Source organism: Aquimarina besae, from assembly GCF_042434905.1.
In the GTDB taxonomy this organism is placed as follows: Bacteria; Bacteroidota; Bacteroidia; order Flavobacteriales; family Flavobacteriaceae; genus Aquimarina.
In genome coordinates this window covers 4,877,058-5,107,743 of record NZ_CP170199.1, presented here as the reverse complement: position 1 = coordinate 5,107,743, position 230,686 = coordinate 4,877,058, and the positions used below count along the sequence as shown (strand labels likewise).

Below are 230,686 nucleotides of genomic sequence, written 5' to 3'. Positions count from 1 at the left end.
TTGGAAAAAGCAGATAATTATAAAGAGATAACAACTATCCAACAAAAGGTCATGAAGCATTTTTCAGAAGACATTCCTGGGATTGCTTATCCTTATCCTGTGTTTTCAACGTTTATTGGTTTAAGAAATAGAGGAGGAGGTATGGAGTTTCCTATGATGGCTAACAACGGTGGGCCAGGAGTTCCAGTTACCGTGCATGAGTTGTTCCATACCTATTTTCCTATGTATGTCAGAATTAATGAGCGCAGATTTGCTTGGATGGATGAAGGTTGGGCCGACTTTATCGAAACTTTGGTAATTCATAAGTTTTTTAGTGATAATGATAATTCTACTTCTTTGTATTCGAATTTTAAATTAGTGATGCAAGGTATGATTGGTAGTATAGGAGATTTACCTACAGTAACATCTTCACAATATACAGGAGACAGTTATGGTTACCAAGCGTATACCTTGCCTTCTTTTACCTATGCGTTATTGTATCAATATTTAGGAGAAGAACTTTTTTTAGAATGCTTTAGATCTTATGTCAATAGATGGGCAAAGAAGTCTCCAACACCATATGACTTCTTTTATACCTTTGAAGATGTGAGCGGAGAAGACTTGAGTTTTTTCTGGAATTCATGGTATTTCGAAACCGGATATCCTGATCTTGCGATCGAATCTTTGAAAGGAGATGATCTTGTCGTAAAAAGAATAGGAGATCGAATAATACCTTTAAGTATCGAAGTTATCTATAAAGGTTCTGAAGGGTTAAAAAATGAGAATTACCAAAAGACTTTTGATCTCTCAATTTGGAAAAATAACAATAGGACATTTACCACGAAAATTCCGAATGCTACTATGATCAAGTCACTGGTTTTAAATGCAGATTTTCCGGATTTTAACGAAGTCGATAATTTTTTCCCGTCTTTAGAGGAGCGCTATAAAGAATTTAAAATAGACGAGGAAATTGAAGGAGAATATTACGTTGAAGATTATGATTTTAATTTATATATAGTAAAAGAAAGAGGAACTTTGGTGATTTACTCTAAAGAACGAAGTTGGCTTTATTCAATACTTATTCCAGAAAGTCGCACTACACTTATTTCTACAGATGGAGGTGGAAAGTTAACGTATAAAAAAAAGAACTCTGGATTGAATGAAATAGAACTCTATTATCCAAAGTATAATTTGAAATTTGCAGGAAAGAAAAGAAATTAATGTTTTTGGATTATAATGATAAAGTGATCATTAAAGCCCTTTTAACTGAGCATCTCTTACTTTTTTGAATAGGTTAGAAGAGTATACAAATTCAGTTACAGCTTCGTTATCAGTTTTGAAGATTTGTGTTTTATCACCTTCCCATTCTAAATGACCATATCTTAAAAAGACAATCTTTTCTCCAATTTCCATAACAGAATTCATATCATGCGTATTAATGATGGTAGTGATGTCGTATTCTTCGGTGATTTCTTTAATCAAATTATCAATTACGATAGCGGTTCTGGGATCTAGTCCAGAGTTGGGTTCATCGCAGAAAAGATATTTAGGTCTGGTTACAATGGCTCTTGCGATTGCTACACGTTTTTGCATACCACCACTAATTTCTGAAGGAAGTTTCTTATTTGCATTTTCGAGATTTACACGAGCCAATACTTCGTTTACTCGTTCTAGCATTTCTTCCTTTTTTTGTTTGGTAAACATCATTAATGGGAACATCACATTTTCTTCTACTGTCATAGAATCAAACAATGCACTCCCCTGAAATACCATTCCCATTTGCTCTCGAAGATTTCTTTGCTCTTCTTCGTTAAGTTCTGAATAGGTAGCTCCATCATAACAAATACTTCCCTTTTCTGGAGTGAATAATCCTAGCATACATTTTAAGAAAACCGTTTTACCACTTCCACTAGTACCAATAATCAAATTGGTTTTTCCACGCTCAAAAGTAGTGGTGATTCCTTTCAGAATCTCTTCGCCATTAAATGCTTTATGTATGTCCTTTACTTCGATCATTAGCTTAATAATAATTGGGTTAATACATAATTAGCTATAACAACAACAACGGTGGTCCATACAAATGCAGAAGTACTAGCTTTACCAACTTCCAAAGCGCCTCCTTTCATATAATATCCATGAAACGAAGGTATGGTTGCTAATATGAACGCAAATAAAAATGTTTTTATAAACGCATAGACTAAATGAAATGGTATAAAATCCTCTTGAAGACCTGTAATAAATTCACTGCTAGAAACAAATCCTCCATATACACCTGCTATATACCCTCCAAAGATGCCTACGAACATAGCAATAGCTATAACAAATGGATACATAAACATTGCTACGATCTTGGGAAACACCAGATAGTTAAGTGAGTTGATCCCCATAACCTCTAAAGCATCTATTTGTTCGGTTACTCTCATTGTTCCGATACTAGAGGTTATAAAAGACCCTACCTTACCGGCCATAATCACAGAAATAAAGGTAGGGGCAAATTCCAGAATAACCGATTGTCTGGAAGCAAACGCAATTAATTTTTTAGGAATGATCGGATTGTTTAGGTTCAACGCAGTTTGTATAGCAACTACCGCTCCGATAAAGAACGCTAAAAAAATGGTGATACCTAATGAACCTATAATTAGGTCATCTATTTCTTTTAAAATTAAATTCCTTAGAACGGAACCTTTAGTCATACGACTAAAAACTCCTTTCAGCATTAAAAAATAACGACCAATATCGTCCAGATAAAACATATATCTTACATTAGAAGGGCTAAAATAGAAAAAAAAATAGCGACAAGATATAACCTTCTATTAAAGTTTTACATTTGCATAAATGGTAATTTAGCCATCTAAATTTAATTGAAGTAATGATAAAGAAAGTTTTATTGATTATTGGGCTAGTTCTGATTTCTATACAATGCAGGTCACAACAAGTTTCATCTACGGTAAGTTCTAAGGAAATTGTAAATGGAAAAACCTTTGGTACTTCTCCAAAATTGGTAGTGGGTATCGTCGTTGATCAAATGCGATACGATTACTTGACCCGTTTCTACAATGGATTTGGTAAAGGCGGTTTTAAGCGAATGATTCGAGAAGGATTTAATTGTAAAAACAATCATTTTAATTATATCCCAACGTATACGGGACCGGGTCACGCATCAGTTTTTACTGGTACTACACCCCAAAATCACGGGATCATTTCTAATTTTTGGTATGATAAATTTAGTAAGAAAGAAGTGTATTGTGCTAGTGATCCTTCAGTAAGAGCAGTAGGTTCGGATAGTGAAATGGAACGAATGTCACCACATAGAATGAAAACGACTACTGTAGCGGATCAAAACAGATTGCATACACAACTGAAAGGAAAGTCGATCGGGATCGCTATAAAAGATCGAGGAGCTATTTTGCCTGCAGGACATTCTGCTAATGGTGCATATTGGTTTAGAGGAAAAGATGAAGGAAAATGGATCACAAGTACATATTATAGAAATGACTTGCCGGAATGGGTACAAAAATTTAATGATTCTGATAAGGCGGAATCCTATTTAAAAACCTGGAATACCCTATATGATATAAATACGTACACCGAAAGCGGGGAGGATTTAAATTCTTTTGAGAGAGGTTTTAAAGGAAAGGAAACTCCTACATTTCCATATGATTTAGCAACGTTGAAAGATCAGAATGAGGGTTATGATATTATCAAAGGATCGGCTTATGGAAATAGTTTAACAGCTGATTTTGCCATCGCTGCAATTGATGGCGAAGAACTAGGGAAAGATGCTATTACAGATTTTCTTACAGTAAGTTTTTCCAGTACGGATTATGTTGGGCATAACTTTGGAGTAAATTCTAAAGAAATCCAAGATACATATCTTCGTTTGGATAAAGATTTGGAACGCTTTTTCAAAGCACTGGATTCCAAAGTCGGAAAAGATAATTATACCGTATTTCTGACAGCAGACCACGGAGCAGTTCATGTTCCAAATTATTTAAAAACGGTTAAAATTCCTGCTGGTTATTTTAACATGAAAGCTTTATCCGCAGATGTCGAAGCTTTTGTTAAGGAAAAGTTTAAAGTGGATGGATTGATCGAAAAAATATCAAATGATCAGGTGTTTTTTGCATATAATATGTTATCAAAAAACAATATAAACCCAGAGGATTTACAGAAAGCTATTGCGCACTTTGTTTTACAATATGATCAAATTGATAAAGTGTTTACCCGAGAACAACTTTTAATGGGTAGCTTTACAGAAGGAATCGCAGCTCTGGTTCAAAGAGGGTATAATCAAAAAAGAAGCGGTGATGTTATTTTCATTTTAGATCCCGCAACAATCGTCTATTCTCCTACAGGATCAACTCATGGTAGTGGATTGAGTTATGATACTCATGCTCCTTTATTATTTATGGGTAAAGGAATCAAAAAAGGAAGTACTACACAAAAAACAACAATTCCGGATATTGCACCTACCATTTCTGCTTTGCTTGGAATTACCTTTCCTAATGGAGCAACTGGTGATGTATTGCCTTTTGTGTTAGAGTAATTTTTGGTATTGTTTATATTGCATAGTAAAGCCTCTGGAAAAGAGACTTTACTATGCCATACAATTTTAATTCCTCCCGGCAATTACGCCACCATCAATATCCCAAATCGCTCCAGTAACCCAAGATGCTTGGTCGGACAATAAGAAGGTAATACTATTGGCTATATCTTTTGCAGTTCCATTTCTTCCTATGGGATGAAAATTATTAAAACCTTCTAAAGCTTTTTTAGCTTCTTCGGCCCCACCAAAAACACTGTGATAAACGGGCGTTTCTACTACTGCAGGTGATACTGCATTTACTCTAATTCCGTGATCTGCTAGTTCCATAGCCAAATGTTGTGTTAAGGAGTGTAATCCAGCTTTTTGCATTGAATATGCAGAAGAAGGAGTAGCTTTTACCGCTTGTTTTGCCCACATAGAACCAATATTTACAATAGATCCGGCATGATTCTCTTTCATTTTTTTTGCTGCTGATTGCGTGATAAAAAAGAAGCCTCTATTTAAGTCCTGATAGGAATCATAATCTTCAACTGTATGATCCAGAAATGGTTTTGGACTAAAAATACCAGATGCGTTTACCAAATAATCCAATCTGTCAAGTTTAGTAATAGTTTCGCAAAGTTGTTCAACATCAACTCGTTTTGTAATATCCGCCAGATGCTTTATCATATTTTCTCTATCAGTAATTTTAGTTGTATTTCTTCCTACAACATGTACAATAGCTCCTTTTTCTATGAGAGATTCTACAGTAGCTTGGCCGATTCCGCTGGTTCCTCCAATAATGAGCGCAGTTTTGTTTTTAAATTGATTCATTTGATTTGTATTAAAATTATTTATTACGAACAGACAAGTCTGTCTTTTTTGTTGTAAAATTTTTATTCAGTTATTTTTTTGCACAATGATAGAGAAGCTTCAATAGGCCAGATGTTTTGGTGTAATTTGCTTTCGGAAATAGCTCCTTCATACAACAAATAAATTTTTCTGGCCAACATGTCATTTGCTGGGTCAGAATTTTGGTTAAAGTTTTCTGACACGAGATCTTTTATAAACTTTATGAAATCGTTTTTTTGCTGCTGAATCTCTGTTGTTACTTTTTCATTTTCATTAGGTATTTCGGAAAAAGTGTTCAAACACCAGCAACCATTAAAGTCCTTCTGATTAAAAAATAATTTTAAGAATTCAAACAATGCATAGATTCTTGTTTTTCCAGGAGGGACATTCTGGATAAATTCTACAATATCTTTTCTGAAAGTTTCATTTTTATGTTGCAAATAGGCGATACATATATCCTCTTTTGACGGGAAATGATTATATAAGGTAGCCTTTGCAATACCAGCTTGTTTAATAATCTCGTTAATCCCGGTCAGGTTATACCCTTTGTTATAAAATAAAACAGAAGCAGTTTCGATGATATGAGCTCTTACCTTAGAATGTTTCATAATGCAAATATATAGAAAATAACAAAACCAGACAGACTTGTCTGGTTTTTAAGAGCTATATAACTATCGATTTGGTTGTTGGGATATAACTCTTTACTGAAAAGATTTAAAACCATTAAATTTTGGCTCAAATTCTAAGGGTTTTTCAGTTTTTATGATTTGCACGTTGGATCCTGTACGTTTTCCAAAAGATTCGATACGACCAGAATTGATGAGGCTAATGTTGTCAATAGAGCTAATCGCCCATCCCGGATCTTCATATTTAATAGCTCTTCCACCTTTTCCGGAATTGATAAATAGTAAATTGTCAATGTTTAATTTTTGAACTCCCCATAAAAGTATTACACTACCCAAATCCTTATTGTTAACTTCGATAAAACTGGAATTTTTCAATTCCAGATAGGGACCGGTAGTACTTTCATCATTACCCATTCGTAATAGAGAAATTGCATTGCCCATTACGTTACTAAAATGGCAATTATCGATTTCTATGTACTCTGCGTTATAACGTCCTCTATCCTCATTTTCTCCGTCTAAACTTATAGCATTTCCAGATATGTTATGAAACCTAGAGTTTTTAAAAACGATGGTATCGGCATAGGTACTTTTATAAGCCCTAAAGGCCGTTTTTCGGCTGGCATCAAAATTTTTAAACTCACAGAAGTTTACTTTTAGCTTGTAGTGTTGGATCATAGGCTCAGATGAGGTCGCGATTCCTGATTGAGCGATACCATTTGCTGAGGCACCATCAAATACAACGCCATCAATAGAAAGACTTCCTCCATTTTCTATAATAATCAGGGGTTTTTGCGATTCATTTTGATCATAGGTAAAGATTACTTGTTTATCACTTTTTTCTGATATGAGCGTAAGAGCTTTATTGATTATTAATGGTTTATTAAATATGTAAGTCCCTGATTTTAATAAAATAGTGTCACCAGATGCGGCTGCCTCTATGGTATCAAATAAAGCGTCATTGTCATTTCCCGATACCTGTATTGGATTTGAGTTTCTGTTGGTGATCTCAAAATATTTTAGTTTTGGGGTATACCAATCAGGTCCTATTTCTTTTTTTGTAAACGGAAATTTGGGTTGATAGGATTTACTTTTCAATAAACCATCTACCGGATCTTTAGAGAAGGCAATTTCAACCTGTTCAAATCCTTTGTGATTAAATTTTGGATCCGCAGATACGACCTGATTTTCTGAAAAGGAAAAAGTGCTATAATCTGAAATGGCTTCAAACACCTGTTTTCTTTCAGGATGGTAAAAAATGTTATTTGTAAATCTGATATCCTGTGGAGGATCTGTTCTTTCGTTATCCGCTCCTACGCCAAACTGGATATGATCACATTTTAAAAACTTATTTCCGGTAACATCGGTGTTTTCTGCACGATGGTATCGGTTAATTAATGAGTTGGGTACGCCATTCATCACCGGAAGCGTACCAAAGAAACGCTTTCCTTTCAGTTCCTGAAAATGGTTGTTTTTTATAGTATGCCCCGCATTTATTACACGAACTCCACCGGTTCCCGGTTTGTTGTTTCCGATAAAAAAATTGTTTTCAATAAGGTTTCGGTTTCCGTGTCTTAAAGCCAATACGCCTACAGACTCATAGAATACGTTGTTACGTACGATGTTATCGCTGGATTTGAGAGATACGATTTCCACTTCGCCATCACATTGTTCAAAATAATTATATTCAATTAAGGTTCTTGATGGACTTAAGGAATATGTCGAAACCCCAACACGCAGAGTTTCTCCTCCATTAGATCCTAAATTGGGTCGATATCCAAAGTAATTATGATCTATTCTGTGATGGTTTTCTAAGCTATTTTTATTATTTAGCCTTACGACTAGTGTAACTCCTGCATTTAGCTTTCCCCCAAAGTAACTGTGGTCAACTCGATTATTTTTTCCGTGCAGATGGATCCATTCAGACTTATCAAATCTATTTGTCGGATTAAAGTGGTCAATGGCTACTTCTGTAAGCCTACAATTTTCAGCTAATTTTCCGTCATCAGTCTTAAAGATGATAAGCGCATCTTCTTCTGTATAGCCATTATTGAATACGAGTCCCTGTATGATTAAATGCTTTCCTCCAATTTTCAAAGAAGTATTTCCCGATAGGATTACTTTTCCTTTATCCTGAGCTTTGATTGTTATAGGCTTTTCTTCTGTGCCTTCTGCTGCCAGTATAAAATGTGCGTCTGTCCAGGTACCATTACTAAGTATAATGTCATCACCAGGTTTTGCAATGGTAATGGCATTTTGGAACTCCTTAAGGGTATTGACCAGATGAGATCTATCATTTTGTTTTGTGGAGTTGGATTGTGTACAAGAATTTACGGTGAATAGAATAGCTAATAAATAGCCATATAGCCTACTTTTCTTCATTTGTTTGTTTTGAAATATTAATTAAAATATTCCCATAAAACAGTACAACTGTTCCATGCCTCTATAGAAGTAGATACCTGTAAATTGTGTGTGGGAGCAATTTAGGTCTATTTTTTATAATAACCAAGTTGGTTTCTAATGAATGGATATATTCTTAGAAAACATTAAGGTGTTTATGTTAATAGTTATCACAAACACCCTTAACTTTTAGAGATTTAGTCGCAATAGCAAGCCGGTTGAAGAGGCCAGGTTTCTAAGGAATTGCATACCCATATAGGGCAAGGTGGTTCTCCACCCATAATTGTTTTTTGTTGCTCCTTTTTAAGAGTCTTTACTCCATTTACATTTAAAATTTTGTGTAACATATCTGTATTATTTAATTAATAATACATAAATCTATAAAAAAGGAATAACCATCCCGTAGAGAAGATGTGTTTTTTAGGATTTAAATAACTTTTGGAGGATTTTTCCCCAACGTAGTTTTCTGATAAATTCTCCTTCAGCTTTGGTTACTAAAAAAGTTTCACGTTCTTTTTTAGCTTTAAAAAAACCAACCATATAGTCCCTAATTAATCTTGGTTGTTTTTTTAAAAGTGCTAGTTTTACTGAAGCGATCAGGGTGATGATAAAACCGTATCGCATTTTATAAAAGGCTTTCCCTTGTTTATATCTTGCTTTTGAATTGTATCTGTCTCCGGTGGGTTTTAAGTGTTTGACTTTTAGAGATTCATCAGTTTTTACTTCCCAATTGTGGTATTGTGCTAATAATTCGTCCACGGTGTCCCATCCCATAGCGGGTTTAATACCGCCAATGTCTTCAAAACAAGATGTTCTATATGCTTTTAATGCACCGCGGATATGATCTTTGTTGGTGAGATTTTCAAGGACCCAATCCTGACCTTTTTCAATATAACAAAAACCACCAACCATTCCGATTTTAGAATTATCATTGAAATGTTTTACCAACGACTCGAGGTAATTTTTTGGGAAAATAAGATCCGCATCAAATTTGCAAATCACATCATATGCATCGTCTAGAGTTTTGTATCCTTGATAGAAAGCACGGACTACTTTGCTACCCGGCATGTGATCTTTGGAAGAACTGGTATTGACTAACGAAATGAAAGGATATTTATTTACAAAATCTTTTACTACAGCTTCTGTACGGTCTGTAGAATTATCATTAACTACAACGATTTTTTTTGGAAGCATCGTTTGATGTACTAAAGAATCTAAAGTTTCAGCAATCAATGATTCTTCATTGTGAGCAGGTATGACGATATAAATTTTCAAAAGGAAAGAGATTGATTTAGACTATTTTCTTTCTGCATATACAATATAATATCTGGGTGTAAAATATCGTAGCAACGGTCTGAAACCAATTTTTTTGATGGGATGTGTCCATTTCTTCTTTGCTTTGATCTCCCAACCGGCTTTTTCTAATAGCCAGTCAAATTGCCAATCTTCAAACTCGTGATAGTGACGATCCCAAGGGTCATTTTTACTACGATACGCCGGAGAAAACCACAGTCGTAAAGGAATCGATGCTACTAATTTGTTGGGTTTCATATCACGTAATACATTGAACGGAGCAATTAAATGCTCGAAAATTTCGAATGCGGTAACAAGATCAGCTTGGCTGGATTTTACAGCGTCCGTATGTATATCCAGATCTTCTCCCGATGTATTCTTTACAATGTATCCTTCCTTTTCCATAAATTCTACAAAGGGATTATGAACTCCCAGATCAAGTATGGAAGCCGGTGCAGGAACATGATCCCTCAAGAATTCTAATGTTTCTTTATATCTTTTGTGAGGAAAAGTTCCTTCGTACATCTGTAAAATGGATTACAATCTTATTATAAATTGTAAAAATAGACAATTAGAAAGATTACCATATCAGATCCACCTATTTTTCTGAATGGATTTAGAATTGATACAAAAAAGCATTGATATTCATTCCTGCTCCAACACTTGCAAATAATAAGATATCTCCAGAATGAATGAATTGATGTTCTATTTTTCCTTGAAGGATCAGATCGTATAAGGTAGGGATCGTGGCGACACTACTATTTCCTAATTTTTGTATACTCATAGGCATAATGCCATCTGGAGCTTCTTGTCCATATAATTCATAGAATCTTTTTACAATAGCTTCATCCATTTTTTCGTTTGCCTGATGAATAAGGATTTTTTTTACTTCAGAAATATGGGTATTCGATTTATCCAGACATTTTTTCATAGCCAAAGGAACATGAGTTAATGCAAACTCATATATTTTTCGACCGTACATTTTGATATACTTTGTGGTATCACTTGAATCTGCATTATATGTATTTCCGAAATATAAAAAATTGGCTTCATTATAGGTGTAAGAGGCGCTTATTGTAGATATGATACCTCCTGCTTTCTCTGAAATTTCTAGAACCGTAGCACCGGATCCATCTGCATAAATCATAGAATCCCGATCATAAGGATCAATTACCCTAGATAAGGTTTCTGCACCAATAATTAGGCATTTTTTTGCCATCCCACTTTTCATAAAAGAAAGCGCTTGGATAACGCCTTCTATCCATCCCGGGCATCCAAACAAAACATCATAAGCTACACAATAAGGATTTTGTATTCGTAAAAGATGTTTTACACGTGCCGCAAGACTGGGTACGGTATCCGCTTGAGGTGAGTTTTTATCTACGTCTCCAAAATTATGAGCTACAATAATATAATCTAAAGTCTCAGGGTCTATTCTCGCATCTGCAATTGCTTTTTCTGCAGCTAGAAAAGCGATATCAGAAGTATTAAGTTCATCGGGAGCATATCTACGCTCTTCAATACCTGTAATTTTCTGAAATTTATCGATGACAACAGAAGAAGTATGCCGAATTTGACTACCATCTGTATTGAGAAATTGATGATTTTCAAAATCCTCGTTAGATATGATTTCTTTAGGAATATAGCTTCCTGTGCCTGTTATCTTGATATTCATCTCTTCGTTTCCTTAATAAGAAAGGAGAAGGTAGTTAATGTATTTCATTTTATTATGCTTGCATAATAAAATTTACGATGGCTACCTTTAAAAATTGATGATAAAATACTAGTAAAGAAGCATTTATTTACTGGTTTTTAATTGAATTACTGTAGCGATAGATAATGCTCGGGTTTTCATAAGATCTGCTTTTTCTCCACAAAAATTAGCATCAATAGTAGCGTTGAATAATTGTAACCAGGTGTCGAAATGGATTTTTTCTAAGTTTTTCTTTCTATGCAGATTTTGATGAATGAGTAAGACATTTTTCTTGTAGTTCCCGGTATAAAACAATTGTTGTTCCCAGAAATCAGAAATATGCGGAATATGTTCCTCAAGATTAATTTGGGCAATTTCGGTAAAAAAAGAACCGATTTGATCATCTTTCAATGCTTTTTGATAGAATGCCCACAAGATGTATTCAATGTCTCCACGACCGCTAATATCATTAAGATGACTCTTGTCCAAAAATACCTTGGTTTACGTTAGTTAAGGATACAAAATTACAAGGTATTTGGACAAGTACTTTGGTTTTGGGCTATAATTTTTGTTTCGAGACTATAAGATCTCTCAATTCTTGTTGTTTTTCTTTTTCGATCATTTTTTGATGGGCATAAGCGAAAATAGCGTTCTCAACTACCTCGTTTTCTCTTTCTCCAGAAAGAATATAAGAAATACTGGTCTTAGAATACGGTTTTTTATGTTGACCAAAAATCTTGTTTTGATTCAAGTAGGTTTGAATTTTCTTTACATGCTTGCTCCCAATGACCTTTAAGATCGCAGTACGTTCCTCAGGTGTAATCATAAATAAGTTGGCTAATGTTAAAGGTATAAGTATCTTTGTGAATGTAATGTTATCGTTTTGGTATACAATATTATATAAAATATTGGATATACACAAATAATAGTCAATATTTTGGATAAAAAAGATAAAATTTTAGATAGAGTCATTATTTTTGCAGCCCATTTGGGGGTTAGTTTAAGAAGCTTTAGCCTTTCCATTGGAGCAAGTGCCGGGTATTTGCATAGACTACAATCAGCAAATAGCAATATCGGAGGTGATTTTATAGAAAAAATTATACAATTGTATACAGAAATTAACCCCACCTGGTTAGTGACAGGTGAGGGTACGATGTTAAAAGAAAACTATCTTGTTGAAGAAACCGGCGTTATATATGGCAACAAAGATCACTTCAAACAAGCGTTATTAAGATATCTTGATGATCAGGATATCAGAGATAAACTTGCAGAAATTACAAATCAAAGCAACCAATAAGCATTGATTACATTTCGCTTATTGGTTTTGCTTATTTCACAGAATTTCTTTTGCTGTTACAGCGTCATCAAAATTTACCTTTACGTTCGCAATACTATTCAGGAATTTTTTTCCATCTTTTCTTGCAATGGTAATTTTAGTAATACCTTCTACCACTTCTTTGTCTGTAACAACTACTTTTTTTCCTTGTAATTGTTTGAAATTGGTAGTTCCGCCTTTTTTAATGATAAAATTAACACGGGGGAATAAAATGTGTTGATAGGTTTGTCCAGAGGGAGTGCCTAGGGTAATAATATCCCCAACAGCAACGGTCTCTGAAGATAACGTTTTCGCCTCCTGTGCATTCATCGTAACGAACGATAAAAATGCAATAATGATTAGATTTTTCATTTACTGTTTAATTTATTGTTTGTATGCTATGCTTTACTAATTTACCAAAATTTGATTAACACTAAAACATAAAATTTGGTTAAATAATAGTTAATGTATTATTTAGCGATAGTATTACTATTAATTTTGAGGTAAATAGTTTTAATTATGAAATTCATACTTCAAGACTTAAAAGTCAATATTCACACTAATATTTATTTAAAAGATCCTGAGTCCTCAACTTTAGGGAAGAAAATTGTTGAACATAGTATCCTTTTAATTGACGAAATAGGCTTTGATAGTTTCACGTTCAAGAAGCTAGGTATCAAGATTGGATCCAACGAAAGTTCTATCTATCGCTATTTCGAAAATAAACATAAGTTACTGCTCTATCTTACTTCCTGGTATTGGGGATGGCTAGAATACCAATTGGTATTTACTACAAATAGTATTTCCGATTCCTCAGAAAAACTGAGAAAAGCAATCGAAATTATTACGCGTACTACTCAGGAGGATTCCTCATTTTCTCATATTAATGAGGTATTACTAAACAAAATAGTTATTAATGAATATTCTAAATCATATTTAACCAAAGAAGTTGACAATGAAAACAAAGAAGGATATTTTTCAATATACAAAAGGCTGGTCAACCGGATTAAGGATATGATTCTCGAAGTAGATAGTGAGTATCAGTTTCCTACCAGTTTGGCTAGTACTGTTACCGAGGGTGCACTACACCAGCATTTTCTAAAAGATCATTTCTCTTCATTAACCGATTGCGATGAGAAGGTCACACCCACAACCTATTTTATTGACCTAGTATTTAATTCTTTAAACAACCAAAAGAATGGCTAAAAACATACTGACCGCCTGGCAGCGTCTGATGGGACTCTTAAAATTAGACAAAAGAGACATCCTACAAATATTTTACTATGCAATTTTCGCCGGACTGGTAAGTTTATCGCTTCCGTTAGGAATACAGGCGATTATCAACTTGCTACAGGGAGCACAGGTAAGTACATCCTGGATTATTCTCGTAATATTGGTAACATTAGGAGTTCTTTTTGTTGGAGTCCTTCAGCTCATGCAAATAAGAATTATAGAAAATGTGCAACAAAAGATTTTTACCAGAGCTTCATTTGAGTTCACATATCGATTCCCTAAAATAAAGATGAGTGAGCTTCGCAATTACTACCCACCAGAGCTAGCCAACCGTTTTTTTGATACATTGACTATTCAAAAAGCATTATCAAAGATATTAGTTGATTTCCCAACGGCATTAGTGCAGATTATCTTCGGACTTTTGTTACTGTCTTTTTATCACCCGTTTTTTATTATTTATGGTCTTCTGCTATTATTACTGATCTATGTGGTATTTAAGTATACGGCAACCAAAGGAATGCAAACCAGTCTGAGTGAATCAAAAAGCAAATACAAAGTAGCCCATTGGATACAAGAAGTAGCACGGTCTATAGTGAGTTTCAAGCTATCTGGTAGAACAAGTCTGGCACTCACAAAAAATGATAATTTGGTGGCAGACTATCTAGATTCAAGAGAGAGTCATTTCAAGATATTAGTGATCCAGTTTATTCAGATGATTGGTTTTAAGGTACTAGTAACCGCTGGACTTTTACTAATCGGTGGAGTTTTGGTTTTAAATCAACAAATGAATATCGGTCAGTTCGTAGCAGCAGAGATCATCATTTTATTGGTGATTAGTTCTGTAGAAAAATTAATCGTAGGATTAGAATCTTTTTATGATGTATTGACTTCTTTAGAAAAAATAGGTCAGGTAGTGGATAAAGAATTAGAACCTCAGTCAGGTGAGACACCTTTTAAAGAGGATGAAGGTTTTACGGTAGAACTTGATCAGGTTTCATATGCGGTTCCAGAAAGGGATAAAAAGATTATCGATAATGTGTCATTAACAATCACGCCTACTTGTACCATTTTAATACAGGGATCTAATGGATCCGGTAAGACTACCCTTTTACGTTTGATAGCAGGGTTGTTAGAGCCTGATAGCGGTAGTATTTATATCAATGATGTTTCTCTAAAAGGGGTAAATCTTAATTATTACAGAGGATATCTTGGTCAGTCGTTAACCGAAGAATCCCCCTTTGAAGGAACGATTCTGGATAATATCACCTTTGGAGATATCAGTATTACTAATGATCAGGTATATTGGGCATTAGAAAAAGTAGGATTGTTAGAGTTTGTAAAAGAACAACCCAAAGGATTATTAACGATGTTATATCCAGAAGGAAGACAGATACCATATACCATTGCCAAAAAAATAGTACTGGCTCGTGGTATTGTCCGAAAACCAAAGCTACTGATTCTTAAAGATCCGCTTGATCAGTTTAATGGAGCAGAAGCCTCTAGGATTATGGATTTTCTGGCAGACCCTTCAAGTCCTTGGGCATTGGTAGTAGTGAGTCAAAACAATAAATGGGCGTCCCGTTGTGGAAGAGTAATCACCATCGATAACGGTAAAATCATAAGTGAAAAATAAGAAGGTATGCTAAATATTTCAAACAACAAGCTTAATAAGACTGTGAGCATTTCAGGATATAAGGCATCACAGAAGGTATTTGGTAAGGAACATTACAAATATTTTAATCGTTTTTTATTAGCGTTTACCATCATCCTTTTTATCATACTGTTTCTTCCGTGGACACAGAACATTAACAGTAAAGGGTATGTAACTACATTGACACCGGGTCAGAGACCACAAACCATACAGTCGCCGATTCCCGGTAGAATAGAAGAATGGTATGTGCGTGAAGGAGATTTTGTTAAAAAGGGTGATACCATCATGAGAATATCTGAGGTTAAAAACGAATACTTCGACCCAAATCTGGTGGCAAGAACCGGGAAGCAGATCAAGGCAAAATCGATGGCGGTAACTTCTTATGAAGGAAAAGTAAAAGCACTAGCAAATCAGGCAGAGGCACTGGTACAAGAGCGAGCTTTGAAGCTGAAACAGGCCAGTAATAAGTTATTACAATCACGGTTAAAAGTAAAAAGCGATAGTATTGATTTGGAAGCAGCTAAAACAAATATCAGTATTGCAGAAAGACAGTTCAACCGTACACAGCAGTTAGAAAAAGAAGGACTAAAATCTTTAACGGATGTTGAAGAAAAACGGCTAAAGCTTCAGGAAACACAGGCTAAATTAATTTCACAAGAAAATAAATTGTTGGCCAGTAAGAACGATGTCATCAACGCCCAGATAGAAATGAACCGTATCCAGGCAGAGTACGCAGAAAAAATTTCTAAAGCTCAGAGTGATCGGTTTACAGCCCAATCCAGTCAGTTTGATGCAGAAGCGCAAGTAACCAAACTAGAGAACGAGTACACGAATTACGAGATTCGTAATGATCTATATTATATCAAAGCACCACAGAACGGATTTATTAATAAAGCGATCCAATCCGGTATCGGGGAGACTTTTAAAGAAGGAGATCGCTTAGTAGGGATTATGCCATCTGATTATGATATGGCAGTAGAAACTTTTGTAAAACCTATTGACCTCCCTTTGATCCACATAGGAGAAGAAGTGCGTATACAGTTTGATGGATGGCCGGCGATCATCTTTAGCGGATGGCCTAATGTGTCCTACGGAACCTATGGAGGTAAAGTGGTGGCTATAGAAACATTTATTAGTTCAAACGGAATGTATCGGGTGTTGATATCCCCAGATCCTAAAGATCATCCGTGGCCGGAAGGTGTGCGTGTAGGATCAGGGGCCAATACGATCGCATTGCTGGAAGATGTGCCGATTTGGTTCGAATTGTGGAGACAGTTAAACGGTTTCCCACCTAATTATTACCAACCTGCAGATACTGCAGAAACTACCAAAAAGAAATAACCTATGAACAAAGTATTGTTGTGCAGTTTTCTTTTTATTACCACGCTGTTTTACGCACAGGAAAAAGATACGCTTACGCTTAATTTCAGGGAGTATCTGGGTTTTGTAAAAAAACATCATCCGATTGCGAAACAAGCTGAATTAAATATAAGTCTGGGAGAGGCAAATCTACTCAAATCAAGAGGAGGTTTTGATCCTAAAATTGAAGTCGATTACGACCGTAAAAAGTTTAAAGGCTCAGAATATTATGACTTGCTTAATGCCACGTTCAAAGTGCCAACCTGGTATGGAATTGAATTGAAAGCCAATTTCGAACAAAACGAAGGGATTTTTTTAAATCCAGAAAGAACCGTTCCAGATGAAGGATTGTACAGTGCTGGAATATCTGTGCCAATTGCACAAGGGTTGCTGATCAATGATCGTATGGCGGCGTTAAAAAAGGCCCGCCTGTTTAGAGAGCAAACCAAAGCAGATCGTGATCTTTTGGTCAATGAAATTTTATACAATGCATCACTGGCCTATTTTGACTGGCTAGAAGCTTATAATGAAAAAGAAATTTATGAGAACTTCTTAACTAATGCCAGAATACGTTTTGAAGGAGTAAAAAGCAGCGCTCTGGCAGGGGATAAAGCGATTATCGATACCGTAGAAGCACAAATTACAGTGCAGAATCGACAATTAAGTCTGGAACAGGCTAAGGTAAAATTGATGAAATCAGCACTGGATCTTTCTAACTATCTATGGATTGGTAATAATATCCCGGTAGAATTGCAGCCCAATGTAATACCGGATAATGACGTAGATGCTGTGATTGATCAAACCCTACAAATACAGCAAGCATTGCTAACCGGAGTCGATTTGGTAAATCATCCTAAGTTAAGATCATTAAATTATAAAATCGAAGGATTACAAATAGACCGCAGGTTAAAAGCAAATAAACTTTTACCTAAGATCAATCTTGAATATAATTTTTTAACAGCATCACCAGAGGTAGCCAATTCTTTTAATACAGCCGATTATAAAGGAGGAGTGACCTTTCAATTTCCATTGTTTTTGAGAAAAGAACGTGGGGCTGTAAAATTAGCTAAATACAAAATTCAGGATAGTCAGTATGAGTTAGCCAGTGTGCAGGTGCAACTGGAAAATAAAGTCAATGCGATCTATAATGAGTTAGAGTCTTTTAAAACTCAAAATAGTTTGATTGCTAATATTGTAACCGACTATAATACGTTGCTAAAAGCCGAAGAACGTAAATTTAGTTTTGGAGAGAGTTCTTTGTTTTTAATTAATTCACGAGAGAGTAAATTGATCGATGCAGAGCTAAAACGAATCAAGCTTCAAAATAAATATTTTGGCACCAAAGCAAAACTATTTAAGAACCTTGCCGTAAATCCGGAGAATCTGTAACATACTTTAATAACATATTCTTTTTCAAGATACTTATAGAGGCTTAGGCTCTCGAAGCCTCCATTGGAATTTTATACCCTGAGCTAAACATTTACTTGGAGTCTCAAACTCGGCCGTTCAATATCTTCAAAATTCTACATTAGAAGTAAAGGACGGAATCCATTATCATAGCAAAAAAACACTTTTTGGATGTCAGACTCCCAAACACTCGACTGATAAAACGAAAAATAATACATCTCTTGTTATGTGTTTTTTTATGGAATATTCCTTGAAAAATATGATTTTAAAAACAGGTAGATTCCCCTGTTTTTTATCAAAGTAAGGAACGCTATTTTTAACGCTATTAACCAACTTCATAGAGAAAAAATCTAAAGAATCTTAGATATGTCAACCACATTTTCTGTGATGATCAAAGAATTTGTTTCAGATGGTAGTAAAGAAGCCATCCCTAATCCTGCACGGTCCGGCTATTTATGTGTGCCTACAGATTTTTTAGGAGAATTGATCAGGTTTGTATCCATGATGCAGGTAATGAAAGTAGGGGTGGGGAGTGAGGTTGCCCAGCTGAAAAAAGATTTGAAATTAGCCAAACAGTTTTTAAAACCAACCCGTAATCAGGATAAATTATTTGCCACGATGATCCATGCAGTGCATCGCATAGAGCATATTTGTATAGAAGAAGGAGAAAAGGCACAGGAAAATGAAGAGATTACTTTGGCAGAAACCTATGCCTGGTGCATAGCAGGTTGTCAATTGTTTTTGGAATATTCTGAATCCTGAGCTCATCGAATCCGATCAGGGCTGAATAATTAGGAAAAGTTTGCTGAAATGTTCCTACAATGAATTTAGTCGAAGTGAGGAATGATAAACCAACGACCAACAACACTATACGAAACAAAGCAACCCGACAGCGAAAAAATGTTTTCCCGCCTTGTAAAGTTTGCAACTTCATAGTGCAATAAAGTAAAAACACTACATTTGGATAAATGATCATAGCAGTTATTTGCGGATCGTCAAAGATGTAAAATCAAACGAAACTGGTGTCTATTATCAAAAATAATATGTTTAAACCATGTGCAGATATGGCATAACAACTTATAAATCTCATTATGCCTGTTTTAACTGTAGAAAAACATTTAAAAGAAGGCTGCTACGGGATATTACGAAAGGGCAAAGTAAGGATGATAAACAATCACCTGCTAAATGCCCCGAATGTAATAATCTTATAGCAAATATGGGATTGGATTTTGAATCTCCCAAGAAAACCGATATAAAAGCCTGGGCTCATATGGCTACCTTATATGAAGTTGGTATTATGTTTCATTCTTGTGGGTGTAGCGGACCAGGATTTATACCCAATGACTCAAAAGCTTTAATTAGCTATTTCGAAGAGATTAAAGAACGATATCTGGAACATCAACACTTTTGGGCACAAAGAAAAAAAGATCCTGGTACCCAAAGTGAGATAGCCAAAGACAAGCACCACAATGCAAGGTTTATTTATAGCATTCCGGAAGAAATGAAAACAGGATCAAAAAAGAAACCCATATATGATGCTCAAAATGCTCAAGTATACTGGAATAAAAGAGTTTTGGAAATTGAGAAAAAAATTAAAAAAGTAAAAGCATTAACGCTGGATAACAAATCATAAACTCCTACCGGTAGCACAAACAGTAGACTATTAATCTATACCATTATGACAAAAAACCTCACATTCTTTATCATCCCACTGTTTTCGATAGTGTGTTTTTGTAGTATGATAGATAAAGAGCCAGTGATCCATTGTACCAGTGCAGATTGTAGTGGTCAGTATGAAGGGCCGGAATTTGTAAAAGGATCCGATGTGGCGCACCAGTTCTCTAATAAAATGTCTGCAGCTGTGGGAGACAAACTCAAAGAACTTTTCAAAAAAGGCGAGTATGCTAAAGTAGACTTCGATAATATTGTTATGGCTACCAAAGGAATGGGGAGCGGTCAGGTGGTCTACTATTTAAAAATCCCTTTTAAACGGGTTGATCAACCTTGTGATGCATACACTTCGTTCGATCATGTAGGTGGATGGAATCATGCACCGGCATTGGAAGCTAGAAAAAAACAGCTTCAAAAAGCATTAATGCCTAACCATAGTTTAGATATTAGTAATCTTATAACCACACAGGAAGGATTGCAAGAATATTGGATTCAATGGAAAAACAAAACCACTCAATTCTTGTGCAAATAACAACCAACATAGGATTAACGATAAGTATTTAATGTTACTTTACCCAAACTATGTATCTTAACGAACTTAAACAGAGACATTATTGAATAAAAACTTTATGAGTAAACTATGGGTATCACTGGGGCTTATTTTTAGACTTATGGGGTGTACCTCGTATACAGAATAGGTTGATTATCTGGAGCAATCACATCCAGATACGATTCCTGTGATTTTTGCACCGGATATTGTGTCGGTAAAAGGGAGATTAGAACACGGACTTTCATTTACACCGGATACACAAGAAGTGGTATTTGGTGTGCTGGACAATGAAGACTTTAGTGGAAGCATATGGTATGCTAAAAAAGAAGCTGAAGGTTGGACTACACCTGTTATTTTTGAACTTCTAAAAGATCAAAGCGTGTATCTTCCTTATTTTTCACCCGATGGACAATCGTTGTTGTTCGCCAAAAGTATATCGGATACAAATAAGTACGTTACCGATATATGGAGATTACAGAAAAATAGAGATACCTGGAGTGATCCCAAAAAAGTGGGTTTCCCTATTAGTTCTTTAGAAAGAGAAGCATCAGCCTGTATGTCTTTGGATAAAACTATCTATTTTTCGTCGAACAGGGATAAGAATAGTAGCGGCACAGCGGATTTATATGTTTCTTCACTAGAAAATGGTACCTATACGAATGCCAAACGAATAGATGCTATCTGTTCTGATCGAGATGAAGAAAGTATCTTTGTTGATCCAGGTGAGCGTTATATAATTTTTAGCAGGTATGTAACCGATACCAATCCCCCAGATTTATTGATCAGCTATAAAAACGTAAACGATCTTTGGTCTGAACCGAAAGTGTTAGACACAGGAATCAATACCACAGATTGGGAGCGGCGGCCTTTTGTAAGTGCTGATCATAAGTTTTTGTTTTTTACCCGATTGCAAATGGATGAAAAAGGGTTGACAGAGTCAGACATCTACTGGGTACATACAAAAAAGGTGTTCACACCATTTGTTTTTAATCCAATCACCATACAGACTATTAAATTTGGTAAGGAAACAACAGTATCAATTCCGACAGATTATTTTAAGGATATTGATCAGGAACAGTTAGAGATAAGCTTCAATAATGAAAACGTGAAGTGGGCCAGTTTTGATTCGTCTACCATGATTTTAACAATGCATCCTGATGAGGTTGGCGAATTTGAGGTGATATTTAGTACTGTAGACGCATTTTCAAACGAAACAAATGATCGTGTGAACATTATTGTCGCAGAATAATTAAAAATGAAAGTGTTCCCATCTATGGAGGGGCGTTGTGACTGGTGGTGTTATGGTTTAACTTCCAAAATAACCGGGCTCCGCAAAGTCTCCTGACTTTGAGGAATAATGCAAATCCTGTCTCATCCAAAACAACCATTACAAAAAATACCATAAATCAAAAGGCAGCAAATTGGATTTGCTGCCTTTTGTTTATTGATGCTCTTATTTCTTCGAATTTAATTTGCAGGAATGGCAACAGAAACCTTTCCGTTTAGGATATCACCATTTCGAAGCTTCGTATCACAAAAAATTAAGGTAATTCTTTGGCCATCGTTTTCTACAAACAATTCCGTTTCGGGAGTAGAGTCTGTATTGTCGATCAACACCTGATTGGTAGATTTTACGAGATCTCTTTCTATATGTGTCCCTACAAACTCATAATCCACACCAAAATATTGGCCTGTTTTTGGATATTCAACGCTTATTTCATTAAAATTAATTTGAAAAATATCAGGCCATATTCCAAATCTAAAACCAACATTACCGTCGCCACAACAACTAGGGTTTGTGATTTCTACATTAGCATCTCTCCAGGTTCCCGAAATATTATAATAATTATCTCGGTCATATGTACAGGCAACAGCAGAGGTTGTAAAGGATTCCCAATCGGTTTCTTCTGTAGGTCCGTTTTTTGTAAATGCCGTGTAGTAATAGGTAGTATTTGGCTCTAAATTGGTGATAGTATGATTAAATTTATAAAAACCATTGTAATACGCTACCTCTTCTTCGAATTCGATTACCTGATCATTGCTGGAGTCCTGTGCATCTCCGGTTCTAAATATAAAACCTACGGCATACGTATCTGGTTCTTGAAAAACAACATTTTCGTGATTGATAAAACCATTAAGTGTTACAGAGGTTTGAGACGTGTAGGTTGTATAAGACCGCACATAGGGAGCATCATAAATGGCATTCTGGTTTTCATTATCATTTATCTCACTGAAAATATCACTTTCACTACAAGAAATGAGCATACAGGAAATACATAAGAAGGTAAGTAGTTTTTTCATTTTGGGTACATTATAATTAAATTGGGTACAAAAATGCGGTATTTACATCATTTTTACAACTTTAAAAATTAACAATATAAGAAAGGGAGAAAATAGTCTTAAATACCTGATAGTACAGAAATGTTTTTTATGCTTCAAATGTTAGAGGCAGCTAAAATCTCCTTGTCAAAATGTAACTTTTATAAGAATAAAGAATGAAAAAAAAACTATCAGAATTAACGGATCAAGAATTACTGGATGAAGCAAGAAAAATGAAATCCTCCTCCATCATCAATGCGGTATTAATTGGATTTATGATCGGAATTATTGTTTATAGTGTTATCAATAACACTGTTGGATTCTTTACATTAATTCCACTGTTTTTTATTTTCAAAGTTTTCCATAAACCAAAAAGAAATAAAGAGCTGAAAAAACTTCTGAAAGAAAGAAAATTGAAATAAGATATTCTGAAATGTTTTTTGTTGGTTTCGGCTGTAACTTGGTATCATTTTTTTTTGGGGGGAAACGACTAAAACTTTCTTAGTGTTTTTACCTTAAACCCAAAAGGTCTTTTAACTATTTATGATGGATTAATCCCCTTTAATTTTTTATTAAACACCTGTTATTCAGTTGTTTATATAAAAATAGATCACCTTCTTGTGTCACTTCTATTTTTCATAAGTGATATTCGAAGTATATTTGGGCCTATCCCACATCAGTCAGACAAACCGCGGTGTTAACCTGATGATAAACACAATAACACTACCTGCAAAAGGTATGATATCCCAAACTTGTATTGCATCCTGGAGACCACCCATCTTAACGGGGCTGAAATAGCAAAAGATGTTATTTCATTGATAGAGATTGATGTAATGCAATCATTGGATATTACTAACTGAATGTTGTACTATTAAAACCACAACCAAATGAAAAATTTAAAATTATTGGCGCTTTGCGCGATTATCTCAGGATGTTTCTTATCCTGTCAAAACGAAGACATTTCTGACACTGCCATTGAAGAGGTAGCAGAACAACCTACGCAAGAACAGTTGGATAAACTATCTAAAATGGGGATCAATACAGAAACAGTAACTATAGAAGAGATACCGTTACCTGATGGATCCAAAGTAAAACACTTGGTGTCAGAGGATATAACGATTCCTGTGAAGGACTTAAAAAGTTATCCGGATTTAGTATCTACAGATGGAGATAATAAGCAATATCGATCTGATTACATCGTAGCACCACCGTACAGAAACATTAGGATTCTGGGTTGGACCGGTACAGGTTCGATTTATGATCTTACACCTAAAATGCAGACAGCATTAGCCTGGGCAGTGGCAAACTATAACGCTTTGCCAAATACGCTAAATTTTACACTTACTTATGGTAATAACCAATCACAAGCCGATATGGTGGTGTACAGAGTCATCGGAGGAGCAGGAGGGTCTGCAGGATTTCCAACATCGGCAGGTAGGCCTAATAGATATGTGCGTATCAACTCTGGATTGGATAGTAATACCTACAGTTTTGATGTGGTAGAGCATGTAATAGGTCACGAAATAGGACACAGTGTTGGCTTTAGACATCAAGACTGGTACAATCGATGGAGCTGTAATTATACAGGACCACTTCCTGCAGAACCATCAGTAAGTCCCGCAGCGATCTGGATCCCGGGTACACCTTGGTCTCCTTATGCAGATTCTATTATGTTAGGTTGTTTTGGCACAGGAGAAGATGGTGAGTTTACTCAGTCTGATAAAGATGCTTTGAATATTTTATATTAAAAAATAATAAGAGGTAAATTCTTAATGAGTAAGGATAGCAAATTCAATTTGCTATCCTTTTTTTGTAATAATGATTTAATGTGTATCGCTCGCTTGATTGCCCTGAGAAATCAACAGAATTTCAGGATATTTAATTTCGTATATAAATGCTACTGATAAAATCATTTTCTTAACTGAATTCAGGGTTTTTTCTTACTGCATTGAATTCACTGTAATCAGGGATTTAGTAAGGTTTTTATATTAGTAATTTTGAAAATAATTTTGATAAAGCTTTCCGCGGAGCCCAACTATCAAGCACATAAATCTTTAAAAACACACTTATGAAAAACCATTTTTTAAAATTTATTTTATTCAGTATTACCTTATTCAGTATTATTTCCTGTGAGAATGAATCGGATGAAGATTTATTACTGTCTCAAGATAACAACATTGTAGTACCTAAAATTACTCCAAATGATGATTTAAGCTCTCTGGATTTTGATAATAAATCATCAGAAAATCAACCTTTTATAGAGTATTGGGAGCGTCTTAATGACGGGATAACCTCTTTTGAAAGAACAGGAAATTTTACCATTGATGGAGAGGTGGTCATTGACAAAAAAGTGACTGAAAAGAATCTAAGAAATTATGAACGTAAAGTTTTTATCACTTGGCATAGAGGTACTAATTATATTTATATGGAGAAAGATGGTCTTTCTATCGCACTTCCTCTATGGAATAAAGAAAAATATGCTCGTGCATATTGGTGGAATAAAAGTACCAATCAATGGATTACCTGGAGAGAATTTAAATATAGAGCCTATACTAACTCAGAGTATAGACAAATAACTGTTTATAATTCATCACGCCCTATACCTTCAAATTGGATTCGTTACTCTTCTTCCACCACTGGTGGTAATTCTAATGTTGTTGGTTATATTGGTAATGCCGTACATAGAAGTACACTAGGGATTCATCCAACAGCTACGGTGCCAAATGAATGGATTTTATATTCCAGTTCATCTGATAATAAAATAATTAGATTTTTAGGTGTGCCTGAAGTTGGTGATACTACCACAACACGAATGGGTAATTTAGTGCTGCCAAATGGCTGGCGATATATAGGATCAGAAACAACAGCAATAGGAATTGTTCTATACACTATAAAGTATCTTCCTTAACCATATCTTCTGTACAACCTAATAAAGTGTTAGGTAAAAGTAAAAACCGGCAAGAATAGTTCTACTTGCCGGTTTTTACTTTTGTTAGAAAATTTATTGGATAATTGATCGCTAAAAAATGTCACCGCTTATATATCAGTAATAAATAAAAAAAATACGCGTCCAGTTTTCGGTTGTCAGCCTCATTATATCATCGGTACTTTGTATAAAAACAAAAACCGATGAATTTTAAAGACTTACATCATCAAAAAAAACCATTACTATTAGGAAACGTTTGGGATGTGCCCAGTGCCAAAATAGCCGAAAAATTAGGATTTCAAGCCATAGGAACTTCAAGTGCTGCAATCGCTAGCCTTTTAGGATACAAAGATGGAGAGGAAATGGATTTTTCTGAACTCCTGTATTTTGTAAAACGAATCAGAGCAAATACCAATTTACCACTATCTGTAGATATGGAATCCGGTTATAGTCGAGATGCAAAAATTATTGCAAAATATATCAAACAACTTGCGGATATAGGTGTGGTAGGAATCAATATAGAAGATAGTATTGTTACCGGCAAAAGATTACTTCTAGATCCGATAGTATTTTCAGAAATGATTAGCGATGTAAAGAACATGCTTTCAAAAGAACATATCAATATCTTTTTAAACGTACGTATCGATACCTTTTTGTTAGGACATTCAAATCCCTTACAAGAAACCAAAAAAAGAATTCGGTTGTATGAAAACACTGGTGCCGATGGGATTTTTACTCCTGGTGCAGAAAATGAATCGGATATCAGAGAAATTGTAACTTGTACACCATTACCAATTAATGTGATGTGTATGCCTAATCTTTCTGATTTTGAAACCTTAGCGGACCTAGGCGTACAACGAATTAGTATGGGTAATTTTCTATTTGATAGGATGTACAGTCAGTTAGAAAGCACCGCCAAAGAGGTCGTAGCCCAACAATCATTTCAATCCATTTTTTAAGATGTTGATTACAGAAAACAAAACGATAGAAACATATTATAAGGCGTTGCTAGAACGAAAAGAGAGTTTTGTAGGGATCTTTTTTGTGGGCGTAAAAACGACTTCTGTTTTTTGTATCGCTACCTGTAGAGCCAGAAAACCGAAATTAGAAAATGTAGAATTCTATACCTCGTTTAAAGAAGCATTGGATCATGGATACCGACCTTGCAAAATTTGTAAGCCCACCGAAAACGCGAATGAAGCACCGGAACCCGTAGAAAAAGCGATTACGCTGGTGAAGCAAAACCCAAAGGAGAAAATCACAGATGATCAGTTACGAAAATTAACCATTAGTCCAGAAGTAGTGAGACGATGGTTTAAGAAGAATTACGGAATGACGTTTCAGGCGTATCAGCGGATGTATCGGATTAATAATGCTTTTCAGGAGTTAAAAAAAGGAAAAAATGCTACCCATACTGCTTTTGATTCGGGGTACGAATCCTTGAGTGGTTTTGGGTATACGTTTAAAAAAGTAATCGGAAAATCTCCTCAAAAAAGCACAGATAAGACCCTTATTTTAATTAGTCGATTGACAACGCCTTTGGGCCCTATGTTTGTATGCGCTACAGAAAAGGGAGTATGTTTGTTAGAATTTGTAGACAGGCGCATGCTGGAAACGGAGTTTCAGGATTTGCAAAAGCGATTACAAGCGCAGATCATAGCGGGAGAAAATGATCATATGAAACAAGCTAAAAAAGAAATCACCGAATATTTTGAAGGAAAAAGAAAAACCTTTGAGGTTGCCTTAGAAACCCCGGGAACAGAGTTTCAAAATACCGTTTGGCATAGTTTACGAGAAATCAAATACGGACAGATGACTACTTATCAACAACAAGCAGAAAACATTATGAAACCCAAAGCGGTTAGAGCAGTAGCGGCTGCAAATGGTTGTAATAGAATTTCGATCATTATTCCGTGTCATAGAGTTATCGGAAAAGATGGAAGCATGACCGGTTATGGCGGTGGTATAGAACGGAAGCAATGGCTGTTAGCCCATGAAAGTAAGAACCTCTAGTGCGTTTTCTAAAAAGTAGATCTATAGCACGAAATAGGAACTTTAAACTCAATAGTTTTTTAAAGATGTAAAAGTGTTTTAGTATTCATGCTGTTTTTTAAACATTCACCATCCTTATCTAAATTATTGTATGTTGGCCGTAGCCTTAAAAAAAGTGTAGCAAAAGGTTCCTCCTTTAGCTGTTTTATAAAGATCTTTGATGCCATCCTCCATATCTGATTTTGAAATTATTTTTTTAAGAAGTGCCTCTTCTTTTATTCCTTCAATCATAGCAGTAAAGGTATTTTTAATAAAACCTTCTACCATCTCAGGTTTTGATTCATCAACATAGACTTGCCGAGGATTTACATAGATATCTGTAAATCCAGCATCAGATAGTAATGGGAAAAGCTGTCGCCCTATATTGGCGTTTCCTTTATTCTGTTTTTGTAAATCAACTTGAGCCTGAATGGATTTTTTTGCTGCATCGCTATCAGGATAAAAGAAAGTAGAACCGTGATCACCTTCGATTATGGTTATTGTCCCCTGTTTTTTTAGTACTCTTTTCAACTCCAGGAGAGCTTGATAAGGTTTTGCCAGATGCTCTAAAACAAAACAGATAAAGATGTGATCAAATGATTCGTCATCAAATGGTAAGTCAAAAATATTTTCTTGCTGAAATGTAACATTTTTTATTCCCAAAGAATCAATAGTTTCCTGTGCTTGCATTATTGATTTTTCAGATAAATCGATGGAAACAAAACTACAATTAGGGTTTTTAGAACTAATGATTTTGGTTTGTGCACCTACACCACATCCTGCTTCCAGAATCAAGGATCCTTCCTTCCATATCGTATCCCAATGTAACAAATCAGAGATCGTCTTTGCTTGATTATTCAATCGTATCGATTCTTCATCAGAATATCCATGAACATATGTTTTTAATTGTTCTTGGTTGATTTGAGAAATACGATTTTCAAGATGATCGAATTGCACTAAAATTTCTTTTCCGGCATCTCTAAACTCTTTTCCGGCAGGTGTAAAATGTAACTTATTATTGATACGATGAAAAATCTGAACACCAAGACTTGATTCTAGTTCTTTTAGTTGGTGACTCAAAGCAGATGGTGTTAGACACAATTTGTCTGCAGCTTTACTTAAGGAACCAACCTTTGCTACCATATCCACTAATTTTAAATGTCGTACTTCGATCATGTCATTTGCCTTTAACTTCAAAAGTATATGATATCTATAGAAATCAACAAATTGTTAGTGTGAAAAATAGTAATACCTATGTTGAATTTAATTCATAACCTTTAATATTATTAAAATTATATCCTGTTACAATTGCTTAGTAATTCATTTAGATCCTGGCAGAATCAGGATAATCTGTATTTTAGTGTAAAATTTGATAAATGATTCATTTATCCTTACTTTTTAAAAGAATGGCTAAATCAAACGTAATCAAATCAGATAAAATAAAAAACATATGTCATTTTTTAGAAAGTAAAGGCAGTAATATCTCTTATTTTGGGAAAGCCTGGTCTAATATCGACGCTAACTGGATATATTTCGATTGCGAATTGAATATTAAAGAGCTCATAGAATTGTTTGACCCTTTAAGGCAATTGTTAATTCACGAAAATAAAGATCCGCGTTCGGGGCTAGAAAAAGGTCTTATTGATCCTGAGACGGGAGAAGGAATTATGGGATTATAAAAAGTAACCTTTAAGAGACTTATTCATGAAAGTAATCGGAATCGAAATCGATAAAAAAAGAGCCATTTGTGTAGTATTATCCAAAGATGATCAGGGCAATTATACCAATGATACGGGCAAAACCAAATATGTTGAAATAAAGGATGATCAAAATAATCAGGAGATACAGAATTTTAAAAAAGAAATTCACGCACTGTTTGATGCCGTGCAACCAGACCAAATAGCGATAATCAGCCGGCAGACCAAAGGAAAGTTTGCAGCCGCTTCGGTTTCATTTAAATTAGAAGCCTTGATTCAATGTTATGAGAAAGCAACAATAGGTTTTGTTTCTAAACAAACCTTGACTGCTTACTATAAAAAGAATGAATTTTCGGTAATATTTGATAATGCTTACCAAGAAAATGCAACTCGACTGGCCGCATATGTGTTGAGATAATTATCTTGATCAATAGGAATTTTTCCATTGCATAAGGAAAAATTCCAAATATCAAATATTTCTTTTAGATTTGTATTCCAAAAAAAATGTAATGTCAGAAAAACTATATGCTGTTATCGATGTTGAAACCACAGGTAAAGGTATTCACGGAAATCGTATCACAGAAATCTGCATTGTATTATTGAAGGGAAATACAATTATAGATAAATTTACCTCACTGGTAAACCCCGAATGTAATATTCCACCTTTTATAACAGGTCTTACAGGGATAGACAACGATATGGTGCGTGATGCGCCTAGATTTAATGACATAGCCAAAAGAATAGTAGAAATGACAACAGGGGCTATTTTTGTGGCTCATAATGTAAACTTTGATTACAATGTGATTAGAGGTGAATTTAAGAGACTAGGGTATTCTTTTGTTAGAAGAAAATTATGTACCGTTCGTTTATCCAGAAAGTTGATTCCCGGAATGTTTTCCTATAGTCTCGGAAAACTTTGTTCGTCGCTTAATATACCTTTAGAAGATCGACATCGGGCAGAAGGAGATACCGATGCTACAGTTATTCTTTTTCAGCGCATTCTAAGTCTAGACCCTGAGTTTACTATCATCAATAAGTTCTTGAACGTTCGCTCTAAAGAAGCAACCTTGCCACCGCATCTCAAAGCAGATAATATAGAAGCACTACCAGAGGAAACAGGCATTTATTTGTTTAAAGATCAGAAAGGAAAAGTCATCTATGCCGGGAAAGCAAAAAACATCAAACAGCGGGTAATTAGTCATTTTTATGATAAAAAAAACAAGGAATATGCCCTAGGCCAAGAAACACACTCTATAGACTACGAAGTAACCGGCAATGAGCTTATAGCATTATTGTTGGAATCAGAAAAAATACAAAAACACTACCCAAAATTCAACAGAGCTCAAAAAAAACCAGTCGCACCGTATTGCATTATATTTTATACAAACCGAAAAGGAGTAATTCAATTAGCTATCGATAGGTCACACTCAGTGGATCATTCTGTAGAGATATTTTATACGAGAGCAGAAGCGATAGAAAAACTAGAGCAGCTTTGCGAAACATATCAACTATGTCCTAGATATTGTAGTTTGCAAAGTACCACAGAGCGCTGTTCTCACTACAAGATTAAGAATTGTAAAGGGGTTTGTATGGGTGAAGAATCTGTTGCTTTATATAATATGCGAGTTCAAAAAGCACTGGCCTCTTTGCGAAAAGATCAAAAAAGTTATTTTATAAAGGAAAAAGGAAGAACTTTTAATGAGCAAAGTTTTGTGATGATTCAGGATGGTGTTTATAAAGGATTTGGATACATTCAGCAAGATGAGCAAATTGTAAATGTGGAAGATTTCGATAATTTTTTAAATCTACAGAAACATACGTATCATACCACCAAAATAATTAAAAGCTATTTGCGTAAAAATGGGGATAGAAACATTGTTCCGATATAGGGTTTCTTTTAATCCGTTTAAAAATTATAGCAAAATAGCATCCACCAAGTGGATTATTCAGTATTTTGAGAATCATTAATCAATTGTTCTTATTTATGAAAAACATACTGTCCGTAGCAATTACACTCCTAACATTAGCAGTTTATAGTCAAAAAACCATTGATTTTCCGTCAAAAGATGGACTGATGATAACCGCCGATGTATATGAAGCAGACAATAGCAATCAGTTTATTATATTATTTCATCAGGCTAAATGGAGTCGGGGAGAGTACCTGGAGATCGCCCCAAAACTTACTAAGTTAGGATATAATTGCCTAGCAGTAGATCAACGATCTGGTTTGATAATAAATGAAAGATTAAACCATACGGCCAGAGAAGCCAAAAAAAATGATAAAAAAACGGGATACATTGATGCATATCAGGATGTAGAGGCAGCGATAGCCTATGTAAAAGAAACGTATAACCCTGAGAAAATTATTATTTGGGGGAGTTCGTATTCTTCTTCATTGGTATTGAAATATGCTGGAGATCATCCAAATGCTATCCACGGTGTGGTATCATTTTCTCCTGGAGAATACTTTACACCAAAAAACTTCATTACTACTAGTGCAGCTAACATTAAGGTTCCTGTATTTATTACTTCTGCAAAGAACGAGAAAAAGAACTGGTCTGATATCTATGAAGCAATTCCTTCAGACAAAAAACAATATTTTCTACCCGCAACAAAAGGTAATCATGGATCCAGAGCTCTTTGGGAAACCTTTTCTGATCACAGAAGCTACTGGATCGCGGTTAAAGACTTTTTAAAAACAATATAATGATCTACTTGATTTTGGAATAGCTTGTAATTACAGGGGTCAAATGCCAAAATGACTTTGAAATCTCAAAAAATGTCATTATTTTTAGATGTATAAGTAAAAAATAAAGGAAACAATAAGATTTGCCTATGGAATGAAATTTGAAATTAGAAAATTGATTTTTTATGGTTTATGATGTTAAAATTTTAGATTATGGAAAAACAACCTATCAAAGTTCAACTTGTTGGGAAGAACAAGGATCGATATCAAATTAAGTTTCCCAATTTAGAAATTCCGGTAGAGGTCAATAAGCATTTATATAACAAAATGTTATATAGTGATCAATACCAATTTAGAAATGTCACCAGAGGTGTCAAAAAAGCATATGCAAGTTGATGTACGTAAAAATAAAAACAAGGTCAGTAATTTGTTGTTACTGACCTTGTTTTTTTATGAAATACGTGATTTTATACTTCTTCCATATATTCTTCGATAGGTGCGCAAGTGCAGATTAAATTTCTATCACCGTATGCATCATCTACACGTCTTACCGTTGGCCAGAATTTGTTATCTGACACGTATGATAATGGATATGCAGCTTGCTCTCTGGTATACGGGAAATCCCAAGTATCTGCTGTTAACATGGCCAGAGTATGTGGTGCATTTTTCATTACATTATTAGGATTGTCTGTGCTGGCTTCGGCAATTTCTTGACGGATGCTGATCATTGCATCACAAAAACGATCCAATTCTGCTTTGCTCTCACTTTCTGTAGGTTCTATCATAATAGTTCCGGCTACAGGAAATGAAACAGTTGGCGCATGGAATCCATAATCCATTAATCGTTTTGCGATATCTGTTACTTCAATTCCGTGTGCTTTAAAAGGACGACAATCTACAATCATTTCATGAGCTGCACGACCTCGTTCTCCAGAATATAGTGTGCTGTAATGTCCATCTAGTCGTTCTTTGATATAATTTGCATTAAGAATTGCATATTCTGTAGATTCTCTAAGACCTTCCTCACCCAGCATTGTAATATATCCATAAGATATCAAACAAGCTAAAGCTGATCCCCAAGGCGCAGCAGAAATTGCAGTAATCGCCTGATCTCCTCCTGTTGTTATAATTGGATTACCCGGTAAAAATGGTACTAGTTGTTTTGCAACACAAATAGGGCCAACCCCAGGTCCGCCACCACCGTGAGGGATCGCAAACGTTTTATGCAAATTTAGGTGACATACATCGGCTCCAATCGCCCCCGGATTTGTTAACCCTACCTGAGCGTTCATATTGGCACCATCCATATACACCTGACCGCCATTATCGTGGATTATCTGGGTAATTTCTTTGATAGCAGACTCATACACTCCGTGAGTAGAAGGGTATGTTACCATTAAGGCAGAGAGATTATCCTTATATTTTTCAGCTTTTTCTCTAAGATCTTCTACATCAATATTTCCTTCTTCAGTAGCTTTGGTCACTACTACTTTCATTCCGGCCATCACCGCAGAGGCAGGATTTGTACCATGAGCAGATGAAGGAATTAAACAGATATTTCTATGATGATCACCTCTTGCTTCGTGATATGCGCGAATCACCATCAATCCGGCAAATTCTCCTTGAGCTCCCGAATTAGGTTGTAAAGAAGTAGCTGCAAAACCAGTAATCTCTGTTAATTGATCTTCCAGTTTTTTTAATACTTCCTGATATCCCTGTGCTTGTTCTATCGGAGCCATTGGGTGAATATTACCCCATTGCGGATCGCTTAATGGAAGCATTTCTGACGCAGCATTTAATTTCATAGTACAAGAACCTAACGGAATCATAGAATGATTTAAAGAAAGATCTTTTCGTTCTAACTTTTTGATGTAACGCATCAGTTCTGTTTCAGAATGATAGGTGTTAAATACTTCGTGGGTTAAAAACTCTGAATTTCGCTTTATAGTATTCGCAATATTTGCCGATGCTTCATTAAAGTTTAGTTTTATACTTTCTTTTCCGGCAGCTTTTGCAAAAATAGATACGATTACATTTAAATCTGAAATAGAAGTTGCTTCGTTTAAAGAAATAGAAACCGTGTTTGCATCCGGATAGTAGAAATTTACTTCACTTGCTTCAGCTATGTCTTTAATAGTGTTTGCATTCGTTTTGATTCGGATAGTGTCAAAAAATATACTATTCAACTGTTCGTATCCTAGTTTTTCTAAACCACTTGCTAAAAGGTTTGCAGAGGCGTTTACTTTATTAGCAATGTATTGTAAACCATCTTTTCCGTGATAAACGACATACATCCCCGCCATAACGGCTAATAAAACCTGAGCTGTACAAATATTAGAGGTTGCTTTGTCTCGTTTTATATGTTGCTCTCGGGTTTGCAAAGCCATACGTAAGGCGCGATTGCCATTCATATCTTGTGTTACTCCAATAATTCTACCCGGGATATTTCTTTTATATTCTTCTCTGGTTGCAAAATACGCCGCGTGTGGTCCTCCGTATCCTAACGGAATTCCAAATCGTTGTGTTGTACCAACTACTACGTCTGCTCCAAAACTACCTGGAGATTTAAGAACCACAAGGCTTAGGATATCGGCGGCTACCGCAACTTTTATATCTGATTGATGCGCTTTTTCTACAAATTCTGCATAATCATACACTTGTCCGGATACTCCGGGATATTGCAAAATTGCACCATAAAAATCGGTTGAAAAATCAAATTTTGTATGATCACCAACTACCAATTCTATACCTAATGGTATTGCTCTGGTCTTTAATAATGAAAGTGTTTGTGGTAAAATTTCTTCAGAAACGAAAAATTTATGAGTGTTTTCTTTTTTCTGAGTTCTGGATCTTACTGCAAACAGCATGGTCATCGCTTCTGCAGCTGCAGTACTTTCGTCCAGTAAGGAAGCGTTTGCTAATTCCATACCTGTAAGATCACAAACCATCGTTTGATAATTTAACAGTGCCTCGAGTCTACCCTGGGCAATTTCTGCTTGATAAGGGGTATAGGCAGTATACCAACCCGGGTTTTCCAGAATATTACGTTGTATTACTGCGGGTAAGCTTGCTTCGTGATATCCCAAACCGATATACGTTTTGAACACCTTGTTCTTAGCAGCTAATTTTTGAATATGAGCAGAATATTCTTGTTCGCTCATAGCCTCATCTAATTGTAATGGGGTCTTTAATAAAATGTCATCAGGGACAGTCTCGTGGATAAGTTGCTCCATAGAATCCGCCTTGATCGTATTCAACATATCATTTAGATCTTTTTCTGAAGGACCTATATGACGTAACTTAAATGAGTCAGTTTTCATAGCAAAAAAACAGTTGAGATTGAAAGCGCAAAAGTACATATTTAATCCCTAAAATTTTCACAATTAATTAACCTAACACTACCAAGTTTTTAACCAACTTGGACTGTTATTAACAGATTCCCCTATTTTTGAAACGTGAAAACCTTAAAAAGTATATTTAGTTTTTATATAAACAGTAGTATCCATGTCGCATTAGCGATAGCTGCTTTGGTAAAACTAACTTTTTTAAAGTTCGAAATTTTAGGAGGGGATACATATATTTATTTCAGTTTTGTTGGTGCAATTGTGGCATACAACTTTGTAAAATATGCTAATATTTCAAAATTATATCACCGGCGACTAACTAAATCCATGACCGGTATCAGAATACTTACAATTATTTGTGCTTTTTTGTATATGTATTTTGGATATCAAGTATCACTTGATACCTGGATGTATATGTCTCCCTTTATTGTATTAACCATTCTTTATGCTGCGCCTGTTTTTCCAAATAAGAAAAACCTGAGAAGTGTAGCAGGAATTAAAATTTTCATCATCGCTGCTACCTGGACAGGAATCACAGCATTTATACCAGTTGTCTATGCAGAAGGAAGTTTTGGTTTTGATATGAATGTAGAAATCATGCAACGTTTTATATTTATTGTGGTGATTATGTTGCCCTTTGAGATTAGAGATTTACCTTATGATGAAAAGGAGTTGGAAACGATTCCTCAAAAAATTGGTATTACAAGGACTAAGGTTTTTGGAAGTGCTTTATTGGTCATTTTTTTATTGCTTACAGCTTTTAAAGATGAACTTTACGCCACCGAAATTATAAGCACTATCGTTATTACTATTATTAGTTTGTTGTTTTTGTGGGCTACAGATAAAAAACAATCGGAATACTTCTGTTCCTTTTGGGTAGAGAGTATTCCGATTATGTGGTTGTTTCTATTTGCTCTTCTACAACATCTACTTGGCTAACTTTTTCTGTAATTGTTCTTTCATTTCTTGTTTTATAGAAGCTTCAATCACTTGAATATTAGATTTTTTTATTGTCTTAGTAAGCTGCGTATTCCTCTTAGAGTATGCTCTGGTTACCTGGCAATACAGTAATCTGATATTCAATTTGATAATTTCTATTAGGGAAGCTTCGCCATACTGATTTTTATCGCATATAGACTTTGCCTGCTCACAGGAAATTAAAAGAGTATTGTTTGTTTTCATTACAATGTTAAATATTACTTGGGGACTTTCTTACTTTAATTTTGTTCAGACATTTTTTTCTTTAGTTGCTCTTTCATTGCATCCTTAGCTGATTTGTCGATACTAACAACATTAGGATCCTTGAATAATTTGGTTAATTTCGTATTCTTAGCCGTATATTTTCTGCAAGCCTTACAATAAATTAAATGAATATTTAATTTTACTTTTTCCCAAAAAGAAGACTCTTTATATTGACTTTTATCGCAGATGTGATTTGCATCTTCACAACTTACAAATATTTTGTTTCCTGTACTCATGTGTATTTAAAACCAGTTTTTTTCCAGGCATTCTGCCATCGCGGTACGAGCACGATGGATGATTACCCATAGGTTAGACGCAGTAATATCGAATTCATTACAAATTGCTTCTGTATCAAATCCTTGTATTGTTTTCATAGAAAAAATACGAGCTTGCTTTTCGGGTAATTTGCCAATACAATTATGAATGGCAACTCCCAGCTCTTTGTTTTCAATCTCTCCTTCGGCATTTTGGTCAAAAGGATCAGCTACTCTTTCTTCAAGCCAATCTCCTTCACTTTCGCCATCGTTAGCATAGTTCATGCGCACTTCTGCCTTACCCTTGTTACTATTTATTTTTCTGTAATGATCAATGATTTTTCTTTTAAGGATTGAAATAAGCCAAGTTCGCTCGCTAGCTTCTCCTTTAAAGTTTTTCATGGATTTAAGACCGGCAAAAAAGGTCTCTTGCACTAGGTCTTGTGCAATTTCTCTGTCGTCAACCCTAACTATTGTGTAATTAAATAAATAATCACTGTATTTATCTATCCACAAATTAGGGTCTATCGTGTGTGTAGGCATAGTTTATGAGCTCTTTTCCTCAAAAATAGGATAAAAAGTTGAATCTCAAATAGGTTTAAACCATTGAATTGTAGAAGAATTTGTTAAAGAGATCTTACAAAATACCGGTAATTGGGTATTTTTTGGATATGAATATGACTTTATGTTTGTGTAAATCATTTTAAAAATAAAGTCATGAAAAAAATTACATTGCTTATCGCAATTCAACTGCTATTGGTATCCGCAATGCAAGCGCAAGAAGTTGAAAAAAACTTTGTTCCATATTTTATTGAGAACGGAAATGTAACTTCATTTGAGCGCAAAGGAGCAAAAATGGAAGCCAAAGCTATCGGATTTGGATACGGTGGAGTTAATCAATACTTAACCATTTTTAATAGTAAATATGCTAGCGTAAGATTTAAACCTAATCAGTTACCAAAATTTATTATATCGCTGGACGAAGAAATTGATCCGTTTGATATCGTGGTAATATCCAAAGCGGATATCGTTAAAAAACGGAAAAAATACAGACGCTTCATACAAAAAGGAAATTCTATGGGAGGAGGAAGTAAGGATATCAGTCAACACCTTATTACACCGAAACTTAAAAAAATAGAAGGAAATCTTTATGAGATAGTTATGCCTCCTTTAATGCCTGGTGAATACGCTTTCCAACCAATTTATAAAGGTGTAGAAGCAAATAATATTATGGGCACATCGGGAGAAGTGCGTATTTATTGTTTTGGAATTGATGAGTAAGGTGGCATAAAAATCTGGGAAGATTATAATTGGGAGTTGTTTACCTGGAAAGGTTATTTGATAGATTACTCACTGAATGAGCTAGATACTATTAATGAGAAATGGCGGTCATAAATAGGGCTCCGCCGGAATTGCCCAAGAAGGTAAGTTCAGAAAGTTGATATCACTACTTTTCAGGTAAACTCTTAATTATACTATGTTGTTTCCTCGGTTTTCATTTTTATAAATTGGTTTCTTGTAGAAAGGAATTGAGTTAAATGGTTCTTTAAAAATAATCGGTCAAAAAGCCTTCCTAAAAAACCATAAGGAGTTTTGTATTCCAAAAGATCAATCATTTCCGTTCCGGTTGAGGTTTCTTGAAAAACATGTTGATGTTTAAAACTACTAAAATGACCACGAACCATTTTGTCTATAAAGTAGGTTGGAAATCTTAAGGATGTTATTTTGCTTTGATGTGTTAGATAAAGTCCAAAATGTTTGCCTCTCCAGGTGACAGTTTCATATAGGTCAATCAATCCAGAAGTTTTTCCGGCAATAGCTTTCTCTTTTGTATGCGTTGCAGAATCCATATGGAGATCAATGCTTCTGGCAGCATTAAAAACAATTTCTAAGGGTGCTTCGATATTCGTGATCAATTGAATTTTAGTCATGAGTCCAATGTTAAGTTGATGATAGCGTCGGTAAGGTTGGGATACTGAAATTGAAATCCGTGATCCTGAAGCTTTTTTGGAATAACATTTCTGCTTTTTAAAATCAATTCGGTTTCTGTTTTAATCAGTATAGCGCCAATTTCCAACAATGGTTTGGGGAGAGGTATACCAAATGGAATTTTTTTAACAGTTCGTAAGGTTTTCATTAAACCATTATTATCTGTTGGCTTAGGAGCAACAATATTAACAGAACCTTCGATTGCTGGATTTTCAATAATAAATTCCAGACTTCTGGCAAAATCTGTTTCATGAATCCAACTGAATTTTTGGTTTCCTTTTCCTTGTTTTCCGCCAAAACCTATTTTTACTAAATTGAGTATGGGTGGTAATGCACCACCGTTTTTTCCTAAAACTATAGAAGTTCGTAACGCTACTTTTCTTGTTGTTGGTGTCGGTTGAGAAAAGAAAGTGTTTTCCCAATTAGTAGCTACGTTTACAGAAAAACCAGTTCCGATCTCACCATCGATTTCATCCATTTCTTTATCCAAAGAATGTCTATAGATGGTAGCTGTAGATGAGTTGAGCCAAACTTTAGGCGGATTTTCACATGTAAGAATAGCTTTGCCTAAAATCGCCGTGGAATCTATTCTGGAAGAAAGAATAAGATCTTTGTTCTTTTGATGATATCGGCAATCAACAGATTTTCCTGTCATGTTGATAAGAACATCTGCACCCTCAAGCTCTTGATTCCATGCTCCAAGAGTTTTAGCATCCCAATGCACATATTTGATGTTTTCGATGGATTTATTTTTTCCACGAGTAAGGATCACAATAGTTTCTGCTTTATTTTTAAAGTACTCGACCAAAACGTTTCCTAAGAAACCTGTTCCAGCTGCTATAATTAGTTTTTTCATATTCTTTAAAATTAAAATAATAATATGGGTAACCACAGGATTCTATATGTTATCCAGGTAATGGTTAAATAAGATGGTAATGCTAGTTTTTTTACTCTTCTTGCGTGCTCTATAATCATTGCTAAAACCACTAGTAGGAATAAAAGAATTCGGATCTCTATTGATATTGGATCTTTTTGAAACAAAAATATCAACGGAATTAAGGCTAACGAACCTAATAGAGAAACCGTAATCATATGAGATAAATAGGTATGAAGTTTTCTCTTTATAAAAATGAGTATGATACTTCCTTGCCACAATAGTTGACCCGAGCACATGATCATTTCCTTGGTTAAATTATCATTAGGAATCAATTCAGGAAGTGCTTTTGCGTAATAAAACAATACGACTGTCGATAGTACGGTAGCGATGATGATGTACATCCATTGATATGTTCTGAAACCGATATTCATTCCCTATTTTTCTGCTGTTATGATATAATAGCCAAAGCTTTTCATATGCAAACCTGATAGTAGCGCAAACAGAGATCCTTTTAGGTTTTTCCAACTTTGGGGTTTTAGCGTTTCTTTCTTGAATAGTTTTTTAAAAATAAAACCGGTTATCGCAAAGGGCACGTGCAATACAGAAGGTGCTACTCTAAAAGAAATATCTTCTACGATGATGTTTTTGAAACCAACTTCCTTTAAAGATTTTTTAACTCGCTGTATACTGCCCAATCCTTCCAGACTCCATCCTTTGCAAAGTTGATCATAACAGTAATGACTTCCCTGACATAATTGCTCTTCATCTTTTTTTAGAAAAGCATCCGCAATGACAAATTTTGCTCCTGGTTTTAGGATTCTATAGGCTTCACCCAATGCTTCCTTACTATGACCAGAATGACATAAACTTTCAATCGCGTATGCACTATCAAAACTGCCGTCGGCAAAAGAAGTGTTGCAATAGTTTTCTTCCAGAATCAACCCGTTCATGTTTTGGAATCTTTTATTGCCTTCCTGAACCTGAAAATGAGAAAGTGTAACCCCGATAACACTAAGACGTGGATATTTGCGTAAACCATATCTCATCGTACCACCAATTCCACAACCTAAATCTGCAATCAGTCCATTCTTTTTGTTGAAATGTAATCTATTAAACACTTGATTGTTCATTTCGTTAAGCATGGTATCTCTTTTAAAGAGGGTTGTTTTAAAAGGAATATAGTATCCAAAATGCATATTGAAATCCTTGCTCCAGAATTCGTAATCTTCTGTAGCCTCATTATAGAGATCAATTAGGTTCTCTTTGTTAGATTTTTGAAATCTGATTTTGCGTAGGAGTGGAAGTGTAGTATTCATAAAACATCTTTTTAGTTAAGAAAAAATGGGCTTATTTTTGGTCATTTGTTGATACTTTTTAATTTCGTAAGTTATGTATACAAAGTATGCAGCAATACTCATTGGGATTAAACAGAATAAAAGAATCAGTATAATATCGTTGTTAGTATTAAATGCATTTGTAAGCCAAAGCGCACCATATGTAGGAATTAAGCCCCAATAAATAAAGAGAAGATGCTTTACTTTACGGTTTAAATTTTTCCAATTTAATGACACGATAATTGCCAAAACAACTTGAATAAATCCAAGCAGTATCTGTGCTAACAATCCGAAGTATACTGTAGCATAAAGCAGTAAAGTGATGATAAAACTCCATTTGTTAATGTTATGTATAGTTTTCATAATTCTAATAGTTTTAAAGTTTCAATAATTTTTGAAATATAATTTGAAAAAGAAAAGGAATCACTTCCTTCCTCTTCTAATGATATATATTCTATAATTTACTTAATTAGTTTCATCAAGGTTTTTGTGATCCAATTAGATTCTTGATTTACTACTTTATTCATCATAGTATCCGCGTTGTCTGCTAGTTCATATAGGGCCTTAGTTTGTTTGATCAATTCTTCTGTCTTTTCGGTTCCATCACTTTCGATACCTGATACTTCTCGTAATACTTTTATCACTGGTTTAATCTCGCGTCTGCTACGTTCTTTGGCTACTTGTCTGGCAAGCTCCTGTACATCTTTTTCAGATACAAAATACTCTTTTCGTTCACCAGGTTTACTTTCTTTAAAAACAATACCCCAATCCATCAATTGACGAAGGTTCATACTGGTATTACCACGGGAGATATGCAATTCTTCCATAATATCCTCCATGGAAAGTGGTTCTGGCGAAATCCATAATAATGCGTGAATCTGTGCCATCGCTTTATTAATGCCCCATAAGGTTCCTAATGCTCCCCAAGTAGATATAAATTTATCTTTTGCTTCTGTGTAATCCATAGAACAAATATATAATAAATTTTAAACTTTCAATAATTAATGAAAGTTTATTTTGTTAATTATGTTAAAACCATACACTAACAGATGTTAGTGCAGTTGTTTTTTTACGGATTCACCGCTTTGTTAATAGTTTGATTTTGTGTAAGTTAATAGTCTAACACAAACTCATTTAAAATGAAAAAATGCAACCTTATTTTTTTAACAGTAGTACTGTGCCTATGCTTAAATCTCGGCTATGCACAACAGCCATCAGATATGTTTTATGCTACGATGGAAACAAAAGATGCTTTTGCACTTCAAAAAAATCACCCTGAAGACATCAAAATCATACAATCCAAAAATGGATACAGTGCTGTGATGCTAAGTGACCAAGCTGCTCACGAATTACACCACAAAGTGCTGGTACACGGTCCGGGATTTATTTATCAAAGTTCTAAGAAAAAAGCTTTGTCTTCTTTAGAACAAACAAGAATATCCCAAAAGCTTGCAGGTGGCTTTTCTATTACACAGGATCAATTAGTGCTGCAGAGTTTAGATTTGGTCAATAATCTAAATATTGCCAATCAAATTCTGGAACTTGAGGATTATGGCACTCGCTATCATACTAAAAGTAGCGCAACACAAGCAGTTATGGATCTCAAAACAAAATGGGAGAATCTTGCCGGAGGAAGAAATGATGTATCTGTCCGTTTGGTAAATCATAGCAGTACCAATATGCCTTCTCTTATTATGACCATTACGGGGACTGAAAAACCTGATGAATTTGTAATTATTGGTGGTCACATCGATTCTACCTCCGGCGGGACTAATAATGATGCACCTGGCGCGGACGATAATGCTTCAGGGATCGCTACCATTACCGAGGCGGCAAGAGTGCTGTTTGATATGAATTTTCAACCGAAAAGAACGATGGAATTTATGGCCTTTGCGGCAGAAGAAGTCGGCCTTAGAGGATCCAGAGAAATAGCAGAAGACTATCGTAACAGAAACGTAAATGTAATTAGTTATATGCAACTGGATATGACTAATTATAAAGGATCAACTAACGATGTGTATGTTTCTACGGATTCATATAATGACGATACTTTAAATGACTTTTTAATAGAGTTAATGAATTATTATAACGCATCGGGACCACACGCTCTTACCTATGGAACATCCAGATGTAACTATGGTTGTTCTGATCATTATAGCTGGGCACAAGAAGGATATAATGTAGCATTTCCTTTTGAAGCAACTTTTAACCAAAGTAACCCTAATATCCATACCACACGAGATACTTTTGATCGATCTCCTACACCAAATGCAACACACGCAGCCAAATTTTGTAAACTGGCTCTTGAGTATTTGATAGAAATAGGGAATGGAGTAAACGATGGGGGAGGCGATGCTTGTGCGGATACTGTTTTTAATTATCCGTATCAAGAAGGATTTGAAGGGGCATTGAGTGGATGGCTGCAAGGTGTGGATGATGATTTGGACTGGACTAAAGATACTAATGGTACACCATCTAATGGTACAGGACCGGGTAATGCTGCAGAAGGTTCTTATTATATGTATGTAGAAGCTTCAGGAAATGGTTCTGGATATCCGAATAAAAGAGCAAACTTATTTTCACCTTGCCTACAATTAGATGGTTTGTCTTCTGCTACGTTAAGTTTTCAATATCATATGCAAGGCGATAATATAGGAAGTTTTACCGTAGAGGTAACAGAAGATAGAGTAAATTATGCTAACGTATTCAGCAGATCAGGATCTCAGGGAAGTAATTGGAATACAGCCAATATAGACCTTTCTTCATATATAGGAACAACGGTATGGTTGAGATTTAGAGCTGTTACAGGAAGTAGCTGGCAAGGTGATATTGCTATTGATAATATTGAGGTTAAGGAATCTACAGTAGATCCGGATCCAGATCCGTGCGTAGCATTGAACTTTAATGATTTTACAATCTCAGGGTTTTCTAATCAGGATTCTGCAGGCGATTACTCCGTAGTGAGTGCGGGGGCCGGATTATCCATGCAAAATAATACCTGGAAATATATTTCTTTAAATTATAATGTAACTGCATCTACAGTGTTAGCATTTGATTTTAGTAGTTCTTCTCAAGGAGAGATTCACGGTATTGGTTTTGAGAATGATAATACTTTAACATCTAATAGGTATTTTAAGGTTCATGGTACTCAGAACTATGGCTTAACTAACTATGATAATTATGCCGGTGGCACTGCGACCTATGTAATTCCCGTTGGGGATTTTTATACAGGTGCTATGGACCGACTTGTTTTTGTAAATGATAATGATGCAGGAAGTGGTAATACATCTGTTTTCTCCAATGTAAAAATTTATGAAGGATCTTGTGCAAGGTCGTCAACAGCGGTTGTGGATTTTGGAAAGCAAACCCCAATATTAGGTAATGAGGATGAATTAGATTCTTCTATTATAACCATTGCTCCTAATCCTGCAAAGGATAGTTTTATCTTAAATGTTAGAGGAACAGATAATAAGAATATATCAGCAACTGTATTTACTATTTTAGGAAAAAAAGCAGCTACAATCCAGTTAAGTTCAGGAGTAAATACTATTTCTGCCAGTAATTTATCGTTGGGATCAGGAATATACTTGATTAGGATAGAAAGCGAAGGAGAAAAATTAGCCGTGCGAAAATTAGTAATTCAATAATCCCAAAATAAATCGAAATATTGACGTAAAACATTAATCTAAAAAGGTGCTTCAGTTTTGAGGCACCTTTTTTTACTATTAGTTATAGAAAGTTAGTTATTTAATCAACCCTGCACGTTTTAATAGCGCTTCTGGTTTTGGTTCTTGACCACGGAAACGTTTATATAAAACCATTGGACTCTCTGTTCCTCCTTTTGATAAAACATTATCCTTAAATTTAGTAGCCACTTCTTTATTAAAAATGCCATTTTCTTTAAAATACTCAAAAGCATCTGCATCCAATACTTCGGCCCATTTATACGAGTAATATCCAGCAGAATAGCCTCCTTGAAAAATATGAGAAAAAGAAGTGCTCATACAATTTTCTGCAACATCAGGATAAAGAGAAGTTCCTTCAAAAGCTTTTTTCTCGTGTGTTTTTACATCTCCTATGTCTCTTGGATCCTTAGCGTGCCAAGACATATCCAGTAGTCCAAAACTTAATTGACGCAGGGTTGCCATTCCTTCCATAAATGTAGAAGATTCTTTAATTTTCTGTACCAATTCCATCGGGATTACTTCGCCGGTTTCATAATGTTTAGCAAATAGTTCTAAGGCTTCTTTTTCGTAACACCAGTTTTCTAATACCTGACTGGGTAGCTCTACAAAATCCCAATGTACACTGGTTCCAGATAAACCAGGATAGGTAGTATCCGCTAACATACCGTGTAATGCATGTCCAAACTCATGGAATAAAGTAGTTACTTCATTAAACGTTAACAAAGATGGTTTGCTTGGCGTAGGTTTAGTAAAATTACATACAATAGAAATATGGGGTCTTATGTTTTTACCGTCCTTTCGCATTTGTGGTTTGTAGGAGGTCATCCAGGCACCATTTCGTTTTCCTGGTCTTGGATGAAAATCTGCATAAAAGACTGAAATAAAATTACCATCTGTATCGGTAACATTGTAAGTTTTTACTTCTTCGTGATATTTGTCTACTTGATCCGTTTCTTTAAAGTGTAATCCAAATAAGTTAGAAGCTACTTGAAAAACACCGTGAATAACATTTTCTAGTTTGAAATAAGGTTTTAGTTTTTCGTCATCAAGATCAAATAGTTTTTGTTTTAATTTTTCTGAATAATAAGCTCCATCCCATTTCTGTAATTGATCAATTCCGTCCAATTCTTTTGCAAAGTTTTCTAATTGCTTAAACTCTCTTTCTGCTGCCGGTTTCGCTTTCTCAAGAATTTCATTCAGAAAAGAGAACACCTTTTCGGGAGTCTCTGCCATACGCTCTTCCAGTACATAATTAGCGTGAGATGTATATCCTAAAACCAAAGCACGTTCGTGACGCAGCTTGGCAATTTTAAGCACATTTTCCTGATTATCCAATTCATCACCTTTAAACCCTTTAGAGCCAAATGCTAGCGCTAGTTTTTTACGAAGTTCTCTGTTGTCTGCATAGGTCATAAACGGAATGTAGCTGGGATAATCCAACGTGATCATCCAACCTTTTTTATCTTTGGAATCGGCAAGTGCTTTGGCAGCTTCTTTTGCACCCTCAGGTAAACCAGATACATCGGATTCATCGGTTAATAACGTCTCAAATTTATTAGTTTCTGCCAATACATTTTCTCCAAATGTCAGGCTCAGTTGTGCAAGTTCTTTATCAATTTTTCTTAGTTGTTCTTTCTTGTCAGCAGGTAGGTTGGCACCATTTCTTGAGAAAGATTTATATCTTTTTTCTAATAATGTATCTTGTTCAGGAGTTAGGTTTAGTGATTCTTTCTTAAGGTAAACAGTTTCAATTCTTTTAAATAGGTCCGTGTTTAATGCAATATCATTTCTAAACTCAGAGAGTAGAGGAGAGGCTTCTTGTGCTATCCTTTGAATTTCTTCATTAGTCTCTGCACTATTAAGATTAAAAAATACACTTGTTACTCGGTCCAGCAATTCACCACTATATTCCAATTGTTCAATTGTGTTTTCAAAAGAAGGGGCTGTCGAATTTTCTACAATAGCATTTACTTCGTTTTTGGCAATCTTAATAGCATTTTGGATGGCCGGTAAAAAATGTTCTGATTGTATGTGTGAAAAAGGAGCAAGGTCAAATAATTCTAATAAGGGATTTTTCATTGTAGTATGATGTTTTCTTTTAATATTCGATGGTTATTTGTCGAAAAAACGTGTTTTTTGACGATAATTCATCTTTTTATAGCATTGTCTTTTATTATTATGGTATCCCCAGGGGATATATTTGAATCGGTTTATTAGTAATGACTAAACAAAGAATATATTACATTATTGCTATAGGGGTATGGTAACAATAAGTAATCTTTGTGAAGTCAAATATATTGAAAGGGCTACAATTATAGTAGCTCTTTTTTTTTCATTTTTAGATTAAAGTTGCTAGTTTTTTGATCAGCGTGCCTAGAACGGATCGTTTTTATCGTGGGAAAAGATAAAATAAGGAAAAATTTAATGCATTTCGTCGATATAAACAGATTTTTATCGAAAATGTTAATAAGTTTTGACAGATAATTATTGCGTAATTAAAGTAAGGGTTTACCTTTGTGTCAGGTTTTAAGAGTATGGTCTTACGATGAATTTTTTTGTGTAATATATTTAAGTTGGTTAATAAATATTGTTATATTCTATTGTAAGACCTGATATTGGAAAGAGTCGCTGAGGAGCGACTCTTTTTTTATACCATAATTTCGTATGTTATTTTTTAATTTGTTTAGCTCCTTCGATTACTTTCTGTTTGAGACCTTCTTTATAAATAAGAATTTTGTCTAAGACACAGGAATCGGATGCCCCGATGATCTGAGCAGCCAAAATACCAGCATTCATTGCTCCATCTAAAGCTACGGTTGCTACAGGAACTCCGCCAGGCATTTGTAATATGGAAAGGACAGAATCCCAACCATCAATAGAGTTTCTGGATTTTACAGGAACCCCTATGACTGGTAGTGGGGATAGAGATGCCACCATACCCGGAAGATGTGCTGCTCCACCTGCTCCGGCAATAATGACCGATATTCCTCTGGTATGGGCATTTTTTCCGTAATCAAATAATTTTTCAGGGGTACGATGTGCAGATACTATGTCGACTTCAACTTCTATATCAAAACCTTTTAAAACGTCGATCGCTTTTTCCATTACGGGCAGATCACTGGTACTTCCCATAATGATTCCTACTTTACTCATGAATGTTGTTGTTTATTTCTTATTTGTTATTATTCAAACCTAAAAATCTTAGTGCTACAGTAAATAATATGATTTCTATTTTCTTTTAAAATATCGCTTTCCGTTTTCAAAATAATCAGAGTCTAACTTATTTACTCACTACTTTGATAGTTTTCTTTACTTTTTCGGCTATTTTGCGAGCCTCTGCAATATCTTTGTGAACAATAGTAACGTGCCCCATTTTTCTGAAAGGTCTGGTCTGTTTTTTTCCATAAATATGTGGAGTCACACCTTTCAATTCCATAATAGTCTCAATATTTTCATAAATCACATCTCCGGTATGTCCTTCAGCACCTACAAGATTGACCATAATCCCGCCTACTTTACTTTCTGTAGCTCCCAATGGTAAGTTCAAAATAGCTCTGATATGTTGTTCGAATTGGTTTGTATAACTAGCTTCTATACTGTAGTGACCACTATTGTGAGGTCTTGGTGCGACTTCATTAACTAAAATTTCACCATTTTTTGTCTGAAACATTTCTACGGCCAATATTCCTACATGCATAAAGGCTTTAGATACATCAGTAGCAATCTTTCGCGCTTTTTCTGCGATTTTATCGTCAATTCTAGCAGGGCAGATTACATATTCAACTTGGTTGGCTTCAGGATGAAATTCCATTTCTACCACTGGATATGTCTTGATTTCATTCTTAGGATTTCTAACCACGATTACTGCCAGTTCGTTTTCAAAATCCACTAACTTTTCGGCAATACATTCAGTATCCGGTAGCTTTGCAATATCAGCTCCTGTTCTGATAATCGAAACTCCTTTACCATCGTAACCCCCTTGTGTGCTTTTCCAAACAAAAGGTAACTTTATTTTACCACTAGTGATCCCTTCTGCAAGATGTGCTTTGTTGGAAAACTGTGTAAAATCAGCAGTTGGGATTCCTTGTTCTTTATAAAAAAGTTTTTGTCTTCCTTTATTCTGTATCTTTTCTAATGTCTTAGAATCAGGATATACTTTCTTTCCTTCTCGCTCAAGTCTCGCCAATGCTTTTACATTTACACTTTCAATTTCGAAAGTAAGTACATCAACTTTTTTACCAAAATTATATACGGTATCGTAATCCATCAGATCACCACGCTGAAAGTGATCACAGGCAATTCTACAAGGGGCGTCGGGGTTGGGATCCAGAACATAAGTGCAGATATCATATTTTCGGGTTTCGTAGAGCATCATTTTGCCTAATTGACCACCACCTAAAATACCTAACTTAAAGTCTGACGAAAAATAGTTTGTCATTTTTTGGAGTATCTAATTTGCCTTAGGCAACAAAAATAAATTTTTAATAAGTAAAAACCGCAATATTAGAGAGTAAATGCAGTTAATATCTGTCTTAAATCTTGTTTGTAATCACTATCTTTGCCGCTTTAAAAACAAAATGTATACTGAGATACTCTCAAACTAACATGATTACACTTCACGATTTACAATTTGTGCCTTTTATTGTTGAAGAGAAAATCAACAAAGCAATAGATACATTAGCTGATAGGCTTAATGAAGATTTATCAGACAAAAAACCTCTTTTTGTAGGTGTGTTAAATGGCGCTTTTATGTTTGCATCCGAAGTATTGAAAAGATTTAATCATGAGTGTGAAATAAGTTTTGTAAAACTTGCTTCTTATGATGGTACAGAAACTACTTCGAGTGTTCAGGAACTTATCGGGCTAAAAGAGAATATCACCGGAAGAACCGTAATAGTTTTGGAGGATATCGTTGATACCGGCAATACGATTGTACAATTGACAAAAATGTTTAAGGATAAAGGCTGCAAAGAGATGAGAATCGCAGCATTATTTTTTAAACCTGAAGCATATACCAAAGAAATAAGTATAGATTATATAGGGATTAAGATCCCAAATAAATTTATAGTAGGGTATGGACTGGACTACAATGGTTTGGGACGTAATCTTACAGATGTTTACCAATTAAAACAAAACAACATGACAAATTTAGTGTTATTCGGACCTCCGGGAGCAGGAAAAGGAACACAAGCAGAAGTTTTAAAAGAAAAGTATGATCTGGTACATATTTCTACCGGAGATGTATTTCGATACAATATAAAAAATGCTACAGAGCTGGGAACACTGGCAAAATCTTATATCGATAAGGGACAATTGGTACCGGATGAGGTAACGATCAATATGCTTAATGCCGAAGTAGATAAAAATCCGGAAGCTAAAGGTTTTATTTTTGATGGCTTCCCGAGAACAGAAGCCCAGGCTGAATCTTTAGGAGAATTATTGTCTTCTAAAGGAGCAGAAGTAAGTGCGATGGTAGCATTAGAAGTTGATGATGAGGTATTGGTAAAACGTTTGTTAGAAAGAGGAAAAACTTCAGGACGTCCTGATGATGCGGATGAAGGTGTGATTCGAAATCGTATTAAAGTATATTACGATGAAACCGCAATCCTTAAAAATTATTATCAAAAACAAGATAAGTATTTTGGAGTTGATGGAGTAGGAGGTATCAGTGAGATCACGGAACGTCTTAGCAGTGTGATAGATAATTTGTAAATTTAAATCAATGGTCAAGAAATTAATATTTGTTCTGGTAACAGTTAGTTTTTTGGCTTGTACAAAAAAGTATCGTGAAATTCCGATTGAAGAACTTTCAGAAGATCTAAAAAATAGTGCAGAAGGTGCTGCTAATCTTATTCTAAATTTTTGTGATAACCCAGAAGATCTTGAAAAGTTTAGACTTCGTGCGTCTGTAAAAGCATACCTTCATTTGAATGCAGGGAAACAGTTTTTGGTTTGTTATGTATATGAAAATGAAGTTTCTGAAATAGCATTGGGTAGATTATATAAAGTAAATCAGTTAAAAGCGAAAGTTAAAAGATTTAAATACAAGTTGGATATCATTAGCGATACGTATGAATTGATGGAACTACATGTTGATCTCAATTCAAAAAAAGCCGTAGCGGATTATAAAATATTTGGTAAGCCAAAAGGTGAAACTGAATGGATTTCTATTATTGATGAATTGAATTTGGAGGTAATGAAAGCAATGAATAAGAAATAAATTTAGGATTTTGTTTTTTGAATGACGAGTATACAGAAATAGTATAGAGAATTATGACTGAAGGGAATTTTGTAGATTATGTAAAATTACATGTTACTTCTGGAAACGGAGGTAAAGGATCTGCGCATTTACATAGAGAAAAATACATTACCAAAGGAGGTCCCGATGGTGGTGATGGAGGTCGTGGAGGCCACGTGATCATTAGGGCAAATCCAAATATGTGGACTTTATATCACCTTAAATTTAAGCGTCATTTTAGAGCAGAACACGGAGGACATGGTAGTAAAAATCGCAGTAGCGGTGCTGATGGTGAAGATGTCTACGTGGATGTTCCTTTGGGTACTGTAATTAGAGATACTGAAACCCAAAATATACTGCACGAGATTACCGAAGAAGGACAGGAAATTATCATCGCAGAAGGCGGAATGGGAGGTCGTGGTAATTGGCACTTTAAAAGTTCTGTGAATCAAACTCCCCGATATGCACAGCCCGGCATCGAAGGACAGCAGTATGATATTACGTTAGAACTAAAAATATTAGCAGATGTTGGATTAGTTGGTTTTCCTAATGCAGGAAAGTCTACTTTATTATCAGTAATTACCTCTGCAAAACCCAAAATTGCGGATTATGAGTTTACAACACTCAAACCTAATCTAGGAATCGTAGAATATAGAGATTTTCAGACATTTGTTATGGCCGATATTCCGGGAATTATTGAAGGTGCTGCAGAAGGAAAAGGTATTGGACATCGTTTTTTGAGGCACATCGAACGAAACTCTACATTACTATTTCTAGTTCCCGCAGATGCACCGGATATCAAAGAACAGTATGAAATATTATTAGACGAATTACGAAGGTACAACCCGGATTTATTAGATAAAGAACGATTAATTGCAATCTCCAAATGTGATATGCTGGACGATGAACTAAAAGCCGAACTCAAATCTGAACTGGACATACAGCTTAATGTACCCTATTTGTTTATTTCTTCTGTAGCTCAACAAGGTTTGCAAGAGCTGAAAGACCAGCTTTGGAAAATGCTAAATAATTAGATTGATGAAATATTTATATTCTTATTGATTTATTATTACTTTATTTCAGTACTAGCTTTAAAGTAACATCAGAGATTTCCATTTTTAAAAAGTATACCCCTTTTGAATGTCCCGTCAAATCAACAGAGTTACCATTACCTCTCGAAATTTCTTTTCCAGAAATGTCATAAACTATCCAGCTTGTCTTTTTAGGAAGGTTATAGAATCCTAAGCTGGGATTTGGGTAAACTTTGATGTTAGATATGGTATTATGCTCTTCTACGGATAAAGGGTTTGTATAAAATTCCCACTCGTTAATTCTTTGATCAGACACTCTAAACTCATCAAACCAAACATAATAATCTTTATCTTTTGGAGCGTAGTCATTTACATCGGATCCGCCTAAAAAAGTAGAAATTAATATGTGATTGATAGTTATGTTTTCCCTGCTTTCTGTAGGGTTTCTGTAGTAATTAAAGTAATCTGATCCAACAAAATCATAATTCACACCGTCTACCCATCCTTCAAACAGACCATCGTTGCCATTAGGAGAACTTTCTAGTACATAATGTAATTCGATATTATGCCATCCCTGTGCGCGGAGATAATTTTCATATTCAAAAGAACAGATATCTGAGCCATCCACTACACGATCTCCCCAAAACCGTAATTCATTTTCGTCTTGATTCGCTGCTTCATCAGCAGGTTCTTGTTCACCCGGCAGTTCCATATAAAATTGTATAGCTCCTCCTTTTCTAAACATAATACGACCTTTCCATCGATTGCGATCACGCTCTCCATCAGGAGTATTTGGGTCAGAACCGCCAAGACTTGGCAATTTGCCACCGCACAGGCTAAAGTCAAAATCGTCACTAAACCTTATCCAATATGATAGATATAAATCAGAAGATTGATAATAATTATCTTTAAAGGTATTCATTAACGGTATTCTGGTATCAATACCAGAATCACCTGTTTTTAGCAACCCTTTTGGATATTTTACCTTTAAGGAAACTCCGCCGGGATCAATACTATGTTCGTAGTCTACGGATGCTCTATCCTGCGTTTCGTCTTTTTGTCCATTTATTGTTTGACCGTCATAAAATCCAATCCCATTAGACGTAGGAAAATCTTTTTTTAGTTCATTTTCGGTATATGTGTCTCCCACTCTTAAATGATCAAAACTGATGTGATATTCGTCATTTTCAAGCAAAGGATCTGGAGCAAGAATAATATTTCTTTGTGAGGTAGATTTGACGGTTTCGTATTTTAATGCACCAATCCTAAGGAATGTGCTGCTATTTCCGGTATCCAAATCAAAATCTCCATTTTCATCAGTTTTGGTATAGTTTGTTACGTTATTAGCATCGCAGACCAAGGCATTTTCGATTGGGTTTCCTGACTGATCTTTAACGGTTCCAGAGATTTGAGCTTTTACAGTCGATATCGATAGTAACAATAGCAGATAGCAAAGTAAGTGATTTTTCATGTGGCCAAGAGTTTGTAACATAGTAGTTTACTTTCTTCAAAAGGATTGTTAGTGCTATTATGTTGCGTACTTTTCGTATTTGGTTAGCGATCAAATTTAGATGTAAAACAAACTCTTTATCATTTTAGTATAAAAATTCTACGAAAATCTACTTAAAATTTTCTGTAGATTGGGTGCCTGAATAGATTACAAAAAAGATACGATTTAAAGTATAAATGGAAATACTCGATTTCTAAAGTGTATATTGAAATTGTTAGATGGAATAGATCAAATATTAGCCTTTAATCGAGTACCCCTCTTTTAAAATTCCGTCGGCAGCTTCTGGATGTTTTTTTAAATATGCAGCTACAAATGGACAAAGGGGTATCATTTGATATCCTTTTTCTCTAACGTAATCAAGAGTCTTTTTTACAATGGCACTTCCTAATCCTTTTCCTTCCATAGAGGTCGGAACTTCAGTATGGGTCAAATAAATGGAGTTGTCTTTAGTGAGAATATATTCGATAAATATAATTTCATTTTCAACGTGAAGTTCAAATTTCTTTTTTGGGCTATTGGTATTATTTATCAACTCCAGTTGAGACCAGTCGTTCTTTTTCATATTTGTTTTTTTAATTGTATTAAACTATTATTTGTTTGATTTTAGGATTAGGAAATGATCATCCATTACATTGCCGGTTATAATAAAGTCTTCAAAAGGAGCTGCTACTGTAGATCCCGACATAGTGCTTCCGTCATTAGTATAGATAGTTTCTATGTGATAATCCTTTTTTCCTCGATATGTAATTTTAATAATTTCTGAAGGAGAAGTATCTTTTTTCCTTTTTGCATAAGCTCCAAATCTAAGTAAATTAGGGTGTGCTCCGATCCATAGATTTCCTTTAGTATCAATTTCAATATTATCTACTCCTGTATTACAGGATATGTCTTCTATAAATTCCAGTGAGCCATCTTTATTTCTAGTATAGACTTTTACCAAAAAACCACGTGGAGATGCTACAAATAATAAGTTTCGGTTGGAATCGTAATTAATTCCATTGGCATAGGCAATTCCATCTGCCACTTCCGTATAATTTTCTCCATCAAAGTATAGTACATTGGATATAGAAAGACCGAGATATTCTTCTAATATTTTACCAAATCCTTTTGGATATCCGTGATCATTGGTTACATAAAAACGATGTTCATCGATGAGTACGATGTCATTTGGACTTATTAATAAAGGATGAGTCAACGTTTTTTGATGGATTAGATTTTTATCTTTCAGAGTGAAAACCTCAATCGAATGTCCTTCTGGTGTATGATTGATCGCCATTACTTTATAGATACTATCTTTTTTGATCATCGAAATTCCGTGAGGAGCAAAAGGTTTACTAAATGAAGAGGTAAGATGAGTAAGGTCAAAATTCTGATTTTTTAGATCCATCAGGTATAATCCACCTTTTTCTTCTTTTATAGCTGGATAAATTTCTCTATTGGTGGAAGAGATTATTGCAAAATCATCGATTGTACTTACGGTGATATCCTCAGCGCCTGGAATAGGAATTCTTTTTACAATGGTACCTTTAAATTTATTTTTAATAGTTTTAAAATAACCGGTTGATATCAAAGTATGAAGAACAAAGGCAATAATTACCAACAAAAGAACAAGTGCGATTCTCTTTATAAAACGCTTCATTAATTTTAATCTTATTACTTTTTTGAATTGCCTGGAATCGGTGGTGGTCCGTCTGGTACTATTGCTTTATATACTTCATCTCCTTTTCGCTCTTTATATTCAGCTTTTACTTTTTTCAAAGCTTCAGGGTTTTCATACAGATCGGTCATGGTCATTGCCATAGCTTTTGATGCATATAACATTCCCTTATGACCAATACTCATCCCACCGCAAGCTACAACAGCCCATGAATGCCAGGGTGTATCTTTGGGGGCTGTAGTTACGCCTAAATTAATATTGGGGACGTTCCAACTTACGTCGCCTACATCAGTCGAACCGCCACCAGGATGTTCTTTAGTTTCTTCTAAAGGAGTAATGACACTGTCCATGCCTACTTGTTCTTTTTTGGTTACTTCTTGGATTTTCTTTCCAAATGCAATTTCATCATCTGTATATTGTATTGGACCCAAGAGTTCTAGGTTATTTTGCATAAGTTTTCCTCCTTCGCGATTTACCAATACTTCATAAATTCCTGAGATCAACGAGATTTTATAATCCACGTTAGCCATAATTGCTGCTCCTTCTGCCATTTTCTTTACACGTTCATAAACGGGCATCATTCCGGATCGTTTGGTGTCACGTACACGCATCCATAATCGAGAATAATCAGGAACTACATTTACTACTTGTCCGCCATCCTGAATGTGATAATGCATACGAACTGTAGGTTTTACATGTTCGCGATAATAATTGATTCCGGTAGTATATAATTCTAAAGCATCAGAGGCGCTTCTACCATTCCAAGGATCTGCAGATGCGTGAGCAGCTTGTCCAAAAAATTCTACTTTAAAATCTACTAAGGCCAATGAACTTTGTACGTCTGCTTTGGTAGACGCAGAAGGATGCCAACTGATATTGGCATCAACATTATTCCATAAACCATCTCTTACCATCCATATTTTACCAAAATACTTTTCCTCGCTCGGAGTACCAAAAAACTTTACGGTTCCTTTAATTTTACCACTTTCAATTAATTCTTTTACGGCAATTGCGGCCCCTAAACTGCCAGCTCCAAAAAGATTATGTCCGCAACCATGTCCAGCTGCTCCATCGTTCAATGGAGATTTTGTAGGTTGTGCTTTTTGTGAGATACCAGGTAGCGCATCAAATTCTCCCAAAACACTGATCACTGGTTTTCCGGATCCATAGGTAGCTACAAAAGCGGTAGGCATTCCTGCTACACCTCTTTCAACTGTAAATCCTTGCTGTTCTGCATAGTCGGCTAACAGTTTTGAAGATTGATTTTCTTCAAAAGCTGTTTCGGCCAAGGCCCAGATTTGATCGCTGATATTGATAAGTTCTTTTTGATGTTTTTCTATCGACGCTAAGATCGCTTGTTTGTTTTTGGATAATTTTTGTTGACCATAGAATGGTAAGATTAACATCGAAAATAGAAAAACAATACAGTATTTTAATTTCATAATAGCCGGAATTAATGAATTTACATAATGATGATTAGGTTAAAAATAAGGTTTTTATGTTGATAATACCATTTTAATGCATTCTAATGGGAATAAGATATTTAACTAATGATAGTACTATTAGGTTCTTTTACGGTACAACCACATGTGGTTAAAAACGATTACTAATTCAATTCTTACGAATACTCATTTATTAACATTTCTTAACGTTAATTACAATAGTTTTAACCTGCGATAAAGTAATACATTGATTATAAAAATGTTATCAGTAACTGAGAATTGCTAATAAAAATCAATTTTAAAAATGAAAAATAGAACCCCGTTTAATTTTTTAGTTTTCATCATCATTATCACCTTTGTATCTTGTCAAGATCTTGTCGTTAAGAAAGAATCTAAGTCTTTAGAGAATGACAAGTTGATTGCTCAAGCAGATATCCCTTCTAAGGAAACTAATATTTCCACCATCAATGAATTAATATCTTACGATATAGGGTTTAGTGAATTGAACAAAATAGTTCAATCTTCAGAATATGCAGAAAAGTTTAGTGGTCAAAAAACATATACTGTATTTGCTCCTTTAAATGGTGCATTTAAGAAATTATCGAAGGAAACGATTGAAAAATTAATGTCTTCTGAAAACAAAGATGATATGACTGCAATTATGAACTGTCATATTATTCCTGGAACTATTAATGAGCAAGATATTATCAAAGCTATTAACGAAGGAGGAGGAAGTGTGAAACTAAGAACATTGGGAGGAACTAGATTAATAGCAAGTAGGAAACGAGGTAAAATTTATTTAATCGATAAGAACGGTAATTCGGGTCGTTTAATGAAGACGGATATCGAAGCGACTAATGGAATGATTCATACATTAGAAACTGTAATGTTGCCCAGAAAATAATAATAAGACATAATTTAATGTGTTTGTTTAAAACCGAAAAACCTCGCAATAGATAGAGTTGTGAGGTTTTTTATTGATATTTTTTAAATGACATAATAGTCCAAATAGCTACCTCCACATCTACTAGCAGCCTCATTTGCATAGTGCACTGCAGCAAATCCAAGACTTGAGTGAAATGTTACATTGCAACTTTGTCTTCTACCTTCCCAATCATATTCTCCTTTTACGGAGGCTTGTTGTTTTTTGGACAGTACTTTAATGTTCTTCAAATTTAAATTGTTTTCATCTATTATAATTTTCAATTGTTAATACTAATAAACTCTTGTTAGCTCGCAATTTTAAACTCTAAAATCACTAAAATAAAAATAATCAAGATTTCCAGACTAAAATATGCAAGCCCTAAAATAGTCAAGTTTTCATAAAAATAATAGATACATCCTATGGTGATTATACAATATGATAGATTAGCAAACGCGATTACCTTTAAAAGAAATTGCCACTTATTGGGATTTATGAAATAACAAGAGAAAGAATAGACTGCATAGATCGCCACAATGAATGCTAAATAGTACAATGTAGTTTTAGGCATTCCGATAAACTCATAATATGTAGTTAGCACTAAAGTCAAAAAAAATATAGTGAGTAATGCTCCCAATCCATCGATAAGAAAAAGTTGTTTTGGATTGTTTTGTAAGGTTTTTATCAATTGCCGGATTTTGGATGTCACGATTAGGTCTTGTTAAAGTATCGAAATAACAAGCTTAATGTATTAGTATTTTTTCAAAACAATGAAAAAAGATACTAAATTTTACATAGAGAACGAGTGAAAAAAGGTAGCTAGCTTTTAGAAACCTTGATCGTGTAGGTCGCCACAATATCACCATTAATTTTTAAATGTGTATCATAAGTTCCTTTGTTTTTGAACCTATGCGCAATAGAGATGATATTATTGACATTTTTGATGTTTTCAATTTTTAATATTTTCTCTTCAGATCCCAGGTATTGAACTAGTTCAATATTTCTATCCAAAAGGTAATTGGCCGATTTAAAACTAAAAGTGACCGTATCATTTTTATTGATCAAAATATCCATGTTTTGAGGCTCTAAAGGAGTTACGTTATTTTTAAAGGCTTCTGCATAAATCAGCGGAGCCTTTACAAAATTGTTTGCTGTTACACTTTTGGTGAGTAGCCACTTTTCTTCTAAAGGAAAATGATTTTTTCCAAATAAATTGGGTTCAGTTAAAAAGTAACCATCGTTATAAGCTTTTACAAAAGAATTATATTCATTTAGATATCCACTTGACCAGGTGGCATCACATAAATACCATTTGTTATTCAAGCGTACTGCATTCCAGGAATGATTAGCTATTTTCAGTTCTTTGACATTGGATTCCACTGATCTACCGTAGCCGTCTACAATTACGCAATTGATATTTGCCAGATAACATAGTTCTTTGATAAGATAGGCATAGCCAGTACACATTGTTTTTTTACGTGTAAGTAGTTTCTTAAAAACAACTTTTTTGTACTCGTGATTCCATCTCCTAAATGAAACGGAGTCGTGTTGTAACTTTTGTCGTTGCCTACTTACTTTAGTAAACTGATGGTTATCACCCTTAATGTTTTGACAAACCCAAAGATAGATAGCTCTAAATTTTTCAACTTCTGTCGGAAGCTTATGTGTAAGTTGATGCGCAAGAAGCGGAAGATTTTCCAGAGAAGCTCCTTTATGCACGCCAGCAATATTATCTGCTTTTGTGAAATCTATAGATGCAAAATCCGAGACTTGCGCAAATATGCTATGAGTAATAATGACAAGTAGAAAAGTATATAGGTTAGTTTTCATACGGAAAAGGATTAATTCTTTTTAGAACTATAAACTTTTTTGACAGCGACTTTTCCCATCAGGATACATCCAGATTCTTCTAGATGTACTTGTAATACAATATCGTTGACAGAATTTGTATCCTGAATAACTACTTTTTTAGAAGTAAAACCTAAATAACTAAATACTAGAACATCACCTTTTTTAAGTTGCGCCGGAAACTCAAAATTCCCATCAAGATCTGTTGAGGTTCCGATCCTAGTTCCTTCTAGAACAATATTGACTCCTGGTAATGGAACACCTTTTTCAGATACTACACCCTTAACGCTTATGTTATTTTCATTGATGACTTTTTGAAATTTTGAAGGGTTGTTATCCGCAGTTTTTAGTTGATTTTTGATGTTCTGCGCTTGTGTTTTGGTAAAAGAGAACAATGCAATACACGCAAATGCCAAACCAGTCAAAAGACTAATGTTCTTTCTTTTTGAATCGGTATTTGTATATGTTGTTAATTGATTGCTATTAAACCTTCCGCAGGTGTTTTTTGTCGAATGTGTTTCAAAGTATTGAATGATTTCTGTAATGTTCATTCTGGAGAAATCGATCACTTCTTTTGTGCAAGAATTGCAAAACCCACCTTTTTCTGTTGGAGAGAAGCTAGTAAAATTCTCAGTACATGGTGTTTTGATATTTAAGCTAAACTGATTTTTCATAGTAGTATATTTTTAGTTACTACTTCAAAACTAAGGGTATATTAGCCGATGTAAAATCTAGAATTAGTGAATGGTTCCTACTGTTACGTAAAGTGTACTTTTTGGTGAGTGATAACGAGAATAAAAGTCTTGTTTATGTGAATTTAGATTTGTTGTGCCGGGTAAAGCCGTTAAGCTTATGGGATTAGCAGTACGAAATTAGACATTACTTTCTTTCTATTTTGAATCCGTAAATGGTAGTCTGCATTCCGGCTATTTTCCATTTTCCATCTACTTTTTCCATGAGTCTCGTTTCGCGTTTCAGCCCACGCAATGAGTCTTGCTGTTTATAGGTTACCCAAGCCCCATGATCATAAAGCCTTACATTAATACTTTCTAGTGATTTAGGTAATGGTTCAGGTTCGGGGTGTTCTTCCATAAAAGTTTTGACAAATTGGTTGATTTCCTTCCAGCCTACGGATTCAGAAAAAGTACTATCTGCAAAATCAATATATACTTTTGTAATCTCCGGATCGTGTATCCAAAATTCCTTCCAAAGCTCATAATTTCGCTGAAAAGCAGCTTTGGTTTCGTTATTTAGAGCTTCTAAAATAGCTTCTTTTTCCTTTTCCGTATTGACTTTTGTATTTGGTTCCTGAATTATTTTTGAAGGTTTATCTTCTTTACAGCTTATGACTAGTAGTAAGAAGGTAATTATAGATACAGATGCTAATTTAGAGATCATAGTTTTGTTTTTAAATTCTTGTTAGGATTTATAATTTAAACAATTTTAAAGAGTAGGGATGCACTAAATTAGTTACTAAATTTTTGATTGTTATTTGTTTCTTGGTTTTTATTAATTCAGAATTTTTTAATTAACCAGTTTATAGCTAGTGTATATCCCGTTATAGACGAAATTCCATAGCCTAAAAGAGGCATGGGGAATTTCTAAAAACAGTAGAAAACAATAATATAGTGAGGTAAATTTTCAGACTAAATGAAATTGATTGATGATTTCAAGTTTTTAAGAGAAAGAAGAATATGGGCAGTAAAGCCAAAGATAAAACAGCTCGTATCCATAGAATTACTCCGAATTCTCTGGTTATTGAGAGGATACTTCTACATTATCAACGAGCGGTAATTCATCTAGAAAAAACCAAGCTCAAATTGATACAAGTAAAGAAATTGAGAATTATATATTGTAAGTTTTTCATAATTTGTTCACTTAAGAAATAACTAAAAGCTACCTGGAAACAGACAATTACTGATAAAGAACTTGGAGGACTACAACTATTTGCAGATAAATCTTTTGATAGTGATTTATGAATACATACGCAGTGAATTCTATTCCAGGTTTTATACTGATTGATCCAGATGGTAAAATCATCAACTTAGAACCACCAAGATCTTCTTTTGAAAAAACAAAAAATGTCTTAGATAAATTATTAAAATAACTTTACATTTTCAGCTTTTATATGATCGGTTTTGTACTAGTCTTGTTTTTCAAACTTCAAATTTTTAACTCTGCCAGAATCCAGTTCAAATCCAGAAACAACATCATTTGTTCTTTGAAACTTGACTACACCTTGTTTCAGAACAAATTTATCTATGTCTTCAACAGTACATTCGTTCATTTTTTTATTATCAATTTTTAGTTTTAAAGCTTCATCATTCAGTTCAAAAATATAAGTTACATCGAGTTCCTTGCTGTAATATTTTCCAACGTAATCAGTAAGCTTTATTTGAGAGAGATCAACTTGTTTTTTTCTAGATGCTTTCGTTTTTCTGCCACCTTGTAAAATAGAAAGGGTTTGTGTTTGGTCTTCATTCAAATCCGAAAATGTAAAACTTATTCCTTCTTCTCCAGGAATTTGAAACGTGCTCCCTTTGATTCTAACAATATTATAGGAAGATTGGTTCCAAGTTTGTAAAACACGCAGCGAATCAGTTTGGATGGATAACTTTAGTGTAACCCCAGGTTGTATTTCATAAGCTCCGGCAATTTGTTTTAACGAAAATTCTTTACTCGAAGTTGTCTTTATTTCTCTCTCTTCTTTTTTGTCGACTTCATTTTTAAGTTGGTGTTCGAGTATAATATCCGCAACTTGGTTTGCCATTAATGACGGATTAGCATCACCGCGATTGGCAAAAATAGCTATGGATAATTTTTGCTCAGGAAAACGAAGCAATTCAGCTCTAAACCCAACAAAAGCACCTCCGTGTCTTATAGTTTTTAGTCCTTTATATTCACCTATCATTAGTCCCGATGCATAATCGATTGTTTCTCCGTTATTTAAAACACCTTGTTTTGTCATCATTTTCCAAAACTCTTTGCTCAGAACATTGGAGTCATAGAATGCATCATCCCATTTCTTTATATCATTTATTGTAGTAAAAATGCCTCCATCACCTATCATATCCAATGTTGTCATGCTAATTTTGTAGCTGTTATTGTCACTAGGTATGTATCCTGAGGCTCTATTTTTAACAATTCTTGTATGGTCATTATGGAAATGGGTGTCGTGCATTTCAAGAGGTTCAAATATTTCCTTTTGCGCAAACTCTGCCATATTCGTTCCCGCCACTTCTTTTACAATTTGACCTAAAAGCCAATATCCCGAATTACTATACAAATATTCTTTTCCAGGAGCAAAATTAAGATCAGTTTGATTTACTAACCATTCCATAATGTCGTTATCGGTGTAAAAGTCATCATCTTCCAACCCCTTTAAATATGCTAATTGCAGATAATCCCTGATGCCACTGGTATGATTTAATAAATGTCTGACAGTAATTTTGTTTGCATACTCAGGAAAATCAGGAAAATAGTTTTTTAAGGTATTCTCAAATTTTAATTTTCCTTGTTCAGCTAGAAGCACAACACAAGCAGCTGTGAATTGTTTAGAGGTAGAACCTATTCTAAAAACTGAAGAGGTGGAGTTTGGAATTTTATACTCCATATTTGCTATGCCATAGCCTTTTGCATAAATCAATTCACCATTTTTAATTATGCCCATAGCACAACCAGGAGTATTATCGTTATCCCATTTATAAAAAATACTATCTATAGCTTGGCTTTGTTTGATTTGCGCAATCGAAAATACGGAGCAAAGAAAGAATGTAATTAGTACGATGATGTTTTTCATGTGTGGGTGTTTTTTTGCCTACTTGTTGTTAATGTTGGCTAAAGGTTTTCTGACACGCACTTAACCAAGTTCAATTTTCCTTATTATTTTTCTAAAATACTAAATTTAAGTCTTTGCATAGCTACCAAATAAGCGGCAACTTTTAGATTTTTTCTAAACCTTTGTGGACTATGTATATTATCCTAAGTTATTTTACTCTTCCAAGACCTTTTTTAAAACTTCTCACATTTAACTTTTTTTATTAACTGGATATATTCTACAAGAAGGTTCAATTTAGAATCTATTTGGTCTCCTTCAAAAGGATCTCAATAATTATTTTTAGTTTTATATTCACGAGCACATCTAATTACTAAAATCACTATTTGTTGTGGCAAGATAAAGTGGGTAGTTTCAATGTTCTGTTTGCTTCATAAATTCAACAGGTTTTGATTGTAAGTTGATGGTTAAAGAGGATATTTTATCATGATTATTGGTTCTGAAGTTTACTGCAAACTCTGGATTCATTATATCTGATATATCTTTTAATGGCTTCATCACAAACACATTGTGGTATAAGTGTTCTAAAAAGAATGTATGTTCAGGATAGATGGCATATAAGTGACCATCTTCTAAAACAATCTTTATGTTTCCATATCCTTGGTGTAGATATTCTCCAACAAATGATGTTAAGGAATGCGTAGGTGATTTTTTGGTATTTATCGACTTGTTCAACTTACCCGGGTGATAAATGTCTGTCACCATAATCGGATAATCTTGATCTTTTTTTACTCCCAACATTCTATTCTTGATGATATCGGCAATTATGTATGGAAGAATGGAATCATCCTGATTTGTTAAGACGGTAATACCAAAATTCTTAAATGGATAGGTCACAACAAGCGTACTAAAACCGGAAGTGTTACCCCCATGATAAACTTTAAACTCTCCATCTTGGGTTTCTACCCGCCACCCTAATCCATAGCCCGTTAAGAATAAAGACGGTTCGTAATCACCAGCTCGTTGATTATGGAACAATCTTGCATTTTTTAGAAAGTCTCTAGGTATTACTTGTTTGCCATTATTTGTGCCGTTGTTTAACCACGCCATCATCCAATGAGCCATATCTGTTGATGTGCTTCTAATACCGCCAGCTGGTTTGTAGTCCTTGTACTCTTCAAATTGAACTTGTTGAATATCATTTTTTAGTAGCCCGTAGCCTAGAGAAAAATTATTATTTTTTTTAGCACTAGCTAAATCTGTAAAAGAAGAGGACATTTGCAAAGGCTTAAAGATATTCTGTTGCACTAACTCTTCCCAGGTTTGGTTGGAAACTTGTTCTGCAATGGTACCGGCAATGGTAAATCCCATATTGCTATAGATACTACTTTCTTTAACTTTTCCTTCGGGTTCTATATACTTTAATTTTTGTAAAACTTTTAAACGATCATTCTCAGGGAAAAGCACCAAGGTTCCATTTATAGCTCCCAGGCCACTTTTGTGAGACAATAGATCTTCAATAGTAATGAGCTCATCCATCTCAGTGTTATAAAACTCAAGAGTTGGTATATAATCTGAAGGCTTGTTTTTTAACGAAAGTTTGTTCTCTTCTTCCAAAATTCCTAATAAGGAAGCCGTGAAGGCTTTTGAGCAAGAAGCAATAGGGAAAACGGTATTTATGTCAACTACTTTTTTATCATCTAAATTTCTATATCCAAATCCTTTATTGAAAATAATCGAATTGTTTTCTACTACAGAAACGGATAATCCAACGGCTTTGTAGATCTTCATCCATTCTTCAATTTTTTGATCAAGCCCATCTAATTTATTTGTATTTCCTTGGCCATAAGAGGAAATAACAAGTGCGAAAAATAATAATGCTAGAATTGATTTTGTCAATTTTTTGATTTTTAAGGTTTATAAATTCTGACTTACGATTCTGTCTATGAATTGTTACGTGTAAGACGACAGTAACACTTCGAACTCGCCTATCGGTAGCAGGTGAACACAAAGCCAAGTTTTTATTGGATACATTGTTATGTGGTGTTATTATTTTACGTTTCTCCTATTCCACCAATATCAATTATCTTATTATTTTCAAGTCTTATTTCAATTCCGTGTTCTGTATCAATTTTATAACGAATTAAGATTTTAATATTTCCGTGATCTAGGATTCGGATATAATTAATGTATTTTATGTATTCAAAATGATTATCTTTAGTTAATATTCCTAATGGTTTTTCTCCTGATTCCTCTTCGTTTTCATAGTAATGAGCATATAATTTGAGATACCTCTCAAAAGTCTTTTCTTTTATTTTTTCAATAATTTTTTCTAGTTCAGCTATAAAACTAGAGTAGGTGTATTCAAAATCATTTAGTTCATTATTAGAGGGAATTGTTTCTATCTCTTCTCCATCTTCATCAAATTCTCTTCCTAAAAATATTGTAATCTCTTTGTTGTCAAAATGTTCTGATTCCAAAAGAACTTCGGCTGAGTATCCAGCCCAATCTTCTTCAACTTTCCCCCAGTATTTATGTTTCTGCATATTTTTTAGCTTATCATATACAATATTTATAAATGCCTTCAGGCACTTAAAAACACCTTGCTTTCGATCTTTTTACACTGGCTAATTCCTTTGAAGCCAAGATTGTTTTTAGCAAGCTTTGCACTTTCATAAATATATAAAGACGTGTTCAAATCTATCGCTTAGCTTGCTAAGGCATCATAGCTATGGAGTTAGTATATATAACTTTTACCAAAATTTCCACCAAGGTTTACACTTCATTTTTAAAGATTGTTTCTTTAAGTCAGGACTTATATGTTTTATTAAATAATAGTTTGTTTTTATTTGTTTTTGGTAAAATATTCCCAATACTCATCCAGATTTTCATTTCCATTAAACTTTAATTCCGGATCTAATTCAAAACTAGCTATATCTTCAAGATCATACCATAGGTTATAGAATCTATCTAAAAAGAATGCAGCTTCTGGTTTAACCATAAATCTATACAATCCAATATCCAAATTATTTTTATCCTTATAGCAATCAATTCCTTCATTTGTCAAGAGGTCTTTTGATTTTAACCATTTAAGAATAAAATATATAGGCTTGATTGCTCCTTTTTTTGTTATAGTAAATCCATCGTAACTCCATTTGGCTTTAACCCATACATTTTTTTCTTTAATAACATTTTCTGAAAGGGCAGATTTTAACAGTTCATTTTTTAGCTTTTGTTTTTCTAGTTTGGCTTCTATCTCACATACTATTTCACATTTTGAATTGATATAATACTCTTGTCTATCATTACTGCAACGGGCTAACCTCCATTTGTTACTTTTAGAAAGTTCGTGAGTCATTCTTTTGGAAAAATCCCAAATCTCGTCAAATTCAGGTTCTTTTATAAATTGGCCAGCCAAATCAATTAACCCCCATTTTTTACCATTTAAAGTTGCCGGGGCAACACCATCTTGGAAATATCCTACACCTTTAAATTTAGGTTCAATAAATATTTGTTCAGTTTTATCCATAAACCCCCATTTACCATCAATCTCAAACGAACACACACCATCGTGATAACCTCCGAGATCATCATATTTAGGTGGTATAGCAAAATCACCATGAAGGTCTATTAAACCATATTTTTTCTTAGCTTTTACTACAGCTAATCCTTCTTTAAATCCACCATTTATTGTGTCGACAATAGTGCATTTTTCCGTTTTTAGTTTATTCCCTTTTTTATCAATAAAAAATTTTTGACTTCCTTTTTTAACAATAGCATATCCATCATTAAATCTATAACCCCAATCATAAATAAAAGGAATTATAACTTCTCCTACTTTATTGATATATCCGTGTTTTTCATTTTCGCGAACATTGGCAAGTCCGTCGCTAAAACCTGAGGAATAGCTGTCTTCATATTTTGGTTCAATAATTATTTTTCCGTCTAAATTAATAAATCCCCATTTACCACTTTCTTTACATCTAACGTAGGCTACTCCTTCAGAAAATGGTTCGCCCCAATCAAATTTTGGGTTTCTGATTGAAGTTTCTCCTTTAGAGTTTATATACCAAAAATGCGCCGGCTGGCTTTCTGAATTCGTTCTTGGTACAAATTCTTTAAAAACACCTACTAAGCCTTCAGAAAAATCACCAACCTTATCATAAGTAGGTAAAATTACAATTCGTCCTAATGCATCAACAAATCCATACTTTTTGTTATGTCTAATTTCGTAAATCATATTTTTGTTCGATAAAATTCATAGCTTATGAAGTCCTGCATTTCCTGCAATCTTATAGTTTGAATTTTTCAAAAGCTGTTCCATTAAATTTATATGCTCCGTTTTGGTGGGTACCAAGCCATAGTTCGCCATCGTTGTCTTTGTAAATGCTGAATAGCGTAATGTCTTTTGAATTGTCTTTAATTATATATTGAGTAATTTTTATTCCATCATATTTCCAAACGCCATCACGATATGTTACAAACCACAAATTATCATCTTCGTCTCTTACCGTTGATAAATACTCGTCCAAATCGCTATCCTTTTTCTCGTCTAGACCCCCAATGCTTTCGTGTCGTGTGTAAAACTTATTACTTTTTAACGTTATGCTGTCGTAAACGCTATATCGATATTCGGTATTGAACCAAAAGTCTCCATTTTTATCTTCGGTAATAGAACGCACTCCGTTCGCTCCTTCATTGCGAAATTCTGTCACATCTTCTTCTGTAATCCATTTAAATGATTTTCCATCATAACGACAAGCTCCTACAGGGTTTGTGCCAAACCAAATGTTTTCTTTTTTGTCTTTATAAATGCTGTAGATTTCAAAAGGATTAGAAAGGTTTGGCGGTTTGGGTAATTGCAATTCATATAAAGTACTTCCGTCATACCGATATACTTTCTCATTTTGATAAGCGTGTTTAAACCACATATCTGTGGATTTAAGTTTCCAATCATTACTAGGGATTCCCTGTAATGTTGTAAATGTATTTCCATCAAATTTAACTATTGTAGAAATTGGATGACAACTTGTGAAGTATATGTTACCAGAATTATCTTCTTTTATCTCATCGATTCTATTGTTCGGTAATCCATGCTTGGTGGTAAAATTAATTAATGTCTTTCCGTCAAATCTATATATCCCTGTTTCCCAACTACCAAACCAATAATTTTTTTTCTTATCCTGATAGATAGCCATGATACTACTACCAAGTTCTTCTACAATGTCGCCTTTTACCAATAGTTCTTTAAACTGGTTAGTGTTTTCTTTCTTATTAGAGTGCTGAACGTGGCAAGATATCAATAAAACCAAAGCGCTAAAAAACGTAAATATGTTTAGTTTTATGGTCATCTGATTGAATTCTGTATTTTCGTCATATCGTTAAAATTAACCTGTTTTGTAATAGTCTGTTGCGGGTTGATATAAGTTGATTTAGTAAGCACAGATTTTAATAATTACGGGTATAGATTGTTGGCAACTTTCTATTCTGTTAATTTATTAATTTTAGCGTTGCCTCCATATTTTCTAATAATTGAATCTCTTTAATAACAATGTCGGTCATCGAAATCGACAGATAGGTTGCTATTCGTCGATAGGATTTCTCATTCTGCTCAAAGTCCATCGTAATCAATCCAGATAATTTTCAACAGACTTGTAAGCGCCATCAATATCATATCCAGAACCTCCCAAAATCCAATCATAAAAATCTTTTTGGGTGAGAAGAATTTTATATTCACAATTCTCTATCTTATAATAATCAGAAGGGTTTTTTAGTTTTTTGGATACTCTCAATAATCTTTTCTATCCTTTTTAGTAAAGTATGTATTTCTTTCTCTGATCTCATAAAGTAGAATGTTTCACTTTAAATTAACGCACTAATTTATTAGTATGTTTAGTTTTTAATAAAATTATAAGATTCTTTGATTTCTTTGATCTCATTGATCTTCATAAAGCCTTCTTTACCAGGAATTCCGTATACGAGCAGATGATCCCTATTAATTTCTGCAATAGGAACAATCCATTTTCTTTTGTTTTTTCTCCAATAGAATGCTATAAAATATGTATTATCGATCTTTTCTAATCTATAATAATAACACCATCCTAATTTTTCCATACGCTCATATATTTTTTTCATCTTATCTGAACACATATCGCCTTGCAACTTTAATCTGGCTTCTTGTCTTATCATTGAAATAGGATAAAAATGCTCATATTGTTTTTTGTATATACTGTCTACTGGATATTTTATTGTTGTAGGAATTAATTTTGTATAAATAAATTTGTTGATCTTTTTGGTTCTTCTACTCTTAGAATATTCAATTAGTGTTAGACTATCCTGTAATTCATAATTAATTTCATTTACAATTTGTTTCTTTTTGTAATATTTAATTAATTTATCAGTAGTATCAATCTTTATTTGATTAATAAAGCACAGACTATCTAAACTATAAATTTTTTCTTTGTTTTCGGTCAATTCCCTAATTAAGCTATTTGGTGAAGAATATGTGTGATCATCTACAACCATTACCCATTTACCAGTTATATCTTGACCGCTAGAATAATTTGTATAAGTTAAAATAGAGAGAAGAAGTAATAAGTTTTTCATTGTTTAAATCTTATCGATATGATATTGTGCGTGAGACATTTTGTAAGAATCCGTAAAAAAAGCTTTACGATAATTAATTATTTCCGTTGAATTTAGGGCAAAAACATCAGGGATTTTCAAATTTAAAAGCTCTCTAGGGAATTCATTATAATAAAAATGTTCTAACACTTTTGTTGAGATGAAGTTCTTAAGCTCCTTATCTATGTTAAAGCTTGTGGAGTAATATTGCTTGTGAAAAGAACCGTGTTTTTCTTTATGTTTTCTTTGAAAATCATAGTCCACATTCAAATTAATCATGTGATAAAAAGGAACTAACATGCTGAGATAAATTGTTGTTGTTCTCTCTATACTGTGATTTTTTTCTTGAACTATTTCAATTTGGTAACAAGGTGTTATTATTTCGGTTTTATTTATATTAATCCATTTATCTGGATATACTGTTTTTAGTATTTCTTTAAATTCGGTTAATTGGTTTAAAAATGTTTTGTTTTGATATTCATTTCTCAACAGCATAAATGCCTTTGCTTCTCTCGATTCATAATATAAGGGATCAGAATTATATAGATTTTTGGGATAATACTTATAAACTGCTGAATTTAAGAAAGAAAGAAACAAAGACATAGTTAGAATTATTTTTTATTATCTGCAATTATCGTTTAAAAACATCGTAGTTTGATACTCAGTAACTGGAATTGGATCAAGACCAGAAAAAGGAGAAATACTAGCGGCAGATCCTGGCATAATCGTAGCTAAGTTTTCATTAAGGGTTTGCATAAATAATGCGCGTAACTGAGATTCACTATAACCAGTTGCAATATGCAAACCAACTAAATAATTTGTTGTTGCTTGTACTGCTTGAGCTGTTAAATTAGCACCTTGTCCATTAGTTAAATTTCCTTGTAAACTAGAAAACCTTGGGGTAATAAAATAAATTGGTTGATTCATAGTTATAGTAACGACTTCTCGAAAGTTTCCATTTACAAGCGTCACAATATTAAATCTAATATTTCTTGTAGCACATACTTGAGTGTTATCTAAAAATTGCTGATATTCAAAACTTTTACAACTAGGAGGTACAGTAAGGACATTGTCATTCGAAGAATCATAATTATTCGTATTCCCTGATCCTGATCCTCCTGAACCTCCTGTACTACCATCATCATTAGTTCCTCCACCTTCATTTGTTTCGCTACAATCATAAACACTTTCTACAAATTCTGCTTCATAGGTTGTGGTCACAACACCATTATGAGTAGTGGTTAATTCAAATATTTCGAAAACATCATAACGAATACATCCACTATTTTTTTGTAGTAATTTTTGTTGTACACCATTTTCAATAGTAATGGTTTGATAACTATCATCAGTAAGGTTAAACCTTGTGATATTTCCAGAAAATGGTACTGCAATACCTTCAGAAACATTTAGGATATAGTTTTCAGTGGGTTCATAACGTAGTATACTGATGTTTTTAATCTCACCACTATCTTCGTTTATGACCAATTTGTCGTTATAATTGTGATTACCTAGGGTATGTTCAAATGCATAGGTGTAACTCTTTTTTGTTCCGTTGTCTGAAACAATACAATAATTCAAGAGTTCATCGCTAAAATCTGATTGATTATTGGCTTTCGTTTGAAATTTAGAAGATAATTTTTGAAAATCTAGTGACCCTACAGCATCCTGAACATATGAAGGAGTTTGCTCAGTTGGTGTATGTTTTACGGGATTCTCAAGAGAAACTTGCTGTATCTGTTCTACATCACTTATAGACTCGTCATTACAACTTGTAACAGCAAGCAAGAGAATACATATTGAGAATAGTAAGGTTAACGGTTTCAAGATAGGTTTTACTTCAGGTTTTAAATTTAGAAAATTTTTCATAGTAGTTAAAGTATTTATGATTTAAAAATGATGTGCATTGTTTTAAAAAAAATAAGCATTAAAAAGTGACGCTCTTTTGATGTTAAAAAGAGTAAAATTAGTTGGGTTTCTACAATAAAAAAGGGTGTTCAAGTAGATCATTTGTAGTGTTATTTTAGAGTAAAAATACTATTGATTAAGCGGAAAAAATAGCATTTAAAAGCCTTCTTCCCGTAGTTGCATTAGATCGTTCGAAAGCAACAATTAAGATGCCTCTTAGCTTGTAATTAAATTATAATCACATGATTACAGATTCTTTTTCGTTTCTTTTCAAAAAACCGTAGCACCAAATTTCTAGTTATTATTACTACAGTTTCCTCAACTGTTTTTTGTTTGTAAAACAATTGATCAATCCATACATACAACAGGATAGCACCTGGATTTTCATTGACCAGTTCATACATAAATTCAGGTATCGAGATATGGAATACTTGTAGCACATCAGAAAAATATAAGTGCATCTTTTTATCTGTTAAATCACATTTCATAAAACCGGTTTAATCTATTTCTAGATATTTTGATATCATATTTTGTATATACCTATCAATGATTTTGATTTCTGTTGCAGTGAGTTTTCGATTATTGGTAATGAACTTATAAATTGTGCCTCTGGAAAACCCCAATGTACGTTCTAATGGCTGTATGCTTAAAATTTCGTTGTAGTCAATAATCCATTGTTCTACTTTTTTTCTTTTAGTGCTACTCATAAAAGAATATTGTTATGGTTAATAGTTCTATTATGACGGGGTAATGTGTGTTTATGTTAAATGGGTAGTCTGTGTAATATTTGTTTATAGAGTGTTATGTAACAAGGTTACGTTTCTTGCTCTATGAATTAAACGAATCGTTTCTTTGGTGGATTTACCTTTATAAAAAGATCTCTTTATCCATGAAAATATCAAAGATTCATAAAATTGCTTTTCCTTTACCTTAGATGTTAAGTCGTGAATGTCAATATGAAAATTGTCAATTACACTTTCTGTAAAGCTGTTGATGTCTAATGTGTCTTTTCTATTCATAGCCGTATTATTCAAATAAGTATAATATGTAATGTTGGTTAAGATTCACTTTGATAGGGTAAAATTTTCATACATTTGTTTAGTTACTATACAAATATAAGATTATTTTCTTATAAAAGAAAATAATTATAAGATTTTATTCTTATGGTTTCAGAAAGATTGGGGCAATACATTGAAAACAAAAACATCAGCTTTTATGCTTTTGAAAACAGTATTGATGCAAGCAGAGGAAGTATATCAAAGGCTGTAAAGGAGGGAAAGAGCATAGGCTCTACTGTAATTGAAAATATTCTTAGTGTTTACGAAGATTTAAACCCTGTATGGTTACTGACAGGAAAAGAAAATATGATTTTGGAGAATAGTGATCGTGTCGTAGATAAAAATTCTCCTAAAAAATTATCAGAGTTCACTCATATAGAAATTATAAACTATATTTCTGATCATATTGAGGATTTCAAGGATATAAGAAGTTTTAGATTACTACTGAAATCTATATACACCGATGACGAGATTTCTGATGTAAGAAATGAAATAGAAGAGCTTAAACGTAAAGTCTCTTCCTTAATCACATCCCAATCCACTAAATAGAAAATTCAATTTTCAATTTCAAAAGCTCTTTTTCTATTAGTAAAGAAGATAAAATATCTTGTTTTCTCTTAATTTCACTTTCCAGATTAAATTCTAAATCTTCTTCTAGAGTTTCATAATCGCAATCAAAGATTTGATTAGATTTCTTTAGCTTATCAAGTATTTGTTTTCTTCTCTCCATTAATCAACCACTTTTTCGAATGCGTCATACATTTTTTGATCAAATTCCTTTTTTTGTTCTTCTACTAAATTTTTAGGCTCATGTTTTTCTATAGTAGAGAACAATTTTTTTCTCGTACCAACAATAAAATGTATGAGTTCTCTGATTTTGGTATTGTAATTAGATAAAGATTTTTGAAACTGAAAAAGAGTAATTGTAATAAGGATAGAAGATAATACTATCACCAAATAGTATGCAGACTTACTAAAGTCCCTCTCTTCATATGTATATGGCCAAAGAACCCAGGCAACGAAATATATAGAAGTAAACTGAAAGGTAATCCCTGCTATAATACTTCCTTTCTTAGCAGATTTTTCTGAAATAAAACGTGATAAATATAGTAGGATAAATGAACAGACAAAAAGAGCAATAGGTAATCCTATGGCAAATAAGAATCTACGCTTATTCGTAAATCCAAAAACCTTATATTTTTCTTTAAGTTCCTTTTTTTGTATTAAGTAAAGATCTTTAGAAATTTTTCCTTCATCATAAGATTTATTCAAGGCGATAACATCAGGAGTTGTCTTCGGATATAGTATATGAATGAAAGGTGCTGTACTTCCAAGTATAGCACCAATAACAATAATAACAAAAAGTATTTTAATTCCCCCTGTCGTCCGGGTCTTCAACTTCTTCTTGGTCGATTTGTTGTAATTCTTCATCTATAGAATCTGCTTCGCAACTTATAATTGTGGTTGTCATTAAAAATAAAAAAAGAATTGGCAAAAAAAATGATTTCATTTTCATAATGTTGTTTTTTACGTTTTATTATTAACTGGATTTTTTATTTAAGTTGATCGTAAATGATTGATTTACAAACCAAAACTAGCCATATTTTTGTAAAAAATTCATAGTAAAATTCTTATTTTTTCGTGGTACTTTTGCTGCCATTTAAACGGTAAAATGGGGGTTTCCAGAGGTTGCCAGAGTGAAATGATACACTATTTTTTCCCTTAAAACGTCAGATTTTTGATTCTGTCTATAAAAAATTGTGATTTTTAGATTTCAATTTACTGATAACCAGCTTTATACAATAAATTAATCACGTAAAATAACGATGGTTTTGCCGTATCTTATTTATTGTTTACTTAAAAATAGACTCTCACCCCATTCATTACCCCCTCTAAGCCCTCAAAAAGGTAGTTCGAAGGATTAATCTAATACTTCGAAGGGTTAGAAGAATGTCTCTAAGCCTTAACGAAAGGGTAAGATGCCCTAAAATTAGGGCTGTAAGCCCATTTTTAAGGGGTCTGAGCCCTAAATTTAGGGATGCCAGCCCGCAAAAAGGTGGTTCGAAGTACCTTTTTAATACCTAGAAGGATGTTGGTCATACATAAAAGGACTGTTGGAAGGCAAGGAGGGGTTAACATAATCCGTAAAAGGACTTTGTAGATGGTGGAAGAGACCTTTAAAACCATTCAAAAAAGAAAATCCTTTTGATAGTTTTATCAAAAGGATTTTTACTTCATTACTGATCTGTATCGCTACTATTGTTTGGAGTAGACTTATTAAACAATGCTTTCATATCCTGATACACTGTTTTGGCTCCTGGCTCATTTTCTCCGGCCAGATAGCGCACCATACGATAAAAACTTAATGCATTGGTATAATTATCGTGATCCAGTAGTGTTTTGGTATCTATTAATTGCTGACTAAGGTTTTCCAGCATTTGTGCACGGCTTTCTACTTGGGTACGTGCTAAATAATCCTTGTCGAACTCCTCTTTATCCAAAAATCTTGGTACCCATTCCGGATGCTGCTCCATATAGTTTTTGGACTTGTCTACCACCAGTTTGTTTTGGTTTGCAATACGACCATATTGTATACGTTGGTCTGCGGTTAAGTTTACCGTTTTACCGGTTAGGATTTGTTTGATTCCTGCCAGATGTTGGTCTAGCTGTGTTAATTCTTCTTCTGTAAAGTTTACACTAATAAGGTTTTCTAATGCCATAGTTTACTGTTTTTTTTGATTATTAAATTATTTTAAAAAAGCACTCTTTGGTTCCATTTACAAAGAGTCACTATAACATAGTGTCGTTAGCATTAGATTTGTTACCGTTGGTTTTGGGATTTTTTGAGTTCAAAATTTAAATTAATTGTGAAATCCCTTTTATTTTTATTTGAAAAATCATAAAAAATCCAGCCTTTAGTTTTGTTAAAATGTTTGAATGTTTCCCAAAATATCTTGAAATCATCCCTATTAATAAATGACTTTTCGTCCTGATCACATAGAGGAACAATAAAAGCAAAAACTTTACAAGTGAAATAAAACTCCCCAACAGCAAAAGGAATTTTCTTGTTATTATTTTTCCTTATAAAGTAGGTCAACTTGGGTTGAGTCGCAAATGAGTGATATGATATCATTTCTGCAATTTTCGGCAACTGTTCAATTTCTAAACTTCCATTAATCCAATCAATGGTTTTTTCAAAGTATGGTAGATATTTTTTATCAATGATTGATAAATAATACTTGCAAAGTGCTTTATAAATATTCTGTAAAATAATTGGTTGGTCTGTTTCTAACTTAACATTGTAATTTTCATCGTTTTCTATTGGTCTATCATCTAAACTTTGAAAGGCTAATTCTACTTTATCTTCATTTTTTAAGGTAAAGTTTTTTCCCTCAAACTTTTTTCTACCTCCTTTTCCTTTTCCTCTATTTTTACCTTTTACGTTAAAAAATGTTCTGAATAATGATAAATATTGAACAATATCAGGTTCGATTGTTTCACTAAACTTTTTGTTACATTCGTCACACTCTTCAAATAACACAATTGTTTTATTCCCGAGTGATTCTGAAATTGCGTGAGCCTTATTACTAAATGTTGTGTCCTCGTTGTTTCTCCCACAGAAACGGCAAATTCTTTTGGATTTATCTTTCTCTCCTATTGCAATTCTTTTTTCTCCAACACCTCCAATAACATAATTCTCCATTAATTCTCCAAACAATTCTGTTGTTTGCTCATTTAGCTCTTTAAATTCCAATCCTTCAATTTCGGCTCTTAGATAATCTCTTAATTTTATGGTTTCTGCCAATTCCATCTTTATATTTGGTAAAAAGAAAAAAGGCTCGTTATCATTTAGCTTATTAAAAAAGGCACTTACCAAATTGAGTTTTGGTAGTTTACTGTTATATTTTGCAACAAAATCGTTTATTCCATTTTTCTTTTCTACTGTGCAGCGTTGTAATGAATTCAAAATAGGTTGGTCAATCTCATTAATCATTACAAATATTGAAATTATGTAATATGCAAAATCTTCTATTTCTTTTTTATTTGGAGATTTTAGCTCAAATCTAATTGTGTCGTCTAAAGCAATAAATTTTATTTGATAGCTGTACATTTTTTAATTTACTCATTATAGATTTATACCACTTATAAATACATTTCCAAAATCTATTTCTTTATCTGTTTTAAAACTAATTTGATTTCTTGGTAATGAATTCTTCACGAACCATAAGTTTTAGATTAAATGTTCGCATCGATTTTATTGTTTGCAATATTTGCAATAAACATCTTTTGGTAGTGATTTGATTTCAAAGCAGAAACAAATGAAATATGACAAATTATTGCTAAACGATTTTAATGTCCTTTAGGAACGATCTTAACTTTTACTTTCATATCAGACTTATTATCATTTAAATCGTTTTCGATTCCTTTAGGATTGCTTACATAACCTTCAGGATCATAAACAAAGCAGTATAGGACTTTACAATTTGGATGTGTTTTATATTTAGTGATATCTATGATAAGTTGTTCACCTATTTGTTTTGCTTTTAAATTAGGACGAGTCTTTTTTACTTCTATTACAATGTTTTCTTTTTTTAGAAGAAAGTCGGATCTGGTTGAGGTTCCTGCATAACTTGGGTTCCATTCTTCAGTTCTAATATCCTCAAAATACATTCTTAATAATGAATGTAATAAATCTTGAGTATCATATTCATCTCTCACGTCTAAAGTTTCTCGATTATTATATCGTTGCCGAATCTGTTTTACAACCAGATGAAACTTGTCAAAAATAGTTTCTAAAAGTAGTAAATTGTCACTGTTAAATTTATTTTTATCCTGAACTTGAGTTTTTGTTTCTGATTTCCAGGGAAAATCTTTTCCACAATATTTACAGATTTCAGGTACAGATTTAACTGTACCTGATATGTCTACTACATTTTCGTAATGAATTTGACCTTCGATGTCATTTCTGCAGTTTGGACAATCTTTTCTAGTTTTCGCCCCACAAGTTGTGCAATATTTTTTATTAAATTCAGGGTAGGTATAATAAGAACTATTAACCCCATGTCCATTTTCACAAACTAAATATGCATCATATCTACCTGCCATATTTCTTATTTTCTCGGCTACCAAAAGTCTTACATAGTATCATATATAAATTCTCTCATATCTGAATTAACAAAATTCATTAACGTATTATAAACTTTTAATGCAGCTATTACCTTTTAATTCTACCTTTTAAAGAAACGTAAAATTCCCTTCAAAACAAAACACTATGTAATCACTTTAGGTTTTTGGGAGCTCTAAAAACAAGTTGGTCTTTAAATAAGAAAAATTACTGGTTTATGTACCTGTCTTTCTGAGAGGGGTTTGTTACCTTTATTATAGTTAGTTTTTATAACTTGATTTCGCTCTTATTATCATATAACTGAGTTTTTTCAGAAAACATATCTTTGATTAACTCTAGAGTGCCTTTTTCAATAATTGGTGTATTTGTATATTTATCTAACTCCTTATTGAATCTTAAAACATAATCTTTTTTTCTTTTCCTGGGATTATTGTTCATTATAATAGAATCAATATTCAATAACCAATTAGCTATTAAATCCATAAATCCAATGAAAGTAATTACGTTAATATAAAACTTTTTTTCTTTTACTCTATTTGAGTCATGTACAATACTGTGTCGTATTTTAATAATAGTGAAAATAGGTTTTACATCTATGTTTGGGATATTAAGAATATCCAGCTCAAAAATTATTTTAAATAGGATGTTAACTCTGGGTAAATTATGGTAGATCACATTTTGCAAAGTTGTTAATGTGAGTGATTCAGGACCTTCAATGACATCCCTTGCTGATAATGCTTTTTGAAAGTTAAATCCTTCCACAAATTTGATAGATTTAGAAGAATCTTTTTTTACAGATTCTATCAAAATATTATGTAGGTAACTTTCCATTATCGAAACAATACTTACCAGTAAATGATTGTAGAGTAAATTTTTATTGTTAAATTTTTTAAGTTTTTCGTAAGTAAGTTTTTCTTGAGGACTAGTTTGTATATTGGAATTCTTAAACAAAGAATGGTTAATAAATTTGTATAATGAAACATTAAGAGCAGTTTCAAAAATATCATCTAGATCAGTTATGAATAGCCTAATCGATTTGCTCTTTTTCATTTTATCTTAATTAACCAAAATATTAAACGGATTTGTCCACGATCACATTTTATATGAGTATTTTAAATAAACATAAAATTCCTCTCAAAACAAAATACTAAACCATCAATCTTGATTTTATGTACTGTAAAAACAATTTAGCCTTGAAATAAGAAAATTATGGGTTTTCGATACAACGATTGGCTTTACAAGACAAACCGCTACTCTAACTGACGTAATTTTCTTACCGTAATTTGCCTTCATACACCTGTGTTGTTTAAAGCGTAATTTTAGGGCTTTCTACTTTTCTTGATTAGTTTTTTGTCACACCAATACCAGGCAACATCTTCGCCACCGGGTTCGTAGGGTGCGAATTTATCAAATTGCATCCCAACTTTTTCCATCACTCGTATAGATGCTTTGTTTTCCTTTATAGCAATGGCGATGATCCTTTTTAATTTAAGATGCTTAAATCCGTATTCCAAAATTGCACGAGATGCTTCAGTGGCAACCCCCATTCCCCAATATTCCGGTAAAAATCTATAACCAAGATCAATTTCATCAAATTCGGGTAAATAGGCCAATCCGGCCCAGCCAACAAACTTCATCTTATCTTTTAGAAAAGTAGCCCATCGACCATATCCATATTTCTTGTAGTTGATGATTCTGGCCTGTATCGCCTGTTCCATTTCTTCTAAAGATGCAACCGGTGGCTCTCCTGTATACTTTTGTACATTAGGATTTGAGTGTAACCGAAACATATCCGCTGTGTCTTTCAGAGTGATTTCTCGTAGCAATAATCTTTCTGTTTCTATTATCCTTTTTATTTAGTTGCTCGAACTAACAGTTTTTACAAAAAGCTATTCTATACATTACTCCACCTTCACTCTCACTCCTTCAGAATGACTACTAAATTCTGGGGCGTACATACTCTGTATGGTGGTGATACCATTAGAGAAATCCCCTTTGTTATTAACCCGCAAGTCATATTCAAAAACATAGACTCCTTTTGGTAAATAATCAAAGAAGAAATTAGTAGCCGCATCTTTGGTGCTTTCATAATAGCCTAATCCATCCTGGTATTTGTATTGAGACAGCACATTGATAGGTTCTAATCCAGAAGCTCGCATATCTTTCATATGCACAAATTCCATCGCACGATCTGATCGCAATTCTATACGTACTCTCACCAAATCTCCTAATTGCAATTGAGTATCGTCTGTGATCTCTGTGATTTCTTCTCCCTTATCCGTATTCTTTTTTAGGAACAGTTTTTTCTTCAGTTTTAGCGGAGTTTCTGCAGCGGTAATCTTGTCCAGGTTTTCAAAATATTGCCAGTACAAAGCTCCCCAAGCAATTCCTTTTCCTTTTTTCGTGATTTTGGCAGTAGCCATATCTTTCTGTATCTCATTTCCGTTCCAGGAAGTTTTAAAATATCCTGTTCCGGCTTCCACTTTTAGATCCTCCATCTGGCTTGGATCAATTTTTTGATCACCCAATACAATTTCCACCATATCTGTTACCGATAACCAATCACTACCTTGTAATAATAATGCATAGACCGCTTCTGTAGTCGCTTTGGTTGTTTTCCAACGGTTAGTTTGCTTATTTTTTAATAGCCAAACTTTCAGGTTATCCACAATCTTCGTCTTTTTAGGTTCTTGCTCGATCTCTGCAAATGCTTCGATCATCAATGCCTGGGTTTCTATAGGTGCCTGATACCAGTACCAGCTTGCCGTATTCGATTTCCAGTACATACCCAGTTCTTCACTGGTAATACTTTTTTCATCTAGTGATTTAATGATTTTAGCAGCCGTAGCAGATTCATTATTTCTATGTAGTATCAACGCCAGCATTCCTTGTGAATACAAACTTCTGTCCAACCAATACTTCTTAGATTGTCCCATATAATATTCCCAAGCTTCATTGGTACTATTGGCTCTGTTAACATCCGAAAAGAAACTACGCATGTATAAGTAATGAAGTTGTGTATAGCTTAGATGATCTTTATTGATGTCTATTTTGTTACGTTTACAGAATCTTTTAAGCTCTTCGTATTCTTTTACGAATGCCCGATCCAGATAACGAACTGCTTTTTGAAGCATATTCTGAGTTTTACCATCTGGATTGGTCACTCCTAATTTTTTTAGATGTCCAAAACCTGCCGCAATATGTTGCGTTATGTAGCGATTTTCAGGTCCTCCACTAAACCAAGGGAAAGCCCCGGAGCTATATTGTATTTGCTGTAATTTGTTCAACGCTCTTTGGAGTTCGTTGTTCATTTTATTCAGGTCAAACAATAATGCAATGCGCTTCTTTTGTTCGGTTTCGCTTAAGGCATCTCTAAGCCAAGGTGTTTCTTGTATTATCAAGGATTTTAATTCTTGATTTTTTTCCAGATTACTTAATAATGCATCGGTGTTTTTCCATTGATTAAATACTTCCTGAATTCTTGGATTAGAATTGGCTATATGACTTGCTAAAGAATTAGCGTAATATCTGGAGAATGTTTGTTCTGCACATTCATAAGGGTATTCCATTAAATAAGGAAGTGCCTGCACCGCATACCAGGCCGGGTTAGAAGTCATTTCTAACGTAAGCTTGTGGTTTTTTAATGTTTTTGATGTGTTGTTCTTTAGTTTGTCTAAAGTAAAGGTCTTGGTCTGGTCAGAGCGTATCCACATCGGAAGGGTTTCTGTAACCATCATTCTGTTAGACAATACAGACAAGGCATTCTGCTCACCATCAGAGAATTCTCCAGCTTTTGCTATGATTTTATATTGAACCGTTTGCACATTATCTGGAATCTTAAGCTCCCAGGATACATTGGTGTTTCCTGCAGCTTTTACAGAAAAATCCTTGCGGATATTTGTGTTTTGCAAATCAATATCAATAGACTTTCCGGTTAATGCGTCTGTTAATTGTAATTCGATAATACCTGTAAGGTCTTTGGCAGATATATTAGAAACTTTAGAACTTAGAATAATTCGATCTCCTTCTCTTAAAAATCTGGGAGGATTTGGTAAAATCATCAATTCTTTTTGAGTCACAGTTTCTAATAGCTGAGTTCCTGCGTTTAATGTTTTGGTATGCGCTAATAGCTGTAACTTCCATTTGGTCAATGATTCGGGAGCAGTAAAGTTGAAACTTACATTACCTTCGGAATCTGTAGACAAATGTGGAAAGAAAAATGCCGTTTCCTGCAGGTTTTTACGGATTTTGATACCTTCTAGTGATGAGTCTTTTTGATCATCTTTTTTATTACTCTTATTATCAATACGGCCAATCGAATCTGCTTCATTTCCTTCTTCGGCAAGCCCTGCTACAGCAACTTCTTCCATTTCTACATCTTCAGACACTTCAGCCATCTTTGCCATTTCCATAGGCGCAGCGGCCGTTTCCATGGCCATTCTTTTTCTGACACCTCCTAAACGATCGTTTCCATAATAATATAAATTGCCAAAATTCAATCCAAACCAGTTTAATTGGTCATAGCCTTGATGTTGGAAACTGGTTTTCCAACCGTATCCATCATAAACATTAAAATTACTATTAGCAAAACTTCTACCTGCCTTACGTTGAGCATAGGAGTAATAAATGGGTCGATTAATTGGATTAAAATACCACTGGTGCGGTCTAAACTGATCTAATGAAGCATCATACATGCTTGCCAATAATTCTGCAGTTACTTTGTCTCCTTTAGGACCTTTGATTGTAAAACTCCAGGTCTCTTCTTGTCCAGGTTGCAATTTATCTCTAAAAGTTTTACTCTCTACTGTGAGTTGCGTAGGTTTATAAGGAACAGAAATGGGTAAAGTTCCGCTTTGAAAACTATTATAATTTGCAAAACTATAGGCAATAGCAAAACCACCTAGATCTTCTTTTTTAACTGGTACTTTGATGGTTTTACTATTGTTAGATAACTTTACAATTTTAGTTTCGATTACTTTATGATCTTTTTCAATATCTAAGGTAACATACATATCTTCTGAAGCTGAATGTAATTTTATGACAACTTCATCTCCGATTTGGTAGGTTTCCTTGTTAGTGGTGATGTCAAATAATTTATGATCCGGGATAGTATCATCTGATTGGTCAAATACAGTTACATAATTAATATCTTTAACTTCTTGACCATATTTATCTTTGGTGTTCAATTCAATCACATATTTACCCGTTTCCCATCTACTAATGTTTCCCAAAATAAGCTGTTGTATACCTTTCTCAGTATCCGTAGTAGCGGCGGTATTATATGTTTTGTCATAAACCAAGTTTCCTTTTTCCCAATTCCTGAAATCATCTTCATTTTTATAGGCATCGTGGGGGTACAACTTTTTAAATTCTTGTTTTGTAAAACCACTGTAATCTGGCGCGTTCCAAGGGCGAGTACGTAAAGGACAATCCGGCGCCTTTAATTTATGGATTTTAACGGTTCCACTATTAGCTATAAATTGATTGTTCAGATTTTGTGTGCTTACGCTAAATGTATGATCTTTCTTCATTTTATCAATCTCCGATGCAATCATAATATTTGCAGTCAAGGTATGATATCCCACATTCACGTAAGTAGTTGTGCTTCTTGTTTCTCCGTTGATATCTGTAACATCTGCAATTACTTTGTAAGTAAAAATTGGCTGATTTTCTTTTGATACACTTTTATCAGGTAATGCTGCAAATGTAATGTTGTATTCACCGGTATCATTAGTTTTAGTTTCTCCGTGTGTGATTTCCTGTTCTTCAGTGTTTCTTGAAAACCAATAGCACCAGCGCGGATATTGCACTTGTCTATATACTCTATAAACTACTTTAGCATCCGTAATATTACTTCCTGCATAGGCAGTGGCGGTTCCTGTTAGTTTTATACTGTCGTTTACCTTATACGTTTCAGTAACCGGATTGAATTTTGTTTCAAATTTGGGTCGTTTATATTCTTCTACAGAAAAAGAAACACTACTGTAGCCATCAGTTTGTATGCTGTAATTTCCAGTTAATCCGGAAGATGGGAGTACAAATTCACCGGCAAAAGATCCATACTCATTAGTTTTGAAAGTTAGTAAGTTAACTTCCTGTCCGTTTACATCGATAAGTTTTGCAAATGTTGATTTATTGGCAACTACTTTAGGATCTTCATTTCCTCTTGAAGACATTATGATACCTTTAAAATATACTATCTGTCCCGGTCTGTAAATACTTCTGTCTGTAAATAAAAAAGAGGTATAGCTAGTGCCAGGACTAGTTCCAGGTGTGTTATTATCACCATAATGATTGAGGTACAATCCATCAAAATATACGTTGTCTTTTCCCGAGGTTACAGTTGCATTTACGTTATAGTAATAGCCTTTTTTAGAAAAAGAGGCTTCTCCTTTCTCATTCGTAGTTAGGGTTTGATTGAGATAGTTTCTTTTATTGTCCGATACAAGTTTTATAGTTGCGTTTGGGATCGGGGCTCCATTATTTCTGTCTATTACCTGAAATTTTGTTTGGCTCGCAGTTTTGTTTTCGACCAGCGTAAGATCAGTGACCTGAAGATTTCCATATGCAAACAAATGTTGTTCGCTAAGATCTTTGGTAGTCGAGCCGACAATAATGTAAGTACCTTGAGCCAATTCTGGAACGGCTACTTCGATACTATGGTTTTGATAATCTTTTTCATCACGCAGTGTAACCTCCCAGGTATTTGCTACTGTCAATTTATTAAGAAAAGCAATTTGTTTTTCTCTTTCATATAGTTGCAAGAACGATTTTAATTGGTTTTGATTGGTTTTTAAAACCTTAAAATAAAGTAGTTCGAGGTTTTTGTAGTTCACTAGAAGTCTTGATGGCTTATAGATAGGAATATAACTTTCTACTTGAATCGTATTGACCTGTTTATCCAATATCTGCTCTTTTAAATGCTTACAGTTATTGGTGCCTCTGGATTTGGGGTATTTGGTAATAGCTTCATCGCATACTTTTATAGCTTTCTGGAGCGTCCATCGATGTGTTTCATTTTGGTCTGGAATATAGGTTGCTGCTTGTGCTTTATAAAGATTTGCAATTTCGTAGTCATAAAGGGTAGAAGAGGGACTACTTTCGTGCATCTTCTTTTCAGATTGTAAGGTACTAAGCAGTTGTTCTTGCTTTTCAGGGAATATAGCGTGCTCAGATACAAACCGAAGACGTTCTATATTAATTTCAATCAAAGCATCAGGCTGCTGATCTCTTTTGTGAAAATTGATAAGGTTTTGATAGATTTTTAAGGCATGAAATTGCAGAGATAAAGAATCTTTTGTGTTCAATTTGACCGTAGAAAATTTCTTGTGATCTTCTAAATACCCAGGAGAATCTATCTCAAAAGCATAAGCCGGTTTTGTTATGGTTGTTTCTGAAGTTTTATAAAAAGCAAGTGCATTGTGAGATAAGAAATCATATAAAGTTGGTCTATAAATTTTAGAATCGTTGGATTGCGTAAGGATGTCATTAAATTTCACTAAATCCGTTTGCTGAGCTAACAAACCGTTCTCTAATGATTTCTGGTAATACAAATGGATCTCTTCGAATAAGGTTTCTAAATCCCAAGTTCTAAAATCTTCCTTATCTACTTTTTCAGATGTTTTGGTTCTATTATAAAATTGCCATCGGTGCTGCTGAAAATACTGCCAGTATAGATTTGCTAAAATACTTTCCAAGATATTTCTGCTCGGAAATTTGCTTTTAGAAATTTCATCTTTAAATTCTTGAATGATATTTAATTGTGCATTTTCTTCTAAAACTAAATGATATTTTGCTTTATATATCAATGTTTTAGTGATCTGATTCGTATTATTCGCTTTCTTGGCTTTGGCGTGAATATTTTCTACAATTTCCAATGCAGATTTAGGCAACCCTTGTCGGTCAAAATCTTCAACTTTTTTCCAATCGTCTTGATAGTTAAGGTTGTCTTGCGCTGTCATATAATGTAGGTTTGTAATAAAGAGTATGAAAACAAGAATGATATATTTTTTCATCTGTTTGATTTTTTGTGTTTGTTAAAACGATAACAAGTCTCGTACCACATTTGGGGTTAAAAACTTGACGAAGGTAAATAACTATATAAAGCTACATAATTGCAACGATAAATTAGGGAAAAGCTTATTTTGTTTAGTGAAAGATTTAGGAGAATGAGGAATTGAGAAGGTAATTGGTTGAGGAGGTACTTAGATCAGTTTTGTTTTCTAAAAAATCATAATTCAAACTTGGTAATAAATTTTATCTTTACTCTTTGAAACAAGAATTAAATTATGCGTGTACATTTTATTGCTATAGGAGGTAGTGCGATGCACAATCTTGCTATGGCACTGCATCAAAAAGGAGACGAAGTAACCGGAAGTGATGACGTGATTTTTGAACCTTCAAAATCAAGATTAGATCGTTATGGATTATTGCCTGAAGCTTTTGGTTGGTTTCCTGAAAAAATAACTACCAATATCGATGCAATAATCCTTGGAATGCACGCCAAAGAGGATAACCCAGAACTGCAAAAAGCTCAGAAATTAGGATTGAAAATTTATTCCTATCCTGAATTCTTATATGAACAATCCAAAAATAAAACACGTGTGGTTATCGGTGGATCGCACGGTAAAACCACCATTACCTCTATGATTTTGCACGTGTTGCATTATCACGAAAAAGAGGTGGATTATATGGTAGGCGCCCAACTAGAAGGTTTTGATACGATGGTGCATCTTACAGAAGATAACGATTTTATGGTGCTGGAGGGAGATGAATACCTTTCTTCACCCATAGATAGGAGACCAAAATTTCATTTGTATCAACCCAATATAGCATTGTTGAGTGGCATTGCCTGGGATCATATCAATGTGTTTCCAACATTTGATAATTATGTAGAACAGTTTCAGATTTTTGTGGATAGTATTGTTCGGGGAGGAAGTATAAATTATAATGCAGAGGATCCTGAAGTAGTTAAAGTTGTAGAGAATTCTGAAAATCAAATTCGAAAGATACCTTATACCACTCCAGAATATAGAGTGGAGGAGGGAGAAACCTTATTGCAAACTCCCGAAGGGGAAATGCCAATAGAGGTTTTTGGTGCTCATAACCTCAGTAATCTTGCCGGTGCCAAGTGGATCTGCCAGCATATGGGAATTGATGAAGAGGGATTTTATGAAGCCATTGCTTCTTTTAAAGGAGCGTCTAAACGATTAGAAAAAATTGCTGAAAGTAATTCTGCCGTTGCTTATAAAGACTTTGCACATAGTCCTTCTAAAGTAAGCGCCACCACAAATGCGGTCAAGGAACAATATAAGGATAGACATTTGGTCGCCTGCCTTGAACTACACACCTATAGTAGTCTTAATGCAGAATTTCTGAAAGAATATGAAGGGGCTCTGGATGCTGCAGATGAGGCCGTAGTGTTTTACTCACCAAAAGCTGTGAAAATAAAACAATTAGAAGAGGTGTCTGCGTATCAAATTGCAGAAGCATTTAATAGAGAAGACCTTATCATTTATACAAATCCTGAAGAATTTAAAAAGTATCTACATCAAAAAGATTTTTCTAATACAGCACTTTTACTTATGAGTAGTGGTAATTATGGTGGCCTGGACTTTGATGAGGTGAAAGAGATGATTTAAACTTAAAAATGCTTCTTAAACAATTCATTTACAAAATTGGAAACATTTTGCTGACTGTTTTTGATTAGTTCCTGTTTAGCATTTTCAATATCTGCCGGTACTTTATCTTGACTAAGCTTAAATTTTCCTTCCCAGTGTTGTACTTCAATCTCAAAACAATGTATATACGGAACCAGACGATCCATTCTGGGGTCATCCAGGGATAGCGTGAAATTTTGATCAGGAGTTTCGAGAAACTCGGTCATTACAACGATAGAATTTTTTATAACGTCTGGATCTTTGATTTCGTTTACAATTCCTCTGGCGTGTGCAATAATATAATTCCAGGTAGGTAATTGTTTTGTAGTATAGATAGAGGGAGAAATATATGTCTGTGGCCCTTGAAAAATCGCTGTAATTGGGTATTTGTTATTTAGTAGTAATGTATGTTGGTTATTGGCATCAATATGGCCTATAAGTTTATCCCCGTGAAAAATAAGCGGTGCGTGTGTTATAAATGGTGTAGTGCCTTTTGCAGATATCAGGGTAGCAAAAGGATATGCAGTTGCCACGCTTTTTATATTTTCTAGATTATAGTCTTGGTGATGTTTAGGAGGATACACAGACTATACATTAAATTGTTGAAGATGATGATCTAAATGCTTGTATTGCATTTTACCCCATTGATCTTTAGTAAATTTCCCGAACATTGGATGTGGATCCCATTCAGAAACAGTTCTTTTTTCAGAGAATTCGTTTACAAGTTCTAATAATTGTTGTTTTTCTTCTTCAAAAACCTTTTCATCCACTACCTTAAGTTTTGGGTGCGTGGGTAAGCTTCTCTTCCAAGGTTTATCATTATACATCGCTTTCTTAAAGAATAGTTTTGCTAATAAACTAGGTCTCATAGGCGGATGTTCCTTCTTAAGTGCTATTTTAAGAGGAAACTGACAATGATGAAACATCTGAGAAATATCCATCTTACCCCACGCAGGAGTACTGGTGTTGGATAATTTATGAATACGATCTTCTATTTCTTTTTTAGCTGATTCGTCAAAGAGAGATTTCATGCGCAATACTATTTAGCAACTAATACTCAAAAATAACAGAATTATTTTAAATAATAGAATATAAGAATGCTAAGCTATTGCTAAATAACTCATCAAAATATCTAAAAAGTAATAAAGAATTAACCTACTTTTTCGAAAACAAGTTTCAATATACCTTCTAGGTCTCCATTGGCAGAAATGTCTGCGGGAGTTCCTAAATTAATCATTAATGGCTGATCTTTAATCTTTCCCATTAAGAAATATTGAAATGTAGTTCCAGACTTAAATTTAAATCCTTTTAGTTGAGACCCAAACGAAGTAAAAGTTACCGCAGTTTTAGATGTGTTATCGGCTGCGAATGCGTCTATGGTTGCATCAAAAACAGCAGTTAACATATCATCACTATAATAGTCCCATTTTATAGATGTTCCATTACACGCTTGCAATTCAAACTCTGATTGTGCTTGACATCCTCGTGGCACTTGTATGTGATTTCCTACTAGGTTGAGAAAGCTGATACGTTTCTTATCCTGTCCATAGAAACTGATAGTAGCCAATAATAATACGAAAGTAAAAATGTTCTTCATAAATAGGTTAATTTGAAGTTGTTAAATTCATTATTTTTAGATTATGGGTGGTCAAATATAGTAAAACTTTCATTTTCAAACAAATATATATTTGAATTCTGTAATCAAATCGACATAAGATCCTATAATTACTAGGATATTTTGAGAAATAAAATATTGTGTTTGAGATAAATAGTTTATACTTATAGTGTCAAAAAATAAGGGAATAATACTACAGAATAAAATTATATGGGTAAAATAAATGCTTCATTTTCGATCAGGGAATGGAATCAAAATGATCGTCCAAGAGAGAAATTGTTAGTCAAAGGGAAGAATTCGTTAAGTGATTCTGAGTTGATAGCTATTTTAATAGGTTCAGGAAACCGTGAGGAGAGTGCTGTAGCTTTAAGCAAACGAATTTTGGCCAGTGTTGATCATCAAATCAACGCATTAGGAAAACTATCTGTAAAACAATTAATGAGTTTTAAGGGTATCGGAGAAGCAAAAGCAATTTCAATTGTTGCTGCACTGGAATTAGGAAGAAGAAGAAAAGAAGAAGAGGTTCCTGTGGTACCCAAAATCACTAGCAGCAAAGATGTGTTTGACATGCTTAACCCGTTTGTTGGTGATCTAGAGCACGAAGAGTTTTGGGTATTATATCTCAATAATGCAAACAAAGTACTACAGAAAAAGCAAATTAGTATAGGAGGGAAGACAGGAACTTTGGTAGATCCTAGAATCATATATAGATTTGCACTGGAGTTTGGAGCTACCTCTATCATTCTTGCTCATAACCATCCTAGCGGGAGCTTGATCCCCAGTCAATCTGATAAAGCTTTGACCCAAAAATTAAAGCACGCCGGAGTAAGTTTGGATATAAAACTATTAGATCACCTAATAATTACAGAAAAGAAGTATTTTAGCTTTGCAGACGAAGCAATACTATAATTAAAAGTATGTTATTAGTTTATGTTCAAGAAATAACTCCTAGAGTATCCTATACTTTTAAGCATATATGTAAAAGAATCTTGGGATTAGAGGTTGATTTTGCTTCTAAAATAGAATCTTTTATTGCGCACGATGGGCCTAAATTATCTTATGGTAAACAACCATTAGGTAAAGAGCTTTATTTTCAAAGTGTAGATCTTTTATTTGAACATGGATTCAATGAGGTAGAAATTCAAGTGCTGCCCTGGGGCGATACTCAATGTTTTTTTCTGGCAAAACATCCGGATGCCGCCTTACCTTTTGATATTTTTGCAGCTACTTTTTATTTGTTGACCAGATATGAAGAATATCTTCCACACGTAAAGGATGAATTAGGTAGATTTGTTGCTACAGAAAGTATAGCGTATCAGAACGGTTTCTTACAAGAACCGGTGGTCGATATCTGGGCCCTTAAATTTAAAAATGTTTTAAAAGAAAAATATCCTGATATAGTTTTTCAGGAAAGAACATTTACTACACTCCCTATTTTGTATGTAAATCAAACCTTTGCGTATTGGCAAAAAGGAATATTGAGGTCATTGGGTGGCGCAATACGCGATCTTTGGCAATTAAAGATCAATGAGGTAACGGATCGGATAAAGGTAATACTCGGAATTAAAAAGGACCCTTACAATACTTTTGATTTTATCATTAATCTGCAGAAAAATAGGGCTAGGAATTGCGTAATGTTTTTTGGACTTGGAGATTATACTAATTATGAAAAGAATATTAATCATAGTAACCCGGAACATAGAGAAGTGATTAAGCATGTTTCAGATTATATTGATGTCGGTCTTAAGGTATCTTATGAAGCTATATCTGATCTGGAAATATTGAAAGAAGAAAAGACAAGAATAGAGAATATTGTGAATAGACAACTTAAACATTCATTATGTTCGTTTTATAAAATAAAATTACCCGAGGCTTACAGAAATTTTATTGAATTAGAAATCAAGGAAGATTTTTCTATGGGATATCCGGGGCAAGCTGGTTTTAGAGCTGGAACTTGTACTCCCTTTATGTTTTATGACCTGGATTATGAAGTACAGACACCTTTAGTGATACACTCGTTTTGTTGTACTCCTAAAAGTTTTGAAAATGCAGAGAATGAATATGCAGTAAAGCAAGAGTTAGAAGCTTACATAGAAAAAATTAAAAAAGTAAACGGGGTGTTTATTCCGGTGTTTAGTAATGGACTTTTTAGTGAACTTAGCGAGCAAACATACTGGAAATCAATATTAGAGTTTATTTGGAGCAAAGATGAAAATAGAAAAAATTAATCATGTGTTTTTTGATTTAGATCATACCCTTTGGGATTTTGATAGAAATTCAGCTTTGGCATTTGAGATGATGTTTGATAAATTCAAAATTCAAATTTCTGTTGATCGTTTTTTATCTGTGTATCAGCCGATCAATTTGCGATACTGGAAATTGTATCGAGAAGAACGAGTAACCAAAACTCAACTTAGAAGAGGTCGTCTCGTAGAGGCATTTGCGGCTTTTGAGAAGCAACTACCATTAGAACTTATAGATGCATTATCAGAAGATTACATTAATTTCTTACCTCTAAATAATTACTTAATAGATGGAGCCAAAGAGTTATTGGATTATTTAATGCCAAAATATGAAATGCATATTATTACTAATGGTTTTAAAGAAGTACAGCATACAAAACTCTCTAATGCCAACATAAAACATTATTTCAAAACGGTAACTAATAGTGAGGAAGTTGGTGTTAAAAAACCAAACCCCTTTATTTTTGAGCATGCACTAAAAGTTTCGGGTGCTGATGTCGACAAAAGTATAATGATTGGAGATAATTTTGAAGCTGATATTATGGGAGCTCAAGCATTAGGTATCAAGACAATATGTTTTAACTATCATCAAGAAGAATTGCCGATAGAAGCTATTCAGGTTTCCGCATTAAATCAAATAAAAAGATACATATAGTAATAATTATTTGTATATTTTCGTTATTGATAAACAACTCCCCCCAGATGAAAACAAAAAACACCTATGTATTGTTGCTATTAATTAGCACGATATTGATGACCGCTTCATGCGTAAAAGAACTGAATTTTGAACAGCTAGAAGATGTGGTGTTGACACCTGTGTTCGAAGCAGACTTTATTTACTCAGAATTTGATATTGAAGAATATATACCCGCAGGTACTCCTCAGAATACAGAATTTACAATTCCACCAGATGTGTTAAGAGACACGATCAATTATGACTTGGTGGGCACCGATTTTGCAATTGATAACTTAGATAGGGTAGAGCTAACCATAGAGGTGCGTAATACGATAGAAAGAGAATTCATCCTTCAGTTTCAGTTTTTAACAGAATCTGAGCAACCTATTGGACAATTGTATAGTATTCCTGTGGAGGCAGGGCAAGGAGAAGGTACGGATCCTATAGTATCTTTTTCTAATCCAGATCCCATAGTATTAGACAATGCAACTTTAAATCAATTAGCTTCGGCACAGAAAATAGCTACAGAGATTATTGCTCCCACCTTAAATTCTGACCTGAGAGGCGTATTACGGATACGATCAAAAGCCAGTTATTATGTAAACTATCAATTATGAGAATCCTACTATGCCTTTATTTAGGTTTTTGGGGATGCTCATTATATTCTCAAAACAGAGAAACCTTATACGATTTTACAGATTTACCACAATCATTAATGCTTAATCCGGGAGCAGAAATAAATTTCAAATATCACGCAGGAGTACCATTTCTGTCTCAAATACATGTTAATGTTGGATTAAGAGGAGCCTCCATTTATGATGTTTTTGCTGATGATGGTAGGGATATTAACGACAAGATTGAAAATACAATAAATACGTTGGGGAGTCAGGATTTTTTTACGCTTACCCAACAATTAGACCTCATTAATTTTGGTTGGAGAAGTAAGAACGATAATAGTCTGTATTATTCTGGAGGGATTTATCAAGAACTTGATTTAATCGTTTATTTTCCAAAAGATTTTGCTGTTTTAGCGTACCAGGGAAATCAGGATTTTATTAATGTTCCGTTTCGTTTCTCTAATATTAGCGCTACTGGAGAACTTTTAACCGTCTATCATTTTGGGTATAATAAAAAAGTGAACAAGAAACTTACTTTTGGAGCCAGGGCAAAATTATATTCTAGTATTTTTAATTTCCGAAGTACAAAAAATAGAGGGACTTTTACTACTATAGAGACTCCTCAGGGAAATAATATATACCAACACGTGATCAGTGATGCAGATGTAAGTGTACAAACTGCAGGATATGCTTCTTTGCGAGACATTGAATCAGAGGATAATGCAGATGGAGCTAGTCAGGTACTTAATAAATTTCTTGGTAGAGCATTTCTCGGGGGTAATTTAGGGATCGGAGTGGACGTGGGGTTTAGTTATAAAATTGATGATCAATGGACGCTAACCGGTAGTGCAACCGATCTTGGGATGATTTTTTATACGAAAGATGTCGAAACTTATAGAGCAAGAGGTAATTTTGTTTTCGAAGGATTGGAAACCCCTATCACAGATCAGAATGGTCAAGATGTTTTGGATGAGCTAGAAGAAGCTATTCCAATTGATACCCTTAATACAAATTACGCTGCTTTAAGGCCACTTAAACTCAATGGTTCTATTAAATATTCTTTTAATCGATTTGACAATGGTACTTGTAATTGTGCAGATCCTCCATATCAGGATGCTTTTGGCTTACAAGTGTTTTCTCAGTTTAGACCCAAACGACCTCAATTTGCAGCATCACTCTTTTATTATAAGCGATTGTCTAATTTTCTAAGAGGTAAAGTAACTTATACAGTAGATGAATATTCATTTAAGAATATTGGTGTATTAGTATCCACACACATTGACAAAATTAATTTCTATATTTCGGCAAATAATCTTTTAGAATATTCTAATCTGGCAGACGCAAGAGGTGTGTCTATTCAATTAGGATTTAATGTAATAATGTAATGAATATAACACGTATTTTATTTTTAGGGCTTGCTTTTTTATGCATAATTCATATTTCAGCACAGAATAGTGTTAATGACTATAAATATGTAATTGTGCCAGAAGGGTATGTTTTTTTAAGAGAAAATGATGATTACCAATTAAACTCTTTGACAAAATTTTTATTTAATAAAAACGGGTTTACTGCATATATGCAAGGTGAAGAGTTACCAGAAGATTTAAAACGAAATGGATGTAAAGGATTAAGAGCAGATGTGAAAAAAAATTCAGGACTGCTTAAGACGAAGCTCATTGTTAATTTGATTGACTGCAATGGAGTAACTGTTTTTAGTTCAAGAGAAGGAACAAGTAGAGAAAAAGAATTTAAAAAATCGTACCACGAGGCTCTTAGAGATGCGTTTAAAGATATTGAGACACTTAATTATGCTTATAATGGTAAAAATGAAGGGGATGTCAGAGAAACCAAAGAAGTGGTAGAGACAATAACGGATCCCACTGATACTGTTACGACTACAATTAAAAAAGATGCTTCGATTTCAAATGATTTGAAGGATGAAAAAGAAATTGAAAAGAAAACGCCAATAAAAAAAGCCACCTCTTTTTTGATGAAAGATGAAATTTATTTTTTTGAAAGTAAGCCGTATGGATACGAATTAATGGAAAAAAAAGAAGCTGAGTTCATTTCCATTGGAAAGGTATTTAAGTCTAGCAGAAAAAATGATTATATCGTTCAGGCAGGTGATTTAAGTGGAAGTGGTTATTTTGATTCTTACGGAAACTTTATACTAGACAGGATCAATCCGGCAACAGGTAAGCTGATCACTGATACCTTTGCTCGGCAATAATTTTTAATAATTATACTTATCACCCCAACGTGATTTAAGAAAAGCCCTCAACGAATTCTCTCGTTGGTTATTTCCTGGTTCATAAAGCTTTGTATTCTTCAAGGATTCCGGAAGAAATTCTTGCATAACAAAGTTGTTGTTATGATCATGTGCGTATTTATAATCTTCACCATAACCTAACTCCTTCATAAGCTTTGTCGGAGCATTTCTGATGTGTAATGGTACAGACAGGTCTCCGGTTTGTCTAACTAATTGTTGCGCCTTATTAATAGCCATATAGGAAGCATTACTCTTTGGTGATGTTGCTAAGTACACCGCGCACTGACTTAGGATAATTCGGGCTTCAGGATATCCTACAGTAGTTACTGCCTGAAAAGTATTGTTGGCCAGGATCAGCGCTGTTGGATTAGCATTCCCAATATCCTCAGAAGCCAAAATAATCATTCTGCGCGCTAAGAACTTTAGATCTTCTCCTCCTTCGATCATTCTAGCCAACCAGTATACGGCAGCGTTTGGATCACTACCTCTCACGGATTTAATAAATGCCGAAATAATATCGTAATGTTGTTCTCCTGTTTTGTCGTATCTAACAGTGTTTTGTTGAACAAGTTTCAAAACAAGATCGTTTGTAATGTTAACAATATCCTGATCTTGACTAGAAACAATTAACTCAAATATATTTAATAGTTTTCTGGCATCGCCTCCACTTAATCGTAATAAAGCCTCTGTTTCTTGAAGTTGTATGTTTTTGGAGACTAAATATTCATCTTGTTTCATGGCTCTTTCAAGAAGAGCTATGAGCTCTTTTTTTCCAAATGGATTAAGAACATATACCTGACAGCGAGACAACAATGCAGGGATTACCTCAAAACTAGGGTTTTCTGTAGTTGCTCCTAACAGGGTGATCCAGCCTTTTTCTACAGCACCTAGTAAAGAATCTTGCTGGGATTTACTGAAACGATGGATCTCATCAATAAACAGGATTGGATTTTTAGAAGTGAATAATCCTCCGCTTTGCTTGGCTTTATCAATTACCTCCCGTACCTCTTTAACGCCGCTATTAATTGCACTTAGCGTATAGAATGGTCTACCTGATTCATTGGCTATAATATTAGCTAAAGTAGTTTTGCCCACTCCAGGTGGACCCCAAAGAATTAATGAAGGAATGATCCCTTTTTTAATTTGTTGGGTCAAAGATCCATCATCACCAATTAAATGTTCTTGACTTAGGTACTCATCTAACGATTTAGGTCGAATTCTTTCTGCCAGTGGTTTATTCATGCACAAAGCGTGTATTAGTCACAAATCATATTTTTACAATCTTTTTGATTAAACTGCCATTATCAGTGTTTACTTTTAAGATGTAAAATCCTGAATTCAATGATGAAATATTAATTTTCTCATTGATTAACGAAAATTCTATTTTCTTTCCGTTGAAATCAAAAAGCTCAACACTATAATTTTGATTTGTTTTATTGGTAATGTTTATGGTATTACTAACTGGATTTGGATAAATACTAAAATTAAAACTAAGATTAAATTCTTCTACTGAAAGAGCATCAAACAATGAGCAATTTTCAGTAACCGGATTTTGTTCAATATACCCTGAAGGTGTTAGATCCTTACCTACAAATCCAGCATAATTATAAGGGTAGCGTTTGGCTCTAAAAATCCAAGAAACTTGTGCTCCAGTATTAGTTTCTCCCTGAGATAAGATAACATCATTTCTATAAGGAGTGATATAATCCCAGACCGTATTTTCATTAGCATCTATTTCTAAAATGTGACCACTTGTTCCTTCTGTAATAAGTGTATTGCCGTTCGGCAATCTATAAGCAGAAGAAATAAGCGGAGAGTATAAGTTTTGAGGCGAAGTGGGGTCGGTATACGACCATTCTGCATCAATAGGGGCATATGCGGTGTTAGGTGTATAAGAGTAGTTTCCATTTTGATCAATCGGAGGATTTATGATTTCAACTGAAGAGTAATCTCCTCCTTTTGCGTTGTTATAGAACAAAATTTTGTCTTCATCATTTAATCCTTTTGGTATCCAATGAACTGTATGTTGGCCAAAGGTTTTTTGGTCAGCAGAGGTGCCTTGATCATAAATTTGTGGATTTCCCCATCTATATAGAATATCTCCTCCTTTTCCGCTATTTCCACCAGAACTGGTAGCCGCTTCTGCCGTTGTTGTGGAGTGATCAATAATATAAAATTCGCTGATTCGAGGTGAGCTAAAAATTATTTGATCAAGTTCGGGATTGTAGTCCATGGAACTTAAATGAAGCCAATCTGCAGTAGACCCAGATGTGCCTGTGAAATTGATGTCAATTTTTTCGGGATTATCTTTGATTATCCCAAAGTTGTTTTTTGATGGATCAAAATCTTGAATTAGGTGATCCCAAGCGCTCCATTCCCAAATAATTTGCCCGCCATCAACTCCGATAGGTTGTATTTCAATTATCTTTTCATTATATAATTCTCCTTCAGATAGTAGAGAGGGATTTCTACCGCTGTCAATAGCTTCTGTTTCGGTCATTCTATAGGCTACCATCATGAGAATATTTCCATTAGGCATCACTACGTAATCGTGATGAAAACTATAATCTGTGTCAGAATAGGTAAATCCCCATAACAAGTTGTTGTTCCAATCTTTCTTTTCTATTCTTCCTGTGTTACCACGCAAATTTAGTGTCGATTGGTCGTCAAAATGATTTGAGTATAAATCTCCATTTTCAGTTAAGTAGTCAACACCGAAAGTTCGAAAATTACTAGACCATTGATTAACAATTTCTCCACAGTTGTTTATCAAATATGTGATACTAGGTGTTGAGGTCGATCTGGATGAAAATAGTGTGTAACCATTTAACGCCGCCTCGGTATTTAAAGTTGTTCCTATTGTATTTTGTGAGAAAGTATTAACGCTACTAATGAATAACGCTATAAAAAAAATCTTTTTCATTTTATTTTATTATAGTTTTTGAGTGTGTATTACAATAAGTTGTAAAGATATGGCTTAATTTACATATAATTTAAATTTTTAATCTTCTTAAGATGTGTTAAATCCTTTTGTTTCATTGTTTCTGACAATTTAGCATATTTTGCAACTTTGGTCACTTTTTTGTTTTTTAAAAGTAATGGATAAAAGTAGATATTTCAAGTTTACCACGGGTGTTATAGGCTATCCGATATTATTTGTTCTGATCATTTGGTTTGTTTTTTGGTTTGAGGTTAGATTTGGGTATGATTTTAATCATTATGGAGTGTTCCCGAGAACCTTAAAAGGTTTAAGAGGTGTTTTGTTTTCACCTTTGATTCATGGTGACTTAGCACATCTTTGGCATAATACATTGCCTTTATTAATTTTATCTATTTCTCTTTTCTTTTTTTATCCCAATAATGCTTGGAGAGTATTATTGCTAGGAACGTTTTTTACCGGAGTTTTGACTTGGTTTTTAGGAAGAGAGGCGAATCATATTGGTGCTAGCGGAGTAATTTATATGCTTTTCGGTTTTCTTTTTTTTAAAGGTATTATTGCAAAATACTATCGATTGATCGCTTTGTCCTTTGGAGTAGTATTTATATATGGAAGTATGATATGGTATACACTTCCAGTGGATCCAAAAATATCGTGGGAAGGTCATTTATCAGGACTAATAGTCGGTGTTTCATTGGCTTTTTTTATTAAGAAGGGTGTTGTGGTTGAACCAAAAAAATATTATTGGGAATCTTCGGATTATAATCCTGAAGAGGATGAGTTTTTGAAACACTTTGATGAGAATGGTAATTTTATAGAAACATTCTCAGAAAAAGAGTTGGAAGAGGAAATGGAAATCATATACAAGATTGAAACTACGATAAAAGATGATGCCGAAAAAGAGGATTAAGTCTTTATTTTGAACTAGCTAACCTTTGACGAATACCCTCGTATAATAGTACCCCACAGGCAACAGAAACGTTAAGAGATGCTATTTCTCCAAACATTGGTAGTTTGGCCATATGATCTACAATTTTCAAAACTGAATTTGATATTCCTTTACCCTCACTACCCATAACAATTGCGGTAGGAGTAGTAAGGTCTATATCGTAAATAGAAGAAGATGCTTTTTCTGTGGCTGCTACTATTTGTACACCCGATGCTTGTAAATAAAACATAGCATCTTTGATATGATCAACTTTACAAATTGGGATTTTAAATATAGCTCCGGCAGAGGTTTTTACAGTATCCGCACTAACTGGAGCACCTCCTTTCTTTTGAATAATAATTCCATCTACACCTGTGCATTCTGCAGTCCTTATAATTGCGCCAAAATTACGTACATCCGACAGTTGATCCAGAATTAGAAATAGGGGAACGCGACCAGACTCTGTGATTTGTATTACTAGGTTTTCTAAATCGTAAAACTCAATGGGAGAGATATATGCAACAACACCTTGATGATTTTTACGAGTCAATCTGTTTAATTTCTCAATAGGTACATAAGAGAAATTTTGGTTTTCCTTTTTAAGCAGATTCATCAATTCCTTGGCAAGCTCACCTTGCAATCCTTTTTGGATAAAAAGTTTGTCAATTGTTTTTTCTGAATTAATTGCTTCGATAACTGCTCTTATCCCAAAGATTTGTGATTCATTTTTCATAAGGAGACAAATATAATATATAAAGAAACATCCCGATGAAATTTCATCGGGATGTTTTAATATAACTTAAAACGTTAAGACTTTAGAAAAAGTCGTTACTTTTAATTTTTAACAGCTGTGAAAGGGAAAGTTCCAAAACTTCCTAGATCTACTGTATGTGTTAAGTCTACAACTATTGCTCCACTACAAGAGAATACAAATCCACCACCATTAACTCTTCCCTCTCCATAAGGACATCCAAAATTATCACAGTGCCAAGCTGGTTGTCTTTCTATAGATGCAACCCCTGTTGTAGGATCTACATCAATAGTAACACTGTAATCTTGTAAGCCAGTATCAGGATTTGGGTGATCGAAAGGATTCACCATTGTAATTTGATTTTCTCCTGGTCCTGCAACTACCTCAAATGTAAGATCACCTACAGAAGTACCAAAACCATCTACGGTAATAGTGTACGTTCCAGCCGCGTCTGCTGCATTAAATGGACAAGAAATAAAAGTTGTGTAATTTAAGGCCTGTGCTAATCCTGGGTTACTGATATCACCTAAGAATTGAGTTTGATCACCACCATCAAATACAACTCCATTCGTATCTGTAATTGTAGCAATAAAATCAAATTTGTCTCCTGGTTGTAAATCCGGAACTGTTAATCCTAGCGCCGTCGCTAAATCAGCAGCGGTAACGCTAAGATTCAAAGGGAATTCGGTAACGGTTCTAAGAGGAAAAAAATCTCCACCGTTTCTATTTACTCTTATCGCATAGCTCGCAATGTTGTCAAAAGGAGCAACTATAACGGCTTCGTACGCAGAACCATCTAGGTTTGTAACGTCGATTACAGGTGTGGTTATTTCTTGAAAATAAGCCCAAGGTGCTTCAACCGTATCTGTAATTTTATTCTTCTCATCATCTTCACAAGAGAAAAATACGGTAGTAGTGAGAACTACTAAGAATATTTTAAATAAATTTTTCATTTTATAAAAATTTTAAATGTTTTTATTAGTCTACAAACCCTTCTGGATTAGTATCCCAGAATACAGGTACTGCTTGATTAGGTTTTTGCTCTACACTAGAGTTTCTATCAACTAAATTACTTGGGTATAAGAAAGATCTAATAAATCTACCAGGATCTGCTAACAACGTAGGTTGTAAGTTATCTGGTTTACCTGTTCTTCTATATGTATTGTATGCTTCAATACCATTACCGAATAATGCGATGAAGTATTCAGTAACAATGATTTGTAATCTTTCATCATCGTTAGCTGCACTATCATAGTTGGCAAGTACTTCATCAATATAATCTTGAACATCTAAAGCTGATGGTGCAAAAGCAGCATCGGTTAGATCAGGTCTAAAACCAATTACTTTAGCAAAAGATTTAGTCATTCCGTTTTCTAAATAAGTTCTAGCATCTCCCGTTGTTCCAAGTTCTAAAGCAGATTCTGCTAACATAAAATCAACATATGTACTCAACATAATTGGCGAGATACCAGCTCCTTGTGCACCAACTGTTCTGTCATTTGTGCCGTCAAAACTGTTGTCATCAAATCTAGCTCCGATAGGATACACTCCCCAGTCAGCTCTGTCATTCTCATCCGGTGGGATACCATCATTATCACCGTGATCTCTTCCGTTATATCCTTGCCCGGCCACACAGAATACTTCTCCAGCAGGATAATGAGCTGGTGCTGTTTCTACAATACAAGGTAGTGCATTAGGATCAGTTGAAGCATTGCTTCTATTTCTATAGAAGTAATATCTTATTCTTGGGTCTATTAATGACTTATCATTTAATAATAAATCCATGTAAGAATTAGATTGATAATCTGTAACACCATTATCGAAATTTCTTCCAAATATTGGGTGTCTACTATCTGGATTTGCATCTACAGTAGAGTAGTTAAATTGGAAATCTTGGTCAGCAGTTTGAATATAATTCCCACTTGCTAAAATGTTATTGATTCCAGTAGTTGAAGCAGCAGCATTTACCAAACGGGTTTGTAGGTATAACTTTAGTTTTAATGTATTAGCGAAACGAATCCACTTAGATTTGTCACCATTATAATATACATCTATAGCTGGTTCTGCACTGGATGTTAGATTTAAGTTAGCAATAGCATTATCCAACAATGTAAACATTTCGTCATAGATTGCCTGACCACTATCAACATTTGGGTTTTCGTTTTCAAGACCTAATACAGCTTCGCTATATGGAATATCACCTAAATAATCCACTAAAGTTGCTATAACATAAGCTTCAAGGATTTGACCAATTGCTATATGAGTAAATAACCCTTTTTCCTCAGCAAGAGGTACCATAGCTCTATTATCTGCTAATATACCTGCATAAGCATTGGTATACGCATTATTTAATTGTCCTGGACCATATGCATTATCATAAGTAGGGCCAAACATATGAAGGATACGAGTTGTTTCCATACCTTCCTCAGTTATATTTTCAAAAAACGTAGCGGTTGTAAGTTGCATACTATTTAAGAAAAAATCTATATCAGCCTGATTTGGATTAAGTACATTCGGACTTTCCAGAATCTCAAGTTCCGTTGTTTCGCAAGAATTCAATCCCAAAGCTAGAACGAGAAGGAATAAAATTCTTTTTATATTATTTTTCATATTTATCATTTTTGTTTAAATAAAATTAGAACGTAGCTCTAAAACTAAGACCATATCTTCTAGAACTAGGACCAGTTATAAAGTCAATACCTTGTCCGTTTCCAACTCCTGTACTAAGAGTGTTAGTGTCAAAATTAACATCATCAGGGAAGTTAAATGCCTTGTACCATAAGTTAGATCCAAGTAAAGTAACTGATAATGATCCAAAAGGAGTTTTGTTTAAGAATTCCTTCTTGAAATCATAACTAAGACTAACTTCGTTCAATCTTAAAGTTGTACCGTCATACATTTGTGATTCGTTTGGTCCGAATCCAAAGTTGCCGAAAAATACATTGGTTGCAGTAATTGGAATGTTGTTAGGAGTTCCGTCCTGCAATACACCAGGTAAAATATATGCTCCTCTACGATCAAGTGGGTTATCAGAGTCTACCACACCACGACCAACAAGTGTTGAAGCAGTTTGTGAGAATATATCACCACCATGTCTATATTGGAAATCAAATGAGAATTTAAAACCTTTGTAAGAGAAAGAGTTCTTTAAAGTTCCCGTCCAATCTGGATTTGGATCTCCAATGATTTCGATATCAGTTGTTGCTAAGTAAAGTCCATCACTACCAACAATTGGATTTCCATCTGCATCTCTTTGAATAGCAGTTCCTTGAATAATACCAAAAGCTTCTCCAGCAATTGCATAGTTTGCAGGTCTTCCGGCTACTGTAGTTGTAAGAGCAATTTGATCCGTTGGTAATTCAGTTACTACGTTTTCATCAGCATAGAAATTACCGTTGATTACCCACTTGAAGTTTTCTGTTTTCCAAGGAGTAATATCAAAATCAACCTCGATACCTTCATTTTCAGATTTACCAGCATTCACTCTCTTAACAGTAAATCCAGAAGCAGGATCTAATGCTTGATCGGTGATCAAATCTTCAGTATTTCTCTTAAATAAACTTACGTTAAGTCCAACTCTGTTGTTTATAAAACGAGTTTCGATACCAACCTCAAATTCCTGAAATCTCTCAGGCTTAAGATCTGCGTTTCCTAATCTGTTAGAAACTGAGTTACTAGATATAACATTTCCTTGAGCATCAACAGTAGCTCTAGAGTTTAGGTTTAATCCATTTCTAGTACTAAATGCAGTTGGAGCTCCAGCAGATTCTCCATAAGCTACTCTTGCTTTTAAGTAATTAAAAGCATCAGATTGTAATCCTGGTATAGCGTCAGTTGCAATTAAAGATATACTAGCTCCAGGATAGAAAATTGAATTATTTTCTTGTTCCAATGTAGAGAACCAGTCATTTCTTATAACACCATTAAAAAATAAATAGTTTTTATAGTCTAAACTTACATCAGCGTAAACACCGATAGTATTATCTTCTGTTTCAAAATCAATATTTGTTCCGTTCAAATCAACAGTTGACTGATTAACGAAGTTATAATGTCTTAATACTCCGAAAGCTAACTGCTGTGTACTTAGAGTTCCTTCTTGAATATATGCATTTCTTCTGGTGTTCAAACCAGCTATAAAAGTTAATCCTAAGTTCTCATTTAGTTGTTCGAAACCATTAAGGATTAAACTGTGGTCATAAATAGTATTTCTTACTTGAATTGTTCTGTAAAAACCAGTAACATCTCCGTCAACACCACCTCGGTTTTGTCCGTTTGTGTTAAATTCAGTAAAAGTATTCAAACCAGCTCTATAAGTTAAAGAGTAATTATCGTTGAAACCATAAGTAAGACTTGCAGATCCAAAAATATTATCTGTTTCTTGAGTTACTTTTGCGTTTGCTATCGTCCATAATGGATTTTGGATATCGTTTCCAGATCTGTAATAAACACTTCTACCATCTTGTGCTTGAAATGGAAGTCCGAATAAATCAACACTTCTTGGTGTATACAAGATATCACCAAACACAGAACTACCACCACCAATAGTTCCACTACCTAAAGATGCAGAAATCGGTGGAGTTTTCAAACGTGAGTTGGTATAGTTTGCAGTACCTTGAAACGTTATTTTATTACTTAATTTAGCTTTACCACCAAAACCAATATTATTTCTCGTTAATTGGTTTCCTGGAGTAAAACTATCTTGGTCAAAATAACTGTAGTTTGCACTAAAGGACGCATTTTCATTACCACCTGTCATACCTATAGAAGTGTTAGAGATAAATCCAGTTTTAAAGAATTGATCAACACTGTCGTATGGTCTATATGCATATTCTGATGCTGCGATATCTTCAAAACCTACAACAAGTGATTGGTCTGCAAGCTGAGATAACGGGTTTGCAACAAACTGATTTCCAGGAGCACCACTTCTATATAAAGAATTTCCGCTGATGTCTCTGTTAAAGCTTGGACCCCAGTTACTAAAGAAGAATCCAAAATTTTGGTGGAAACCACCTCCGTATTCGTCCTGGTAATCAGGTAAAATTGCTTCTTCAGCAAATAAAGACTGTGAAAAAGTAACTTCAAATTTCTTGTTAGATGCTTTCGCAGAACCTGTTTTGGTAGTAATAAGGATTACACCATTTCTACCTTCTTGTCCGTACAATACAGAAGCACTAAGTCCTTTAAGAACGTTTACACTTTCTATGTTATTTGGATCAAGGTCCAAAAATCTACTTGATTCTGTTAACGAATCAAAAACAGATGTTTGGTTATTTGTATTATTGGCAAAAGGAACCCCATCAACAATAAATAATGGCTGATTACTTCCTGATACTGTTGAAAGACCACGAATAACGATGTTTGTTCCAGAACCAGCTGTACCATTTGTTGCAGTAATATTTAAACCAGCTGCCTCACCTTGTAGTATTCTACCAAGATCGGCACTTGGCTGTTCCTCCACCTCATCAGATGCAACAGTGGAAATAGCGTATCCTAAAGATTTTCTTTCTCTTCGAATACCCTGTGCAGTTACAACAACTTCCTCAAGAGTCGCTGCATCTTCTGAAAGTTGAACATTGATAGTGTCGCCATCTCCAACTACAACCTCTTTTGTTGTAAAACCTAGATAACTAAAAGCAAGTACAGCCCCTCTATTCACTTGAATGGTATAATTACCATCAAAATCAGATTGAGTACCCTTACTAGTACCTTTTACAACGATATTTACCCCTGGCAGCGGTAACCCACTATTGTCGGTCACATTACCTGAGATCGTTTTTTCTTGTGCAAACGTTAGTTGCACTACAAACGCCAGCAATAGCGTTAGAATTCCTCTAAACTTTGTTCTCATTTTATAATTTATTTGAATTAGCCAATGCCAAAAATCATAATAATATCTTAATTAAACAACTTTTATTTAGTTAAAAATTAAATTATTGTTCAGGTCACGTTAATATAGTGTGAAATCCAACTATAACGTTATAGTACTAAGTTTGAGCTTTTTTGTTTTGCTTTAGAATCTTCATTTAGTGGTTGTATTGTATGTTGAAATTGTCACTAGCGTAAAAGTGTTGTTAGTTATAAGATATTTGTTATGAGTAGGTTATAAGGTGTTTTTTTAGGTTAAACTGTTTTTGTAGTTTGTTTTCAGGTGTGTGTTTAATGATTATACTTGATCGTAGACCTAATATGCTTTCAGTATTTTTTTTGTTTAATTTTATTTTTATGAAATTATTTATTACGGTGTTCAAAAGGCTGCATTAAGGCTGATGTGAACCTTTGTGTTGGAAAACTTGAAGTTAGATTCGCTATTTTTTCCGTTTGCGAAGATGATTCTAAAAAGTCCTGTTTTTGTATCTAAACCTAGTCCGAATCCAAAACTTGTTAGGTTGTCCGAGAGGTTTAAGCTTTTATCTTCAAAATATGAATAGTCTATAATAGAGTGTATATATAAGTTAGGAGATAAGAGGTATTGGTATTCTGTGTTTAAAACGTTAAATAATGATGCGTTTATACTGTTTTCTTCAAAGCCACGAATAGAGTTAATACCTCCAAATCGAAATAATTCATTAGTGAATAGGTTGTCAGATAATAGAATGGATCCAGTATTTTTTAAAAGAATAGCGTTTCTTGGATTTAATTCTAACCTGTAGCTAATATCAATGCTGGCTTTAGTTTGATTAGTATTTTCCATATTGGCTTTTCTTGAGCCAAATTCGGTGACTATTGTATATGTGTTTTTGATAGGGGATAAATTATTGTTTTGTCGTTTTGTATGATTAAAACCGGCGGTAAAAAAGGAGGAATTATAGTCGGTAATATTTAGGTTTGTTTGGGGTGTGTCAAGAAGGTTGTCTGAAGAGATTGTTTTGTATCCTATGAATAAATTGTTTTTGTCATTTATCAAATAGTTCAGGTTTATTTTTTGTTCAGTGATTAAAAAAGTTGAATCTTTTTTAAATATATCCAAACCTCCTTCAATACCTGTAGGAGTTTTAAATATATAGGGTAAGGTTATATTTGCCCGAAATCTTTGTTGGTCATTTCCGTCGCTTTTATAAATAAGAGTCAGTTGTTCTCCAAAATTAAGATTATTAGTTAGGTTTAAATTTACATATCCATTCAGCTCTAGGTTTCCTGATTCAATGTCGGAAGAAAAACCAAGAAAACCATCAAAGGTGTTAGCTGATTTTTTTTCTAAGTAAAGATATACCGCGGTCGAATCTTTTTTAAATAAAACTTCAGGTGCTTTGATGTTTCTGACAAATCCAAGATTGTCAATATTTGCTGATTTTTCAATAATATTATTTTTATTAAACACATCTCCTTTTTTTATTCTGATATTATATTTTAAATAAGAGTATGGAAATTTAGTATATCCTTTAATTGCTATGTTGTCAATCGTTCTGGTGTTGCTTTTTGAACTTTTTAGTCTCGCAGACACATTGTTTTTGTTTTTCTTGATTTGAGTGAGCGATAAGTTGCTAAATGTGTTACCTTGATTGACCAGGTAATTTGTTAAAAGTTGCAGTGTTTCTTCTGTTTTTTCAAAGGGAACTGAAAAATATTGGTCGTCTACTTCAGAAGAAATCTGAGCCAAAATCTTCTTTGGAATTGATTTGCTATTATAATAAATGTATAGAGTCTCGTATTTTTTATTTAATCTTAAAGAGCAGATGAACAGGGAGTCTGAAGCTTTTTTTAGTTTAGCTGTTGTGATGTCAAGATATCCCGATTTTAAAAGCTTTTCTTGAAAATCTTTGATTTCGGTGTTTAAGCCGTTGAAGTTTTGGAACTCTTTTTTGTATCCAATACTGTTTATTTTTGATGTTTCAACAATGTCTTTTCCTTTGATAAGTAGCTTTAGAGCGCTGTTCTGTGCATTACATAATGAATGTAAACAAATATTAAGATAAAGAATATAAAAAAATGACTTTTTCAACTGGCTTTTTAATAGTGCTAAAATAACGGAAATTAGAGCGATTTGTTACGGTTTGATAATATGATTTTAAATCTATTTGAAAATTAATGCGTTAGGATTTGAATTGCTCAAAAATATTTCTACCTTTGCAGCCCTCATAAAAGAGGTATTTAAAATTATTTTAATATTAGTGTAAAGCAAATTATGCCAACAATTTCACAATTAGTAAGAAAAGGTAGAGCCAAAATAACTAAGAAGAGTAAATCGGCTGCTTTGGATTCGTGCCCGCAACGCCGCGGTGTTTGTACGCGTGTTTATACTACTACACCAAAAAAACCAAATTCAGCTATGCGTAAAGTAGCTCGTGTTAGGTTAACAAATGGTAAAGAAGTAAACGCATACATCGGAGGTGAAGGTCACAATCTACAAGAGCACTCGATAGTATTAGTTAGAGGTGGAAGGGTAAAAGATTTACCAGGAGTTAGGTATCACATCGTTCGTGGAGCTTTAGACACCGCTGGTGTAGAAGGAAGAACGCAACGTAGATCTAAGTATGGTGCAAAACGCCCTAAGAAGTAATTAAAAAACTTTAAGAAGAAGACATGAGAAAAAGAAAGGCTAAAAAAAGACCTATTTTGCCGGATCCACGTTTTAACGATCAATTAGTGACTCGTTTTGTAAACATGATGATGTGGGACGGAAAGAAATCGGTAGCTTTTAAGATTTTTTATGATGCGATTGATATCGTAGAAGAAAAAAAACAAAACGAAGAAAAAACAGCTTTGGAAATGTGGAAAGATGCGTTGTCTAACGTTATGCCACATGTAGAGGTACGAAGCCGACGTGTTGGAGGGGCTACTTTCCAAATTCCAAATCCAATTAGACCAGATAGAAAGATATCTACTGCAATGAAGTGGTTGATTCAGTTTTCTCGTAAGAGAAATGAAAAGTCTATGGCTCAAAAACTTGCTGCAGAGATTATTGCTGCAGAAAAAGAAGAAGGGGCTGCGGTTAAGAAAAGAGTCGATACTCATAAGATGGCTGAAGCAAATAAGGCATTCTCACACTTTAGATTTTAATCACGAACAGAAATGGCTAGAGATTTAAAATATACAAGAAATATTGGTATTGCTGCGCACATTGACGCAGGAAAAACTACGACAACTGAGCGTATTTTATACTATACGGGAGTTAGTCACAAAATTGGTGAGGTGCACGATGGTGCTGCTACAATGGACTGGATGGAGCAAGAGCAGGAAAGAGGTATTACAATTACTTCTGCTGCGACAACTTGTGAGTGGAAATTTCCAACAGAAAATGGTCAGGCAATAGAAGATACTAAAGGATATCATTTTAATATTATTGATACTCCGGGTCACGTTGATTTTACGGTAGAAGTAAACCGTTCTTTACGTGTACTCGATGGGTTGGTTTTCTTATTTAGTGCTGTTGATGGTGTTGAGCCACAATCAGAAACTAACTGGAGACTTGCTGATAACTACAAAGTGCCACGTATTGGATTTGTAAATAAAATGGACCGTCAAGGATCTAATTTTATGGCTGTATGCCAACAGGTTAAGGATATGTTGGGATCTAATGCTGTGCCAATCGTAATGAATATTGGAGATGAGGCAGATTTTAAAGGGATTGTAGACCTAGTAAAGAATCGCGCTATAGTATGGCATGATGAAACACAAGGATCTACTTTTGATGTGATTGATATTCCTGAAGAGTTAAAAGAAGAAGCTGCTGAGTTAAGAGGTAAACTTATTGAAGAAGTTGCTGCTTACGACGAAAATCTATTAGAGAAGTATATGGAGGATGAGGATTCTATTACTGAAGATGAAGTGCACGCTGCACTTAGAGCTGCTGTAATGGATATGTCTATCATTCCTATGATATGTGGATCAGCATTTAAAAATAAAGGAGTACAATTTCTTTTAGATGCTGTATGTCGTTATTTACCTTCTCCAACAGATAAAGAAGGAATTATTGGTGTTAATCCTAATACGGAAAAAGAGGAAATACGTAAGCCTGATGTAAAGGAGCCGTTTGCTGCTTTAGCATTTAAGATTGCTACAGATCCTTTCGTAGGGCGTTTAGCGTTTTTCCGTGCATATTCAGGACGTTTGGATGCAGGTTCATATATATTAAATAACCGTTCTGGAAAAAAAGAGCGTATTTCACGTATCTATCAAATGCATTCTAATAAACAAAATGCTATTGATTTTATCGAAGCGGGTGATATTGGAGCTGCGGTAGGTTTTAAAGATATCAAGACGGGTGATACCATGTCTGATGAAAAGCATCCGATTGTTTTAGAATCTATGGACTTTCCTGATCCGGTAATCGGTATCGCTGTGGAGCCAAAGACTAAGGCGGATGTTGATAAGTTAGGTATGGCTTTATCTAAGTTAGCAGAAGAGGATCCAACGTTTACGGTTAGAACAGATGAAGCTTCAGGGCAGACTATTATATCCGGTATGGGTGAGCTTCACTTGGATATTATTGTAGATCGTTTAAAGCGTGAATTTAAGGTTGAAGTAAATCAAGGTCAGCCACAGGTAGAGTACAAAGAGGCTATTACTCAGCGAGCAGAACACAGAGAAGTTTATAAGAAACAATCTGGTGGTCGTGGTAAATTTGCGGATATTGTATTTACATTAGAGCCGGCAGAGGAAGGAAAAGTAGGTCTTGAGTTTGTTTCCGAAATTAAAGGAGGTAATGTGCCGAAAGAATTTATTCCATCTGTAGAGAAAGGTTTCAAAATGGCAATGCAAAATGGTCCTTTAGCTGGATACGAAGTGGACGCTATGAAAGTTACACTTACAGATGGTTCTTATCACGACGTTGATTCGGATCAGTTATCTTTCGAATTAGCTGCTAAAATTGGTTTTAAAAATTCTGCCAAAGCGGCGAAAGCGGTGATAATGGAGCCTATAATGAAATTAGAAGTTATTACTCCAGAGGAAAATATGGGTGATATCGTAGGTGATTTAAATAGACGTAGAGGACAAGTGAGTGATATGGGTGATAGAGCTGGAGCAAAAACAGTAAAGGCTACTGTACCACTTTCTGAGATGTTTGGGTATGTAACAACATTAAGAACATTGTCTTCTGGTAGAGCAACATCTACTATGGAATTTTCTCACTATGCTGAAACTCCTTCTAATATTTCAGAGGAAGTAATTGCAGCAGCAAAAGGAGTTAACGCTTAATTTTACAGAAATGAGTCAAAAAATTAGAATAAAACTAAAATCTTACGATCATAACTTGGTAGACAAGTCTGCAGAGAAGATTGTTAAGACCGTTAAGAGTACTGGAGCAGTGGTTACAGGTCCTATTCCATTACCAACACATAAGAAAATTTTTACAGTATTGCGTTCTCCGCACGTTAATAAGAAATCTAGAGAGCAATTTCAATTAAGTTCTTACAAAAGGCTTTTAGATATTTATAGCTCGTCTTCAAAAACAATTGACGCGTTAATGAAGCTGGAATTACCAAGTGGAGTAGAGGTTGAGATCAAAGTGTAATGAAATCAACTTAGTGCTTGCTTAATACCTTTGTTAGGTTATTTTGTCAAGCGTAGTTAAAGTAAAATGTCCCGAGCTGCGTGCAAGGGAAAAACGGCAAAAAATACATTCAGGGTTGAAGTATTTTGACCCTGTTTTTTTGCAAAACAAGAAAAAGAATACTAATTAATAATTAATAAATATGTCTGGGTTAATAGGAAAAAAGATCGGTATGACCAGCATCTTCGACGAAAATGGAAAAAATATTCCATGTACGGTGATCGAAGCTGGACCATGCGTGGTTACCCAAGTCAGAACTGAAGAGGTTGATGGATATAAGGCTATTCAGCTAGGTTTCGATGACAAAGCAGACAAAAATGCTACTAAAGCGGCTTTAGGTCACTTTAAGAAAGCAGGAACGAATGCTAAACGTGAAGTTGTCGAATTCCAAGGTTTTGATGAGGAGTACAAGTTAGGTGATACAATAACAGTGGAGCACTTTGCAGAAGGTGAATTTGTTGATGTATCTGGAACTTCTAAAGGAAAAGGATTCCAAGGAGTTGTTAAAAGACACGGTTTTGGCGGAGTTGGACAAGCAACTCACGGTCAACATAACCGTTTGAGAGCTCCTGGTTCGATTGGAGCTGCATCTTATCCTGCAAGAGTGTTCAAAGGAATGCGGATGGCAGGAAGAATGGGTGGAGATAAAGTAAAAGTTCAAAACTTAAGAGTGTTAAAAGTAGTTGCTGAAAAGAACTTACTTGTTGTTAAGGGATGTGTTCCTGGACATAAAAACGCTTATGTAACGATTCAGAAGTAATGAAGGTAGCAGTAATTGATATTAACGGAAAAGAAACAGGAAGAAAGGTTGACCTTTCTGATGCTGTTTTCGGTATAGAGCCAAATGATCATGCTGTTTACTTAGATGTGAAGCAATACTTGGCAAATCAGCGTCAAGGTACTCATAAGGCTAAGGAACGTGCAGAGATTGTAGGTAGTACAAGAAAAATTAAGAAACAAAAAGGAACTGGTACAGCAAGAGCAGGTAGTATCAAATCTCCTATCTTCAAGGGTGGAGGTAGAATTTTTGGTCCTAGACCACGTAATTATTCTTTTAAATTAAATAAAAATTTAAAAAGATTAGCACGTAAATCTGCTCTAAGTATAAAAGCAAGTGATAAGGCTATTACGGTTGTAGAGGATTTTACTTTTGATACGATAAAAACAAAGAATTTTACCTCTGTTTTGAAGTCGCTAGGGCTTGAGGATAAAAAATCTCTATTTGTGTTGGGAGAGTCAAATAAAAACGTATATTTGTCGTCACGCAATTTAAAAAGCTCTGAAGTTGTAACTTCTTCAGAATTAAGCACTTATAAAATACTTAATGCAAAACAAGTTGTGCTTTTAGAAGGTTCTTTGAAAGGAATTGAAACGAATTTAAGTAAATAGAAGCCATGAGTATCTTAATAAAACCTATTATTACGGAAAAGGCTACTGCTGATAGTGAGGTGTTTAACCGCTACGGCTTTGTAGTAGATAAAAAAGCGAATAAGGTAGAGATCAAAAAAGCAGTTGAAGCTGCTTATGGAGTGTCTGTTACTAAAGTTCGAACGATTAATGTCCGTCCAGATCGTAAAACTCGTTACACGAAAACGGGTGTGGTCACTGGTAAAACAAATGCTGTTAAGAAAGCAATTGTACAGGTGGCGGAAGGTGAAGTAATTGATTTATATAGTAATCTTTAAGACTAAGAAATGTCAGTAAGAAAATTGAAACCAATTACCCCAGGTCAGCGTTTTAGAGTAGTTAATGGGTTTGATGCCATTACTACTGATAAGCCGGAGAAGAGTTTATTAGCTCCGAAAAAAAGATCTGGAGGTAGAAACAATCAAGGAAAAATGACCATGCGCTACAAAGGTGGTGGTCATAAAAAAAGGTATCGTATTGTTGATTTTAAACGAGATAAGCAAGGAATTCCTGCTACCGTTGCTACAATAGAATACGATCCGAACAGAACTGCTTTTATAGCGCTTTTAAACTACCAAGATGGAGAAAAGCGTTATGTGATTGCTCAAAATGGTCTACAAGTTGGTCAGAATGTTGTTTCAGGAAGTAATGTTGCTCCTGAAATCGGAAACGCGATGCCGCTTAGTGATATCCCTTTAGGTACAATTATTTCTTGTATAGAATTACGTCCTGGTCAAGGTGCCGTTATGGCACGTAGTGCCGGTTCATTTGCTCAGCTTATGGCAAGGGATGGTAAGTTTGCAACCGTAAAATTACCTTCTGGTGAGGTAAGAATGGTGTTGGTTAATTGTATGGCTACAGTTGGTGCTGTTTCTAACAGTGATCATCAATTAGTTGTTGGTGGTAAGGCAGGTAGGGGAAGATGGCTTGGTCGTCGTCCACGTACAAGACCAGTAGCAATGAACCCTGTTGATCATCCAATGGGTGGTGGAGAAGGACGTTCTTCAGGAGGTCATCCACGTTCTAGAAAAGGTCTTCCTGCAAAAGGATATAGAACCCGTTCTAAAACAAAAGCGAGTAATAAGTATATTGTAGAACGTAGAAAGAAATAATAAGATATGGCACGTTCATTAAAAAAAGGACCTTACATTCACTATAAATTAGAGAAGAAGGTAGCTGCTAATGTAGAAGCTAATAAAAAAACGGTGATAAAAACTTGGTCAAGGGCATCAATGATATCTCCAGATTTTGTTGGTCAAACAATCGCAGTGCATAATGGTCGACAGTTTGTTCCTGTGTATATTACAGAGAACATGGTAGGTCATAAATTAGGAGAGTTTTCGCCAACACGTTCTTTCAGAGGGCACGCTGGTGCTAAAAATAAAGGTAAAAAATAATTTAAGCTATGGGAGTTCGTAAAAGAGAAATGGCAGAAAGAATTAAGGAAGAGAAAAAGCAGATTGCTTTTGCTAAGCTTAATAACTGCCCTACTTCACCCCGAAAAATGCGCCTAGTAGCGGATTTAGTTCGTGGTGAAAAAGTGGAAAGAGCGCTTCATATTCTTAGATTTAATCCTAAAGAAGCATCGCGTCGTTTAGAAAAGTTATTGCTTTCGGCAATAGCTAACTGGCAAGCGAAAAATGAAGACGCTAGCATCGAAGATGCAGATCTTTTTGTAAAAGAGATTCGTGTAGATGGAGGAAGTATGTTAAAGAGACTACGTCCGGCTCCACAGGGTCGCGCACACAGAATAAGAAAACGCTCTAATCACGTTACAATCGTGGTTGCAGCAAAAAATAATACACAAAGCTAAATAAATAGTATGGGACAGAAGACAAATCCAATCGGAAATCGCCTTGGTATCATAAGAGGATGGGAGTCCAACTGGTATGGAGGTAATGACTACGGTGATAAACTTGCCGAAGACGATAAGATTAGAAAGTATGTACACGCACGTTTATCAAAAGCTAGTGTATCCAGAGTAATTATTGAGCGTACGCTTAAACTTGTAACCGTTACTATCACTACCGCCAGACCTGGTATCATTATCGGAAAAGGTGGTCAAGAGGTAGACAAGTTAAAAGAAGAGCTTAAAAAGATTACAGATAAAGAAGTTCAGATCAATATATTTGAAATCAAAAGACCAGAACTTGATGCATTTTTAGTAGGGTCTAGTGTTGCAAGACAAATTGAGAGTCGTATCTCTTATCGTCGTGCAATCAAGATGGCTATTGCGGCTGCAATGAGAATGAATGCTGAAGGTATCAAAATTCAGATTTCAGGACGTTTGAATGGTGCAGAAATGGCACGGTCAGAATCATATAAAGATGGTCGAATTCCTTTATCAACATTTAGAGCTGACATAGATTATGCTTTGGTTGAGGCACACACTACTTATGGTAGATTGGGTGTTAAAGTATGGATTATGAAAGGCGAAGTATATGGTAAGAGAGAGCTTTCTCCTTTAGTTGGTCTTTCTAAGAAACAAGGAAAAGGAGGCGATAGAGGAGCCGGACGAGGTGGTAATAACAAATCACGTCGTAGAAAGTAATTTTTTAAAGTAAATTAACAATGTTACAGCCTAAAAGAACAAAATTCCGTAAGCAACAAAAAGGTCGTATGAAAGGTCTTTCGCAAAGAGGACACACGCTTTCTAACGGAACTTTCGGAATTAAATCATTAGATTCAAATTTTGTTACTGCCAGACAAATAGAAGCAGCACGTATTTCTGCTACCCGTTATATGAAAAGAGAAGGTTCTCTGTGGATTAAAATTTTCCCGGACAAGCCTATTACAAAGAAACCTCTTGAAGTACGTATGGGTAAAGGAAAAGGAGCAGTAGAATATTGGGCAGCAGTGGTAAAACCAGGAAGAATCTTATTTGAGATCAGTGGTGTACCTTACGATGTAGCAAAAGAAGCGTTACGCTTAGCTGCACAAAAGTTACCAGTAAGAACTAAGTTTATCGTAGCTAGAGATTATCAAGCTTAATAATTGAAGATTATGAAACAATCACAAGTAAAAGAATCATCTACAGCTGAATTGCAAGAGGAACTTGGTAAATATCGAAAAGAATATTCAGATTTAAAAATGGCTCACACCATGTCTCCATTAGAAAATCCTTTACAATTGCGTAAAGTAAGAAGGTCTATTGCAAGAATGGAAACTGAGCTAACTAAAAGAGAATTAAACGGTTAATTCTGCTGAAAGATGGAAAAAAGAAACTTAAGAAAAGAACGTATAGGTGTAGTTACCAGTAATAAAATGCAGAAGTCTATTGTGGTTTCTGAGGTTAAGAAAGTAAAACACCCTATGTACGGAAAGTTCGTGTTAAAAACAAAGAAGTACGTTGCGCACGATGAGAAAAATGACTGCAATATTGGTGATACTGTAAAGATCATGGAAACAAGACCTATGAGTAAAACCAAATGCTGGAGATTAGTAGAAGTAATTGAAAGAGCGAAGTAATTATGGTACAACAAGAGTCTAGATTAAAAGTAGCAGATAACACAGGTGGTAAAGAAGTTTTAGTTATCCGTGTTTTAGGTGGTACAAAGAGAAGATACGCCTCTGTAGGGGACAAGATCGTTGTCAGTGTTAAAGAAGCAACTCCTAATGGAAATATCAAAAAGGGAGCGGTTTCTACTGCAGTTGTAGTTCGTACCAAAAAAGAAGTGCGCAGACCAGACGGTTCTTATATTCGTTTTGATGATAATGCATGCGTTCTTTTGAACCCTGCTGGAGAAATGAGAGGAACACGTGTTTTTGGACCTGTAGCAAGAGAACTTCGTGATAAGCAGTTCATGAAGATTGTATCACTAGCGCCAGAAGTGCTTTAATATATAGCAAAATGACAAAGCTAAAAATTAAATCAGGAGATACTGTAAAAGTGATCGCTGGTGACAATAAAGGTCAGCAGGGTAAAGTACAGAAGGTATTGAAAGATAAGAACAAGGCGATTGTAGAAGGTGTTAACCTTGTGTCTAAACACCAGAAACCTAGTGCTGCTAATCCACAAGGTGGTATTGTAAAGCAGGAAGCGCCGATTCATATTTCTAACTTATCATTGTTGACATCTAATGGGGATGCAACAAGAGTAGGATACAGAGTAGAAGGAGATAAGAAAGTGAGATTTTCTAAAAAATCTAATGAAGTAATATAGTTATGGCTTATATCCCAAGACTAAAACAAGAGTATAAAGACAGAATAGTGTCAGCTCTTACAGAAGAATTCAGTTATAGTAACGTAATGGAAGTGCCTAAGCTTAAAAAAATAGTTTTAAGTAGAGGTGTTGGTGCAGCAGTGGCTGACAAAAAGTTAATTGACTATGCTGTTGATGAATTAACAATGATCACAGGTCAAAAAGCTGTAGCTACCATATCGAAAAAGGATGTTGCAACTTTCAAATTACGTAAAGGAATGCCAATTGGAGCAAAGGTTACGTTAAGAGGAGAAAGAATGTACGAGTTTTTAGATCGTCTAATTACTTCCGCTTTACCTCGTGTAAGAGACTTTAATGGAATTAATGCTACTGGTTTTGATGGAAGAGGTAATTACTCTTTAGGAATTACTGAACAGATCATATTTCCTGAAATAGATATCGATAAAGTAAATAAGATTTCAGGAATGAATATCACTTTCGAAACTTCGGCAAACACAGATAAAGAAGCTAAATCATTGTTAACAGAACTAGGGTTACCTTTTAAAAAGAATTAATTATGGCTAAAGAATCAATGAAAGCCCGTGAGGTGAAGAGAGCAAAGACAGTAGCTAAATATGCTGAAAAACGTAAAGCTTTGAAAGAAGCTGGAGACTATGAAGCACTACAAAAGCTTCCGAAAAATGCATCTCCAGTTCGCCAGCATAACAGATGTAAGTTAACAGGAAGACCAAAAGGCTATATGCGTCAGTTTGGTATTTCTCGTGTTACATTTAGAGAAATGGCTAATCAAGGATTAATTCCAGGTGTAACCAAAGCTAGTTGGTAAATAATAAAGCATATTAGTAATTGGTGTTAGGTTCGATACTTTTCGAAAACCAATACCATAAATGATAAATAATGAATACAGATCCTATAGCAGATTTTTTAACTAGAATTCGTAATGCAAATCGTGCTCAACACAGAGTAGTAGAGATTCCTGCATCTAAAGTTAAAAAAGAGATCACTAAAATATTATTCGATCAAGGATATATTTTAAGTTATAAATTTGAAGAAAATACAACACAAGGTAGTATTAAGATTGCTCTTAAATACGATAAGTTGACAAAAGAACCTGTAATAAAAGAATTACAACGAATCAGTAAGCCTGGTTTACGTAAATATGCAGGATCAAATGAAATACCAAGAATTCTTAACGGATTGGGTATTGCAATTGTTTCTACTTCTCACGGTGTAATGACTGGTAAACAGGCAAAACAAGAGAACGTAGGTGGAGAAGTACTTTGTTACGTATATTAACAGTATAAAAGACAAAAGAAATGTCAAGAATAGGAAAAAATCCAGTAACTATTCCGTCTGGTGTCACTGTAGAAGTGACAGGTAATGTTGTTACTGTTAAAGGAAAATTAGGAGAACTTTCTCAAGAAATTGATAGTATCAATGTGAAAGTTGAAGAAGGTCAGGTTGTTCTAGAAAGACCGAGTGAAGCAAAGGATCACAAAGCAAAGCATGGATTGTACAGAGCTTTGATTAGTAATATGGTTCAAGGTGTTTCTGAAGGTTTTACCAAGGAATTGGAATTGGTTGGGGTAGGTTACAGAGCTTCTAACCAAGGGCAAAAATTAGATCTAGCTCTAGGATTCTCTCACAATATCGTTTTAGATGTTGCTCCAGAGATCAAAATCGAGACTGTATCTGAAAAAGGTAAAAACCCGATCGTTAAATTAACTTCTCACGATAAACAATTAGTGGGACAGGTTGCGGCCAAGATAAGAGGCTTCCGTAAACCAGAGCCTTACAAAGGTAAAGGAGTTAAATTCGTAGGAGAACAATTAAGAAGAAAAGCAGGTAAATCTGCATAATAACGAAGTTATGGCATTCTCAAAAGATTTAAGAAGATTAAAAATCAGAAAGCGTATCCGCGGTAAAGTAAGCGGAACAGAACAACGTCCTAGATTATCTGTTTTTAGAAGTAATAAAGAAATCTATGCACAGATCATAGATGATGTAACCGGTAAAACTATTGGTGCAGCTTCTTCAAGAGATAAAGATATTGCTGCTGCATCAGGTAATAAAGCAGAAAAAGCGAGCTTGGTAGGTAAAGCTCTTGCTGAAAAAGCTAAAAAAGCAGGTATAGATACCGTGTCATTTGATAGAGGTGGATATTTATATCACGGAAGAGTAAAATCATTAGCAGAAGGAGCTAGAGAAGCAGGACTTAAATTCTAAGAAATTATGTATCAAAAATATAAAAACGCAGAATTAGTAAAACCAAGTGGACTTGAACTTAAAGATCGTTTAGTTGGGGTACAACGTGTTACTAAAGTAACAAAAGGAGGTAGAGCATTTGGGTTCTCCGCAATTGTTGTTGTAGGAGATGAAAATGGCGTTGTAGGTCACGGTTTAGGTAAGTCTAAAGAAGTTGCAGAAGCTATTGCAAAAGCAGTAGAAGATGCTAAGAAAAATTTAGTTCGTATACCCTTAACTAAAGGAACATTGCCTCATGAACAAAAAGGTAAATATGGTGGAGCAAGAGTATTGTTAATGCCAGCTGCAACAGGTACCGGAGTTATAGCAGGTGGAGCAATCCGTGCGGTATTAGAATCTGTTGGTGTTCACGATGTACTTTCTAAAAACCAAGGATCGTCTAACCCACATAATGTGGTGAAAGCGACGTTTGATGCTTTATTGCAAATGCGCAGTGCAGAGCAAGTAGCAAAACAACGTGGTGTTTCACTTGAGAAAGTGTTTAAAGGATAAATATTAGGAACGATGGCAAAGATTAAAATAACTAAAGTAAAAAGCGCGATTAACCGTACGCAGAGACAAAAAAGAACTCTGGAGGCTTTAGGTCTTAAAAAGATCGGTCAGGTTGTTGAGCACGATGACACTCCTAATATCCTTGGGATGGTAAATAAAGTTAAACATTTAGTTTCGGTAGAAACAAAATAATATAAGCACATGGATTTAAGTAACTTAAAACCTGCTGCAGGTTCAGTAAAAAATAACAGTAAGCGATTAGGACGCGGACAAGGTTCAGGTAAAGGTGGAACTTCTGCCCGTGGTCACAAAGGAGCAAAATCACGTTCTGGTTATTCTAAAAAGATTGGTTTTGAAGGTGGGCAGATGCCACTTCAAAGACGTGTGCCTAAGTTTGGTTTCACAAATATCAATAGAAAAGAATATCAAGGGATCAATTTGGATACACTACAGAAATTAGTGGATGCTGGTAAAATAACTGATACTGTTGATCTTGATGTGATATTAGAAACACGTCTTGCAGGAAAGAATGATTTAGTTAAGATACTGGGAAGAGGTGAGTTAAAGGCTAAGTTAAAAGTCTCAGCTCATAAATTTACAGCCACTGCAAAAGCAGCTATTGAAGCAGCTGGTGGTGAAGCAGTAACGTTATAAAAGACATTTCATGAAATTTATTGATACAATAAAAAACATTTGGAAAATCGAAGAACTCAAAAATAGGATCTTAGTTACGCTAGGACTACTTTTAGTATATCGATTTGGAGCACAGGTTGTTTTGCCTGGAGTGGATGCAGCAGAATTAGCTAACTTGGGTACACAAACTCAGGATGGTTTATTAGGATTGCTGAATGCATTTACCGGTGGAGCATTCGCTAATGCTTCGGTATTTGCTTTAGGAATTATGCCATACATTTCTGCTTCTATTGTAGTGCAGCTGATGGGTATAGCTATTCCTTACCTTCAAAAACTTCAAAAAGAAGGAGAGAGTGGTAGAAAGAAAATTAATCAGATAACTCGTTGGTTAACTATTGCAATTACTTTAGTTCAAGGACCTGGTTATATTTATAATCTATTTGCTACACTTCCTCCTGCTGCTTTTAGTACAGAGATAAGTCAAACTGTTTTCGTTGTGTCATCTGTAATTATTCTAACTACTGGATGTATTTTTGCTATGTGGTTAGGTGAAAAGATTACCGATAAAGGTATAGGTAATGGTATCTCATTATTAATTATGGTAGGTATTATAGCTACATTGCCTCAATCTTTTGTACAGAATTTTATCTCAAGAACTTCAGGAGAAGGTGGAGATATTATTATGGTATTGATAGAGTTGGTAATTTGGTTTGTAATCATTTTGGCATCAGTATTGTTAGTAATGGCAGTGCGTCAGATTCCCGTGCAATATGCCAGAAGAACAGCCAGCGGAGGTTATGAAAAGAATGTTTTCGGATCACGCCAGTATATACCTTTAAAGTTAAATGCGTCTGGTGTAATGCCAATTATCTTCGCCCAAGCAATTATGTTTATTCCGGCTGCAGTAGCTGGACTTTCAGAGTCCGAAACTTCACAGGGAATAGCAGCGGCTTTCAGTGATATTTTTGGATTGTGGTATAATTTATTATTTGCATTGTTGATTATCATATTTACATATTTCTACACTGCGATCACGGTACCAACCAATAAAATGGCTGATGATTTAAAAAGAAGCGGTGGGTTCATACCGGGTATTAGACCTGGTAGCGAAACAGCTGAGTATTTGGATAAAATAATGTCACAAATAACCTTACCTGGTTCTATTTTCTTAGCATTGATAGCTGTTTTTCCTGCGGTAGCTGTAAAGCTGCTTGGTGTTCAACAAGGATGGGCATTGTTTTTCGGAGGAACTTCTTTGCTAATTATGGTAGGGGTAGCTATAGATACGATGCAACAAGTAAATTCGTATTTGTTAAATAGACATTATGACGGATTAATGAAAACTGGTAAAAACCGTAAAGCAGTAGCATAATGGCAAAACAACCAGCAATAGAACAAGACGGAAGCATAATAGAAGCATTGTCAAATGCAATGTTTCGTGTAGAACTAGAAAATGGTCATGTGGTGACTGCACATATCTCTGGTAAAATGCGAATGCATTATATCAAGTTGTTACCAGGCGATAAAGTAAAGTTAGAAATGAGCCCTTATGATTTATCAAAGGCTCGAATAACATACAGATACTAATAATTTTAAGAATATTAGTTAATTAAGATTTTTTATGTACTTTTGCAGGCTGAAAATCTTGTTAACGAGAACTTCTGAAATGCTTAATGCATATTTTCAGGATTTAAACACAAAGAGATGAAAGTTAGAGCATCAATTAAAAAGAGAAGTGCCGAGTGCAAGATTGTACGTAGAAAAGGCCGACTTTACGTAATTAATAAAAAGAATCCTAGATTTAAACAAAGACAAGGGTAATTATGGCAAGAATTGCAGGGGTAGATATACCTAAACAAAAGCGAGGAGTTATAGCATTAACCTATATCTTCGGAATTGGTAGAAGTAGAGCTAAAGAAATTTTAGCCAATGCCAAAGTAGACGAGAGTATAAAAGTTTCTGATTGGGATGATGATCAAATAGGTCGTATCCGTGAAGCTGTAGGAGCCTATACCATAGAAGGAGAATTACGTTCTGAAGTACAGTTGAACATCAAGCGTCTTATGGATATAGGATGTTATAGAGGTATTCGCCACAGAGCTGGATTGCCGCTAAGAGGACAGCGTACTAAGAACAATTCTAGAACACGAAAAGGAAGAAGAAAAACAGTTGCTAACAAGAAAAAAGCAACTAAATAATAATTAACAATTAGACATTAGTCATTAGTAAATAGACGTTAGATGAATCTGTTTGAAATAGCAATGTTTAGGATTCTAACAACTAAAAGCTAACAACTAAAACTATAAAATATGGCAAAGTCAACTTCAAAAAAACGTAAAGTAATTGTTGAATCAGTAGGAGAGGCACACGTAACAGCTTCTTTCAACAACATTATTATTTCGTTAACTAATAAAAAGGGAGACGTTATTTCTTGGTCTTCAGCTGGTAAAATGGGATTTAGAGGTTCTAAAAAGAATACTCCATATGCTGCACAGTTAGCTGCAGAAGATGCTGCTAAAGTGGCAATCGAGGCTGGACTAAAGAAAGTTAAAGTATATGTGAAAGGTCCTGGAAACGGAAGAGAATCTGCAATAAGATCTATTCACAATTCAGGAATTGAAGTTTCAGAAATAATTGATGTAACTCCAATGCCGCATAACGGATGTCGTCCTCCAAAAAGACGTAGAGTATAATAAGTGTATCCCGAAAGAAATTCGGGATCTTTTATACCTTATAAAAAGTAATTAAAGTAAGTCAAAAGAGGAATACAGGATTATCGAAGGAAAGAGACCTTAATTCATAACCTCCTCTAAAATTAAATCAATAAGTAATGGCAAGATATACTGGTCCAAAAACTAAAATCGCTCGTAAATTTGGAGAAGCGATCTTCGGAGATGATAAATCCTTCGAAAAGAGAAATTATCCTCCTGGTCAACACGGTAATAACCGACGAAGAGGAAAGAAAAGTGAATATGCAATCCAGTTAATGGAGAAGCAAAAAGCTAAATATACTTACGGGATATTAGAACGTCAGTTCAGAAACATGTTTGAAAAAGCAACAAGATCTCAGGGAATTACTGGTGAGGTTTTACTTCAATTATGTGAGTCTCGTTTAGATAATGTAGCTTTCAGAATGGGATTGGCAAATTCTCGAAGAGGAGCTAGACAATTAGTTTCTCATAGACATATTACCGTAAACGGAGAATTGGTAAATATTCCATCTTACCAATTAAAACCTGGCGATGTTGTAGGAGTAAGAGAAAAGTCAAAATCATTAGAAGTTATCCAAAACTCTCTTGCTAATAACAGTAAAGTATACGAGTGGATTACTTTCAATAATGATACAAAACAAGGTACTTTTGTATCTGTCCCGGCAAGAATTCAGATACCGGAAAATATTAACGAACAATTCATCGTCGAATTATATTCGAAGTAATAACTCTTAGAAGAAACAATAATATGGCAATATTAAATTTTCAGAAGCCCGATAAAGTTATCATGATCGACTCCAGTGAGTTTGATGGTAAATTTGAATTTAGACCATTAGAACCAGGGTACGGATTGACAGTTGGTAACGCTTTACGAAGAGTTTTGCTATCTTCTTTAGAGGGATTCGCTATAACTTCACTAAGAATCGAAGGAGTAGATCACGAGTTTTCTACGATCTCAGGAGTTGTAGAAGATGTGACTGAAATCATTCTTAATCTGAAGCAAGTTCGTTTTAAACGTCAAATTGAAGATGTAGATAATGAATCTGTTACAATCTCTATTTCTGGACAAGAACAATTAACTGCTGGCGATTTTCAAAAGTTTATTTCAGGTTTCCAAGTCCTTAATCCTGATTTGGTTATTTGCAATATGGATAAGAAAGTAGCTCTTAACTTAGAGATTACTATCGAAAAGGGAAGAGGTTACGTTCCAGCAGAAGAAAATAAAAAAGCGAATGCTCCAATTGGAACAATCTTTACGGATTCAATCTATACGCCTATAAAGAATGTTAAGTATAGCATTGAGAATTATCGTGTTGAACAAAAAACAGATTACGAAAAACTAGTTTTTGAAATTGTAACTGATGGTTCTATACATCCAAAAGATGCGTTGACTGAAGCAGCAAAAATTTTGATTCACCATTTTATGTTATTTTCAGATGAGCGTATCACTTTAGAAGCTGATGAGATTGCTCAAACTGAAACATACGATGAGGAATCATTGCATATGAGACAGTTATTAAAGACTAAGTTGATTGATATGGATCTCTCTGTAAGAGCATTAAATTGCTTGAAAGCTGCAGAAGTAGATACCTTAGGAGATTTAGTATCGTATAACAAAAATGACTTGATGAAGTTCCGTAACTTTGGTAAGAAGTCTTTAACTGAGCTTGAAGAGCTTGTAAACGTTAAAGGTCTTAATTTTGGTATGGATCTTTCCAAATATAAATTAGACAAAGACTAACACATCATATTTTGCTCTCTGCACGAGGTAGATTGAGCAAGATGATGCTTAAATTTTTAATGTCATGAGACACGGAAAAAAAGTAAACCACTTAGGTAGAAAAACTGCACATCGTAAAGCGATGCTTGCCAATATGGCTTGTTCTCTTATAGAGCATAAGAGAATAAATACTACCGTTGCAAAGGCAAAAGCGCTTAAGCAATTTGTAGAGCCTTTAGTAACTAAGTCTAAAGAGGATACTACACATAATCGTCGTATAGTATTTAGTAAGTTACGTAATAAGTATGCTGTTGCAGAATTGTTTAGAGACGTTGCTGCAAAAGTTGGTGATAGACCTGGAGGATATACAAGAATCATAAAATTAGGTAACCGTCTGGGAGATAACGCTGATATGGCGATGATTGAGCTAGTGGATTACAATGAGTTGTATAACGCAGGTAAGCCGGCTAAAAAGAAATCTACTCGAAGAGGTAGGACAAAGAAAACTGAGTCTGCACCTGTGGTTGAAACAACTAGTTCTGAAGAAGAATAAATGAAAAATGTGATATACACATAGTGAAAAAGGATAAACGTTCAACGTTTATCCTTTTTTTTTGAATATTTTTAGAATAAAATTATTAGATCCTTTTATAGGACGTTTACTATTAAAAAAGTATACTATAATGAAATATCAATCTCGAAAAAAAGCAATTGTATTATTAGCAGACGGCACTATTTTTCATGGTAAAGCTGTTGGGAAAGAAGGCACCGCGTTTGGCGAAGTCTGTTTTAATACCGGAATGACGGGATATCAGGAGATTTTTACGGATCCTTCTTATTTTGGACAATTAATGGTAGCTACCAATGCCCACATAGGTAATTATGGAGCTAATAATGAAGAAGTAGAATCGGATTCCGTTAAAATAGCAGGACTTATTGTAAAGAATTTTAGCTATGAATATTCTCGTGATCGGGCTGATGAATCGTTACAAGAGTTTTTGGAAAAAAATAATTTATTAGCTATTTCTGATGTCGATACACGAGCATTGGTTAGCTATATCAGGGACAATGGAGCAATGAATGCTGTAATTTCAACTGAGGTTGATAATATCGATTCATTGAAAAAGCAGTTAGCAGCAGTTCCAGATATGAATGGTCTTGAGTTAGCTTCTAAAGTCTCCACTACAGAGCCTTACTTTTTTGGAAATCCTGATGCAACGTATAAGATTTCAGCTTTAGATATTGGAGTAAAAAAGAATATACTTCGGAATCTGGCACAAAGAGATGCCTATATAAAGGTTTTTCCTTTTGATACTACTTTTGACGAAATGAGCGAGTGGGGTCCTGATGGATATTTTCTTTCTAATGGTCCGGGAGATCCAGAGCCATTAACACAGGCTATTGAGACCGCGTCAGAAATAATCAAAAGAGATTTACCATTGTTCGGAATTTGTTTAGGTCATCAAGTGATTGCCTTGGCAAATGGAATTAGTACCTATAAAATGCACAACGGTCACAGAGGTATTAATCACCCGGTAAAAAACTTGATGACAGGAAAAGGAGAGATTACTTCACAAAATCATGGATTTGCCATTAATAGAGAAGAAACCGAAAATAATCCAGATGTAGAGATAACACACGTTCATCTAAATGACCATACGGTAGCTGGAATCAAAATGAAAAATAAAAATTGTTTTTCAGTGCAGTATCATCCAGAAGCAAGCCCTGGTCCTAATGACTCAACGTATTTATTTGATCAATTTATAAATAATATTAAAAACGCAAAAGTAGAGATCTAAACTTCAGCTTTTTTTACAAGAGTGGTACTGTTTTTATAATGATTTTAGCTATAACGTTATAGTTGATAACTTATGATTTTTACTGGGGTTTGAGTAATAAATTAAGAGGTTTTCTGAGGTATTTAAATTTACTGGTTTTGTATATTGCGAAGAATTAAAATTATCCAACAAAAACAAATCAAGAAATGAGTGTAATTATTAATATTCACGCTAGACAAATTTTAGATTCACGTGGTAATCCAACAGTAGAAGTTGATGTGATCACCGAAAATGGTGTTTTAGGTAGAGCTGCGGTTCCTTCAGGAGCCTCGACAGGAGAACACGAAGCAGTGGAACTAAGAGATGGAGGTAGTGATTACATGGGTAAAGGGGTTAAAAAAGCTGTTGAAAATGTAAATACGATAATCGCAGAGGAACTTTTAGGATATTCTGTATTTGATCAAAATCTATTGGATCAGACAATGATTGAATTGGACGGAACTTCAAATAAATCTAAGCTTGGTGCAAATGCGATTTTAGGAGTTTCTCTGGCTGCTGCCAAGGCTGCTGCTAATGAGCTTAATATGCCATTATATCGTTATGTAGGTGGTGTAAGTGCAAACACATTACCGGTGCCAATGATGAATATCATTAATGGAGGTTCTCATAGTGATGCGCCAATTGCGTTTCAAGAATTTATGGTAATGCCGGTAAAAGCGAAGAATTTTACCCACGCAATGCAAATGGGTACAGAGATTTTTCATAATTTAAAGAAAGTACTACACGATAGAGGACTAAGTACCGCTGTAGGAGATGAAGGTGGTTTTGCGCCAACATTAGATGGAACTGAAGATGCGTTGGACTCGATTGCTTTGGCGGTTGAAAAAGCTGGGTATAAATTTGGTGATGAAGTAATGGTTGCCTTAGATTGTGCCGCTGCAGAGTTTTTTGTAGATGGTAAATATGATTACACAAAATTTGAAGGAAAAACAGGAGTAGTAAGGACCAGTGAGGAACAAGCAGATTACCTTGCTCAATTAGCTTCAAAATATCCAATTATCTCAATAGAAGATGGTATGGATGAAAATGATTGGGAAGGCTGGAAATATCTAACCGATAAGGTTGGGGATAAAGTACAGCTCGTTGGTGATGATTTGTTTGTTACTAATGTTGAAAGATTATCAAGAGGAATCGAAAATGGTATTGCTAATTCAATTTTAATTAAAGTAAATCAAATCGGAACCTTGACTGAAACAATAGCCGCGGTAAATATGGCACATAATGCTGGATATACCTCCGTAATGTCTCACCGTTCCGGAGAAACAGAAGATAATACGATCGCGGATCTAGCGGTAGCGTTGAATACAGGTCAGATTAAAACTGGATCTGCATCACGAAGTGATAGAATGGCTAAGTATAATCAACTATTACGCATAGAAGAAGAATTAGGCACAGTCGCTTATTATCCGCAGGAAAAGGCCTTTAAGGTAAAGAAGTAAAAAAGAATAAATATTGAAAAGCTCACTGATAAAGTGAGCTTTTTTTATATATCTAATTGTTTCTTTGGTATGGCAATTTCATCTAATCATTAAAAAACCAAAATAGCTCCTGTTTTTATTGCAAAATTGATGGATTGATTAATAATATATTAACACTATATTTCGTAATTTAGCAACCCTTATTATAACAGCAAAATTCTAAATAATCACAATGTCAAAAAAAGCTACGTTAGAAATCGACGGTAATAAATATGAGTTTCCCATAATAGAAGGAACTGAAAAAGAATTAGGAATTGATATCAAAACTCTTAGATCTGCTACTGGTGGCATCACTACGATTGATCCTGGATATAAAAACACAGGAAGTTGTGAGAGTGGAATTACTTTTCTAGATGGAGAAAAAGGAATTCTTAGATATCGTGGATATTCTATTGAGGAATTAGCTGAAAAAGCCAATTTTTTAGAAGTAGCATACTTATTGATTTTTGGAGATTTACCAACAGCAGAACAACTTGATAAATTTGATAAAGATATCAAAGAAGAATCTCATGTTGACGAAGACATGAAAAAAATTCTTGATGGTTTTCCTAAGAGCGCACACCCCATGGGAGTTCTTTCATCATTGACTAGCGCCTTGATAGCTTTTAATCCTGGTTCTGTGGATGTAGATTCTGAAGAGGCTATGTATAACGCTATTGTCAAAATTTTAGCCAAGTTTCCCGTCTTAGCTGCTTGGACAATGAGAAAAAGAAAAAGTTTGCCATTGGACTATGGAGACAATGCTTTGGGATATGTTGAGAATTTACATAAAATGATGTTCTCCAGGCCTAATAAAACATATGAAGCAAATAATATTGTTAATGATGCTTTGGATAAATTATTAATTCTTCATGCAGATCACGAGCAAAATTGTTCTACTTCTACTGTTAGAATTGTAGGATCATCTCACGCTGGATTGTTTGCTTCTTTATCAGCAGGGATTTCAGCATTATGGGGACCATTACACGGTGGAGCAAACCAAGCGGTTATTGAAATGCTTGAAGCGATCAAAGAAGATGGTGGTGATACAGCAAAGTATATCGCTAAGGCTAAAGATAAAGAAGACCCTTTCCGCTTAATGGGATTTGGACATAGAGTATACAAAAATTTTGATCCAAGAGCCAAGATCATAAAGGCATCTGCAGAAGAAGTTCTGGGAGATCTTGGAATTGAAGATCCTGTGCTTGATATTGCTAAAGGTTTGGCTAAAGTTGCTCTGGAAGATGAATATTTTGTAAAAAGAAAACTATATCCTAATGTAGATTTCTATTCTGGAATCATATATAGAGCATTAGGCATTCCAACCGAGATGTTCACTGTTATGTTTGCGTTAGGAAGATTGCCTGGTTGGATCGCACAATGGAGAGAAATGCGTTTGCGTAAAGAACCAATAGGGAGACCAAGACAAATATATATCGGAGAAACATATAGATCTTTTAAACCTGTTTCTGAACGCTAAAAAAAGAAAATAAAATATATAGGGTGTTGGATCTTTTCAACACCCTTTTTTTATGATATTCTTAATATATAGCAATACAAGTGTGTCAATTTCAGAATTTCATAAAAAGTTGATATTTTTTTTAAATAAAATTAGCAAGTACCTAAATCCTCTTCATATATTTGTTTGATTTCAAAGGTCATTGGATTACTATGTTTTATTGAAAAATTCAATAGTTGAAATAGATCTAAGTAGAAAAAGTAAATCAGCATATTATACTCTATTTCAAGAGAACCTCTCAATCAATACGATTAGTATATGAAACTGAATATTAAAAATGAAACCTCTCGGCTTAGGGCAGTAGTTTTAGGAACTGCTTTAAGTAATGGTCCTGTTCCAAAAATCGAAGAAGCTTACGATCCAAAATCAATAGAGCACATCAAGGCGGGTAGCTATCCTAAAGAGGGAGCTATGGTTGCAGAAATGGAAGCTGTTGCCAAGGTTTTCGAGAAATATGATGTAAAAGTTTTTAGACCAAAAATCATAGAGAATTATAATCAAATTTTTGCAAGGGATATTGCTTTGGTCATAGAGGATAAATTCATAAAATCAAACATACTACCTGATAGAGAAAAAGAGATCAAGGCAATTCAATATGTCATAGATGAAATAGATCCAAATAAGGTCTATAAAGCACCATCTGAAGATATACACTTTGAAGGAGGTGATATCATAATCCATAATAATCATATTTTCATAGGAACCTATAAAGGAGAAGATTATAGCGATTGTATTGTGGCTAGAACAAATATGAAAGGCGTAGAATATATTAGATCACTCTTTCCAGATAAAATAGTAAAGGAATTTGACCTGAATAAATCGATGGATAATCCTCGAGAAAATGCTTTACACTTAGATTGCTGTTTTCAACCGGTCGGCAAGAATAAAGCGATCATTCATAAAGAAGGATTCAGGAATATAGAAGATTATAAATATTTAGTAGACTTTTTCGGAATAGATAATTTATTTCATATCGATAAGGATGAAATGTATTACATGAACTCTAACGTATTTTCTATTTCGGAAGATGTAGTAATTTCTGAGAAAAATTTTACAAGATTAAATACTTGGCTTCGTAGCTTACACATAACCGTAGAAGAAGTTCCATATGCCGAAATCGCTAAACAAGAAGGACTTTTACGTTGTTCTACTATGCCATTGATAAGAGATTAAATAATGAAACAGGTTACAAATACAATTGTAATGATTCGTCCGGCTAGATTCAGGATGAATGAGCAAACAGCGGTAAACAATTACTATCAAAATACATCAGACGATAGCTTAGAAGATGTTAATACGAAAGCGCAAAAGGAGTTTGATAATTTCGTAGAGAAACTAAAATCGGTAGGTGTGAATGTAATAGTGATTAATGATAAAGCTGAAAATGATACTCCCGATTCTATATTTCCTAATAACTGGGTGTCCTTCCACGAGAATGGAGATGTGGGCTTGTATCCTATGTTTGCTGTAAATAGAAGAAGAGAGCGAAGACCCGAAGTGTTGGATGTAATTGAAAATACTGGTTTTGAAATAAAAAATATCATTGATTACACAGAAGCTGAAGACACCGATATATTTCTTGAAGGAACAGGAAGTCTTGTTTTGGACAGAGTGAATAGAAAAGCATATTGTGCTCTTTCTCCTCGAGCAGACGAAGAACTATTTATTGAATTTTGTGAAGACTTTGAATATACTCCCGTAATTTTCACAGCATACCAAACTGTTAATAATGAGCGTTTGCCTATCTATCATACCAATGTAATGATGGGGATTGGAGAAACTTTTGCAGTCGTATGTTTAGATAGTATAGATGATAAAAAAGAACGAAAAAACTTAGTAAGTCATTTAAAAAGTGATGGAAAGGAGATCATTTCAATTACAGAAGATCAGGTGAATAATTTTGCAGGAAACATGCTACAGGTCGTGGGAGCAGATGAAAAACGATATCTGGTAATGTCATCTGCAGCATACCAAAGTTTGTCAAAAGATCAAATATCAAAAATAGAAAAACATTGTGCTATCCTTCATAGTGACCTTGAAACCATTGAAAAATTAGGTGGAGGTAGTGCTCGTTGTATGATGGCAGAAGTTTTTCTTCCAAAAACAATAAATAGTATCTAAAAACAGTTTAAAAACATTTCAAAAAAAGAAGTAGATTCTTTTAACTATTTTTGGAATAAGAAGAAGACTAATGCTTTCAAAGAAAACAAAGTACGGAATAAAAGCACTCACCTATATCGCAAGAAAAAGATGTGAACATCCTGTTTTGATATCTGAGATAGCGAAAAGTGAAAACATTTCTCAGAAATTTTTAGAAAGTATATTGCTCACATTGCGCAAGAATGGTTTTTTAGGTTCTAAAAAAGGAAAAGGAGGAGGCTATTATCTTATTAAAGAACCTCAACAAATTTCGATGGCATCAGTTATTAGAGTTTTAGAGGGACCCATAGCGATGGTGCCTTGTGTGAGTTTAAATTTTTATGAGAAATGTGATGACTGCCCTGATGAAGATGCTTGTGCGGTTCACGAACTAATGATAGAGGTTAGAGATAATACCTTAAAAGTTCTTGAGAACAGAACATTAGGAGATTTTATGGATTAATCTTCTGCTAATCTTATAAATTTATAAGGTCCTTGAATTTTTCCCCAGACTTGTTTTCCGTTTATGTCATAACCTCGATCCCACGATGTAATTTTATTTTTACTAATCACAACATTACTTGTGGTATATGATATTTTATTACTGAAGCTACTTGAGCAGGTACCCTTTTTTGTTTTTCCGTGATAAATAGTAGACGTTTTCTTTTTGAAATATACATCGCATCCATCTCTTATTTTAAGGCTATCTGCAGTAAGCTGATCAAAAATTGAAATATCCTTCCAGGCATTAATGTATTTTTTTCTATTAGGAATTACATAGCTGGTACTGGTTATAGTTGTGCTATCTATTTTTTGAATATTTAATATTCTCTGATTGTAAATAGAGGTATTATCTTTTTCATCATATAATTCTTGATAAAACCAATGCCCTTCTCTATCCTGCCAAATAGGTATATTTATGAGACATACCGAAGCGTATCCTGAATCAGTAACTGATTGTTTCTTTGAAGAAAATTTCCCTTCTAACGTTCTGGTAAAGTCAATCAAAGGAGATTCGTGCTCTATTTTACTATTGCAACTAGAAGTAAGGGACCATACGGCTATAAATAGTAACAATCTCCTCATTAGGTTTTTATACAAAAATAGTGATTTTTTACATAAAAACGTCAATTGTCGGATGTATTAAGCTTTTTGTCTATTTTTTATTATTATTTTTTCGATACGATATTGCGTATCATTCCCCCAAAAATGAAGTAGTGAAAAGGAACCATTAGATACCAGTACAACCTTCCCCATAAACCTCTTGGTCTAAAAGTGGCAGTTTGATGGAGGATGTTATTTTCGTCAATGTCAAATTCTAACCAGGCTTCGCCAGGGACCTTCATTTCAGCAAAAAGTAATAAACGTCTTTCTTCTTTGTCAGCAACCAGAACTCTCCAAAAATCCAATGCATCTCCTGAATAAATTTTATCTGGATTTGTTCGCCCTCTTCTCAATCCGACTCCACCAAAAAACTTATCAATATATCCTCTTATTTTCCACATCCAGTCACCGTAATACCAGCCGGTTTCTCCTCCTATAGCCCATATTTTTTCAATAACTTGACTAGGATCAGTTACCTTGATTTTCTTTTTATCTCTCAAACATCCTTTTTTAGGCACTGTTATGTATTTCTGAATATTTTGATCAAAACGTCCACTGATCATAGAGTCTTTCCAGCTTGATACTACCTGGTTTTGTTCTATCTTGATGAAAGCAAGTTCCAAAGCTTTGGTGTAAGTCATAGGTTCTATTCCTAATATCTCTTGTAGTTTTTTATCGTTTGCAACTACAGGAACGCTCATACTATCTACCAAATTTAATGCTAGTTTATAGGATGTTGATGTTACAAAATATAACCAATATGAGGAGAGTCTTGGTGTCATTACAGGTAATGTAAAAATATATAACCTTAGACCTCTTACTTTAGCATATAATAAAAGCATTTGCTTATAGGTTATTACGTTAGGACCGCTTATATCAAAGGACTGATTGTAGCATTTAGGATTACCTAAAACACCGGTCATAAAACTGAGCACATCACGTATAGCGATAGGATGCGTTTTCGTATTTACCCATTTTGGGGTGATCATAATGGGTAATTTTTCACAAAGGTCTCTTATAATTTCAAATGAAGAACTTCCGGATCCAACGATAATTCCAGAACGTAAAACTGTTAAATTGAAATCTCCTTTATATAATGTATCTTCAACATTTTTTCGTGACCACAAGTGTTTAGATAAATTCTTTTCATTTACAATACCGCTTAAATAAATTACCTGTTTAATTGCCGATTGAGCTGCATATTTGTTAAAGTTTTGTGCAGAAATTTCTTCCTTTTTATCAAAATCAGAAGTTGAAGAACTCATAGAATGGATAAGATAATACGCTGCATCGATATTCTTTGGTAATATATCTGGTTTGGGTTCTTCTAGAAAATCAATCTCAACAATTGAAACTTTTTTCGCCATCTCATCGTCAATAGAAAGACGATCTTTGTCTCTTACAGCACAGATTACGTCGTGGCCAGAATCTAATAATAGAGGTAGTAATCTCATACCAATATAACCATTAGCACCAGTAAGTAGTATTCGCATCTTTTTAGGTAAAAGATACGAAGAAATTAGTTCTTTACTTTTATTTCTTCTTCTTAAGTTTTCTTCTTAAATATTATATATTTATTATTAAAACCCTGTATCTGTCATATAGTCTTTATTCTAACTCCTGTTTTGGTTCAGCAATAATGCACGTGTTTATTATATGCATGTTTCTATTTTTGCATATTTAACTCAATAAATAATATCCATGATAAATGCTATCTTCTTAACATTTTGTTTTGTATGTAACTTTTAATGTCTTATTTCGAACCTTTCTTCGGGCAAGGTATTTTTTTTCAAATTGTTCTCAAGATATTTCATGTTCAGGATTTTTAGACCTAATGTTAAGCAGCATTTTTCTTTTATTATAAGATACGTGAATTGATGCAGATAGAAGTGGAAGAAGATGATATTTCTATTATCTTTGCTGCCTGATTTTTGTATTAAATACAATAAAAAAATGACATTACAACAAACTATTTCAGAACAGGTAAAAGGAGCAATAAAAGAACTTTATGGAGCTAGTATAGCATCTGTTGAATTACAAGAAACTCGAAAGGAATTCGAAGGTGATATCACTGTTGTAGTTTTTCCAATGTTACGCGTAGTAAAGGGTAATCCTGTTCAGATAGGGGAGGCAGTAGGGGCGTACTTGGTAGCGCATGTTGATGAGATTATTGGATTTAATGTGGTAAAAGGGTTTCTTAATCTGGTAATTTCAGATCAATATTATATTGATTTCTTTTACAATATTAAGGATACAGAAAATTATGGTTTTGTTACTCCCAAAGAAGGAGATAAGGCCGTTATGGTAGAATATTCTTCTCCCAACACAAATAAGCCATTACATTTAGGTCATATCAGAAATAACTTATTAGGATATGCTGTTGCTGAGATTATTAAAGCTAGTGGGAAAAAAGTTTATAAAACCCAGATCATAAACGATAGAGGGATTCATATTTGCAAAAGTATGATCGCTTGGCAAAAATTCGGAGAAGGGCAGACACCTGACTCTACCGGATTAAAAGGAGATAAATTAGTGGGTAATTACTACGTTAAATTTGATCAGGAATATAAAAGTCAAATATCGGAATTAATCGCTACCGGAAAAACTGAAGAAGAAGCTAAAAAAGAAGCTCCGATACTAGTAGAAGCTCAGGAAATGCTTAGAAAATGGGAAGCCGGTGATCCAGAAGTAGTAAAACTTTGGGAAATTATGAATGGATGGGTGTATGACGGATTTGAACAAACCTACAAGGCATTGGGCGTTGATTTTGATAGTTATTATTATGAAAGTAATACATATCTTTTAGGAAAAGATAATATTGAAGAAGGTCTTGAAAAAGGTGTTTTTTTTAAAAAAGAAGACGGATCTGTTTGGTGTGATCTAACCGATGAAGGTCTGGACGAAAAATTAGTGCTACGTAGTGATGGTACTGCTGTATATATGACTCAGGATATAGGAACAGCAATTCAGCGTGTAAAAGATAATCCAGATATTGGAGGTATGATTTATACGGTAGGAAATGAGCAGGACTACCATTTTAAAGTACTTTTTCTGATACTTAAAAAATTAGGATATGATTGGTCTGAAAACCTATACCATTTGAGCTATGGGATGGTCGATCTACCCAGTGGTAAAATGAAGAGTAGAGAAGGTACAGTGGTAGATGCAGATGACTTAATGATGGAAATGAAAAATACCGCCGAAGCGGCTTCTAAAGAACTTGGGAAATTAGATGGATATACCGAAGAAGAAAAACAAAAAATTTATAACATCATCGGTTTAGGATCTTTAAAATATTATATCTTAAAAGTTGATCCTAAAAAAAGAATACTTTTTAATCCAGAAGAATCAGTAGATCTTAAAGGAAATACCGGTTCTTTTATACAATATACCTACGCCAGAACACAATCAATTTTAAGAACTGCTAATTTTGATTGGAAAACAGATCTGGATAATGATAATCTGGATATAAAAGAAAAAGAACTAATCAAGTTATTGGAGATTTATCCGCAAATTGTTCAGGATGCCGCAAAAGAATTGAGCCCAGCGATCATAGCAAATTACACCTACGATTTGGTAAAGGCGTATAATTCATTTTATCAAAAAGTTCCAATTTTAGCCGCAGAAAATGACAAGGAAAAAAACTTTAGAGTACAACTTACGGATGTGGTTGGAGGTACTATAAAATCCGCATTTGGATTATTAGGAATTCAGGTTCCTGAAAGAATGTAGAAATCTAGATGACCTTTCTTTTAGGAAGTGTAATACAAAAAGTACTACCTTTTCCAAAGGTACTGTTTACATCCAAAGTTCCTCGATTTAGAAGTATTAATTCTTTACAAATTTTTAATCCTAATCCTGTTCCGGTTTCGTTATTGGTTCCTTTAGTAGTAAGATTTATATCTAAAAATAGTTTAGCTAAATTTTCTTCAGAAATTCCTATTCCGGTATCTTCAAAATAAATTTTGATAGCGTTTTCTTCTTCATTATTATAAATAGTGATAGTATCCCCGGAGTTACAGAACTTGATTGCATTTGCAATTAAATTTTGGGTTACAATTGCGCACATATCTTTGTCTGCGTATACCTGCGTGTCCTCAGTCATTTTATTAATAAGTTGGATTCCTTTTTTAGAAGCTTTGGGAGTGAAAAACACAAACTTATCTTGTACAACTAAAGAGAAATCAAAAGTCTTAGGATTCGCTTTGAGCTGATTCATTTGAGATTTTGACCAGTTCAAAAGATTTGTCAACAATAGTGATGTTTGATGCGCGCTAGTAGAGAGCAACGGAATGATTTCTTTAAACTCTTTTTCGGTAATCACATCGCTTTTTAATAAGTTCAAAGTATTGTCAAGCCCGTGGATTTCATTTTTCAAATCATGAGATACTATAGAAAATAATTTGTTCTTTACCTGATTGGATTCATTCAATTCTTTAATATACTTTGCTCTTTGTAATCTACTTTTTATAATACCTATGATAAAAATAATAGCCACAGCAAACGCTGCAATAGCGATATAGGTGTAGATTTTTTGTTTAAATAATTCTTCTTTTACAGCCCTTTCGGCTATTTTTTGTTTGTCTAAAAGGGCTTGTTGTCTTTTCTCGTTCTCTACCCTTTTTTTTACTAGATCAATTTTGTTACTTGTTTCTTTTAGAATGTGCTCGTTAAACAGATTTTTATATTCCTTTTGCCATTTATAAGCACTGAGATAGTCTCCTCTCGATGAATCTAAGATAGAGGATAAGTCATAGCTATGAAGTAGAAGTGGAGTAGAATTAAGTAGATTTGCCTCACTTCTAGCAGTAGAGATATATTTTTCAGCTTCTTTAAATTTTCTGGTTTTAATGGCTATTTCGCCAAGGGAGAGCTTTGTTCTGATAAGCCTTTGTTTGTATGCTACTTTTCCACCAAGAAAAAGTGCGGATTCATAATATTTTTTTGCATTTTGGTAGTCTTTTTTGATAAAAGATATTTGACCTAATGCACTATAAGCCTCAGAGATTCCGTGGCTGTCATTATCCCTTTTGTTGACTATTAAGGATTCGTCTAAAAGCACTAAAGCACTATCTAGCTTATTTTCTTTGATATAAATTAAAGCCAAATTATTTAGTGTAGCTCCTATAGTATTCGAATTAGTTTTTCTTTTGAGTTCTAATGATTCATAATAGTACTTTTTGGCAGCATCGAAATCGTTTAGATCTCCATACACATTACCAATATTATTAATAGTGGTCGCCAGACTTGCACTATCTTTTAGTTTTTCATAATACAAGTTAGCCTCTAGTAAATGGGTGATGCTTTTTTCGGGGTTACCCAATCGCTGTTGTATAACAGCTTTATTGTTCTGAATGATGGCTAGACCTCTGTCATACTTTATTCTCCCAAAGTATAATGCTGCCTGATCAAAACAAGTTAGGGCGTCGTAAAGTTTATCTGTCTGATTGTAAATGGATGCTTTTTCATTATGTAACTGTCCAACGCCTTTATCATATTTTATGTTTTTAGCAATTTTTATAAGCGTATCACAATATTTTAGACCTTCAGAAAATTGTTCTTGTAAGCTTAGTTCGTAAATCAGGTCAGCACTCAAATCGATATGTAACGAATCCGATATATCATTAGTGATTCGTAAAAGGCTATCTAGTTTTTTTTGTTGAGAAAAAGAAATTGTACTAAATAATAGTAGTACCAATAATACTTGGCGATATAGGTATTTCATAAATGGGACTTAGGACACCTTTAAAATACATTATTTTTGTTGAATTTTATGTTTTTTTTAACAAAAACTTTTATTTCTGACTGTTTTTTACGTATTTTAGGAAAAAGTTGTTTTACCCCATAACAAAAGAAGTTTTCTTCTGCCTAATTATAATGAGTTATCAAATTTCCAGAGCTACAGATAGTGATTTACCTTTGATGCAGCGGTTATTTTATCAGACAGTAACCATCTATGGATCTAAAATTTTCACTAAAGAAGAGGTTAAAATATTTTCCAGATTAGCATTGGATAAAAAACATTGGGCTCAAAAGTTTGTTGAAGATTTTGTATACAATGTAAAATTGAATGGAGAAGTGATCGGCTCGTTTTCTCTGAGCAAAGATGGTATGATAGAATATATTTTTGTACATCAGAGTTATCAAGGAAGAGGTATTGCTAAGAAATTATACTTAAGGTTAGAGCAAGTGGCAAGAGATGCAGGTATAGATTCTCTAACTACACGAATTAATCCTAATACGAGAGAGTTTTTTGAAAAAAATGGATTCAAAATCCTTAAAAATATGAAGAAAGTATCTGGTGGAGAGGAAATAATAAGTAACAGTGGTGTTAAAAATCTTTAGAAACTTAAGCGTAAAACCGCATTAGGGGTAAAACCTAATCCAAACTCATTCACTTCTTCTACTTCATCTTGATCATTTTTAATAAAATATTTATTGAAAATATTTTCCTCATTTGTAATATTCCATATTGAAATTCCTGCTAGTCCTTGTATTTTTTTCGTTATTTTAAAAGTATATGTAGAGGAAAGATCGAATCTAAGATAATTGCTTAATCTCGAGGTATTTGGGCTCAAGTAGTTTATTGTGTCATTTATTATTAAATTCTCCTGATTAGGTATTGTAGTAGGTTTTCCGCTATGCCAATTAATACCAGCAGAGATTTTAAGGTTATTTTTATTATAAGCCACCGCAAGATTCGCATTATGGCGTATGTCAATATTGTTAGGAAAATTAGAAGGAACAAGCGTATTAAATTGATATTGGTTATCAGCGAGAGAATAACTTAGCCAAGTGCTAAAATTTTTGAATCTTTTATTAATAAGAAAATCCATTCCCCAAATAGCATAACTACCGTGATCATTTACAAACTCGAATTGATTCTGAAATCCCTGACTTCGTGTAATGATTCCTTCAATGTCTTTATAATAAATATCCGTTGAGACTAACCAATTATTATGATTATAGCTAAGACCTAAAGAGACCTGTTTACTTTTTAGAATTGGGATGTTTTGGTTATTTGATAGCACCCATCTGCGGTTTTCTATGCCTAAAAAATCATTTTGAAGATCAATAATTTGTGAAGTTGATTGACTCTTTATTTCACCGAGAAGTTCTAATGTAAAATGATTTGTAAACCGTTTATATATATTGATTCTTGGTTCAAAAATATAAGTGTCGAATTTATCTAAATAATTAAGGCGTCCTCCTATATTAGCATACATTGAAGTATCATTAGATTGGTATTCAATTTCAGAAAATATACTATGAGTGCGTATAACTTCTTTTGTAAAATCTCTAAATGTAGGATTGTTTATATCCTGAAGATAGGAAATACCCGTTTCGTTAAACTGATATCCGGTTTTCAAATTGATTTTTGAATTCATTTGAAAAAACGTATTAAGCTTTAAACCATTCTCAAGAACTTCATTTTTTTGTAATAGTCTTTGATCATTTTGTATGTCGGAGTTAATCGTTTCTATGTTATAATTAGTTCCGTAAACCAATAATTCACTTTTAAAGAATTCGCTCCAATCACGACGGTAAAGTATTCCGCCTACAATATTATTCTGTTTCGCACTGCTCTCTCTAGAAAAGTCAATTTGACTATCATTAGCGTTTTCTTGAAAAACAAGGTTATTTCGCATCACTAGAATATTAACTTTTAGAAGATCTTTGGGTGATAACTGATATAACCATCTCATACTGGTATCATAAAAAGAGAAGCGTTCGTCCGAACTATCATTACTAATTACCTCAGAATTTTGAAATGCTTTATCAAAATATTGATTATAAGTTGGAGTTTTCAGAATATCATTTATGGAATGCCTTACTGCTGCTTGAATAGATGAGTTTTTATTAATAGGAGTATCAATATAACCATCTATACTAATTAAGTTGATACCAATACTCGCATCTATCTTATCATTAATTGTGTTTTCAGTATTCATCGCTATTACACTTGATACACCATCACCATATCTTGCACTAGAACCATTTTTAAATACTTGTACATTTTTAGTTAAATATGGATTAAACGCAGAAATAAGGCCGAAAAAATGACTTGATTGATACATTTTTATACCATCCCAAAGAATAAGATTTTGGTCATTGGTTCCTCCACGCACATTAATGTCGGATACAGTTTCATTCACACTAAGAATTCCTGGAAGCGCTTGGATAGTTTGTAATAAATCCGGTTCGATTAGACCGGGAAGTATACCAAAATTATTATAATTTATACGAACAGAACCGTCTATTTGCTTGTCTATTCCTTTGATTAGATAATCATTGAGAATAATTTCGTTTATATATTCGACCTTTTGAGTTAGAATAATATCCTGACAAGGATTATTGATAAAATAAGAGGCGGATTTTACAATCTGAATGTATCCAAGGTAGCTTATCGTTATTTTTTCATTAGGGGAATCAATATTTAAAGTAAACCGACCTTCTGAATTACTAATGATCGTGCTATTGTTACCCTGAATTGTTGCATCAGATATAATATTATTATCAACATCCTTTATAGTTCCGCAGATCTCTGTTGGTTTAAAACTTAAAGCTACAGTGTTATCAGCTAGAACAGTATACTCAAAAGGCGTATTAGTTTTAAGATATTGAAGAATCTCTTTAAAATTTAGATTTTTAGAGGGTTTTTTGATCTTAAGACCTTCTAATTCCTTATTGATATAAGAAAAATCGTATCCATAGGTTTTCTGAACGTTGTTTAAAATAGAGATAAGAGAGTATGTCTCTTTTTCGGTTTGCGAAGTTGCCGTAAAGAGAATAAAAAAAATCAGAAAACTTGAGACGAGGATTTTGGGTTGAATCACTCTTTATATAAGGTTACGGTTTTGTTATCAATCATGTATTTTAAACGCATTGGAATCGTAATCGATTTTAATGCGATTTCAATATCTGAATGTACAAAATTACCCGTAAAAAGTATAGCTGTATCAATATTTTTTGTTCTCATTTGAACTCCATATTGCCACTCTAACTCTTTTAAGACTCTTTTAAAAGGTGTTTTATAGAAATAACTTTTGTTGTAGTACCACTTAGGTTCTTTATCTGTTATTTTATTTTTTGTTATTTCTCCTGATATCAGTGATATCATATCTCCTGCCCTTAAAAACTCGGTTTGCTTATCTACTGTTACACTAACCACACCTTCATAACAAACTACTTCAAAGAAACCTTCTCTTTGTTTTACATTAAACCTGGTTCCAACTACATTGATCACTCCTGATTCAGTGTAAACATCAAATTTTTTACCTTTTGCTACATTGAAATAAGCTTCACCCTTCAAAGTAACTTTGCGCTCGCTAAACCAATTCTTTTTATCATACGTTATTGAAGAAAGAGCATTCAGTCTAATTTTGGATTCGTCAGGTAAAACATGAGTTGATTTCTCGCTGGCTAAAGTATCTATTGTTGTATCGTATTCTTTAAAGAATGAAAAATACAGACCTATACCTACCACAAATATAGCGGCGATACGAAGAAAAACTTTTAATGTAGAAGTTTTAGCAGAGGAGACCTTTCTTTTAGATAATTTTCCTTTCAAAATTTCTATATTTTCTTCCAAATTGTAATCTGGAGCACTAAATTTTTTAGCCATCTCAGATATTCTAACATAAGAATCATAGGCGTCTAATTGCTCAAACGCCTTTGATTCCTGCTTAGTGAGTTGTTGGTTATCCAACCACTTTGTAATAAGATCTTCCTTTTTCATAACAAGATTCTTGATAGTATAACAATCGATAGGCATAAATTCCTACCCTAGTTTTTATTTTTTATATGCCTTCAATGTCATTTCTTAACTTTTCTAAAGCTCCGTAGATTCTTTTTTCTACCGCTTTTCTAGAAATCCCAAGCAGATCAGCGATTTCTTTATGTCTTTTTCCTTCAATTCTATTTAAAAGAAAAGCCACTCGTTGTGCTTCAGTAAGATTTGATAGCGCTGTTTGATATTTTTCCAGATATTCCTTTTCTTCTAATACAAAATGAGGACTTTCATTTGTACTGCTCTTTATTTCTGTTTGTTGATATTTTAGCTTTATTTTATCGTGTTTTATTTGATTTAGGGAAAGATTATTGGCAACAGTAAATAAAAAACTTTTGGCTTTGTCTAAAGATACCTTATTGCAGTTGTCCCAAAGTTTAATAAATGCTTCCTGAACTTGATCTTTGGGATTAATATGTTCTCCATATTTATAATAAATGAAGTTATGAAGATTTTTAGAATGTTTAGCAAAAATTTCTGAAAACAATCTTTCTTCACAAACATTTTCGAAAAGGTCTTTGGGCATATTGGATTTTTTTTCAAAATTAAAAAAAAACTTCACCTAGTGGGAATTTGATTGATTAAATTGTTATAGTTATAATAGGAAAGAAAAAGGGTTATGAAACAGATAAGAATTTATATAACAACTGCAATAGCAAGTGTCTTATTATTGTTTGCTTCTTGTCAGCAAGAAGAACGGGAAGTTATTGATCCTACTTTGGATAATACAATTCCAAAAAATTCAGAACTGGCAGTATTAATGAAAAATATAGTAACCCACGATGGTTCTTATGACGATATAGTTGATAAGGGTCATTGTTATAGTATTAATTTGCCATATGTTATTTTACGAAATGGAATAGATCCTATTATTATAAGTCAAATAGAAGATTATGATCAACTCCAACAATCTGATAATATACAAATTCAATTTCCTGTAATTGTTACAAGGGATGATCATACTGAAGAATTTATAGCTAATGATGAAGAATTGCAATCTTTGGCCAGTAGTTGTCAAATACAAGATGATGATATAGAGTGTATAGATTTTGTATATCCTATTACTTTTTCAACATTTAATTCTAATAATAATAATATAGGGACTGTAGAGGTGCTTCATGATGCACAGGTTTTTAGTTTTATGGAAAACCTTAATGAAAATACCGTGGTTGCTATAAAATACCCTATAAACTTACGATTGAGTGATGGTGAGTTTGTTAGTGCCGGGCATAATGAAGAACTAGTATCAAGAATTCTTGCCTTCGAAACTTCCTGTGACGAAAACGATGGATAAGTGTTTAATTTTTTAACTTAAAAATTAAACAAAAAGTTAAAAAAGTATTAAAGTCATTTTTCAGGGTAGCATTTTTATTTTATGAGTTGTTTCATCCTTGAACAATTAATTTCAAAATAAAAACCAATAACATGAAAAATTTATTCAAAAAAGCTTTTTTAGCATTATGTATTATTTCAATAGCTGCTTGTAGCGATGATGATGATACTACGTTTATCCCTAATCCTATTACAATAGCAGATATAGTTGCAGGAGATGCAAATTATAGTTCTTTATTAGCAGCTTTAGAAAGAACAGATTTAGATGTGACATTAAACGGTACTGGTACATTTACAGTTTTTGCACCTGATAACGATGCTTTTGCCGATTTCTTAGATGGAACAGCTTTAAATGATGTTCCGGTAGCAGATTTAGAGCAAATATTATTAAATCACGTGCTCGGAACAACAGTAACGTCTGGACAGCTTACTACTGGATATGTAAATAACTTAGCAACAGAATCTTCTACAAGTGCCAATTTAAGTATGTATATAAATACATCATCTGGCGTAACTATAAACGGAGTTTCTACGGTTGTTCAGGCAGATGTGCCAGCTTCTAATGGTGTAATTCATTTTGTAGATGAAGTAATTCCATTACCAACAATGTTAACTTTTGTTGCTGCTGATAGCGAACTATCATCTTTGGCAACAACTGCTACCACCACTTCAGGTTTTGACACTGATTTTGCAGCTGTGCTAAGTGGAGCAGATAGCAATTTAACTTTGCTGGCACCTGATAATGATGCTTTTGCAGCATTAGGAGATATCTCTGGTCTTTCAGCAGCAGATTTGGAGCAAATATTATTGAATCACGTTATAGCTGGAATTAACATTTCTACAGGACTTACTACGGGTTATGGCAATACTTTAGCTACATATGGAGAAACTATGAATAACTTGAGTATATATATTAATACTGACGGAGGAGTTTCCTTCAATGGAATTTCTAACGTAGGTAGAGCAGATATCGTAGCATCTAATGGAGTGATTCATAAGGTTGATGCAGTAATCACTTTACCAACAGTAGTTACTTTTGCAACAGCAGATGCTACTTTTTCAACATTAGTAACTGCTTTGACAACGTTGACTCCATCAACAAATTTTGTGGGTATTTTAGGTACTGAATTAGGCACTGACCCAGCACCATTTACCGTGTTTGCGCCAACCGATGCTGCTTTCGCAGCGATTACGGTGCCCACAGATGAAGATGACGTAGCTGCCATTTTAAACTATCACGTAGTAGGAGGAGCAAATGTGCGTTCGACAGATTTAACTGACGGTGCTGTTACTACGTTAAACGGCGATGTAACTATCGACGCATCAGCACCTAGTGTAACTGGAGCCGGAAATACTAGTGCAAGTAACATTATTGTAGTTGATGTTCAAGCTGCTAACGGTGTGATTCACGCGATTGATCAGGTGCTATTGCCAGGTGTAAATTAAAAAAATTAAAATTATTGATGACCCCAGAATAGATTTTCCCCCGAAAGGGCATTTAGTTATCGGAACCCCCACTTTTTTCATTCTAAATGCCCTTTTATTTTCACACTCATTTTAATAGTAATTATTTAAAATTAAAACCAATGAAAACGATAATCAAAAGATTGACGGTACCATTCCTGTGCCTTTTTGTTATGAATTTCCTTGTCTCTTGCCAGACAGATAACAACGAATTAGATCAGGTCGACCCGGAACAAATAGAATTTGAAGAATCAAAAATTATAAGTTTTGATGAAATCGAAGAAATGACCCAAAATATTATTGAAGGAGAATTGTTGGAGCCAGAAAATGATGAAGAAGCTTTTTCAATAAATAAAAATGCTAGAATTGATATTAGTAGAGAAAGAAGGGTATATGATTTTTTTGCTACCATCAATAGTGGAGCAGGAGCCGGTAATGCAATTGAGGGTGAGCTTCGATTGAATTTCACTCTATATCATGCAAGCTTTACTATTGTGCGAGGAAATTTAGTGTTGCCTGATGGTACTAAAGCTAAAACTCGAGGTGCGATCGTGAGTGATGGAATTGTTTATTTAATTATAAACCCTCCCGGAAGAAATATAATTTTTGGAATAGGGAGAGTAGATCAGAATGGTAATTTAGAAGGTGGATTTAGGATATTTGGTAATGGTATTGGAAGAGGAGAGTGGACAGCAGAATTGACCTCTACCATTTTTCCTGACAAAACAATTGTAGAACTTATTGTTGAAGACGGAAGATTTACATCACTAGTTGGTGCATTACAAGCAACGGATTTAGTAGCACCCTTATCAGGAGAAGGACCATTTACAGTTTTTGCTCCAACCGATGAAGCCTTTGCTGCATTAGACGAAGTTCCAGAATTGGAAGTCCTGAAACAAGTGCTTTTGTATCACGTTGCTAGCGGAAGATTAAATACACCTGAATTGCTTCAGCAAGAGATGATAACGACTTTGCAAGGTGAAAATATAAAGGTGAGCCTAAATGAAAATAATGAGATTGTCATTAATGATACGGTAAAACTTTTATCTGCAAATATTGGTGGATCTAATGGAGTGATACAAATTATTGATGCTGTATTAATTCCACCCTCTTTTCAACCCTTACCATCGATTGTAGAAATAGCTGTTGCAACCCCTGAGCTTTCCACATTAGTAGGAGCTTTACAATCAGCAGATTTGGTGGATACTTTAAATGGAGATGGTCCTTTCACAGTTTTCGCGCCAACCAATGCTGCTTTTGATGCCTTAGATGCTATTCCGCAAGGAAATGCTTTGACTGAAGTACTTTTATATCACGTGGCCGCTGGTAAATTTACAGCAGAAGATTTGATAGCAGGACAGACAGTTACTACTGTACAGGGAGACGAGGTAACTATTGAGATGATCAATGGTGAGGTGTTCTTAAACGGAAATATAAAAGTTAGTATAGCAGATATTGAAGCCTCCAATGGTATTGTACACGTAATCGATGGGGTATTGATTCCACCATCAAATCTTCAATCTATTGTGGAAATAGCTATTGCAACTCCTGAGCTTTCCACGTTGGTAGGGGCTTTACAAGCTGCAGATTTGGTCGATACTCTTAATGGAGATGGTCCTTTTACAGTTTTCGCGCCAACCAATGCGGCTTTCGATGCCTTAGATGCTATTCCACAAGGAGATGTCTTGACCGAAGTACTTTTATATCACGTAGCTGCTGGTAAATTTACTGCCGATGATTTATTAACAGGACAGACGGTTACGACTGTGCAAGGAGATGAGGTAACTATTGAGCTGATCAATGGCGAAGTATTCTTAAACGGAAATATAAAAGTAAGTATAGCAGATATTGAAGCTTCTAATGGTATTGTACACGTAATCGATGGGGTATTGATTCCACCAGCAGATCTTCAATCTATCGTCGAAATAGCTATAGCAACTCCTGAGCTGTCTACTTTGGTAGGAGCACTACAAGTAGCTGATCTGGTTGGTACTTTAGAAGGAGACGGTCCCTTTACAGTATTTGCCCCTACCAACACAGCGTTTGCTGCGTTAGATGCAATTCCACAGGGCGAAGCGTTAACGGAAGTACTTTTATATCACGTGGCAGCGGGTAAGTTTGCTGCCGATGATTTATTAGTAGGACAAACGGTTACTACTGTGCAAGGAGATGAAGTAACCATTGAGATGATAAATGGTGAAGTATTCTTGAACGAGGATATAAGAGTAGATATTGCAAATATTGAAGCTTCTAATGGTATTGTGCACGTAATTAACGGAGTGTTAATTCCTCCGTCACTATAAAAAGGACATATATTTGAATTAGCCATATTGATAATGTCCAAAAAGCTATTAGAAGGAGTATTTAAATTCTTTCTAATAGCTTTTTTATTTTACAAAAAACAAAGCAATATTTCGGTAGATTAATTTCTGCAGTGATATTTAGAATTCTATCTCAAGCATTCTTTATTAATACACTTCAAATCATTAAATTTGCACCTATCCGCTAAAAAAGTGGATGTTGAAAAACCTGAAGAAAGCATATGTTTGATAATTTAAGCGATAAGTTAGATAAGGCGTTACATATTCTAAAAGGCCACGGTCAAATTACCGAAGTAAATGTCGCAGAGACACTTAAAGAGGTGCGGAGAGCATTGGTTGATGCTGATGTAAACTACAAAATTGCCAAAGATTTTACGGCTACAGTAAAGGAAAAGGCATTAGGACAAAATGTTCTTAAAAGTCTTAAGCCCGGTCAATTAATGGTTAAACTTGTGAAGGACGAGTTGACAGAATTGATGGGTGGAGAAGTTGCAGGTGTTAATTTATCCGGAAATCCTTCTGTAGTGCTAATGTCCGGATTACAAGGGTCTGGTAAAACGACTTTTTCTGGTAAACTAGCAAATTTCTTAAAAAATAAGAAAACTAAAAAACCACTTTTAGTAGCGTGTGATGTATACAGACCAGCTGCGATAGATCAGTTGCACGTGGTTGGAGAACAGATAAATGTTGAGGTGTTTAGTGATAGAGGCAATAATGATCCTGTTGCTATTGCCAAAGCAGGTGTTGCTCACGCAAAGGCCAACGGATTTAATGTGGTGATCATTGATACAGCTGGTCGCTTGGCTGTTGATGAAGTTATGATGACTGAGATTGCGAATATCCACAAAGCAGTTACTCCTAATGAAACTTTATTTGTTGTAGATTCTATGACCGGTCAGGATGCGGTGAATACAGCAAAAGCATTTAACGACGTCTTAAACTTTGATGGTGTCATTCTTACCAAGCTGGATGGTGATACTAGGGGTGGAGCTGCCATCTCAATCAAATCTGTTGTAAATAAACCAATAAAATTTATCGGTACTGGAGAGAAGATGGAAGCAATAGATGTATTCTATCCTTCTCGTATGGCAGATCGTATTTTGGGAATGGGAGATGTTGTTTCTCTTGTAGAAAGGGCTCAGGAACAATTTGATGAAGAAGAAGCAAGAAAACTGCAAAAAAAGATTGCTAAAAATCAGTTTGGATTTGATGACTTTTTAAAGCAGATTCAACAAGTCAAGAAAATGGGTAACATGAAAGACCTGGTCGGAATGATCCCTGGAGCAGGTAAGATGATGAAAAATGTAGATATTGATGATGATGCATTTAAGCATATAGAAGCAATTATACATTCGATGACACCGGCAGAGCGAACCAAACCACAGATTATAAATGCAAGTCGCAAAAAGCGAATCGGAAAAGGATCTGGGACATCAGTGCAACAAGTAAACCAGTTACTTAAGCAATTTGATCAGATGAGTAAAATGATGAAAATGATGCAAGGTGGCGGAGGAAAGCGCATGATGCAGATGATGGGCAAAATGAAATAATTTTTTAACACAAGAATAATACTAAATAGCTTAGGGGCCTAATATGGAAGTTTTAGACGGAAAAAAAGTAAGTAATGATATAAAAAATGAAATAGCTGTCGAAGTTCAGAAAATGAAGGATCGCGGTGAAAAAGTTCCACATCTCGCGGCAGTTCTGGTTGGGAATGATGGTGCAAGTCTTACTTATGTAGGGAGTAAAGTAAAAGCTTGTGAAAGAGTAGGTTTTGAGTCTACTTTAGTGAAAATGCCTAGCACTACAAGCGAAATTGAATTATTGGCCAAAATAAAGGAGCTTAATGAAGATTCTAATATTGATGGTTTTATTGTTCAATTACCTTTACCTCCTCAAATCGATACTCAAAAAGTATTGTTAGCAGTAGATCCGGATAAAGATGTAGACGGATTTCATCCAATGAATTTTGGTAAAATGGCACTTGATATGTCTACCTTTATTCCTGCTACACCTTTCGGAATTTTAGAGCTTTTGGAAAGATACAATGTGGACACAAAAGGAAAGCATACAGTAGTTATCGGTAGAAGTCACATCGTAGGAAGACCTATGAGTATATTAATGGGAAGAAAAGGGTGGCCCGGTAATTCTACGGTAACATTAACACATAGTCATACTAAAAACATAACCCAAATTATTTCACAGGCGGATATTGTTATTTCTGCTTTAGGAGTTCCTAATTTTCTAAAGGCTGAAATGGTGAAAGATGATGCCGTGATTATCGATGTTGGTATAACAAGAGTTGCAGATGATACAAGAGAAAGAGGGTATAGAATTGTGGGTGATGTAGATTATGAAAACGTAAGTAAAAAAGCTTCATTTATAACTCCAGTGCCGGGAGGAGTTGGTCCAATGACCATTGCAATGTTACTAAAGAATACATTGTTAGCAAGAGAAAGACATCGTAACAATCCTTAAATAGTTTGATTTTTATAGCAAAAAAGAAAGACATTTATTTGTGTTTTTGTTCATATAGCCTGCTAAGTGAGATAAAAAAAACTAAAGCCTCAGAGTTTATTAAAAACTCTGAGGCTTTAGTTTTTAAAGCATACTTTTATAGAAAAGAATTATCTTCTTAATAGTACTTTTTACTTGGGGACAGGTAGATTTTAATAATAAAAATGATAATATATCTTAAATAAAAAAGACACCCATATGGGTGTCTTTTTAGTTTACATTTATTATTGGTGATAATAAATTAAATTATGTAAATAGTATTTTTGTTTTTATTTTTTAGTAAGCTCCAAATTCGTCAGCTCCAATATTATCTTGGTCTTCTGCACCATTATTATATAGAGTTCCATTTGGCATAAGATCTAAAGATAAGCTATATGAAGGTACGTTGATACCATCGTCTGTTTTAATCGTATTAAAATCTAGTATATCTTGACCTTTTTCATATAATGGATTTTTAGTAAATTGACCTTTACCTCTTCCTTTAGGAGCATTAGGGTCTTCCATCCAATCTTTTCCATATGCAATTACACAATAGTATTCTCCTTCAGGGATATTTCTAATAAATTGTGTTTGATTGCTATTTACATATACAATCCTTACTACTTCGTCATCCTTTGCTGTTTTACCCATTTTTACAAGTTTAACAACAACATCTGTATTTTTACCTACCTCTAATTTAAGATAGTTGTCTAATTTATATTCAAACTTTCCTTTAAAGTCAAATGATTTTGGTGTTGCACCAGATTTATATGATTTCTTTTCCCAACTTGAAAATTTATTTTCTCTAGTTACTTTTGATGGAGCTGCTGAAGTTCTTGTCGAGCTAGCATTACTTCCATTTGATGGGGTTTTAGATTCGATAGGATTGTAAGCTGTTTCTGTTGTTCCTAAAGTTCTTTTGTTAGCTTCTTCTAATGCCTTCTGTGTCTCAGCTAGTTCAGCTAATCTTCTTCTTTCTGCGGCACTTTTATTTTGATTAGCGGCAGCAGCGGCAGCGGCAGCGGCAGCAGCATCAGCTTCAGCTTGTCTTTGTAATCTTTCTGCTTCGGCAATAGCTTTTCTTGCAGCCTCTGCAGCAGCAATTTTAGCAGCCTCAGCTTTTCTTATAGCTTCTTCAGCGGCAAGTTTAGCAGCTCTTTTTCTAGCTTCTGCAGCTTTAGCAGCTCTTTCTGCTTCAGCAATACTACTATCTTCAGCTAATAATTTGGTAAGTACAAAACCGTTACCATTTTTATACTGTACTGTACTCCAGTCTCCATATCCAGAACTAATAACATATACTTGAGTTCCTTGTGGAATTTCACCGATGATGTCAAAATTTGCACCAGGACCGGTTCTTAATTCTAATTTGGCGGTAGACATTAAATATCTGTCCAAAGACTTTATTTGAGCAAAAGTCGAGGAAGTCATCACCAATAGCAAAATAAATGTAAAAATTGATTTCATAATCTTTCTGTGTTTACATAATTAAAATTCAAAAATAAAGCAGATTAGGGTTCTTTTTTAAAAGGTTATTAATCTTTTTGCTTTTTTCTTCTTTATATTTTTAAAATTCTTATAAATATTATTCAAAATTGCCTCTTCAAAAAACATGCCAAATATCTATTTCGGCACTTATTAAATAATTAACAAAACTTTCGTTTCGTGAATTGTTGCAGTTTTTTAAAGAACTATTTAGTAATTTAAAAGCCTGTTTTTCAATTAGTTAAACATGTTTTTCTGTACTATCAGTTTAAACTTGTTAATTAATTAACTGAGTTGAAAACTCTTAAACTATAAACAAAAGTAAGTTATTAATATGAAAAACACAACATGTTTTCACTTTTTTTGCATAAAAATCTACTTTTTTTTTTAATGATTTGTGTTTTTCAACGATTATTTTGTGTATTACAACTGATTTATGCTGTATTTACGGGGGTTGAAGTCGGTATCGAAAATTTTAAAAAAAGAACAGGTCTTTTTAAATTTTTTTAGGGAAATTTTTTTAGGGTTACCAGAGTTATTTTTGCAATAATTTAACATTTATTATTATGCATGCATAGCAACTTAATTGGTTTTAGATGGATGTTTTTCTATGATTTAATGGCTATAAATTTGATATTTAGGTGTTTATGGTATTTGTTTTTTGGTTTTGTGCTAATGCACAAAGTTTCAATTAACTGACAAAAGGATGCTTTTAATTAATGTTTTAATACCTTATTATGCTGTTTTTATATCTGATTTTTTTTTACCATTTAAAGGTGAATTATATCAACGTCAGAAATCGCTGACCGTTTTTTATCTGTACGATTTTGGTGAGAATTTGATTCTTTTCAAAAAGAATATGGCGACTTATGGTTAGAAATCGTTTAATGGGTGCTCTTTATTAATTCAGGGAATTTTTTTTGAAAACGCTTCAGTCTTGGTACTGAAACATTTTGTATATATCGATTATACGGATTTCTTTTTTCATAATCTTGATGATATTCTTCGGCTTTCCAGAATTTTTGAAACGGAGTTACTTCAGCGGCTATTTTACGATTTAATGTTTTGCCTAAAAAGTCTTTTTTCTTTTCAATAATATTTTTTTCATTTTCATTCTGATAAAATATAATGGATCTGTATTGAGATCCTCTATCTGGACCTTGTCCATTAATCTGCGTTGGGTTTTGGGATCCAAAATAAACGTCTACCAAGGTGGAGAATGAAACAATTTCAGGATCATATAACACTTCTACAGCTTCTGCATGACCAGTTCTTCCTGTGTTGCTAGATTCGTAGGTTGGATTTTCTGTATGTCCGCCTGAGTATCCAGAAACTACTTCTTTAACTCCTTTAACACTTTCGTAAATTGCTTCTACACACCAAAAACATCCACTGGCAAAATATGCACGTTGCAGTCCATTAATCGGTTCGGTTTGCGTTGGAGTAATTTCCTTATGTTGTGATGTTGTTTTTGTTTGGCCTTTGGTTTGGCTATTACCTTGGCAACTGGATAATATTATTGAAATAGTCAATACACTATATAGTAAGGTTTTCATTATAGTTTTTTTTATATAACTGAGTAGTCTGTATTTGTAGCAAAAACTTTCAAGGAAAGTTCTAAAAACAAAATTAATGAGATTAATACTTGTATAGTCTTAAAGAAATTTTAAATAAAAACGGCTATCAAAATCTGATAGCCGTTACCTATATATATATATATATGATATATACTTAATTATCCATTCATAGATATAAGAAACTCATCGTTGTTTCGAGTTTGCTTAAATCGCTCGTTTATGAACTCCATGGCTTCTACAGGATTCATATCTGCAAGATATTTTCGCATTACCCACATTCTTTGAATAGTATTATCATCAAGGAGTATGTCATCACGACGCGTACTTGATGATGTTAGGTCAATGGCTGGGAAAATTCTACGATTGGATATTTTACGATCCAACTGTAACTCCATATTACCAGTTCCTTTAAATTCTTCAAAAATTACTTCATCCATTTTGGAGCCTGTTTCGGTAAGTGCTGTAGCAATGATTGTTAAGGATCCTCCATTTTCTATATTACGTGCAGCACCGAAGAAACGTTTTGGTTTGTGCAAAGCATTGGCATCCACACCACCACTAAGAATTTTACCTGATGCTGGCTGTACTGTGTTATAAGCTCTTGCCAAACGGGTAATGGAATCTAGCAAAATAACTACATCGTGGCCGCATTCTACTAATCGTTTCGCTTTTTCTAATACAATATTAGCAATTTTTACGTGCTCGTGAGCTTCTTTATCGAAGGTTGAAGCGATAACCTCTCCGCGAACGTTACGTTGCATATCTGTTACTTCTTCCGGACGTTCATCGATTAACAGTATCATTTGATATACTTCTGGATGATTAGCTGCAATTGCATTAGCTACATCCTTAAGTAGCATGGTTTTACCTGTTTTTGGTTGCGATACGATCATTCCTCTTTGTCCTTTTCCGATAGGAGAAAACAAATCCATTATTCTAGTAGAAATCGTACTTTGTCTTTCTGCTAATTTGAATTTTTCTTGAGGGAATAGTGGTGTAAGGTGTTCAAAAGAAACTCTGTCCCTTACTACTTGAGGGTCTAAACCATTGATTTTATTTACTTTAATTAAAGGAAAATACTTTTCTCCTTCTTTGGGAGGTCTTACTTGGCCTAGAACCGTATCACCTGTTTTTAATCCAAAAAGTCTTATTTGAGATTGAGATACATAGATGTCGTCTGGCGAAGAGAGGTAGTTGTAATCACTGGATCTTAAGAAACCATAACCGTCCTGCATGATATCAAGTACACCTTCGCTCTGAATAATTGCATCAAATTCGTAATCTGGTTCTTTGTAGCGATTTCTGTTATCTCGATTACCGTTATCTCGATTATTGTTGTCCCTATTTCCGTTATTCTCCTTTTTACTGGTATTGCGATTTTTGTTTTGGGATTTGTCGTTACTCCTATTGCGATTGTCTTTTTTATCTTCTTTGTTAACCTCCTGTTTTTTCTGAGGTTTTTTGTTATCCTGATTTTCTTTTGAAGCTGTTTTGACTTCTTTAGATTCTTGGTTTGATGGGTTGCTTTTTTCCTGAGCAGGAGCAACTTCATTTTTTTCAGAAGAGTTTTGTGTTTGCGGTGTCTTTTTAGTACGAGGTCTTTTTTGACGAGAAGTCTGTTTAGGTTGTTCTTTCTCGCTATTTGGAGAAGAGTCTTCTGTAATAACCTCTTTTACTTTTTTTGGATTAGCGGCTTGGTAGTCAAGAATTTGGTATACCAAGTCCAATTTTTTCATTGTGCGAAATTTAGGTACGTTTAAACTTTTTGCAATTTCCTGTAGCTCAGGAAGCTTTTTCGCTTTTAATTCAGAAATTTCTAACATTTAAATTTGTTATATAATTTAAGGTTCTGGTATTAAATTTTCTAAAGAAGAATTCTAGGAAAATTTTATTTTGAAGGTAAGTAACCTAAATAGAATGGGTTACACGATTTGTGTTGCAAGTATACGACTTTATTTTTGATTTTTTACACATATTTATAAAAAGAAACTCTTATTTTTGCTTTTCGAAAAAGACGAAGGGGGCAATGATACAAAGAATTCAATCAGTTTATTTGTTTTTAGTTGTGGTGTTATCTGCTGGGATATCTGCCGTACTGCCGTATGGATATGATAGGAATGGAGAATCCCTGTTGTCGTTAAATAATCATTTGGTGCTAGGAATGTTTGCTGGATCGGCTGTGTTAGCCTTGATCGCATTTTTTTTATTTAAAAACAGACAGCTTCAATTTGTATTGGGGCGTATCAATATCTTATTAAACTTTATTTTACTAGGAGTATTTGTTTATTGGTCACTAACATTATCTGGAGAAGCTTTGGTTTCGGAGAAAGGTATTGGGATGTTGATTCCTATTATTTCTATCGTTTTATTAGTAATGGCCAATAAGGCCATCAAAAAGGATGAAAATCTCGTAAAATCTGTTGATCGATTACGATAAACCTAAAATCTTAGTAGTATTAGTGCGTTAAGACCCGAAGTATGCCAACTTCGGGTCTTATTTTAATAAAATCAAAGTTTCAAAAGTGTAACCTTATTGAATATTGTTGGGTGATTGATTGGTATCGAAGACCTATGTTTTTGATTATTTTTTTCCGAGCTCTATAACTTCTAGATTTTCTATGTTACCTTCATCTATGGTAAATCTAAGCATAGTTCTTACCTTATGAAATCCGTGTTTTCCGGCTGCTCCGGGATTCATATGTAACACTCCGTTGACTTTATCAGGGATCACTTTTAGTATATGAGAATGACCACAGATAAATAATTTAGGAGGATTGTTTTTTATTTCTTCTCTGGTGTGAATATTATATTTAGGAGGATATCCACCTATATGAGTGATCCATACAGAGACCTTTTCACAGGTAAACTTTTGATGTAATGGAAAAGTAGCTCTTGCCTTATCATCATCAATGTTTCCGTAAACAGCTCGAATAGGTTTTATAGCTTCAATTGCATCTGTTACCTTAAGATCTCCAATATCTCCTGCATGCCATACTTCGTCGGATTCTTTTACATAATGTAAAATTCGATCATCTATATAATTATGTGTATCGCTAAGTAGAAGTATTTTTTTCAAATTGATATATAAGGTTAATTTATAATGGTATCGATAATCTGTGTTTAGACGGCATAAATCTTCTTTAGAATATGAAGTATATTTGCCATCAGATTTTGAACAAAAATAGGATAAAGCTTTGAGATATTTTTTAGAACTTTCTTATAATGGAACACCTTATCATGGATGGCAAAGACAGCCTAATGCAATTTCTGTTCAAGAGGTCTTAGAAAATGCGTTATCTACCTTATTAAGAATCAAAACAGATATAGTTGGTGCTGGAAGAACAGATACTGGAGTCCACGCTAGGCAAATTATGGCGCATTTTGATAGTCTAATTGAGTTAGATACTGTTCAGTTAAAGTATAAACTTAATTCAATTCTTCCTCCCGAAATTGCTATCCAAAACGTAAGTTTAGTAAAGCAAGACGCGCACGCTAGGTTTGATGCTGTTAGTAGGTCTTACGAATATGTGGTTACAGTTTCTAAAGATCCTTTTAACATCAACGGTGCTTATTATTTAAAGCGTGATTTAGATATAGATCTAATGAATGATGCTGCTAAATTGTTGTTAAACTACACCAATTTTAAATGCTTTAGTAAGTCTAAAACCGATGTAAAAACGTATAATTGTAATATAACCAACGCTATCTGGGAAAAGAAAGGGGACATAGTAGTTTTTAAAATTTCTGCAAACCGTTTTCTGAGAAATATGGTGAGAGCAATTGTCGGCACTTTAATTGAGATTGGAGAACACAAACTAGATATAGATGACTTAAAAAACATTATTAAAAGCGAAAACCGAAGTGAAGCAGGGTATTCTGTCCCGGCCCACGGATTATATTTAACAGAGGTACAATACCCCAAAACGACTTATATACATTAAAATGGCTGAAAAGAACGGCAAAGCATTTGATTTTAAGCTATTCAGAAGATTGATTGGTTATACCAATCCATATAAAATTACATTTTACTTTGTAGCATTATCGGCTATATTGTTGTCGGTATTTGCAATTTTAAGACCTCTTTTACTACAGAAAACAATTGATAAAAGTTTTATACCTAAAGATGAAGACCAAATCATCTTTTATATTAGTTTGATGCTAGGGGTTTTATTGTTAGAAGTAGTTTTTCAATTTCTATTTATATACTTTGCCAATTGGCTTGGGCAAGAAGTGATCAGGGATCTCAGGGTAAAGCTTTTTGATCATATGCTAGGATTTAAAAAGCAATATTATGATAAGTCCGCTGTAGGCCGACTGGTGACAAGAGCAGTGAGTGATATCGAGACGATTGCTAGTATTTTTAGTCAGGGTCTTTTTATGATCATCAGTGACCTTTTAAAGATGACGGTTATTCTTGGTTTTATGATCTATTATAGTTGGCAGCTCACCCTCATAGTATTGGTAGTATTGCCATTTATAGTTTTTGCTACTAGAGTTTTTCAAAGAAAAATGAAAACTGCTTTTGAAGAAGTAAGAACACAGGTTTCAAATTTGAATTCTTTTGTTCAGGAAAGAATCACCGGGATGAAGATTGTTCAGCTTTTTACACGAGAAGAAATTGAATATGCTAATTTTAAAGAAATTAATGATAAGCATAAGAAAGGATGGATAAAAACAGTCTGGTACAATTCTATATTTTTTCCAATTGCAGAAATGTCTAGCTCTATAACCATCGGATTAATTGTATGGTATGGTGGATTGAAAGCAGCACAAGGTGACGTAATTACGTTAGGTGTTGTGATAGCTTTTATAGAGTTATCTCAAATGTTATTTAGACCGTTACGTCAGATTGCCGATAAATTTAATACGCTGCAGATGGGTATGGTCGCGGCTAACAGAGTGTTTGCAATTTTGGATACCGAATCAAAAATAAAAGACTCTGGAAAACTGGAGTTATTATCTATTAAAGGAGATATTGATTTCGAAAATGTAAGATTCAGTTATGTAGAAGGAGAGGAAGTGTTGAAGGGAGTTACATTGTCTGTAAAATCAGGAGAGACTGTTGCTATTGTCGGTGCTACAGGCGCTGGTAAGTCCACGATTATCAACTTGCTTAGTAGGTTTTATGAAATCGATAGTGGAGCTATTTTAATAGATAAAAATCCAATTAACACTATTGATCTAAAATCATTAAGAAGTCATATCGCTGTAGTTTTACAAGATGTGTTTTTGTTTGCGGATACAATTCTGAATAATATAACGCTTAATAATCCTGAAATTACTGAGCAACAGGTTCGTAATGCTGCAAAAGAAATAGGGATTCACGAGTTTATAATGAGCCTTCCTAATGGATATCGTTATAATGTAAAAGAAAGAGGTGTGATGCTTTCTTCTGGTCAGAGGCAATTAATATCTTTTCTTCGAGCCTATGTAACGAATCCGGAAATTTTGGTACTGGATGAAGCGACTTCTTCTATTGATTCGCACAGTGAGCAACTTATACAAGATGCTACAGATAAAATTACCAAAGGCAGAACCTCAATCGTAATTGCACATCGATTAGCCACTATAAAGAACGCAGATAAAATTATTGTTATGGATAACGGTAAAATTGTAGAAGAGGGTAATCACAATGAGCTACTAGAGGTAGAAAACGGGTATTATAAAAATCTTTATGATGTTCAGTTTGCTGCAGTTCCCGAATAATTACTTCTATTTTGCAGGAATCATTCCCATTTTAGCCATAATAATTCCAATAATTACAGAAAAAATCACAAATACTACACCCATAATCAAAAAGAATAGCAGGGTTTTTAGAATTATTCTTTTTAAACCGATTTCATAAAGTTTCTTTAGAACAAAGCCAATATAAAAGATAGAAACTGGAAATTGAACCCAAAGTATAAGATATATATTTTTAGATATCAAAAGTAATGGCAAGGTGATAAAACTAATGGCCATCGTAATGTGCGAATATGCGTATAAATGAATTACAAAATGTTCTGTTAGGTTATATTTTTTGTAATTGAAGAATACCAGCCTCGATATCAATGCCAGAACTGGGATGGTTAGAAATGAGATGAGAGATTGATACTCAAAAGAAAGATCAGAAGCGGTTTTGGATACTTCTACCTGGTTAGGGTCATTAAAAAAATTTGAGAAAAGTGCATCTTTGTATTTTCCTAAAATAAAACTGTATAAACTGGCAATCGTAAGAGAGATTGCAAAGTAACTAAAGACGTTAAGGTATCGTTTTCTAAGTCCGTTGATGTAACCATCAATCACATTTTTTGGTTTTGTAAATAGATGGATGAACGTCCTGATAAATGAATTATCAAGATTTAAAAAACGATCACTGAACTCTTGAGTCAGATTCTTAAAAGTGATCCTTTTGGTGATTTTTTTCGCACCACAATTCGGACAATAAGAATAGTTTTTGATTTGGAAACTACAATTTTTGCAATGATCGTTATCGGTAAGATGAGTATTCATTATTGAAGATCTCGATTTATTTTTTCTATCAATTCTTCTGGCGTTTTAAAAATAACAAATTCTCCATTCTTTATATAAGACATCTGACCAGTCTCCTCACTCACGATAATAGCCAGTGCATCTGTTTTTTCAGTAATTCCAATAGCAGCACGGTGTCTTAACCCAAACCTTAGGGGAATATCCCGATCATTTGATACAGGAAGAATAACTCTAGTTGCTACGATTCTGTTGTCTTCTATAATCATCGCTCCATCGTGCAGCGGACTGTTTTTATAAAAAATACTTTCTATAATAGGTCCTTTGACCAGGATGTCTAGTTCATCACCAGTAGTTTTTACGAAATCCAAAGATGTATTTCTTTTAATTACGATGAGCGCTCCAGTAAACGTGGTTCCCATTTTTTGACAAGCCTTTACAATTTCTGCTACATCGGTAAGACTGTCTTCTGGTGTATCTCTAATAAACTTTAATTGTCTTAGAAATTTCCTCCTTCTACCAAAATTGGTAGATCCAATCATCAAAAGAAATTTTCTGATTTCTTGCTGAAACACAACAATAAGAGCAAACATTCCAACTCCAATAAACTCACCTAAAACACTACTAAGCATTTCCATAGCCAGAAACTGGGTGAGTTTCCAGACCAAATAGATCATGACGATTCCAATAAAAATGTTAATAGCGGCTGTGCCCTTAACCAACTTATAGATATAATATAGTAAAAGTGCTACAAGCACGATATCCAGGATATCTAATATTCTAAGATTGATTAAATCCAAATGCGGTGTTTTTGTAAAAATAGGAAAATTAGTGAAACTCTGATTTGAAAAGCTTTAAAAAGCGAATGCAACTTAGTTGGTTGTACTAATTCGATTAAAAAACGGGATCTAAAACTATAAATTGTCAATCCTGACTAGGTATTTCAATTCCCTGATTCACGATCATTCTTGATATATACTCACTAATTTGATACACTCTATGGCTTCTTTTACATCGTGTACTCTTAAGATTGAAGCACCTTTAAGCAATGCAATAGTATTTAATGAGGTTGTACCATTCAGAGATTCAGAAGGTGTAATATCCAGAGTTTTATAAATCATGGATTTTCTTGATATGCCCGCTAAAATTGGTAATCCCTGAAACTTCAATAAGTCCAGATTTCTTAGAAGTTCAAAGTTCTGATCGATATTTTTTGCAAAACCAAAACCAGGATCAATGATAATATCGTTAATGCCTTCACCTCTTGCTTTAGCTACTTTTTGAGAAAAATAAAACTGAATATCTTTTAATAAGTCCTCATATTGATTCAGCGATTTCATGGTTTGTGGAGTACCTTTCATGTGCATCATAATGTAAGGCACCTTCAATTTTCCAATGGTTTGCATCATCACTTTGTCTATATTCCCAGCCGAGATATCATTAATAATAGCGGCTCCGGCATCAATACATTGTTTTGCAATTTCACTTCTAAAGGTATCTATCGATAAGATAGCATCTGGATATTTGGAGAGAATTAATGTTACTATAGGTAAAATTCTTTTCTCTTCTTCTTCAATAGAAATGTGACTCGCACCGGGTCTTGAAGAATAGGCACCTAAATCTATAAACGTTGCACCTTCTGTAAGCATTTTTTCTACTTGCCGCAAGATTTGTGTTTCATTTTTATATTTTCCTCCATCGTAAAAAGAATCAGGAGTAAGATTTAGAATTCCCATGACTTTTGGAGTAGATAGATCCATCAATAAGCCTTTGCAATTTATGGTCATAAGGGAGTTTGTAGTTTTTTTAATGTTTATTTGGTATTATTGCCATATTAAAGCGAAATTTACGCAAAATTCAACAACTATATGCAAGATACGTCTACACAATATGACGCGGTAATTACGAAATGTCGTGATCTGTTTGCAAAGAAAATGAAAGATTATGGAAGTGCCTGGAGAATCCTAAGATTGCCATCACTCACTGATCAGATTTTTATAAAGGCACAGCGTATTAGAAGTTTACAAGAAAATGAAGTAAGAAAGGTGGATGAAGGCGAGGTTTCCGAATTTATTGGTATTATTAATTATAGTTTGATGGCTCTCATTCAATTAGAGAAAGGGATTGCAGAACAACCTGATTTATCAACAGATGAGGCCGTGAATCTTTATGATAAACATATAGATATTACCAAAACATTGATGATGAATAAAAACCATGATTATGGAGAGGCTTGGCGTGATATGCGAGTAAGTTCATTAACGGATTTAATTATTCAGAAATTACTTCGCGTTAAACAAATTGAAGATAATGAAGGTAAAACATTGGTTAGCGAAGGAATCGATGCGAACTATCAGGATATGATAAATTATGCAGTCTTTGCTATGATTCATCTGGGTGAAGCTAAATAACTTTTGATTTTATAAAATACTGTTAAACTAAAAGTAACAAGGTGTAAACCTATTTATCTTGTTCAAAATTAACTACAGCTACCATGTATAAACAAAATTCCCCGGGTTAAGTTTTTGATTCTGATTTTGGATTATTTTGGTAAGTTGTATATGACATTTAAAACAATATTATAAACATATGAAAATACTTGTTGGTTTTTCCAGAATATTTGTAGCAGCGCTTTTTTTGTTTTCAGGATTTATTAAATTGAATGACCCTTTAGGATTCTCCTATAAATTGCAGGAATATTTTAGTGAAGGTGTATTGAATATGGAATTTTTAATTCCATACGCACTATTAATGGCAGTATTCTTATGTGTTTTTGAAATTATCGTTGGAGTCACATTATTACTAGGGTATCTTCCAAAATTTACAGTTTGGTCTTTACTAGGTATGATCGTATTTTTTACATTCCTAACCTTTTATTCAGCTTATTTCAACAAAGTTACAGATTGCGGATGTTTTGGGGATGCTTTGCCATTAACTCCTTGGGAGTCATTTACAAAGGATATTATTTTATTGGTCTTTATCTTGATTTTATTTTTCGGAAGAAAATATATAACACCGATTTTACCTCAGTCTTCTCATAAATGGATCGTTTTTGTATGTTTTTCTGCTTGTTTAGCATTTGCATATCACGTGCTAATGCATTTACCGACTTTCGATTTTAGAGCTTATAAAGTAGGAACTAATATACAAGAAGGAATGTCGGTTCCCGAAGGAGCTCCTGAAGCCGAATTTGAATATTTTTGGAAATTTGAAGTTGATGGCAATGAAGAAATCATTAAAACCACTGGTGAGTATCCGCAGGTTAAGGGCAAATATATTGGAGTAGAAACTAAGATGATTAATGAAGGATATATTCCACCGATTCATGATTTCGCCATAGAAAAAGACGGCCAAGATTATACTACAGAGTATCTGGACAAAGAAAATGTTGTCCTTATTATTATGTACAACCTTTCTAAAAGTGAAGGCGAAGGAATGAACACGATAAAGGGGCTTACCGAAAAGGCTTTGTCACAAGGATATGATGTCATTGGGTTGACGGCATCTTCTCCTCAAGATATTTCTCAGAAAAAAGAACAATACGATTTAAGTTTTGATTTTTATAGTACAGATGAAACGGCTCTAAAAACTATAGTAAGATCTAATCCGGGAATCGTAAAATTGAATAAAGGCACAATTACAGAAAAGCTGCATTGGAATGATGCGGATAAACTGATTTTAGAGAAAGTAGAGCCATCTAAACCAAGTATTAATGAGTCATTAAAAACTCAATTAGATAGTATTGCTAAACTTGATCAGAAGTTTAGAAGACTAATGCAAGCTCAAACTGCAGAGGAAAGAGATAGCATTGCTAAACTTGTTGGAGCGACCGAAGAAGAAGTATTTAGTGATTATTGGAAGCAGCAAATTGCAATTGATTCTTCCAACACAGTTTTTATCGAAAACGTATTTAAGAAGTATGGATATCCAGGTAAATCACTTGTAGGAGAACCAACCAATACTGCTGCCTGGTATGTGATACAACATTCTGATAAAATTGATCAATATCTTCCTATGATCAAAAAAGCCGGAAAAAAAGATGAAATTCCTTTCAGATTAGTTGCAATGATGGAAGATCGATACCTAATGAGTAAAGACGAAGAGCAGATTTATGGTACTCAGGGAACAACATTAAATTATAATACAGATAAACCAATACAGATTATTTGGCCAATAAAAGATGCGGATAATGTAAATCAAAAACGTAAAGAGGCCGGATATGACACTACTATTGAAGAGTATGCTAAAAGATTATACGGAGATACTTTTGAATATAAAGCATACACATTAGAAGAAGTCAAAAAACTTCAAGAACAGGCTAACTAAACAGGATGAAATACTTCTATAAATTCGGGTATGCCTTACTTACTTTATTAGGAGTAATTACTGTGATTTTTTTATTGTTCACTATTCTTCCCGGTGATCCGGCACAGATGATGATGGGGCAAAACGAAAATCAAGAACAACTGGATGTCATCAATAAAAAGTATGGGTTTGATCTTCCATTAAGTACACAATATTTTTATTATCTCAATGATCTTTCTCCTATTTCATTTCATAGTACGAATGAGGACGATTTTTCATATTTCGACACCAGAAAATATTCCGGGATTTCGCTATTTACATTAGCTACTACAAAAACAGTTTTTAAGTTTCCGTACTTAAGAGAATCTTTTCAGAAAAATGGTAAAAAAGTAAGCCAGGTGATCAAAGAAACATTACCTAATACTGCAGTTCTGGCGATTTCGGCAATATTTATTGCGATATTAGTAGGGATTTCTATGGGGATTGTAAGTGCGTTGACAAAAGATCAATGGCCGGATCGATTGATTCAATTGGTGAGTACAATAGGAATGAGTGTACCTTCCTTTTTTAGCGCTATTATTTTTGCATGGTTGTTTGGATATGTGCTTCATGAATATACAAATCTAAACATGACAGGAAGCTTGTATGAAGTGGATGATTTTGGAGAAGGTACTTATATTCAATGGAAAAACTTACTTTTACCTGCTGTGGTTTTGGGAATCCGACCATTAGCAGTAGTGACTCAACTTATGCGTAATTCTTTGTTAGAAGTTATGAGCCAAGATTACATAAGAACAGCAAAAGCAAAGGGGTTGTCTTTGTTTCAGGTAATTAGAAAACACGCTTTAAAAAATTCACTGAATCCGGTGGTGACCGCTATTTCAGGTTGGTTTGCCTCTATGTTGGCCGGAGCAGTGTTTGTAGAATATATTTTTGGGTGGAATGGATTAGGAAAAGAGATTGTAGATGCATTAAATACATCTGATCTTCCGATTATTATGGGAGCAGTAATTGTGATCTCTTCGGTGTTCATTCTAATCAATATATTTGTAGACATTATCTATAGATGGTTAGACCCCAGAATTCGGGTTTAATAATCTTATCTTGAGTAGTAACCAAATAGTAACCACACACATAAATTAAAATTAATGAGAGCAAAAATCGTAGCAGGAAACTGGAAAATGAATAAAAATCTGGCTGAGACCGGGGTTTTATTATCAGAATTAAAAGTAAAGCTAAAAGATAAACCAGAAGCAAAAATTATTGTAGCACCAACATTTACCAATCTATACTACGCTTTTGAAGAGCTTAAGGGGTTTGATATTGAGGTAGCAGCACAAAATATGCATCAGGCCGAAAACGGTGCATTTACAGGAGAAATTTCTGCAGATATGCTAAAGAGTATCGGTGTTGAAACGGTTATATTGGGCCATAGTGAGCGTAGAGCATATTTTGGTGAAACTGATGAATTATTAGAGGAAAAGGTAAAAACAGCTTTAAAGCACGAGATGAATGTTATCTTTTGTTTTGGAGAAGAATTAGAAGATCGTAAGAGTGAAAATCATTTTAATATTGTAGAGAGTCAGTTGAAGAATGCATTATTTAAATTAGATAATTCAGCTTGGAAAAATATTATTCTTGCATACGAACCTGTTTGGGCTATCGGAACAGGAGAGACTGCAAGCCCAGAACAAGCTCAGGAAATGCATGCTTTTATTCGTAAAACAATAGCGAATGCATTTGATACAAAAATCGCAGAAGAAGTTTCTATACTCTATGGAGGAAGTGTAAAACCTGCCAATGCAAAAGAGATTTTTGCTAAACCTGATGTGGATGGAGGGTTAATTGGTGGGGCTGCTTTGGATCCAGAAAGTTTTGCAGCTATAGCAAATTCATTCTAAACAAAACTTGCAACATAAATTAAAAGGTATTCGTGTCTTATCGAATACCTTTTTATGTAATCAAAAGATTAACTTTACAGCCTAATTTTTAGCTAAGATGACAACTCCTATTTACATAGGTTACTATTTTACCATAGAACCTTTACAACCAGCAACAGAAATTTTAATTGCAGAATTAGGTTATGCAGGTTTTGAAAGCTTTGTTGAAACTGATAAAGGAGTGGAGGCCTTTATTCAGAAACCAGAATGGAACGAAAACATACTAGATGAGATTTATATATTAAATTCTGATGAGTTTTTAATTACCTATACTACGAATGAAATAGAACAAGTAAACTGGAATAAAGAATGGGAAAAAAATTTTAATCCCATTTTGGTAGACGATATCTGTAGTGTTAGAGCGCCATTTCACGATCAACCTGATGTAATGTACGACATTGTGATAGAACCAAAAATGTCCTTTGGGACAGGACATCACGAAACAACTCATATGATGATTCAGCATTTGTTAAAAAATGACTTTGAAGATAAAAAGGTATTGGATATGGGCTGCGGAACTGGAGTTTTGGCAATTTTAGCAGAAATGAAAGGTGCAAAACCCGTGGATGCTATTGATATTGATAACTGGTGTTACCTCAATACGATTGAAAATGTCGAACGTAATCACTGTAAGCATATTACTGTATATGCAGGCGATGCTTCACTATTGGTTAATAAAGAGTATGACATAGTAATAGCAAATATTAATAGGAACATACTATTAAAAGATATATCTATATATGCACAAACTTTACATAAAGGTGGTCGTCTTTTCTTAAGTGGTTTTTACAAAGAAGATTTAGAAATGATCACAACAGAATGTAATCAACATAGATTAGAGTTTATTGATTGTTTTGAACGAAATAATTGGATTGCAGCTTGTTACGAGTTAAAATAATCTAACAGAGGATTATTTTTTCTGTTCGAAATAGTATATTTGTATAAAATTGATGAGATGAGCACTCAAGAAAAGGTTTTAGAAGAAGTTTTAGAAAAAACTGTCGAGAAGAATAATAATGAAATTGTTTTGTATAACGATGATGTGAATACATTTGATCACGTTATCGAAACTTTAATATATACCTGTGAACATACACCCTTACAGGCAGAGCAATGTGCGATGTTAGTACATTATAAAGGTAAGTGTACTGTAAAAACGGGAGTTTATGAAGAATTAGTTCCTAGATGTTCTAAGTTATTAGAGGCAGGCTTAAGTGCCGAAATCGTATAACAAAATAAAATTTGATAAAAAAATCGCTCAATAATTAATTTTATTGAGCGATTTTTTTATCAAATTTTAAATTACGGTTATAACCTACTGGTAATAAAGCTTATAGATGTTTTTTTTGTAATTATGCTTATTTTTTAAAAAAAAGGAATTTTGTTAAAAAATAAGCATAAATTTTGCTATTTATTAAAGAATAATTCAATGTATTAACCTTTTTTAGTAAAAAATTATCATATCTTTGGATTGGAAAAATTGTACGCCCTAAAACTTTCTTATTGATTTTAAGCTAGCACAGTTCGTTAGTTTTAAATGTACTTTCCCAAAATAATTATACAAACTAAACACATTATTACAATGAAAAGATTTAAATTCTTAACACTTTGTGCTATCACAGCAGGTTTTGTTACATCTTGTCAAAAATAAGATATCTCGACAGAAATTGACCAAACAAATAAACAAGTTTCTAAAGAGGTAAAACTTCAACTGGAAGCAATTGGAGTAAATCCTGAGGGGGCAAAAATGCAAACCAGAGTACTATTTGATGGTTCTGAGGTTATTGGTGTTAGATCCGGAGATTATTTTTCTACTATCGATAATTTAATGAAAACTCCTGCTCTTGGAACCGCAGAAGTAAATACAAAGCAATACAGAACAAATAATTTGGTTACTGGTTCATATAGAACCATTGATGTTATAGGTTACACCGGTGGAGGTGGTTTTGGTCTTACTAGTAAGGAAAGAATAGGGTTACAGTGGGCCGTAAATAACTACAACAGACTAAATTTGTCAATTACTTTTAGATTGACTTTTGGTACAGATTATGAATCAAAAGATATGATAGTATACCACGATCCAAATGAAGAAGCAGCAGGAGAACAGGGAGGAGTGGCAGGATTTCCTGATGCACAAGGAAGACCTAATTTTGGCGTAGCAATTTATGGTTTAGGAGGACTTTCTAATAATGTCAACGAGCACGTAATTACACACGAAATAGGTCATTCTATAGGATTTCGACATACAGACTGGTTTAGCCGTCAGAGTTGTGGGCAATCTGGTGAAAGCGCAGGTTCTGATGGGGCCATACATATTCCTGGAACAACTACCGGATATGACGCTACATCAATAATGTTAGCTTGTTTTGGTACGGGTACTAGCGGAGAATTCAATAGTAACGATATAACTGCGTTAAACTATTTGTACTAATAGAAGTTACAGTATTTTAAAAGTGAGTCTTCCTAAAATAGGTTGATAGTTTTAATAATTTAAATTAGGCCAGAGAAGCTATCTTCTTTGTTTTTTTTCTTATGTGTAAAATTAGTTTAAATGATTTAATGCTTTCTGGCTATTCTAACCAAAAAGAATATAAAAAAATGCATTAATAAATTTTTAACACAGAATAGTTAAAAATTTATGATTTGTAGGATAAAACTTATAATCTATTTTAAAATATTTTATTTTAAAATTTATGTAACTCTATCATTATTACAAATGGTTTTTGATTAAAGGTGAAGGTAATGAATAGATTAGTAGATGCACTTAATCGGCTTTATTGAGTAATTTAAAGATGGTTATTTGTTAATGATTATCGAGTTTTATTAAATTTAATCTATGAATTTAATGGATAAAGAAAGAATCATTTAAACAATTAACTGATATTTTAAAAAAAATATCATATCTTCAACCCGCTTTAAATTTAAAAAGATTCAAAGCTTATTAAATTAATTGCATTCAAAATAGATTTGTAACTAGGTCTGTTTTGTTAAGTAACTACACAAACTCAACTTTTTAAAAATGAAAAAAATCAAAGTATTAGCGCTTTGCGCTATCGCGGCTGGTGTAATCACATCTTGCCAAAAAGACGAAATCTCCAACGAACAACCAGTTTCTTTAGAACTTAGTAAGGATTTGCAAGATAAGCTACTAGATGCGGGAGTTAATCCATTAAATGCTACCATAGAGACTATTGCCAATCTTGATGGTGTTTCTATGGAATATGTGAAGTCTGGAGATATTATTCTGCCTCTAAATAAATTAGAACAAGACGAGTATAAACTTGGTGATTTAGAAGATGGTAACAAACAATACCGAACTAATAATCTTATCAATAACAATAATTCTAATATTGATATTTTAGGATATACTGGTTCTTGTTGTGCTCTTACTTCTACAATGAGAACAGGTTTACAGTGGGCTGTTAACAATTACAACAGAATCAACACTCGACTTAATTTTAGATTAACCTTCGGAACAAACTTTGAAGCAGCTGATATGGTTGTATATAACAACGGTCAAGGTGGTGCTGGTGGACAAGCTGAATTTCCAAGCGGAGGAAGACCAGGTAAATTTATTCAGATTAATGCCGGAACAGGTTCGTTTGGAGGAAGTAATGTGAACAATGTAAATGAGCACGTTATCGGACACGAAATAGGACATGCTGTTGGTTTTAGACACACAGACTACGCACGTAGAAGATGTGATGGTTCTAACGAAGGTACAGCAGGTAGTATTGGAGCGATCAACATTCCTGGAACACCAACTGCAAACCGTTGGGGACAAAACGGATTAGATTCTGGTTCTCTAATGATTTCTTGTTTCGATGGAAGCGAGGATGGGGAATTTAGTAGCTTCGATGTTGTTGCTCTAGAATTCCTATACTAAATTAAATATATTAAATAGATTATAAGAGCTTTGAATCTTTAAAAACCATCTCGATGAAAATCGAGGTGGTTTTTTTTGAATATCTGTTATAAGGCCCGAGAAAAATCTGTTAAAAATCTATTCTGAATGATACATTTGGAGTAATACCTGCAGAAAAAGTATTCATTTCTTGTAATAAAAAGTTATTATTATCAAATTTAATATCATATGTTCTGTTTAAAATATTTTCTCTATCATATAGGTTGAATAAAGAAAAGCCAATTTTACTTCTCCATTTATCTCTCTTGGATAAATTAAATTTGTAGGAGGCAGAAAAGTCAAAACGATGATAGGTATCCAATCGATCACTATTCACTTCTCCATAATCTATAAAGAGAAATTCATCTGTTTCGATGATACCGGTTGCCGGCGTGTAAGGTCTTCCGGTTCTGATAGTCCACCCCAATGAAAATTCGAAATTATTCCATTGGTAACTATGTACCCAGGACAAATAATGATTAATATCAAAATTACCGGGAAAATATCTTCCTTCATTAACATTTTCAAATTTAAAATTTTGATCCGTGAATGAATACCCTATCCAGGTTCTGTAGTCTTTAATTCTTTTTTTGATCAATAGGTCTATACCAAAAACTTCGCTTTCTCCAGTCTCTAAATCTAATACACCATTAAATCCATTTGCAAACGAGGTAAGTCCGTCAATTGATTTGTAGTACCCTTCGATATCAATGTACCAGTTATTTCTGTTAATTGTAAATCCAGTTGAAATTTGATCGCTGGAAAGTACAGAAACGAATTCGGAGTCAGCCAAGAGCCATATCTGGTTATCCAGATTAAAATCATTGGGCAAGTAATTAGATATCTGACTGATTACCTGGTTTCTTTTCTCTGCAGCTACTTTGGTGATAAGGTCTTCAGATACGTTGATTTCAAGGTTCATTCTGGGCTCCCAATAGGTTTTATCTAAAACAGAGAAATAGTTTGCTCGAATGCCAGCACTAATCTTTAGCTTTTTTGGTGCATTGTATTTATATTCTCCAAATACAGCGTGGGTAATATTATTATCACTTTCATCAAAAGAAAAGTTATCTGCAGAATAATCGGCATTATACATTACGTCATTAGTAGAGAAATCGTAGCCTGATTCGAAGCTATGTTTAGTATTTATTCTCCAATTAGTATGGATTGATGCACCCGCATCTCGAATTGTGTTTTTTTCTACAATACTATTTTCAAAAAATAAGAACCCATCACTACTGGCTCTGGATTGTCTAAGACCATCGTAATCAAAATCATAATTGGAAAAATAGATATTCGATGAATGAGAAAAATGATCACTCCATTTCTTTTTCCACTGGATATTCGCCCCTTGATTGACAAACTCTAGGTTGTCTTTTTGGTTTTCATCAAAAGGTTCACTAAATCCCTGAATATTTTTGATATTGAGAGTATAATCTAAACTGTTATTAGTAAAGATTGAGCTTATAGTTAATTTGTCGTTTTCGGATAGATCAAGAATGGCTTTTACAGTGAGGTCGGTAAAATAAAATATATTTTCATTTTCTACCGTTTCTTGATCTAATTTCTGATTGTCAACAAAAAAACGAATACTCTGAAACGCACGTTCAGAATAACTACGAAACGTGGATGTTTCTATAAAGTCGGTAAATGCTCTTCTGCCGGAAATTACCAATCCAAAACCTTCGTCTATTGGTGTTTCGAGATATATGTCAGCATTGGTCATATTAAATCCAAACCCAAATCCAAAATCCTTTGGAATTTCGTTTTTTGACTCTATATCAACTACTCCAGAAATTCTATTTCCGTATTTAGCTTCCGTACTACTCCTAAAAAGCTTAATATTTTCGGTAATATATGGATTGAAAATAGATAAAAGATCAAAAAAATGTCCAGAACTGTACATTTTGATACCATCCCACAAAATCAAATTATGATCCGGAGTTCCACCTCTTATATGCAAAGAAGAGGCTGTTTCTGTAGGACTTTGTACGCCGGGAAGAAATTGTAAAGTTTGTAATACATCAGGTTCCACTAATCTTGGCAAGATGCCCAATTTACTGGGGTCGATATTGATTGCGCTACTGGCTCCTTCTCTCGATATTCCTGATGTTACATATTCTGTAATTACTACTTCGCCCAATTGAAAATCATCTTCAGAGAGTAATATTCTGATGCAATTTGTATTTCCAAGATCTTTAGCAATAAATTGTTGGCTTTTATATCCTAAAAACCTAATGTTTATAGTATCAGTAGGCTTAGATAAGAATAACTGGAAAAAACCTTTGTCATCTGTAGTTACGGATCTAGACTGATTAATGTTGTTTATAAAAGCCTCATGCAAAGGTTTCTGAGTCATCTTATCTTGCAAATATCCACATATAGATATTGTTCCTTCCTTATTTTTTTTTCTTATGATATAATATCTGTCATTGATCTTTTCAAAAAGTACAGACGTTTGTATTTGTATTGCTTGTAAAGTATTTTCTAAAGTTTTGATTTTATCAATAGTAATTTTTTCTTTTCTGATTATATCAGGATTAAAAGAAAACTTGATGTTATAGGCTTCTTCTAAATCTTTTAGAATAATATTTAGTGAAGTATTGTCGTATCCCAATTTCGCTGTTTTCTGAGAAAAACAACCAAGACTAATAAATACAAAAAAATAGAAAAAAAATGATTTCATTTATTCTTTAACGAGAACTATATTGTTTTCGTTTTCAAAAGTATATGAAATTTCCATGGGAACAAAGATTGTTTTTAATGCTAACTCTATATTGCTATGATTGTAGCTACCTGTAAAACGTTGATTTTGATCGATATTTTTCTTATCGAAGGTTATATTAAACTGATTTTCAAGAGATTGAATTACTTGTTTTAATGGTGTGTTCGAAAAAGTAGTTTCTCCAGATATCCAGCTGGGTTCTGTTGATTTGATTTCCCATCTCTCTACTTTATTATTGGCAACCCTAAAAGCATTTCCCTTTTCTAAAACAGCTTCGCTTGTATCACGGCCAATAGCTTTTACTTTTCCTTCGTGACAAATAACTTCAAAAAAATCATTTTGAGTATTCACGTTAAATTGTGTACCTAATACTTCTACATTCCCCGAATTAGTCTGTACTACAAAATTCGATCCTTTCTTTACTTTAAAAAAGGCCTCTCCCGATAGGGATACTTTTCTGGAATCTTCCCAGTCAGATTTTTTAAAAGATAACTTGGATTTAGAATTTAGAATTACCTCGGATCCGTCCAGAAGTTCTATGGTGATTTGTTCGCCATAACCTGTTGTATAAGTAGTAGATCGGTCAAACAAAAAGAATAAGCCGATAATGGCCAGTAGTGTGGCGGCTATACCATAGCTCCATCCATTTAGTAATCGAGCGGTTTTATTTTTTTTGTAGAGATCATTTTTGATTGAGGTAAGAATTCTTTCTTTATCATAGTTAGGAGACTCCAACGTATCTAATTTGTTAATGATAGTTACATATTTCTGATAATCCTCGGATCGTTCAAACTGCATTTTTTCATTAGTGTTAAGATCGCCATTCAGCCATCTTGCCAAAAATGTTTCATCTGAGTATGGATTTTCCATTTGCTATTTTTTCTTTTTACGCTTATGCCTTCTTTATTATATAACAGGCTTATATTATATTACCCTAATTATGATTATAAAATATCTCCTAATTTTTGTCTTAACGTTAATAAAGCATAATGTATTCGTTTTTCAATTGCCTTAACTGAAACTCCAGAAATTTCTGCAATTTCCTTATAAGATTTTTTGTCAATTCTGGATAATAAAAATGTTTCTCTTTGTTTTTCGGGGAGGTCATCGATTGCATTTTGGAGTTTGGACATAAACTCTTTTTCTTCGATCAGGAACTGAGGATCTTGATTATTGAGATCTAAATGCGGTTTCTGCTGAAATTTAAGTACTACCTTTTTATGAGCAATATGATTTAGTAGGCTGTTGTTAGCAACAGTAAATAAGTAGGATTTTGCTTTGAAAAAAATCACCTTTTTACAATTTTGCCATAATTTTATGAAAGCATCTTGTATAATATCCTCGGCTAGATCTACATCACCGCACTTGTAATAGATAAGATTGCGTAAAGACTCTGAACAATCATTAAAGATTGATTCAAAATTTTTCTCATCACAAACAGATTTCTCTTCCATATATTTTTCGAAGATATTTATTTTAAGGATATATAAAAAAACGTTAAGTCAATTTTTTTATTCTTCCGGGATTGAGGAATGTGTTGCGGTGGGTTGTAGATTAATTTTAACCATTAGTCGATCTTTTATAATTAATCAGTGATCTGTTTCTAAGATAGGGTATTGGTTTATATTTTTTTTATAAAACTAAACTTTAAGAATAAATAATAGAAGCAAGCTCAAAATAAAAAAGCAAGCTCTTTTATTTTGAGCTTGCTTTTTTATTTTGAGCTTGCTTTGTTTTCAACTTTTTGTTGATTTATTCGTGACCTCGGCAGGATTCAAACCTGCAACCTCTTGAGCCGTAATCAAGTGCACTATTCAGTTATGCTACGAGGCCTTTTTTGCGGGTGCAAATATATGGGTAATTTATAAATTATAAAACTATTTTAGAATTTCTTTTTTAAATTTTTCGATGATTTCACTTGCTTCATTTGTTTGATGATCGTAAACAAATAGTTCAGTCGAACTTTCAAGAGTTCCAAAACCAGCTAGCCGTCCGGATTCTTTATGATCTTTAACTACTGAAAAAATGTTTGCCTGCTCAAGTAAAAAGACTATGCGGTTTACTAAGATTGAGGTTCCAGTATAAATTTTAATGTATTTGTTCATAATTTGAAGTTTTAATAAATATTTTGATGTAAGCGGAATGCTTCTTACACATTCCGCTTTTTTATTTACTCTTTTGATGTTTTTTGAGACATCATTTTTTTAGCAAGATCTGCGCCGATCAAAGACTGTAACAAATTATTATTAGAATTTTGTTTGCCACCATCCTGAATATAAATTTCGGGTAGTTTCAAATCTTTGAGTTGCTTGGCAACATTTACAGAGGTTTTATACTCCCATTCTGCGCGCTCTTGAGGTGTAAGCCCTGCTGTTACTAATTTAGCATTCTCATACGATTGTGCATCTGCCATAGTCTTCTGAGTTTTTGCTTTAAACTGTGCAACTTCATAGTTCTTACGTTCTTCAATTAGATTAAATTCTGCTACTTTGGCTTTTGTTTCAGCTTCAATAGTTTTTTGAATTTGCTCTTTTTCTAACCGTGCTCTTTCTGCCGCTTTTTCAGCTTCGCCTCTTGCAGTTTCTTTTTGCGCACGATAGAATTCACGTTCTGCCTGCTGCTTCTCTAATTGGGTTTGTGCCACTTCTTCCTTTTGTAATTGAAGTCGTTTATCAAACTCCGGCTCCCAATCAATCTCGGTAACAACAGCTTGTACGACTGTTAAACCATACCCTCCTAGTGAATTTCCTTTTTCTCTAACAGGTTCTCCGTCTTCATACTTTATTCTAAAACGTTTTTGTTTAGACTCTTTGTTGACTATAGTTCTTACTGTAGTGCTATCACCAATGGTTTCTCTGTTTTCATTAGCAATAAATTCTTCGAGTACATACATTCCGTTTTCTAATTGATCCTTAAAATATCTGTCAAAATCAGAAGCCTGACCAGAGATATAATCCTGAGCATCCATAAGTTTACATGTATTCTTAATGGATTGATCAATATTGGGTATGATCCTAGAGCGAATTAAATTTCTCTCCGTTTTATTACGATCTGCGACCGATAAAAATTGGTCTTGATCTGTTGTATTAATACTGATAACTACAGAGGTAGCAATTCTTGCCTTTACTGCATCGCTAAACGCCCAGTATTTAGCTTGGTCCACATTGGCATATTTACTTTGCTCACCTAATTCATTTTCTTTATTTGGAATCACATATTTTATAGGTAATTCGAATTGAATAGGTATTAAACGCCCCCACATTTTGGTATGGATTCCCTGATGAACAACTGCCTTCTGACTTCCCCAAGGATACTGCACTGCGTAAGCCGTACCTGGCTCTGCATAAAAGAACATTCCTGAGATAACACTCATCACAAGTCCAATGATGATCATTGAAATATTTCTTTGTCGAGTGAATTTATGTAATGTTTTTGATTCTTTAAAAAATGGCTTGATAATAAAAATGACGATTCCAATAAGCATCATTATAATTCCTAGATATGTTAGCATAGTAATAGCATATTAAAATTTATTAATTAGTTTTTTAGTGAATGAAAATGCTATTGATTACATGATTTCTATGAGTATTAAAGGTTTCAGAATTGTTTTAATTGTTTTGTTTCCATTCAATATAGATGGAGAGGAATAAATAGAAAAATTTTTATGCTAAAATCTGTGAAATTGAATATTATTTTTTAATAATTAAAATGATTTTGGTTTTAATTTGTAATATGTAGCTCTTTAATCTTGTTTTAAAATGTAACTTTTTGATTTGATATGATTCTAAATTATAATATGCCAAGAGGGTTTTTCATGGTGAATTTCTAATTGTAGGGTCTTTTCATCTTTTTTTAATCGGTTTTTTTGATTTTCGTTATTTTGCAGGTATGAACATACAAGAATTAGTAAGAGATATACACGACTTTCCGAAGCCGGGAATTATTTTTAAAGATATTACACCGCTTTTGGCAAATCCAGAGGCTTTAGTGTATTGTGCAGATCGATTAGCGCAGTTGTGTCCCGATAATGTGAATATTGATAAAGTTATCGGTATTGAAGCAAGAGGCTTCATTCTTGGTGGTATGATAGCCCAACGATTGGGAGCTGGTTTTGTTCCGGTTCGTAAAAAAGGGAAGTTACCATTTAAGGTAAACTCTAAAAGCTATGGATTGGAGTATGGAGAGGATGTGTTAGAAATTCATGAAGATGCAATTATAAAAGGGGAGAGGGTATTAATTCACGATGATGTATTGGCAACTGGAGGTACGGCGCAAGCTGTTTGCGGACTTGTTGAAGAATTAGGAGGTACTGTTGTGCAATGCAATTTTATTATGGAATTGAATTTTCTTAATGGAAGAGACAAACTACAGAAAACAGTAGTTTCTTTGATAAATTACTGATAAATAGAAAGCAAAAGAACCTTCAAAATGCTGAAGGTTCTTTTTATAAATTTATTATAAGATTATTTTTTTGTAGTTGCAATGATGGCTCCATCGTTTGCTTTGTCTCCATAAATACTCATTGCGATGGTTGGTTTCAGAAAATCAACCTCTTCTAAGCGGTCTGACTTGGCTAAATCATCTAGCGTTTTAAAATCAGCTTCTTTACCATCAATTATAATAAGTTTGTCAATATCCGGATCATCTACAAAGCTAAATTTTTTGGATTTATTGAAATGTGATGGAAATTGTTGACCATTAAAAATGAAATTTCCGTTTTCATCTTCTTCAAAATTAAAAGAATTCATTATCTGATCTTTCAACTTTCCAATATCAAAGTGTTGTCCATTAAAAAATAAAGAATCTCCTTCCTTATCAAAATCAAATCTAAAATTCTGGTTTTTTAAGATGCTATCCATATCAAAATTTCGATTGTTAAAACCAATTTGATTTCTCCAAGATGCGATGTCAAACATACCTGAGTTGGTGATGTATAAATTTCCGTTTTTATATCCCAGTTCTACATCCGATATCGGTTCTGATGACGATGAAGAATATTTGCTTTTAGCATTTCCTTTTTTAAGGATAACGCTCAGGCTAGTGATCTCATTTTGATCATTAAATTTGATTGTTTCTATTATTAGTTCGATACCGTTTTCTAAAAAGAATGTTTTGAGGTCTTCCAGTTCCTTTTCAGTCGTATTCTTATTGATGGTAGCAATGATTTCATTAAACTCAGAGACATCTTGAATTTGTTCCAAATATGATGCTGATGTAAATGCTGTTAAGGAGAATATACCTAGTATACCCATTCCTGCAATTATCCATTTTTTCATACTAAATATTATTTTTTTAAATTTTAATTGAGATAAATTCAGTTATAAATACGAAAAATGGAGCTTAGTGTTGCAGGCTGGCTATATTTAAGAAAGATTTTTTAAGATTAGTCCAAAGCCCTTTTTGTGACATACAATCTCCATCCAAAAATCAGCAATTGTAACTTAGAAGCTTTGCTAAGGTCCAGGCTTCTTTTTGTGAAGCTTGGAAGTATTAGTTTATTTAGTTTTGCCAGAAAAATAAAAAGTTGTTTTTGCATACTTCTAAAATAGAAAAAACTCATCAAATTGAGATGAGTTCTGGTTACTTGTTTTTAAGCAAAGATATCGCTAGTTTTTTAAGATAACTTCTATGACACCATTTTCAGCTTCTGAACCAAATTTTGTTAGGGCTTTTAAATCCTTGTAAATATTTACTGAAGCTATCTGATCACTTTCAATTTTTTGTAGTTTGCTGTAATCGGCTTTTTTTCCATTGATATATACTAAAGGTTTTGGCTTACTTGCTCCTGAGGTAAAATTCATTCCATCAGAGACTTTAATTTTTACTTTTTTATCATTATTTGAATTAACTATTGAATAGCTTTTAGGGTCGTTTTTAAAAGAAAATCCAGTTCCCTCATTACTATTCTTTTTCGTGGTTATGTTGATGACACCGTCTTTTGCTTTTTTTCCGTATTTCTTAATGCTCGCTTCGCCTTTGGATACATCAATACTATCTATGTCTGAAGATTTTAATTTTTTCACTTCCTTTTTACTGGCTTTTTTTCCATCGATAAAGAATAGTGGTTTTTTTTCTGAGTTGTTATCAAAATCGTAAATCATTCCATTTCCGTGATTCTGTATGAAAATATTGTTATCGCTATCGTTATATACAACGTTAGGTTTTAGTTCCTTTTCATTACCATTTTTGTCTATTGCTATTACTTTTTTGTTGGCGGAGTCATATTTTAGAGTCGTATGCTCATTATTTTTAGTAAATGAGTTTATTTTTATTATACCATTGTTCTCATCTTCTTTTTCGATATAAAAGCTAGAGGTCGAGCCGTTTTTGATATCATTATGAGTAAAATATTGTCCAATTTTGATCTTGTCTTTTTTATTGTCGTAGGATAATACAAATGGCAAAATCGGAGTGTGATCTGCAATTGAATAGTTAGCGTTGCTTTTTTCGGAAGACATGACTAAACTAATACCTATAATTTCATTAGCGTCATTTCTTTTGATGTCACTAAAGCTGATCTCAACCTCATATTCGTTTTTAAATATTCTTTTTATTCTTTCCAGATCATCATTTGTAAAAGTTTTGTCAATTACAAATTCGATAGTATTTTTTTGAGATGTCAAAACCTCTGGAGTAGCAGGCTGTTGTTTATTTGTTGGAATTGAGTTTTTAGTTTTGTTCTTTAAAACTGTATTTTTCGGAAACGTGTTTCGCAGATCATTGCTATTCTGTGATTCATTTTTTTTGGGAAACAAAGGTGTAGTTCGATTAACAGGTTTTTTTTCTTTGACGGGAAACATATTTTCTTCTGAATCATGAAGCATTTCTCTCTGCTGTTGTATATTAGGTAAAATATTTAGTTCTGGTGTTTCATTCTGGATATAATGTATTTCTGTTTTAGTATTAAAACCCCATAAAAAAAGACTTAAAAGAGGTAAAATAATTGTTGCTTTCCAGAGATTTTGATGATTTGATTCTTTTTTGTTTAACATAACGATTCGTTTTTTGATTAATGATTGATAAAAATTATTGGTGATTGATGAAAAATTATTTGACGATACTTTTATTAGTGCCAACTGATATTCTTTTTTTGATGGAAGATTCCGTATGGCTTCGTGATCTGCAATGAATTCTAAATTTTGTTGTAAACTTTTTTTGTAAAGCCAAGAAATAGGGTTTATCCATTGAAATATTACGAAAAGATTAGTGATTAATATGTCTATGGTATGATATTGTTTTGCGTGTATTTTTTCGTGCTTTAGTATCATTTTTAATTCTTCAGTATGATGAAGTAAAGGGTTAAAAATGATATATCTGAAGAAAGAAAATGGAGCAATATCTTCTTTCGTTTTTAAAATAGAAAACCCTCCTTTTTGTTTGTTTTTACTTTTTGTAATTATCCTTTTCAGGGAGATAAGTTGAAAAATAAAACGACCGAATAGCAATATGGCGATAAAAATATATAAGATAAATACAATCAACCACCAATTTACAAATGCTGATTCAGCCTCTAAGTTTGAAGAAGTCGTTGAAGTGAAGTTTATTGATTTGAATACGGGTTTTTCTACAAACTCTACCGTTGTGAACTCTAAGAACGGAAGTAGTAATGAACAAATAATTCCTGCTAAAAGAAAGTGTCTGTTTAGTGTAAAGAAAGTTTCTTTTCTTAAACAAAAAAGATAAACAAGGTAGAATATGGATAATGTTACGCTTGATTTCAATAAGTATATTAAAAATGCTTCCATAAATTTACTTTTTTTGTTCTATTACGTCTAAAATTTCTCGTAACTCTTCAGCTGTAATTTTTTCTTCTTTGGCAAAAAAGGAAACCATATTCTTGTAAGAATTGTTAAAATATTCTGTCATTGCTTTACTAACAAAATTACTTCTGTAAGCTTCTTTAGAGATAATAGGGAAATATTGATGTGTTTTACCATAGGCTTTATGATCGACATATCCTTTTTCTTCAAGATTTCTTATAATTGTAGAAACTGTATTGTAGTGTACAGAATCGCTAAGTTCCGCCTGAACTTCTTTTGCAAACGCTTTCTCTAATTTCCACAAGGCTTGCATAATTTCCTCTTCCTTATTGGTAAGTTTTTCCATTTCTTTATGTCTTATAATTTCAAATATATAACTACGTTTTTAGTTTTACAACTATTTTCGTAGTTATTTAACTATTTTTATAGTTTTCATTATAAGGATTATAAAGAATCAAACTCAAAAATTAGTGTAACATTCTATAGATATGACATACTTATTCTATATTCGCAAACAAATAAATGATATATGATTCAGAGTATAATTTTTGTGATTATTGGATTTGTGCTTCTTGTGGTTGGAGGAGAATATTTGGTGCGTTCATCAGTGGCATTGTCATTTAGATTAAAGTTGTCTAAAATGGTAATTGGTCTTACCGTGGTCTCTTTTGCAACTTCTGCGCCGGAGTTACTGGTAAGTTTACAAGCGGCTTTAAGCGGAGCTGCTGATCTTTCTCTGAGTAATATCATTGGTTCTAATATAGCTAATATCGGATTAGTTTTGGGTATCACTGCTCTGATTGGTCCCTTGGCAATAGATAAGGATTTTTATAAATTCAATTGGCCTGTTATGATGTTATTGTCCTTTGTGTTGTATTTTTTTCTGGATAATGATGGAGTATTAACAAGAACCGAAGGAGCTGTGTTGTTAATTTCACTAGTTGTTTACTTGTTTTTATTAATCAGAAGAGCTCGTGGGCATGCAGATGCAATGGTCGAAGAAGTGGATGGGAGGTTAGAAAAGGTCTCTAATTTTAAAATGCTTCTATGGTTGTTGATTGGCGGGTTGGCTTTATATTTTGGTTCAGAGCTATTAGTAGAAGGAGCTAAGGATATTGCTACCAGAATGGGTGTAAGTGAAGCGGTTATTGGACTTACGATGGTAGCTGTTGGTACCAGCGTTCCGGAATTGGCTGCTTCGGTAATTGCAGCGTTAAAACAAGAAAAAGCTATCTCATTAGGAAACCTTATTGGTTCTAATATTTTTAATATAGCTTCTGTTTTGGGTCTTACATCTTTGATTCAGCCAATTACGGTTAGTGATACACGTCTTATGGAGATTGACATTTTTTGGATGCTTGGATTTGCAATGATATTGTTGCCGTTGGCCTTTATTCCTAAGAAAATGATTTTAAGCAGACCTAAAGGATTTCTTATTTTTGCAGGCTATTGTATTTTTATAGCACTGGTATTTATAAAATAGAGGCTATCTCTGTTTCAATAGGATCAGAAACTAACTTTTTAGAAGATGGTGAAAAGTTTTAGATGATTTTGTTCTTATGTTGAATAGTATTCTAAGCTTCTCTGTTTGGTTAAAATATCATATGAAAGCTTGTCTTTAAAGAAATGCTTGTTTACCGTAGACAGGAATATATTGAAGAGAAGTGTGTTTTATCAACGTTCCAAATCTCGTAATAATTAGATCAAAAAAAACAGTCTCTTGAATAAACAAGAGACTGTTTTGCGTTTAACACGTTAGTTAGGTACTTGCGCTTAGAATATTCTATTATGCAGTTACTGCAGAAACATCGGCAGTTTTAACAGTTTTCACAATTCTTGCAGCAATTTTATAAGGATCACCATTTGAAGCTGGACGACGATCTTCTAACCATCCTTTCCATCCTTTTTCTACAGTAATAATAGGAATTCGAATAGATGCTCCTCTATCTGATACTCCATAAGAGAACTCGTTGATCGACTGTGTTTCGTGCTCTCCTGTTAATCTTTGGTCATTAAACTCACCATAAACAGCAATATGTTCTTTAGTTACCGGTCTAAATGCTTCACAGATAGTCTCGTAAACTTCTTTAGATCCGCAAGTTCTTAAAATTTCGTTAGAGAAGTTTGCGTGCATACCAGAACCATTCCAGTCTCCCTTGATAGGTTTAGGGTGATATTCTATATAATATCCATATTTTTCAGTAAGTCTATCAAGTAAATATCTTGCGATCCAGATTTCGTCTCCTGCTTTTTTTGCACCTTTTGCGAACAATTGAAATTCCCATTGTCCACTTGCTACTTCTTGATTGATGCCTTCAAAATTAAGTCCAGCGTCGATACATAGATCAGCGTGTTCTTCTACAAATGCTCTTCCGTGAGTGTTTTTTCCTCCTACAGAACAATAGTACATTCCCTGAGGACCAGGGTATCCACCAACAGGGAACCCTAACGGTAGTTGAGTGGATTTGTCCATAATAAAGTATTCTTGCTCAAAACCAAACCAGAAATCATTATCATCATCATCAATCGTTGCTCTTGCATTAGATTCGTGAGGAGTTCCGTCAGGATTTAGAACTTCGGTCATTACTAAATATCCGTTTCTTCTTGTTGGATCAGGATAGATAGCTACAGGTTTTAATAAGCAGTCAGAAGAACCACCTTCAGCTTGTCTGGTAGAACTACCATCAAAAGACCATACCGGACAGTCTTCTAACTTTCCGCTAAAATCTTCTTCAATTTTTGTTTTACTTCTTAGATTAGCAGTTGGTTTATAACCATCTAACCAAATGTATTCTAATTTAGCTTTACTCATAATTAACACTTTATAAATTGAACTCTTAAAGGTTTCAAAATTAGTTTTATTTTGTGATAACCGAAAAAAAATAGGGGGGCAAATGTATTTTTTTTATCAATTTTTATCAACACCCTACTTTTTTGCAGGGTATTTTGATTTTATTTTAATTTTATCAGAGCATTTTTTTAATATTAACAATAAAAACTTCCTTTATATTTGTAAAAAAGTTACTCAATTATGTCAACACTCAGATTTCAAGCATTAAAAGAATCCTTACGTCGCAGTTCTGTGATGGTTACAGAGACAGAACGTCGATCTGTTTTATTTGGTGAAAACGTTTTTAATCAGGCTACTATGCTTCAGTATCTAACAAAAGATGCATATAGTAGTGTAATGGATGCGATCGACCACGGAACGAAAATTGACAGGCAAATTGCAGATCAAATTGCATCTGCCATGAAGGATTGGTCTCTTTCAAAAGGAGTAACACATTACACGCATTGGTTTCAGCCTCTTACGGGAGCAACAGCTGAAAAGCATGATGCTTTTTTTGAAACCATCGACAATGGTCAAGGTATAGAGAAATTTGAGGGAGGGCAGCTTGTGCAACAGGAGCCTGATGCTTCTTCCTTTCCACATGGAGGCATTCGCAATACTTTTGAAGCTAGAGGGTATACGGCCTGGGATCCTACCTCTCCGGCGTTTATTTATGGAACAACACTATGTATTCCTACCGTTTTTGTAGCTTACACTGGCGAAGCGCTTGACTATAAAACTCCTTTATTACGAGCTTTGCAAGCTGTGGATACTGCGGCAACTGCGGTTGCCAAATATTTTGATAAAAATGTCAAAAAAGTAAATGCCTCTCTAGGATGGGAGCAAGAGTATTTTCTAATCGATAGAGCTCTGGTTGAATCCCGGCCGGATTTGGTAATGACCGGTAGGACATTGTTGGGCCATTCATCTGCAAAAGGACAGCAGTTAGATGATCATTATTTTGGTAGTATTCCGACAAGAGCATTGGCTTTTATGAGGGATTTAGAGGTAGAATGTATACGGTTAGGCATACCTGTAAAAACTCGTCATAACGAAGTAGCTCCTAACCAATTTGAACTTGCTCCTATATACGAAGAAACAAACCTGGCTGTAGATCATAATTCCTTACTTATGGATATAATGGAAAAAGTTTCTTCAAGACATCAGCTAAAAGTGTTATTGCACGAAAAGCCATTTGCGGGTGTAAATGGTTCGGGAAAACATAATAATTGGTCTTTGGGTACCAATACTGGAGTCAATTTATTGAGTCCGGGAAAAACACCCATGAGCAATCTTCAATTTTTAACCTTCTTTATCAATACGATTAAGGCTATAAATGAGCATGAAGAATTAATGAGAGCGGGCATTGCATCTGCTAGTAATGATCATAGACTCGGTGCTAATGAGGCTCCTCCGGCAATTATGTCGGTATTTATTGGAGAGCAATTGACAGCGGTTTTAAAAGAGCTTGAGGGAGTAACCGATGGAAAATTGTCTCCACAGGAAAAAACCGATCTTAAGCTTAATGTGGTGGGGAAAATTCCGGAGATATTATTGGATAATACAGATCGTAACAGAACATCGCCTTTTGCATTTACAGGTAATAAATTTGAGTTTAGGGCAGTTGGTTCAAAAGCTAATTGTGCAAATCCTATGACCATTCTAAATACTATTGTAGCAAAGCAGCTGGTAGAATTTAAGAAAGAAGTAGATAAACTGATCGATAAAAAGAATTTGAAAAAGGATGAAGCAATTTTTAATGTATTAAGAGAATATATTAAGAAATCAAAAGATATTCTTTTTGAAGGCAATGGATACGGAGAAGCTTGGGAGAAAGAAGCAAAAAAACGAGGATTGAGTAATAATAAAACTACTCCTGAAGCTCTGAAAGCAAAAGTTTCCAAGAAAACCTTAGACCTTTTTGAGGAAATGGGGGTTATGAATAAGGTAGAAGCAGAAGCGAGATATGAAATCGAAATTGAAGAGTATGTTATGCGTATACAAATAGAAGGAAGAGTGTTGGGTGATATTGCCAGGAATCATATTATACCTACAGCTATCAAGTATCAAAATATGTTAATAAGCAATGTTTCAGGTTTGAAAAATCTATATGAAAAGGATTTTAAGAAATATGCAAAAGAGCAAATGGAAATCATAGAAGAAATTTCTGAACATATAGGTAAGATAAATACCAAGGTAAATGAAATGACAGCAGAACGAAGAAAAGCAAATCAATTAAGCGATTTAGAAAAAAAGGCAGCCGACTATTGTAATAAAGTAAAGCCGTTATTTGATCAAATTCGGTACAGTTGTGATAAACTAGAGCTATTAGTAGATGACGAGTTATGGCCTTTAACTAAGTACAGAGAGCTTTTATTTACCAGATAGGTAAGAATTCACTGACTAAGCTTGTTTTTTGTTTTATTTTTAACAAAAAATTAATATCTGTTAAACCCTTGAAAAACCCATAGGAAATTGCAGTTTTTATGGGTTTTCCGTAATGCATTTTGTCGAAATCTTACAAAATATTCAAAATTACCCTTAATGTTTTCATAAATTTGCTTCGTTAAACAAAAAGAGCTTTTAATTTTTGTGAAACATCTTCCCCAGATTTTTTTGTAAAGAGAGCGTTAGATAAGTAAGTCTGGCACTCCTTCGTACGCCCCAAAATATTTGACCTAGGATTTAATTATTAATCAAATTTAATATATTTTACGTATGAAAAAAGTAATTTTTAGTCTAGCAACTTTATTAAGTGTGTCAGTGATGGTTGCACAATCGAATACGAGTGATGTTAGTCAAACAGGTGAAGATAACACTACAGATGTTACTCAAGTTGGGGATTCCAATGCTTCAGTTACAATTCAGGAAGGAGCTGGAAATAGTGCAACAGCCATTCAAGGAAGTGATTTCTTCAGTTCTAGAAATGGAATCGTAGAGCAAACCCAGATTGGTGATAAGAATAGCGCTTTTGCCCAGCATGAAGAAGATGCGAATGAAGTGTATCAAGATCAGATAGGTAATGGAAACTCTGCCAGCGCAACTCAGAACCTAGCATTTTTTGGTGGTTTTAATTTCACTAGCCAATCTCAGGAAGGAGACGCAAATTCAGCTATAGCTTCTCAAGAAGGAAGCGCAAATGCAGCTTTCCAAATTCAGACTGGAGAAGCTAATTCGGCTACAACTGCTCAAGAAGGGGACTTTAACTTTAGTGGTATTTTACAAGAAGGAGCTTTTAATACAGCATCTATGGCTCAGGTTGGTGATTTCAACTCAGCAGAACAGTTTCAAGTAGGAGATGCTAATTTAGCTGTTGGTGAGCAGTGGGGTCAAGGCAACTCTTTACTTCAGGATCAACAAGGTGGCGGTAACTCAGCAACTTCTTTACAGGGTAGTAGCTTTTTCGATTCAAGAGGAGGTGATGTAAGACAAATCCAGATAGGGGATGAGAATACAGCATTTGCAAACCACGAAGAAGATAATAATGTTATACTTCAAGGACAAGTAGGTGACGCTAACTCAGCATCTGCTGATCAAAATTTAGGATCATTTGGAGGAGAAAACTTTGTGATCCAAACTCAGTTTGGAAGTGGTAACGCTGCAGGAGCTTCTCAAAACGGAAGTAATAATATTGCAGATCAGGATCAGGTTGGTGATGAGAATTTCGCTAGTATTTCTCAGGATGGTACTGATAATGTAACTGTTCAATCTCAGAACGGTAACGGTAACTCAGCAGAGGCTATTCAAGGAAGTTTCTTCTTTGCATCTAGAGGTGGTATTATACAACAATCTCAATCCGGAGATGGGAATATTGCTTTTGCACAACACGAAGAAGATAATAATGAAGTAGATCAAACTCAAATAGGAAATGGTAATGACGCTTTTGCAGAGCAAAATTTACTAACTTTTGGAGGAGAGAACTTAGTGTTACAATTTCAATTTGGAGACGAAAATATGGCTATCTCTTCTCAGGATGGGTCTAATAATATAAGTGATATTTTTCAAGTTGGTACATCAAACTTTGCGCAAGATACTCAGTTTGGAACTGGTAACACAACTTTTGTAACTCAGGTAGGAGAATCTCATAGTAGTGTGATCCTACAAAATGGATCAGCAAATGCTGCTGTAGTTACTCAGAGCGGTTCTGCAGGAGAGCTTTAAGAAATAAATTTAATATATTTGAAAGGAGTTGCACTAACTGTAAAGTTGGTGTAACTCTTTTACTAGTTTAAATACCTTTTACCAATGAAAAAATATTTCACATTATATCTTATAGCATTTAGTCTGTTTCTTTGCGGAAATTCTTATGCTCAAAATAACGAGAATCAGGATAGGTCATTGGTTGAAAGTCAAGAAAGATTCATTGTACTAAATCAATTGCAAAACAATACGAGTGTACAGGTTGCAAGAGAAAATTTGACTGCTAATAATTCTGTATTTATTCAGCAAATAGGAGCAAACAACAGTGTTAATTCTATGATCACAGCGCAATCATCAGATATCCGGTTAAGTCAGAACGGAGAGGAAAATCTGATTGAGATAGATGAAACATCTAAAGAAATAGAAAAATTTATTACTCAAAATGGTAATAATAATGTAGTAACCGATTTTTCTTTTAATAGAGAATTGTCAACAAGTTTAGAACTAATTCAAGAAGGAGATAATCTTACTTTTGAGAGATTTGGAAGTAATGAGTTGTCAAAGAATTTAAAATTTACAATGACCGGAAACAATCGTACAATTATTGTCAGAAGTTTTTAAAGCCAAGTTTTTACCTTATGAAATTTAAGCTGATCGTATTATTTGTATTAATATTTCAATTTTCAAATGGTCAGTTTACCAATACCGAAGTAATTGCTAAAATCAAAACAGAAAGGATAGATGATATTGTTTCGGTAAATGCTGTAGCAACTAATGCCACAGAAGTATATAAAAGTTTAAAGTATACATTTTCGGTTTTCAGAACAGATACAGATAATAATGTTGCTAGAAATGATCAGGAAGGAAGATTTACAATGGAGGCTAATGAACAACAAAGTCTCGCAACGACTACTGTAGGTATTGATGAAAGCGATAAAATTATCATTCTTTTACTGATTTTTGAAGAAGAAACGATTGTAGGTAAAGATCGAATTGTATTCAATGAAAAGGTTAAGCAAAAAGTAGAAGAAGAAGAGTATGTCGAGGATGATGGTATAGAGTTAAAGGGAATTGTAGTTGAAGAAACAAAAACAAAACCCGGAAAAGATTTTTATGAATTCTTTTATAACTCTTATACGCTTAACAGAATAAACGGATCTAAAATAGTTGGAGTTTATGAAACTCTTAGTTTTGGAAGAAGTACGATTATTCAGGTAAAAATAGAAGATAAAGTCATTCATGAATTCCTTGGTAAACCCGATTTAGAATATTTAGAGCAAATGTCTAAAATTTCGATACGCAGGGTTTATAAATATTTCAAAGATTTAAAAAAGCAAAAAAAAGATATTTTTCAGTATTAATTACTTATTTAAATACAAATGAAGTCAATCATATTAACTATTCTATTTGCTTTTTCGGCTTATCAGTATAGTTTTGGACAAGATTTGGTGTATAGGCCAAAGAATCCCGCTTTTGGAGGAGATACCTTTAATTATCAATGGTTGTTGAGTTCGGCAGAATCCCAAAATACATTTACCGATGATAACAATCCCAATGCTGATGACAGATCTGAACTAGAAAGATTCACAGAAAGTCTTAATAATCAATTATTAGGTCAGATATCAAGAACTTTATTTAATGAACAATTCGGACAGGAAGGTCTTACCGAAGGTACCTTTAGTTTTGGAACCTTGTTTATAGAGATTTTTCCATCAGGAGAGGGTCTGGTAATTAATATCTTAGATACCAGTACCGGAGATCAGTCTCAAGTAATAATTCCTAATTAAATTTTAATGCGTAACAAGTTTTATCAAGTAATTCTAGTAATTTCTTGTACACTGTTGTTTTCTGGATGTGGTACTTATTTTAATCAGCCTATCAAGATTGAACAAGCGCGGCTGGGCGAAGACACAAAATTTACCCAGACGTTAAGAGATTTTCCTTTGCCAACAGAACCAGTGGTGGTTGGGGTTTATAAATTTAGAGATCAAACTGGTCAATATAAACCAACTGAAGCCGGTAGTACCTTTAGTACTGCAGTCACTCAAGGTGCTACAACTATTTTGGTGAAAGCGCTTGAGGATTCTAAATGGTTTGTGCCTATAGAAAGAGAAAATTTAAGTAACCTTTTAAATGAGCGAAATATCATACGCTCTACCAGAAAAGAATACAGAAAAAATAATAACACAAATGAACCACAATTGCCTCCTTTATTATATGCCGGTATTATTCTGGAAGGGGGAATCGTGTCTTATGATTCGAATATCATCACAGGTGGACTGGGAGCACGATATTTTGGAGTTGGTGGTTCGACTCAATACAGACAAGATAGAATTACGGTTTATCTAAGAGCAGTTTCTACTTCGAGTGGTAAAATTTTGAAAACCGTATATGTTTCCAAAACTATTTTGTCTCAGGCATTAGACGCTAGTTTTTTTAGATATGTTAAGTTTAGTCGTTTGTTAGAGGCAGAAACCGGTTTTACTAAAAATGAGCCTGGTCAAATAGCAGTTTCTGAGGCGATAGAAAAGGCTGTTGAAGCCCTTATCATAGAAGGAATAGAAGATAAATTATGGGGCTCTAAAGCAGCGCCTGAACAAATAAATGAACTCGTAGCTGATTACAATGCAGAGAAAAACGAAGCACAAAATACGGGGCTTTATGAGCGCTATTTTAAAGAAAGACGTGGAGAAAAAGCGGTTTTTGCAAATGGAGGATTAGCTTTAATAAGTGGAGATTATAATAATGCGGATTTATCTTATTCTGTCAGAGTAGGAGGAAAATTGTTTTTTAATCCATATCTAAACGCCAGTGCAAGTCTAAGTAAATTTGAGCTCAGAAACGAAGGTGCTTTTTCTGAAGGGTTTCATGCCATTGATCTGAATGCAGAATTGTCGCTATTGCCTTTTGAAAAATTGACACCTTTCTTTTTTGGAGGGTTAGGTACGGTGAATAGCGATGACTTTGATAGAACCTTTTTTAAATTTCAGTATGGTGGCGGTATTGAGTATCTTATGTCTGATCACCTCGGGGTTTCATTAAACGCAACACATAATCTTGTCTTAAGTGACAAGCTTGATAATATTACACAAGGAAAAAGAGACGATCAATACTTTAATTTCTCTCTAGGGGTAAATTGGTATTTCAAGAATCCAATAAAAATGGACAAAGAACTCCGCAAACAAAAAAGAAGAGAAGATAAAGCGCTTCGAAAATTAAGAAAAAGAAATCGTGAAGTAATTGAAAACGGTGATGTTCCGAAAGGATAAAACCCTGATGAAAATGAAAAAATATATTATAAAAGTAATAACAGTTTTTGCCATTATATTTCTAGCTTCTTGTAGCGAGGATACTATAGATTTAGAAGGCCTGGGAGCAGTAAGAGGGCGAGTGGTTGCGGTTGGTACAAATGAACCATTAGAAAATGTAAAAATTTCTACAAATCCATCTTCGAGCACAGTTTTTACAGATGTGAATGGAGAATACCTTATCGATAACATTCCTTCTGGAGATTATTCACTTTCTGCTCAGCGAGAAGGATTGTTGGCACAGTTTGAGGCCATCTCTGTAATTGCGGATAGAGAGCTAGAAATAGTTTTCGAAATGGATATAGAAACAGCTGGTAACAGACCTCCTGATGCAGCTCTTTTGGATACACCGGCAGATAATTCTGTAGATCAGCCACTAGAGGTAATGCTGGTTTGGACAGGATCTGATCCTGATGAGGATACTCTTACTTATACAGTTACATTGCGCAACGATGAGAACTCGGTCGTAGAAGTTTTTGAAAACATTACCGATACTACTTTTACACTAACTAATCTCTCGTATAAGGTAAAATATTTTTGGCAAGTAAGCAGTAATGATGGGATAAACGATCCGATCAACAGTGCGATTTTTGCATTCGAAACTACGGGGCCCCCTAATAATCGAATCGTGTATACCAGATCGGTTGATGGTAATAGTGTTATTTATTCTGCTAATGAACAAGGCGGAACGGAAATTCAGCTTACCCCAGATACTAAAAATAGTTTTAGACCTAGACGTAATGCAGGGACTGGTAAGATTGCGTTTTTACAATCTGTAGGCTCGCAAACACATTTGTTTACAATGAATGAAGACGGTTCTCAGCTTGTGCAGGTTACTTCTCAAGTTTCTGTTGCCGGATTTAACTTAGGGGAAATTGATTTTTCTTGGTCGGACAATGGCTCTAAATTATTATTTCCTAATCAAGATAAGTTGTATAGTATCAATACCGATGGGAGCGGACTTAATTTAATTTATCAGACCGCGAACGGAAACCTGATTTCAGAAGTAGACAAAAATGATAACAATAATATTATCGTGCTAAAAACAAATAATCTTGATGGATACGAAGTAGAAATTTTTACGATTAATACTTCGGGAACAGTACTTGAAACAGTATTATCCGGTGTTTCTGGAGCGGCCGGAAGTGTGAATCTTTCTGTGGATGGATCTAAACTTTTATATTGCCAGGATATTTCTGGTTTTGAAAGTAGTGATTATAGACAACTGGATTCTCATTTGTTTGTTTATGATTTTAGTGATAGTTCTAGGCTAGATATTTCTTTAGAAAAACCTGCTGGGACCAATGATATCGATGCACGCTTTTCTCCTAATGAAGCAGCGGTTATTTTTGTAAATACTTCTAATGATGGGGTATCACAAAAAAATATACAGACTATGTTTATTATAGATATAGCTGATAGAGCTAATCTGGTGCAGAATGCTTCGATGCCAGATTGGGAATAAGATTATTCTGAATTCTGAATTCTAAATTCTGAAATTGAGTTATCTTTGAGGTTTACTATCGGTATAATTCAATAATAATGAGTCAAGAAGTTAGCAAACGCTATGCTCAGCGCGGAGTTTCAGCATCTAAAGAAGATGTTCATAGCGCTATTAAGAATATAGATAAAGGTCTTTTCCCAAAAGCATTTTGTAAGATAGTTCCTGATCATCTTACCGGGGATGAGGATTATTGTTTAATCATGCACGCCGATGGGGCCGGTACCAAATCTTCTTTGGCTTATATGTATTGGAAAGAAACAGGAGATCTTTCTGTTTGGAAAGGAATTGCACAAGACGCTTTAATAATGAACATTGATGATCTGTTATGCGTTGGTGCAACTGACAATATCATGCTTTCATCTACTATAGGAAGAAATAAAAACTTGATTCCTGGAGAGGTGATTTCTGCTATTATTAATGGTACAGAAGAGTTATTAGAAGAACTAAAAGGTTTCGGGGTGACTATTCATTCTACCGGTGGCGAAACCGCGGATGTTGGGGATTTGGTAAGAACTATTATCGTAGATTCTACGGTAACGGCGCGTATGAAACGTAGCGATGTTATTGATAATGCCAATATAAAAGAAGGAGATGTTATTGTAGGTTTAGCTTCTTTTGGTCAGGCTACTTATGAAAAAGAGTATAATGGAGGTATGGGAAGTAACGGTCTTACTTCTGCGCGTCACGATGTGTTTCATAAAATTTTAGCACAGAAGTATCCAGAGAGTTTTGATGCTGCGGTACCGTCTGATTTGGTTTATTCTGGAAACACGAATCTTACTGATGAGGTTGAAAATGCTCCCATAGATGCAGGAAAATTGGTATTATCTCCCACTAGAACATATGCGCCCATCATAAAAAAAATACTGTCTAAGTTTGATAGCAAGACTATTCACGGAATGGTACATTGTAGTGGTGGGGCTCAAACGAAGATTTTACACTTTGTTGATAACCTGCATATTATTAAAGATAATTTATTTGAGGTGCCTCCTTTGTTTCAGTTAATTCAGGAAAACTCGGGTACAGATTGGAAAGAAATGTATCAGGTATTTAATATGGGTCATCGCATGGAAATATATGTGTCATCAGAAATTGCAGAGGAGATCATCACAATCTCCAAAAGTTTTAATGTGGATGCTAAGATTGTAGGACGTGTTGAACATTCTGAAGAAAAAAAACTTACCATCAAGAGTGAATTCGGAACATTTAACTATAACTAAGATTTAGTTTTTGATAGTACTAGAAAGACTTTAGGAAATAATTTTTGTACTATATTTCTCCCTAAGTAAATTTAATTTGGGATGTATGTATCGCTTGCAAAAAGGTTTTTCGGGATTTGTTTTATAGTAATCTAAAAGTTCTTTTCTGGATGATTTGAATTTGTTAAATTTCAAAACTTTTGTAATTAATTTATTTTCAAAATCTTTATTTAAATCCTTTAGGTAGTTTTCACTGGCAGATTTCTGATGAGTGTCAAAATAGTAGATAGCACTTCGGTATTTTTCTCTAAAACTATGTTCTGAGGTACTTTTGTGAGTATATAAATGAATCTCAATAAGATCTTTTAAATCTATTTTTTCAGGAGTATAAGTGACAATGACTGCCTCCGAAAAAGTATTGTTTTTCCCAATACTTGAGATATAACCTTGCTCTACGTTGATTACCCCTTTTAGAGATTGAAAAACAGCCTCTGTACACCAATGACATCCTCCGCCTAATCCTATTTTTGGGGATTTTTTCATTTTGAAATAAGATTTGTTCCTGTTATCTTCCGCTTTCTAAAAAAACAATTTGATTTATGATATATCCTGAAAATCCAATTGATGTGCCAGAAGGTTTGACCAAGGTAAGCAAAAAGTATACACAAAAAGTGGTTTTGGCAATATTAGGGCTTGTATTGTTCTTTGTGCTTTATTTCTTTATGATAGTTGGTTTCGGATATTTGGCATATTATAACTTTCTCGAGTTTCAGACGGATAGAGGAAGCATGTTCAACTTAGCTATATCTATTGGAGCGATAATGTTGTTTTTATTTACGCTCAAATTTATTTTTAAAAGAAACTCTTTTAATGATAAAATCACTAAAGAGATCTCTCATAAGGATAATCGAGACTTGTATGATTTCATTATGAAAATAGCTGCAGATGCCAAAGCATCGGTGCCTAAGAAGATTTTGATAGATTATGATGTAAATGCTTCGGTGTCGTTTAATAGTACATTTTGGAGTTTGTTTTCACCCGGAAAAAAGAATTTAAGAATAGGTTTAGCATTGGTCAATGGGCTTAATATATCAGAATTTAAAGCTGTTGTTGCCCACGAATTCGGGCATTTTTCTCAATCTAGTATGAGAATAGGTAGTTATGTGTATATGACAAATAAAATCATTCACGATATGATTTTTGAAAGAGATTATTGGGATAGAGCGCTCGAGATTTGGAGAAGTGTAGATATAAGATTGTCTTTCATAGCATGGATTATTACCCCTTTTGTATGGTTAATTCGTCAGTTGTTATTTCTTCTTTACAAGCTATTAAATATTTTACACGCTTCCTTATCAAGAGAAATGGAATTCCATGCAGATAAGGTTGCAGTAAGTCTTACTGGAAGTAAGGCAATTATTGAAGCATTATGGAAATTAGAACACGTTCACACAGCTTGGAATGAAACATTAAGCCATACCGGTACTGCAGCATCCCAAAAGATTTATACGGAGAATTTGTTTTTACATCATCAGGATTTACTTAATGATAAGCAAACTGTCATTGAAAATTTGATAAAAAATAGAGAGAAGGATGATAAAGGTCGTGAGATTATTTTTAAAGAAAAAGATATGTATTCTTCTTTAGATATGTATGCAAGTCATCCATCTGGTAAAGATAGAGAAGAAAATGCAAAAACTCCATTTATAGAAGGTGTAGAGGACACATCGGACAGTTGGAGTTTGTTTAATAATCCAGAAAATATGCAAGAAGAAATTACAAAACGAATGTATCTTCATGCGATGGGCGTGAGTAAGGAAGAATTAGTTCAGTCTTCAGAAAAGATGATAAATTTTATAAATGAAGAAAAACAAACCGAACAGATATTTGGAGAAGAATACTTAGGAAATTTCCAAGAACGGTATTTTACAATTCCTGAAAAAAAATCAATAGCTATTCATAATCCCTTTAGCAACTACACCATAGAGCAAATAAAAACAGAATATTCTAAACTTATTAAAGAAATCTTACCTGAGCTTATGAAACCAGCAAAGGAGTTTGAAGGTCATTTTAAAGTTTTAGTAGAAATGAGTAATGGGATAAATAAATCGAAATTTTTTGAATATAAGGGAACTAAATACAAAAAGAAGAATATCAAATTTGCTGCAGAACGAATCGATAAAGAAAAGATGGAGTATTTTGAGCAAGCTTTTAATGATTGGGATAGAGATCTTATACAATTAAGTTATATGGCTTCTAATGAATCAGAAAGAGAATCTTATCTTGGTACTCTTGATATGCTTGAAATATGTCAGGCAAATCTTAAAAGGACAGTATCTCAAAACACTAGAATTATTAATTTGTATAATGAATTGTCTTCTCAGGGATCAGTATCAGAAGATGCAGTGATTGGTCTAATCCGAGAAACCAACTTAATCATACCAATATTTTCTAAAGGGATCGATGATCTAGAAGAAACAGAATTTATACCACTACCTAATATTGAATCAAAGGAAGAAATGTTGCAACTTTTAGGAAAAGATAAGGTGCTTTCTAGAATCACACAAAAATCTTTTGAAGATGGTAAATTCGCAGAGTTACTAGATTTTTCTTCAAGTGTTATATATACTTATAATCGAATGATATTTAAAATAACAGCATCCATTTTAAAACCTTTAGAGATACTATAAATGTGAAAAAAGTGTTTTAGTTTATGATTTATGTTTCATACTCAAATACATTCATAAAGACAAATAATATCCTCCGCCCAGACCTATTCGTATAGTACTCATAATGTATAAATGTCGTAAATTATAATGAATCCTTATGGGGTATTTCGAAAACCTGAAAAATCTCTTTTAGAAGTTTTTCAGATTTTCGATACTTTGATAATTAATCTGTAATAAAGATGTTATTATGATCCTAGTTCGTCATTGAACTGAACAGTTTTAGTTTCGAACTCTTCCTCTTTCGTTTCTACAAGTTCAATGATATGGTCGTCGTTAAATTTTCCTTCTTTCTTCTGAAAGAAGATAGGTACCGGAATCATCGCAACTATAATCATAAAGGTAATTAAAACAATACGTCTTATAATTTTTTTAAATCTTTTCATTTTGGAAATGGTATAAAACCGCTATAGATCGAAATAGCAGTATCAGAATTTTTTTTAGAATTGGCTAGAAAGCCTGAAATAAAAATGTTATCCTAAATGAAATGGATCTTCTTCGGTAGTGTAGGTATTACTTCTGGAAAGGAATGTCTTATGTGTAATAATCTTTAAAGAGAAGGGTTTTTCTAACTTTCCATTCTTAATTAAAGAAATGCTGCTATGGTGTTTTGATAGTAGCTTAAGATTTATAGAATGATCAAAACGTTGTTTTGGATATTTTGCTTCTGCAAATGATAAGGTTTTGGTCTTGCTTCTAGCCTCAGAAACAACAAGTTCAATACTTTCCTGGTAAGAAACTGGTTGGGTATAATTTGTATAACCACCAATACCTAAGAAAAGCAAAAGCGTAATAAACCAACTTGCGATCAGTTTGTTATTATATGTGTAAGTAATGTTTGACATTTCTTGATACAAAAATACAACTTTTTTATATTAATATTTTTACGTCAGAATGTGAAAAGGCAATATAAGCTTTAGACAAAAAAAACGTACTTTTGTAAATTCCAAGTTAGGATAGATACAACTATGATTGATAAATTAAATATTGTAAAGCAACGATTTGATGAGGTGAATGATTTAATCATTCAACCTGATATTATTGCTGATCAAAAGAGGTACATAAAACTCAATAAAGAGTATAAAGATCTTAAGGCATTGATGGACGAAAGAGATCGTTATATTGAGTTGACAGATAATAAAAAAGAGGCAGAAGAAATCATTGCTGATGGTAGTGATCCAGAAATGGTAGAGATGGCCAAAATGCAATTAGATGAAGCTAAAGAAGAATTGCCAGCTTTAGAAGAGAAAATAAGGTTTATGCTAGTCCCCAAAGATCCGGAAGACGCTAAAAACTGTGTAGTTGAGATCCGTGCAGGAACAGGTGGGGATGAAGCCAGTATTTTTGCTGGAGATTTATTTAGAATGTACACTAAATATTGCGAAGGCAAAGGGTGGAGTACAAGTGTTGTAGATCTTAGTGAAGGTACCAGTGGTGGTTATAAAGAAATTATTTTCGAAGTCAATGGTGAAGATGCATATGGAACTATGAAATTTGAAGCAGGAGTTCATCGTGTACAACGTGTTCCTCAAACCGAAACACAAGGTCGTGTGCATACAAGTGCTGCTACGGTTATGGTATTACCTGAAGCTGAAGAATTTGATGTAGAACTGGATATGGCAGAGGTGAGAATCGAGAGAACAACGTCTACCGGTCCTGGTGGGCAGTCAGTAAATACAACCTATTCTGCAATTAAATTGCATCACGAACCTACAGGCATGATTGTGAGTTGTCAGGATCAGAAATCCTCTCATAAAAACTTAGAGAAAGCTTTAAAAGTATTACGTTCTAGGTTATATGAGATAGAATTAGCTAAAAAACAAGCAGCCGATTCAGAGAAACGAAAGAGTATGGTGTCCTCTGGAGATCGATCCGCAAAAATTAGAACCTATAATTATCCACAAGGTCGTGTAACTGATCACCGTATTGGGCTTACTTTGTATGATTTAAGTAATATTATTAATGGAGATATTCAAAAAATCATTGATGAACTTCAGTTAGCAGAAAATACCGAAAAGTTAAAAGAATCTAATGAGGTTTTTTAGATAGATATAATATATCTAGCGAAAAAAGAGGATACATTCTAGAATGTATCCTCTTTTTTTAACTCTAACAGAGTTTGTTATTTTAATGTATATGATTTAGGATCTTCTTCAACCTTTTTAGCTCTCACTACAAAATAGAGTCCAACAAGAATAAATGGTATACTTAGCCATTGACCTGTGGACAAGGCATCACCCAAAGCATCTTCAAAACCACCCTGACTCTTTTTAACGTTTTCAACAATAAAGCGAACAATAAATATGAGCATCATATACATTCCGAATAAGAACCCTCTATTATTTCTTTTGTCAGTTTTCCAGTATAGTAGCCAAAGTATTAATGATACAAAGATATATCCAAATGCTTCATAGAGTTGAGCAGGATGACGATATGGTATTGCTTCTAATAGATTTGAAAACTGAGGGTTGTTTACTACTGCAGAATATGCTTCATTTACGTTTTTAATACCGGTTTCTCTTACTACTTCAGCTTTACTTAAACCATCTCTAATGAACTTTACTCCAAAAGCTGAATCTCCAGAAGGCTCACCGATGATTTCTGAGTTAAAAAAGTTTCCTAACCTTACAAAAATTCCTCCAACAGCTGCAGGAATGGTAACCCTGTCCATAATCCATAATGGATGTTTCTTAAGGATATTTTTAGAATAATAGTACATAGCAATAATAAAGGCTATGGCAGCTCCGTGGCTTGCTAAGCCTCTGAAACCGATAAACTCAAACTCAGGATTGAACTTAAAAGGTAATATGATTTCCAGTAAATTATTTCTGTAATAATCCCAGTCATAAAAGAAGACGTGCCCTAATCTGGCACCTAATAGTGTACCGATTACTGCATATATAAATACAGAATCCAGTTTCTCCATAGAGATTTTTTCTCGGATATATATTTTTTTCATCAAGTACCATCCTAAGGAGAATGCTACTACAAACATTAAGCTGTAAAAACGAATAACAAAAAAACCTAGATCGAATCCTTCAATGGGATTCCAAACTATTTTAGAGAATATCATATGGAAATTTATTTTTCAAGGGTAAATATAGGTATTTAATTGAACTCGAAATTATAATTAGAATAATAATGAGGTAAAGCGGTAGTTGAATGAGTTAACCTTCTTTTTTTTTGTCAGTATCCGGAACCGGGTCATATCCGCTACCACCCCAGGGATGACAACTAAAAATGCGCTTTATAGCAAGTCTTCCTCCTTTAAACAATCCGTGTTTTTGTAGCGCTTCTATAGTATAATGAGAACAAGTTGGCTGGTAGCGACACGTAGCCGGGGTTAAAGGTGAAATTAAGTTTTGATACAATTTCACTAATCCCACAAACGGCGCAATCAAAATCTTTTTTAATGTTAATTTTGAAGCCAAAGTATAGTATCAATTAAGAGTAAAGCTCGTGCCTTCGCGCCCATCTTTGAGCTGAATACCCATAGCTTGCAGCTCATCTCTGATTTTATCACTGGTAGCAAAATCTTTATTTGCTCTTGCTTCAGCCCTTAATTGAATAAGTAATTCAACAGTTCCGGAAAGCTTATCACTGATGTCAGAAGAAGCTTCGTTAATGTTTACCAATCCTAAAACGTCAAATACAAATGCGTTCATCGCTTCTTGAAGCAGCTTATAATCAACTTCTGATATAGTGGCTTTATCTTCTTTAACAGAATTAATAAACTTAACGGCTTCAAATAATTTTGCGATTAAAATTGGACTGTTGAAGTCATCATTCATCGCTTCATAAGATTCGTTAACCCACTTCTGAACATTAAACCCTTCTGTAACTTTATTAATTTTTAAATTCTCTAAAGTTTTAATGGAGTCCATTAATTTAAAGAATCCTTTTTCTGAAGCTTCTAATGCATCATTCGAAAAATCTAAAATACTTCGGTAATGTGCCTGAAGCATAAAGAATCTTGCTACAGTAGGAGCAAAGGCTTTGTTTAGTTTTTCACTTTCGCCGTTGAATATTTCAGCTGGTGATAGTATGTTTCCGGTGGATTTGGACATTTTCTTACCGTCCAAAGTAAGCATATTTGCGTGCATCCAATAATTCACAGGAGTGACACCACAAGCTGCTTCTCCTTGTGCAATTTCACATTCGTGATGAGGAAATTTAAGATCCATTCCGCCTCCGTGAATATCAAATTGTTCACCAAGATATTTAGTGCTCATTACAGTACACTCGAGATGCCAACCAGGGAAACCATCGCTCCAAGGGGATGGCCAGCGCATAATGTGCTCTGGTTCTGCTTTTTTCCATAGTGCAAAATCCTGTGGATTTTTTTTATCACTTTGCGCTGTTAATTCTCTAGTATTCGCAATCATATCTTCAAGATTACGACCACTTAATTTTCCGTATTCATTGGTTTCATTAAATTTCTTTACATCAAAATATACAGAGCCATTAGCGACATAAGCAAAACCATTGTCAATAATAGTTTTGATAATTTCGATCTGTTCTACGATATGACCTGTAGCAGTGGGTTCTATGCTTGGCGGTATATTATTGAACTTAGCTAAAATGTTATGGAAATCTAAGGTGTAACGTTGCACAATTTCCATAGGTTCCAATTGCTCCAATCTTGCTTTTTTAGAAACCTTATCCTCTCCTTCATCCGAATCATTTTCTAAATGTCCGGCATCGGTTATATTTCGCACATAGCGCACTTTGTATCCTAAATGTTTAAGATATCTATATACCAGATCAAAAGAAATAAACGTACGGCAATTTCCTAAATGTACATTACTATAAACAGTAGGTCCACAAACATACATTCCAATATTACCTTCTGTAATAGGAGTAAATATTTCTTTCTGACCTGAAATGGAATTGTAAATCTTTAGTTCCTGAGTTTTGTACAACGGAGCTGCTGCCATGATTTTAAAAAATACTTGTAGTTATTGGTTAAAGATAAAATTAAAAAGTAGTATCTAGTTTGATATAGTCTAAAAATTCTCTGCGTACAGCTTCATCTTTAAATTTACCACCAAACTCGCTAGTTACTGTGCTGCTTTCTATATCTCGGATTCCTCTTGAATTTACGCATAAATGTTTGGCGTCTATGACACAAGCAACGTCTTTGGTGTTTAAAACTACCTGAAGATCCTGAACAATCTGCATCGTTAAACGTTCCTGAACCTGAGGACGTTTTGCATAATAATCGACGATACGGTTCATTTTTGATAATCCAACTACCGTTCCGTTAGAGATATATGCGACGTGTGCACGACCTACTATGGGTAATAGGTGATGCTCGCAAGTAGAATATACTGTGATGTTTTTTTCTACTAACATTTCACCATACTTGTAGTGATTGTCAAAGGTAGAAGCATCCGGTTTTCTTTGCGGATGTAACCCTGAGAAAATCTCATTTACAAACATTTTTGCAACTCTTAACGGAGTTCCTTTAAGACTGTCATCGTTTAGATCTAATCCCAAAGTTTCCATAATATGTTTGACATCGTCTTTGATAAGAGCAATCTTTTCTTTGTCACTCAGTTTAAATGCGTCTTCTCTCAGAGGAGTTGTTGCGCTAGTAGCTACATGATTATCACCTAGCGCTTCAATAGCTTCAAGGGCCTTGTCTATCTTCACAAATTCAAAATTTTATTATTATTAAATCGAAAATTATCTCCTGATTAAGAAAATGATTTCAATTCATTCTTTTTTAATCTCCCGCTATATACTTTCAAAAAGAGTTTATAAAATCAGTTTATACAACGATTTATTATAAAATCAATCCCAAACGGGCTGCAAAGATACGATTTTGTCTATTTACTTAGTAAAAGCTATGTTAACAATTATAAATATTATAAGTGTGATTGAAGCACTATATTTTAAAATTTGTAAATTTAATTCCTACATAACAAAATGAACGAACCTACGTTATATAAATTATGACAAAAAAACTACCTCAAATCTTATTCTTTTTTGTACTGTTTTTTTTTACTAGTGCATTAATAAAAGCACAGGACTTTGATACAGCCTGTCAAAATACTCAGCCTTTTTGTTCTGATGCATCTTTAGAATTAACTTTCCCTAATACGACTCTTAATATTGATGGGCTGGGAGAGGTGGGATGTTTGAACACTACTCCTAATCCATCTTGGTACTTTATACTTATAGATGAATCTGGAGAATTGGTTTTTGATATTCGACAATGGGTAGATGCAGATGGAGACAATCGTTTAGATCGTAATGAGAGACAGTTGGATGTAGATTTTATTGCTTGGGGACCATTTCAGACCTCATTTATCATCAATTGTGAAGATGAATTATCTAGAGGTTGTGACCGTAATGGCGACGGGGATAATATTCGTCCTGCTGAATGTGCGAATAATGTGGATGAGCCTGACTTTTATATTACTGATGGGGATAATACTAATATCGTTGATTGTAGCTATGCCAGAACATCAGATGATAATTTTATAGAAACTTTTACGATTCCTAATGCACAAACAGGTGAGTTTTACATTGTGTTAATTACCAATTTTGCTGATGAGCAAGGAGTGATACAATTAGAACAGACCAATTTAGGACAAGAAGGTGCAGGAACCACTGATTGTAGTGTGTTGGAGCCAGGAATTCCTCAAGAAAGGATAGCTACATGTGGGGATTTTCCGTTAACTGTAGAGGGTAGATTTCCGGCGAGTAATGGTCCTCCTGCTGTTCCTGCAGCGGTGACTTTTCAATGGTCTCGTGCAGATTTAGGAGATACTAATTTTGTAGATATTCCCGGAGCAACACTTCCTTTTTATGATCAGGTAAATTCTAATGGTATATATAGGTTAAGGGGATTTGACGCTAATGGTATTGAAGTTCCGGATTCTCCAGACCAGGTTTCAGTATTGGATGTTTCTCAAATTACTTTTCAAGTAGATTATATCATTACAGAAGAATCTTTCTCCGGATTTTACACACTTACGGCAGAGGTGTCTACAGACCCAATTGTTGAGGCAGAAGGATTTACGGATTTCGAATACCGATTAGATCGCGATATAAATATGGATGGAAATTTTGTAGAATACAGAGCTTATCAGTCTTCTCCGGTTTTTGAAGGGATTCCTCCCGGTGATTATAGAATTATTGCCAGATATGCCAATTGTCCCGATAATGAGGAAACATCAATAGATATAATGATTCTTGGGTATCCTAAATATTTTACACCTAATGGTGATGGTTTTCACGAGACCTGGAATTTAATAAATCCAGAAGATCAACCAACTCCCGCTTTGGTGTATATTTTTGATAGACACGGTAAACTGCTTAAACAGCTTAACCCTTCTGGAGCCGGATGGGATGGTACTTATAACGGTAACTTAATGCCATCTTCTCAGTATTGGTTTAGGGTAGAGTTTAATGAACAAGCTGATCGAGATCCAAATAGACCTAGAAAAGTATTCGCCGGTAGTTTTTCTTTGATTCGGTAAGAACTAAAAAGTTTTCATTTTCTCTAGTTTCTGTAAGTTGATTATTCTAAGTGACCTGTTTAATTTGGATGATAATTTTCAATTTAAAACTATTTGAATTTAGCTAAACTTTTTCTTAGGGTTTCTTGCTATATATTTGTTTTATATAGGAAGCTATTAAGAGCTTAAGAAATAGACGAATCCATCATCGATTTAAAAACTAGCAATGATTAAGAATATACCAGGGTTTATATTGTTTTTATCTTTTTTTATATGTACAAATCTCAGTGTAGCCCAAGGCTCTGTTTGTGCTGATTCTGTAGGTGATGATGGGGCAGATCCTTTTTGTAGTAATACGGGTATTGTTTTTCCTAATTGTAACAGTTCTAATAGTAGTTGCGTAAGTAGTTCTGAAATTGGCCCAAATTATGGTTGTCTGGCAACACAACCTTTTCCTGCTTGGTATTATTTGCAGATAGAAGATACTGGAGCTTTAACTTTTCGAATTTCACAATCCTCTAATGAAGATGGAACGGGTAACCAATTGGATGTGGATTTTATATGTTATGGTCCTTTTTCTGATCCGGTTTCTCCTTGTACAGCTCAGCTAACAACAGCAAATACAGTAGATTGTAGTTACTTGCCGGATGCGGTAGAAACGATGACTATTCCAGCTGCTACATCAGGCGAGTTTTACTTGGTCTTAATAACTAATTTTTCTGAACAACCCGGATTTATAAGTTTTCAGCAAACTGGTGGTGCAGGTTCTACCGACTGTTCGATTTTAGAGGCAGCACTAGGGCCTAATCAGGATATATGTGGCTCAGATCCTGTAATCTTGGATGGGACATCAGATGGGGCAATTCGTTATGAATGGTCGGTATTTAATGAAGCAAGTATGATGTTTGAAGTTATTTCAGGAGAAACCAGTCCAATATACACAGTAACAACTACAGGACGTTATCAACTGTTGATAGAGGATATAGATGGTAATACTGAAGTTGATGAAGTGCTTATTACTTTTTACGCTCCTCCGGTTGTTGCAAATCCTCCGATTGATTTAATGGCTTGTGATGATGATGGTAATGGTTTGGAAACTTTTGATCTTACTCAAAATTCATCACTTATTATAGGAACACAAGATCCTAACGAGTTTACAGTTACCTACCACTTAAGTGAACAAGATGCACAGAATTATACTGGTGCAATAAATGATAATATTATTGAGATCCCTGAAACATTTGTAAATACAGCAGGAGAGCAAACTATATGGGCTAGAATTGGAGGAACTAACCAAATCTGTTCTGAAGTTGTATCTTTTGTGGTAAGGGTCTTTCAAAATCCGATTGCCAATGAGCCGTTGGATATAGAGCTATGCGATAATGATCTTGATGGAAACGATGCCAACGGTATTGTAGCATTTGATCTTTCTAATGTGCCAGCAGAGGTCTTAGGTGGCCAGAATGCATCAGATTTTTTGGTTTCTTTCTATATCTCGCAAGCTGAAGCTGATGCTGGAGTTTCTGGGACCGAAATACCTCTCAATTATTCTAATATAAGCAACCCACAAACTATATACGTGAGGATAGAGAATGCATTAGAACAAAGTTGTTATGAAACTACTAGTTTTCGATTGATTGTCAATCCACTTCCGGTTGTAGCTCCAGTGGTTTCGTTATTGCAATGTGATGATGATACAGATGGCATTTCTCTATTTAATTTATCAGAAGCAAATACACTAATATCTACGAACGCTGCAAACGAAACTTTTGCATATTATCTCACAGAATCTGCTGCAATAAGTGCTGATTCTTCAGATCAAATAGTAGATTTTACAGTGTATCCAAATCCTATTCCTATTAGTAGCACAGTTTTTGCCAGAGTAGAATCAAATGAAGGTTGTTTTAGAACCGCACAGATTGATTTGGTAGTTTCTGCCACGCAGATCCCTGCAAATTTTAATCTTACCTACAGTGTTTGCGATACTACAGAGATTGATAATGATGATACTAATGGTGTTGCCACTTTTGATTTCAGCGATGCTACTAATCAGGTTAATGCTCTGTATCCAACGGGGCAAAATTTAATAATTACGTACTATGAAAATTTAGCAGATGCACTGGCAGAAGAGAATGCAATTAATGATCCTTCAAATTATAGGAATGATATCTCTCCTTTCAATCAAAACTTATATGTAAGAGTTGACGATGGCACGAACAACGGATGTTTAGGTCTGGGAGAACATATTCAATTAGTAGTAGACCCATTACCCTCCAGTAATGTGGTAAGCGATTTTGTTTTATGCAGTAATGATCCTGATCAGGCAGGCTTTGATTTGACTCAAAAAGATTCAGAAGTAATTGGCTCTCAAACTGAGACCTTATTAATTAGTTATCATCGAACAGAACAGGAAGCAATTAACAACACCGGAGCTATCATTGGGTCGTTTCTGAATGATACAAATCCACAAACCATATGGGTTCGCTCTCAATTTGATGAAAATAATAACGGAGTAGGGGATCCCGACGAATGTTTTAGGGCTACAATATCTTTTGACTTACGTGTGCTTCATAATCCGGAGTTAATAAATCCAGACCCAATTATTATATGTAATGATCAGGTAAATACGGTGTATGACCTAACCATACGAGAAGATCAGATTATAGGGACTAGTACAAATGTTACACTTTCCTATTTTGAATCTCAGAATGACCTAGATACTGATAACCCTATTCAGAATCCTGAGTCTTACACGAGCACCGTATTAGGCAGGGATATAATTGTGGTGGGTGAAGATAGCAGTAATGGTTGTTTTTCAAGTGTAATACTTACCTTAAATACCGTATTATATGATGATTTCAATCTAGCACCAAGTCCATTGGAGACGTGTGAACTCAATGAAGATGGTGTTGGGGTGTTTGACCTTACACTGTCTTTACAAGATATACTTAATCTTACCGATGCCGATGCTTCAAATGATTTGATTGTTTCGGATTACGATATATCTTACTATGAAGCTCAACAGGATGCGGAGATGGGTAGTGCCAGTATAATAGCGTCTCCTTCGTCTTATCAAAACACACAACCTTTTAGTCAGATCATTTTTGTCCGATTGGATCCGGTAGAAATTGATAATGATTGTTATAGAATAATTCCTGTACAATTGACAGTAAATGAATTGCCTGAGTTTATGCTAGAAGAAGCGTATGTGCTTTGTCTGGAAAATGATGGTGCAATTATTAATTTGTCACCTACGGATGTTATAGATACTGAATTAGATGAAACCTTATATGCTTTTCAATGGTTTATTGGAAATACCGTAGCACCAGGGAACGAAATTCCCGGAGAGATAGGATCAAGCTATAATCCTGTTACCTCTGGTCAATATACGGTTTCGGTAACAAACATACAGACTACTTGTGTATCTTCTGCTACTACAACAGTTACAGAATCATACCCGCCGCAACCTGAGGACTTTGAAGTAGAGCTCCTTTCTGGTGCTTTTTCTGATAATGCAACCATTCAGGTTATCGTTAGTGCAGATGCGATTGGAGAATATGAATATAGATTAGATAATGGTGACTGGCAAACCTCTCCAATATTCACTAGGGTTTCCAGAGGAGAACATATAATATTTGTTAGAGATGTAAATATGTGTGCTGAGATTGAGTTGCCTGTAGAATTCGTTGTTGATTATCCAAGATATTTCACTCCTAACGGTGATGGTTTTCACGAAACCTGGGGAATCACAGGAAATGATAATGTTCAAATTAATGGAATTCTCATTTTCAACCGGTTTGGTAAATTGCTTAAAGATTTAGGTGCTTTAGGTGAATGGGATGGAACTTATAATGGAAATCTATTGCCATCAAGTGAATACTGGTTTAAGGTGAGGTATACAGAAAATGGAGTATTAAAAGAGTTTAATGCTAGCTTTTCATTAATTAGATAATAGCCGTTTCTATGGATATAAAAAAAGATGAGTTGATTTTTGAACCAACTCATCTTTGTTATATGCGACTTATTAAAACTATAAATTTAAACCTAATGTAAACGTAAGATTATCTCTATAACTATCTATCGTAGCAAAATTGCTAAAGGCAGAATTAGAATAGAACTGTTGATTACGCCGTTGTTCAGAATAATCATACGCAACATCGAATTTTATTTTACCAAAATTGTAGCCAATTCCTAAAGATATCCCTTCTCTATTTCCAATAGTAAATTCATTTTTATAGGGACTTTCTTCATATACATAACCACCTCTAAAACTCCAGTTACCATTTCTGAATTCTCCACCCATTCTTAGTGTTGAAGCCCCTTGTAACGTATTTTCTATTTCCCTGTTCACCTCAGAAAAATCATCAAATCCATCAGAATCGAATTCGGTGGATCCATAATCCTTATAGGAGTAATCTAAACTAATTAATCCTCTTTTACCAAATAACACGGCCACACTACCTGTTGCTCTCGCAGGAGTGCGTAGTTCATACTCAGGAAAAACATTAATTACATTAGGATCAACCAGGTTGATATTTCCTGAATTATCAATAGTTCTTACCCTTTGCGTGGTTTCTTCTTGTATGTAATACCAGGTGGGAGATTCGAAAGAAGCTCCTAATCTAAGCATATTAGATACTTTAAGAATACCACCGATTTGAGCAGAGAAACCTGATCCAATCGTAGAAAGTCGGTTGATAAAAGTAATATCTGTAATCGAACTACCTGCATTGTTATTAAATTCAATAAAATCACTCACTCTGTCATAATTGATAAAATGAGAATTTAAATTTACTCCAACATAAAAGTTATCGTGTATTTGTGCACTTCCATTTATGGTAAATTTTCCATTTAGTCCAGTGCTTTCATAATAATAGTCCTGTGTTACGGTATTATTGATATTACTTACTAGAGCAGGAGAATAAGAAATGTTATTTTCGTCATTAGGATCATCCGCTATTATAATACCACTTTGATTTCCTAGAAAGGCTTGTTGATATCTAAAACCATTAGAGCCGCTATTTTCTCCAAGATCTATGTAAACACCTTGAATAGATTCATTACTACCAATCGGCCCGACTATGGATAAAGGAACGCCTTGTGCTTCTCCTAAAAAGTATTCAGCTATTGAGTTGCTACTATTTCCAAAAACAAAAACTTCATCAGCAAGGTCCGTGGTTTGATCATAGGCTATACCTAATGAAAACTTATTAAATTTTGAAGATTCATTTCTGTTATTATAAACAAAAACAGCACCAATTTGGTTAAAGTTAAAATTGGAAGATGAAGCTGTGGTGCCAAAACTGTTAAGATAAAAAGCATCATTTTGAATATTAGATGTGGAAAGCGTCAATGATCCCGAAGAACCCAAATAAACAGCGGAACCTGCGGGGTTTATCTGTAATGCAGACATATCGCCTCCTAAAGCACCAAACGCTCCACTCATACCTCTAAACCTTGCAGTTCCTAAAATATCCTGCTGAGAATATCTCACGGCATCGGTAATATCTTGTGCGTTCAAAAAAGGCATAGATAGTACACCTATGAATAAAAATATCTTTTTCATAAACTAATAATTACGTTCTTTTAATTGATGAAAGCTTATCTTCTTCCTCCGCGACTTCTTCCTCCTCGGCTACCACCACGTGACCCGCTGCTTCGGCTTGATCCGCCGCCTCTGTACGAACCAGAGCTTCTACTTCCACTTCTGGAACCGGAATAACTCCTTGTCCCAGAACTATTTCTGGAACTTCCCCTGTACGATCTGGTGCTGCTTCGGTTAGGAGAACTAGACCTGGATCTTGAATAGGTGTTGTTTGAAGAACGTGATCTGTCAGAGTATGTAGAGGTTCTTGTTCTACGATTATTATCGGCAGAAATTCTCCTCCTATTATTGTATGTACTACGATCATACGCTCGACTTCGGGATCTATTATTAGTGTAAGCTCTTGATCTTGAGTTGTAAACACCACGGCTTCTATAATTGCTGGCGTACCCATTTCTGAAACCTACGTTTCTAAATCCGCGATTGAGAGCAACTCTATTCCTTCCGTAGAATCCATATCCATAATTGTAGTATGGGGGACACCAGAATCCACCACCATACCAATAAGGGTTACCCCATCCAAATCCTGCATTCCAACCCCAACCGGCGTTCCATCCCCATCCAAATCCAGGGCCCCATCCTGCGTTCCATCCCCAGGTGTTCCATCCCCAATTATTCCATCCCCATCCTATACCAGGTCCCCAGGCATTCCATCCCCAATTGTTCCATCCAGTATTAATGATATTTACCGAAACTTCATCATAGTCACTACCCCAGGCTGGTTGACTGGCTTCATAATTCAAGGCCACATCTGTAGTATCAGATGTATTGTAGTTTTCGCTAGAATATGAATCTATATCTGTGAAAATAGCATCTTGTTGTATTACATTATCAATCTGAGCAGATTTTTCTGAAAAGTAATTAGAATAATAATTAGAATTGTTATTGGTTTCTGTTGTGGTTGGCTGAGGTTCATAATTACCTTGGCTTCTTGCTTCACCATAAATACCATCATCATAGGATGCATACTCATAAGAACCACAAGATGTCAACATAAGTACCGAGGCTGCAAGAATCATCCCGACAGCTCCGTTTTTTTTAAAATAAATTTTAAGTCGCATATCTCCTTATTTTATTGTTGAACAATACAAATTTAGTTAGTTTTGCGCTAACTATTTTTTATTTAACAAAGTCACAACATTTGTGCCAAATAGCAGGTTATGAGCAAAAATCTAACAAAACGTAGTGAAGATTATTCTAAATGGTATAACGAACTGGTCGTAAAGGCTGATTTAGCTGAAAATTCAGCGGTAAGAGGGTGTATGGTAATCAAGCCCTATGGGTATGCGATTTGGGAGAAAATGCAGGCAGAACTGGATAGAAAGTTTAAGGAAACAGGACATCAAAACGCATATTTTCCGCTATTTGTTCCAAAAAGTTTATTTGAAGCTGAAGAAAAAAATGCCGAAGGATTTGCTAAAGAATGTGCTGTAGTGACGCATTATAGATTAAAAACAGATCCTAATGACACCTCAAAATTAATTGTTGATCCAAACGCTAGATTAGAGGAAGAACTCATTGTTCGCCCGACTTCTGAAGCTATCATATGGAATACATATAAAGGTTGGGTTCAGTCATACAGAGATTTACCTATTTTAATTAATCAATGGGCAAATGTAGTTCGTTGGGAGATGAGAACACGCTTATTCCTGAGAACAGCAGAATTTTTATGGCAAGAAGGTCATACCGCTCACGAAACCAGAGATGAAGCGATTGCTGAAACCGAGCAGATGAATAATGTATATGCCGATTTTGTTGAGAATTTTATGGCAATTCCAGTAATTAAAGGAAGGAAAACTGAAAGCGAACGATTTGCTGGAGCAGAAGATACGTATTGTATAGAGGCTTTAATGCAAGATGGAAAAGCATTACAGGCTGGGACATCACATTTTTTAGGGCAAAACTTTGCAAAAGCTTTTGATGTGAAATTCACTTCTAAAGAAGGAAAACTGGATTATGTATGGGCTACTTCCTGGGGAGTCTCTACAAGATTAATGGGAGCACTAATAATGACACATAGTGATGATAATGGATTAGTATTACCTCCTAATCTAGCTCCAATACAAGTTGTTATTGTACCCATTTATAAAGGAGAAGAGCAGTTGAACCAAATTTCAGAAGTTGCGAATGAATTAGTAAGTGATTTAAGAAGTAAAGGTGTTTCTGTAAAGTTTGATAATAGAGATACGCATAGACCCGGAGCAAAGTTTGCACAGTATGAATTGCAAGGAGTTCCCTTAAGAATAGCGATTGGCCCTAAAGATTTAGAAAAAGGAACTGTAGAATTAGCTAGAAGAGATACTTTAACAAAACAATTTGTAAACAAAGATGAGGTAGTTGACACCATAGAGAATTTATTGAAGGAAATTCAGAAAAGTCTTCATGAAAAAGCAACTCAGTTTAGAGATGATCATATTACAGAGGTTTCTTCGTTTGATGAATTTAAAGAAGTTTTAGAGAGTAAAGGAGGATTTATATCAGCCCATTGGGATGGTACTGTAGAAACTGAACAAAAGATAAAGGAATTAACTAAAGCAACGATACGTTGTATTCCTTTTGATACAAAAGAGGAAAATGGTAGCTGTGTATATAGTGGGAAACTCTCTAAAGAAAGAGTGTTATTTGCTAAAGCATATTAATTTTAGAAAAAAATAAAATAACACTTGCGCCATTAAAAAATAGTTGTATTTTTGCATCCGCAATTAGACAAACAACTATGGCCCGTTCGTCTATCGGCTAGGACGCCAGGTTTTCATCCTGGTAAGAGGGGTTCGATTCCCCTACGGGCTACGAATTAAAAAAAAATTGCAAGTTTAGAGTGAAAGCTATAAATTTGCAATCCTTGAAAAAGGAAAAAGGCCCGTTCGTCTATCGGCTAGGACGCCAGGTTTTCATCCTGGTAAGAGGGGTTCGATTCCCCTACGGGCTACGAATTTTATAGTAAAAAAATTTAACAAAGAAAAGATGGCAAATCATAAGTCAGCATTAAAGAGAATTAGAAACAGTGAGGCTAAGCGTCTTAGAAACAAATACCAGCATAAAACTACACGTAATGCTATCAAGAAATTACGTGAAGCTGATAAGAAAGAGGCTGAAACATTGTTTCCTTCTGTAGTTTCTATGATAGATAGATTGGCAAAGCGTAATATTATCCATGATAATAAAGCAGCGAATCTAAAATCTAAATTAGCAAAGCACGTAGCAGCTCTTTAATTTAACGGAGTTTTAAAAAAAAATACGTAAGCTTCTTCACTCTTGTGGAGAAGCTTTTTTTGTTTTTTAAATAATACTTTTATTCGGTTATATGTAACCTAAGAGTGGTTGTAAGTGTCTTACAAGGAAAATCTGTGAGATGAATACAAAATTTTCTTATTATTTAGAGCTAGCCGCCAGATGGCACGTTTTTATTTTATTATCTATATATGGTTCGGGTAAACTATTAGGAGGTCAATTTTACCGAAAAGGAAAGTTACCTGAAGAAATTGCAAAAATTCCTTTGTCTGACGTAGGCGGCTTCGACTTGGCTTGGACTTTTATGGGATACTCCTATACCTATATCTTGGTCATAGGAATTTCACAATTAGTTGGTGCTTTTCTTCTTTTATTTCACAAAACCAAACTTATTGGTGTGGCGATATTAATGCCGATTTTGGTTAATATTATTGTTTTTGATGCTGTCTTTTTTGAAACCTATGGGGCTTTGGTAAGTGCCTCTATATACTTTTTACTTTTGTTTTATATTTTGTGGTACAATAAGGAAAATGTAATAAAGTCAATTAAAGCACTTACAGCTGAGTTGACTCGTGGTCATAAGGTTAATAATAAGTTATCAAGTGGGCTTATTACGATGGGTTTTGTTATCGGAATAATGATGCTAATTTTTGGTGTAGAACAACTAGTCGTTAATTATTTGGGTCACTAATTTTATTCTTCGCTTCAATCCATCGCGACATATATTCTGTGCTCTTCATTGTGTGGTGTTGTAATAAAGAACCAATGAAATTCTGAGTACGATGTTCTTCAAGATTGTCTTGTAGTTGTAAAATGTAGTGAATAAATGGGTTGATAAATTTTTCTTTATTAAAACGAGTGTTGATGATTTCTATTCCATTTTGTTGCGCTTGGTACCAGATGTTTTGGTTTTGGTATAGTCTCACAGCCGCACTTGCAAATTCTTCTGGTTTATCTTTGACAAAGCCACTCCAGTCACAGTCATCTCCGAGCATTCCTTCTGCTCCGATGGTTGTAGTGATACTTGGAGTGCCGCATAGCATAGCTTCTGCTAATTTGCCTTTGATTCCGGCGCCAAAGCGTAACGGAGCAAGGCATATGCGTGCTTGTTGCATTACTCCCTGTGCGTTTTTTGTCCAACCTTTTATATGAAAACCTTGCTGTGGATTGTGTAGTTGACTCGCTTTTGGAGGTGGATATGCTCCAAAAACGTGAAGCTCAGCTTCTGGCAATTGTTTTTTGATTAAAGGCCAGATAATGTTTTTAAGATATTGTACGCTGTCCCAATTTGGCTCATGGCGAAAATTACCAATGGTAATAAAATGTTTTCTTTCATCATATAAAGGCCAGTTCGTTTTGGTCTCTACTGTTATTGGATCTAACAAAAACGGCAGGTAGTATATGAGTTCGTTGTTGATTTTAAATTGATCTGTTAAAATACTGATTTCTGCATCAGAAATCAGTAAAGAGAGATCGCAGCGATATATACTTGCTACCTCTCTTTTGGTGATGTCATTTTTCTTATAAGTAGAATACGTAAATGTTCTACCTGTTTTAACAGTTTCTTGTCTGGTTCTTCTGAGGCTATGCAGATCTTCTGTGTTTAAAATTCTGAGTGCGTGTGGAATATGTTTTGCAACTCTCCATCCAAACTGTTCTTCAGTCATGAACCTGTCAAATATGACTATATTTGGTTTTAAATCTTGTACAAAACGATCAAAACTAGGGTGGTTAATTTGAACCGTTATTTTGGAAATACCCAGACTTTCTATATCATAGCGATGATCACTTTCTGATGCGGTACTGGCAAAAGTGATCTTATAATCGTTTGATAAGAATAATTGTATTAATTGAAGCATTCTGATTCCTGCAGCGGAGGAATTGGGCTCGGGCCATACACTACCAATAATAAGGATCTTATTCATTGTCATATATTAATAAAAAAAGCCTCAGAAATTTCTGAGGCAGTAATATTATTTAAAAAAATAGTTTTTTATGATAACTTAGAAAACATGGTTTCCATTTTTTCTTTCTCCTCTTGCGCCAAAATCTCGTCAACTAAGATGCGGCCGCTATGCTCATCAGTGATAATTTTTTTACGAGAAGCAATCTCCATTTGAACTTGTGGCGGAATTGTGAAGAAAGAACCTCCTGAAGCTCCACGCTCAATAGGTACAACGGCTAATCCATTTTTTACATTCTTTCTTATTCTTCTGTATGCAGCTACTAATCTTTCTTCTATATTATTCTGAAAATCTTCGGATTTAGCAATCAAAGCTTGTTCTTCTTTTTCAGTTTCAGCAAGAATAGCGTCAAGTTCACCTTTCTTATGTGCAAGGTGCTTATTTCTTTCTGCAAGACGTTCTTTTGTTTGATCAATGATCTCATTTTTTTGAACGATCTGTGCTTTAAACTCTTTAATATGTTTTTCTGATAACTGAATTTCTAATTCCTGAAACTCAATTTCTTTACTTAGAGAGTTGTACTCACGATTGTTACGCACATTTTTTTGTTGCTCTCCGTATTTTTTGATTAGGGATTTAGCTTCTTCGATGAGGTTTTTCTTATTCTTAATGCTCTCATCAATAGTTTCAAGATCAGTATTTAGTTTTTCTAATCTTTTGTTTAATCCGGCTACTTCATCTTCAAGATCTTCTACTTCTAATGGAAGCTCTCCACGTACATTTCTGATCTCATCAACTCTAGAGTCAATTAATTGCAAATCATATAATGCTCTTAATTTTTGCTCAACAGTAACTTCTTTCTTTGCCATATTTTATATGTATTGAATGGGATTGGTATTTTTATCCGATAAAATGATTGCAAAATTACTGATTTTTTTTCTAAGATAGCTAACAATTAGGTTTTTTGTGTATTGTTCGCTTTCATAATGACCAATATCTGCTAGAATTAGCTTGTTTTCTGCTTCATAAAACTGATGATATTTCAGATCTGCTGTAATAAATATATCTGCTCCGGCAGCTTGCGCATTTCTTATAGCAAAACTACCACTTCCTCCCAAAACTGCTACTTTTTTAATAGGTTTTCCTAAAAGCGCAGAATGCCTTATACAGTCAGTTTTAAAAACTCCTTTTAGATATTTTAGAAATTCTACTTCTCCCATTTCTTTAGGTAGTTCTCCAATCATACCCATACCAATCTGCTGATTTTTATTTTCGAGGGTTGTGATTTCGTATGCTACCTCTTCATAAGAATGATGGCTTAATAAAGCTGATATAATGTTACTTTCAAGATGTTTTGGAAAGGTAACTTGTAGTTGAGTTTCATTCTCGCGGTGCGTTTTGCCAATTTCTCCTATAGAAGGATTTGCTTTTTCTGAAGCTCTAAAGGTTCCTGTCCCTTCAGAAGAAAAACTACAATGATCATAATTACCAATACTTCCGGCACCGGCTTCAAAGAGTTTTGATCTCAAATATTCTATTTCCTTACTAGGTACAAAAGTCACAAGTTTTTTTATAGTTCCGCTTTGCGGAATTAAAATTTTTCTATTGATCAATTCAAGCTGGTTACATATCATATCGTTTACTCCTTCTAATGAGTTATCAAGAGCAGTGTGGATTGCATAAATAGCAATATCGTGCTTTATAGCTTTCATAACTACTCGTTCTACATAGTTGCTACCATTAAACTTTTTAATACCTTTAAATACAATCGGATGAAAGCTAACAATAAGATTACAGTTTGTTTCTATTGCTTCATCCACAATTATTTCTAAAGTATCTAACGTGACCAGTATTCCTGTAACAGTAGTATTTTTATCTCCAACCAATAACCCTACGTTGTCAAAATCTTCAGCATAATTTAAAGGAGCTAAAGTTTCAAGGTGTTGTATGACCTCTTTAATTTGCATTTGTAACTGTTTTAAATATTAATGGAATGTAAAAAAAACTTTTGACAATAATCAACATTTCATATGGTAATAATATCCATTTGAAAGGCTATATCGAACTCTCTAAATATTTATCCTAATATGTTTTAAAATTTTGTGATGGCTCGTTTCGTTTTATACATTTGCCTGAGAAGATTAGCAACTGCAAGTTTATTGGTTTGGATTTATTAAGAAAAATACTTTTACCGATTGTTCCTTTTTACTATCTCGTGACTTGGTTGCGCAATAGGTTGTATGATTTAGGAATCAAAAAATCGGTTTCATATGATCTGCCGGTGATTGCAGTTGGAAATTTAAGTGTTGGAGGTACAGGGAAATCGCCAATGGTAGAATATCTTATTCGTTTATTAAAAGATAGAGCAAAATTAGCAACCTTAAGTAGAGGATATAAAAGAGATACTAAAGGGTTTCAGTTAGTAGAAATTAGTTCTACCGCCAGAGAAGTAGGAGATGAGCCATTACAGTTTAAAACTAAATTTACCAATATTACTGTGGCTGTTGATGCAGATAGGCGCAATGGAATATCAAATTTGACACAACTGAACCCTAAACCAGAAATTATTCTACTAGATGACGCTTATCAACATCGTAAAATAAAAGCAGGTTTATATATTCTTCTGACTGCTTATTACGATTTGTATTGTGATGATATAGTATTGCCCACCGGGAATTTAAGAGAGCCTAGAAAGGGTGCTGATAGAGCTGATATTATTGTAGTTACTAAATGCCCAAATGATTTGGGAGTTAGCGCTCAAAAAACAATAACAAAGAAGTTAAAGATAAAGCCGACTCAAACAATATTATTTGCTACCATTGATTACGGTGGCGATATTATAAGTATGTCTGGAAAAAGATCGGTGGAATCACTGAAAAATACTTCGTTTACATTGGTTACAGGAATAGCAAATCCACAACCCTTACTTGATTATTATCGCTCTCTGAAACTCGATTTTATCCATATTAACTATCCCGATCATCATAATTTTACAAATACTGAAATTGAACAGTTGCAAAAACAGAATTGTATACTCACCACAGAAAAAGATTATGTAAGGTTAGTTTCCTATTTTTCTGAAGAAGTACTGTGGTATCAGCCAATCGAGATGAAATTTATTGCAGATGCAGAAGTTTTTGATAATAAAATTCTAAACTTTATAAAAAAATGAGACCTTATTTAAGGTCTCATTTATATATTTTGGCTAACTCAAACAAAGAAAAATGATTTTCTGTGCTGAATTAGATACGGATCAATAGATGTGCCAAACTATTAAGAAGTGGTCTGTTTTTTTGATAAGGCTTTATGTAGCTTGGTAAAAAACTCTTCCGTTTTATAGGGTTTGGGGATGATATCGTTAAAACCATTGTTGTAAAATTCGTCTAAATTATCATCTAAGGTTACAGCGGTTAATGCTACGATCGGAATTTCAGTATCAAATTCTCTAATCAATTTGGTAGCCTCGATTCCGCTGATTCCAGGCATATGAATATCCATGAGAATCAAATCAAACTCATTGTTTTTTGCTTTATTAACAGCAATATCTCCATTATCAGCAACATCGCAAATCATTTTGTTCTTCTCTAAAATCTTTCTGGTGATGAGTTGATTAATTTTATTGTCTTCAACCACCAGAACTCTTTTATCCACCATTACACCATAATCTATTTTCTTAGCTTCTTCCTGATAATTAGAAACCACATCTTCGAATACTTCAAATTTTAGATCAAAATAAAATCTGGATCCTTGTCCAAGCTCACTTTCTAATTTAATTTCACTATCCATTAATGAAAGTAAATTTTTAACGATAGATAATCCTAAACCGGTACCACCAAACTTACGGTTGATTTGAACAGATCCTTGTGTAAAGTTCTCAAAAATGCTTTGTTGTTTTTTGTCAGATATTCCAACTCCATTATCTTTTATTTCGAAGTTGAGAAAAACCTTATTTTCGATGCGATTAATCATCTTTACTTTGATCCAGATATCACCATTTTGTGTAAACTTAATCGAGTTACCTATCAAGTTAATAAGGATCTGGGATATTTTTAGCGGATCGCCTTTGAGTTTGGTAGGGATGGATTTATCAAATTCATAATGCAGTTTGTTATTTCTATCCTTAGCAGATTTTCCTAAAGCAATTAATACGTCGTTGATCCTCTTTTGTAAATTAAAAGAGGTGTTTTCTATTTCCACCTTGTTAGCTTCCAGTTTATTTAAATCTAAAATATTATTAATTAAAGAAAGAAGGTATTCTCCTGAGAATTTCAACGAATTAAGATGCTCTTTTTGATTGGGAGTGGGACTTTCTTCTAAAAGTAAATGAGTCAATCCTGTAACTGCGTACAGCGGAGTTCTTAGTTCGTGAGTTATAGTAGACAAGAATTGCACTTTAGCTTCGCTGGCTCGTTCTGCATTCTCCTTTGCTAGAATGAGCTCAGTGTTTTTATTTTGCAGTAACTCATTAGCCCTTGCCCTTAGGTTGTTATTTTTATAAAGTGATAATGTAAGAAGCGAAAGGATCGTAATCAGTGCAATACTTAAAATTGTAGTTAGGCGGCCTAATTTTAAAGATTTCTGTTGTTGTTTGTTTTCTTCTGTTAACTCCTCTATTTTCACCTTTTCATCTCCCAAATTTAATTTTGCTCTTGCTTCTTGTGCAATGATTTCTTTATTAATATTGAATAGAGAATCTTTAAACTGTTGATAAGATTTTAAATTATCCAGTGATGTATTATACTCTTCTTTCTTTTCGTAAATCTGGCTATACAGTTCAAAGCTTTCGGATTGTATTTCGAGATATTTCATTTCTGAACCTATCTGCATAGCTAAATCATTTGTCGCAATTGCTTCATCTAATAATCCCAAAGCCATTTGAGCACTTGCTTTATTAGTGTATAATTTTGCTTTATAATAAGATTGATTGAGGGCCTCAATTTTCGGAAGTGCGCTATTAAAATGTTTTATAGCAACTTCAGGCTGATTCATTTCTAAAGCCAATAATCCGACATTAATTTTTACCGGACCTTCTAGTTTTTCTAGATTATTTTTTTCAATATAAGAATAGGCTAGTTCAAGATTTTTTTTAGCCTTATCAAAATCTTTTAGTTTGGTATTGAGAGATCCAAAAACACTATAAGAACTGGCTAATGCAATTTCATCATTTTCTTCAGTTTGTATTTTTATAGCATTTTCAATTTGTTCTTTTGCACTTTGGAGATCGCCAAGTTCTAGGTATAATTCTGCTAAAACCCGATTGGTTTTAGCTCTATATGTTTTGTTTTGGTTTTCTACCGCTAGCTCTTTTGCTAATGTTATATTTTCTAAAGCAGTAGCCAATTGAGCCGTGTTAATGGCATCCGATGCTTTAGAAAGGTAATTTTCAATAGAGTCCTTAACTCCAATATTTTCCTGGATTTCCTCAGTTTGTGAAGAAACCAAAAAACTAAAGTGAATTAAGGTTGCTAGTATAAAATATTTGATTTGGGTTGGCATTTTTCCTCGAAATAACTCAACTAATATAGTTATTTATTAGAAATGTTGATAATTAAATCCATTATTCTGTTGCTATATCCAATTTCATTATCATACCAGCCAATGATTTTTACCATTTTTCCAATAACTGAGGTCATCAATGAATCAAATACACAAGAGTGTGGATTTCCAATGATATCCACGGATACGATTGGGTCCTCTGTATATGCTAATATGCCCTTTAGATTGGTTTCTGATGCATTTTTAAAAGCATTGTTAATTGCTTCTATCGAAGTTTCTTTTTTAACATTAAATGTGATATCAGTTAAAGATCCATCCGGAACCGGAACCCTAATACCGCATCCTCCTATCACATTACTGAGCTCAGGAAAAATTTTAGTTAAAGCCTTTGCAGCACCTGTGGTAGTTGGAACAATTGATTGGCTTGCTGCTCTTGCTCTTCTTAAATCGCGATGAGGTTGGTCGTGTAAACTTTGATCCGTAGTATAGCTATGAATGGTGGTTATGTAAGCCTGTTCTATGCCGCAAAGTTCATCAATTACTTTAATCATCGGGGCGGCATTGTTGGTGGTACAGGAGGCATTAGATATAATGGTTTCTTCACCTTCGAGAATGTGTTCGTTTACTCCTAAAACTATCGTTTTTATGTAATCGTCAAGAGGAGGAGCAGAAAGAATTACTTTTTTAGCACCAGCCGTAATATGTTCTTGGGCAGCTTCTTTGGTTTTAAATTTTCCTGTAGCTTCCACTACAATATCAACGTTGTATTGTTTCCAATCACAATCGATCGGATTAATACTGTTTAATAAAGGAATCACTTTCTTACCAACAATAATCTGTTTATCTGCATATGATATATTGTGAGTAGATACTCCATGTATGCTATCATATTTAAGAAGATGGCTTAAGGTTTTTGCATCTGCTAAATCATTGATGGCTACTACTTCGATATTAGAATTATCAATTAAGATTCTCAATAGATTACGACCGATTCTTCCGAATCCATTGATAGCTACTCTTATAGGTGTATTCATTACGTACTTACTTATAAAATTAGGTCAGGTGTTTCTGAGCTTTATAAGAAGAACGTACAAGCGCACCGCTTTCTACGTGTCTAAACCCCATTTCCAAACCAATTTCTTCATATTTTTTGAATTGATCAGGAGTAATAAATTGTTTTACGGGCAGATGTTTCTTACTAGGTTGTAAATATTGACCGATGGTGACGATATCTAAATTTACCGCTCTTAGATCTTTCAATACCTGTATTACTTCTTCTTCTGTTTCACCAAGACCCAACATAATTCCGCTCTTTGTTCGATTAATACCTTCATCCTTTAGATATTTCAAAACTTCAAGACTTTGTTCATATTTTGCTTGTATACGGACTTCTCGGGTTAGCCTTTTAACAGTTTCCATATTATGCGAAACTACTTCAGGTTTCACGGCAACAATCCTGTCAATATTTTTAGTTTTTCCTTGAAAATCAGGTATCAAGGTTTCTAAGGTAGTCTCAGGATTCATTCTTCTAATTGCCTGTATAGTTTCTGCCCAAATAATGGAGCCACCATCAGCTAAATCATCTCTATCAACAGAAGTAATCACTGCATGTTTTATATTCATAAGTTTGATGGAACGAGCAACTTTCTCTGGCTCTTCCCAATCGACAGTTTCGGGTCTTCCGGTTTTAACACCGCAGAAACCACAAGATCTTGTACAGATATTACCTAAAATCATAAAAGTAGCTGTGCCTTCACTCCAACACTCACCCATATTAGGACAGCTGCCCGAAGTGCAGATGGTATGGAGATTGTATTTGTCTACCAAGCCTCGGAGTTCTGTATATTTCTTTCCGGTAGGTAGTTTTACACGCAACCATTTTGGTTTTCCCTTTGGAGGAGCTACCGTAGTAACATCATTATTCATACTTAGCATTATTTTAGGCAAAAATACGAAGAAAGCTGAGATTAGAATATAGTTTTAGGATTTCTTAAGTGTTTCTCCGCTTATCGGGTTTTTAGAATTTCTTGTTTAAAAATTAATGTTAGTTTCCATACAGATCATTACAAATTTTTAGTTTGAGTAGTTATCTAAATTTTTGTGTTTCTAACAAATTTAAGTTCAAGAATTACAAAAAACGTGTTTAAAAGGGAATTTTTAGACCACTTTTTAGAGTAAAATTATCATGTAGAGGTGTCGAAATTTTATTCTGCAATAATTATTCTTTAGTTTTGGTTATCAGTGTTTTAACCTAAATTTTGATATCTAAATTAATGTTTGGTGGGGATATTTTCTTAAGATTTACAAAATAAAAAATACGGTTTTACCGTATTTTTTTTACGTTTTTTCTATTTAATTAATTTTCTTTTTATATTTTTGAAATACATAATTTTAAGCACAAGCTCTTAAAATCATGGTTAAAATTAGCTTAACCCCATTTTTTATTCATTAAAAAAAAGTTAAAAAACCAAACACAATGTCAAAAGAAGATTTAGAACAACAGAAACAGTTACAGAAAAACAGGAAACGAGTAGAGAAATGGTTAATTAGTAATCAGAAGTTTATTAATATTACCGGTATTGAAAAAGAAATCTCTGCACCAAAAGGATTAGTGCAAAAATTTATCAAATATGATAAGAAAATCAATGATAAATGGATCAATCCTTTACATGATGTCCTAAAAAGAATAGCTACTTTTAGTCTTAGATAATAGGATTAGCTATAGTGAGTATATAAGAGAATTAATGAGATTTTAATCTCATTAATTCTCTTTTTTGTTATTAATAATTTCTGCTAAAAGTTTTCGGGCTCTAAGTAGTTTTACCTTAACATTATTCATAGGTTCATCAAGTACCTCAGAAATTTCTTTATAACTCAATTCTTGAAAATATCGTAGGTTTATAACTTCTTGATAATGAGGTTTAAGTTGTTTGATATATCTAAGTAATTGAGCAAGATTTTGCTCGGTAATTAGCTTATCTTCTGGCGTAGGTGCATCATCTATAATTTTATATACTACATCATCTACTTCTATTGTTGTTTTTGAACGGATAGAGGCGTTTTTCTTTCGTAGCAAATCGATGTGAATATTTTTAGAAATCTGAATCAACCAGGTTTTAAAGTTATATTCTTCTTTAAACGTGTCTATTTTATCAAATGCTCTGGAAAAACTTTGTATAGATATATCTTCAGCCTCATATTCATTTTGCGTTCTCTTAAGCTGAAAATTAAAAACGTCATTCCAAAAAGTATCTAGGAGATAATTAAAAGATGCTTGTTTACCTTTTTTGGCTTTTTTGATATGTTCTGAAAGGGTTAAGAGCTCTTTTTCCAATGAAATACGTTTGAATGCGAATCTTTTTCCAATTATTTGGAGTGCTCCGTTTCGTTGCAGTTTGCATATTGATCAGGAGTCTTACCGCAAAGAGAGCAAGATTCTCCTTCTTTGTTAAGAAATGGGCTTTGGCTGGCGCAGGTTCCTGCGAATTTTCCATCTTTTTTTGCCCATAGTTTAATTGCAATTCCTGCAAATGCTACTAATAATAAACCGACAGTAAGTAATAAAAGTTTCATGTTTTATACTAACAAAATTAGTATGCAAAGATACAAATAAAAATAGCTGCAATTATGATTTGTAGAAAATTAGATAAATACAAACCAAAAAAATGAATTTGCTAAATAATATTGACTTCAGTTTCTAAAGAAATATTAAATTTCTCTTTTATCGTTTGTTGTATTTTTTTTGAAAGCTCTAATATTTCCTGCCCTGTAGCATTATCATAATTTACTAATACTAAAGCCTGTTTTGTATGTACACCAGCGTCACCCCAGCGTTTTCCTTTAAAGCCACTTTGTTCAATCAGCCATCCTGCCGGAACTTTAATGTTTTCTTCATCTACTTTATAAAACGGAATATCGGGATGTACCTTTTGTAATTTGACAAAGTTTTCATAAGAGATTACGGGGTTTTTAAAAAAACTTCCACTATTACCAATTTCGTTAGGATCCGGCAATTTACTTCTCCGGATAGCAATAACTGCCTTAGCAACATCGACGATTGTAGGATGTGTAATGTTTTTCTCTTTTAAAGCATTTTCTATGGCTCCGTAACTTGTGTTCAAAACATGATTGGCAGTAGATAGTCTAAAAGTTACTTTGGAGATTATGTATTTTCCTTTCAACTCGTTTTTAAAAACTGAGTTTCTATATCCAAAATTGCAATCTTCTTTTGAGAACACTTTTTTTTCTCCGGTTTGCGTATGAATTGCTTCACAGCGGACGAAGGTGTCTTTAAGCTCAACACCATAAGCGCCAATGTTTTGAATTGGAGCACTGCCTACATATCCAGGAATTAGAGAAAGGTTTTCTAGTCCTCCATAGTTATTTTCAATACAAAATTGTACAAATCCGTGCCAGTTTTCTCCAGCATTAGCGGAGACAAGTATGGAATCATCTGATTGCTCTTCAGTGGTGATTCCTTTGATGGCTATGTGTAAGACTATTGCTTTTATGTCTTTGGTAAGTAGCATGTTGCTACCGCCACTCAGAATAAAAAGGTTTTTCCCTTTGTGTAAGGATAAGGCTTCTGTTAGCTCTTTTTCAGTATTAATTTTTATAAACTCTGATGCTTTTACATTTATGCCAAATGTATTATGTTCCTTTAGAGATTTATTATATTCTATTTTCAAAAAAGTACAGTTTATATCAGGCTGTTATGACCCTTTGGTTTAATGCCAGAAAGATATGGTTATTTCTGGTGTCACAAACTAATATTTTCTTCTGAAACCACAAAAGTTTCTTGATCGGTGTACTTTTCTAAAGCTAACTTGAGAATATTGATCGCTTTTTTTAGGTCTCTTCTGTTTAGTACATAGGCTATTCTAACCTGATTTAAACCTTCATTAGGACTAGAGTAAAATCCTGCAGCTGGTGCAACCATAACGGTTTCGTTATTTAGGTGAAATTCGTCTAAAAGCCATTTTGCAAAATGCTCGGCATTATTTATTGGTAATTCTGCAATACAGTAAAAAGCACCGTTTGGTGTCGCTACTTTTACACCCGGAATTTCCCTTAATCCTTCAACAAGGGTATCTCTTCTTGCCTTATATTTTGCAACCGTCTCCTTGTAATAAGATTCGGGAGCTTCTAAAGCAGCTTCACTGGCAATCTGTGCAAATGTCGGCGGACTTAGTCTGGCTTGTGCAAACTTCATAGCGGTTTCCATAACACTTTTGTTTTTACTTACAATACAGCCAATTCTTGCACCACACATACTATAGCGCTTAGAAACAGAATCTACCACTATCGCGTGATCATCTAAATCCTTTTCTTGTAAAATAGAATAGTGCTCAGAGTCTCCGTATACAAATTCTCTGTAAACCTCGTCTGATATGAGGAACAAATCGTATTTTATAGCCAATTCTGCAAGTTGTTGTATTTCTTCTTTACTATACAAATATCCCGTTGGATTACCCGGGTTACATATCAGAATGGCTTTTGTTTTTTTTGTAATGAGCTTTTCAAATTCCTTAATTGATGGTAATGCAAATCCGTTTTCAATTTTAGAAATAACAGGAACAACCGTCACTGTTGACTGCGTAGAAAAACTATAATAATTAGCATAAAATGGTTCTGGTACGATGATTTCATCTCCCGGGTCTGTAATGCTACCCATAGTGAAAATTAATGCTTCACTTCCTCCTGTTGTAACTAATATATCATCAGAAGAAATTGTAATGTCGTGTTTTGCATAGTACCCGGCTAATTTTTTTCTAAAACTTTCAAAACCGGCAGAATGACTGTAGGCAAGAACATCTAGTTTATGATTTCTTACGGCATCAAGAGCCTCTATAGGTGTCTTTATATCAGGTTGGCCAATATTAAGATGAAATATGCGTTTCCCATCTTTTACAGCTTTTTCTGCAAAAGGAGCTAATTTGCGAATCGGTGATTCGGGCATTGCCTTACCTTTACTTGATATTACAGGCATTCTTTTTTCATTTTATTAAGTAAAATAGCGGTAAATTTCTTAAATTATTTACGATTTAAGTTAATTATTATCATGAATTTTCTAGTATTTTTCTATATTTAGAGGAATGGAGATTTTGTACCTGGATTTTTATCATTTTCTTAAAGAGAAAGCCCTAATTCTATTTTTTATTATTTCTTTTACTGGTAGTGCTCAAGAAGGTTTTAAATTGCCTGATGGTATACGTAGTGACAAAATTAATTTTGAATTAGCGAATAATCTTATCATTATTCCAGTTGAGCTTAACGGAGTTCAATTATCTTTCATATTGGATACAGGAGTGGGTTCTACCATTCTTTTTAGTATCGACAAACGCGAGTCTTTAGAATTAAAAAATGCTTCAAAAATTTACTTGAGAGGTTTGGGTAATGAAGCACCTGCAGAAGCTATAAAGTCTACCGGAAATTTGTTAAAAATTGGCAATGCCTACAGTAATAATCATACTATTTATATGATTTTTGATGAGTCAATGAACTTCTCACCCATGATGGGATTTCCGGTTCACGGAATTATAGGTTATGATTTTTTTAAAGAATTCATTTTAAACATTAATTACACCAAAGAAGTTGTAAAAATTTATAACCCTTCTTTGTATAAGTATAAGAAATGTAAAAAGTGTTATAAAACAGATTTAGATTTAAGTAATGGTAGACGAAGACCGTTGATTAAGGCGAAGTATGAAGCAGATACAGGGCTGATCGATGTAAATCTTTTGCTGGATTCGGGGTCTAGTTCGGCTCTCTGGTTATTTAAAAACCCTGAGATAAATCTTACAGTTCCAAAAGATTCGTTTGAAGATTTTTTGGGAAAAGGATTTAACGGTGATATCTACGGGAAAAAAACAAAGGTCAAAGGTTTGCATATTGGAGCGTATAAAGTGCGAGAAGTCACAGCATCTTTTCCAGACTCTCTCTATATACAGGGTATTTCTTTGCAAAATCGTCAGGGATCTATTGGAGGTAGTGTGTTAAAAAGATTTAACTTAATAATAGATTATCCTAATCAAAAAATAACGTTTAAAAAAAACAGTTTCTTTAATAAACCATTTCATTATAATATGAGTGGTCTTACAATTCAGCACAGTGGAGTAAGAGTGGCAAAAGACTATAATTTTCATCGAGGGGCTTCGAGGCCTTCATTAGATTTTGTAACCAAGGATAAAGGTAAAATCTCAATTAATGTTTTTAAGGCTAATGCCAGTACTTTTATATATACTTTACAACCAGAATACAAAATAACAGAAGTAAGACCGGAATCTCCAGCAGCAAAAGCCGGTCTGCTAAAAGGAGATAAAGTCTTGGAGGTTAATGGGAGAAAGTCTCATCTTTATAAACTTTCTGATTTGAATGATTTATTTTATTCTGAAGAAGGAAAGAAAATCACCGTAAAAGTGGAACGTCTAGGAGTAGAAATGAAATTTACATTCTACCTTAGAAAAGTGATATAAAAAAGCCTTTACGTACATCTGTAAAGGCTCTTTTGGTATGCTTCAAATATTTTTTAGTTCTTCTTTTCTAATACGCTTTTTGTGTTGTCCAACACCGTACCCTTAATTTTTATTGCTTTAGTTGATTCCTCAGCATTAGAATATACAGTGATTGTTTTACGAATAGGTCCAACTCTTTTTGTATCGTATTTAACCTCAATAATCCCGGTTGCTCCTGGAGCAATTGGATCTTCAGGTTTTTTCGGTATGGTACATCCACAACTAGAATATACCCTGGAAATGATCAATGGAGCATCTCCTGTGTTTGTGAACTCAAATTGGCGAACACCATCACTACCCTTAGCAATTTCACCATAATCGATCACATCTGTTTTAAATTCGATTTTCGCTTTAGCATCCTGAGCGTTTAGGGTAATTCCCAGAAAACCAATAAATAAAATCATCATTACATTTCTCATAACGTAGGTTTTTATAATGTGTAAAAGTAGTTACTTTTTATCCAACTTCAAAATTGCAAAAGACTTTCACGTTGTCGTATATAATAATTACTTTTGCACTCTAAATTCCAAAAATCAGACCAAACTATGGCTTTAGCAGGAAAATATGATGCAAAATCAATAGAAGATAAGTGGTATAGCTACTGGATGGAAAATAATTATTTCCATTCTGAAGTTGATGAAAGAGAGGCATACACTATAGTAATTCCTCCTCCAAATGTTACAGGGGTCTTACATATGGGACATATGCTTAACAATACTATACAAGACGTATTGATCAGAAGAGCGCGTCTTAAAGGGTACAATGCTTGTTGGGTACCTGGAACTGATCACGCATCAATTGCAACCGAGGCTAAAGTGGTAGCAAAATTGAAAGAAAAGGGGATAGATAAAAATGATCTTACCCGCGAGGAATTTTTAGAGCATGTTTGGGAGTGGACCCATAAGCACGGTGGCATTATCCTGGAACAACTTAAAAAATTAGGAGCTTCTTGTGATTGGGATCGTACTGCTTTTACAATGGATGACAACTTGTCTGCATCCGTGATCAAAGTATTTGTTGATTTATATAATAAAGGCCTTATTTATAGGGGATATAGAATGGTTAATTGGGATCCTGAAGCAAAAACGACTTTGTCTGATGAAGAGGTGATTTATGAAGAAAAGCAAGGAAATCTTTATTATTTAAAATATAAGATCGAAGGAAGTGATGATACATTAACTGTTGCAACAACACGTCCGGAAACAATCATAGGGGATACCGCTATTTGTATTAATCCTAATGATGAACGTTTTACACAATTGAAAGGTAAAAAAGCAGTTGTGCCTATTGCTAATAGAATTATTCCGATTATAGAAGATGAATATGTAGATATGGAATTTGGTACAGGGTGTCTAAAAGTAACACCTGCTCACGATCAGAACGATAAGATTTTAGGAGATAAGCATCAGTTAGAAGTAATTGATATTTTCAATGATGATGCAACACTTAATTCTTTTGGATTACATTACGAAGGAAAAGATCGTTTCGTAGTTAGAAAAGAGATCGTAAAAGAACTTAAGAGTTTAGGGGTTCTGGAGAAAACAGAAACGCATCTTAATAAAGTGGGAACTAGTGAACGGACTAAAGCTGTTATAGAGCCAAAGTTAAGTGATCAATGGTTTTTAAAAATGGAAGATTTAGCTAAACCTGCATTAGATGCCGTGTTGCAAAAAGACGTAAATCTGGTTCCAGAGAAATTTATCAACACCTACCGTCACTGGATGGAAAATGTTAGAGATTGGAATATCTCACGACAGCTATGGTGGGGACATCAAATACCGGCCTACTTCTATGGTGATGGTAAAGAAGATTTTGTGGTGGCAGAAAGTAGAGAAAAAGCACTGGTATTAGCAATAGAGAAAACGGGCAATGATAATCTTTCAGATGCTGATCTGAAACAAGATCCGGATGCTCTTGATACTTGGTTTTCTTCATGGCTATGGCCAATGAGTGTATTTAATGGTATTTTAGAACCGGACAATAAAGAAATCAATTATTATTATCCTACCAATGATCTGGTAACAGGTCCTGATATTATTTTCTTTTGGGTGGCCAGAATGATTGTGGCTGGATATCATTATAGAGATGAGAAACCTTTTTCTAATGTTTATTTTACAGGAATTGTTAGAGATAAACAGAGACGTAAAATGTCTAAACAATTAGGGAACTCTCCGGATGCATTAAAATTGATAGAAAAATACGGAGCAGACGGAGTGCGCGTCGGGTTATTGTTGAGTGCACCTGCCGGAAATGATTTGATGTTTGATGAAGATTTATGTGATCAAGGGAGAAAGTCTTTTGTAAATAAAATACATAGTGCCTTTAATCTTATAAGCGGATGGGAAGTAGATGCTACGATTGATCAACCAGAAGCATCCAGAGTAGCGATAGCTTGGTATCGATCTAAGTTTCAAAAAGCATTGGTAGAATTAGAAGATGCTTACAGCAAATATAGGATGAGTGATGCCTTAATGATAACGTATAAATTAATTCGAGACGATTTTAGTAGCTGGTTATTAGAAATGATCAAACCGGCGTATCAAACTCCAATAGATGCTAAAACATATCAAGAGATTATTGAGATATTTGAGGATAATCTGAGAATTTCTCATCCTTTTGTGCCTTTTATTTCTGAAGAAATATGGCAACAAATTGCAGACCGTACTCCTGAAGAGGCTTTGATAATATCAAGTTGGCCAAAAGTTGTTTCTGTTGATGAAAGTTTAATTAAAGAGTTCGAGGTTGCTGCAGATGTTATTTCAGGAATTAGAACTATTCGAAAAGAAAAGAATATATCCTTTAAAGATACTATAGGGTTATCTATTGTAAATAATGAAAATGTAGCTGCTACTTTTGATACGGTGATTTCTAAATTAGGTAATATATCTTCTTTAGAGTATGTTACTGAAAAAGTAGATGGAGCACTTTCTTTTAGGGTAAAATCTAATGAGTATTTCATTCCCATTTCAGGAGCTGTTAATGTAGAAGATGAGATTAAAAAACTTACTGAGGAGTTAACTTACACTCAAGGCTTTTTAAAATCAGTACAGAAAAAACTTCAAAATGAGCGATTCGTTAATAATGCACCAGAACAGGTGATCGCTAATGAAAGAAAGAAAGAAGCAGATGCAGAGGCAAAAATAGCTACGCTGAAATCTAGTTTATCTAGTTTACAATAATTGATATTATTGTTTGTTTGAAGAAATAGATAAGCAGAAAAAAGCTCCTTGATCATTGATTAAGGAGCTTTTTTCATACGTCTGTAATATATTTGTTTACAAGTTCGATATATTTTATTTTGGCTTCTTTAGGGGAAAGGTTTTTTACCTGAAAAAGAGCATTAAGCTTAAAAGCATTTCTAAGTTCGCTGCTGCCAGATGGTGTATAAAAACCTTCTGTATAAGTTGCTTGTTTGTAATGCGCATAGAAATGCAGCATAACATCAGGAGGCAATTCTATTTTAGTATTACAAGCCTTTTCAAAAGCCT

Annotated in this window: 225 protein-coding genes and 3 tRNA genes (2 of these 228 only partly in view); 117 read left to right on the top strand and 111 right to left on the bottom strand. The window is 34.1% G+C overall.

Going from position 1 to position 230,686, the window contains the following annotated elements; genetic code table 11:
- Positions 1–1,200: the 3' portion of a M1 family metallopeptidase gene (locus ACE94K_RS22685; protein ID WP_378178066.1), read on the top strand. Its footprint begins 957 nt before the window's first position; 1,200 of the gene's 2,157 nt are visible here — the last part of the coding sequence; its start codon lies off the left edge, out of view; the stop codon is at positions 1,198–1,200.
- 30 nt (positions 1,201–1,230) lie between these two features.
- Here ACE94K_RS22685 and ACE94K_RS22680 read toward each other — a convergent pair whose 3' ends face one another.
- Both ACE94K_RS22680 and ACE94K_RS22675 read right to left on the bottom strand, forming a co-directional pair.
- Positions 1,231–1,995, bottom strand: a complete 765-nt coding sequence (locus tag ACE94K_RS22680; protein WP_378178064.1) for an ABC transporter ATP-binding protein — start codon at positions 1,993–1,995, stop codon at positions 1,231–1,233.
- Positions 1,995–2,732, bottom strand: coding sequence for an MlaE family ABC transporter permease (locus ACE94K_RS22675; protein ID WP_378178062.1), 738 nt, complete (start codon positions 2,730–2,732; stop codon positions 1,995–1,997). Before ACE94K_RS22675 ends, ACE94K_RS22680 begins: the two co-directional genes overlap by 1 nt.
- Positions 2,733–2,848: 116 nt before the next feature.
- On the opposite strand from ACE94K_RS22675, the gene pafA reads away from it, so the two are divergent.
- Entirely contained in the window at positions 2,849–4,525 is a 1,677-nt protein-coding gene (gene pafA / locus ACE94K_RS22670) for an alkaline phosphatase PafA (RefSeq protein ID WP_378178060.1), read from the top strand.
- A gap of 66 nt (positions 4,526–4,591) precedes the next feature.
- Here the strand turns inward: pafA and ACE94K_RS22665 are convergent, their stop codons facing one another.
- The 9 genes from ACE94K_RS22665 to ACE94K_RS22625 all read right to left on the bottom strand — a co-directional run bounded on the left by ACE94K_RS22665 (position 4,592) and on the right by ACE94K_RS22625 (position 12,191).
- The gene (locus ACE94K_RS22665) at positions 4,592–5,338 is read right to left on the bottom strand and encodes an SDR family NAD(P)-dependent oxidoreductase (RefSeq protein ID WP_378178058.1); all 747 of its coding nucleotides are present in this window, start codon (positions 5,336–5,338) and stop codon (positions 4,592–4,594) included.
- Positions 5,339–5,400: 62 nt separating this feature from the next.
- The gene (locus tag ACE94K_RS22660) at positions 5,401–5,964 is read right to left on the bottom strand and encodes a TetR/AcrR family transcriptional regulator (protein WP_378178056.1); all 564 of its coding nucleotides are present in this window, start codon (positions 5,962–5,964) and stop codon (positions 5,401–5,403) included.
- A 93-nt stretch (positions 5,965–6,057) separates the two neighbouring features.
- Positions 6,058–8,361 (bottom strand): chondroitinase-B domain-containing protein, encoded by a 2,304-nt coding sequence (locus ACE94K_RS22655; protein ID WP_378178054.1) that lies wholly within the window; start codon positions 8,359–8,361, stop codon positions 6,058–6,060.
- 215 nt (positions 8,362–8,576) lie between these two features.
- Positions 8,577–8,726 carry a hypothetical protein gene (locus ACE94K_RS22650; RefSeq protein WP_378178052.1) on the bottom strand — a complete coding sequence of 50 codons (150 nt, stop codon included), beginning with the start codon at positions 8,724–8,726 and terminating at the stop codon, positions 8,577–8,579.
- 73 nt (positions 8,727–8,799) lie between these two features.
- Positions 8,800–9,654, bottom strand: a complete 855-nt coding sequence (locus tag ACE94K_RS22645) for a glycosyltransferase (protein ID WP_378178050.1) — start codon at positions 9,652–9,654, stop codon at positions 8,800–8,802.
- Between the two features lie 21 nt (positions 9,655–9,675).
- Positions 9,676–10,197: a methyltransferase gene (locus ACE94K_RS22640; protein WP_378178048.1), complete on the bottom strand. Its 522-nt coding sequence runs from the start codon at positions 10,195–10,197 to the stop codon at positions 9,676–9,678.
- A 91-nt stretch (positions 10,198–10,288) separates the two neighbouring features.
- Positions 10,289–11,347 (bottom strand): 3-oxoacyl-ACP synthase III family protein, encoded by a 1,059-nt coding sequence (locus ACE94K_RS22635; protein WP_378178046.1) that lies wholly within the window; start codon positions 11,345–11,347, stop codon positions 10,289–10,291.
- A gap of 123 nt (positions 11,348–11,470) precedes the next feature.
- Entirely contained in the window at positions 11,471–11,854 is a 384-nt protein-coding gene (locus ACE94K_RS22630) for a group III truncated hemoglobin (protein ID WP_378178044.1), read from the bottom strand.
- A gap of 70 nt (positions 11,855–11,924) precedes the next feature.
- Positions 11,925–12,191, bottom strand: a complete 267-nt coding sequence (locus ACE94K_RS22625) for a hypothetical protein (protein WP_378178043.1) — start codon at positions 12,189–12,191, stop codon at positions 11,925–11,927.
- A 111-nt stretch (positions 12,192–12,302) separates the two neighbouring features.
- Here ACE94K_RS22625 and ACE94K_RS22620 point away from each other — a divergent pair, with 111 nt between their 5' ends.
- Positions 12,303–12,662: a hypothetical protein gene (locus tag ACE94K_RS22620; protein ID WP_378178041.1), complete on the top strand. Its 360-nt coding sequence runs from the start codon at positions 12,303–12,305 to the stop codon at positions 12,660–12,662.
- Positions 12,663–12,698: 36 nt separating this feature from the next.
- Here the strand turns inward: ACE94K_RS22620 and ACE94K_RS22615 are convergent, their stop codons facing one another.
- Positions 12,699–13,052, bottom strand: a complete 354-nt coding sequence (locus ACE94K_RS22615) for a hypothetical protein (RefSeq protein WP_378178039.1) — start codon at positions 13,050–13,052, stop codon at positions 12,699–12,701.
- Between the two features lie 147 nt (positions 13,053–13,199).
- On the opposite strand from ACE94K_RS22615, the gene ACE94K_RS22610 reads away from it, so the two are divergent.
- The 8 genes from ACE94K_RS22610 (at position 13,200) to ACE94K_RS22575 (ending at position 21,800) form a co-directional block, all read left to right on the top strand.
- Positions 13,200–13,886: a TetR/AcrR family transcriptional regulator gene (locus ACE94K_RS22610; protein WP_378178037.1), complete on the top strand. Its 687-nt coding sequence runs from the start codon at positions 13,200–13,202 to the stop codon at positions 13,884–13,886.
- A complete protein-coding gene (locus ACE94K_RS22605; RefSeq protein ID WP_378178035.1) occupies positions 13,879–15,546 on the top strand; it encodes a peptidase domain-containing ABC transporter in 1,668 nt (555 codons plus the stop codon). Before ACE94K_RS22610 ends, ACE94K_RS22605 begins: the two co-directional genes overlap by 8 nt.
- A 6-nt stretch (positions 15,547–15,552) precedes the next feature.
- Positions 15,553–16,905, top strand: a complete 1,353-nt coding sequence (locus ACE94K_RS22600; RefSeq protein WP_378178033.1) for an HlyD family secretion protein — start codon at positions 15,553–15,555, stop codon at positions 16,903–16,905.
- A 3-nt stretch (positions 16,906–16,908) separates the two neighbouring features.
- Positions 16,909–18,312, top strand: coding sequence for a TolC family protein (locus tag ACE94K_RS22595; protein WP_378178031.1), 1,404 nt, complete (start codon positions 16,909–16,911; stop codon positions 18,310–18,312).
- A 384-nt stretch (positions 18,313–18,696) separates the two neighbouring features.
- The gene (locus tag ACE94K_RS22590) at positions 18,697–19,092 is read left to right on the top strand and encodes a hypothetical protein (RefSeq protein WP_378178029.1); all 396 of its coding nucleotides are present in this window, start codon (positions 18,697–18,699) and stop codon (positions 19,090–19,092) included.
- A 292-nt stretch (positions 19,093–19,384) separates the two neighbouring features.
- A complete protein-coding gene (locus ACE94K_RS22585; protein ID WP_378178027.1) occupies positions 19,385–19,963 on the top strand; it encodes a hypothetical protein in 579 nt (192 codons plus the stop codon).
- A gap of 45 nt (positions 19,964–20,008) precedes the next feature.
- Entirely contained in the window at positions 20,009–20,533 is a 525-nt protein-coding gene (locus tag ACE94K_RS22580; RefSeq protein WP_378178025.1) for a hypothetical protein, read from the top strand.
- A gap of 205 nt (positions 20,534–20,738) precedes the next feature.
- Complete coding sequence (locus tag ACE94K_RS22575) at positions 20,739–21,800, top strand: hypothetical protein (RefSeq protein ID WP_378178023.1); 1,062 nt, start codon at positions 20,739–20,741, stop codon at positions 21,798–21,800.
- A gap of 218 nt (positions 21,801–22,018) precedes the next feature.
- Here ACE94K_RS22575 and ACE94K_RS22570 read toward each other — a convergent pair whose 3' ends face one another.
- Positions 22,019–22,852, bottom strand: coding sequence for a fibronectin type III domain-containing protein (locus ACE94K_RS22570; RefSeq protein WP_378178021.1), 834 nt, complete (start codon positions 22,850–22,852; stop codon positions 22,019–22,021).
- 194 nt (positions 22,853–23,046) lie between these two features.
- On the opposite strand from ACE94K_RS22570, the gene ACE94K_RS22565 reads away from it, so the two are divergent.
- From ACE94K_RS22565 to ACE94K_RS22545, 5 genes are all read left to right on the top strand, one after another.
- A complete protein-coding gene (locus ACE94K_RS22565; protein WP_378178019.1) occupies positions 23,047–23,292 on the top strand; it encodes an FUSC family protein in 246 nt (81 codons plus the stop codon).
- 465 nt (positions 23,293–23,757) lie between these two features.
- Entirely contained in the window at positions 23,758–24,618 is an 861-nt protein-coding gene (locus ACE94K_RS22560; RefSeq protein WP_378178017.1) for a M57 family metalloprotease, read from the top strand.
- 320 nt (positions 24,619–24,938) lie between these two features.
- Positions 24,939–25,778 (top strand): hypothetical protein, encoded by an 840-nt coding sequence (locus tag ACE94K_RS22555; RefSeq protein ID WP_378178014.1) that lies wholly within the window; start codon positions 24,939–24,941, stop codon positions 25,776–25,778.
- Positions 25,779–25,999: 221 nt separating this feature from the next.
- Positions 26,000–26,755 (top strand): isocitrate lyase/phosphoenolpyruvate mutase family protein, encoded by a 756-nt coding sequence (locus ACE94K_RS22550; RefSeq protein ID WP_378178011.1) that lies wholly within the window; start codon positions 26,000–26,002, stop codon positions 26,753–26,755.
- A gap of 1 nt (position 26,756) precedes the next feature.
- The gene (locus ACE94K_RS22545) at positions 26,757–27,809 is read left to right on the top strand and encodes a bifunctional transcriptional activator/DNA repair enzyme AdaA (protein WP_378178010.1); all 1,053 of its coding nucleotides are present in this window, start codon (positions 26,757–26,759) and stop codon (positions 27,807–27,809) included.
- A 123-nt stretch (positions 27,810–27,932) separates the two neighbouring features.
- Here the strand turns inward: ACE94K_RS22545 and ACE94K_RS22540 are convergent, their stop codons facing one another.
- Complete coding sequence (locus tag ACE94K_RS22540; RefSeq protein WP_378178007.1) at positions 27,933–29,003, bottom strand: methyltransferase domain-containing protein; 1,071 nt, start codon at positions 29,001–29,003, stop codon at positions 27,933–27,935.
- 200 nt (positions 29,004–29,203) lie between these two features.
- Here ACE94K_RS22540 and ACE94K_RS22535 point away from each other — a divergent pair, with 200 nt between their 5' ends.
- The 5 genes from ACE94K_RS22535 to ACE94K_RS22515 all read left to right on the top strand — a co-directional run bounded on the left by ACE94K_RS22535 (position 29,204) and on the right by ACE94K_RS22515 (position 32,606).
- Entirely contained in the window at positions 29,204–29,506 is a 303-nt protein-coding gene (locus ACE94K_RS22535) for a hypothetical protein (RefSeq protein ID WP_378178004.1), read from the top strand.
- A 25-nt stretch (positions 29,507–29,531) separates the two neighbouring features.
- Positions 29,532–29,942 carry a DUF3010 family protein gene (locus ACE94K_RS22530; protein WP_378178001.1) on the top strand — a complete coding sequence of 137 codons (411 nt, stop codon included), beginning with the start codon at positions 29,532–29,534 and terminating at the stop codon, positions 29,940–29,942.
- Positions 29,943–30,033: 91 nt separating this feature from the next.
- Complete coding sequence (locus ACE94K_RS22525) at positions 30,034–31,413, top strand: exonuclease domain-containing protein (protein WP_378177998.1); 1,380 nt, start codon at positions 30,034–30,036, stop codon at positions 31,411–31,413.
- Positions 31,414–31,508: 95 nt separating this feature from the next.
- Positions 31,509–32,231: an alpha/beta hydrolase gene (locus ACE94K_RS22520; RefSeq protein ID WP_378177995.1), complete on the top strand. Its 723-nt coding sequence runs from the start codon at positions 31,509–31,511 to the stop codon at positions 32,229–32,231.
- A 192-nt stretch (positions 32,232–32,423) separates the two neighbouring features.
- Positions 32,424–32,606, top strand: a complete 183-nt coding sequence (locus ACE94K_RS22515; RefSeq protein WP_378177992.1) for a hypothetical protein — start codon at positions 32,424–32,426, stop codon at positions 32,604–32,606.
- A 71-nt stretch (positions 32,607–32,677) separates the two neighbouring features.
- Here the strand turns inward: ACE94K_RS22515 and gcvP are convergent, their stop codons facing one another.
- Positions 32,678–35,530 (bottom strand): aminomethyl-transferring glycine dehydrogenase, encoded by a 2,853-nt coding sequence (gene gcvP, locus ACE94K_RS22510; protein ID WP_378177989.1) that lies wholly within the window; start codon positions 35,528–35,530, stop codon positions 32,678–32,680.
- 135 nt (positions 35,531–35,665) lie between these two features.
- Here gcvP and ACE94K_RS22505 point away from each other — a divergent pair, with 135 nt between their 5' ends.
- Positions 35,666–36,493: a hypothetical protein gene (locus ACE94K_RS22505; RefSeq protein ID WP_378177987.1), complete on the top strand. Its 828-nt coding sequence runs from the start codon at positions 35,666–35,668 to the stop codon at positions 36,491–36,493.
- Here the strand turns inward: ACE94K_RS22505 and ACE94K_RS22500 are convergent.
- Genes ACE94K_RS22500 through ACE94K_RS22490 form a run of 3 tightly spaced genes read right to left on the bottom strand, consistent with a single transcriptional unit; the run spans position 36,482 to position 37,593 of the window.
- Positions 36,482–36,736: a hypothetical protein gene (locus ACE94K_RS22500; RefSeq protein WP_378177984.1), complete on the bottom strand. Its 255-nt coding sequence runs from the start codon at positions 36,734–36,736 to the stop codon at positions 36,482–36,484. The genes ACE94K_RS22505 and ACE94K_RS22500 overlap by 12 nt on opposite strands.
- A gap of 35 nt (positions 36,737–36,771) precedes the next feature.
- Positions 36,772–37,032, bottom strand: coding sequence for a glycine dehydrogenase (locus tag ACE94K_RS22495; RefSeq protein ID WP_378177981.1), 261 nt, complete (start codon positions 37,030–37,032; stop codon positions 36,772–36,774).
- Positions 37,033–37,038: 6 nt separating this feature from the next.
- Positions 37,039–37,593 (bottom strand): sigma-70 family RNA polymerase sigma factor, encoded by a 555-nt coding sequence (locus ACE94K_RS22490; RefSeq protein WP_378177979.1) that lies wholly within the window; start codon positions 37,591–37,593, stop codon positions 37,039–37,041.
- A 174-nt stretch (positions 37,594–37,767) separates the two neighbouring features.
- Here ACE94K_RS22490 and ACE94K_RS22485 point away from each other — a divergent pair, with 174 nt between their 5' ends.
- Positions 37,768–38,331 carry a hypothetical protein gene (locus ACE94K_RS22485; protein ID WP_378177976.1) on the top strand — a complete coding sequence of 188 codons (564 nt, stop codon included), beginning with the start codon at positions 37,768–37,770 and terminating at the stop codon, positions 38,329–38,331.
- 194 nt (positions 38,332–38,525) lie between these two features.
- Here ACE94K_RS22485 and ACE94K_RS22480 read toward each other — a convergent pair whose 3' ends face one another.
- From ACE94K_RS22480 to ACE94K_RS22455, 6 genes are all read right to left on the bottom strand, one after another.
- On the bottom strand, positions 38,526–38,981 hold the full coding sequence (locus ACE94K_RS22480; RefSeq protein ID WP_378177974.1) for an SRPBCC family protein: 456 nt from the start codon (positions 38,979–38,981) through the stop codon (positions 38,526–38,528).
- Positions 38,978–39,895, bottom strand: coding sequence for a TIGR01777 family oxidoreductase (locus tag ACE94K_RS22475; RefSeq protein WP_378177971.1), 918 nt, complete (start codon positions 39,893–39,895; stop codon positions 38,978–38,980). The genes ACE94K_RS22480 and ACE94K_RS22475 overlap by 4 nt, the downstream gene beginning before the upstream one ends.
- Before the next feature lie 11 nt (positions 39,896–39,906).
- Positions 39,907–40,347 carry a hypothetical protein gene (locus ACE94K_RS22470; protein WP_378177968.1) on the bottom strand — a complete coding sequence of 147 codons (441 nt, stop codon included), beginning with the start codon at positions 40,345–40,347 and terminating at the stop codon, positions 39,907–39,909.
- A 3-nt stretch (positions 40,348–40,350) separates the two neighbouring features.
- Complete coding sequence (locus ACE94K_RS22465; protein ID WP_378177965.1) at positions 40,351–41,232, bottom strand: methyltransferase domain-containing protein; 882 nt, start codon at positions 41,230–41,232, stop codon at positions 40,351–40,353.
- Between the two features lie 15 nt (positions 41,233–41,247).
- The gene (locus ACE94K_RS22460) at positions 41,248–41,613 is read right to left on the bottom strand and encodes a hypothetical protein (RefSeq protein WP_378177963.1); all 366 of its coding nucleotides are present in this window, start codon (positions 41,611–41,613) and stop codon (positions 41,248–41,250) included.
- A 98-nt stretch (positions 41,614–41,711) separates the two neighbouring features.
- Positions 41,712–42,215, bottom strand: coding sequence for a GbsR/MarR family transcriptional regulator (locus tag ACE94K_RS22455; protein ID WP_378177960.1), 504 nt, complete (start codon positions 42,213–42,215; stop codon positions 41,712–41,714).
- A 174-nt stretch (positions 42,216–42,389) separates the two neighbouring features.
- Between ACE94K_RS22455 and ACE94K_RS22450 the strand changes: the two genes are divergently transcribed.
- The gene (locus tag ACE94K_RS22450; RefSeq protein ID WP_378177957.1) at positions 42,390–44,897 is read left to right on the top strand and encodes a M20/M25/M40 family metallo-hydrolase; all 2,508 of its coding nucleotides are present in this window, start codon (positions 42,390–42,392) and stop codon (positions 44,895–44,897) included.
- 96 nt (positions 44,898–44,993) lie between these two features.
- Here the strand turns inward: ACE94K_RS22450 and ACE94K_RS22445 are convergent, their stop codons facing one another.
- The 3 genes from ACE94K_RS22445 to ACE94K_RS22435 form a co-directional block, all read right to left on the bottom strand.
- A complete protein-coding gene (locus tag ACE94K_RS22445; RefSeq protein ID WP_378177954.1) occupies positions 44,994–47,015 on the bottom strand; it encodes a M3 family metallopeptidase in 2,022 nt (673 codons plus the stop codon).
- 588 nt (positions 47,016–47,603) lie between these two features.
- A complete protein-coding gene (gene purE, locus ACE94K_RS22440) occupies positions 47,604–48,089 on the bottom strand; it encodes a 5-(carboxyamino)imidazole ribonucleotide mutase (protein ID WP_378177951.1) in 486 nt (161 codons plus the stop codon).
- A 127-nt stretch (positions 48,090–48,216) separates the two neighbouring features.
- A complete protein-coding gene (locus ACE94K_RS22435; protein ID WP_378177948.1) occupies positions 48,217–49,374 on the bottom strand; it encodes a 5-(carboxyamino)imidazole ribonucleotide synthase in 1,158 nt (385 codons plus the stop codon).
- Between the two features lie 167 nt (positions 49,375–49,541).
- On the opposite strand from ACE94K_RS22435, the gene ACE94K_RS22430 reads away from it, so the two are divergent.
- From ACE94K_RS22430 to obgE, 3 genes are read left to right on the top strand one after another with little or no spacing between them, the layout of a single operon-like run.
- On the top strand, positions 49,542–50,648 hold the full coding sequence (locus ACE94K_RS22430) for an adenylate kinase (RefSeq protein WP_378177945.1): 1,107 nt from the start codon (positions 49,542–49,544) through the stop codon (positions 50,646–50,648).
- A 10-nt stretch (positions 50,649–50,658) separates the two neighbouring features.
- Positions 50,659–51,156 carry a hypothetical protein gene (locus ACE94K_RS22425; protein WP_378177942.1) on the top strand — a complete coding sequence of 166 codons (498 nt, stop codon included), beginning with the start codon at positions 50,659–50,661 and terminating at the stop codon, positions 51,154–51,156.
- A gap of 53 nt (positions 51,157–51,209) precedes the next feature.
- Positions 51,210–52,208 (top strand): GTPase ObgE, encoded by a 999-nt coding sequence (gene obgE, locus ACE94K_RS22420; protein WP_378177939.1) that lies wholly within the window; start codon positions 51,210–51,212, stop codon positions 52,206–52,208.
- A 40-nt stretch (positions 52,209–52,248) separates the two neighbouring features.
- On the opposite strand, the gene ACE94K_RS22415 is transcribed toward obgE, so the two are convergent.
- From ACE94K_RS22415 to ACE94K_RS22400, 4 genes are all read right to left on the bottom strand, one after another.
- Complete coding sequence (locus ACE94K_RS22415; protein ID WP_378177936.1) at positions 52,249–53,676, bottom strand: polysaccharide lyase; 1,428 nt, start codon at positions 53,674–53,676, stop codon at positions 52,249–52,251.
- A gap of 274 nt (positions 53,677–53,950) precedes the next feature.
- The gene (locus ACE94K_RS22410) at positions 53,951–54,277 is read right to left on the bottom strand and encodes a GNAT family N-acetyltransferase (protein ID WP_378177933.1); all 327 of its coding nucleotides are present in this window, start codon (positions 54,275–54,277) and stop codon (positions 53,951–53,953) included.
- A gap of 27 nt (positions 54,278–54,304) precedes the next feature.
- Positions 54,305–55,354, bottom strand: a complete 1,050-nt coding sequence (locus ACE94K_RS22405) for a strictosidine synthase family protein (protein ID WP_378177930.1) — start codon at positions 55,352–55,354, stop codon at positions 54,305–54,307.
- Positions 55,355–55,368: 14 nt separating this feature from the next.
- Entirely contained in the window at positions 55,369–56,778 is a 1,410-nt protein-coding gene (locus ACE94K_RS22400) for an amidohydrolase (RefSeq protein WP_378184346.1), read from the bottom strand.
- A gap of 340 nt (positions 56,779–57,118) precedes the next feature.
- Here ACE94K_RS22400 and ACE94K_RS22395 point away from each other — a divergent pair, with 340 nt between their 5' ends.
- Positions 57,119–57,718: a fasciclin domain-containing protein gene (locus tag ACE94K_RS22395; protein WP_378177927.1), complete on the top strand. Its 600-nt coding sequence runs from the start codon at positions 57,119–57,121 to the stop codon at positions 57,716–57,718.
- Between the two features lie 83 nt (positions 57,719–57,801).
- Here the strand turns inward: ACE94K_RS22395 and ACE94K_RS22390 are convergent, their stop codons facing one another.
- The 5 genes from ACE94K_RS22390 to ACE94K_RS22370 form a co-directional block, all read right to left on the bottom strand.
- A complete protein-coding gene (locus tag ACE94K_RS22390) occupies positions 57,802–57,987 on the bottom strand; it encodes a hypothetical protein (protein WP_378177924.1) in 186 nt (61 codons plus the stop codon).
- Between the two features lie 56 nt (positions 57,988–58,043).
- On the bottom strand, positions 58,044–58,424 hold the full coding sequence (locus ACE94K_RS22385; RefSeq protein ID WP_378177921.1) for a hypothetical protein: 381 nt from the start codon (positions 58,422–58,424) through the stop codon (positions 58,044–58,046).
- Positions 58,425–58,555: 131 nt separating this feature from the next.
- Entirely contained in the window at positions 58,556–59,566 is a 1,011-nt protein-coding gene (locus ACE94K_RS22380; RefSeq protein WP_378177918.1) for a transglutaminase domain-containing protein, read from the bottom strand.
- An 11-nt stretch (positions 59,567–59,577) separates the two neighbouring features.
- Positions 59,578–60,258 carry a carboxypeptidase-like regulatory domain-containing protein gene (locus tag ACE94K_RS22375; protein WP_378177915.1) on the bottom strand — a complete coding sequence of 227 codons (681 nt, stop codon included), beginning with the start codon at positions 60,256–60,258 and terminating at the stop codon, positions 59,578–59,580.
- A 205-nt stretch (positions 60,259–60,463) separates the two neighbouring features.
- Positions 60,464–60,982 carry a hypothetical protein gene (locus ACE94K_RS22370; RefSeq protein ID WP_378177912.1) on the bottom strand — a complete coding sequence of 173 codons (519 nt, stop codon included), beginning with the start codon at positions 60,980–60,982 and terminating at the stop codon, positions 60,464–60,466.
- Positions 60,983–61,559: 577 nt separating this feature from the next.
- Between ACE94K_RS22370 and ACE94K_RS22365 the strand changes: the two genes are divergently transcribed.
- Positions 61,560–61,691 (top strand): TlpA family protein disulfide reductase, encoded by a 132-nt coding sequence (locus ACE94K_RS22365; protein ID WP_378177909.1) that lies wholly within the window; start codon positions 61,560–61,562, stop codon positions 61,689–61,691.
- 36 nt (positions 61,692–61,727) lie between these two features.
- Here the strand turns inward: ACE94K_RS22365 and ACE94K_RS22360 are convergent, their stop codons facing one another.
- The 12 genes from ACE94K_RS22360 to ACE94K_RS22305 all read right to left on the bottom strand — a co-directional run bounded on the left by ACE94K_RS22360 (position 61,728) and on the right by ACE94K_RS22305 (position 72,907).
- On the bottom strand, positions 61,728–63,383 hold the full coding sequence (locus ACE94K_RS22360; RefSeq protein WP_378177906.1) for a serine hydrolase domain-containing protein: 1,656 nt from the start codon (positions 63,381–63,383) through the stop codon (positions 61,728–61,730).
- 390 nt (positions 63,384–63,773) lie between these two features.
- Positions 63,774–65,258, bottom strand: coding sequence for a serine hydrolase (locus tag ACE94K_RS22355; protein ID WP_378177904.1), 1,485 nt, complete (start codon positions 65,256–65,258; stop codon positions 63,774–63,776).
- Between the two features lie 155 nt (positions 65,259–65,413).
- Positions 65,414–65,905: a DUF6985 domain-containing protein gene (locus ACE94K_RS22350; RefSeq protein ID WP_378177901.1), complete on the bottom strand. Its 492-nt coding sequence runs from the start codon at positions 65,903–65,905 to the stop codon at positions 65,414–65,416.
- Positions 65,906–66,204: 299 nt separating this feature from the next.
- A complete protein-coding gene (locus ACE94K_RS22345) occupies positions 66,205–67,599 on the bottom strand; it encodes a WG repeat-containing protein (protein WP_378177898.1) in 1,395 nt (464 codons plus the stop codon).
- A 52-nt stretch (positions 67,600–67,651) separates the two neighbouring features.
- Complete coding sequence (locus ACE94K_RS22340; protein ID WP_378177895.1) at positions 67,652–68,710, bottom strand: two-component regulator propeller domain-containing protein; 1,059 nt, start codon at positions 68,708–68,710, stop codon at positions 67,652–67,654.
- Between the two features lie 276 nt (positions 68,711–68,986).
- On the bottom strand, positions 68,987–69,151 hold the full coding sequence (locus tag ACE94K_RS22335; RefSeq protein ID WP_378177892.1) for a hypothetical protein: 165 nt from the start codon (positions 69,149–69,151) through the stop codon (positions 68,987–68,989).
- A 100-nt stretch (positions 69,152–69,251) separates the two neighbouring features.
- Positions 69,252–69,965, bottom strand: coding sequence for a hypothetical protein (locus ACE94K_RS22330; protein WP_378177889.1), 714 nt, complete (start codon positions 69,963–69,965; stop codon positions 69,252–69,254).
- Between the two features lie 3 nt (positions 69,966–69,968).
- A complete protein-coding gene (locus tag ACE94K_RS22325) occupies positions 69,969–70,586 on the bottom strand; it encodes a hypothetical protein (protein WP_378177886.1) in 618 nt (205 codons plus the stop codon).
- Positions 70,587–70,604: 18 nt separating this feature from the next.
- On the bottom strand, positions 70,605–71,849 hold the full coding sequence (locus ACE94K_RS22320) for a hypothetical protein (RefSeq protein ID WP_378177883.1): 1,245 nt from the start codon (positions 71,847–71,849) through the stop codon (positions 70,605–70,607).
- Positions 71,850–72,115: 266 nt separating this feature from the next.
- Positions 72,116–72,376 carry a hypothetical protein gene (locus ACE94K_RS22315; protein WP_378177880.1) on the bottom strand — a complete coding sequence of 87 codons (261 nt, stop codon included), beginning with the start codon at positions 72,374–72,376 and terminating at the stop codon, positions 72,116–72,118.
- A 9-nt stretch (positions 72,377–72,385) separates the two neighbouring features.
- The gene (locus tag ACE94K_RS22310; RefSeq protein ID WP_378177878.1) at positions 72,386–72,595 is read right to left on the bottom strand and encodes a hypothetical protein; all 210 of its coding nucleotides are present in this window, start codon (positions 72,593–72,595) and stop codon (positions 72,386–72,388) included.
- Positions 72,596–72,679: 84 nt separating this feature from the next.
- Positions 72,680–72,907 (bottom strand): hypothetical protein, encoded by a 228-nt coding sequence (locus ACE94K_RS22305; RefSeq protein ID WP_378177875.1) that lies wholly within the window; start codon positions 72,905–72,907, stop codon positions 72,680–72,682.
- A gap of 144 nt (positions 72,908–73,051) precedes the next feature.
- Here ACE94K_RS22305 and ACE94K_RS22300 point away from each other — a divergent pair, with 144 nt between their 5' ends.
- Positions 73,052–73,495 carry a hypothetical protein gene (locus ACE94K_RS22300; RefSeq protein WP_378177872.1) on the top strand — a complete coding sequence of 148 codons (444 nt, stop codon included), beginning with the start codon at positions 73,052–73,054 and terminating at the stop codon, positions 73,493–73,495.
- On the opposite strand, the gene ACE94K_RS22295 is transcribed toward ACE94K_RS22300, so the two are convergent.
- The 9 genes from ACE94K_RS22295 to ACE94K_RS22255 all read right to left on the bottom strand — a co-directional run bounded on the left by ACE94K_RS22295 (position 73,488) and on the right by ACE94K_RS22255 (position 86,086).
- Positions 73,488–73,676 (bottom strand): hypothetical protein, encoded by a 189-nt coding sequence (locus ACE94K_RS22295; RefSeq protein WP_378177869.1) that lies wholly within the window; start codon positions 73,674–73,676, stop codon positions 73,488–73,490. The two genes, ACE94K_RS22300 and ACE94K_RS22295, sit on opposite strands and share 8 nt — an antisense overlap.
- The gene (locus ACE94K_RS22290) at positions 73,676–74,344 is read right to left on the bottom strand and encodes a hypothetical protein (RefSeq protein WP_378177866.1); all 669 of its coding nucleotides are present in this window, start codon (positions 74,342–74,344) and stop codon (positions 73,676–73,678) included. Before ACE94K_RS22290 ends, ACE94K_RS22295 begins: the two co-directional genes overlap by 1 nt.
- Positions 74,316–74,456 carry a hypothetical protein gene (locus ACE94K_RS22285; protein ID WP_378177863.1) on the bottom strand — a complete coding sequence of 47 codons (141 nt, stop codon included), beginning with the start codon at positions 74,454–74,456 and terminating at the stop codon, positions 74,316–74,318. The genes ACE94K_RS22290 and ACE94K_RS22285 overlap by 29 nt, the downstream gene beginning before the upstream one ends.
- A gap of 727 nt (positions 74,457–75,183) precedes the next feature.
- Complete coding sequence (locus tag ACE94K_RS22280; protein WP_378177860.1) at positions 75,184–75,666, bottom strand: hypothetical protein; 483 nt, start codon at positions 75,664–75,666, stop codon at positions 75,184–75,186.
- 101 nt (positions 75,667–75,767) lie between these two features.
- Positions 75,768–77,057: an HNH endonuclease gene (locus ACE94K_RS22275; RefSeq protein ID WP_378177857.1), complete on the bottom strand. Its 1,290-nt coding sequence runs from the start codon at positions 77,055–77,057 to the stop codon at positions 75,768–75,770.
- A gap of 239 nt (positions 77,058–77,296) precedes the next feature.
- Positions 77,297–78,052 (bottom strand): DUF2321 domain-containing protein, encoded by a 756-nt coding sequence (locus ACE94K_RS22270; protein ID WP_378177854.1) that lies wholly within the window; start codon positions 78,050–78,052, stop codon positions 77,297–77,299.
- A gap of 286 nt (positions 78,053–78,338) precedes the next feature.
- Positions 78,339–79,121, bottom strand: coding sequence for a hypothetical protein (locus ACE94K_RS22265; protein ID WP_378177852.1), 783 nt, complete (start codon positions 79,119–79,121; stop codon positions 78,339–78,341).
- A gap of 269 nt (positions 79,122–79,390) precedes the next feature.
- Positions 79,391–79,897 carry a GNAT family N-acetyltransferase gene (locus ACE94K_RS22260; protein ID WP_378177849.1) on the bottom strand — a complete coding sequence of 169 codons (507 nt, stop codon included), beginning with the start codon at positions 79,895–79,897 and terminating at the stop codon, positions 79,391–79,393.
- Positions 79,898–79,972: 75 nt separating this feature from the next.
- Complete coding sequence (locus ACE94K_RS22255; RefSeq protein ID WP_378177846.1) at positions 79,973–86,086, bottom strand: alpha-2-macroglobulin; 6,114 nt, start codon at positions 86,084–86,086, stop codon at positions 79,973–79,975.
- Positions 86,087–86,359: 273 nt separating this feature from the next.
- Between ACE94K_RS22255 and murC the strand changes: the two genes are divergently transcribed.
- Complete coding sequence (gene murC / locus ACE94K_RS22250) at positions 86,360–87,712, top strand: UDP-N-acetylmuramate--L-alanine ligase (protein ID WP_378177843.1); 1,353 nt, start codon at positions 86,360–86,362, stop codon at positions 87,710–87,712.
- A gap of 2 nt (positions 87,713–87,714) precedes the next feature.
- Here murC and ACE94K_RS22245 read toward each other — a convergent pair whose 3' ends face one another.
- The 3 genes from ACE94K_RS22245 to ACE94K_RS22235 form a co-directional block, all read right to left on the bottom strand.
- The gene (locus ACE94K_RS22245; RefSeq protein ID WP_378177840.1) at positions 87,715–88,314 is read right to left on the bottom strand and encodes an FMN-binding negative transcriptional regulator; all 600 of its coding nucleotides are present in this window, start codon (positions 88,312–88,314) and stop codon (positions 87,715–87,717) included.
- Between the two features lie 3 nt (positions 88,315–88,317).
- Complete coding sequence (locus tag ACE94K_RS22240; RefSeq protein WP_378177837.1) at positions 88,318–88,761, bottom strand: DUF1569 domain-containing protein; 444 nt, start codon at positions 88,759–88,761, stop codon at positions 88,318–88,320.
- A 119-nt stretch (positions 88,762–88,880) separates the two neighbouring features.
- Complete coding sequence (locus tag ACE94K_RS22235; RefSeq protein ID WP_378177834.1) at positions 88,881–89,327, bottom strand: hypothetical protein; 447 nt, start codon at positions 89,325–89,327, stop codon at positions 88,881–88,883.
- Between the two features lie 228 nt (positions 89,328–89,555).
- On the opposite strand from ACE94K_RS22235, the gene radC reads away from it, so the two are divergent.
- The 6 genes from radC to ACE94K_RS22205 are packed head-to-tail and all read left to right on the top strand — an operon-like array spanning position 89,556 to position 95,111.
- Positions 89,556–90,254: a DNA repair protein RadC gene (radC, locus tag ACE94K_RS22230; protein WP_378177831.1), complete on the top strand. Its 699-nt coding sequence runs from the start codon at positions 89,556–89,558 to the stop codon at positions 90,252–90,254.
- 8 nt (positions 90,255–90,262) lie between these two features.
- Positions 90,263–91,573, top strand: coding sequence for a polysaccharide deacetylase family protein (locus ACE94K_RS22225; protein ID WP_378177828.1), 1,311 nt, complete (start codon positions 90,263–90,265; stop codon positions 91,571–91,573).
- On the top strand, positions 91,554–92,243 hold the full coding sequence (locus tag ACE94K_RS22220) for a YjjG family noncanonical pyrimidine nucleotidase (protein WP_378177825.1): 690 nt from the start codon (positions 91,554–91,556) through the stop codon (positions 92,241–92,243). Before ACE94K_RS22225 ends, ACE94K_RS22220 begins: the two co-directional genes overlap by 20 nt.
- Before the next feature lie 47 nt (positions 92,244–92,290).
- Positions 92,291–92,881: a hypothetical protein gene (locus ACE94K_RS22215; protein WP_378177822.1), complete on the top strand. Its 591-nt coding sequence runs from the start codon at positions 92,291–92,293 to the stop codon at positions 92,879–92,881.
- A complete protein-coding gene (locus ACE94K_RS22210) occupies positions 92,878–94,266 on the top strand; it encodes a DUF5723 family protein (protein WP_378177819.1) in 1,389 nt (462 codons plus the stop codon). The genes ACE94K_RS22215 and ACE94K_RS22210 overlap by 4 nt, the downstream gene beginning before the upstream one ends.
- A complete protein-coding gene (locus ACE94K_RS22205) occupies positions 94,266–95,111 on the top strand; it encodes a hypothetical protein (protein WP_378177816.1) in 846 nt (281 codons plus the stop codon). The genes ACE94K_RS22210 and ACE94K_RS22205 overlap by 1 nt, the downstream gene beginning before the upstream one ends.
- Positions 95,112–95,114: 3 nt before the next feature.
- On the opposite strand, the gene ACE94K_RS22200 is transcribed toward ACE94K_RS22205, so the two are convergent.
- Both ACE94K_RS22200 and ACE94K_RS22195 read right to left on the bottom strand, forming a co-directional pair.
- A complete protein-coding gene (locus tag ACE94K_RS22200) occupies positions 95,115–96,392 on the bottom strand; it encodes a replication-associated recombination protein A (RefSeq protein WP_378177813.1) in 1,278 nt (425 codons plus the stop codon).
- 25 nt (positions 96,393–96,417) lie between these two features.
- On the bottom strand, positions 96,418–98,073 hold the full coding sequence (locus ACE94K_RS22195) for an aryl-sulfate sulfotransferase (RefSeq protein ID WP_378177810.1): 1,656 nt from the start codon (positions 98,071–98,073) through the stop codon (positions 96,418–96,420).
- A gap of 175 nt (positions 98,074–98,248) precedes the next feature.
- Between ACE94K_RS22195 and ACE94K_RS22190 the strand changes: the two genes are divergently transcribed.
- Positions 98,249–98,998: a rhomboid family intramembrane serine protease gene (locus ACE94K_RS22190; RefSeq protein WP_378177807.1), complete on the top strand. Its 750-nt coding sequence runs from the start codon at positions 98,249–98,251 to the stop codon at positions 98,996–98,998.
- A gap of 4 nt (positions 98,999–99,002) precedes the next feature.
- Here ACE94K_RS22190 and rlmB read toward each other — a convergent pair whose 3' ends face one another.
- The 5 genes from rlmB to ACE94K_RS22165 all read right to left on the bottom strand — a co-directional run bounded on the left by rlmB (position 99,003) and on the right by ACE94K_RS22165 (position 107,706).
- Positions 99,003–99,749 carry a 23S rRNA (guanosine(2251)-2'-O)-methyltransferase RlmB gene (gene rlmB, locus ACE94K_RS22185; RefSeq protein ID WP_378177804.1) on the bottom strand — a complete coding sequence of 249 codons (747 nt, stop codon included), beginning with the start codon at positions 99,747–99,749 and terminating at the stop codon, positions 99,003–99,005.
- 101 nt (positions 99,750–99,850) lie between these two features.
- The gene (locus ACE94K_RS22180; protein ID WP_378177801.1) at positions 99,851–100,720 is read right to left on the bottom strand and encodes a hypothetical protein; all 870 of its coding nucleotides are present in this window, start codon (positions 100,718–100,720) and stop codon (positions 99,851–99,853) included.
- A gap of 25 nt (positions 100,721–100,745) precedes the next feature.
- A complete protein-coding gene (locus ACE94K_RS22175; protein ID WP_378177799.1) occupies positions 100,746–102,377 on the bottom strand; it encodes a SusD/RagB family nutrient-binding outer membrane lipoprotein in 1,632 nt (543 codons plus the stop codon).
- A gap of 25 nt (positions 102,378–102,402) precedes the next feature.
- On the bottom strand, positions 102,403–105,615 hold the full coding sequence (locus ACE94K_RS22170) for a SusC/RagA family TonB-linked outer membrane protein (protein WP_378177796.1): 3,213 nt from the start codon (positions 105,613–105,615) through the stop codon (positions 102,403–102,405).
- A gap of 396 nt (positions 105,616–106,011) precedes the next feature.
- The gene (locus ACE94K_RS22165) at positions 106,012–107,706 is read right to left on the bottom strand and encodes a ShlB/FhaC/HecB family hemolysin secretion/activation protein (RefSeq protein ID WP_378177792.1); all 1,695 of its coding nucleotides are present in this window, start codon (positions 107,704–107,706) and stop codon (positions 106,012–106,014) included.
- A gap of 183 nt (positions 107,707–107,889) precedes the next feature.
- On the opposite strand from ACE94K_RS22165, the gene rpsL reads away from it, so the two are divergent.
- From rpsL to ACE94K_RS21975, 38 genes are all read left to right on the top strand, one after another.
- The gene (gene rpsL, locus ACE94K_RS22160) at positions 107,890–108,264 is read left to right on the top strand and encodes a 30S ribosomal protein S12 (RefSeq protein WP_024770883.1); all 375 of its coding nucleotides are present in this window, start codon (positions 107,890–107,892) and stop codon (positions 108,262–108,264) included.
- Positions 108,265–108,287: 23 nt separating this feature from the next.
- Positions 108,288–108,764 (top strand): 30S ribosomal protein S7, encoded by a 477-nt coding sequence (gene rpsG, locus ACE94K_RS22155; protein WP_027392555.1) that lies wholly within the window; start codon positions 108,288–108,290, stop codon positions 108,762–108,764.
- A 12-nt stretch (positions 108,765–108,776) separates the two neighbouring features.
- A complete protein-coding gene (gene fusA, locus ACE94K_RS22150; RefSeq protein ID WP_378177787.1) occupies positions 108,777–110,903 on the top strand; it encodes an elongation factor G in 2,127 nt (708 codons plus the stop codon).
- Between the two features lie 10 nt (positions 110,904–110,913).
- The gene (rpsJ, locus tag ACE94K_RS22145) at positions 110,914–111,219 is read left to right on the top strand and encodes a 30S ribosomal protein S10 (RefSeq protein WP_010181931.1); all 306 of its coding nucleotides are present in this window, start codon (positions 110,914–110,916) and stop codon (positions 111,217–111,219) included.
- 181 nt (positions 111,220–111,400) lie between these two features.
- Positions 111,401–112,018 carry a 50S ribosomal protein L3 gene (gene rplC / locus ACE94K_RS22140; protein WP_378177784.1) on the top strand — a complete coding sequence of 206 codons (618 nt, stop codon included), beginning with the start codon at positions 111,401–111,403 and terminating at the stop codon, positions 112,016–112,018.
- Positions 112,018–112,647 carry a 50S ribosomal protein L4 gene (gene rplD, locus ACE94K_RS22135; RefSeq protein WP_378177781.1) on the top strand — a complete coding sequence of 210 codons (630 nt, stop codon included), beginning with the start codon at positions 112,018–112,020 and terminating at the stop codon, positions 112,645–112,647. The genes rplC and rplD overlap by 1 nt, the downstream gene beginning before the upstream one ends.
- Positions 112,648–112,652: 5 nt before the next feature.
- Complete coding sequence (rplW, locus tag ACE94K_RS22130) at positions 112,653–112,943, top strand: 50S ribosomal protein L23 (RefSeq protein WP_378177779.1); 291 nt, start codon at positions 112,653–112,655, stop codon at positions 112,941–112,943.
- Positions 112,944–112,952: 9 nt separating this feature from the next.
- Positions 112,953–113,777 (top strand): 50S ribosomal protein L2, encoded by an 825-nt coding sequence (gene rplB / locus ACE94K_RS22125; RefSeq protein ID WP_378177776.1) that lies wholly within the window; start codon positions 112,953–112,955, stop codon positions 113,775–113,777.
- A gap of 6 nt (positions 113,778–113,783) precedes the next feature.
- Positions 113,784–114,062, top strand: coding sequence for a 30S ribosomal protein S19 (rpsS, locus tag ACE94K_RS22120; protein WP_027392549.1), 279 nt, complete (start codon positions 113,784–113,786; stop codon positions 114,060–114,062).
- 8 nt (positions 114,063–114,070) lie between these two features.
- Positions 114,071–114,478, top strand: a complete 408-nt coding sequence (gene rplV, locus ACE94K_RS22115; RefSeq protein WP_118461079.1) for a 50S ribosomal protein L22 — start codon at positions 114,071–114,073, stop codon at positions 114,476–114,478.
- A 9-nt stretch (positions 114,479–114,487) separates the two neighbouring features.
- Complete coding sequence (gene rpsC / locus ACE94K_RS22110) at positions 114,488–115,216, top strand: 30S ribosomal protein S3 (RefSeq protein WP_027392547.1); 729 nt, start codon at positions 114,488–114,490, stop codon at positions 115,214–115,216.
- 20 nt (positions 115,217–115,236) lie between these two features.
- Positions 115,237–115,656, top strand: a complete 420-nt coding sequence (gene rplP, locus ACE94K_RS22105; protein WP_378177771.1) for a 50S ribosomal protein L16 — start codon at positions 115,237–115,239, stop codon at positions 115,654–115,656.
- 12 nt (positions 115,657–115,668) lie between these two features.
- Positions 115,669–115,863: a 50S ribosomal protein L29 gene (gene rpmC / locus ACE94K_RS22100; protein WP_219009324.1), complete on the top strand. Its 195-nt coding sequence runs from the start codon at positions 115,669–115,671 to the stop codon at positions 115,861–115,863.
- A 12-nt stretch (positions 115,864–115,875) separates the two neighbouring features.
- Positions 115,876–116,133 (top strand): 30S ribosomal protein S17, encoded by a 258-nt coding sequence (gene rpsQ, locus ACE94K_RS22095; RefSeq protein WP_034243856.1) that lies wholly within the window; start codon positions 115,876–115,878, stop codon positions 116,131–116,133.
- Between the two features lie 2 nt (positions 116,134–116,135).
- Positions 116,136–116,504 carry a 50S ribosomal protein L14 gene (gene rplN, locus ACE94K_RS22090; protein ID WP_027392543.1) on the top strand — a complete coding sequence of 123 codons (369 nt, stop codon included), beginning with the start codon at positions 116,136–116,138 and terminating at the stop codon, positions 116,502–116,504.
- 11 nt (positions 116,505–116,515) lie between these two features.
- Complete coding sequence (gene rplX / locus ACE94K_RS22085) at positions 116,516–116,827, top strand: 50S ribosomal protein L24 (RefSeq protein ID WP_378177766.1); 312 nt, start codon at positions 116,516–116,518, stop codon at positions 116,825–116,827.
- 2 nt (positions 116,828–116,829) lie between these two features.
- Positions 116,830–117,381: a 50S ribosomal protein L5 gene (rplE, locus tag ACE94K_RS22080; protein ID WP_378177763.1), complete on the top strand. Its 552-nt coding sequence runs from the start codon at positions 116,830–116,832 to the stop codon at positions 117,379–117,381.
- Between the two features lie 2 nt (positions 117,382–117,383).
- The gene (rpsN, locus tag ACE94K_RS22075) at positions 117,384–117,653 is read left to right on the top strand and encodes a 30S ribosomal protein S14 (RefSeq protein WP_210195893.1); all 270 of its coding nucleotides are present in this window, start codon (positions 117,384–117,386) and stop codon (positions 117,651–117,653) included.
- A 71-nt stretch (positions 117,654–117,724) separates the two neighbouring features.
- Positions 117,725–118,123 (top strand): 30S ribosomal protein S8, encoded by a 399-nt coding sequence (rpsH, locus tag ACE94K_RS22070; protein WP_378177758.1) that lies wholly within the window; start codon positions 117,725–117,727, stop codon positions 118,121–118,123.
- Positions 118,124–118,143: 20 nt separating this feature from the next.
- Positions 118,144–118,686, top strand: coding sequence for a 50S ribosomal protein L6 (gene rplF, locus ACE94K_RS22065; protein ID WP_378177755.1), 543 nt, complete (start codon positions 118,144–118,146; stop codon positions 118,684–118,686).
- 10 nt (positions 118,687–118,696) lie between these two features.
- On the top strand, positions 118,697–119,053 hold the full coding sequence (gene rplR / locus ACE94K_RS22060; RefSeq protein ID WP_378177752.1) for a 50S ribosomal protein L18: 357 nt from the start codon (positions 118,697–118,699) through the stop codon (positions 119,051–119,053).
- A gap of 6 nt (positions 119,054–119,059) precedes the next feature.
- Positions 119,060–119,584, top strand: coding sequence for a 30S ribosomal protein S5 (rpsE, locus tag ACE94K_RS22055; RefSeq protein WP_027392537.1), 525 nt, complete (start codon positions 119,060–119,062; stop codon positions 119,582–119,584).
- A 12-nt stretch (positions 119,585–119,596) separates the two neighbouring features.
- Positions 119,597–119,776: a 50S ribosomal protein L30 gene (gene rpmD, locus ACE94K_RS22050; protein WP_027392536.1), complete on the top strand. Its 180-nt coding sequence runs from the start codon at positions 119,597–119,599 to the stop codon at positions 119,774–119,776.
- 9 nt (positions 119,777–119,785) lie between these two features.
- Entirely contained in the window at positions 119,786–120,238 is a 453-nt protein-coding gene (gene rplO / locus ACE94K_RS22045; protein ID WP_378177747.1) for a 50S ribosomal protein L15, read from the top strand.
- Between the two features lie 10 nt (positions 120,239–120,248).
- Positions 120,249–121,589 carry a preprotein translocase subunit SecY gene (gene secY / locus ACE94K_RS22040; protein ID WP_378177744.1) on the top strand — a complete coding sequence of 447 codons (1,341 nt, stop codon included), beginning with the start codon at positions 120,249–120,251 and terminating at the stop codon, positions 121,587–121,589.
- Complete coding sequence (gene infA, locus ACE94K_RS22035) at positions 121,589–121,804, top strand: translation initiation factor IF-1 (RefSeq protein WP_010181908.1); 216 nt, start codon at positions 121,589–121,591, stop codon at positions 121,802–121,804. Before secY ends, infA begins: the two co-directional genes overlap by 1 nt.
- Before the next feature lie 117 nt (positions 121,805–121,921).
- A complete protein-coding gene (gene ykgO, locus ACE94K_RS22030) occupies positions 121,922–122,038 on the top strand; it encodes a type B 50S ribosomal protein L36 (RefSeq protein WP_013621733.1) in 117 nt (38 codons plus the stop codon).
- A 2-nt stretch (positions 122,039–122,040) separates the two neighbouring features.
- Positions 122,041–122,415, top strand: a complete 375-nt coding sequence (rpsM, locus tag ACE94K_RS22025; RefSeq protein WP_201922894.1) for a 30S ribosomal protein S13 — start codon at positions 122,041–122,043, stop codon at positions 122,413–122,415.
- 111 nt (positions 122,416–122,526) lie between these two features.
- Positions 122,527–122,910 carry a 30S ribosomal protein S11 gene (rpsK, locus tag ACE94K_RS22020; protein WP_073316875.1) on the top strand — a complete coding sequence of 128 codons (384 nt, stop codon included), beginning with the start codon at positions 122,527–122,529 and terminating at the stop codon, positions 122,908–122,910.
- A gap of 137 nt (positions 122,911–123,047) precedes the next feature.
- Positions 123,048–123,653 carry a 30S ribosomal protein S4 gene (gene rpsD, locus ACE94K_RS22015; protein ID WP_378177737.1) on the top strand — a complete coding sequence of 202 codons (606 nt, stop codon included), beginning with the start codon at positions 123,048–123,050 and terminating at the stop codon, positions 123,651–123,653.
- Between the two features lie 23 nt (positions 123,654–123,676).
- Entirely contained in the window at positions 123,677–124,669 is a 993-nt protein-coding gene (locus ACE94K_RS22010) for a DNA-directed RNA polymerase subunit alpha (protein WP_378177734.1), read from the top strand.
- A gap of 64 nt (positions 124,670–124,733) precedes the next feature.
- The gene (gene rplQ / locus ACE94K_RS22005) at positions 124,734–125,201 is read left to right on the top strand and encodes a 50S ribosomal protein L17 (RefSeq protein WP_378177731.1); all 468 of its coding nucleotides are present in this window, start codon (positions 124,734–124,736) and stop codon (positions 125,199–125,201) included.
- Positions 125,202–125,331: 130 nt separating this feature from the next.
- Positions 125,332–126,447: a glutamine-hydrolyzing carbamoyl-phosphate synthase small subunit gene (carA, locus tag ACE94K_RS22000; protein ID WP_378177728.1), complete on the top strand. Its 1,116-nt coding sequence runs from the start codon at positions 125,332–125,334 to the stop codon at positions 126,445–126,447.
- Between the two features lie 185 nt (positions 126,448–126,632).
- Positions 126,633–127,925: a phosphopyruvate hydratase gene (eno, locus tag ACE94K_RS21995; protein ID WP_378177725.1), complete on the top strand. Its 1,293-nt coding sequence runs from the start codon at positions 126,633–126,635 to the stop codon at positions 127,923–127,925.
- 211 nt (positions 127,926–128,136) lie between these two features.
- Positions 128,137–129,423 (top strand): citrate synthase, encoded by a 1,287-nt coding sequence (locus tag ACE94K_RS21990; protein ID WP_378177722.1) that lies wholly within the window; start codon positions 128,137–128,139, stop codon positions 129,421–129,423.
- Positions 129,424–129,720: 297 nt separating this feature from the next.
- Entirely contained in the window at positions 129,721–130,635 is a 915-nt protein-coding gene (locus tag ACE94K_RS21985; RefSeq protein WP_378177719.1) for a dimethylarginine dimethylaminohydrolase family protein, read from the top strand.
- Between the two features lie 3 nt (positions 130,636–130,638).
- Entirely contained in the window at positions 130,639–131,583 is a 945-nt protein-coding gene (gene ctlX, locus ACE94K_RS21980; protein ID WP_378177716.1) for a citrulline utilization hydrolase CtlX, read from the top strand.
- Between the two features lie 70 nt (positions 131,584–131,653).
- Positions 131,654–132,064, top strand: coding sequence for an RrF2 family transcriptional regulator (locus ACE94K_RS21975; protein WP_378177713.1), 411 nt, complete (start codon positions 131,654–131,656; stop codon positions 132,062–132,064).
- Here the strand turns inward: ACE94K_RS21975 and ACE94K_RS21970 are convergent.
- Both ACE94K_RS21970 and ACE94K_RS21965 read right to left on the bottom strand, forming a co-directional pair.
- Positions 132,061–132,687 (bottom strand): chromophore lyase CpcT/CpeT, encoded by a 627-nt coding sequence (locus ACE94K_RS21970; protein ID WP_378177710.1) that lies wholly within the window; start codon positions 132,685–132,687, stop codon positions 132,061–132,063. The genes ACE94K_RS21975 and ACE94K_RS21970 overlap by 4 nt on opposite strands.
- 83 nt (positions 132,688–132,770) lie before the next feature.
- Positions 132,771–134,198, bottom strand: coding sequence for an SDR family oxidoreductase (locus tag ACE94K_RS21965; protein ID WP_378177708.1), 1,428 nt, complete (start codon positions 134,196–134,198; stop codon positions 132,771–132,773).
- A gap of 460 nt (positions 134,199–134,658) precedes the next feature.
- Between ACE94K_RS21965 and argS the strand changes: the two genes are divergently transcribed.
- Positions 134,659–136,437: an arginine--tRNA ligase gene (argS, locus tag ACE94K_RS21960; RefSeq protein ID WP_378177705.1), complete on the top strand. Its 1,779-nt coding sequence runs from the start codon at positions 134,659–134,661 to the stop codon at positions 136,435–136,437.
- Positions 136,438–136,441: 4 nt separating this feature from the next.
- Here argS and ACE94K_RS21955 read toward each other — a convergent pair whose 3' ends face one another.
- The gene (locus ACE94K_RS21955; protein WP_378177702.1) at positions 136,442–138,430 is read right to left on the bottom strand and encodes a tetratricopeptide repeat protein; all 1,989 of its coding nucleotides are present in this window, start codon (positions 138,428–138,430) and stop codon (positions 136,442–136,444) included.
- A gap of 152 nt (positions 138,431–138,582) precedes the next feature.
- Here ACE94K_RS21955 and ACE94K_RS21950 point away from each other — a divergent pair, with 152 nt between their 5' ends.
- Positions 138,583–139,050, top strand: coding sequence for a GNAT family N-acetyltransferase (locus ACE94K_RS21950; protein ID WP_378177699.1), 468 nt, complete (start codon positions 138,583–138,585; stop codon positions 139,048–139,050).
- Here ACE94K_RS21950 and ACE94K_RS21945 read toward each other — a convergent pair.
- From ACE94K_RS21945 to ACE94K_RS21935, 3 genes are all read right to left on the bottom strand, one after another.
- Positions 139,047–141,542 (bottom strand): TonB-dependent receptor plug domain-containing protein, encoded by a 2,496-nt coding sequence (locus ACE94K_RS21945; protein ID WP_378177696.1) that lies wholly within the window; start codon positions 141,540–141,542, stop codon positions 139,047–139,049. The genes ACE94K_RS21950 and ACE94K_RS21945 overlap by 4 nt on opposite strands.
- Positions 141,539–142,444: a FecR family protein gene (locus ACE94K_RS21940; protein ID WP_378177693.1), complete on the bottom strand. Its 906-nt coding sequence runs from the start codon at positions 142,442–142,444 to the stop codon at positions 141,539–141,541. The genes ACE94K_RS21945 and ACE94K_RS21940 overlap by 4 nt, the downstream gene beginning before the upstream one ends.
- A 61-nt stretch (positions 142,445–142,505) precedes the next feature.
- Positions 142,506–143,021, bottom strand: coding sequence for an RNA polymerase sigma factor (locus ACE94K_RS21935; protein WP_378177690.1), 516 nt, complete (start codon positions 143,019–143,021; stop codon positions 142,506–142,508).
- 93 nt (positions 143,022–143,114) lie between these two features.
- Here ACE94K_RS21935 and ACE94K_RS21930 point away from each other — a divergent pair, with 93 nt between their 5' ends.
- The 5 genes from ACE94K_RS21930 (at position 143,115) to ACE94K_RS21910 (ending at position 150,090) form a co-directional block, all read left to right on the top strand.
- Positions 143,115–143,789 carry a hypothetical protein gene (locus ACE94K_RS21930; RefSeq protein WP_378177687.1) on the top strand — a complete coding sequence of 225 codons (675 nt, stop codon included), beginning with the start codon at positions 143,115–143,117 and terminating at the stop codon, positions 143,787–143,789.
- 131 nt (positions 143,790–143,920) lie between these two features.
- Positions 143,921–145,273, top strand: coding sequence for a fasciclin domain-containing protein (locus ACE94K_RS21925; protein ID WP_378177684.1), 1,353 nt, complete (start codon positions 143,921–143,923; stop codon positions 145,271–145,273).
- Between the two features lie 140 nt (positions 145,274–145,413).
- On the top strand, positions 145,414–147,594 hold the full coding sequence (locus ACE94K_RS21920) for a fasciclin domain-containing protein (protein ID WP_378177681.1): 2,181 nt from the start codon (positions 145,414–145,416) through the stop codon (positions 147,592–147,594).
- Between the two features lie 239 nt (positions 147,595–147,833).
- Positions 147,834–149,162, top strand: a complete 1,329-nt coding sequence (gene ffh, locus ACE94K_RS21915) for a signal recognition particle protein (protein ID WP_027392512.1) — start codon at positions 147,834–147,836, stop codon at positions 149,160–149,162.
- 43 nt (positions 149,163–149,205) lie between these two features.
- Positions 149,206–150,090, top strand: coding sequence for a bifunctional 5,10-methylenetetrahydrofolate dehydrogenase/5,10-methenyltetrahydrofolate cyclohydrolase (locus ACE94K_RS21910; RefSeq protein ID WP_378177677.1), 885 nt, complete (start codon positions 149,206–149,208; stop codon positions 150,088–150,090).
- Between the two features lie 315 nt (positions 150,091–150,405).
- On the opposite strand, the gene ACE94K_RS21905 is transcribed toward ACE94K_RS21910, so the two are convergent.
- The 3 genes from ACE94K_RS21905 to rho form a co-directional block, all read right to left on the bottom strand.
- Positions 150,406–151,575 carry an SH3 domain-containing protein gene (locus ACE94K_RS21905; RefSeq protein WP_378177674.1) on the bottom strand — a complete coding sequence of 390 codons (1,170 nt, stop codon included), beginning with the start codon at positions 151,573–151,575 and terminating at the stop codon, positions 150,406–150,408.
- A 902-nt stretch (positions 151,576–152,477) separates the two neighbouring features.
- Positions 152,478–153,149, bottom strand: coding sequence for a peptide-methionine (S)-S-oxide reductase MsrA (msrA, locus tag ACE94K_RS21900; protein ID WP_378177671.1), 672 nt, complete (start codon positions 153,147–153,149; stop codon positions 152,478–152,480).
- A 179-nt stretch (positions 153,150–153,328) separates the two neighbouring features.
- Complete coding sequence (gene rho, locus ACE94K_RS21895) at positions 153,329–154,993, bottom strand: transcription termination factor Rho (protein WP_378177668.1); 1,665 nt, start codon at positions 154,991–154,993, stop codon at positions 153,329–153,331.
- Between the two features lie 203 nt (positions 154,994–155,196).
- Between rho and ACE94K_RS21890 the strand changes: the two genes are divergently transcribed.
- The gene (locus ACE94K_RS21890; protein ID WP_378177665.1) at positions 155,197–155,607 is read left to right on the top strand and encodes a DUF4293 domain-containing protein; all 411 of its coding nucleotides are present in this window, start codon (positions 155,197–155,199) and stop codon (positions 155,605–155,607) included.
- A 144-nt stretch (positions 155,608–155,751) separates the two neighbouring features.
- Here ACE94K_RS21890 and ACE94K_RS21885 read toward each other — a convergent pair whose 3' ends face one another.
- Entirely contained in the window at positions 155,752–156,246 is a 495-nt protein-coding gene (locus ACE94K_RS21885; protein ID WP_378177663.1) for a metallophosphoesterase family protein, read from the bottom strand.
- Positions 156,247–156,364: 118 nt separating this feature from the next.
- On the opposite strand from ACE94K_RS21885, the gene truA reads away from it, so the two are divergent.
- Both truA and ACE94K_RS21875 read left to right on the top strand, forming a co-directional pair.
- Positions 156,365–157,111: a tRNA pseudouridine(38-40) synthase TruA gene (truA, locus tag ACE94K_RS21880; RefSeq protein WP_378177660.1), complete on the top strand. Its 747-nt coding sequence runs from the start codon at positions 156,365–156,367 to the stop codon at positions 157,109–157,111.
- Between the two features lies 1 nt (position 157,112).
- Positions 157,113–158,876, top strand: coding sequence for an ABC transporter ATP-binding protein (locus ACE94K_RS21875; protein ID WP_378177657.1), 1,764 nt, complete (start codon positions 157,113–157,115; stop codon positions 158,874–158,876).
- A gap of 6 nt (positions 158,877–158,882) precedes the next feature.
- Here ACE94K_RS21875 and ACE94K_RS21870 read toward each other — a convergent pair whose 3' ends face one another.
- The 3 genes from ACE94K_RS21870 to folP form a co-directional block, all read right to left on the bottom strand.
- Positions 158,883–159,662 (bottom strand): DUF3667 domain-containing protein, encoded by a 780-nt coding sequence (locus tag ACE94K_RS21870; RefSeq protein ID WP_378177654.1) that lies wholly within the window; start codon positions 159,660–159,662, stop codon positions 158,883–158,885.
- Positions 159,662–160,438, bottom strand: coding sequence for a diadenylate cyclase CdaA (cdaA, locus tag ACE94K_RS21865; RefSeq protein ID WP_378177652.1), 777 nt, complete (start codon positions 160,436–160,438; stop codon positions 159,662–159,664). Before cdaA ends, ACE94K_RS21870 begins: the two co-directional genes overlap by 1 nt.
- A gap of 162 nt (positions 160,439–160,600) precedes the next feature.
- Complete coding sequence (gene folP, locus ACE94K_RS21860) at positions 160,601–161,425, bottom strand: dihydropteroate synthase (RefSeq protein WP_378177649.1); 825 nt, start codon at positions 161,423–161,425, stop codon at positions 160,601–160,603.
- Positions 161,426–161,506: 81 nt separating this feature from the next.
- Between folP and ACE94K_RS21855 the strand changes: the two genes are divergently transcribed.
- From ACE94K_RS21855 to ACE94K_RS21820, 8 genes are all read left to right on the top strand, one after another.
- Complete coding sequence (locus ACE94K_RS21855; protein ID WP_378177645.1) at positions 161,507–162,049, top strand: DUF1599 domain-containing protein; 543 nt, start codon at positions 161,507–161,509, stop codon at positions 162,047–162,049.
- Between the two features lie 178 nt (positions 162,050–162,227).
- The gene (locus tag ACE94K_RS21850; RefSeq protein WP_378177642.1) at positions 162,228–163,964 is read left to right on the top strand and encodes a BT_3928 family protein; all 1,737 of its coding nucleotides are present in this window, start codon (positions 162,228–162,230) and stop codon (positions 163,962–163,964) included.
- A gap of 5 nt (positions 163,965–163,969) precedes the next feature.
- A complete protein-coding gene (locus ACE94K_RS21845; RefSeq protein ID WP_378177639.1) occupies positions 163,970–165,037 on the top strand; it encodes an ABC transporter permease in 1,068 nt (355 codons plus the stop codon).
- Positions 165,038–165,091: 54 nt separating this feature from the next.
- Positions 165,092–165,844: a triose-phosphate isomerase gene (tpiA, locus tag ACE94K_RS21840; RefSeq protein WP_378177636.1), complete on the top strand. Its 753-nt coding sequence runs from the start codon at positions 165,092–165,094 to the stop codon at positions 165,842–165,844.
- 97 nt (positions 165,845–165,941) lie between these two features.
- On the top strand, positions 165,942–166,781 hold the full coding sequence (prmA, locus tag ACE94K_RS21835) for a 50S ribosomal protein L11 methyltransferase (RefSeq protein WP_378177634.1): 840 nt from the start codon (positions 165,942–165,944) through the stop codon (positions 166,779–166,781).
- Positions 166,782–166,838: 57 nt separating this feature from the next.
- Positions 166,839–167,114, top strand: a complete 276-nt coding sequence (locus ACE94K_RS21830) for an ATP-dependent Clp protease adaptor ClpS (RefSeq protein WP_378177632.1) — start codon at positions 166,839–166,841, stop codon at positions 167,112–167,114.
- Between the two features lie 516 nt (positions 167,115–167,630).
- Entirely contained in the window at positions 167,631–168,314 is a 684-nt protein-coding gene (locus tag ACE94K_RS21825; protein ID WP_378177630.1) for a M57 family metalloprotease, read from the top strand.
- A 588-nt stretch (positions 168,315–168,902) separates the two neighbouring features.
- A complete protein-coding gene (locus ACE94K_RS21820) occupies positions 168,903–169,769 on the top strand; it encodes a M57 family metalloprotease (protein ID WP_378177628.1) in 867 nt (288 codons plus the stop codon).
- Positions 169,770–169,878: 109 nt separating this feature from the next.
- On the opposite strand, the gene ACE94K_RS21815 is transcribed toward ACE94K_RS21820, so the two are convergent.
- The 6 genes from ACE94K_RS21815 to ACE94K_RS21790 all read right to left on the bottom strand — a co-directional run bounded on the left by ACE94K_RS21815 (position 169,879) and on the right by ACE94K_RS21790 (position 176,023).
- The gene (locus ACE94K_RS21815; protein ID WP_378177626.1) at positions 169,879–172,473 is read right to left on the bottom strand and encodes a TonB-dependent receptor domain-containing protein; all 2,595 of its coding nucleotides are present in this window, start codon (positions 172,471–172,473) and stop codon (positions 169,879–169,881) included.
- Positions 172,474–173,382, bottom strand: coding sequence for a FecR family protein (locus tag ACE94K_RS21810; protein WP_378177624.1), 909 nt, complete (start codon positions 173,380–173,382; stop codon positions 172,474–172,476). It abuts the gene before it with no gap.
- A gap of 74 nt (positions 173,383–173,456) precedes the next feature.
- Positions 173,457–173,966: an RNA polymerase sigma factor gene (locus tag ACE94K_RS21805; RefSeq protein ID WP_378177622.1), complete on the bottom strand. Its 510-nt coding sequence runs from the start codon at positions 173,964–173,966 to the stop codon at positions 173,457–173,459.
- 305 nt (positions 173,967–174,271) lie between these two features.
- Positions 174,272–174,345 (bottom strand) — tRNA-Arg (locus ACE94K_RS21800).
- Positions 174,346–174,389: 44 nt separating this feature from the next.
- Positions 174,390–174,617, bottom strand: coding sequence for a putative signal transducing protein (locus ACE94K_RS21795; protein WP_378177620.1), 228 nt, complete (start codon positions 174,615–174,617; stop codon positions 174,390–174,392).
- Positions 174,618–174,682: 65 nt separating this feature from the next.
- Positions 174,683–176,023, bottom strand: a complete 1,341-nt coding sequence (locus ACE94K_RS21790) for an SPFH domain-containing protein (RefSeq protein WP_378177618.1) — start codon at positions 176,021–176,023, stop codon at positions 174,683–174,685.
- A gap of 377 nt (positions 176,024–176,400) precedes the next feature.
- On the opposite strand from ACE94K_RS21790, the gene ACE94K_RS21785 reads away from it, so the two are divergent.
- The gene (locus ACE94K_RS21785) at positions 176,401–176,913 is read left to right on the top strand and encodes an adenine phosphoribosyltransferase (protein ID WP_378177615.1); all 513 of its coding nucleotides are present in this window, start codon (positions 176,401–176,403) and stop codon (positions 176,911–176,913) included.
- Positions 176,914–176,975: 62 nt separating this feature from the next.
- Here ACE94K_RS21785 and ACE94K_RS21780 read toward each other — a convergent pair whose 3' ends face one another.
- The 3 genes from ACE94K_RS21780 to ACE94K_RS21770 form a co-directional block, all read right to left on the bottom strand.
- A complete protein-coding gene (locus tag ACE94K_RS21780; protein ID WP_378177612.1) occupies positions 176,976–177,788 on the bottom strand; it encodes a hypothetical protein in 813 nt (270 codons plus the stop codon).
- Between the two features lie 330 nt (positions 177,789–178,118).
- A complete protein-coding gene (locus tag ACE94K_RS21775; RefSeq protein WP_378177610.1) occupies positions 178,119–180,257 on the bottom strand; it encodes a M56 family metallopeptidase in 2,139 nt (712 codons plus the stop codon).
- 4 nt (positions 180,258–180,261) lie between these two features.
- Complete coding sequence (locus tag ACE94K_RS21770; protein WP_378177607.1) at positions 180,262–180,618, bottom strand: BlaI/MecI/CopY family transcriptional regulator; 357 nt, start codon at positions 180,616–180,618, stop codon at positions 180,262–180,264.
- Between the two features lie 183 nt (positions 180,619–180,801).
- On the opposite strand from ACE94K_RS21770, the gene ACE94K_RS21765 reads away from it, so the two are divergent.
- The gene (locus ACE94K_RS21765) at positions 180,802–181,755 is read left to right on the top strand and encodes a calcium/sodium antiporter (RefSeq protein WP_378177605.1); all 954 of its coding nucleotides are present in this window, start codon (positions 180,802–180,804) and stop codon (positions 181,753–181,755) included.
- 303 nt (positions 181,756–182,058) lie between these two features.
- On the opposite strand, the gene ACE94K_RS21760 is transcribed toward ACE94K_RS21765, so the two are convergent.
- The gene (locus ACE94K_RS21760; RefSeq protein WP_378177602.1) at positions 182,059–183,084 is read right to left on the bottom strand and encodes a glutamine synthetase beta-grasp domain-containing protein; all 1,026 of its coding nucleotides are present in this window, start codon (positions 183,082–183,084) and stop codon (positions 182,059–182,061) included.
- 219 nt (positions 183,085–183,303) lie between these two features.
- Here ACE94K_RS21760 and ACE94K_RS21755 point away from each other — a divergent pair, with 219 nt between their 5' ends.
- The 8 genes from ACE94K_RS21755 to ACE94K_RS21720 all read left to right on the top strand — a co-directional run bounded on the left by ACE94K_RS21755 (position 183,304) and on the right by ACE94K_RS21720 (position 193,274).
- Positions 183,304–185,490: a glutamine synthetase III gene (locus tag ACE94K_RS21755; RefSeq protein ID WP_378177599.1), complete on the top strand. Its 2,187-nt coding sequence runs from the start codon at positions 183,304–183,306 to the stop codon at positions 185,488–185,490.
- Between the two features lie 330 nt (positions 185,491–185,820).
- The gene (locus ACE94K_RS21750; RefSeq protein WP_378177596.1) at positions 185,821–187,263 is read left to right on the top strand and encodes a hypothetical protein; all 1,443 of its coding nucleotides are present in this window, start codon (positions 185,821–185,823) and stop codon (positions 187,261–187,263) included.
- An 84-nt stretch (positions 187,264–187,347) separates the two neighbouring features.
- Positions 187,348–187,863, top strand: a complete 516-nt coding sequence (locus ACE94K_RS21745; RefSeq protein WP_378177593.1) for a hypothetical protein — start codon at positions 187,348–187,350, stop codon at positions 187,861–187,863.
- Positions 187,864–187,880: 17 nt separating this feature from the next.
- Entirely contained in the window at positions 187,881–188,603 is a 723-nt protein-coding gene (locus ACE94K_RS21740) for a CsgE family curli-type amyloid fiber assembly protein (RefSeq protein ID WP_378177590.1), read from the top strand.
- A gap of 18 nt (positions 188,604–188,621) precedes the next feature.
- Positions 188,622–189,029, top strand: coding sequence for a curli production assembly/transport component CsgF (locus tag ACE94K_RS21735; RefSeq protein ID WP_378177587.1), 408 nt, complete (start codon positions 188,622–188,624; stop codon positions 189,027–189,029).
- A 6-nt stretch (positions 189,030–189,035) separates the two neighbouring features.
- Positions 189,036–190,511: a CsgG/HfaB family protein gene (locus tag ACE94K_RS21730; RefSeq protein ID WP_378177584.1), complete on the top strand. Its 1,476-nt coding sequence runs from the start codon at positions 189,036–189,038 to the stop codon at positions 190,509–190,511.
- Between the two features lie 13 nt (positions 190,512–190,524).
- Positions 190,525–192,015: a carboxypeptidase regulatory-like domain-containing protein gene (locus tag ACE94K_RS21725; RefSeq protein ID WP_378177581.1), complete on the top strand. Its 1,491-nt coding sequence runs from the start codon at positions 190,525–190,527 to the stop codon at positions 192,013–192,015.
- A 77-nt stretch (positions 192,016–192,092) separates the two neighbouring features.
- Positions 192,093–193,274, top strand: a complete 1,182-nt coding sequence (locus ACE94K_RS21720) for an AIR synthase related protein (RefSeq protein WP_378177578.1) — start codon at positions 192,093–192,095, stop codon at positions 193,272–193,274.
- A gap of 30 nt (positions 193,275–193,304) precedes the next feature.
- On the opposite strand, the gene ACE94K_RS21715 is transcribed toward ACE94K_RS21720, so the two are convergent.
- Positions 193,305–193,796 (bottom strand): peptide-methionine (S)-S-oxide reductase, encoded by a 492-nt coding sequence (locus tag ACE94K_RS21715; protein WP_378177575.1) that lies wholly within the window; start codon positions 193,794–193,796, stop codon positions 193,305–193,307.
- 56 nt (positions 193,797–193,852) lie between these two features.
- On the opposite strand from ACE94K_RS21715, the gene ACE94K_RS21710 reads away from it, so the two are divergent.
- On the top strand, positions 193,853–195,943 hold the full coding sequence (locus tag ACE94K_RS21710) for a M48 family metallopeptidase (protein ID WP_378177572.1): 2,091 nt from the start codon (positions 193,853–193,855) through the stop codon (positions 195,941–195,943).
- A gap of 224 nt (positions 195,944–196,167) precedes the next feature.
- Here the strand turns inward: ACE94K_RS21710 and ACE94K_RS21705 are convergent, their stop codons facing one another.
- Both ACE94K_RS21705 and ACE94K_RS21700 read right to left on the bottom strand, forming a co-directional pair.
- Positions 196,168–196,365 carry a hypothetical protein gene (locus ACE94K_RS21705; RefSeq protein ID WP_378177569.1) on the bottom strand — a complete coding sequence of 66 codons (198 nt, stop codon included), beginning with the start codon at positions 196,363–196,365 and terminating at the stop codon, positions 196,168–196,170.
- Between the two features lie 87 nt (positions 196,366–196,452).
- On the bottom strand, positions 196,453–196,824 hold the full coding sequence (locus ACE94K_RS21700) for a hypothetical protein (RefSeq protein WP_378177566.1): 372 nt from the start codon (positions 196,822–196,824) through the stop codon (positions 196,453–196,455).
- A gap of 123 nt (positions 196,825–196,947) precedes the next feature.
- Between ACE94K_RS21700 and prfA the strand changes: the two genes are divergently transcribed.
- Positions 196,948–198,024: a peptide chain release factor 1 gene (gene prfA / locus ACE94K_RS21695; protein WP_378177563.1), complete on the top strand. Its 1,077-nt coding sequence runs from the start codon at positions 196,948–196,950 to the stop codon at positions 198,022–198,024.
- Between the two features lie 77 nt (positions 198,025–198,101).
- On the opposite strand, the gene lgt is transcribed toward prfA, so the two are convergent.
- The 4 genes from lgt to folE all read right to left on the bottom strand — a co-directional run bounded on the left by lgt (position 198,102) and on the right by folE (position 201,634).
- Positions 198,102–199,052, bottom strand: a complete 951-nt coding sequence (gene lgt / locus ACE94K_RS21690; RefSeq protein ID WP_378177560.1) for a prolipoprotein diacylglyceryl transferase — start codon at positions 199,050–199,052, stop codon at positions 198,102–198,104.
- Between the two features lie 94 nt (positions 199,053–199,146).
- Positions 199,147–199,410: a membrane protein insertion efficiency factor YidD gene (gene yidD, locus ACE94K_RS21685; protein ID WP_378177557.1), complete on the bottom strand. Its 264-nt coding sequence runs from the start codon at positions 199,408–199,410 to the stop codon at positions 199,147–199,149.
- Between the two features lie 9 nt (positions 199,411–199,419).
- A complete protein-coding gene (cysS, locus tag ACE94K_RS21680) occupies positions 199,420–200,916 on the bottom strand; it encodes a cysteine--tRNA ligase (RefSeq protein ID WP_378177554.1) in 1,497 nt (498 codons plus the stop codon).
- Between the two features lie 40 nt (positions 200,917–200,956).
- Positions 200,957–201,634 (bottom strand): GTP cyclohydrolase I FolE, encoded by a 678-nt coding sequence (folE, locus tag ACE94K_RS21675; RefSeq protein WP_378177551.1) that lies wholly within the window; start codon positions 201,632–201,634, stop codon positions 200,957–200,959.
- Positions 201,635–201,936: 302 nt separating this feature from the next.
- Between folE and ACE94K_RS21670 the strand changes: the two genes are divergently transcribed.
- Positions 201,937–203,469, top strand: a complete 1,533-nt coding sequence (locus tag ACE94K_RS21670) for a T9SS type B sorting domain-containing protein (protein ID WP_378177548.1) — start codon at positions 201,937–201,939, stop codon at positions 203,467–203,469.
- Between the two features lie 205 nt (positions 203,470–203,674).
- Positions 203,675–207,400 (top strand): T9SS type B sorting domain-containing protein, encoded by a 3,726-nt coding sequence (locus ACE94K_RS21665; protein ID WP_378177545.1) that lies wholly within the window; start codon positions 203,675–203,677, stop codon positions 207,398–207,400.
- A 78-nt stretch (positions 207,401–207,478) separates the two neighbouring features.
- Here ACE94K_RS21665 and ACE94K_RS21660 read toward each other — a convergent pair whose 3' ends face one another.
- Together ACE94K_RS21660 and ACE94K_RS21655 are read right to left on the bottom strand one after the other, a co-directional pair.
- Positions 207,479–209,014 (bottom strand): OmpP1/FadL family transporter, encoded by a 1,536-nt coding sequence (locus tag ACE94K_RS21660; protein ID WP_378177542.1) that lies wholly within the window; start codon positions 209,012–209,014, stop codon positions 207,479–207,481.
- A 35-nt stretch (positions 209,015–209,049) separates the two neighbouring features.
- On the bottom strand, positions 209,050–210,114 hold the full coding sequence (locus tag ACE94K_RS21655) for a hypothetical protein (RefSeq protein WP_378177539.1): 1,065 nt from the start codon (positions 210,112–210,114) through the stop codon (positions 209,050–209,052).
- Positions 210,115–210,213: 99 nt separating this feature from the next.
- Between ACE94K_RS21655 and proS the strand changes: the two genes are divergently transcribed.
- The 5 genes from proS (at position 210,214) to ACE94K_RS21630 (ending at position 212,975) form a co-directional block, all read left to right on the top strand.
- Positions 210,214–211,692 (top strand): proline--tRNA ligase, encoded by a 1,479-nt coding sequence (gene proS / locus ACE94K_RS21650; RefSeq protein WP_378177536.1) that lies wholly within the window; start codon positions 210,214–210,216, stop codon positions 211,690–211,692.
- 79 nt (positions 211,693–211,771) lie between these two features.
- Positions 211,772–211,843, top strand: a tRNA-Glu gene (locus ACE94K_RS21645).
- A gap of 67 nt (positions 211,844–211,910) precedes the next feature.
- A tRNA-Glu gene (locus ACE94K_RS21640) sits at positions 211,911–211,982 on the top strand.
- Between the two features lie 35 nt (positions 211,983–212,017).
- Positions 212,018–212,266 carry a 30S ribosomal protein S20 gene (gene rpsT / locus ACE94K_RS21635; RefSeq protein WP_378177534.1) on the top strand — a complete coding sequence of 83 codons (249 nt, stop codon included), beginning with the start codon at positions 212,018–212,020 and terminating at the stop codon, positions 212,264–212,266.
- Between the two features lie 139 nt (positions 212,267–212,405).
- Positions 212,406–212,975 carry a hypothetical protein gene (locus tag ACE94K_RS21630; protein WP_378177531.1) on the top strand — a complete coding sequence of 190 codons (570 nt, stop codon included), beginning with the start codon at positions 212,406–212,408 and terminating at the stop codon, positions 212,973–212,975.
- On the opposite strand, the gene ACE94K_RS21625 is transcribed toward ACE94K_RS21630, so the two are convergent.
- The 3 genes from ACE94K_RS21625 to ACE94K_RS21615 form a co-directional block, all read right to left on the bottom strand.
- A complete protein-coding gene (locus tag ACE94K_RS21625) occupies positions 212,956–214,209 on the bottom strand; it encodes a glycosyltransferase (protein ID WP_378177528.1) in 1,254 nt (417 codons plus the stop codon). The genes ACE94K_RS21630 and ACE94K_RS21625 overlap by 20 nt on opposite strands.
- Before the next feature lie 68 nt (positions 214,210–214,277).
- Positions 214,278–215,057: a zinc ribbon domain-containing protein gene (locus ACE94K_RS21620; RefSeq protein ID WP_378177525.1), complete on the bottom strand. Its 780-nt coding sequence runs from the start codon at positions 215,055–215,057 to the stop codon at positions 214,278–214,280.
- A gap of 3 nt (positions 215,058–215,060) precedes the next feature.
- The gene (locus tag ACE94K_RS21615) at positions 215,061–216,155 is read right to left on the bottom strand and encodes a Nif3-like dinuclear metal center hexameric protein (protein ID WP_378177522.1); all 1,095 of its coding nucleotides are present in this window, start codon (positions 216,153–216,155) and stop codon (positions 215,061–215,063) included.
- A gap of 197 nt (positions 216,156–216,352) precedes the next feature.
- Between ACE94K_RS21615 and lpxK the strand changes: the two genes are divergently transcribed.
- Positions 216,353–217,360 carry a tetraacyldisaccharide 4'-kinase gene (gene lpxK, locus ACE94K_RS21610; protein ID WP_378177519.1) on the top strand — a complete coding sequence of 336 codons (1,008 nt, stop codon included), beginning with the start codon at positions 216,353–216,355 and terminating at the stop codon, positions 217,358–217,360.
- A 101-nt stretch (positions 217,361–217,461) separates the two neighbouring features.
- Here the strand turns inward: lpxK and ACE94K_RS21605 are convergent, their stop codons facing one another.
- Genes ACE94K_RS21605 through lipA form a run of 3 tightly spaced genes read right to left on the bottom strand, consistent with a single transcriptional unit; the run spans position 217,462 to position 221,610 of the window.
- The gene (locus tag ACE94K_RS21605) at positions 217,462–219,684 is read right to left on the bottom strand and encodes a response regulator (RefSeq protein ID WP_378177516.1); all 2,223 of its coding nucleotides are present in this window, start codon (positions 219,682–219,684) and stop codon (positions 217,462–217,464) included.
- Between the two features lie 29 nt (positions 219,685–219,713).
- Positions 219,714–220,718, bottom strand: a complete 1,005-nt coding sequence (gene gap / locus ACE94K_RS21600) for a type I glyceraldehyde-3-phosphate dehydrogenase (protein WP_378177513.1) — start codon at positions 220,716–220,718, stop codon at positions 219,714–219,716.
- 19 nt (positions 220,719–220,737) lie between these two features.
- Positions 220,738–221,610, bottom strand: coding sequence for a lipoyl synthase (gene lipA, locus ACE94K_RS21595; RefSeq protein ID WP_378177510.1), 873 nt, complete (start codon positions 221,608–221,610; stop codon positions 220,738–220,740).
- 550 nt (positions 221,611–222,160) lie between these two features.
- On the opposite strand from lipA, the gene ACE94K_RS21590 reads away from it, so the two are divergent.
- A complete protein-coding gene (locus ACE94K_RS21590; protein ID WP_378177507.1) occupies positions 222,161–222,394 on the top strand; it encodes a hypothetical protein in 234 nt (77 codons plus the stop codon).
- A gap of 51 nt (positions 222,395–222,445) precedes the next feature.
- Here ACE94K_RS21590 and ACE94K_RS21585 read toward each other — a convergent pair whose 3' ends face one another.
- The 4 genes from ACE94K_RS21585 to ACE94K_RS21570 form a co-directional block, all read right to left on the bottom strand.
- Positions 222,446–223,024: an RNA polymerase sigma factor gene (locus ACE94K_RS21585; protein WP_378184344.1), complete on the bottom strand. Its 579-nt coding sequence runs from the start codon at positions 223,022–223,024 to the stop codon at positions 222,446–222,448.
- A 26-nt stretch (positions 223,025–223,050) separates the two neighbouring features.
- Positions 223,051–223,257, bottom strand: coding sequence for a membrane or secreted protein (locus tag ACE94K_RS21580; RefSeq protein ID WP_378177504.1), 207 nt, complete (start codon positions 223,255–223,257; stop codon positions 223,051–223,053).
- Positions 223,258–223,358: 101 nt separating this feature from the next.
- Complete coding sequence (murB, locus tag ACE94K_RS21575) at positions 223,359–224,372, bottom strand: UDP-N-acetylmuramate dehydrogenase (protein ID WP_378177501.1); 1,014 nt, start codon at positions 224,370–224,372, stop codon at positions 223,359–223,361.
- A gap of 71 nt (positions 224,373–224,443) precedes the next feature.
- Positions 224,444–225,673, bottom strand: a complete 1,230-nt coding sequence (locus tag ACE94K_RS21570) for a pyridoxal phosphate-dependent aminotransferase (protein WP_378177498.1) — start codon at positions 225,671–225,673, stop codon at positions 224,444–224,446.
- Positions 225,674–225,779: 106 nt separating this feature from the next.
- On the opposite strand from ACE94K_RS21570, the gene ACE94K_RS21565 reads away from it, so the two are divergent.
- Complete coding sequence (locus tag ACE94K_RS21565) at positions 225,780–227,159, top strand: PDZ domain-containing protein (RefSeq protein WP_378177495.1); 1,380 nt, start codon at positions 225,780–225,782, stop codon at positions 227,157–227,159.
- A 53-nt stretch (positions 227,160–227,212) separates the two neighbouring features.
- Here the strand turns inward: ACE94K_RS21565 and ACE94K_RS21560 are convergent, their stop codons facing one another.
- Positions 227,213–227,617, bottom strand: a complete 405-nt coding sequence (locus ACE94K_RS21560; protein ID WP_378177492.1) for a DUF1573 domain-containing protein — start codon at positions 227,615–227,617, stop codon at positions 227,213–227,215.
- Positions 227,618–227,743: 126 nt separating this feature from the next.
- Between ACE94K_RS21560 and ACE94K_RS21555 the strand changes: the two genes are divergently transcribed.
- Entirely contained in the window at positions 227,744–230,377 is a 2,634-nt protein-coding gene (locus ACE94K_RS21555) for a valine--tRNA ligase (protein ID WP_378177489.1), read from the top strand.
- A 73-nt stretch (positions 230,378–230,450) separates the two neighbouring features.
- Here ACE94K_RS21555 and ACE94K_RS21550 read toward each other — a convergent pair whose 3' ends face one another.
- Positions 230,451–230,686, bottom strand: partial view of an acyl-CoA-binding protein gene (locus tag ACE94K_RS21550; RefSeq protein ID WP_378177485.1) — the 3' portion only. It continues 34 nt past the right edge of the window; the window shows 236 of its 270 coding nt (coding positions 35–270); the start codon falls outside the window, past its right edge; the stop codon is at positions 230,451–230,453.

Excerpts from the sequence above, each read along its gene's own strand:
- ACE94K_RS22680 (WP_378178064.1), bottom strand. The coding sequence starts at position 1,995 with ATGATCGAAGTAAAGGACATACATAAAGCATTTAATGGCGAAGAGATT.
- ACE94K_RS22675 (WP_378178062.1), bottom strand. The coding sequence starts at position 2,732 with ATGTTTTATCTGGACGATATTGGTCGTTATTTTTTAATGCTGAAAGGA.
- pafA (WP_378178060.1), top strand. The coding sequence starts at position 2,849 with ATGATAAAGAAAGTTTTATTGATTATTGGGCTAGTTCTGATTTCTATA.
- ACE94K_RS22665 (WP_378178058.1), bottom strand. The coding sequence starts at position 5,338 with ATGAATCAATTTAAAAACAAAACTGCGCTCATTATTGGAGGAACCAGC.
- ACE94K_RS22660 (WP_378178056.1), bottom strand. The coding sequence starts at position 5,964 with ATGAAACATTCTAAGGTAAGAGCTCATATCATCGAAACTGCTTCTGTT.
- ACE94K_RS22655 (WP_378178054.1), bottom strand. The coding sequence starts at position 8,361 with ATGAAGAAAAGTAGGCTATATGGCTATTTATTAGCTATTCTATTCACC.
- ACE94K_RS22650 (WP_378178052.1), bottom strand. The coding sequence starts at position 8,726 with ATGTTACACAAAATTTTAAATGTAAATGGAGTAAAGACTCTTAAAAAG.
- ACE94K_RS22640 (WP_378178048.1), bottom strand. The coding sequence starts at position 10,197 with ATGTACGAAGGAACTTTTCCTCACAAAAGATATAAAGAAACATTAGAA.
- ACE94K_RS22635 (WP_378178046.1), bottom strand. The coding sequence starts at position 11,347 with ATGAATATCAAGATAACAGGCACAGGAAGCTATATTCCTAAAGAAATC.
- ACE94K_RS22625 (WP_378178043.1), bottom strand. The coding sequence starts at position 12,191 with ATGATTACACCTGAGGAACGTACTGCGATCTTAAAGGTCATTGGGAGC.
- ACE94K_RS22615 (WP_378178039.1), bottom strand. The coding sequence starts at position 13,052 with ATGAAAAATCTAATCATTATTGCATTTTTATCGTTCGTTACGATGAAT.
- ACE94K_RS22610 (WP_378178037.1), top strand. The coding sequence starts at position 13,200 with ATGAAATTCATACTTCAAGACTTAAAAGTCAATATTCACACTAATATT.
- ACE94K_RS22605 (WP_378178035.1), top strand. The coding sequence starts at position 13,879 with ATGGCTAAAAACATACTGACCGCCTGGCAGCGTCTGATGGGACTCTTA.
- ACE94K_RS22600 (WP_378178033.1), top strand. The coding sequence starts at position 15,553 with ATGCTAAATATTTCAAACAACAAGCTTAATAAGACTGTGAGCATTTCA.
- ACE94K_RS22595 (WP_378178031.1), top strand. The coding sequence starts at position 16,909 with ATGAACAAAGTATTGTTGTGCAGTTTTCTTTTTATTACCACGCTGTTT.
- ACE94K_RS22590 (WP_378178029.1), top strand. The coding sequence starts at position 18,697 with ATGTCAACCACATTTTCTGTGATGATCAAAGAATTTGTTTCAGATGGT.
- ACE94K_RS22585 (WP_378178027.1), top strand. The coding sequence starts at position 19,385 with ATGTGCAGATATGGCATAACAACTTATAAATCTCATTATGCCTGTTTT.
- ACE94K_RS22580 (WP_378178025.1), top strand. The coding sequence starts at position 20,009 with ATGACAAAAAACCTCACATTCTTTATCATCCCACTGTTTTCGATAGTG.
- ACE94K_RS22570 (WP_378178021.1), bottom strand. The coding sequence starts at position 22,852 with ATGAAAAAACTACTTACCTTCTTATGTATTTCCTGTATGCTCATTTCT.
- ACE94K_RS22565 (WP_378178019.1), top strand. The coding sequence starts at position 23,047 with ATGAAAAAAAAACTATCAGAATTAACGGATCAAGAATTACTGGATGAA.
- ACE94K_RS22560 (WP_378178017.1), top strand. The coding sequence starts at position 23,758 with ATGAAAAATTTAAAATTATTGGCGCTTTGCGCGATTATCTCAGGATGT.
- ACE94K_RS22555 (WP_378178014.1), top strand. The coding sequence starts at position 24,939 with ATGAAAAACCATTTTTTAAAATTTATTTTATTCAGTATTACCTTATTC.
- ACE94K_RS22550 (WP_378178011.1), top strand. The coding sequence starts at position 26,000 with ATGAATTTTAAAGACTTACATCATCAAAAAAAACCATTACTATTAGGA.
- ACE94K_RS22545 (WP_378178010.1), top strand. The coding sequence starts at position 26,757 with ATGTTGATTACAGAAAACAAAACGATAGAAACATATTATAAGGCGTTG.
- ACE94K_RS22540 (WP_378178007.1), bottom strand. The coding sequence starts at position 29,003 with ATGATCGAAGTACGACATTTAAAATTAGTGGATATGGTAGCAAAGGTT.
- ACE94K_RS22535 (WP_378178004.1), top strand. The coding sequence starts at position 29,204 with ATGATTCATTTATCCTTACTTTTTAAAAGAATGGCTAAATCAAACGTA.
- ACE94K_RS22530 (WP_378178001.1), top strand. The coding sequence starts at position 29,532 with ATGAAAGTAATCGGAATCGAAATCGATAAAAAAAGAGCCATTTGTGTA.
- ACE94K_RS22525 (WP_378177998.1), top strand. The coding sequence starts at position 30,034 with ATGTCAGAAAAACTATATGCTGTTATCGATGTTGAAACCACAGGTAAA.
- ACE94K_RS22520 (WP_378177995.1), top strand. The coding sequence starts at position 31,509 with ATGAAAAACATACTGTCCGTAGCAATTACACTCCTAACATTAGCAGTT.
- ACE94K_RS22515 (WP_378177992.1), top strand. The coding sequence starts at position 32,424 with ATGGAAAAACAACCTATCAAAGTTCAACTTGTTGGGAAGAACAAGGAT.
- gcvP (WP_378177989.1), bottom strand. The coding sequence starts at position 35,530 with ATGAAAACTGACTCATTTAAGTTACGTCATATAGGTCCTTCAGAAAAA.
- ACE94K_RS22500 (WP_378177984.1), bottom strand. The coding sequence starts at position 36,736 with ATGAAAACAAACAATACTCTTTTAATTTCCTGTGAGCAGGCAAAGTCT.
- ACE94K_RS22495 (WP_378177981.1), bottom strand. The coding sequence starts at position 37,032 with ATGAGTACAGGAAACAAAATATTTGTAAGTTGTGAAGATGCAAATCAC.
- ACE94K_RS22490 (WP_378177979.1), bottom strand. The coding sequence starts at position 37,593 with ATGCCTACACACACGATAGACCCTAATTTGTGGATAGATAAATACAGT.
- ACE94K_RS22485 (WP_378177976.1), top strand. The coding sequence starts at position 37,768 with ATGAAAAAAATTACATTGCTTATCGCAATTCAACTGCTATTGGTATCC.
- ACE94K_RS22480 (WP_378177974.1), bottom strand. The coding sequence starts at position 38,981 with ATGACTAAAATTCAATTGATCACGAATATCGAAGCACCCTTAGAAATT.
- ACE94K_RS22475 (WP_378177971.1), bottom strand. The coding sequence starts at position 39,895 with ATGAAAAAACTAATTATAGCAGCTGGAACAGGTTTCTTAGGAAACGTT.
- ACE94K_RS22470 (WP_378177968.1), bottom strand. The coding sequence starts at position 40,347 with ATGAATATCGGTTTCAGAACATATCAATGGATGTACATCATCATCGCT.
- ACE94K_RS22465 (WP_378177965.1), bottom strand. The coding sequence starts at position 41,232 with ATGAATACTACACTTCCACTCCTACGCAAAATCAGATTTCAAAAATCT.
- ACE94K_RS22460 (WP_378177963.1), bottom strand. The coding sequence starts at position 41,613 with ATGAAAACTATACATAACATTAACAAATGGAGTTTTATCATCACTTTA.
- ACE94K_RS22455 (WP_378177960.1), bottom strand. The coding sequence starts at position 42,215 with ATGGATTACACAGAAGCAAAAGATAAATTTATATCTACTTGGGGAGCA.
- ACE94K_RS22450 (WP_378177957.1), top strand. The coding sequence starts at position 42,390 with ATGAAAAAATGCAACCTTATTTTTTTAACAGTAGTACTGTGCCTATGC.
- ACE94K_RS22445 (WP_378177954.1), bottom strand. The coding sequence starts at position 47,015 with ATGAAAAATCCCTTATTAGAATTATTTGACCTTGCTCCTTTTTCACAC.
- purE (WP_378177951.1), bottom strand. The coding sequence starts at position 48,089 with ATGAGTAAAGTAGGAATCATTATGGGAAGTACCAGTGATCTGCCCGTA.
- ACE94K_RS22435 (WP_378177948.1), bottom strand. The coding sequence starts at position 49,374 with ATGACAAACTATTTTTCGTCAGACTTTAAGTTAGGTATTTTAGGTGGT.
- ACE94K_RS22430 (WP_378177945.1), top strand. The coding sequence starts at position 49,542 with ATGATTACACTTCACGATTTACAATTTGTGCCTTTTATTGTTGAAGAG.
- ACE94K_RS22425 (WP_378177942.1), top strand. The coding sequence starts at position 50,659 with ATGGTCAAGAAATTAATATTTGTTCTGGTAACAGTTAGTTTTTTGGCT.
- obgE (WP_378177939.1), top strand. The coding sequence starts at position 51,210 with ATGACTGAAGGGAATTTTGTAGATTATGTAAAATTACATGTTACTTCT.
- ACE94K_RS22415 (WP_378177936.1), bottom strand. The coding sequence starts at position 53,676 with ATGAAAAATCACTTACTTTGCTATCTGCTATTGTTACTATCGATATCG.
- ACE94K_RS22410 (WP_378177933.1), bottom strand. The coding sequence starts at position 54,277 with ATGAAAAAGAACGACTGGTCTCAACTGGAGTTGATAAATAATACCAAT.
- ACE94K_RS22405 (WP_378177930.1), bottom strand. The coding sequence starts at position 55,354 with ATGAAGCGTTTTATAAAGAGAATCGCACTTGTTCTTTTGTTGGTAATT.
- ACE94K_RS22400 (WP_378184346.1), bottom strand. The coding sequence starts at position 56,778 with ATGTTAATCTTACCATTCTATGGTCAACAAAAATTATCCAAAAACAAA.
- ACE94K_RS22395 (WP_378177927.1), top strand. The coding sequence starts at position 57,119 with ATGAAAAATAGAACCCCGTTTAATTTTTTAGTTTTCATCATCATTATC.
- ACE94K_RS22380 (WP_378177918.1), bottom strand. The coding sequence starts at position 59,566 with ATGAAAACTAACCTATATACTTTTCTACTTGTCATTATTACTCATAGC.
- ACE94K_RS22375 (WP_378177915.1), bottom strand. The coding sequence starts at position 60,258 with ATGAAAAATCAGTTTAGCTTAAATATCAAAACACCATGTACTGAGAAT.
- ACE94K_RS22370 (WP_378177912.1), bottom strand. The coding sequence starts at position 60,982 with ATGATCTCTAAATTAGCATCTGTATCTATAATTACCTTCTTACTACTA.
- ACE94K_RS22365 (WP_378177909.1), top strand. The coding sequence starts at position 61,560 with ATGAATACATACGCAGTGAATTCTATTCCAGGTTTTATACTGATTGAT.
- ACE94K_RS22360 (WP_378177906.1), bottom strand. The coding sequence starts at position 63,383 with ATGAAAAACATCATCGTACTAATTACATTCTTTCTTTGCTCCGTATTT.
- ACE94K_RS22350 (WP_378177901.1), bottom strand. The coding sequence starts at position 65,905 with ATGCAGAAACATAAATACTGGGGGAAAGTTGAAGAAGATTGGGCTGGA.
- ACE94K_RS22345 (WP_378177898.1), bottom strand. The coding sequence starts at position 67,599 with ATGATTTACGAAATTAGACATAACAAAAAGTATGGATTTGTTGATGCA.
- ACE94K_RS22340 (WP_378177895.1), bottom strand. The coding sequence starts at position 68,710 with ATGACCATAAAACTAAACATATTTACGTTTTTTAGCGCTTTGGTTTTA.
- ACE94K_RS22330 (WP_378177889.1), bottom strand. The coding sequence starts at position 69,965 with ATGAAAAACTTATTACTTCTTCTCTCTATTTTAACTTATACAAATTAT.
- ACE94K_RS22325 (WP_378177886.1), bottom strand. The coding sequence starts at position 70,586 with ATGTCTTTGTTTCTTTCTTTCTTAAATTCAGCAGTTTATAAGTATTAT.
- ACE94K_RS22320 (WP_378177883.1), bottom strand. The coding sequence starts at position 71,849 with ATGAAAAATTTTCTAAATTTAAAACCTGAAGTAAAACCTATCTTGAAA.
- ACE94K_RS22315 (WP_378177880.1), bottom strand. The coding sequence starts at position 72,376 with ATGAAATGTGATTTAACAGATAAAAAGATGCACTTATATTTTTCTGAT.
- ACE94K_RS22310 (WP_378177878.1), bottom strand. The coding sequence starts at position 72,595 with ATGAGTAGCACTAAAAGAAAAAAAGTAGAACAATGGATTATTGACTAC.
- ACE94K_RS22305 (WP_378177875.1), bottom strand. The coding sequence starts at position 72,907 with ATGAATAGAAAAGACACATTAGACATCAACAGCTTTACAGAAAGTGTA.
- ACE94K_RS22300 (WP_378177872.1), top strand. The coding sequence starts at position 73,052 with ATGGTTTCAGAAAGATTGGGGCAATACATTGAAAACAAAAACATCAGC.
- ACE94K_RS22295 (WP_378177869.1), bottom strand. The coding sequence starts at position 73,676 with ATGGAGAGAAGAAAACAAATACTTGATAAGCTAAAGAAATCTAATCAA.
- ACE94K_RS22285 (WP_378177863.1), bottom strand. The coding sequence starts at position 74,456 with ATGAAATCATTTTTTTTGCCAATTCTTTTTTTATTTTTAATGACAACC.
- ACE94K_RS22280 (WP_378177860.1), bottom strand. The coding sequence starts at position 75,666 with ATGGCATTAGAAAACCTTATTAGTGTAAACTTTACAGAAGAAGAATTA.
- ACE94K_RS22275 (WP_378177857.1), bottom strand. The coding sequence starts at position 77,057 with ATGTACAGCTATCAAATAAAATTTATTGCTTTAGACGACACAATTAGA.
- ACE94K_RS22270 (WP_378177854.1), bottom strand. The coding sequence starts at position 78,052 with ATGGCAGGTAGATATGATGCATATTTAGTTTGTGAAAATGGACATGGG.
- ACE94K_RS22265 (WP_378177852.1), bottom strand. The coding sequence starts at position 79,121 with ATGAAAAAGAGCAAATCGATTAGGCTATTCATAACTGATCTAGATGAT.
- ACE94K_RS22255 (WP_378177846.1), bottom strand. The coding sequence starts at position 86,086 with ATGAAAAAATATATCATTCTTGTTTTCATACTCTTTATTACAAACCTA.
- murC (WP_378177843.1), top strand. The coding sequence starts at position 86,360 with ATGCGTGTACATTTTATTGCTATAGGAGGTAGTGCGATGCACAATCTT.
- ACE94K_RS22240 (WP_378177837.1), bottom strand. The coding sequence starts at position 88,761 with ATGAAATCTCTCTTTGACGAATCAGCTAAAAAAGAAATAGAAGATCGT.
- ACE94K_RS22235 (WP_378177834.1), bottom strand. The coding sequence starts at position 89,327 with ATGAAGAACATTTTTACTTTCGTATTATTATTGGCTACTATCAGTTTC.
- radC (WP_378177831.1), top strand. The coding sequence starts at position 89,556 with ATGGGTAAAATAAATGCTTCATTTTCGATCAGGGAATGGAATCAAAAT.
- ACE94K_RS22225 (WP_378177828.1), top strand. The coding sequence starts at position 90,263 with ATGTTATTAGTTTATGTTCAAGAAATAACTCCTAGAGTATCCTATACT.
- ACE94K_RS22220 (WP_378177825.1), top strand. The coding sequence starts at position 91,554 with ATGAAAATAGAAAAAATTAATCATGTGTTTTTTGATTTAGATCATACC.
- ACE94K_RS22215 (WP_378177822.1), top strand. The coding sequence starts at position 92,291 with ATGAAAACAAAAAACACCTATGTATTGTTGCTATTAATTAGCACGATA.
- ACE94K_RS22210 (WP_378177819.1), top strand. The coding sequence starts at position 92,878 with ATGAGAATCCTACTATGCCTTTATTTAGGTTTTTGGGGATGCTCATTA.
- ACE94K_RS22205 (WP_378177816.1), top strand. The coding sequence starts at position 94,266 with ATGAATATAACACGTATTTTATTTTTAGGGCTTGCTTTTTTATGCATA.
- ACE94K_RS22200 (WP_378177813.1), bottom strand. The coding sequence starts at position 96,392 with ATGAATAAACCACTGGCAGAAAGAATTCGACCTAAATCGTTAGATGAG.
- ACE94K_RS22195 (WP_378177810.1), bottom strand. The coding sequence starts at position 98,073 with ATGAAAAAGATTTTTTTTATAGCGTTATTCATTAGTAGCGTTAATACT.
- ACE94K_RS22190 (WP_378177807.1), top strand. The coding sequence starts at position 98,249 with ATGGATAAAAGTAGATATTTCAAGTTTACCACGGGTGTTATAGGCTAT.
- rlmB (WP_378177804.1), bottom strand. The coding sequence starts at position 99,749 with ATGAAAAATGAATCACAAATCTTTGGGATAAGAGCAGTTATCGAAGCA.
- ACE94K_RS22180 (WP_378177801.1), bottom strand. The coding sequence starts at position 100,720 with ATGAAAAATTTATTTAAAATATTCTTAGTAGTTCTCACTACTACCGTA.
- ACE94K_RS22175 (WP_378177799.1), bottom strand. The coding sequence starts at position 102,377 with ATGAAAAATAATATAAAAAGAATTTTATTCCTTCTCGTTCTAGCTTTG.
- ACE94K_RS22170 (WP_378177796.1), bottom strand. The coding sequence starts at position 105,615 with ATGAGAACAAAGTTTAGAGGAATTCTAACGCTATTGCTGGCGTTTGTA.
- rpsL (WP_024770883.1), top strand. The coding sequence starts at position 107,890 with ATGCCAACAATTTCACAATTAGTAAGAAAAGGTAGAGCCAAAATAACT.
- rpsG (WP_027392555.1), top strand. The coding sequence starts at position 108,288 with ATGAGAAAAAGAAAGGCTAAAAAAAGACCTATTTTGCCGGATCCACGT.
- fusA (WP_378177787.1), top strand. The coding sequence starts at position 108,777 with ATGGCTAGAGATTTAAAATATACAAGAAATATTGGTATTGCTGCGCAC.
- rpsJ (WP_010181931.1), top strand. The coding sequence starts at position 110,914 with ATGAGTCAAAAAATTAGAATAAAACTAAAATCTTACGATCATAACTTG.
- rplC (WP_378177784.1), top strand. The coding sequence starts at position 111,401 with ATGTCTGGGTTAATAGGAAAAAAGATCGGTATGACCAGCATCTTCGAC.
- rplD (WP_378177781.1), top strand. The coding sequence starts at position 112,018 with ATGAAGGTAGCAGTAATTGATATTAACGGAAAAGAAACAGGAAGAAAG.
- rplW (WP_378177779.1), top strand. The coding sequence starts at position 112,653 with ATGAGTATCTTAATAAAACCTATTATTACGGAAAAGGCTACTGCTGAT.
- rplB (WP_378177776.1), top strand. The coding sequence starts at position 112,953 with ATGTCAGTAAGAAAATTGAAACCAATTACCCCAGGTCAGCGTTTTAGA.
- rpsS (WP_027392549.1), top strand. The coding sequence starts at position 113,784 with ATGGCACGTTCATTAAAAAAAGGACCTTACATTCACTATAAATTAGAG.
- rplV (WP_118461079.1), top strand. The coding sequence starts at position 114,071 with ATGGGAGTTCGTAAAAGAGAAATGGCAGAAAGAATTAAGGAAGAGAAA.
- rpsC (WP_027392547.1), top strand. The coding sequence starts at position 114,488 with ATGGGACAGAAGACAAATCCAATCGGAAATCGCCTTGGTATCATAAGA.
- rplP (WP_378177771.1), top strand. The coding sequence starts at position 115,237 with ATGTTACAGCCTAAAAGAACAAAATTCCGTAAGCAACAAAAAGGTCGT.
- rpmC (WP_219009324.1), top strand. The coding sequence starts at position 115,669 with ATGAAACAATCACAAGTAAAAGAATCATCTACAGCTGAATTGCAAGAG.
- rpsQ (WP_034243856.1), top strand. The coding sequence starts at position 115,876 with ATGGAAAAAAGAAACTTAAGAAAAGAACGTATAGGTGTAGTTACCAGT.
- rplN (WP_027392543.1), top strand. The coding sequence starts at position 116,136 with ATGGTACAACAAGAGTCTAGATTAAAAGTAGCAGATAACACAGGTGGT.
- rplX (WP_378177766.1), top strand. The coding sequence starts at position 116,516 with ATGACAAAGCTAAAAATTAAATCAGGAGATACTGTAAAAGTGATCGCT.
- rplE (WP_378177763.1), top strand. The coding sequence starts at position 116,830 with ATGGCTTATATCCCAAGACTAAAACAAGAGTATAAAGACAGAATAGTG.
- rpsN (WP_210195893.1), top strand. The coding sequence starts at position 117,384 with ATGGCTAAAGAATCAATGAAAGCCCGTGAGGTGAAGAGAGCAAAGACA.
- rpsH (WP_378177758.1), top strand. The coding sequence starts at position 117,725 with ATGAATACAGATCCTATAGCAGATTTTTTAACTAGAATTCGTAATGCA.
- rplF (WP_378177755.1), top strand. The coding sequence starts at position 118,144 with ATGTCAAGAATAGGAAAAAATCCAGTAACTATTCCGTCTGGTGTCACT.
- rplR (WP_378177752.1), top strand. The coding sequence starts at position 118,697 with ATGGCATTCTCAAAAGATTTAAGAAGATTAAAAATCAGAAAGCGTATC.
- rpsE (WP_027392537.1), top strand. The coding sequence starts at position 119,060 with ATGTATCAAAAATATAAAAACGCAGAATTAGTAAAACCAAGTGGACTT.
- rpmD (WP_027392536.1), top strand. The coding sequence starts at position 119,597 with ATGGCAAAGATTAAAATAACTAAAGTAAAAAGCGCGATTAACCGTACG.
- rplO (WP_378177747.1), top strand. The coding sequence starts at position 119,786 with ATGGATTTAAGTAACTTAAAACCTGCTGCAGGTTCAGTAAAAAATAAC.
- secY (WP_378177744.1), top strand. The coding sequence starts at position 120,249 with ATGAAATTTATTGATACAATAAAAAACATTTGGAAAATCGAAGAACTC.
- infA (WP_010181908.1), top strand. The coding sequence starts at position 121,589 with ATGGCAAAACAACCAGCAATAGAACAAGACGGAAGCATAATAGAAGCA.
- ykgO (WP_013621733.1), top strand. The coding sequence starts at position 121,922 with ATGAAAGTTAGAGCATCAATTAAAAAGAGAAGTGCCGAGTGCAAGATT.
- rpsM (WP_201922894.1), top strand. The coding sequence starts at position 122,041 with ATGGCAAGAATTGCAGGGGTAGATATACCTAAACAAAAGCGAGGAGTT.
- rpsK (WP_073316875.1), top strand. The coding sequence starts at position 122,527 with ATGGCAAAGTCAACTTCAAAAAAACGTAAAGTAATTGTTGAATCAGTA.
- rpsD (WP_378177737.1), top strand. The coding sequence starts at position 123,048 with ATGGCAAGATATACTGGTCCAAAAACTAAAATCGCTCGTAAATTTGGA.
- ACE94K_RS22010 (WP_378177734.1), top strand. The coding sequence starts at position 123,677 with ATGGCAATATTAAATTTTCAGAAGCCCGATAAAGTTATCATGATCGAC.
- rplQ (WP_378177731.1), top strand. The coding sequence starts at position 124,734 with ATGAGACACGGAAAAAAAGTAAACCACTTAGGTAGAAAAACTGCACAT.
- carA (WP_378177728.1), top strand. The coding sequence starts at position 125,332 with ATGAAATATCAATCTCGAAAAAAAGCAATTGTATTATTAGCAGACGGC.
- eno (WP_378177725.1), top strand. The coding sequence starts at position 126,633 with ATGAGTGTAATTATTAATATTCACGCTAGACAAATTTTAGATTCACGT.
- ACE94K_RS21990 (WP_378177722.1), top strand. The coding sequence starts at position 128,137 with ATGTCAAAAAAAGCTACGTTAGAAATCGACGGTAATAAATATGAGTTT.
- ACE94K_RS21985 (WP_378177719.1), top strand. The coding sequence starts at position 129,721 with ATGAAACTGAATATTAAAAATGAAACCTCTCGGCTTAGGGCAGTAGTT.
- ctlX (WP_378177716.1), top strand. The coding sequence starts at position 130,639 with ATGAAACAGGTTACAAATACAATTGTAATGATTCGTCCGGCTAGATTC.
- ACE94K_RS21975 (WP_378177713.1), top strand. The coding sequence starts at position 131,654 with ATGCTTTCAAAGAAAACAAAGTACGGAATAAAAGCACTCACCTATATC.
- ACE94K_RS21970 (WP_378177710.1), bottom strand. The coding sequence starts at position 132,687 with ATGAGGAGATTGTTACTATTTATAGCCGTATGGTCCCTTACTTCTAGT.
- ACE94K_RS21965 (WP_378177708.1), bottom strand. The coding sequence starts at position 134,198 with ATGCGAATACTACTTACTGGTGCTAATGGTTATATTGGTATGAGATTA.
- argS (WP_378177705.1), top strand. The coding sequence starts at position 134,659 with ATGACATTACAACAAACTATTTCAGAACAGGTAAAAGGAGCAATAAAA.
- ACE94K_RS21955 (WP_378177702.1), bottom strand. The coding sequence starts at position 138,430 with ATGAAATACCTATATCGCCAAGTATTATTGGTACTACTATTATTTAGT.
- ACE94K_RS21950 (WP_378177699.1), top strand. The coding sequence starts at position 138,583 with ATGAGTTATCAAATTTCCAGAGCTACAGATAGTGATTTACCTTTGATG.
- ACE94K_RS21940 (WP_378177693.1), bottom strand. The coding sequence starts at position 142,444 with ATGAAAAAGGAAGATCTTATTACAAAGTGGTTGGATAACCAACAACTC.
- ACE94K_RS21935 (WP_378177690.1), bottom strand. The coding sequence starts at position 143,021 with ATGCCCAAAGACCTTTTCGAAAATGTTTGTGAAGAAAGATTGTTTTCA.
- ACE94K_RS21930 (WP_378177687.1), top strand. The coding sequence starts at position 143,115 with ATGAAACAGATAAGAATTTATATAACAACTGCAATAGCAAGTGTCTTA.
- ACE94K_RS21925 (WP_378177684.1), top strand. The coding sequence starts at position 143,921 with ATGAAAAATTTATTCAAAAAAGCTTTTTTAGCATTATGTATTATTTCA.
- ACE94K_RS21920 (WP_378177681.1), top strand. The coding sequence starts at position 145,414 with ATGAAAACGATAATCAAAAGATTGACGGTACCATTCCTGTGCCTTTTT.
- ffh (WP_027392512.1), top strand. The coding sequence starts at position 147,834 with ATGTTTGATAATTTAAGCGATAAGTTAGATAAGGCGTTACATATTCTA.
- ACE94K_RS21910 (WP_378177677.1), top strand. The coding sequence starts at position 149,206 with ATGGAAGTTTTAGACGGAAAAAAAGTAAGTAATGATATAAAAAATGAA.
- ACE94K_RS21905 (WP_378177674.1), bottom strand. The coding sequence starts at position 151,575 with ATGAAATCAATTTTTACATTTATTTTGCTATTGGTGATGACTTCCTCG.
- msrA (WP_378177671.1), bottom strand. The coding sequence starts at position 153,149 with ATGAAAACCTTACTATATAGTGTATTGACTATTTCAATAATATTATCC.
- rho (WP_378177668.1), bottom strand. The coding sequence starts at position 154,993 with ATGTTAGAAATTTCTGAATTAAAAGCGAAAAAGCTTCCTGAGCTACAG.
- ACE94K_RS21890 (WP_378177665.1), top strand. The coding sequence starts at position 155,197 with ATGATACAAAGAATTCAATCAGTTTATTTGTTTTTAGTTGTGGTGTTA.
- ACE94K_RS21875 (WP_378177657.1), top strand. The coding sequence starts at position 157,113 with ATGGCTGAAAAGAACGGCAAAGCATTTGATTTTAAGCTATTCAGAAGA.
- ACE94K_RS21870 (WP_378177654.1), bottom strand. The coding sequence starts at position 159,662 with ATGAATACTCATCTTACCGATAACGATCATTGCAAAAATTGTAGTTTC.
- folP (WP_378177649.1), bottom strand. The coding sequence starts at position 161,425 with ATGACCATAAATTGCAAAGGCTTATTGATGGATCTATCTACTCCAAAA.
- ACE94K_RS21855 (WP_378177645.1), top strand. The coding sequence starts at position 161,507 with ATGCAAGATACGTCTACACAATATGACGCGGTAATTACGAAATGTCGT.
- ACE94K_RS21850 (WP_378177642.1), top strand. The coding sequence starts at position 162,228 with ATGAAAATACTTGTTGGTTTTTCCAGAATATTTGTAGCAGCGCTTTTT.
- ACE94K_RS21845 (WP_378177639.1), top strand. The coding sequence starts at position 163,970 with ATGAAATACTTCTATAAATTCGGGTATGCCTTACTTACTTTATTAGGA.
- tpiA (WP_378177636.1), top strand. The coding sequence starts at position 165,092 with ATGAGAGCAAAAATCGTAGCAGGAAACTGGAAAATGAATAAAAATCTG.
- prmA (WP_378177634.1), top strand. The coding sequence starts at position 165,942 with ATGACAACTCCTATTTACATAGGTTACTATTTTACCATAGAACCTTTA.
- ACE94K_RS21830 (WP_378177632.1), top strand. The coding sequence starts at position 166,839 with ATGAGCACTCAAGAAAAGGTTTTAGAAGAAGTTTTAGAAAAAACTGTC.
- ACE94K_RS21825 (WP_378177630.1), top strand. The coding sequence starts at position 167,631 with ATGCAAACCAGAGTACTATTTGATGGTTCTGAGGTTATTGGTGTTAGA.
- ACE94K_RS21820 (WP_378177628.1), top strand. The coding sequence starts at position 168,903 with ATGAAAAAAATCAAAGTATTAGCGCTTTGCGCTATCGCGGCTGGTGTA.
- ACE94K_RS21815 (WP_378177626.1), bottom strand. The coding sequence starts at position 172,473 with ATGAAATCATTTTTTTTCTATTTTTTTGTATTTATTAGTCTTGGTTGT.
- ACE94K_RS21810 (WP_378177624.1), bottom strand. The coding sequence starts at position 173,382 with ATGGAAAATCCATACTCAGATGAAACATTTTTGGCAAGATGGCTGAAT.
- ACE94K_RS21805 (WP_378177622.1), bottom strand. The coding sequence starts at position 173,966 with ATGGAAGAGAAATCTGTTTGTGATGAGAAAAATTTTGAATCAATCTTT.
- ACE94K_RS21795 (WP_378177620.1), bottom strand. The coding sequence starts at position 174,617 with ATGAACAAATACATTAAAATTTATACTGGAACCTCAATCTTAGTAAAC.
- ACE94K_RS21790 (WP_378177618.1), bottom strand. The coding sequence starts at position 176,023 with ATGCTAACATATCTAGGAATTATAATGATGCTTATTGGAATCGTCATT.
- ACE94K_RS21785 (WP_378177615.1), top strand. The coding sequence starts at position 176,401 with ATGAACATACAAGAATTAGTAAGAGATATACACGACTTTCCGAAGCCG.
- ACE94K_RS21780 (WP_378177612.1), bottom strand. The coding sequence starts at position 177,788 with ATGAAAAAATGGATAATTGCAGGAATGGGTATACTAGGTATATTCTCC.
- ACE94K_RS21775 (WP_378177610.1), bottom strand. The coding sequence starts at position 180,257 with ATGGAAGCATTTTTAATATACTTATTGAAATCAAGCGTAACATTATCC.
- ACE94K_RS21770 (WP_378177607.1), bottom strand. The coding sequence starts at position 180,618 with ATGGAAAAACTTACCAATAAGGAAGAGGAAATTATGCAAGCCTTGTGG.
- ACE94K_RS21765 (WP_378177605.1), top strand. The coding sequence starts at position 180,802 with ATGATTCAGAGTATAATTTTTGTGATTATTGGATTTGTGCTTCTTGTG.
- ACE94K_RS21760 (WP_378177602.1), bottom strand. The coding sequence starts at position 183,084 with ATGAGTAAAGCTAAATTAGAATACATTTGGTTAGATGGTTATAAACCA.
- ACE94K_RS21755 (WP_378177599.1), top strand. The coding sequence starts at position 183,304 with ATGTCAACACTCAGATTTCAAGCATTAAAAGAATCCTTACGTCGCAGT.
- ACE94K_RS21750 (WP_378177596.1), top strand. The coding sequence starts at position 185,821 with ATGAAAAAAGTAATTTTTAGTCTAGCAACTTTATTAAGTGTGTCAGTG.
- ACE94K_RS21745 (WP_378177593.1), top strand. The coding sequence starts at position 187,348 with ATGAAAAAATATTTCACATTATATCTTATAGCATTTAGTCTGTTTCTT.
- ACE94K_RS21740 (WP_378177590.1), top strand. The coding sequence starts at position 187,881 with ATGAAATTTAAGCTGATCGTATTATTTGTATTAATATTTCAATTTTCA.
- ACE94K_RS21735 (WP_378177587.1), top strand. The coding sequence starts at position 188,622 with ATGAAGTCAATCATATTAACTATTCTATTTGCTTTTTCGGCTTATCAG.
- ACE94K_RS21730 (WP_378177584.1), top strand. The coding sequence starts at position 189,036 with ATGCGTAACAAGTTTTATCAAGTAATTCTAGTAATTTCTTGTACACTG.
- ACE94K_RS21725 (WP_378177581.1), top strand. The coding sequence starts at position 190,525 with ATGAAAAAATATATTATAAAAGTAATAACAGTTTTTGCCATTATATTT.
- ACE94K_RS21720 (WP_378177578.1), top strand. The coding sequence starts at position 192,093 with ATGAGTCAAGAAGTTAGCAAACGCTATGCTCAGCGCGGAGTTTCAGCA.
- ACE94K_RS21715 (WP_378177575.1), bottom strand. The coding sequence starts at position 193,796 with ATGAAAAAATCCCCAAAAATAGGATTAGGCGGAGGATGTCATTGGTGT.
- ACE94K_RS21710 (WP_378177572.1), top strand. The coding sequence starts at position 193,853 with ATGATATATCCTGAAAATCCAATTGATGTGCCAGAAGGTTTGACCAAG.
- ACE94K_RS21705 (WP_378177569.1), bottom strand. The coding sequence starts at position 196,365 with ATGAAAAGATTTAAAAAAATTATAAGACGTATTGTTTTAATTACCTTT.
- ACE94K_RS21700 (WP_378177566.1), bottom strand. The coding sequence starts at position 196,824 with ATGTCAAACATTACTTACACATATAATAACAAACTGATCGCAAGTTGG.
- prfA (WP_378177563.1), top strand. The coding sequence starts at position 196,948 with ATGATTGATAAATTAAATATTGTAAAGCAACGATTTGATGAGGTGAAT.
- lgt (WP_378177560.1), bottom strand. The coding sequence starts at position 199,052 with ATGATATTCTCTAAAATAGTTTGGAATCCCATTGAAGGATTCGATCTA.
- cysS (WP_378177554.1), bottom strand. The coding sequence starts at position 200,916 with ATGGCAGCAGCTCCGTTGTACAAAACTCAGGAACTAAAGATTTACAAT.
- ACE94K_RS21670 (WP_378177548.1), top strand. The coding sequence starts at position 201,937 with ATGACAAAAAAACTACCTCAAATCTTATTCTTTTTTGTACTGTTTTTT.
- ACE94K_RS21665 (WP_378177545.1), top strand. The coding sequence starts at position 203,675 with ATGATTAAGAATATACCAGGGTTTATATTGTTTTTATCTTTTTTTATA.
- ACE94K_RS21660 (WP_378177542.1), bottom strand. The coding sequence starts at position 209,014 with ATGAAAAAGATATTTTTATTCATAGGTGTACTATCTATGCCTTTTTTG.
- ACE94K_RS21655 (WP_378177539.1), bottom strand. The coding sequence starts at position 210,114 with ATGCGACTTAAAATTTATTTTAAAAAAAACGGAGCTGTCGGGATGATT.
- proS (WP_378177536.1), top strand. The coding sequence starts at position 210,214 with ATGAGCAAAAATCTAACAAAACGTAGTGAAGATTATTCTAAATGGTAT.
- rpsT (WP_378177534.1), top strand. The coding sequence starts at position 212,018 with ATGGCAAATCATAAGTCAGCATTAAAGAGAATTAGAAACAGTGAGGCT.
- ACE94K_RS21630 (WP_378177531.1), top strand. The coding sequence starts at position 212,406 with ATGAATACAAAATTTTCTTATTATTTAGAGCTAGCCGCCAGATGGCAC.
- ACE94K_RS21625 (WP_378177528.1), bottom strand. The coding sequence starts at position 214,209 with ATGAATAAGATCCTTATTATTGGTAGTGTATGGCCCGAGCCCAATTCC.
- ACE94K_RS21620 (WP_378177525.1), bottom strand. The coding sequence starts at position 215,057 with ATGGCAAAGAAAGAAGTTACTGTTGAGCAAAAATTAAGAGCATTATAT.
- ACE94K_RS21615 (WP_378177522.1), bottom strand. The coding sequence starts at position 216,155 with ATGCAAATTAAAGAGGTCATACAACACCTTGAAACTTTAGCTCCTTTA.
- ACE94K_RS21605 (WP_378177516.1), bottom strand. The coding sequence starts at position 219,684 with ATGCCAACCCAAATCAAATATTTTATACTAGCAACCTTAATTCACTTT.
- gap (WP_378177513.1), bottom strand. The coding sequence starts at position 220,718 with ATGAATACACCTATAAGAGTAGCTATCAATGGATTCGGAAGAATCGGT.
- lipA (WP_378177510.1), bottom strand. The coding sequence starts at position 221,610 with ATGAATAATGATGTTACTACGGTAGCTCCTCCAAAGGGAAAACCAAAA.
- ACE94K_RS21590 (WP_378177507.1), top strand. The coding sequence starts at position 222,161 with ATGTCAAAAGAAGATTTAGAACAACAGAAACAGTTACAGAAAAACAGG.
- ACE94K_RS21580 (WP_378177504.1), bottom strand. The coding sequence starts at position 223,257 with ATGAAACTTTTATTACTTACTGTCGGTTTATTATTAGTAGCATTTGCA.
- ACE94K_RS21570 (WP_378177498.1), bottom strand. The coding sequence starts at position 225,673 with ATGCCTGTAATATCAAGTAAAGGTAAGGCAATGCCCGAATCACCGATT.
- ACE94K_RS21565 (WP_378177495.1), top strand. The coding sequence starts at position 225,780 with ATGGAGATTTTGTACCTGGATTTTTATCATTTTCTTAAAGAGAAAGCC.
- ACE94K_RS21560 (WP_378177492.1), bottom strand. The coding sequence starts at position 227,617 with ATGAGAAATGTAATGATGATTTTATTTATTGGTTTTCTGGGAATTACC.
- ACE94K_RS21555 (WP_378177489.1), top strand. The coding sequence starts at position 227,744 with ATGGCTTTAGCAGGAAAATATGATGCAAAATCAATAGAAGATAAGTGG.